We start from the raw sequence: 230,686 nt of genomic DNA, 5'->3' as shown, positions 1-230,686 counted from the left end.
GACCGTTCGCGGGTTTTCTGTCCGGTTGGAACTACTGGGTGATGTTTGTGCTGGTCGGTATGGCGGAACTGACAGCGGCCGGGATCTACATGCAGTACTGGCTGCCCGATGTCCCGACCTGGATTTGGGCCGCGGCATTCTTCGTGATCATCAACGCCGTCAATCTAGTCAACGTACGTCTGTATGGCGAAACGGAATTCTGGTTTGCACTGATTAAAGTGCTGGCCATTATCGGCATGATTGGTTTTGGCGTGTGGATGCTGTTTTCCGGTAACGGCGGGGAACATGCAAGCATCGATAATCTGTGGCGTTACAACGGCTTTTTTGCTACCGGCTGGAACGGATTAATTCTGTCGCTGGCAGTGATTATGTTCTCCTTTGGCGGGCTGGAGCTTATCGGGATTACCGCCGCGGAAGCGCAGGATCCGCAGAAAAGCATTCCAAAGGCGGTAAACCAGGTGGTGTACCGTATTCTGCTGTTTTACATCGGTTCTCTGGTGGTGCTGTTGGCGCTATACCCGTGGGTGGAAGTGAAATCCAACAGCAGCCCGTTTGTGATGATTTTCCATAATCTTGATAGCAACGTGGTGGCTTCTGCGCTGAACTTTGTCATCCTGGTGGCTTCGCTGTCGGTGTATAACAGTGGCGTCTACTCTAACAGTCGTATGCTATTTGGTCTCTCGGTTCAGGGGAACGCACCGAAGTTCTTAACCCGCGTCAGCCGTCGCGGCGTACCGGTTAATTCACTGATCCTTTCCGGTGCTATTACGTCGCTGGTGGTACTGATCAACTATGTGCTGCCGCAAAAGGCCTTTAGCCTGCTGATGGCGCTGGTGGTGGCGACGCTGCTGCTGAACTGGATTATGATCTGCCTGGCACATCTGCGATTCCGGGCGGCGATGCGTCGCAAAGGACGTGACACACAGTTTAAAGCGCTGCTGTATCCAGCAGGGAACTACCTGTGTATTGCTTTCCTTGGCATGATCCTGGTGCTGATGTGTACGATGGATGAGATGCGCCTGTCAGCTATCCTGCTGCCAGTGTGGATCATTTTCTTGTTTGTGGCCTTTAAACTGCTGCGTCGTAAGTCCCGCTAAGTTTCTACCGATCTCATCCTGGTGATGAGATCGGTGATTTATCTATTCTGCAGATTAACGCTGAAACGCGCCAGACAGTGCGCGAATATCGTTTCCGGTAGGCGACTGATGAATGCGCAGGCCAAACTCTTCGACCACGGCAAAGATATGGTCGAAGATATCAGCCTGAATACTTTCATATTCCAGCCAGACCACCGTATTGGTAAAAGCATAAATTTCGATTGGTAATCCGTGATCGTCTGGCGCAAGCTGGCGCACCATTAACGTCATATCTTTGCGAATACGCGGGTGATGACGCAAATATTCGTTCAGATAAGCGCGGAAGGTACCAATATTGGTCATTTGGCGGTGATTCAATACCGATTCAGGCGCATCTAATTGCTGATTCCACTCGTTGATTTCCTGGTGACGCGTGGTCAAATACGGTTTCAGCAGGTGTGCTTTATGCAGTCGCTGACGCTCATCCTCATCAAGAAAATGGATACTGGTGGCATCAATGCTGATGCTGCGTTTAATTCTCCGACCACCTGAAGCCGACATTCCGCTCCAGTTTTTAAAAGAGTCTGATACCAGTGACCAGGTGGGGATCGTGGTGATGGTGTTATCCCAGTTGCGCACTTTGACGGTGGTTAAACCAATATCGATAACAGCACCGTCTGCACCGTATTTCGGCATTTCCAGCCAGTCGCCAAGCTTAAGCATGTCGTTGGCCGAGAGCTGTATTCCGGCCACCAGACCGAGAATCGGGTCTTTAAATACCAGCATTAGCACGGCTGCCATGGCACCCAGACCGCTTATCAGTATTGCCGGCGATTGACCTATCAGCAGGGAAATCATCAGGATCCCGACCAGGATGGCGGCGATCAGTTTGATACCCTGAAATATACCTTTTAAGGGTAATTGGGATGCGGCTGGGAGCTTTTGTGACAGGTTGAGAATAACGTCCAGCAGAGAAAACAAGGACAGCAGGGCGTACATCATGATCCACAGCTGTGCGCAGGTCACTAATATATCTGCCGCTTCACTGCCTTTTTGTAGCCAGAGTGTAGCCTGTATATTGACGATGATACCTTGCAGCGTAAACGCCAGGCGGTGGAATAATTTGTTCTGCGTGATAATTTGCAACCACAGACGGGAACTGGTGCTGGCGCGTTTTTCAAATGCGCGTAATACCACCCAGTGCAAAATAACGTGAACAATAATGGCGGTGATAAAAATAATGCCAAAAATCATCACCAGCGAAGTGGTGTGATTTATTTCAATGCCGAGTTCTTCTACCTGAGATATCAATTCCTGCATAACGTCTCCTTAATAAACAGCGGTCTATGATGACCGCTGTGTGGAGCTTATGCAAATGTGGGGACTAGACTTCTGTCAGCGTTGTTTCCAGCGGCAGACGGGATTTCGGCAGCGCGGCGTTGAAATCTTCTACGCTGTGATGACCCACCGGGACCACCACTACGCTGGTGAAACCTTTTTCTTTCAGACCAAACTCTGCATCCATCACCGCCGCATCAAAGCCTTCGATCGGCACTGCATCCAGACCCATTGCTGCAACGCCCAGCAGGAAGTTACCAACGTTCAGATACACCTGTTTTGCCATCCAGTGGTTGTCATCTTTCAGTTCTTTGCGATGCATATCAGCAAAGAAGGTACGACCTTTGTGGTTTGCAGCTTTAGCTTCAGGGGTGGCGAAGCGGCCATCGCTCTCTTCCTGATCCACCACGCGCTCCAGCCACGCGTCGTCCATCGCCGTTTTGGCGCAGAACACTACTACGTGGGAAGCATCCAGCATTTTACGTTCGTTGAACACAAAGCCGCCGGCTGCGGATTTGGCCACACGCGCTTTACCTTCATCAGTGCTGGCAACGATAAAATGCCATGGCTGAGAGTTGGTGCTGGATGGGCTAAACTGCAGCAGCGTTTTTAATTTTTCGGCCTGCTCAGCGGTCAGTTTTTTAGTCGGATCGAATGCCTTAGTGGAGTAACGTTTTAAGGCGACAGAAACAATATCCATAACTACTCCTGGTGGTTTTTTATACCCTGCGGGTACGTTTTGTTTCAGCAGGGTACAGGGTTAGCAGGAAAAAGATAAGACAGGAAAATGCAAAAACACTCATCGGGGTTAACGATAAATCAATCTGGACGCAGGCGTTTTTGATCCCGCTTCGGCAAGCCGTCAACGACGCGGTGCCAGGAATCATTCACCAGCTCTGCCAGTAATGACTCGGTAATGTCGTCGCCCGGATAGACCGAGATCCAGTGCTTTTTATTCATGTGATAGCCGGGTTTAATGCTGGGGTAGATCTGCTGGTTTAACAGTGATTTTTGTGGTTCGGATTTCAGGTTAATAAGCGGACGTCCGCGAAGCTCCGTGACCAGCATAAAAATTTTACCGCCAACCTTGAAGACATCGTATTCCGGGCCGAATGGCCAGCAGTGTTCGGTAAAAGGCAGTTCGAGCGCAAGGCGTTTCGCACAGGTAGGCAGGGTTTGGCCGTCCATTATTGTTCCTCGCGGGTTAGAGCGCGCCACATCGCTTCAAATCCCATCGATATGTATTCCTTGGCCCGGGCAGAGTCTCGGGCAGCGAACTCCATGGTGGTTTCCGCCAAAGAGAGAAAAAGGCCATCGCCAAAGGCGCGATATTCGTCAGACATAAACTCAGGTCGTACGTAACGATGACAAAGATCGCGCAGTTCGGGGAACATATCGTCAGCCTGCTGTTCTGTTTCTTTGCTGATTTTCTCGCTAACGGCTAACTGGCGAATCGTGCGATGCCCACAGGTGTGGTTCAGGCCCCAGCTAATGTAGCTGTTCCAGATATAGTGAGTCATGGTTTTGGCATCGGTCACTGAGCGATCCAGATTTGCCATCATCGACTGACAGAGATCGTGCTTTAAAAAGAGGTAAAGCTCGTTGATCAAATCATCTTTGGTCGCGAAATAGCGAAACAACGTTCCCTCCGCAACACCTGCATTGCGGGCAATTACGGCGGTAGACGCCGCAATACCTGATTGTGCAAATGCTGTGGTTGCAGCTTCCAGTAATGCCAATTTTTTGTCTTCACTCTTCGGACGAGCCACTACACTTTACCCTTAAGTTGTAAAAAGCATGATTGAATCACGGCCTTTGCAGCACCGCAACGGTGAATGTCAAAGATTGAAAATCATCTTGACGGCGAACTTTCGATTTCTATAATGAGTGCTTACTCACTCATAATCAAGAGTCAGTCACGCAAACCAGCGGAAAGGGGGCGTGTTTAAGGTCAGGATATGAAGCGTCTCACAGTTTGTGTGGTTGTTATTATGCTCATTGGCGCAGCTGCAAGTTTACCGTTTTTACTCAATGCCGGGTTTGGTCAGGCACCGAAAGGGGCACAGCTGAGTCAGGTTGAACAGTCACCGCACTATCGTGATGGACAGTTTCATAACCAGGTGCCAACACCGGGCTATACCGGCAACAAAAGTATGCTGGCTGCCTGGTGGGAGTTTTTGGTCGCTAAGCGCGAAAATGCGCGGCCAGCACATCCGTTGCCATTGGTGGCGACCGATCTCGCCGGGTTATCTCCAGAGCAGGACACGCTTGTCTGGCTGGGTCACTCTTCGTGGTATTTGCAGCTGGCGGGTCAACGTATCCTGATCGATCCCGTGTTTAGCAACTATGCCGCACCGCTTTCATTCCTGAACAAAGCCTTTGTCGGTGATTATCCGTGGTCCGCACAGACGATGCCGGAGATCGATCTGCTCATTATCTCGCACGATCACTATGACCATCTGGATCTCGCCACGATCAAGGCGTTAATGCCGAAAATTAAGCGGGTGATTACGCCGCTTGGCGTAGGGTCACATCTACGTTATTGGGGAATGCGCGGCGAGATAATCGACGAGATGGACTGGAATCAATCCATCAGAGTAACGGATTCGCTGATCGTTCATGCGTTGCCAGCCCGTCATTTTTCGGGGAGAGGCATCAAGCGCAATCAGACGCTATGGGCGAGTTTCATGTTTGAAACGCCGGAGCAGAACGTTTATTACAGCGGCGATTCCGGCTATGGACCGCATTTTAAAGCCATCGGCGAGCAGTTTGGCTCGGTTGATTTGGCGATTATGGAGAACGGCCAGTATGACCATGACTGGAAGTTTATTCACATGATGCCGGAAGAGACGGCACAGGCTGCGGTCGATCTGCATGCGAAAGCCGTTCTACCAGGGCATGCAGGTCGTTTCGTTCTGGCGAAACATACCTGGGATGATCCTTACAAACGACTGGCGCTTGCCAGCCGTCGTTACAATTACCGATTGCTGACGCCAATGTTGGGTGAACCGGTAATACTGTCCGAACCGGACCAACTGTTTACGGCCTGGTGGCAACAGGTGACTCAATGAATACAGGGGAGAGCATGATGACGATTTCTGCTCAGGTAATTGATACGATTGTTGAATGGATTGATGATAATTTGAATCAACCATTGCGCATTGATGATATTGCACGCCATGCGGGATATTCAAAATGGCACCTGCAGCGTCTTTTTATGCAGTATAAAGGCGAAAGCCTCGGGCGTTACATTCGGGAACGTAAGCTGCTACTGGCCGCGCGCGATCTACGCGATACCGACCAGAAAGTGTACGACATCTGTTTGAAATACGGATTCGATTCGCAGCAGACCTTTACGCGTATTTTCACCCGTACGTTCAGCCAGCCGCCGGGCGCTTATCGCAAAGAAAATCATAGCCGAACGCATTAACAGCAAAGGGTTCTCGCGGGTCTAATCCGCCAGCGAGAACCAGCGCCGCCAGATGAAGCGCAGCACCAAATATTCAATCACACCCAGCAGTAAAAACCACAGAAAAAACAGCAAAGTATAAAACTGATTGAGATCCATCAGATGAAAAATGGCGACGAGTTTTTGCGCCAGCACCAGGCCAAGCGAGGGGGCGGGCAGCAGCAGGCAAGACAAAAAAGCCAGCAGCAGGATCCCTGCTACGGTCATCAGTGATTCAAGCGGGTGTTTCATAACATTGTTAAACTTGAGTTAAAAAGCCATTGTCCGGGATCTCTGCGGGCAACGCAAATTCCCACGCTCAAAGCCCGGTCCAAATCTCACAATGTTTTTTCACCAGACCACTCAGTGACCCGCCTTCGGCGACGAAGTCACGCATGTTTTGTGCTTCATCATGATCATTTTTAACCTGCAGGTGTATAGCTTCAATCGCGCTGGTCACGCCCACTTTATCCGCAGAAACCGCAACATTCTCCAGTAGTCGCAATGTGTCATCTGACAGGCGACAACCGTCGCCGGTATTGACGTCGGTGATGATTCCCGCCATACCAAAGCGGCAGGCCTGAAAACGATTGAATTTATACAACAGGTAATCACGCTCCTGGTGCTTGAACGGCCGTTTGGTGAGTAACCAGTGGGCGGTAGCCTGAATAAGCCCTGCCATATTGACCGCATGATCAAGGGTCAGTGGCGTATCCATTACCCGAACCTCTACCGTGCCAAAGTGCGGGCTGGGACGGATATCCCAATGTAAATCTTTAATACTATCAATCATGCTGGTGTAAGCCAGTCGACGGAATAGCCCCTCGAATTCTTGCCAGTTATTCACCCATGGCATCGGGCCATTATCGGGAAATCCGGAGAATATATTCAGTCGCGCGCAGGCAAACCGCGTGTCGGACGTCTGCATATAAGGTGAAGCGGCAGAGAGCGCAATAAAATGCGGAACAAATCGCGACAGGCCGTGCAGAAGGTATATGGCATCGCCGCCGTTTGCGCAGCCGATATGCACATGCTGGCCAAATACCGTCGCCTGCTGAATAAGATAACCGAAATTTTCCAGGTTACGCCGATAGCGTTCGTCATCGCAGACTTCCTGACGTTGCCATTTTTGAAATGGATGCGTACCCCCGCCACAAATGGCGAGGTGCTGCTCTGCAGCAACCCGCGTGATTATCTGCTGCATAGCGGATAATTCAGCACTCGCCTGGTCGATATTGCGACAAACTCCGGTCGCCATCTCCAGCATACTTTCCGTGATATCGTGCTTCACTTCTCCGGCGGTAAGCAGTGGCTTTACGGCGTCAATCAGCCGGGAAGAATCCTGACTCAGGTCGTAGCCCGGAGGATTGACCACCTGCATTTCCAGTTCAATGCCTAACGTGAAAGGGTCAGAAACATGAAAATCGGGAAGTGGCATAAGACTCTCTTCAGCGTTGATTTTTAATCAGTATAGAAGGGCGGCTGATTTTCTGTTCGTTGTCAGATATTCCATGGTGACGCTTTGAAGGTGAAATGGCCGATGTTATAACTATTTTTTACTTCGCAACTGGGGTTGAATCGTGCCGGAAATAAATCTTTATGGGCAGACCGTCGGCGATGTTGTGCCGGACTGGAATGGCGCTGCCGTACTGCCACGGGAAACGCTTGTCGGTCAATATTGTCGACTGGTTCCTCTGGATGCCGACAGCCATGCCGCCGATCTGTTTGATGCCTACGCGCAGGCACCGGACGATCGCGACTGGACCTGGCTTGCAAGCTCTCGCCCCACAAGCGTTGAGGCTGCAGCTTGTTGGGTTGAGGGGAAATCCACTGATGCCTCTCTGGTTCCCTATGCCGTCATTGATCAGCGTTTCGGACGAGCCGTCGGGCTGGTGTGTTTTATGGCGATCGAACGAGAGCACGGTTCGGTCGAAATTGGTCATGTGACCTGGTCACCGCGCATGAAAAATACGGTACTTGGCACCGAAAGCATCTGGCTGCTGCTGCGCCAGGCGTTTGCGTTGGGTTATCGTCGTGTGGAGTGGAAATGCGATTCTCTGAACACCGCTTCTCGACGGGCGGCGGAACGCCTTGGATTTATCTTCGAAGGACGCTTTCGCCAGAAGATTGTGCGCAAGGGTCGCAATCGCGACAGCGACTGGTTATCGATGATTGACGGCGAATGGCCCCAGTGTGACGCCGTGTTACAGCGCTGGCTGGCGGCGGAGAACTTTGATGAACACGGGCGGCAACGCCGGTCAATGGCGGACTTTGTTACAAAGTCGCTTCACACAGAGTAATGATGTTTTCATCATGCTGAAACCAGCGAACATTAACTTCCTGCCCGGCGAGGTTTTGCGAAAATGACGGGGTGATTTGCACCGTTAAGTGTGTCGCTGTGAGTGCAACTATTTTGGCGCTGGCAAATCCCGGCAGCTCCGATGCCTGCGCGGAAAATGTTTTATACACGCTCTCTTTGGCGGAAAACGCCAAGGTTAAGGCGAGCGGAAAGGGAACCAAACTGAACTGTAAAAGCCGTTGTTCACAGTTATCGATAATACCGCCAGTCAGCTCAACTGCGGTTTGTGGCGTAAAAATAGCTTCTATATCCAGTCCGACGGGATGCGTCGATACCACCGCCAGCGCAGTTGACATACTGTGGCTGATGCTGCCAAACAACTTTTGTGGCCACAGCGGTTGTCGCTGCCCGCCGATGCCAGGCACAGTTTTGATACCGTATTCACGTAATGCATGTACTGCGGCAATACGCCCCGCTAAGTGCTCAGCTTTACGCTTACGCCCACAGGATTGAAGCTGAGTATGGTGGGGGAGCCAGAGCAGGTCGTGCTCATGGAAGCTGTCGGGATCGAACTCGACAATGTGCAGCGTGTGCTCTGCGAAAGTGAGCGTTGTGTGCGTTGTGTGCATCATAGTTATGATTTCCCTCTCCCCGCAGCGAGGAGAGGGAAAGCGTTATCAGAAGTGTGTGTTAACGCTCATGAACCACGTCCGGCCCGGTTCGTTATAGGTGTACGCGCCAGCGCCCGCCATATAGTCGCCAGTTTTGATATCACTGGTTGTTTGGGCATTACCTTCACGCCACAGACGTTTGTCGAAGACGTTATCCACGCCGCCGGTCAGGCTGACGTTTTTCGTCACATCCCAGGTCGCGCTCAGGCCGACGATGCTGTACGGGCTCACTTCCTGGGCTGAACTACCGGTTACCGGTTTACCCTGGTAATCGTATTTCTTCGGCTGTTGTTTGCCGTACCAGGTAAAGGTGGATTGCAGTGACAAATCTTCACGCGCCTGCCAGCTTAGCGTTGAGTTCAGAGTGTATTCAGGAATAATCGACAAGCGTTCGCCGGTCTCTTTATTCTTACTTTGCAGCATGTAAGTGATGTTGTTGGTCCAGGTAACGGTTTCGCTAACCGGTACGTTCAACGTCCCTTCCAGGCCTTCCACCACCGCTTTAGGTACGTTTTCCCACTGATAGATATCGGTGTAGGTTGTTGTTTCTTTACCCGTAGTCGGGTTTTTCTGGGTAATTGACGTTCTGCTTAGCGGTACAGTCCCCGCTTCGATCTTGTTACGGTAATCGTTGCGGAACCAGGTTACGCCGGCCAGCCAACCGTCACGTTTGAACTCCAGACCAATCTCTTTGTTGATACTGGTTTCGGCCTTCAGGTCATCATTGCCCATCATGTAGCAACCAATGCCCGTCGCAGAACCGGTGGCATAGCAGCCCTGGCCTTTGCTGTACAGAATATAGTTCGGGTTAGTCTGGTACAGGCTAGGTGCTTTATAGGCCCGTGCGATACCCATTTTCAGCGTAAAGTCGTCGCCCAGACCTTGGGACAGGTTCAGGGACGGGCTCCAGTTGTCACCAACGACGCTGTGGTGGTCGAAGCGCAGACCCGGCGTCAACATGGTGCTGTCGGTCAGCTCCATGTTATTTTCTGCAAACAGGGAGAAAATTTCAGCCTGTGAATACGGGCTACGATCGGTGCTGCTGGCACCAGGTATGTTCCCGCCCATAAAGGTCTGGGTATTGGAACTCATGTCTTTCATACGCTGCTGGTTCCATTCGGTACCGAGCGTCAGGTTCTGGTTAACCAACAGGTCGAATGGAATGCTAATTTCGCTGTGCAGGGTGACATCCGCCAGGTCAGTGTCGGTAAATTGATTACTGTTAAATAACCCTTCAAGGCCACCTGCCAGACCTTCACCCAAACGGGAGTTACGGGTGTGTTCGTATTGCGCCCAGTTGCTGGTGGTAATGCCGTTGTCCCAGCCGCCGTTCCACGTCAGCGCATAGTTCTGGCGGTACATACGGTTAGTTTCTTTACCGTAGTATTTTTTTACCAGCCCGTTAGTTTTGTTATCGTTGTTGGTGTTTTGAGTGTCACCCGCATACAGGTTGCCCTGACGGCTGTAGCCGGCTTCAAACTCCAGCGATTGCATTGGGGCAAAATCCCAACGCAGCAGACCGTTGATATCTTTGTTTTTTACCCCTTCACGACCCGCAGGCATCGTATCGGCATATGACCCTGTACGTGCTGACTGGTGACCGTCGTTGATGTCCCAGGCATCGGCCTGGGTTTTGTCGAGGTTACCGTTCAGGCGGAAGCTGAAATCTCCGCCCAGCGGGCCATTCAGACTAAAGTTGGTACGCTTGGTTGAACCTTCTTCTTTGTGTTCCGGGGCGTTGAAATAGGTATTCCAGGAACCATGCCACTCATCGCCGCCTTTCTTGGTGATGATATTCACCACACCGCCAGCTGCGCCATTGCCATAGCGTGCTGCGGCAGGACCGCGCAGCACTTCAATACGTTCAATCATTTCCGGAGCAACCCATGCGGTATCGCCGCGGGTATCGCGCTCGCCGCGCCAGCCCTGGCGCACGGAGTTACGGCTGGTAACCGGTTTACCGTCGATCAAAATCAGGGTGTTTTCTGGCCCCATGCCGCGAATGTCGATCTGGCGGTTGTTGCCGCGCTGACCGCTGGTTGAGTTACCGGTCAGGTTAACGCCAGGCATGGTACGGATGATTTCCGACACATCGCGAGCGGGAGGGTTCTTACGAATTTCATCAGCGGTAATGGTTGAAACGCCCGGCGCCTGCAGGTTCTGCTGGGCGGCGGTAACGACGATGGTGTCTTCATGAGAGACAGCGACGCTATCGGTTTGATCTTCTGCCATTGCTGGCAGGGCTACCCCGTAAATCCCTAAATTGACCAATAAGGCCAGTGAATGAATCTTGTTGTTCATTGTATGTCCTGCTGTTCTTTTAGCCACGAGTACCAATGTGCCGTGGTGCGGCATTTGGTCTGATGTCGCCCGCATCTGCGTAAACTATCCATTCCAGAAAAAGTACGCAGCGCCAGGTCGGTTTATAAGTGGTGAAAAACTGTACGCGCTTCCCACAGCGCGACAATACGCTATTGCAAATGCAAATAGTTATCAATAATATTATCAATATATTTCACGCTAGATCATAAAATTTCACAATAAACATGGGGTTATGGCTGTGACGACGTTAAAGATGGGAAGCGAGGCGTGGTGGCAGTCGAAAAAAGGCCCGGAGTGGGAGCGTGAAGACAACGGAAATTATCGGGTAACCTTCTGGTGGCGTGACCCACAGGGAACGGAAAAAGAGTCAGCCATTCATCGCGTTTGGGTTTATATCACCGGCGTCACCGACCATCATCAAAATGCCACCCCTCAGTCGATGCGACGCATTGATGGAACAAATGTTTGGTGCTGGCGTGTTTCTCTCAGCGCCAACTGGCGCGGCAGCTACTGTTTTATCCCGACAACACGAAACGATATCTTTTCCTCGCTGGCGGTGGGCGCAGCGCCTGACCGAAGCGCACTGCGTGAAGGCTGGCGGCAATTGCTGCCGCAGGCCATTGCCGATCCCCTTAATCCGCAGAGCTGGCAGGGCGGTCGCGGTCATGCGGTGTCTGCGCTGGAAATGCCGGAGGCGCCCGTACAGCCCGGATGGGATCGCCCTGAAAATCCCGACTCGCCCGCTGTTTGTCTGCAATGGCGTAGCGCCAGACTCGGCAATACGCGTCGCGTATGGGTGTTTACCACTGGTGATGCTCAACCGGATTCTCGTCCGTTGGCTATCCTGCTGGACGGGCAGTTTTGGGCACAGAGTATGCCGGTTTGGCCTGCGCTAACTTCACTTACGCATCGTGGACACCTTCCTCCTGCCGTTTATCTCCTGATTGATGCCATTGACACGGCTCACCGTAGCCGCGAACTGCCGTGTAACGCGGATTTTTGGTTGGCGGTACAAGAGGAGCTGTTGCCGCTGGTGAAGACGACGACCGCATTCAGTGACGATCCGCAGCGTACTGTGGTCGCCGGACAAAGTTTTGGCGGGTTGTCATCGCTGTATGCCGGGCTGAACTGGCCCGCGCGCTTTGGCTGTGTTCTTAGCCAGTCGGGCTCTTACTGGTGGCCGCATCGTGGTGGTGGTCAGGACGGAGCGATCGTCGAGCAACTGAAGACCGGGACCATCAGCGCTCAGGGACTGCGTATTGTCCTGGAAGCGGGGATCCGCGAGCCCATTATTTATCGCGCTAATCAGGCGTTATATGCCCAGTTACCTTCTGCACCACAGTCTATTTTCTGGCGTCAGGTTGATGGTGGACACGATGCGCTTTGCTGGCGCGGCGGTCTGATGCAAGGGCTAATGACGCTCTGGCAACCGCTTACCGACACGATTTAACCGGACGACGTTCCACGACAGGAGTTGAGTATGGAATTCAGTAACCCCTTCGATAATCCGCAGGGCCAGTTTTACATTCTGCAAAATCCCCAACGTCAGTTTAGCCTTTGGCCGCAGCAGTGTTCACTTCCTGCTGGTTGGCAAATTGCTTGCGAACCCCAATCCCAGGAAGCCTGCCAGCAATGGCTGGATGCAAACTGGACCACGCTGACGCCCGCGAACTATGTCGATATGCAGGAGGCTCCATGACTCAGCGTTTACCGTTAGTGGCGGCTCAGCCGGGGATCTGGATGGCGGAAAAACTCTCCACATTGCCCTCGGCGTGGAGCGTGGCGCACTACGTAGAATTAACCGGCGAACTGGACGCGTTGTTGCTGGCGAAAGCGGTTGTGGCGGGCCTGGGGCAAGCCGATACCTTGCGAATGCAGTTTAGCGAAGATAACGGCGAGGTCTGGCAATGGGTGGATCCTGCGCTCACTTTTGCGCAACCCGAAATCATCGATCTGCGCGAAAAATCCAACCCACATGAGGCGGCGCGTTCGTTGATGCAGGCAGACCTGCAGCAGGACATACGTGCTGACGGCAATAAGCCGCTGGTTTTTCACCAGCTTTTACAGGTGGGAGATAAACGTTGGTATTGGTATCAGCGTTACCATCATTTGCTGGTCGATGGCTTCAGCTTCCCGGCCATTACCCGCCAGATAGCCGCAATCTATCGCGCATGGCTAGATGGCGAGTCTACGCCAGACTCGCCTTTTACGCCGTTCGCCGAGGTGGTGGAAGAGTATCAACAGTACCGTCAAAGTGATGCCTGGCAACGCGACGGCGCCTTCTGGCGCGAGCAGCGAAAGCAACTCCCACCTCCTGCTTCGCTGTCGAACAATCCGTTGCCGGGACGCTCGGCCAGCGCGGATATTATTCGCATGAAGTTAACCGCGCCTGAAGGAGCGTTTCGCCGGCTTGCGGCACGCATGCCTGACGTTCAGCGTGCGGATCTGGCCCTCGCGCTGGTGGCATTGTGGCTGGGACGTTTATGCAGCCGAATGGATTATGCCGCCGGGTTTATCTTTATGCGGCGCATGGGCTCGGCGGCGTTGACGTCCACTGGACCGGTTTTAAACGTTCTGCCATTTGGTGTGAGGCTGGATGCGGCAGAAAACTTGCCTGCGCTTGCACAACGACTGGCCGGACAGTTGAAGAAAATGCGTCGGCATCAACGTTATGATGCCGAACAAATCGTTCGCGACAGCGGGCGTGCAGCCGGTGCAGAGCCGCTGTTTGGCCCGGTGCTGAACGTGAAAATATTCGACTATCATCTGAATATTCCCGGCGTTCAGGCGCAAACTCATACGCTGGCGACAGGACCGGTGAACGATCTTGAACTGGCGTTGTTCCCGGATGAAAACGGAGGGCTGAGTATTGAAATCCTGGCCAATAAACAGCGCTACGATGCAGAAACGCTGGCGCAGCATGCCTCGCGTTTAATCGGGCTTATCGAGCAGTTTGCTGACAATCCGTCGCTATGCTGCGGCGACGCCGGGATGCTGTTGCCTACAGAACATGAGCGGCTGGCGAAGATTAACGACACGACCGTGGAGATCCCGTTCACTACGCTTAGCGCACTGGTGACACAGCAGGCCGATAAAACGCCGGATGCCCCGGCGCTGGCCGATGCCCGTTATCAGTTTAGCTATCGCGAAATGCGCCAGCAGGTCGTGGCGCTGGCGAGCCTTCTGCGCGAACGCGGCGTCCGTCCTGGCGACAGCGTAGCTGTGGCATTACCGCGTTCTGTGTTCCTGACGCTGGCGCTGCACGGTATTGTGGAAGCCGGAGCTGCCTGGCTGCCGTTGGATACCGGATACCCGGACGATCGCCTGCGGATGATGCTCGAAGACGCGAAGCCAAAATTGTTGATAGCGACTGAAGAGCAACTGGCGCGTTTTAGCGATATCCCAGGGCTGGAAAGTCTCTGCTATGACTCGCCGCTGCCAGCAGAAGATGCTGCTCCGTTGGCGCTATCTCAACCCAATCATACGGCCTATATCATTTTTACTTCCGGTTCTACCGGTAGACCAAAAGGGGTGATGGTTGGGCAAACCGCCATCGTTAACCGTCTGCTGTGGATGCAAAATCACTATCCGCTGACCGCAGATGATGTGGTGGCGCAAAAAACGCCATGCAGTTTTGACGTCTCGGTATGGGAGTTTTTCTGGCCGTTTATTGCCGGGGCAAAACTGGTCATGGCAGAACCTGAAGCGCACCGCGATCCGCTGGCGATGCAACAGTTCTTTGCCCGTTATGGGGTGACGACCACGCACTTTGTCCCCTCTATGTTGGCCGCTTTTGTCGCTTCACTGACGCCGGAAACCGCGCGGGAGAGTTGTGCCTCTCTGAAACGGGTATTTTGCAGCGGCGAAGCCTTGCCAGCCGATTTATGCCGTGAGTGGGAGCAGTTGACTCATGCGCCACTGCACAATTTGTACGGACCAACGGAAGCTGCGGTCGATGTGAGCTGGTATCCGGCCTGGGGAGAAGATCTCGCTGCCGTAACCGGCAACAGCGTACCGATTGGCTATCCGGTTTGGAATACCGGTTTACGCATTCTGGATGCCATGATGCGCCCGGTGCCTTTCGGCGTAGCGGGCGACCTGTATCTGACGGGGATCCAACTGGCGCAAGGCTATCTGGGGCGTCCGGATCTGACGGCGAGCCGCTTTATCGCCGATCCGTTTAACGTCGGTGAACGTATGTACCGTACCGGAGATGTGGCGCGCTGGCTGGAAAATGGCGCGGTGGAATACCTCGGGCGCAGCGATGACCAGCTTAAAATTCGTGGACAGCGCATTGAGCTCGGCGAGATTGACCGGGTGATGCAGCAGTTGCCTGATGTCGAGCATGCCGTTGCCCATGCCTGCGTATTCAACCAGGCTGCGGCGACAGGCGGCGATGCGCGTCAACTTATGGGGTATCTGGTGTCGCAATCGGGTTTGCCGCTGGATACGGCTGTGTTGCGGGAACGTCTGCGCGAAAAACTGCCTGCGCACATGGTACCGACGGTATTGTTACAACTGGCGGAGTTGCCGCTTAGCGCGAACGGTAAACTGGATCGTAAAGCGCTACCGATGCCGCAGTTGACGTCGCGTGTTTCCGGGCGCGCACCGCGATCAGGGACTGAGACCACCATCGCGCAGTCTTTTGCGGCCTTGCTGGATTGTGAGGTGAATGATGTAGAGGCTGATTTCTTTGCGCTTGGTGGGCATTCGCTGCTGGCGATGAAGCTGGCAGCGCAGTTGAGCCGCATTTTTGAGCGTCAGGTGACGCCCGGGCAGATTATGGTGGCTTCCACCGTGGAACAACTGAGCGCATTGCTGGAGAGCAATGATGATGAACAGTCGCAGCGTCTGGGATTCGAGACGCTATTGCCACTGCGTGAAAGTCACGGCCCAACGTTGTTCTGCTTCCATCCGGCGTCGGGTTTTGCCTGGCAGTTTAGCGTGCTGTCGCGTTATCTCAGCCCTCAGTGGTCGATTATGGGTATTCAGTCGCCACGACCGGATGGCCCGATGCAAACGGCGGAAAATCTCGACTCGGTATGCGAACATCACCTGGCAACGCTGCTCAGTCAACAACCTCACGGACCTTACTATTTATTAGGTTATTCGCTGGGCGGCACGCTGGCACAGGGGATCGCCGCGCGCTTACATGCCAGAGGAGAGACGGTTGCATTCCTCGGTCTGTTGGATACCTGGCCGCCAGAGACGCAAAACTGGCAAGAAAAAGAGGCCAATGGGCTGGATCCAGCGGTGCTGGCGGAGATCGAGCGTGAACGCGAAGCCTTTCTGGCGGCGCAGCAGGGGAATGCGTCAGAGGCCTTATTTAACGCGATCGAAGGCAACTACGCCGATGCGGTTCGCCTGCTCACCACGGCGCACAGCGTGCCGTTTGCAGGTCACGCCACGCTGTTCGTTGCTGAGCGTACCTTAGTGCCGGGTGTCAGCCCTGAACGTAGCTGGGCCCCGTGGATATCCAGTCTGGATGTTTACCGCCACGACTGCGCGCATGTTGATATTATTTCCCCCACCGCGTTTGAGGCGATAGGACCTGTAATAAATACGCTGATTAATAAATCTGTGTAACAAGACGAATATTGCAATCGCGGTGATCGAACAGCTCTACAATGTAAAGAATATGTTGTGGAGTTGTTGTTTTTGTGCGGTGCAAGGTGATGAAAGGGGTGAATAAATTCCGAATATAATTTTTGGTAGGGCGACAAGCGCAAAGAGTGTTTCGGATAATTCTGACTAGCTGGTAGACTTCTCCCACAGGAATGTTTTTCTTTTAGGAAAGTTTTCAGGTCACGCAACATGTCATCATTAAATATTAAGCAAGATAACGTTTCGGAATTTACTGGCTATCCTCAGCCAGCGGCAAACGCAAATGAAATCGATTTAGTGAACCTAATCGAAATCTTATGGCGAGCAAGAACGAAAATTATAGCGACCGTTTTCGCCTTTGCTTGTGCGGGTATTCTGGTATCTTTCCTGCTTCCGCAAAAATGGACCAGTCAGGCAATCGTGACCCCCGCAGAACCGGTTCAGTGGCAGAGTCTCGAGAATACGTTGACCAAATTGCGCGTGCTGGATATGGATATTAGCGTTAGCCGTGGTGATGTGTTTAACCTGTTTATCAAAAAATTCCAGTCGCCTTCATTGTTAGAAGAATATCTGCGCTCTTCACCTTACGTGATGGATCAATTGAAAGGCGCTGATATCGACGAAATGGAGTTGCATCAGGCAATTGTCAGGCTTAGTGAGAAAATGAAAGCGGTTGATACTAACCTGGGTAAGAAGAACGAAACTTCGCTGTATACCGCATGGACGCTGAGTTTTACCGCACCTCATGCCGAAGAAGCTCAGTCTGTGCTGAAGGGATATATCCAGTATATTTCTGATATTGTAGTGAAAGAAACGCTGGAAGATATTCGCAATAAACTGTCCATCAAAACCAGCTTCGAGAAAGAAAGGCTGGAGATGGATCGCGTCAGACTCAAGAATCAACTGGAAGCAAATATCCAACGACTGAACTACTCGCTGGAGATTGCCAATGCCGCCGGGATTAAAAAGCCGGTCTACAGTAATGGTCAGGCGGTGAAGGATGACCCCGATTTCTCTATTTCACTGGGTGCTGACGGCATCGAACGTAAATTAGAAATAGAAAAATCAGTAACGGATGTTGCTGAAATTAACGGTGAATTACGTAATCGGCAGTATCACGTTGAGCAACTGTTAGCGATGAATGTGAGCGACGTAAAATTCACACCGTTTAAATATCAACTTACGCCTTCGCTGCCGGTGAAAAAAGATGGCCCGGCTAAGTCAATGATCGTTATTCTGGCCGCATTACTGGGTGGAATGGTGGCGTGTGGTGGCGTTCTGCTGAACTATGCCATGGTGTCGCGTAAGCAAAAAATGACGTTTATTGATCAGCAACTGGTGTGATGAATTATCGTATGGCGGCAAGCCAGCCGCCTTACGATAACGCGTGTTATTTGCTGCGTCCAAGCGGCACTACTAACGGCGTTCCGGCAACTGGATCGTCGATAATCATACAGCGCAGTCCATAGATTTTTTCAATAAGCTGCGCGGTGACGATCTCCTTCGGTGCACCCTCGGCAATAATTTTTCCATCTCGCAGCGCAATCAGATGCGTCGCATAGCGACAGGCCTGATTCAGGTCGTGCAAAACGGCGGCCAGCGTGTAGCCTTTTTCCCGGTTTAACTCACTCAGCAGTTCCAGCAGATCGATCTGATGACTGATATCCAGCCAGGTGGTGGGTTCATCAAGCAGCATAATCGACGTTTCCTGCGCCAGCACCATCGCAATCCATGCGCGTTGACGTTGTCCGCCGGAAAGGGTATCCACACTTTGTGATGCCAGGTGGGTGATACCCGTCGCCTGCATGGCGTTTGAGACCGCAATTTCATCCTCTTGCCGCCAGCGGGTAAACAGTGGCTGGTGCGGATAGCGCCCGCGGGCAACCAGCTCCTGTACCGTAATATCTCCCGGCGTGGTGGCGTTTTGCGCCAGCAAACCTATTCTTCGGGCGACTTCCTTGCTGGCATAGTGTTGAATATGTTCGCCGTCGAGCCAGACCTTGCCGTTCGCGGGCGTCATCAGGCGACTAAGCGTGCGCAGCAATGTCGATTTCCCGCAGCCATTTGGCCCGATAATCGCGGTGAAGTGACCGTCGGGAATCGACACATTGAGGTTTTCCGCCACGGTAAACTTGCCATAACCCAGCGTTAACTGGTCGCCACGCAAACGGGCTACTGATTCGGTCATTTTTTGCGGGACTCCTGAATTAACAAGACGATAAGATAAATACCGCCGAGGCTTACGGTGACAACGCCCACCGGAAGCTGATAAGGCATAAACAGCTGTTGGGCGCATAAATCCGCCATCAGCAGCAGCAACGCGCCGCACAGCGCTGACAGGGTTAATCCCCAGCGCGATGTGCCGCTTATACGTCGTGCGATATGCGGCGCGACAAGGGCAATAAAGGAGATAGGACCCGCCAGCGCGGTGGCGGCAGCGGTCAGTACAACCGCAACCAGCATCATCATCAGACGCGAGCGCTCAACGCTGACACCAAGCGCACAGGCGCTGTCATCACCCATTTCCAGTAAGCGCATCCGGCGTACCAGCAATGTGGCGCATACCAGCATGATGATAATCAGCGGGGCAGACGGCCAGGTTTTGGCCCAGGTCAGGCCATTGAGCGATCCAGCGTTCCACAGTCCGGCCGTTAGCGCGGTTTCTAATGATGCTTTCAGCAGTAGCCAGGTGTTGAACGCCACCAGCATGGCGCGTATGCCGATACCAATAATAATTAGCCGGAAGGTGTCGATCCCATTGCGCCAGGCGAGCGCCCAGACCACCAGAGAAGTCAGGATCCCACCGAGCATGGCCGCCAGCGCGATCGCGGTAAGATGCTGTCCGAACAGCACCATTGCCACCAGCACACCGCTCCAGGCACCGGTATTAAAGCCCATCACATCCGGGCTACCCAGCGGGTTACGCATCAGCGACTGGAATATTGCGCCGCTCACGCCGAGCGCTGCGCCAATCAATAGCGCCATGAGCACGCGTGGCAAACGCCATTCGGTCACCACCAGGGTAATACTGCGCGGCGCATCGCCGAGCAGGGCGGCAATAATTTGCTGGGTTTCCAGCGTAACAACGCCGCTACGCAGGCTCCATAAACCAATGACGAGACAACCTGCAACCAGCAGCAGGCTGCTGATTATCAGGCGGCGGGAGAGGTGCATCATGCGCCACCCCCGCGCAATTTACGGCGTACCAGAAAGATAAGCACCGGCGCGCCGATGAAAGCGCTGACCACCGACACGCGCAGCTCGCCGGGAACAATCAGGCGACCGATGATATCGGCAATCAGTAACAGAGAAGGGGTTGCCAGCAGGGTGACGGGCAGTGACCAGCGGTGATCCGCCCCCACCAGCCAGCGCGCCATGTGAGGTATCATCAGGCCGATAAAGGCGATAGGACCGACAATCGCGGTCGCGCTGCCGCACAGTACGGTAATAACCAGCAGGCCAATAAACTGTGTGCGAGCGACTTTACTACCAAGCGCGGTAGCTGTGTCGCTCCCGAGGCTCAGGCTATTCAGGGCGCGACTGAGGAACAGTGCGACAGCCGCGGCAATCAGTACTGGTACCAATACCACCTTCAGCGTTTGCAGGCTGCGGATATCCAGTGAGCCAGCTTGCCAGAAACGCAACTGATCGTAAACGTCCGGGTTGAGCAGTGCGATGCCGGTGGATAATCCTTCCAGCACCGCGCCCAGGGCAACGCCCGCCAGCGTCAGACGTACCGGGCTTAACTGCCCACCGCCCTGACTACCGGTAAAAGCTACGATCAGCGACGCAGCCAGAGCACCGCAAAAGGCCATCAGCAGTTGCTCTTGCGCAGAGGAAAAGCCGAACAGCGCGGCGCCCAGCACAATAGCGAAGCTGGCACCGGAGTTGACACCCAGAATGCCGGGATCGGCGAGAGGGTTACGCGTGAGCGTTTGCATTAATGCGCCAGCCAGGCCCAGCGCACCACCGGCGAGCAGCCCCGCCAGCGTGCGTGGGAGTCGCGCGTCAAGCACGATGGTGCAATCAGCGCTTTGACAACTGCCGGTGAGCGCATCCAGCACCACGGAGGCAGGTAGCGACTTGGCGCCAATAACCAGACTTAATACCGTGGTCAGAACAAGTAATAACAATAGTCCGGGCACGGCGAAGGCGCGTGTCTCGGAAACAGAGCATGACATATCAACTTCCCTGATAATGATAGTAATTATCGTTATCGATCTTATTTGGATATGTTAGCATGTGCAGCCATCGAATGGATATTGAAAAAATACCTGGTAAGGCTCTGTAATGAATCGACAATCATGGCTGCTCAATCTCAGCCTGTTAAAGACCCACCCTGCATTTCGTGCAGTCTTCCTCGCCCGTTTTATTTCCATTGTCTCTCTGGGGCTACTCGGCGTAGCGGTTCCGGTACAAATCCAGATAATGACCCAGTCGACCTGGCAGGTCGGTTTGTCGGTGACGCTGACCGGCAGTGCAATGTTTATTGGCCTGATGGTGGGCGGTGTGCTGGCCGACCGCTATGAGCGTAAAAAAGTGATCCTGCTGGCGCGTGGTACCTGTGGCATTGGCTTTATTGGCCTGTGTTTGAATGCGTTACTTCCCGAACCGTCGTTACTGGCAATTTATCTGCTTGGCTTATGGGACGGTTTCTTTGCTTCGCTGGGCGTGACTGCTTTGCTGGCAGCGACGCCAGCGCTGGTCGGGCGGGAGAATCTGATGCAGGCCGGGGCGATTACCATGCTGACGGTGCGTCTGGGATCGGTAATTTCGCCGATGCTTGGCGGGGTGTTGCTCGCGACCGGCGGCGTGGCCTGGAACTACGGACTGGCGGCGGCGGGAACCTTCATTACCTTACTACCGTTGCTGAGTCTTCCCGCGTTGCCGCCTCCGCCGCAGCCGCGTGAGCATCCGCTGAAATCGCTGCTGGCAGCATTCCGCTTTCTGCTTGCCAGCCCGCTGATTGGCGGTATTGCACTGCTCGGTTGTCTGTTAACCATGGCGAGCGCCGTCCGCGTGCTGTATCCGGCGTTGGCGATTAACTGGCACATGTCGAGTGCGCAAATTGGCCTGCTGTATGCGGCTATTCCGCTGGGGGCAGCCGTGGGTGCATTGACCAGCGGACAACTGGCGCACAGTCTTCGTCCGGGACTGATTATGCTGGCATCGACCGTAGCTTCATTTCTGTCTATCGGTCTGTTTGGCTTGATGCCCATTTGGCAGCTTGGGGTTGTTTGTCTGGCGCTGTTCGGCTGGTTGAGTGCGGTCAGTTCGTTGTTGCAGTACACCCTGTTACAGACGCAGACGCCGGAAGCGATGCTCGGGCGAATTAATGGTTTGTGGACCGCACAGAACGTCACCGGCGATGCGATTGGCGCGGCGTTGTTAGGTGGTCTGGGCGCGATGATGACGCCGGTTGCTTCGGCAAGCGTGAGTGGGTTTGGGCTGGTGATTGTCGGTCTTTTACTGCTGCTGTTGTTGGGAGAAGTGCGCCGATTCCGGCAAGTCCCCGTAAATGTCTGATCGCGTTGTGCTCTACGGATTGTAGGCCGGATAAGGCGTTAGCCGCATCCGGCGCTGGCAATTAAAACAGAGCCGACAGACGTTGCAGCAGCAGCATTGCGCTGTAGTAGTCGAGACGGAAGGTTTCCGTACCCAGGGCGTAAACACGTTTATTTTGCACGGCTGGCAGATGCGCCAGAAGCGGATTAGCGTAAATAGCATCGGCATCTTTGCTGTCGCCAGCAAACAGGAACAGCGCTTCGCCGTTCAGGCCTGCCGCCAGGTTCTCACCGCCAAGCTGGATGATATCGTGGCGTTTGCCCTGACTCTGGCTGGTATGCAAGTTGGCAGGCAGCGTTGCCAGCGTGAACCCTAACTGCTCCATCAGCTTGCCTTGCGCTGACTCAGGCGTCCACAGGTTGGCGCTGTGCGCCGCGGCGGTATATACCAGCGCGCTGACCGGCTGTGGTGGCAGGGTAATACGTTGCTTAACTGCCTGTAGTTGCTTATCAAACTTGGCAATACGCGCAGCAGCCTGTTGCTCCTGACCGGTAATTTCACCTAACTGGGTCAGCAGTGACTGCCAGCTTTTATCGTCGTAATTAATGATGAGCGTTGGCGCAATGGTGGACAGCTGATCGTACAGCGCGAGGGCAGAATCGCCCCCGGTGGCGCTTACCAGAATCAGATCCGGCATTTGCGCCGCAACGGCCTCCGCGCTCGGTTCGCCGATATACAGGCGGCTCAGTTTGCGTTCTTTTGCCACTTCGCTCCACTGGCGTAAAAAGCCCTGCGCATCGCCGATGCGATTGTTCGGCGTAGTGGCACCGCTGGCGATGACCGGGGCATCAATCGCCAGCAGCGAACCGGTGAGGGTCACGCTGGTGGAGACAATTCGCTGCGGTTTATGTTCCAGCGTATGCGTGCCGCGGCTGTCAGTAACCTGACGCGGCCAGTCGGCGGCGTGACCTGAAGAAATTCCTGAAAGAGATAAACCTGCCAGTAAGAGCACGGTGCGGCAAAAAGAGGGGAGACTCACGAATCGGCTTCCTGTTATCAATATAAGTAATGCTTCTCATTTTCATTGTTAGTGAGCAAGGATGCAAGCCAAAGTCGCACATTGTGCTACCACAAGAGTTGACATACCGCCGCTTTACTTTTAGGTTAGCGACCGAAAATATAAATGATAATCATTATTAGAGCCTTTATCATTTTTGGAGGATGATATGGATACGTCACTGGCCGAGGAAAAAACGCAGACTATGCCGACGCTCGCTCCCGACAGTTTTTTCTTTATGTCGCCGTACCGTAGTTTTACGACGTCAGGATGCTTCGCCCGCTATGCGGAACCGGCAATTGATGGCGATTCGCCAGACAGCCCTTTCCAACAAAAAATGAACGCACTGTTTGCTGATGCCAAATCGCAGGGTATCGCGAACCCTGTCATGGTCGGGGCGATCCCTTTTGACACCCGCCAGCCATCATCGCTGTTTATTCCCCAATCGTGGCAGAGCTTTTCTCGTACGGAGAAGCAGCAATCATCACGTTACTTTACCGCGCATCAGTCGCTGAACGTCGTGGAACGTAAATCGATCCCGGAACAGGACTTTTTTGAAGATATGGTCGCCCGGGCGGCTGCGCTGACGTCTACTCCGGAAGTCGACAAAGTGGTGTTGTCACGCCTGATCGATATCACCACCGATGCCAACATTGACAGTGGTGCGCTGCTGGAGCGTCTGGTGGCGCAAAATCCAGCGAGCTACAACTTCCATGTGCCGATTGAAGACGGCGGCGTATTGATTGGTGCCAGCCCGGAATTGCTTCTGCGCAAAGAAGGCGAGCGTTTCAGTTCTCTGCCGCTGGCGGGCTCTGCACGTCGTCAGCCTGATGATGTGCTGGATCGCGAAGCAGGGATCCGCCTGCTGGCATCTGAGAAGGACCGCCATGAGCACGAACTGGTGACGCAAGCGATGAAAACGGTATTGCGCGATCGCAGCCGTGAACTGCAACTGCCTTCTTCTCCGCAGCTGGTTACTACGCCGACGCTCTGGCACCTCGGCACGCCGTTTGAAGGTAAAGCCAACGCGCAGGAAAACGCCCTGACGCTGGCGTGCCTGTTGCACCCGACGCCTGCGCTGAGTGGCTTCCCACATCAGGTTGCGCGCAAGCTTATCGCCGAGCTGGAGCCGTTCGATCGCGAACTGTTCGGCGGTATTGTCGGCTGGTGTGATGCCGAAGGTAACGGTGAGTGGGTGGTGACGATCCGCTGTGCGAAGCTGTTGCGCAATCAGGTGCGTTTCTTTGCCGGAGCAGGAATTGTTCCAGCCTCTTCCCCGGTTGCGGAATGGCGTGAAACGGGGGCCAAGCTCTCCACGATGTTGAATGTTTTTGGACTGCATTAAGAGCCTTGTGGACTGGTTTTAAGGAGCAATAATGAGTATTCCATTCACCCGCTGGCCGGAAGAGTTTGCCCGCAGGTATCGTGAAAAAGGTTACTGGCAGGATTTGCCGCTGACCGACATTCTGACCCGTCACGCCGACAGCGACCATACGGCGGTTATTGATGGTGAACGCCATCTGAGCTATCGCCAGCTGAATCATGCCGCTGACAATCTAGCCTGCAGTTTGCGTCGCCAAGGGATTAAACCTGGTGAAACCGCGCTGGTACAACTGGGCAATGTGGCTGAGCTATATATCACCTTCTTTGCGTTACTCAAGCTGGGCGTAGCTCCGGTGCTGGCCCTGTTCAGCCATCAGCGTAACGAACTCAACGCCTATGCCAAACAGATTGAACCGGCGCTGCTGATTGCCGATCGCCAGCATACGCTGTTTAGCGGGGACGATTTTCTAAACGCTTTTGTGGCCGAACACAATTCAGTGCGCGTGGTGCAACTGCACAACGACGAAGGTGAACACAATCTGCAAACGGCGATAAGCCAACCTGCGACTGATTTTACTGCTACACCATCGCCCGCTGATGAGGTGGCGTACTTCCAGCTTTCCGGCGGGACGACCGGGACGCCAAAGCTGATTCCTCGCACTCATAACGATTACTACTACAGCGTGCGTCGCAGCAATGAGATTTGCCGCTTCACCGGGGAAACGCGTTATTTATGCGCAATCCCGGCGGCGCATAACTACGCCATGAGTTCGCCAGGCGCGCTGGGCGTGTTCCTTGCGGGTGGAACCGTCGTGCTGGCGGCCGACCCGAGCGCTACCCTGTGTTTCCCGCTGATTGAACAGCATCAGGTTAACGTCACTGCGCTGGTGCCACCTGCGGTGAGCCTGTGGTTGCAGGCGATTGCGGAGTGGGGCAGTAATGCGCAATTGGCCTCGCTGAAACTGCTACAGGTCGGTGGAGCGAGACTTTCCGCCACGCTTGCGGCGCGTATTCCGGCTGAGATTGGCTGCCAGTTGCAGCAGGTCTTCGGCATGGCTGAAGGGCTGGTGAACTACACCCGTCTGGACGACAGTCCTGAGCGCATCATCAATACCCAGGGTCGCCCGATGTGTCCTGATGATGAAGTCTGGGTAGCAGACGCTGACGGCAACCCCTTAGCCCAGGGAGAGACCGGACGCCTGATGACACGTGGTCCGTACACCTTCCGTGGTTATTTCAAAAGCCCTGAGCATAATGCCAGCGCCTTTGACGCCAACGGCTTTTACTGTTCCGGCGATCTGATCGCTATCGACCCGGATGGCTACATCACCGTTCAGGGACGCGAAAAGGATCAGATCAACCGCGGCGGGGAGAAGATCGCTGCTGAAGAGATTGAAAACCTGCTGCTGCGCCATCCAATGGTTATCCATGCAGCGCTGGTCAGTATGGATGACGAACTGATGGGCGAGAAAAGCTGTGCCTGGCTAGTGGTAAAAGAGCCGCTGCGCGCGGTTCAGGTGCGCCGTTTTCTGCGCGAACAGGGTGTGGCGGAATTCAAATTACCCGATCGTGTTGAGTGCGTTGAGTCATTACCGCTGACTCCAGTGGGGAAGGTAGATAAAAAACAATTACGTCAGTGGCTGGCATCACGTTCACTGGCCTGAAGGAGAAATAGAAATGGCAATTCCTAAACTGCAGGCTTATGCGCTACCAACGGCGCTCGATGTTCCGGTGAACAAAGTCGACTGGGCATTTGACCCTGAACGCGCCGCGCTGCTGATCCACGACATGCAGGATTATTTTATCGGCTTTTGGGGCGATAACTGTCCGATGATGGAGCAGGTCGTCGCGAACATCGCCGCTCTGCGCCAGTACTGCAAAGAGCATAATATTCCGGTTTATTACACCGCTCAACCGAAAGAGCAGAGTGATGAAGACCGCGCTCTGCTCAATGATATGTGGGGACCGGGCCTGACGCGTTCGCCGGAACAACAAAAGATCGTTGAGGCGCTGGCGCCGGATGAAGCGGATACCATTCTGGTGAAATGGCGTTATAGCGCATTTCATCGTTCCCCGCTTGAACAGATGCTCAAGGAAACCGGGCGTAATCAACTGATCATCACCGGGGTGTATGCGCATATTGGCTGTATGACCACCGCAACGGACGCTTTCATGCGTGACATCAAGCCGTTTATGGTTGCCGATGCGCTGGCGGACTTTAGCCGTGATGAACACTTGATGTCGCTGAAATACGTGGCGGGACGTTCCGGGCGTGTGGTTATGACCCAGGAATTATTACCGACGCCGGTTCCGGCCAGTAAAGATGCGTTGCGCAGCGTTATTCTGCCGCTGCTGGATGAGTCCGAAGAGCCGATGGATGACGAAAACCTGATCGACTATGGGCTGGATTCCGTGCGCATGATGGCGCTGGCGGCGCGCTGGCGTAAGGTTCATGGTGACATTGATTTCGTGATGCTGGCGAAAAAACCGACCATTGACGCATGGTGGGCTCTGCTCTCCCGCGAGGTGAAGTAATGGCCGGATTTGATTTTGCCGGGAAAACCGTCTGGGTAACCGGGGCGGGAAAAGGGATTGGCTACACCACGGCGCTGGCGTTTGCGAATGCAGGTGCTGAGGTGACTGGATTCGATCGCGAATTTCCTCAGGATAACTACCCGTTTACGACCGAAGTGCTGGATGTGGCGAATGCCGGACAGGTAGCTGAGGTGTGCCAGCGCGTCCTCAAAGCGCGCGAGCGTTTGGATGTGTTGGTCAATGCCGCAGGTATTTTGCGTATGGGTGCCACCGATGCGCTAAGCGCTGAGGAGTGGCAGCAGACGTTTGCGGTTAACGTTGGCGGGGCGTTCAATCTGTTTCAGCAGACGATGGCGCAGTTTCGTCGCCAGCAGGGCGGGGCGATCGTGACCGTCGCGTCGGATGCGGCGCACACGCCGCGTATCGGCATGAGTGCTTACGGTGCCTCAAAGGCCGCGTTGAAAAGCCTGGCGCTGACCGTCGGACTTGAACTGGCAGGCAGCGGTGTGCGTTGTAACGTGGTTTCTCCGGGTTCGACCGATACCGACATGCAGCGTACGCTGTGGGTCAGCGATGACGCGGAGCAACAGCGCATTCGTGGATTTGGCGAGCAGTTTAAGCTTGGGATTCCGCTGGGGAAAATCGCCCGGCCGCAAGAGATCACCAACACTATTTTATTCCTCGCTTCCGATCTGGCCAGCCACATTACATTACAGGATATCGTGGTGGACGGCGGTTCCACGCTGGGGGCATGACGATGATCTGGAAACGTCATTTGACGCTGGATGAACTCAATGCCACCAGTCAGAACACGATGGTGGCGCATCTGGGAATGGTCTATACCCGACTGGGTGATGATGTGCTGGAAGCCGAAATGCCGGTGGATAGCCGAACGCATCAGCCGTTTGGCCTGCTGCATGGCGGCGCGTCGGCGGCCCTGGCGGAAACGTTAGGTTCGATGGCGGGTTATCTGATGACGCGTGACGGGCAGTGTGTGGTGGGGACGGAACTAAACGCCACGCATCATCGGGCGGTATCGCAGGGGAAAGTACGCGGCGTTTGTCAGCCGTTGCATCTTGGGCGTCAAAATCAAAGCTGGGAAATCGTCATCTTTGATGAGCAGGGACGACGCTGTTGCACCTGCCGTTTAGGCACGGCGGTGATGGGGTGAAAGATAAAACGCGTCTGAGCATACCAGACGCGTTTTTGTGTAGATTACCAGCTATAGTGCAGGTTAACGCTGCCACTGAGATCGCTGAAATCGTTGTTTCCTTTCTGCCCTGTTGCCTGCGCGCTAATGTTCCATTGATTGTTGATAGCGGCCTGGATCCCGAGTTTTATTTCAGCGCGATCGGCGGGAAGATCCAGGTTTACCGCTGAGTTATCAAAGGATACCGCCATATCATCGGTCATATGTAGCCAGTTGACTTCGGCGAATGGCTGAAGAACCGCATTGGTTGTCGGTGACGAACCCTCGACGCGAAGACCGAGGCGAGTGGTCCAGTTTTCGCTATTTTGACCGTCAATACGCGTATTGTGTGCTTGCACGCTGTCCGCTTTGTAGCTTTGCCAGACAACCTGTAATTGCGGTATCAGACTTAACGATTGGTTACTGGCGAAGTCCATCGTATATCGATAGCCGCTTTCCAGAGAGAGCGCGTTGGCGGTTGAGTCGTAATGTGTTGTTCCTGCATCACCGTTTTCAACGCTATTATCGTAGAAACCATATTGATACCAACTGTCGACATACCAGCCACGATGACGCATAGCATCAGCATACCAGGTTGCGTAAACGCCCAAATTGTAGCCGTCGATATCTCCGGTGGCTGAAAACTGGCTGCCATCTGCGCCGCGGTTTCCTGTGCTATCTGTACTGCCATTGATATAGCTTCCCATGAGTCCCAGCGTCAGACTTTGCTGACCGTTGTTCCAGGTGGCGATATCCCGGCCAAGTTGGAACTGGACGGAATCGCTGTCCATGTCGACATTTCCATCCGCAGCAGTAGAGTCCGTGTTTCCGCCTTTTACACGTAGCCATAAGTCGCCTTCATGTGAACGATACTGGCTATCTTCACGGTCGAAAAGCGTTTGCATTTGTAGCTCGCGAGCCAGCCACTGATTCCCCAGATAAGCGCCGATATCGGCACGGTATTGTGGATTTGATGGTTTACCGTCGCTGCCGCCGTCGTCGGGGTCGACAGGGGTTACGTCGCTGCCGCCGTCGTCGGGGTCGACAGGGGTTACGTCGCTGCCGCCGTCGTCGGGGTCGACAGGGGTTACGTCACTGCCATCGTCGTCAGGATCGACAGGAGTAATATCTCCCCCGTCATCGGGTGTCTCCGCCTGTGAGCGTAAATACCAATTTTCATTATCTTCGTATAAGCGATATTCGTACGGCCCAATCAGGACCCGATTGCCCAGCGAGAAAGCATCATCTGTTGATGTACCGCCAACATTCACAATTTCAATACCCTGGTCGGTGAATGCGCCTTCCCCTCCAGCCTGGTTGATGTACAGCGTGGTTTTACCGTCCACGTCACCCGCTACAATCAGTTCATCGGTCGGCGAGCTATCGTCGCCTAAATAAGTATTGAGTGTCAGGTTACCGCCAGTGCCAGTGTAGTTGCCGTTAATAGTCAATGTATTGCCCGGCGTCGTCCCGGAGCTTGCGATACTGCCCTTGTTGGTGACATTACCGTTTATGATAAAACCGCTTTGGGCGGCAGTATTATCGCCAAAGCGTAATGTTCCAGCGTTGTCCACGTTGCTGTTAACGGCGCCATTGCCACCTAAGGTTGAACCTTGCCCGACGGTGACATACTGCTGACTGCCTGCGGCACCAATAACGCCTGTCTCTGTTAGCCATAACGTCCCCTCCTGCACGGCGGTGGTACCGCTATAGGTGTTATTCGACGTCAGAGTGAGTGTGCCTTCTCCTTTTTTGGTCAGGCTCTTACCGTCCCAACCGCTGCGCGTGTCTGATGCGACGTCTTCCAGTTGGCTATTGACAGTAAACTGCTTGCCGCCATCGAGGGTGAATGTGCCGTGAGCAGGGGTGGCGACGGAGCCAGACTGTCCGGCATACCAGCTCAGGCCAACACCCAATTGGTATTGGGTGTTATCTGTGGCGCTGATTTGTCCGAATACTGACAGGTAATCCGGTATTGAGTCAGTATCCGTTGATAAGCTGGCAAAATCTTCGGTGATTGCAGTGTCTGTATCAATCAACGTAATAGTTTCAATGTCTTGTAATTGAGCGTCAGAGGTGAATGTGCCGATATCCAGCGCATTGCCGCTATTACTGATATGTAAATCACCGCCTAACGCAATCTCACCCCCGGTAATCAATGGTGCGCTATTGGCGCTGGCCAGGGCTGCTGCGCTAAGATCAACATTCAGGATGCTACTTTCCAGCAACGTCAGGCTATTAGCATGTAATGTGCTGTCGGCTGCCAGTTCTACGGTACCCGCATTGTCCAGCGATGTCAGGGTTGAACTGTTAGTAACGAGCCATTTTCCTTGATCGGCGAGCGTAAGGCTAAGCTCAGAGTCCAGGCCGCGGGTGTTAAAGTCGTGATTGATGGATGTTGCGCCCTCAAAATAAGATCCCGCATCCATTGTCAGATTGATATATCCCCAGCCGCTGTTAACGATGTCGCCGATAATCGTCTTTTTTCCCGTACCGTTGATGGTGCCACCGGGCAATATATTGCTGCCGGACGACACTTTAGGTACCCAGATAGCGATTCCATCGTCGTTGGTTTTAATCGTTGTGTCACCACTCAGATTGACGATGCCGCCCTGTTGAACCATAACGCCAGAAGCGTTGATGGCTCCTGTCATGTCGATGTTCATGTTGCTGGCATTAATAATGCCTGCGCGGGTAAAACTGTTATCGCCTATAGCCGAAAGCCCGTAGGAATTGGCTCCGTTCATAATGATGTCGGTATTGGAGATATTAATAGTTGAACCACTAAATTGTGCTGATGCGCCATAGCCTCCCGAGGCATAAATTGTGTTTCGATTATCCTGAGAACCGTTGAAATTGATCGTTGATGGGTCAGAAAAAGATGTATTGGCTATCAGCCCGTACGTTTTGGCGGTGTCGCTTCGTCCGTCGATCGTACTGCCTTCACCAATATTAACGACGGTGGCATACATGCTACTTTGGGCTGTTATCGCTGTTCCTTGCGCTGTTTTTACCGTCAGGTTATCCGCGTCAAGTTCCCCGTATCCTCGGCCAGTGAGGTAAATAGTTGATGCCGTTCCGGTGGCGCTGATGGAACTGCAGGAACCGAGATCTACCAGACCTCCCTCTATACGGATACCTTCGGTTTTGCCGCCGGTCACTTCAATTGTCAGGTTTTCGGCATGTGCAGCGGCAGTGACGTCTTCTTTTTTTGTCGCCGAATAATCTCCGACAAACAGACCATATCCTTCGGAAAAGCCTGCCACGGTTATGGTCGAGTCGTGGCCAAAGTCGATGTTGCCTGAGATGTCTGCGCCGCGGCCACTTGTGTGTTCTGTAGAGGTAGTGGATACATCGATCGTCAGGTTATTAGCAGCGATCTGACTTCCCCTTCCTGACGTCAATCCATAGGCCGTTCCACCTGGAGTGGAGAGCGTTATCTTACTGCCTTCACCCAGATTAATATGGTTGTTTGACCCTGTCTGGATTCCATAAATCATCACGGTATTTGCTGAGTCTGCCGTTGTGACATCGATAACCAGGCCGTTCGCATTGAGCGTTGTATCTTTGCCGAAATAGAGACCACTGCCTCTCTCGGTACCACTGTTGATTTCTATGTGGGTGTTGTCTCCCAGATTGAGCGTGGTTTTCTCTGCCCTGGAGGTATCGATACCCGTCGCTTTACCGGCGGAGTGGGAGGTGACATGAATGGAGCCGCCATCCATGGTGAATGTATTACCGCCATCATAGAAAAAGACACCGGTACTATTTCCGTTCTGGGATTCAACGTTGATTTTGCTTCCTTGCCCGAAGTCGAGAGATGAATCCATACCGTGAATATAAACACCATAGGCGGTGTTGTTACTGGCAACGTTAATTAATAGGTTGTTGGCATCGATGCGAGTACCTGGATTTACTTTATTAATGTAAACACCATTTGTTGAGTTTGTAGTGGTTGAACCGGTATCGGTTACGTTAATCTGTGTATCGTTTCCTAAATCATTTATCACACCGTTATCGAGTTTAACGCCGATTGAACCGCTATCCCCCGTAACGTTAATTGATGCCTTACCCTCAATTTGCACTCCTTGACCACCGGTCACGGTGCTATCGATACCCGTCCCTCCTGATAATGATGTTATAGTGTCACCATTGTTCAGGATGATGGTTTCTCCGCTCTGTGGGCCTTTATCTGCGGCAAGGGCGGCGCTGGTCATGATGCCGACGGTTGATAAAAGCACCCCGGCAACGGTGGTTCGTACCCGGTTATCGCCACGAGAGCGTTCTGACACGACGATGAACATGTTTCGCGCGATATTCCAGACAATGCGATAGCATTTATTCATTATTTATATCCTTATAAAATTATGCCGCTATTAATGAATAACATTCTGCGTAAAATGATTTTGGATGTTTCTATGTATGCTTTTTAAATATATGTTAGAAGGTGGTGGTGATATTTTTATGTAATTTCACTTAATCAATGTTGCATTGGATTATAGGTAGGGGGTATCGCTAAAGGTAGCTTTTGATGTCTGATTATTTATCAGGATTAATAAAAGCATTCCATGTATAAAAAATGAGAATATCCTAAGATTATTAATGGTTTTATAATTAAGGATGTTTCTACTTATGGTTTTAAAATAAGGGCACATCGCCAGAGTGATGAAATGCTAAATAATTATAATTTACTGTAAATGTATCTATGTTGATGATGAATTCTGTAATTGGCCTCCTGGGCAAGCAAAACGCTGGCCCAGCCGCATAAGTAACGTAATTGTTTCAGCTATAGTTGTAGCAAAGGTGATCCAGTTAACAATGCAATGTAAATAGTCAGTGATGTCTCAGGTTTATGTGGTTGTCAGGTTGTTAAAATCAGGAAAGATGTTATAGAAACAAAATGTAACATCTTTCTGGATCACGCAAACGGACAACAACTATGAATAAATCAGGGAAATACCTCCTCTGGACATTGCTCTCCGTTATCGGAGCATTTGCCCTGGGATATATTGCGTTAAATCGTGGTGAACAGATCAACGCGTTGTGGATAGTCGTGGCGTCAGTCTGTGTCTACCTTATCGCTTACCGTTTCTACGGCCTGTACATCGCGAAAAATGTACTGGCGCTGGACCCGACGCGTATGACGCCAGCCGTGCGTCATAACGATGGTCTGGATTATGTACCCACCGATAAAAAAGTACTGTTTGGTCACCATTTTGCGGCGATTGCCGGAGCGGGTCCGTTAGTTGGACCGGTGCTGGCGGCGCAAATGGGCTACCTGCCGGGTATGATCTGGCTGCTCGCCGGGGTGGTACTGGCAGGGGCGGTGCAGGACTTCATGGTGCTGTTTGTTTCTACCCGTCGCGATGGTCGTTCCCTTGGCGAACTGGTGAAAGAAGAGATGGGCCCTACGGCGGGTGTTATTGCGCTGGTGGCCTGTTTTATGATCATGGTGATTATCCTCGCGGTACTGGCGATGATTGTCGTGAAAGCGCTGACCCACAGCCCGTGGGGAACTTACACCGTAGCGTTCACTATCCCGCTGGCGATTTTTATGGGGATTTACCTGCGCTATCTGCGCCCGGGCCGCATTGGTGAAGTGTCGGTCATCGGTCTGGTATTCCTGGTGTTTGCCATTATTTCCGGTGGCTGGGTAGCGGAAAGCCCGACCTGGGCACCGTACTTTGACTTTACCGGCGTACAGCTGACCTGGATGCTGGTGGGCTACGGTTTTGTCGCCGCCGTGCTGCCGGTGTGGCTGCTGCTGGCCCCGCGTGATTACCTCTCTACCTTCCTGAAAATCGGCACCATTGTTGGTCTGGCGGTAGGGATTCTGATCATGCGTCCGACGCTGACCATGCCAGCTCTGACCAAGTTTGTTGACGGTACTGGCCCGGTCTGGACCGGTAACTTGTTCCCGTTCCTGTTTATCACCATTGCATGTGGTGCGGTATCTGGCTTCCATGCGCTGATCTCCTCCGGTACCACGCCGAAGATGCTGGCGAATGAAGGGCAGGCTTGCTTTATCGGCTACGGTGGAATGCTGATGGAATCCTTTGTCGCCATTATGGCGCTGGTTTCCGCGTGCATCATCGATCCGGGCGTGTACTTTGCGATGAACAGCCCGATGGCGGTGCTGGCTCCTGCGGGCACGGTTGATGTAGTGGCTTCTGCGGCACAGGTAGTCAGTAGTTGGGGCTTTGCTATTACGCCAGATACTCTGCACCAAATCGCCAATGAAGTGGGTGAGCAATCCATTATCTCCCGCGCAGGTGGTGCGCCGACGCTGGCCGTCGGGATGGCGTACATTCTGCATGGCGCACTGGGTGGCATGATGGATGTGGCGTTCTGGTATCACTTCGCCATTCTGTTTGAAGCTTTGTTTATTTTGACGGCGGTTGATGCCGGTACACGCGCTGCGCGCTTTATGCTGCAGGACTTGCTGGGCGTGGTGTCACCGGGCCTGAAACGTACCGATTCGCTGCCAGCGAACCTGCTGGCGACGGCGCTGTGCGTGCTGGCCTGGGGTTACTTCTTACACCAGGGTGTGGTGGATCCTCTGGGTGGTATTAATACCCTGTGGCCGCTGTTTGGTATTGCTAACCAGATGCTGGCCGGTATGGCGTTGATGCTCTGTGCTGTGGTGCTGTTCAAGATGAAACGCCAGCGCTACGCGTGGGTGGCACTGGTCCCAACCGCCTGGCTGCTGATTTGTACCCTGACCGCTGGCTGGCAGAAAGCGTTTAGCCCGGATGCAAAAATCGGCTTCCTGGCTATCGCCAACAAATTCCAGGCGATGATCGACAGCGGTAACATTCCGGCGCAGTACACCCAGTCGCAGCTGACGCAGCTGGTGTTTAACAACCGCCTGGATGCGGGTCTCACCATCTTCTTCATGGTAGTTGTTGTGGTGCTGGGTCTGTTCTCCATCAAAACTGCGCTGGCAGCATTGAAAGAGGACAAACCAACTTCGAAAGAGACGCCGTACGAGCCGATGCCAGAGAATGTCGAAGAGATCGTGGCGCAGGCGAAAGGCGCGCACTAATATTCTCTTAACCAATGAGCCCTCTCCTGAATGGGGAGGGCGTTTGTACGACAGGGAATCACTATGTTTGAAACACTCGCCAAAGCCGGGAAGTATTTAGGTCAAACCGCCCGATTAATGATAGGTGTGCCGGATTACGACAACTATGTTGAACATATGCGCGTCACGCATCCGGACCAAACGCCAATGACCTACGAAGAATTTTTCCGCGAGCGCCAGGATGCGCGATATGGGGGGAAAGGCGGCGCGAAGTGCTGTTGATTTTTTGCCGGATGGCGCTGACGCTTATCCGGCCTACAACATCGCATTTGCCGTTATAATTAGTCGTCGTAGGCCTGATAAGGCGAAGCCGCTATCAGGCATCCCATACCCTAATCATACCGTAAACGACTCTACCTTTTCGAATGCTGCGCGCAGTGTCTCCGGCGTTAACGTTACCGGCAGGGCGTGAATGGACTCCACCGGGCGCAGGGTGTGCGTAATCACTTTGTCGATTTCTGCGCGATTATTGATGTCCACGTCCAGTTGAGCTAATCGGGTTGGCAGGTTGAAGCGCTGATAGGCGGTAATTAACTGCGCCAGCACGTCATCTTGTCCCAACAACGCACTCTGCACCAGGATGCCGTACGCCACTTTAGTGCCATGTAAAAACTTCTCTGTTTGTGGGAGGACGGTCAGGCCATTGTGAACAGAATGTGCCGCCGCCACGCGGGTGTAGCGCTCGCCCAGACCACCAACCATGCCGCCTCCGGCAATAATCGCATCCACTACATCGCAAAACGCGCGGTTTAACGAGCCTTGTTGTTTGTCTGTCAGCGCCTGCTCGCTGCTTTCCAGCAGGACGTCGCGGATCGTCTGCGCGGCATCGATACCCAGACGAACAGTTAATGGCAGGTTTTCTGGCTGAGGCGCAAGCACGACGGCCTCGTACCACTTCGCCAGCGTGTCGCCGATCCCCGCCAGTAGATATTCCTCTGGCGCATTGAGAACGATCTCGGGTTCGACCAGAACGAGGAAATTGGCATCAGGGAAAATTTCAAAATGCAGCGCCTGGCCTGCATCGTTATACCAGACGGAGAGCGGCGTCCAGGCAGCGCAGGTCGCCGCAATCGTAGGAATACCGACAAACGGCAGATCCAGACGACGGGCCAACGCTTTAGCGGTGTCGAGCAATGTTCCTCCGCCCACGCCAATCACCACGCTGCGATTCTCTCCCGACTCTTTTGCCAGTTGAGCAACATCGGTTTCGCTGCAATGTCCCGTAAACAGCAGGCGCTTAGCCTCGGCGAGATGAAATGTCTCTGGCAGATAAGGGCGGGCCGCATCGATAGCACGCTCACCATAAACCCACACGGCGCGTGAAAGTTGGTCGGCAGTGAAAAAGTCGTTGAGTCTCGACAGGCTGCCGGGATGGGAAAAATAGTTGGCCGGGCCGGTGACGACGCGAATCTCGGTATTACTCATGTTGTGTTGTCCTTTGGCTGTCCTGTCCAGGCAGGTTATTTTTATATAGACGTCTGAACGTCTTGATTGCCAAATACTAGCATCGTGTTATAGTGGCTTCAACCACAACATCACACGCTGGGATAACAATAATGAGTAATAACCCGCTGATTCCGCAAAGCAAACTGCCTAACCTGGGCACTACTATCTTCACGCAAATGAGTGCGCTGGCGCAGCAGCATCAGGCCATTAATCTCTCGCAGGGATTTCCTGATTTTGACGGTCCGCTCTTTTTGCAGGAGCGTTTGGCGTATCACGTCGCGCACGGTGCAAACCAGTATGCACCGATGACGGGCGTGCAGGCGCTGCGCGAAGCCATCGCGGATAAAACGGCAGACCTGTACGGCTACAAACCCGACGCGAATAGTGAAGTGACCATCACGGCGGGGGCCACAGAAGCGCTGTATGCCGCGATCACTGCGCTGGTGCGCCCAGGTGATGAGGTGATTTGTTTTGACCCGAGCTACGACAGCTATGCGCCTGCGGTTGAATTATCCGGCGGGGTGGTTAAACGTATCGCACTGCAACCACCGTCTTTTCGCGTCGACTGGCAGGCTTTTAGTGCCTTACTCAGCGACCGTACCCGATTGGTTATCCTGAACACGCCACATAATCCTTCTGCCACCGTGTGGCATCACGCCGATTTTGACGCGCTGTGGCAAGCAATTCAAGAACGCGAGATTTTTGTCATCAGCGACGAAGTTTATGAGCATATCTGTTTCGCCAGGCAAGGGCATGCCAGTGTGCTGGCACATTCAGACCTGCGGGAACGCGCTGTTGCTGTTTCATCGTTTGGTAAGACCTACCATATGACCGGCTGGAAGATTGGCTACTGCGTTGCGCCAGCCGCCATTAGCGCTGAGTTGCGCAAGGTACACCAGTATCTGACGTTTTCCGTCAACACGCCGGCTCAGTTGGCCCTGGCGGATATGCTACGAGAAGATCCTGCACACTATCGCGAGCTGCCTGCGTTTTATCAGAAAAAACGCGACGTGTTGGTGAACGCGCTGCGTGACAGCCGACTGGAAATTCTGCCGTGTGAAGGCACGTATTTTCTGCTGGTCGATTACAGCGCCGTTTCCACGCTTAACGACGTGGAATTTTGCCAGTGGCTGACCACTGAAGTGGGCGTTGCGGCGATACCGCTGTCGGTGTTCTGCGCCGATCCTTTCCCGCATAAACTGATTCGTCTCTGTTTTGCCAAGCAAGAATCGACGCTGTTAACAGCAGCTGAACGTCTGGTGTCGCTGTAGCTATTTCACCGTCCAGGCTTTGGAGAATCGACGGTCGGCGAACAACTCTTGCAGACCGTTGATTTGCTTCAGGCGTAACACCTCGTCGTTGTCCATGCCGAGATCCTTGCCAATTCTTTCTTCACTCCATCCCAGTTGCGATAGCTCGCGGACAATCTCGGACATGGCGTGGATTTGATGACGCCCACGGGCGCGGTTGTGGCGAATGGTCGCCGCCATACGCTCATGGCGTTCTCGTTCTAAACAGGCAACCGGCAGATATCCTTTAAGCCTGGGCCTCAGTGAGGCTTTGGCTTTACCTAACTCGTGGCGGTGGAAACCATCGACAATTTCGTATTCCTCTGCCGTTGAGTGAACCACCACAATGGGCTGTGTAAACCCGTCTGCTTCAAGGGACTTCAGCAGCAGCTTTTTCTCCGGCGGCGCAACGTTATTGGGGTTGTAGTCATTGGGTGAAATGTGATCATTTTTAACCCAAAGTACGCAGTCTACGGGTTCCTCGCGAAAGGGACTGACGCTGTGTATCGCCCGTCTGAATTCATTGATGGCTTCAATTCGTTCTTCTTCTGACAGGCCAGAAAGAAAGCCGAGGAGTTCCTGAGTTAGTCGGTGTTGCATAAGATTCCCCATTCCTGGCGTTTTGTTTTCATACGTTCGTTATAGCGTTGGTAGTTTTTGGGTTTCGTTGGACTGAATGAAAGTGCCCGACACCAGTAGTCATTATTCAACAGGACTTTGCAGATACGTCGCCATGAAGGAATATCTTTCGAACCAATATCGCCTTCTTGAGTTTGCGGGATATTATCCATGCCTTTTTTCTTATACCACTGCAAATAGACGGCGATTTTATTGCGGTAATGCTCTGCGGTAGTCTCCGGCATGCTGTTCAATAGCAGCATGGCATATTCCTGCCAGCTTAAATGTTCTGGTTTAAGTATTTTCCGATGACCGTAAAAATGGTTGTCATGACCGGCATAAATACCCCCGCTTTTAACACCGCTGACGCGGGTGCACATAGCTGCCCAGCGCTCGGGTTCAATGACATGATATAGCCATAATCCCTGACGCTGTTCTGGGCCAAAGGGCTCACAAATACGCATGTAGCGCGTGGGAACACCAGCCTGATACATTAGATTGTATAATGGATTACACGGCATTCTGGTTTTTGCAAACCAGGTCCATATATCGGCGGTTTTCCAGTCATAGAGAGGATAAATATACCAGGTGTGTCCGCCGGGGGCGCTTGTAGTCCAGGGTTTATCATCGGCAAAGCGCTGTTTTTGCGAGTTGGCAATGGCAACAAAGCGGTTATATGACTCATCGGCGCGGATGCCCACCATCATCGCGGCTGGACGTTTCTCTGAAAACCAGTCAGCGAACTCACGAACAAATTGTTCAAAAGTCATGCCGGGTTGATAGAAGGAGAAATATTCAGGATCGGTTATGGCATCTGCGGGCGGCTGGCGAACCCATTGTGTACCCGGCTCCCAACACTGCCATTCGGGTTGAAATTGTGACAGTGAATTTTGGGTAGTGAGCGGTAAGGCCACCCAATAAAATTGTTCGATGACATCGGCATAATGTTCACGTAGAGCTCCTACATAGTCGATAGTGCAGGAGAATTGTGCTTCCCAATCGATAAACAACACATTTATTTTTTTATGCAGTTGGCGTGCAAGCATGGCTGTCAGATGTAGCATTAGCCCTGAATCCTTCCCGCCGGAAAAGGAGACACAAACACGAGGTAGGGTTTCAAGTGTCCAGGTTATGCGCTCCAGAGCGGCTTCCAACACGTTTTGACCAAGCGGGATTTTATAAACAGACATATTGAACTCATATCAGAATTATTATTCAAAATAATAACAAATGCTGACAATAAGATATGCTAATTTTTATTGGGTGCAACTTTTTTAATGTATTCATAATTATTTTGAATCGCATTCATTCATACAAATTCAAAATGAATTGATAAAGGTCTACTTGTTAGTTTTTAGGCTGTGCTTGCCGTCTATTTTTTTAATGAAATCGTCAAACCCAGCATTATTGAGTGACGCTCTGTTATACATCAAAAATAAATTTATTTTAGGTAGTGGGAACTCGGTGTTAATTTCTTTTAAATTAAATGTGCCGGCATATTGCTCATAAATTGCTGTTGGTAGTAAACCAATGATATCTGTATTTGAAATGATGTTAGCAATCGTTATTAATGAGTCGCTACGGAAACCAATGTCACGATTTTCCAGAAAGAATTTGGTTTGTTGCCTATATTCTTTAATGCCCGGGTCTTCAGAAAGAAGCTGCGTAAACTGTTCTTTTAATATATTTTCAAGCGTGGTTTTCTCATTAATTCTGGGGTGGTTTTTGTTACAGACTAATACTGTTTCGATGGTTTTAAATGGCGAGCATATGATCGAGCGATTACTCACTGGAGCGGTAGTAATGACTAAATCTGCCTTTCTGTAAGCCAACAGGTTTTCCGCACTTTCAGCAGTGATGAGTATGTCATGGTGCTCAATTTCGACATGTGAGTCTTCTCTGAGAAAATGAATAACTTCCGCGATATTAATAGTTGTTGTTAGTTGTGGGCAGTAAATAATAAATTTTTTCTTCAGGCTGGAGTTATGCATAATGTTGATTGTCTGCTCCAGGCTGTTGAGATTTTTCTCAAGATGCTGATGTAGGTTAATTCCAGCCGTCGTTGGGGTGATTCCTTTACCTGAGCGAATAAACAGCGGGTCATTAAACTGTGTACGTAGTCTCTGCAATGACTGACTGACAGCAGAGGGCGTAATATACAGTGTTTCCGCCGCTTTACTGATGCTCAAATGTTGATATATGCATTCAAATATAATCAACAGGTTGAGATCGAACTTTTTGAGGTCATAGAGGTTAGCCATGCGTACCTTCCTGTGATGGTAATGTATTGAAAAATTCAATTGTAGAATAGTTTAAATGGTAGTTATTCTTTAAATTTATGTTTGTGTGCTTAATGAATAATTAACTTTAGCTAAAATAGCACAAGTTGCGTAATTTTCAGCAGGAAAGTTAATTTAAATGAGTGATTGATATGAGAACGATAACAATCACTCATCTTGTTACTTTTATTTATTTCCCATGATAATGTTTAATTTTTCTTTATCCGGTAAGCCTACTTCCTGTTGTAACGTATCGTCTTTACTCATGTAATAGATAGCCGGCGTTACATTGGCCCCCAAATCATCCATCAACTTTTGGTTGATATTCAGTAACTTCATTTGCTCTGCAGGGACCGAAGCCGGGATTTCCAGCTTCATTTTCCCGCCGGATGCCTCATAGTCATGCCAGGTTTTGGCCGGATCTTTGGCTGCCAGAATTGCAGCGGCGGTGGCCGGACTTTCAGGTTTAATTACGCCAACCAATAATGTACGCAACTGAACTTTACCGGATTCTACCCACGGACGCGCCTGCTGCCAGAACTGTTTACAATAGGGACAGAAGGGATCGGCAAACACGTACACAATAACCGGTGCCTCTTTTTTCCCGTCCAGAATCCACGACGCTTTTTCCATTCGCTGCCACATCTCACGTCCGGCAGGGGCATAGATCTCTTTTTCTATGAGCGCATTACTGAGGTTTTCGCCTTTTTCATTATACATGTAGCCGGAGATGGCATGTTTACCGTCAGGCGTGACATAGATAGTGACCCCCATGTCCTGGTATTTTCCCAGATAGCCTTTCATTCCACCCGGTGCATCGAAAGGCTTCAGGATGGTAATGCCTTGTTTCTCAATAGCTTTAACGGGAGCAGGCAGTTCTTCGGCATGCACCACTGCAGGAAGCAGGGTTAAAAGTAAGGTACGTTTAAACATTGATTTTCCTTATAAAATCAGCAGGAAAGGGGGCTTAATTGCAAAACCTATCGCAGCCATAGGTAAGATCGACGGTCCGTCGATTGCCCTTTCTTGAGTTGGGTGATGTAATCCCCATCGCTGTTACGACCTTTGTTAAGGTAATGTAGAGCGCAACACATAGCCAGCCCTGCTGGCACTGACGTTACCTGCGGGTAGCTCGGGTAATGAGGCTCCCTGCATAGGGGGCCTTTTTTACTTTTGTCTTTTAGGTTCGATTGAGTAAGTTGTTAGTTAACGCTTATTGATTTGATAAAGGAAACGCATTAGCCCTGCTAAGAGATTTTCGTTAACTTATCTCTCAACGAAAACACGGAGGAAGTACAGATGTCTTTGATTAATACCAAAATTAAACCTTTCAAAAACCAGGCGTTCAAAAACGGTGAGTTCATCGAAGTAACCGAGAAAGATACCGAAGGTCGCTGGAGCGTCTTCTTCTTCTACCCGGCTGACTTTACTTTCGTATGCCCGACCGAACTGGGTGACGTTGCAGACCATTACGAAGAACTGCAGAAACTGGGCGTAGATGTGTATTCCGTATCTACTGATACCCACTTCACCCACAAAGCATGGCACAGCAGCTCTGAGACCATCGCGAAAATCAAATACGCGATGATCGGCGACCCGACTGGCGCCCTGACCCGTAACTTCGACAACATGCGTGAAGATGAAGGTCTGGCTGACCGCGCAACCTTCGTTGTTGACCCGCAGGGTATCATCCAGGCAATCGAAGTTACTGCTGAAGGTATCGGCCGTGATGCATCTGACCTGCTGCGTAAAATTAAAGCTGCACAGTATGTCGCTTCTCACCCAGGTGAAGTTTGCCCGGCGAAATGGAAAGAAGGTGAAGCAACCTTAGCTCCATCTCTGGACCTGGTTGGTAAGATTTAAGTCGCATAATTTGTAGGCCGGATAAACGTAGTGCATCCGGCATTCCACAGGCGCAAATCTGCGCCTGTTTTATTCCAGCACCATGACGCAAGTTGCATTAATGCAGTCCCGCAAAATCGGCTTGCATGATGATGTTTTCAGAGAGGGAAGAAGAATGCTCGACACAAATATGAAAACCCAGCTCAGGGCTTATCTTGAGAAACTGACCAAACCTGTTGAGCTGATTGCTACGCTGGATGACAGCGCTAAATCGGCAGAAATCAAGGAACTGCTGACTGAAATTGCTGAACTGTCAGAAAAAGTCACCTTTAAAGAAGACAATACTCTGGCGGTGCGTAAGCCATCGTTCCTGATTACCAATCCCGGTTCTCACCAGGGACCGCGTTTTGCCGGTTCTCCGCTGGGTCATGAGTTTACCTCTCTGGTGCTGGCTCTGCTGTGGACCGGCGGTCATCCGTCAAAAGAGGCGCAGGCGTTGCTGGAGCAGATCCGCGATCTCGACGGTGATTTTGAATTTGAAACCTATTATTCGCTTTCCTGCCACAACTGCCCGGACGTGGTGCAGGCGTTGAACCTGATGTCGGTACTGAACCCACGTATCAAACATACGGCGATTGACGGTGGTACATTCCAGAACGAAATCACCGATCGTAACGTGATGGGCGTTCCGGCGGTATTTATGAACGGCCAAGAGTTCGGCCAGGGTCGTATGACGCTGACTGAGATCGTGGCGAAAGTGGATACCGGCGCAGAAAAACGTGCAGCTGAAGAACTGAATAAGCGCGATGCTTATGACGTGTTGATTGTCGGTTCTGGTCCTGCGGGAGCGGCGGCAGCGGTGTACTCTGCACGTAAAGGCATTCGCACCGGTCTGATGGGCGAACGTTTTGGCGGTCAGGTTCTTGATACCGTTGATATTGAAAACTACATCTCAGTACCGAAAACTGAAGGTCAGAAACTGGCAGGTGCGCTGAAAGCACACGTTGATGATTATAATGTCGATGTGATCGACAGCCAGAGCGCAAGCAAACTGATCCCGGCAGCGCAGGAAGGCGGTTTGCATCAGATTGAAACAGCCTCCGGCGCGGTGCTGAAAGCACGTAGCATTATCATCGCCACCGGCGCGAAATGGCGCAACATGAACGTTCCGGGCGAAGATCAGTATCGCACCAAAGGTGTAACCTATTGCCCGCACTGTGATGGTCCGCTGTTTAAAGGTAAGCGTGTTGCGGTAATTGGCGGCGGTAACTCCGGCGTTGAAGCGGCTATCGACCTGGCAGGTATTGTTGAACATGTGACGTTGCTGGAGTTTGCTCCTGAAATGAAGGCAGACCAGGTGCTGCAGAATAAGCTTCGCAGCCTGAAAAATGTCGACATCATTCTGAATGCGCAAACGACAGAAGTGAAAGGCGATGGCAGCAAGGTCACTGGCCTGGAGTATCGTGACCGCGTGAGCGGGGATGTTCACAATGTGGAACTGGCCGGTATCTTTGTGCAGATTGGTCTGCTGCCGAACACCAACTGGCTGGAAGGCGCCGTTGAACGTAATCGCATGGGTGAAATCATCATCGATGCCAAGTGCGAAACCAGCGTGAAAGGTGTTTTCGCTGCCGGTGACTGCACCACCGTACCGTATAAACAGATTATCATCGCGACCGGTGAAGGCGCGAAGGCCTCGTTGAGTTCGTTTGATTATCTGATTCGCACGACAGTAGCATAAAAAAGTAAGACTCACCTGCAATGTCAAAACCGCCAGTCATCCGCTGGCGGTTTTTTATTTCCATATACTCAAATTGTCAATTCTTGAAACAATAAACCGTATAAAACATTCACTTAATTAGCCTGATCATTATTTTTATCAAAGAAAGAGAGGGCGTTATCTTTATTATATTAACCTGCATTATTTTTTCATTTGTTGTGTGAATAAATGGTTGGTTAATTCATGGGTGAAATATATGAAACCCTGACGATCTTTGAATCGACAGGGTTATTGTTACGTGATTTTTTTATCTCTCACGATAGTTGCACGCTGAAAGCGGCTTATTCAGCTTTAGATACAAATGCCTCGGCGCTAACAGAGCAGGAGTGGCTGGAAGCGGAGTACGACTTCAATGCGCTGTTTGTCGGACCGCAGAAGCTAAAGGCCGCGCCGTTTGCTTCGGTTTATCTTGAAGAAGATGCCCTTGTAATGGGTAAATCAACCCTTAGCATTCGGGAATTCATGGCAAATATAGGGTTATCTATAAATGTCGGGAATAATATTCCGGATGATCATATTTCCTGTGTATTGGAATTGGCGGTTTTATTATCAGCTAATTCCAGAGCATCGTCAGAATACCAGGTGACCCTTACTCGATATGCATCTGAGTATGTCGCGGTGTGGGTGCCCGAGTATATAGAAAAAATAAATATAAATGCACAAACCGCCACGTTGAAAAACGTAGCTGGAAGATTGTCTTCTTGGCTTGATGAATTAAAAACGAGAGTATCAGTATGAGTAATGAACCGGGAGTTCTGAACAGACGTTCATTTTTGAAAGGGTTGATTGCCCTTGGCACGGTCGCAGCCCTGCCTGGGGGATTGCTGACTTCACGCTGTGCATTGGCGCAACCGCCCATTCCATTTAACCCCAAAACCTACAAAATCTATCGTAACGCCTGTCCGCGTAACTGCTATGACACTTGTAGCCTGAAAACCTGGGTGAAGGATGACGTCATCACCTTTGTGGAGGGTGCGCCTGAGTCAACGTTTACCCATGGCACGCCGTGTGTGAAGGGACTGAGCTACCCGCGTCGGGTATATAGCCCGGACCGCATTAAATATCCGATGGTTCAGGATGTTCGCGGCAGCGGGAACTGGCGTCGTATATCTTGGGAAGACGCCATGCAGCGTATTGCGACCAAGATGCTGGAAATCAAAAAGAAAGACGGCTCAATGCTGGGTCTGGCGCTGTCAAAATACTCAGGCAACCTCGGCGTGATGGGTTATGCCGTTGAAGGGATGATGTCTTCGCTGGGTTACACCACGCGTTTTGCCGGAACACCTTGCTGGCCAGCCGGTATTGACGCGCAAAACTACGACATGGGCGACATGTGGTGTAACGACCCGGAAGATATGGTGAAAGCCAAATACATCATTATCTGGGGGGCTAACCCTGCCTGGTGTTCAATGCACACCATGAAATATGTTTATCAGGCACGGGAAAAAGGCGCAAAAGTGGTCGTTATCGATCCGCTGTTAACCCAGACTGCCGCGAAAGCCGATCTCTACTTGCGTGTCCGTCCAGGCTCAGATGGCGCTCTGGCGCTGGGTATGGCGCGTCATCTGGTGGATAAAGGTCTGGTTGATCAGGATTTCGTCAATAACTATTCCCACGGATACCCGGAATTCGAAGCCTATCTGCGCAACAGTGTGACCGTTGAGTGGGCCGCTGAGATCTGTGGTCTTTCCGCTGATGTTATTCGTCAATTGGCGGAAGAATTTACCGCCGTTAATCCTGCCACCGTGTGGATTGGCTACGGTATGCAGCGCCATGTCAACGGCGGCACGAACGTCCGTGCGATCGATGCTTTTGTGGCAATGACCGGCAATATCGGCATTGAAGGCGGTGGCGCTCGCTACGGCCATTTGCAGACATGGGGCTATAACTACCATGGAATGATGCAAAAGCCGCCTGCCGGTTCTGTCGGCATGAAAGGTGCAGGTGGTCCGGTAGGCGAGTTTGTCAGCGATAGCGGAGAGAAGAGCGAATTTTCCGATCGTGCGCTGAATATCAACCAGACGGCGCAAGGGATCCTCGACGCCAGTGAGCCGCCGGTAAGAATGCTGTGGGTAGCCTCTAAAAATCCGTTTGCTCAGGATTTTGACCGCAACAAGATGATTAAAGCGTTTGAGAAACTGGAAATGGTGGTTTGTGTCGACCAGTTCTTCAACGAAACCGTCCAGCATGCGGATATCGTGCTGCCTGTCACGACAACCTTTGAACAATGGGATGTCTCTTCGTCCTATTGGCACTACTGGTTGTCCGTCAATGAGCCGGCTATTAAACCGCTGTATGAGTGCAAGAGCGATCCGGAAATAGCGGCGCTGCTGTCCAAAACCATCAATAAACTGGAAGCTGGTTCATGTACTTTCCCGCAGGAGTTTGATGCCAAACGCTGGTTGGATCAGGAATTCAACGAGGGGATGGGCAAACAGTTTGGCATTGCGGGTTGGGATGACCTGCTGGAAGGACCGCGCAAAGCAAAAATGGTCAGTACCGCAGCCTGGTACGATCGTAAATTCAAAACGCCATCGGGCAAGTACGAATTCAAATCAGAACGCTGTGCAGAAAATGGGCATACGGCATTGCCGGAATACAAAGCGGGTGCGCAGGGGGCGTTACCGTTCCATCTGTTCACACCTCATCTTCAGTACGGCCTGCACTCGCAGTTTGTCAATCTGGACTGGATGCAGGTTTTCTGGCCAGAACCCTTTGTTTACATCCACCCGTCTGCCGCACAGAAAAAGGGGATCACTGAGGGAGCTCATGTCAAAGTCTTCAACGAGGCGGGTCATGTTGAGCTGCGTGCCAAAATCACCACCAATGTGCCGGAAGATTTCCTGGTGATGTATGAATCCTGGTTTAATAAGCTTAGTTACAACGTACAGAATGTGGTGAAAGATACGCCAGCCGATATGGGGAAAATGGCAACCGGCGCGCCAGGCGCGGCTATTCACAGTCAATTTGTAGATATTACTTTGTCAGGAAATGAAGGAGCAGCGGCATGAGACGCGCGTTTTTAGTTAATAGCGATAAATGCATCGGCTGCCGTGGCTGTGCAATGGCGTGTAAGAGTTTTAACCAGTTGGAACCTGAACGTTTCTGGCGCTATGTCTACCCGCTGGATAAAGAAATTTATCCGCATGAAGAGCGGGCGTTCTATTCGCTGGCCTGTAACCACTGCGAAAACCCGGCCTGTCTGGCGGCGTGTCCGGTAGAGGCGTACACCAAACGTGAAGATGGTGTCGTTGTGCATAACCCGGAGCGCTGTATTGGATGCAAAAACTGTATCCGCAACTGTCCATACGGTGCGCCGCGCTTTAATGAAGAGACGAAAAAGGCGGAAAAATGCAGCATGTGCTACGAGCGCCTTGACGTTGGTATGCAACCGGCGTGTGTAAATGCCTGTCCGGTAGGTGCGCTGACGCTTATCGATCTGGATGCCGATCCTATACCTGACAATGCCGTACAGTATCCGCCAGGATTCCCGCGTATGCCGCAGCTTAATCCTGGCACGCGTTTTATCCTTGCGCGTCAGCCGAAGCAGCCGGAGGGTAAGTAATGGAAAAGTATGAACTTCCGCTGGTCATTTTTACCGTATTGAGCCAGATGTCGGTTGGGATCACGCTCATTCTGACGCTACGCACGCTGCAAGGAAAACTGGAAAGCAAGCGCCTGTACTGGCTGGTAAGTGGGCTGGTTCTGGCGGCGGCGTCCGTGGCAGCGATCCTGCACCTTGCGCATCCGGATCGCGCCTACGATGCCCTGATTAACCTGCAGCACGCCTGGCTGAGCCGTGAAATTCTTGGCGCCACCTTATACGGTGCGGCGGTCGGGGTGACGTTTTTGGCAAAAGGGCACAAAGCGCCAGCTGTTCTGGCCTCTGTTCTCGGTATCGCGCTGGTGGTGGTGCAGGGGATGACCTATGCTGCCCCGGCAATGGTGGCGATCGCCAACGGTCTGACAATGCTGTTGTTCTTTATCACGGTGTGGGTGATGGGGTGTGCGGCGATTCCACTGCTTAAACTTGCACCTGCCGTTGCCGCATTGCGCCAGGGGATTGTTGTGTGTATGGCGGTCATGATCGCCGCGCCCATTATCTGGCTAAGCGGCGGCACCATCATGCAGATGACGGCGCATGCCTGGCTGACGTCGCCGCTTTATCTGGCGAGTCTGGTGTGTCTGGCGGTGGCCTTTGTGCTAAGCCGTCAGGGAGAGCGTCGCGCAAAAGCGCTTTTTGTCCTGCTGTTTGTTGGCATATTCCTGAGTCGTCTGACGTTCTTTGGCGATACGATCAGCACCATCGTGAATATCGGTCATTTGTATTGATCGTGAGGTAATAAAAACCCCTGTCAGGCGTTAACCTGGCAGGGGTTTTCTTTAGCGAATCAGTGGCTGTTAACGAACAACCAGCACTGGCAAAGTCGCGTGGCGGACAACGCTGGAAGCGTTTGAGCCGAGCAGATGGGTGCTGATTGATGGGTTACGCGACCCAATGACAACGACATCTGCATTCAACTCTTCACCCAACTCGTTGACCACATCACGGACACTGCCAAAGCGGACGTGTTGCTTAATACGGGAAGGATCGATGCTGAAGTGACCGACCATCGTTTGCAGACGGGTTTCCGCTTCGTGTTGCAGATGCTCTTCAAAACGACGGACATCGGCCGCAAAGCGGTGCAGGCTTAAGCTCGCTGAGCCTGGCAGCACATGCAGCAGATGGATAACCCCTTTATCCTGGGCCAGAAATTCTGCATGGCGAATAGCCTTGTCGCTCAGTTCCATTTCGAATACATCAACAGGCATTATGATTGTGTTGTACATAAACATTCTCCTTGTCATTACATGAACACATAACAGCATAGTATTAAAAATGATTCTGTCAGTCACGACACAGATTTATGTTTTGCGAACAGGAAAGAAAGCGAGGAGCAGGGAGATCTAACCGGAAAGAGGATGCGGATGCATCCTCTGTAAGATAAAGCGAGTGGCTTTGATAAGACAGAGTTAGCGCAGGTAGTCGCCTGCAGCTTCAGGCTGGTATTCAAGCTCAATGACTTCGAGGTGCGTTGAGGTCCCGCCTGGCAGTTCCCAGTGAATGGTATCACCAACGCGCAGCCCCAAAAGTGCAGCGCCGACAGGTGCCATTACCGAAAGCTGTGTGCTGCTGTCAGTCATAGTGGCCGGATACACCAGGGTACGCACACGGACTTCGCCATCACTCAGATTGCGGAATTTCACGCGGCTGTTCATGGTCACGACATCGTGCGGCATGGTTTCTGGAGAACACATTTGGGCACGATCCAGCTCGGCGTTAAGGGCGTCGGCAATCGGTAAACCAGCAAACGCAGGTTGCTCCAACAGGCGGTCAATGCGTTCCGCATCGAGGTCGTTAATGATGATAGTTGGTCTGGACATTTATTACTCCATGTCGTCGATACTGCGGGTGCGCAGGTAAATAATCCCAAAAGAAAACCCTCACCGTCAGGCGGCAAGGGTTTAGCTTTTATGATGATACTGAGACTTACCCCATGTTTGAAGTGATTTAGTTCACATTCAGGCAAATCATCAATATTGTCGCGTATGGTGTAATGTCAGTCAGTTAACGAACCTAAGGTAATAAATCTGTTGCCTCCGTCGCATTGCTACGTTCACCTTATGTTATTCACTTCTCTGAAACCATCCTACCTGTGAACGTGTTAAGGGTACTATCGCCGTACCCTTAACAATCCCGCCGGGAGCCTGGGTTGCAAGGGAGGCGGCGGTGAGCCTCCCTTGCTCGTTCACGGGTATCAGTGCTTCAGAGAAGTGATACCGCTGAGGTGAACGGAACCCTGAGCCGGGATCACATGTTCCCTATAATGCTTAACTGACAAGCATTACGCGTATGGTGTGATTTTAGCCGAAAAACGTGATCGTTCTCCAATTTGCATTATGCTTTTTAAGCGCTCGCTGCGGGCGCGTCAAACAACTCAGTGTTCCGCGACAGGAGATCTCATGAGCCAGTACGACAAACTTACCTTGAAAGACGGCAGCTATTTGCATTTTAAAGATTGGGGAAGTGGACAGCCCATTGTCTTCAGTCATGGTTGGCCGCTGACGGCAGATGCGTTTGAGGATCAGATGTTATTCCTCGGGTCGAAAGGATTTCGTGTGATCGCCCATGACAGGCGTGGGCATGGGCGTTCGGCCCAACCCTGGGATGGTCACAATATGGATCAGTATGCTGACGATCTGGCTGAACTTACCGCGCATCTCAATCTTAAAGATGCCGTCCATGTCGGACACTCTACCGGCGGCGGGGAAGTGGCGCGGTATATTGGCCGCCATGGAACGCAGCGGGTCGCAAAAGCGGTGTTAATTGGCGCGGTGACGCCCATTATGATCAAGACCGACTTTAATCCAAATGGCGTGCCGAAAGAGGTATTCGATGGCATCCGTGAAGGGGTTGTGAACGATCGCGCCGCCTTTTTCTATGAATTAACCGCTGCATTCTATGGCTACAACCGTCCTGGCGCAAAAGAGTCGAAAGCCGTCAGGGAAAGTTTTGTTGAACAGGGTTTACAGGGTTCCATCAAAGCGTTGTACGACTGTATCCACGCGTTTTCGGAAACAGATCTGCGTGAGGACCTCAAAAAGATGACCATCCCGACGCTGGTGATCCACGGTGATGACGATCAGATTGTCCCGTTTGAAACCTGCGGAAAGGTCGCGGCGGAAATACTGCCTGATTCGCAGTTGAAGGTATATGTCGGCGGCTCGCATGGCATTTGCACCACCCATAAACAACAGATCAACGGTGACCTGCTCAACTTTATTCAGTCGTAATCGTTGGCAGATTGTTCTACGCTGATCTTCTTTTTCCAGGGGGATGAGCGAAGCATAATTTGTGCTGCGCTGACGTTAACTTCAACAGGGAACGCTATGTATTTCTATCAACCGTCACAGGGACACGGCTTACCGCATGACCCGCTAAATGCCATCATTGGACCGCGCCCGATTGGCTGGATTGCGTCACGTGACGGCAATGGTCGGCACAATCTGGCACCATACAGTTTCTTTAACTGTTTTAACTATCATCCGCCGATTATCGGTTTCGCCAGCAGCGGCTGGAAAGACAGCGTGCAGAATATTATTGAAACCGGTGAATTTGTCTGGAACCTGACGACTCTTGAGCTGGCCACTGCGATGAACGAAACGTCAGCCAGCTTGCCGCACGGTGAGGACGAGTTTTTTGCCGCCGGGCTTAGCAAGGCAGATAGCCGGATAGTCAACGTGCCGCGCGTGGCGCAAAGCCCGGTCAATTTTGAGTGTCGCTTATCGCAAAGCCTGCAACTGACTACCGCTGATGGCTCACCGGTTGATACCTGGCTGGTATTGGGGGAAGTGGTGGGCATCCACATCGATGAAACGCTCCTGGAGGACGGCATCTATCAGACGGCGAAAGCGAAGCCGGTACTGCGCGCAGGTGGGCCAACGGCATATTATTCGATCAGTGAAACACACCGTTTTGATTTAGTTCGCCCGGACGCCCGAGCAAAACGCTAAGCTTACGGACCGACGCCAGCTTGCAGCGTCGGTCGCAAGTTTCAATATCCCACTTTGTCGATAATAAACTGTTTACCGCAGCTACCTGGATGCGGTTGCGGTAAGAATGACTGTGCAGATAACGTCTGGTTGATGTTGTCGGCTTTCAGGGATAACTGGATCTCAGTGAGATACGCCGGATTGCCGTGGCAGCTTAGCTTCACAGCTTTGACGTTCTCTTTACCCCAGCTTTTGGCAACTACGGCGTCAAATGCGTTACGGCTGACGGTTTTGCCGTAGTTTTCCGCCAGGAATTTGCCCACCTCGCTGTTCTTAACCTCATTATTCAGCCGTACCATCGTGCCAAAGTACGCGTCGGGATCAAAACCGAAACACGCGCCATGTTTGGCATACTCGTAACGTTCCAGACAGGATCTCCCTCCAGCGCCGGGCATTACGGCGCTGAGTTTTGCTGCGCTTTCCAGCGACAGCCCGGTTTCGGGGGCCGCGCATTTACGGCTGGCACGTGCTTCAGGCAGGTTGGGAATAGGGCGAGTCGCGCAGCCAAAACGCATCCAGCGGCGGTTGTCGACTCCACGGGCGGCAATGGATTTAGGCAGGCTGGGCCATAAACCGTGAACGGTCAGGAAATCCGCTTTGTCTGCGCTCTCTTTTTGTAAACGACATTCGTCAGGCTCCTGACGATTACGCTCGTGTTGGCTCTGACAAAATCCGGTTTGCCAGGAGAGGGCCAGCACGTAGCTGTCAAAATCAGTGTATTGTTTTGCCTGAAGTTCATCGGCCTGAGCTGCAGAAACTGGCAGCAGAAGCGCTGCCAGTAATGAAGAATAACGCCATGTTGATGTCATGATGATTTCGGATACTTATATAAATTCTGAATATCATCTATTTAATCATAAAAAATGCCAGTCAGGTTTAGCTGACTGGCATCATTTTCATCAGGTGTGAACCGAAATGATTAGCTCCACATCGCCAGAATCGGCCAGCCGACCAGCAGAAGCATAGAGATGTAGATAACGCCGAAGATAGCACCCAGACGCCAGTAGTCTTTGGACTTCACATAACCACAGCCGTAGATGATAACGCCAGGGCCTGTTGCATATGGAGTCAGACAGCCCATGATACCGATGGACAGTACCAGCAGGATACACAGGTGTTCCATTGGCACGCCCGGGATACCTTTACCGACAGCCAGAATAACCGGCAGCATGGTGGCAGTGTGTGCAGAAAGGCTGGCAAACAGGTAGTGAGCAAAGTAGAACACCAGCACCAGCACGATTACGGTCGCGTTAGGCGAGAAGCCTTCCAGGTGTGTGCTCATGGTGTTGGCGAACCAGTCGATGAAGCCTGAACGGGTTAAACCATTCGCCATAACGACCAGCGTGGCGAGGTTAACCAGGGTGTTCCATGCGCTGTTATAGCGGGTAATGTCTTTCCACGGTACCACGTGCAGCGCCAGCATCAGGGAGACAGCCAGCAAACCCACTGCGGTTGCATCAATCAGTTTACCACCGAAGACCCACAGGCCCAGGCTGAGCAGAACCAGACCGATCAGCGTTATCTCTTTACGGGTCAGTTTACCCATGCCTTTCAGTTCATCACCGGCCCATGCGGCAACTTCAGCACTGTGAGTGACCTCTGGTTTGTACAGAACGTATGACAACCACGGAGCAACGATCAGCAAAATAATACCAACCGGCAGGAAGCTGAGGAACCATTGCAGCCAGCTGATTTGAATACCGGCAATTTTGTTGACGAATTCCAGACCCAGTACGTTTGGCGCAGCACCGGTCACGAACATAGAGGAGCTCAGGCTGGTACTGATTACCATCATCCACATCAGATATCCGCCGATACGGCGCGCGGAAGGATCGTTCGGGAATGATTTAAACAGCGGTGGCAGGTTTTTGATAACCGGGAATACGGTACCGCCGGTACGCGCTGTGTTAGACGGTGTAAACGGCGCCAGCAGAATGTCGATGATAACAATCGCATAGCCCAGCGTCAGGGTGCGTTTACCCATGAATTTCACCAGGAACAGCGCGATACGACGACCCAGACCGGTGACTTCATAACCCAGTGCGAAGATAAACGCACCAAACACCAACCACACGGTGGTGCTGGAGAAGCCCGCCAGACCCCATTTCAGCGCTTGCTTACCCGCTTTAAATGCCGGGTCGGCCAGTTCTGAAGCATCAAACAGCAGATAGTTGCTGCCGATAACGCAGATCGTTACGGCGATAAAGCTGATCGCTGTTGCCGGAATTGGCTCCAGGATCATACCGACGATCATCGCCACAAACACGGCAAAGTAGTGCCAGGCCTGTGGAGGCATTCCATCAGGGACGGGGATAAGAAACATGACGCCCATTACGACCAATGGGGCCAGTAACTTCCATATTTTATCTTTTGCTAAAGACATGTGTGTGATTCTCCGGAAAGGATCTTTAATTGTGATAATGATGAACTTGTGAAATCTGAGCTAAGAACCAGGTGATGATCAGCAGATCGGCGCAGCCTCCGGGACTGAGGTTGCGTTCAATGCACTGTTGGTCGAACTGGTGTAGGTATTCGAGATCGGCAGGGGTACGAATCCCCCCTTGCTGCATCAGGGCGGTGGCCTGCTGCTGTAGCCAACGCAGACCTTCTGCGCCGCCACGTGAAGCCACGTTGGTGTCGCCGTTGATAGACATCAGCAGCAATAAAGTGTCGAGTAACGCCAGTTCAGGGTCGCGGCCCTGAGTCAGCAGTGCGCGGTAGTGCGGCAGGGCATGCCGGATGACTAGCGGGTATCCCGCTTCGGCTTCGCCCCGTGCGCCGGTTAATCCCAGTTGCTGATAAAGACGTTGGCCTGCCGTGAGTTGTTGATTGTTCTGGCGCAGTTCGCGCTCGGTCAGACCACGGCAAAATGTTGCTGCCGTAGAGCAAATGGTTTCAGCGGTAACAGTTAGTTGGAGCTGGTGCAGGCGGCCAATGGCGGCGCACAGCAGGCCCAGAGAAAAGATGCTGCCTTTGTGGGTATTCACCCCTGCGGTGGCGCGAAACATATCAGCTTCGCAGGCCATGCCCAGCGGGCGCAGTCCTTTCAATACATCCTCAGGCGACAGCTGTGCGCTAAACGCCCCATATTCAATAAAACGTGGCAGCCAGGCCTGAATAGCCTCGGCGCTGCGATGAAAATCTTCCAGCGCCATATCTTTATGCGCGCCGTTGTTAATACGATCTACCAGACCGGGTTTGGGTGACAGGTTGACTTCAGTCAGCATGGCGCGCCACGCGAGCGCTGCGTAAGCATCAGGCAGATCCAGAGGAAGGACTGCATTATTGGTTGATGTTGCGGGAATCGGCATCATGCAGCAGTGCCTCCATCTGAGTGAGTAAGTCGGAAAGTGCGTGGGTTTTACCCCGCGCACAGTCGGCAGCACTTTGCTCGCACAGCAGACAGCGGCGGGCAGGGAGTGCGAAATGACGCCGGGACAGAATTTCCCCTTCAGGGGTCAGGACATCGATGTCCCATAGCCGTCCCAGCGGGTGTGAATGCTCAAGTTCAATCGTGGCGAGCTTGAGGTCGTGGGCCGGAGCCTCAATAGACAAAAGACCTTCTGGACCGCTGGCAGAAACCAGCGCTGTTTGCTCCCTGACAATCCAGGCAGATTGTTCCGCCAGCGCGAGCAAGGCGGTTACGCCGTGATTAAAGATGCGACGGGTTAATGCGCTGTCTTTAATCGGACCCGGTGCAACCACGGTGAACGAGACCAGTGGCGCAGAGTGGCGTGTCAGCCAGTCCTGTTGCCTTGCTTGTCTCTTATCGCGGCTGGCGAGCAGCTCGGGAATCGAAACCGCGTGTTGGGTGGCGAGTTCAGGGAGCAGGTGCATGGCTTATTCCTTCACCTGATGCACAACGTCAATCACTGAACCGTCGCGATAACGCACAACGGCAATCACGCGGTCAGTGAATTCGATAGCGCGTGGCTGACCGGTGAGTTGCTGTGCACGTTCGCGCAGCCATTCAATGGACACCACTTTCATACCGGCTTCTTTCAGTCGTTCTGCCAGTTCCGGACGTGCAGGGTTGACGGCGATACCGTGGTCAGTGACCAGAATATCAACGCTGGAGCCAGGGGTTACGCAGGTCAGCACGTTATCAACCAGCGTCGGGATGCGTCCGCGAACCAGCGGTGCGACGATGATGGAAAGCGCTGCGGCCACAGCCGTATCACAGTGTCCGCCGGATGCGCCTCGCAGTACGCCGTCAGAACCGGTCAGTACGTTCACATTGAAGTTGGTGTCTACTTCTAATGCGCTCAGTACCACCACATCCAGACGGTCAACGGATGCGCCTTTTGAACCCCAGTTGGCATACTGGTTTGCACTGATTTCAATGTGGTTTGGGTTGCGGGCCAAGGACTCAGCCGCGTTACGGTCGAAGCTCTGCACGTCCAGCAGTTTGCGAATCAGGCCTTTTTCATGCAGATCCACGATGGTGGCGGTGATGCCGCCCAGCGCGAAGTCAGCACGGATATCGCGGCTGCGCATTTTGTCTTCCAGGAAACGCGTCACGGCCAGAGAAGCGCCGCCGGTGCCTGTCTGCAGTGAGAAGCCTTCATTGAAGTAGCCGGAGTTAGCAATGACCTCTGCCGCGCTACGGGCGATTAACAGTTCACGCGGGTTAGTGGTCATGCGGGTCGCATCAGCACCGATTTTGTCCGCATCGCCGACCTGATCGATCTGCACGATCAGATCTACCTGATCCTGTGTAATGCTGGCCGGGTTATGTGGATAGGTCAGCAGTTGTTCAGTCAGCAGGACAACCTGTTTCGCGTTTTCCGCGTCTACGCGGGCATAGCCCAGTGAGCCGCAGCATGCTTTACCGGTATAACCGTTGGCGTTACCAAACTGGTCGCAGGACGGTACGCCGAGGAACGCCACATCAATGCTGAGTTCGCCGCTTTGTACCAAGTGTACACGTCCACCGTGGGAGTGAATCTGTACCGGTTCGGCCAGCAGGCCACGGGAGATCTCTTCCGCCAGCGGGCCACGCAACCCGGAGGTATAAATACGGCTGACCACGCCCTGACGGATGTGCTCAACCAGCGGAGCATGGCAATCGCTCAGAGAGCTGGAGGCCAGCGTCAGATTTTTAAAGCCCATACTGGCGATGGCATCCATCACCAGATTAATGGTCAGATCGCCACCGCGAAAAGCGTGGTGGAAAGAGATGGTCATGCCATCCTGTAAACCTGAACGACGAATGGCGTCTTCCAGGTTAGCGCACAGCTTTTTGTCGCGCGGTTTTTGCGCCTGTAGTTCTACTTTTGCGGTGCTCTGATAAGCGGAAAGCTCACTTTCTGCATGACGGCTCCAGGTCGCCACGCGATCCTGGCGTTGAGACTGTTCGATTTTCTGCGTCATTTTTTTGCCTTATTCTTCGCGAATGCCGGAAAGTTCTGCACGGGAGATAACCAGAAGGGCGCGCTCGATAACCGGGCTGTCGACCATTTTGCCGTTCAGGGAAACCACTCCACGACCTTCGCGGGCAGCGGCTTCAGCGGCTTCTACGACCAAACGGGCGTGAGCCAGCTCTTTGCGCGTCGGGGCGTACAGGTTATGCAGGAGTTCGATCTGGCGCGGGTTGATGAGCGACTTGCCGTCAAAACCCAACTGCTTGATGTGTGCGGCTTCGTGCAGGAAACCTGCTTCGTTGTTGGCATCGGAATACACGGTGTCGAACGCCTGAATACCGGCAGAACGTGCAGCCTGCAAAATAGAGCAGCGGGCAAACAGCAGTTCAGTACCCTCCGGCGAGCGTTCAGTGCGCAGGTTACGCACATAATCTTCAGCACCCAGAGCAATACCGATCAGGCGCTCGGAAGCGTGGGCAATTTCTACCGCACGGGTAATGCCTAACGGCGACTCAATGGCGGCTAACAGGCCGGTGCTGCCGGGTTCACGGCCACAGGCGTTCTCGATGCGCAGAATTTCACTTTCGATGTCGATGACATCCTGCGCGGTATCGGTCTTCGGTAAACGTACGATGTCAGCACCGCCGCGTACCACTGCTTCAAGGTCGTTGATGCCCCATTCGGAGTCGAGGGCGTTTACACGCACGATGGTTTCAACGTCGTGATACAGCGGATGCTGCAGCGCGTGGTACACCATGCGGCGAGCGGTATCTTTTTCACGCAACGCGACGGAGTCTTCCAGGTCGAACATCAGTGCATCTGCCGGGTAGATGAACGAGTTGCTGACCATGGCGGCATTGGCACCCGGTACGAACAACATGCTGCGGCGAGTACGGGTTTTACGTTGTTGCAAAGATGCGGAAATCACTGGCAATCCTCCCATGGCAGTGCCGGAATACCGCCAGCGCGGGCCAGTAGTGCTTCCAGTCGCGCACGTAAAATGCAGTCCAGTGCGCCTTTATCATCAACATTTAATTGCACGCCGCGTACGTTGTAGCGGGACAGAACGTCCAGGATGGTGGTCCGAATGGCATCACCGAACTGTTTTTCGACGCTACTGTTAACCTGCAGGTCAATATCCTGCGAATCGAGTGGGGCGATGCGAATCATCACATCACCGGACTCGAGTGTGCCTGCGACGGCTGCCTGGTTTATTTTCATTTTTCACCTGTTGCTAATGCGGGGGTATTTTGGCGGACTGCCGCACCCGATGAGGCTCGTTCAACCATGCTTTGCAGATAGTGCAGCGTGGCGTCAGGGACCAGGGATGCGATAGCCGTGAGATCTTTTTTAACCAGCAGCTTGCGCACCCAGGAGGCGGAAATCGGCATCTCCTGGAAGCACAGCCGCTCAATTTCCACCAGTTCAATCGGTGGGGCGGGAAGCGTTGGGGTCTCCAGCCAGTAGCGCATATCGTTGTTGTACTGGGAGGTGACGGTGCAATACGGCTCGGTACCGACGAAACGATGTGTAACGCCGAGAGCCGGTGCCAGGTACTGGCGGAAGATTTTCAGGTCTATTTCGGTGTAGCAGTGGTTAATAACGCTCTGCTCTTTGATGAAGTAGCACGGGAACGTGGCGCGGGAAATGATGTATTCCGAACCGCGATGCACGGTTAAACGTGGAATATCTTTTGTCCCTTTAAGCACCAGATCCAACCGGTCTTCATACGGAAACCGTGAGGTATCCTCTTTGACCAAAAACAGATGCAGCCAGTCACATTGTGCGGCCGCCTGTTGGATCAGAAAACGATGTCCGTTGGTGAAGGGGTTGGCGTTCATGACGATGCAACCAATTTTTTTCCCTTCACGACGCTGTTTTGCCAGAGATTCAGCGTAACGTTTCAGACGCGTGGTGCTGTTTTCCATCAGCACCATAATGCCGGGAACGCTGGTCAGCGTAGAAAAGCCACACTGTTTAAACAGCGATTCGTACTCGGTTTTGGTATAGATGAAGAGGTGCGTACAGTGGCGCTCATAGGCGAGGTTGATTAACTCGGTCGCTAGCGTCAACGCTAAGCCTTCGCCCCGTACGGATTCGCAGATGGCGACACACTTAATAATATTCCCAGCGATACCGCCGCATGCAATCAAGCGGTCGTCACGGGTGACGGTGATAAATACTTCGACGGTGGTGTCAACGCTCAAATCATTCTCTTTCAGAAATTGCGTGATAGCCGCCATCTTTTTATTTTCTGAGCGTTTAACTTGCGTGAATATATTATTACCGAACATAGTGAATAGAGCCCCGATGCTATATTTGTTACTGGGTTTCTGTTTTTGTTGCTCTGCTTAGCAACCTGATAACGTTTTGTTTGCAATTGAAGGGAATGATTTTTTATTACGGAGTATTTCTTTTTTTCCCTGCTGCATACATCGTAAGGGGTATTTTGGAGGTAATTTTTGATTTATTTCACAATAAGTTAGAAGGTTTTAATGTGTTTTATGGTTTTAAGTTTTTTAATTAATTTAACCTCGAAATGGCGTGTGGTTTTAATTTGTTTAATTGATTTAAAGTGGGGAATCTGCAACGATCTTGTTTTATACCGTGACGTGTAAATAAAACATTTCTATTACAACTACAATGAGAAATAAGTTTCGGGCAACGTGGGTGAGGAAGATATATGGCTGAGCAGAAAAATAAAACACGGTTTCCTTTTTTCCGCAGCCTGGCGTTTCCTTTACGCATCTTTCTGCTTATTTTGGTCGTTTCTGTTTTTATCATCGCCGCCCTGGCACAATACTTTACCGCCAGCTTTGAAGATTATCTGGCCACGCATGTCCGCGATATGGCAATGAACCAGGCCAAAATCATCGCCTCTAACGACAGTATCATCACGGCAGTTAAACATCGTGATTACAAGCGTTTGGCGACGATTGCCGACAAACTGCAGAGCGGAACTGACTTCGACTATGTGGTTATCGGGGATACCAACTCCATTCGTCTATATCATCCGAACCCGGAAAAGATTGGCTACCCGATGCAGTTCACCAAACCCGGTGCGCTGGAAAAAGGAGAGAGCTACTTTATTACCGGTAAAGGGTCCATCGGGATGGCAATGCGCGCTAAAACGCCCATCTTTGATGACGATGGCAAAATCATTGGCGTAGTCTCAATTGGTTATCTGATCAGCAAAATCGATAGCTGGCGATCGGATTTCTTACTCCCGATGGCCGGTGTGTTTATCTTGCTGTTGTTGGTACTTATGCTGCTATCCTGGTTTTTCGCTGCCCATATTCGTCGGCAGATGTTGGGTATGGAACCGAAACAAATTGCGCGGGTGGTACGTCAGCAGGAAGCGTTGTTCAGCTCGGTATATGAAGGATTGATTGCCGTGGATCCTGATGGATATATCACCGCAATAAACCGCAGTGCGAGGAAAATGCTGGGGCTGTCTTCACCAGGGCGAAAGTGGCTTGGAAAACCGGTGAGTGAGGTGGTTCAGCCAGCGGACTTTTTCACCCAACAGATTGCGGAAAAACGACAGGATGCGATGGTAAACTTTAATGGTCTGAGCGTTATCGCCAACCGTGAAGCGATTCGCTCTGGTGACGAACTGCTTGGGGCAATCATCAGTTTTCGTAGTAAAGATGAAATTGCTACCCTTAATGCGCAATTAACGCAGATCAAACAGTATGTAGAGAGCCTGAGAACGCTGCGTCATGAGCACCTGAACTGGATGTCGACCATCAATGGCCTGCTGCAAATGAAAGAATATGACAAGGTTCTGGCCATGGTGCAGGGAGAATCCCAGGCGCAACAGCAACTGATTGACAGCCTGCGTGGCGCGTTTGCCGATCGTCAGGTCGCCGGTCTGTTGTTTGGCAAGGTTCAGCGCGCACGGGAACTGGGCCTCACCATGACTATCGTTCCGGGGAGCCAACTGCATCAACTCCCCGAGGGGCTGGATAGCACAGAGTTTGCAGCAATTGTTGGCAATCTGCTTGATAATGCATTTGAAGCGAGCTTACGCACCCAGCAAGGCAACAAGGTCGTAGAGCTCTATTTGAGCGATGAAGGGGATGACGTGATCATCGAAGTTGCCGATCAGGGATGCGGTGTGCCGGAAGCATTGCGTGAGAAAATATTTGAACAGGGTGTGAGCACCCGTACCGATGAACCAGGTGAACATGGCATCGGTTTGTATCTGATTGCAAGTTATGTGAGGCGCTGTGACGGGGTGATTACGCTCGAAGATAACTCCCCTTGCGGTACCTTATTTTCTTTATTTCTTCCGAAAGTGAAAAAAAATAATGACGGAACCATTAACGCTGTTGATCGTTGAGGATGAAACGCTACTGGCGGAAATGCATGCTGAATATATCCGCCATATACCCGGTTTCAGCCAGATATGGCTGGCGGGTAATCTTGAGCAGGCGAGGATGATGATTGAGCGTTTTAAGCCCGGTCTGATACTGCTCGATAACTACTTGCCGGACGGCAAGGGAATTACGTTGCTGCATGAGCTGACCCAGGCGCGCTATCCGGGCGGCGTAGTGTTTACCACGGCGGCCAGCGATATGGAAACGGTCTCCGAGGCCGTGCGCAGCGGTGCGTTTGATTACCTGGTCAAACCCATTGCCTACGAGCGGCTGGGGCAGACCCTGACGCGTTATCAACAACGTCGACGCATGTTGGCGGGGAATGACAGCGCCAGCCAAAAGCAGATTGATGAAATGTTTAATGCCTACGCGCGGGGCGAACCGAAAGGGGATTTACCGACCGGGATTGATGCGTTAACACTAAATGCAGTGTTGAAATTATTCGCCGACCCGACGGTACACCATACTGCGGAAACGATCGCCCAGGCGCTTACCATCAGCCGAACGACTTCCAGACGCTACCTGGAGTACTGTGCCAGCCGTCATTTGATTATTGCGGAGATTATTCACGGTAAGGTAGGCAGGCCGCAGCGTATTTATCATGGCGGCTAAATGCTGATTTCTGACGTAGGCCGGATAAGATATTTTAGCATCGACATCCGGCAACGGTGCGGTTTAAATGCCGGATGCGGCGTAGATGCCTAATCCGGCCTACATTTCACTGAGTATCAGCCGCCAACGACGGCTGAAGAAGAACCTGGTACCATCACTTCAGTTGCGATAATCACCACCAACAGCCCAACCAGAACCGGAACCGAGGTACGTTTCACCACTTCGAACGGAGAAATCTTTGCCATACCTGCGACAGCGACAACCACGCCGGAGACCGGGGAGATGGTGCGCCCAAGGTTTGACGCCTGCAGCATCGGGATAACAAGGTAAGCCGGGTTAATGCCGGAAGAATGCGCCAGCTTAGGGATCATTTCAACGAAGGCGTAGAACGGGGCATTACCGGAACCCGTAGTCATTGCCGCCAGCATAGTCAGGATCACCAGCACCATCATCAAGATAATGCTCGCTGAACCAAACGAGGTGGCGATAGAAATCAGACTCTGAATAAAGCCGATTGTGCTCAGACCCTGGGCAAAAACACCCGCAGCGACTAACAACATCACCACGTTAGCAAAGGCATCCGCCATGCCACGGTAAGCGACTTCCAGACCAGAGAAAACCTTTTGGGTGTTGAACCCACGTACGAACTCCAGAATAGCCGCGATGAGCATGCACAGAACCAGAATCGTAATGATGTGCAACTGCGGGCCCCATTTACCATCAAAAATCAGGACGCCAACGATCGGGGTAAACGGCAGAATGGCGTAAAATGACGGGGCAGTCGTGGTGATTTCAGCCACATCTAACATTTCATGAGAAATGTTCTCTTTTTTATCCAGAAAACGCTGCCAGAAAAAGTGGGCAATCGCCATAGCAATGATGGCGGCAATAGAAATTGGCAGCGTGGTTTTAAAGGCGAAATCGATCAGCGGCATTTCCGCAGCTTTTGCCGCCAGCACCACATCACCGGATGTTGGTGAAAGAATAATTGCAGCAGGGGAGGCACAAATAGCCGCTGCAGCGCCACGGCTGATTCCAACGTTAACCATGACCGGGAACAGTGTTGCCATCAGCAATACGCCCAGACCGGTTGCTGAAGAAACCGCCAGTGACATCAGGCAGGCGACAAAATAGGCGGCAATCATTAGCAGGTAAGGAGAGTTGATGTATTGCAGGGGCTTGGAGGCCAGCTTAACGACCATATCGTTCGCGCCAATATGGGTCATATAGGCGGCAAAACCACACAGCATCATGATCATCATGCCGAGATCGCCACCACGGCTCATCAGCAAAATTTTAATATATTCAACAATGTCTGTTGCCGTATAGCCCGTCGATGCCGCGCTGGATGGCAACACTTTATGCCCCATCAGCGCACTGATAATCAACAAAACCAGACCGCCAACAAACAGTACGCCTGTCGCGGAATAACCTTTAATGATGTAGCGCGCTACACCTACAATAACCACAACCCCAATAAGGAGTTCAATAAATGTCAACATCGTTTCCCCTGTCGCATTGCTGCCCAGAAAGTAAAAAAACTAAAAAAAGTAAAAAGTGGTGACAGAATGTGCCTAATAAACCGATAACTCTTGCTGATTAAAATCAATAAAAATACGGATTCAAGCGATGGCTTAGCCGTTTTTTCAGCATCGTGCTTAAAAAAAGAATCTCACAATAAAAAACTGTGAAGTGCAGCGCCGGTGTGTGTGTTTTGTGGTGATATTGATTCTTAATTGTTAATTTATTGTAATATTATTTAACTTTTCTCGGAGTAAAGAACAATTTATTGGCAATAAAGAGAAAATAGTTCCTATGAAATGGCTCAATAAATTAAGGGCTAATTATCTTAAAAATTTCATGCTGAGGAATATTCTGATTTTTTAGCTGCGCATTTTTGTTAAGCTAACATTAAGGTTGGGTTTGCTACAATTAATAATAAATCCCAGGATGGTAATTAAGTTGTGATTGTCGCTAAACGATATTTTCTCATTTTTTCATTTCTTTTTATTCAGTTAGCTTTCATTCCCCAGAGCGCTGCTGAAGATAAAGGCTGGTTCGCTACTTTTAAAGACAACGTCAGTGAAACCTGGCTGCAGCCGGAACATTATGATTTGTATATACCGGCTATTACCTGGCATGCACGCTTTGCCTACGATAAAGAAAAAACGGATCGCTACAATGAACGCCCGTGGGGGGCAGGATTTGGTCAATCCCGTTGGGATGATAAAGGTAACTGGCACGGACTTTATATAATGGCCTTTAAGGATTCCTACAATAAATGGGAACCTATTGGTGGTTATGGCTGGGAAAAAACCTGGCGACCGCTGGCCGATGAAAATTTCCATGCAGGTCTCGGTTTTACCGCCGGTTTTACCGCGCGTGATAACTGGAACTACATTCCGGTACCCGTGCTGTTACCGCTGGCATCGATAGGGTATGGTCCGGCAACGTTCCAGATGACCTACATTCCGGGAACGTACAACAACGGTAACGTCTACTTTGCGTGGATGCGTTTCCAGTTTTGATAGACTACCTGTATTGTTAGGTGGATTATTAAAAAGTCTTTTTAAAACAGTGTGATATCAACGTTAACTGAAAAATAACGCGACATTTATCACTTTTTGATAAAGTTCGACTGGACAAAGTGCACCACAATTGTTGTACTGATACCCGACACAGCATTTGTGTCTATTTTTCATGTAAAGGTAATTTTGATGTCTAAGATTAAAGGTAACGTTAAGTGGTTTAATGAGTCCAAAGGATTCGGTTTCATTACTCCGGAAGATGGCAGCAAAGACGTGTTCGTACACTTCTCTGCAATCCAGACCAATGGTTTTAAAACTCTGGCTGAAGGTCAGCGTGTAGAGTTCGAAATCACTAACGGTGCCAAAGGCCCTTCTGCTGCAAACGTAATCGCTCTGTAAGCATACGACAGCAAGCATTCAAAACCCGCTTAATTGCGGGTTTTTTTTCGCCTCAGTGTGCGGGAGAGGCCGAAACCAGCCAGAATGCCAGGGCGGTCATCGCAAATGATCCCAGCAGATTCGCCAGCACATTCAACATAGCCCAACCAAAGCGTCCTTCCTGTAGCAAAAACACCACCTCAGCCGAGAAAGTGGAAAATGTTGTTAGTCCCCCGCAAAAGCCAGTTGTAATCAGTACCTTCCACATTGGATCAATGTTTGTCATGCGATTAAACCATGCCAGACCCATACCAATGATAAATGCGCCAAGTAAGTTTGCTGCCAGCGTACCGAATGGAATGGCCTGGTGTAGCGGGTTAAACCTCATGCTCAACATCCATCTTGCTACACTACCTGTACCACCACCGATAAAAACCGCTAAAAGGAGTTGTAACACTGCGTAATCCTGCTATTTGATTGTATATAGGATGAGTGTAACGCTGAATAATCGTGGTTGGCGAGCCTAACAACGTTTTCTGGAGGGAATATGTTCGTTGCAGCAGGGCAATTTGCCGTGGGACCTTCATGGGAAAAAAATGCAGAAACCTGCGTTTTACTGATGTCTCAGGCTGCGGGAGAGGGGGCATCGTTACTGGTATTACCGGAAGCGCTTCTGGCCCGTGACGATCTGGACCCAGACCTGTCAGTGAAATCAGCTCAATTGCTGGAAGGTGGATTTTTGACGCGCTTGTTGCGAGAAAGCGCGCAAAACGAGATGACGACAATCCTGACGATTCATGTTCCCTCTGTGCCTGGACGGGCGTTTAACATGCTGGTGGCGCTACGGGCAGGTCAGGTTGTTGCCCATTACGCTAAATTACATCTCTACGACGCCTTTTCGATTCAGGAGTCACGAAATGTGGATGCAGGGGACGTCATAGCGCCGCTGCTGGACGTAGGCGGGTTAAAAGTAGGGTTAATGACCTGTTATGATCTGCGCTTCCCTGAGTTGGCGCTGGCGCAAGCATTGCAGGGAGCGGAAATTCTCGTATTACCCGCAGCCTGGGTACGGGGATCGCTTAAAGAGCATCACTGGTCTACGCTTTTGGCTGCAAGAGCGTTAGATGCAACGTGTTACCTGATTGCGGCGGGAGAGTGTGGTAATAAGAATATCGGCCAAAGCCGGGTCATCGACCCTTTTGGTGTGACCATTGCTGCTGCGGCGGAAACGCCTGCGCTAATTATGGCCGAGGTTTCTGCAGAGCGGGTAAGGCAGGTCAGAGCACAACTTCCGGTGTTAAGTAACCGACGTTTTGCGCCACCGCAATTATTATGACGTTTTTTTAAACAAGGCTTGATTCACCTTGTTACAGATTGCTATTGTGTGCGCGCGTCGAAAGGCCGTTAATATTCTCAGGTTAATATGGCGCTTTATGCAGCCTGGTTTAAGTGAAGAAGGTATCTATGGGTGAGATTAGTATTACCAAACTGCTGGTGGTTGCCGCACTGGTTGTTCTGCTGTTTGGTACCAAGAAGTTACGTACACTGGGTGGAGACCTGGGAACGGCAATCAAGGGCTTCAAGAAAGCAATGAACGACGATAATGCCGATGCTAAGAAAGATGCTGATGGTAGCGTTCAGGCTGAGAAGCTTTCTCATAAAGAGTAATGTCAGGAGCATGATGCTCATACTGCATACTCTGCATGAAAAAAAACCGGCAATTTGCCGGTTTTTTTATTGCTGATATGTAAGTGAGTATTACACGATTACTTCACTTCCAGCCCTTTGGCCTGCATGTCAGCATGGTATGAAGAGCGAACGAATGGACCGCAGGCTGCATGGGTAAAGCCCATGGCCATAGCTTCGGCTTTCATCTCATCGAACTCATCCGGGCTTACATAGCGTTGAACCGGCAGGTGGTGACGGCTTGGCTGTAAATACTGCCCCAGCGTCAGCATGGTCACGCCATGACTGCGCAGGTCACGCATGACCTCAATGATTTCTGCATTGGTTTCGCCCAGACCAACCATCAGACCTGATTTAGTCGGAATCTCCGGGTGCGCTTCCTTGAAACGTTCCAGAAGCTTCAGCGACCAGTTGTAGTCCGCCCCCGGACGTACATTGCGATAAATACGCGGTACGTTTTCGAGGTTGTGGTTAAACACGTCTGGCGGCGTGGCGGTGAGGATATCCAACGCGCGATCCATACGACCACGGAAGTCAGGCACCAGCGTTTCGATTTTAATCGACGGGCTTTTCTCACGAATAGCGGTGATACAGTCAGCAAAGTGCTGAGCGCCGCCGTCACGCAGATCGTCGCGGTCAACGGAGGTAATGACGACATAGCGCAGCGCCATGTCAGCAATCGTCTGAGCAAGTTTTAACGGCTCGTTAGCATCCGGAGCAACCGGACGGCCATGGGCAACGTCACAGAATGGGCAACGGCGGGTACAGATTGCGCCGAGGATCATAAAGGTTGCGGTTCCGTGATTGAAACATTCAGCCAGGTTAGGGCAGGAAGCTTCTTCGCAGACAGAGTGCAGGCCATTTTTGCGCATTGCCGCTTTGATGCCCTGGATGCGAGTGGAGTCCGCTGGCAGTTTTATTTTCATCCATTCCGGTTTACGCAGCAGGGCTTCACGCTCTGTTGCCACATTTTTTACCGGGATAAGAGCCATCTTATCGGCATCGCGGTATTTAACACCGCGTTCCATCACAATGGGTTTACTCATAGCTTGCGTGTTCCAGTTGCGAATTACGAAGGAAAGCGTTTCAATTCAAGGGAATGTTGCATTTATCAACTATTTTTGAATTAGTGATACGCAGTATATCATTGAAACGGGCCAGAAAGCAGCCTGACAGGCTGGCAAAATGTAAAATAGTTGTTGTTTTGTGCCATTTGCCACAACATTTGCCGTGGCAAAGTATGACCGTATTTTCAGTCTGCAACGTACTCGTGCGGTGGGTTACCCAACAGCGCTAATATGTTGGCCAGCAGGCGTGGGCGAACGCTCTCGGTCGTGGCTGCGCTATCCCACTGCGATACTTTCGCCATCTCCATTCCGGCGTAACCACAAGGATTGATACGCAGGAAAGGCGATAAATCCATATCCACGTTGAGCGCTAAGCCGTGAAACGAACATCCTCTACGAATACGTAATCCCAAAGAGCAGATTTTCTTCTCCCCGACGTATACGCCAGGCGCATCGGCTCGCGGGTGGGCATCAATGCCGATTTCCGCAAGTGTATTGACGACGGTTTGTTCCAGCAGCGTAACCAGTTCACGAACGCCAAGTTTGCGACGCTTCAAGTTCAACAGCACATACATGACCTGCTGGCCCGGCCCGTGGTAGGTCACCTGGCCGCCACGATCGCTCTGGATCACCGGAATATCGCCCGGCATCAGTACGTGCTCTGCTTTACCTGCCTGACCCTGGGTAAAAACAGGATAATGCTCTACCAGCCAGATTTCGTCATAACTGTTTTCATCGCGGGTATCGGTGAATTCGTGCATGGCCAGAGAAACTGGCTCGTAAGGTTGAAGACCGAGCTGGCGGACCAGAATTTTATCCTGATACAAAACGGCATCTCCGTAGATACTCACATAGAGTAGAGAATATAAAAGAGGGGGAAAAGTATATCACAGGAGGGAGGGGTTACCCGAGCGGGGATGCAGCGGGTAACCAACAGGATTTTACAATACCATGCGTACGATATCGATATTGCCTAATTCTTCGTACAGCGTTTCAACCTGCTCAATGTGTGTAGCAGTAATAGTGATTGAGACCGAGTGGTAGTTGCCTTTGCTGCTCGGTTTTACCGTCGGAGAGTAATCACCTGGCGCATGGCGCTGTACCACTTCAACCACCTGATCAACCAGCTCAGGCAACGCCTGCCCCATTACTTTGTAAGTAAATGGAGTAGGGAATTCAAGCAGTTCGTTAAGTTTGGTTTTCATGTCAGCTCCGGCGTTACATCAATAAATAATAACTCCCACAGCGTGTGGGAGTTATCTGGATACCTAGTATATGGGGACGTAAATCACACTTTCAAGTGTTCGATTTTTAGCCAAACCAGTGATGGAACATTAATTTAATGTAATCAATGATTTTCCCAAAGAAGTTGCCTTCAGGGATTTCCTGCAGGACTACCAGCGGGCGCTGTTCGATGGTTTTGCCATCCAACTGGAAGTTGATAGTGCCGACAACCTGGTTTTTCTGCAGCGGTGCATGCAGTTCTGTGGTGTTCAGCACATAGCTTGCTTTCAGATCTTTCATGCGGCCGCGCGGAATAGTCAGGTAGACATCTTTATCTACGCCTAACGATGCACGATCGGTGTTACCAAACCAGGCCGGTTCTGAAGCAAACTCTTTACCGACTTTCAGTGGATTCACGGTTTCAAAGAAACGGAAGCCCCAGGTCAGCAGTTTTTTACTTTCGGTTTCGCGACCTTTATAGGTGCGGCCACCCATGACGGCAGAGATCAGACGCATCTGACCTTCGGTTGCGGATGCAACGAGGTTATAGCCAGCTTTGTCGGTATGACCGGTTTTGATACCGTCGACATTCAGGCTGTTATCCCACAGCAGGCCGTTACGGTTTAACTGACGAATACCGTTAAAGGTGAACTCTTTTTCTTTATAGATAGAGTATTCGTTAGGCACGTCACGAATCAGGGCCTGGCCAATCATCGCCATGTCGCGAGCCGAGCTGTACTGACCGTCAGCATCGAGACCATGAACGGTCTGGAAGTGGGTGTTTTTCAGGCCCAGCGCGTTCACATAGCTGTTCATCAGACCGACGAAAGCATCCTGGCTACCGGCTGCGAAGTCCGCCATTGCCACACACGCGTCATTCCCGGATTGTAGGTTGATACCACGGATCAACTGGGAAACAGGAACCTGCATTCCAGGTTTCAGGAACATCAACGATGAACCTTTAAAGACCGGGTTACCTGTAGCCCAGGCGTCATTGCCGACAGTGACCAGATCGGTTTCTTTGAACTTGCCGGCTTTCATCGCCTGGCCGATGACGTAGCTGGTCATCATTTTGGTCAGACTGGCGGGGTCGCGGCGAGTGTCTGCGTTCTGTTCTGCCAGAACTTTGCCTGAATTGTAATCAATCAGGATATATGACTCCGCATCGATCTGCGGAACACCCGGGATCATGGTTTTAATATTCAGGTCATCGGCATGGGCAGCAGATAGAGAAGCTGCGCAGAGAGCCGCGGTGAGCGCCATACGCTGCACGAAACGAGCGGAAAAAGTGGTCTTCATGGTCTGAACTACGACGTCCGTGATGAAATTAAAAAAAGTGCCCTACTATAGCAAATGCAAAACGGGCAGGCATCTGACTTTCCGCGTGACTTTGTTAATGTCATTTACAGAAACTGACAGTTCAGATACCTGATTTACGTTATTACACGCCGGTGATGAAGGACTGTAATTGCGCCTCGGATTGAAGACGCTGCTGCAATGTGGAGGCTTCAGCTTTGCTGGCGAACGGCCCCATCTGGATACGCCAGACTGCGCCATTTTGTACCACCCGACCTGGAACGCCAAACTGCTGGCTTAAACGTTTTTGATACTGCTGCGCACGCGACTGCTCGCTGACTGCGCCAACCTGAACCACGTAACGTCCGTTGGCTACTGCCGCTGGAGCAGGTGCCGCGACGGCGGCTGGTGTTGCTGCTGGTGCGGTTGGTGTTGCCGGTGCGGTGATGGTCGGTTGCGGAGCCGGAGTCGGCTCGCTACCTTCCAGCACGCCTGCGGCGAGGGTGGTTGGCGCACCGAGGAATCCACCGCTGTTCACTGGCGCACCGGTTGGATCATCGCTTTTCAGCGTGGAATTGCTGATCGGACGAATATCGCCTTGCGGCTGACCCGCATCCGATGGCGAAGGCATACTTCCCATATTACCGCCACCGCTTAAATCAGGACGCGCGGGCAGGGCATAGGTTTGCTTTGCGACTGTCGTACACGCCATACCCGGACCGGACAATGAACCATCCTGGGCGACGATGATCGGGTCGATACGCACTTTGGTGTTGTTGGAGGTATTCAGACGGTCAGCTGCTGCACGTGAAAGTGAAATCACGCGATCGTTGCCATAAGGGCCGCGATCGTTTATGCGCACGACAATCATCCTGCCGTTTGCCAGGTTAGTTACTCTGGCATAGCTTGGGACTGGCAGCGTCGGATGCGCTGCGGTCAGTTGCATCGGGTCGAACGCTTCACCAGACGCGGTTAAGTTGCTTCCGGGTTCCGCATCATAGATAGCGGCAAGCCCTGCCTGGCTAAAGCGGGAAGGGTCCTGGACGATTTTGTAGCTCTTACCATCACGCTGATAGTCCTGATTCGCCGTTGGGTTCAGGGGTTCAAAGCGCGGATCGGCCCCGCTGATTTCAACAATCGGACCATTACACACCGCAGGCTGCGGTGCGACAGCACCCTGTTGCTGACCATCATCACTCGAACACGCCGCGAGCATTCCTGCTGCGATGCAGATACCAAGCCACTGCTTACGCATTGCGTACCCCTTACACGCTTTTCGACAACATTTTTCTATGGGTGTGGATCGACATAACAATCCCGAACCCGGCCATCAGCACGATAAGTGCCGAGCCTCCGTAACTGACCAGTGGGAGAGGAACGCCAACCACGGGCAGAATACCGCTCACCATACCAATATTTACGAAGACATAAACGAATAATATCAACATTAAACCACCTGCCATGACGCGACCAAAGGTGGTTTGCGCGTGGGCAGCGATCCATAATCCGCGCATAATCAGCAAAATGTACAGCGCAAGCAGAATTAAGATCCCTACCAGACCCAGCTCTTCTGCTAATACCGCGAAGATAAAGTCCGTGTGACGTTCGGGTAAAAACTCAAGCTGCGACTGCGTACCGTGCAGCCAGCCCTTACCGCGTAGACCGCCGGAGCCAATAGCAATTTTAGACTGAATAATATGATAACCCGCACCCAGTGGATCGGTTTCGGGATCGAGCAACATCATGACGCGCTGACGCTGGTAATCATGCATCAGGAAGAACCACAGTATCGGGATAAACGCCGCAACCAGAACCACCGCAACACCGATTAAACGCCAGCTTAAACCAGAAAGGAACAGAACAAACAGACCGGAAAGGGCGACCAGTATTGAGGTACCGAGGTCAGGCTGAGCGGCCACCAGCAGGGTGGGCATAAATATCAGCACCAGTGCAATGGCGGTATTTTTTAGAGATGGCGGGCAAACATCACGGTTGATGAAGCGTGCGACCATTAGCGGCACGGCAATCTTGGCAATTTCGGAAGGCTGAAAACGCACAATACCCAAATCCAGCCAGCGCTGCGCCCCTTTGGATATCGCGCCGAAGGCATCTACCGCCACCAACAGGATGATGCAGAATATATAGAGATAGGGTGCCCAGCCTTCATAAACCCGGGGCGGGATTTGCGCCATCACCACCATGATGACCAGGCCCATTGCGATCTGGCCGACCTTGCGCTCCATCATGCCGATATCCTGGCCGCTGGCACTCCAGATGACCAGCGAGCTGTAAACCAGCAGCGCCAGCAAAATAAGCAACATCGTGGGATCGATGTGGATTTTGTCCCAGAATGTTTTTTTGTTCGGATTATCCGTCACGATTATTGGTCCTCCGCTGCTGCAACCGCGGGGTTTTCTGCAGGCAGATTGGTGTTGTTGTCGCCCAACATAATGTGGTCAAGGATCTGGCGCATAATGGTACCCACAGCCGGGCCCGCGCCACCGTTTTCAAGGATTATGGCGACAGCAACCTGGGGCTTATCATAGGGTGCGAAGGCCGTCATCAGCTTGTGGTCACGTAAGCGCTCGGCGATCTTGTGCGCGTTATAGGTTTCATTGGCTTTCAGGCCAAAGACCTGGGCAGTACCGGATTTCGCCGCAATTTTGTAAGGTGCGCTAGCGAAATACTTGTGCGCAGTACCGTTAGGGCGGTTTGCTACACCGTACATGCCGTCTTTCGCGATTTCCCAGTAACCGGAATGAATATCACCAACGGGCGGTTCGTGCGGCTGAACCCACGGAACCTGCTTGCCATTTTCTGCCGTGCTCATCAACAAATGCGGAACTTTTATCAAACCGTCGTTGATAAGGATCATCAGCGCTTTACTCATCTGGATAGGGGTTGCAGTCCAGTAACCCTGACCGATGCCGACCGGAATGGTATCACCCTGGTACCATGGCTTTTTAAACCGTTTTTGCTTCCACTCGCGGGTTGGCATATTGCCGGAGCGTTCTTCAGCGAGATCGATGCCCGTATATTTGCCGTAGCCGAATTTGCTCATCCACTCTGAAAGTCGGTCAATCCCCATATCATAGGCGATTTGATAGAAAAACGTATCCGCCGACTCTTCCAGAGAACGAGTGATGTTCAGATGACCGTGCCCCCATTTTTTCCAGTCACGGTAACGTTTTTCAGAGCCCGGTAATTGCCACCAACCTGGATCGAACAGACCAGTATTGCGGGTGATGACACCTGCACTTAATGCAGAAACCGCGACGTAAGGTTTAACTGTCGAAGCAGGAGGGTAAACACCCTGCGTGGCGCGGTTAACCAACGGGGTGTTCGGGTCATTGAGCAACCCAGAGTAATCTTTACTGGAGATACCATCGACAAACAGGTTCGGGTCGTAGCTCGGCATGGACACCAGCGCGAGAACGCCGCCGGTACGCGGGTCGGTAACCACCACGGCGGCGCGACTGCCCGCCAGCAGCGTTTCAATGTACTGCTGGAGTTTCAAATCGAGGGTGAGATAGATATCGTGCCCGGCCTGCGGCGCCACTTCTTTCAGCTGGCGAATGACGCGGCCGCGGTTGTTCACCTCAACCTCTTCATAACCGGTCTGGCCGTGAAGTACATCTTCGTAATAACGTTCAATACCCAGCTTGCCGATGTCGTGCGTCGCCGCGTAGTTAGCCAGTTTGCCGTCTTTGTCCAGGCGGTCTACGTCTTTATCGTTGATTTTTGATACGTAGCCAATGACATGGGTCAGCGCAGAGCCGTAGGGGTAGTAGCGACGTTTATAACCTTTAACTTCGACGCCAGGAAAGCGATATTGATTAACGGCAAAGCGTGCGACCTGAACTTCACTCAGGTTAGTTTTTACCGGAATGGATGTGAAACGGTGTGAACGGGCGCGCTCTTTTTTAAAAGCGGCAATGTCATCGTCCGTCAGGTCTACGACGTTACGCAGCGCGTCGAGGGTATCCTGAACGTTGTCGACCTTTTCTGGCATCATTTCTATCTGATAAATGGTGCGGTTAAGGGCGAGCGGAATTCCGTTACGGTCATAAATAATGCCGCGGCTGGGGGCGATAGGCACCAGTTTGATGCGGTTTTCGTTCGAGCGGGTCTGATAATCAGTAAAGCGAACGATTTGCAGATTATAAAGGTTGGCGATCAGCACGCCGGTGAGCAGCAAAATCCCCAAAAAAGCGACCAGCGCCCGGCGCACAAACAGCGCAGACTCAGCCGAATAGTCGCGAAAAGAATTCTGTAGTTTCATCCGCTGCTTAATCTACTCAAGAATCAATGATCACTCACGGTGATAAGGATGGTTGGTGGTAATGCTCCACGCCCTGTACAGACTCTCCGCAACCAGAACCCGAACAAGAGGGTGAGGAAGGGTTAACGCTGAGAGTGACCAGCTTTGTTCCGCTGCTGCTTTACAGGCAGGAGAAAGACCTTCCGGCCCACCAATCAACAAACTGACGTCACGACCGTCCAGTTTCCAGCGTTCCAGTTCGGTCGCCAGCTGCGGCGTGTCCCAGGGTTTGCCAGGGATATCAAGGGTGACGATGCGGTTTTTGCCTGCGGCAGCCAGCATCTGTTCACCCTCTTTGTCGAGAATGCGTTTAATATCCGCGTTCTTGCCGCGTTTTCCTGCCGGGATTTCGATCAGCTCAAAGGGCATATCTTTCGGAAACCGACGGAGATACTCCGTAAAACCGGTTTGCACCCAGTCAGGCATTTTCGTACCCACAGCGACAAGTTGCAGCTTCACGCATTAACTCCAGAGTTTTTCCAGTTCATACAGGCGACGGCTTTCTTCCTGCATCACGTGGACAATCACATCACCGAGGTCAACGACGATCCAGTCTGCGACGTTCTCGCCTTCTACGCCGAGCGGCAGCAGACCAGCAGTGCGGGACTCCTGAACAACGTGGTCTGCGATAGACATTACATGACGGCTGGACGTGCCAGTACAGATAATCATGCAATCAGTGATGCTGGATTTGCCCTGAACGTCTAAGGCGATGATGTCTTGACCTTTCAGGTCATCAATTTTGTCGATTACAAAATCCTGAAGTGCTTTACCCTGCAAGTGTTCCCCCTGGGTGAAAAGAGTTAAAAACGTCTGTTAGTATACCTGAACCAGAGGCGATATCGGGACAAATGTCTCCGAAAGCGCTTGTGAAGTGCGCTATCATCCCACCCCACGCCGCAGAATGCATCGCCATTTTTGTAAAACAATTTCTGCAAAGCTCTGAAGGGCGGGAAAAGTCAGGTTGCGGAGAATAACAGCCTGTCATGGGGTGTCAATGGGAGAGAAGCCCTTCGGCAGAAAAAACAGTGCTTTCACTCTCCGTCGTGCCATACAGCCCGGCTGTTAAGTACTTTCAGAACCGCAAAATCGTCGCAAAAATCAATCGCGCTCCAGCAACCTTGTTCGACGCGAAAATGCCACATTGCTGCTGCCGGCATGGACAACAAACGGGCGATCAACACGCTCAATACACCCTGATGGCTCACTACCAGCAGGTTTTGGCACATTTTGTAATCATCGAGTTGAGCAATGAAGCGTTCCACGCGCAGGGAAAATGCCTGAAAACCTTCGCCATTAGTGGGCGTCGCGTTCTGCCAGTCGTTACACCACACGGCGTAGTTTTCGGCGTCTTCGCGCGCCAGATCGCGATGGTGGCGCATTTCCCAGTCGCCAAAAAACATCTCATTGAGCTCAGGCATGTTACGCACAGGAATCTCGCGATCGCCTAAGATCAACTGCGTTGTATGGCGGGCGCGCTCCAGCTCGCTGCACAGAACGTTGTCGACAGGCACATCGCGTAACAGCGTACTCAGCGTTTGCGCCTGAGCTATTCCCCGTTCTGTTAGTGGTGTGGGAGCGTGGCCGCTATATAAACCCGCGACGTTGGCTTCAGTTTGGCCATGACGTACCAACCAGAGTCTCATTTTTTCCTCTTGGGGTTATTCGCACAAAACATGATGTTTGCCCTGATTGCGCAGAGATTTTTCACTAAAATACCTTTTTTTACGTGGAGCGGCACGATGTCTTTATTGAAGAGCGCGCATGGTGGTAATACCCGAGAAGCCGCCGAACTGTTGGGCGTCTCGCCTGAGCAATTGCTGGATTTTAGCGCGAATATTAATCCGCTGGGTATGCCAGCAGGTTTAAAACGCGCAATTATCGATAATATGGACTGCGCGGAGCGTTACCCGGATGTCGATTACGCGCAACTGCATGCAGCGTTGGCGGAGCATCATCAGATTCCGGCCTCGTGGATCCTGGCCGGAAACGGTGAGACCGAGTCTATTTTTACCCTGGTAGATGGCCTGAAGCCACGTCACGCGATGATCGTGACGCCTGGGTTTGCTGAATATCGTCGGGCGCTGCAATGGGGAGACTGTACGATCCATGAGTTTGCGCTGCGCGAAGACGATGGCTGGCAGCTTACCGATGCGATCCTCGATGCGTTAACCTCAGAGCTGGACTGCCTGTTTCTCTGCACGCCCAACAACCCCACCGGGTTACTACCGGATAACCGCCTGCTACGTGAGATTGCCTCACGTTGTGAGCGGCTTGGGATCAATCTGATCCTTGATGAAGCGTTTATCGATTTTATTGCCGGGGAGCCGGGATTTATTCCGCTACTTCGGGATAACCCGCATATTTGGGTGCTGCGCTCGCTCACTAAGTTCTATGCGATACCGGGGCTGCGTCTGGGGTATCTGGTCAACAGTAACGAGCAGGCCGTTGTACAAATGCGCAGCCGACAAATGCCGTGGTCAATTAATGCGTTTGCTGCTCTGGCTGGCGAGATTATTTTACGCGACAGCGCTTATCAGCAGGCGACGTGGAAATGGCTGGAACAAGAGGGAGCGCGGTTTGAGCAGCAGCTACAAAACCTGCCCGGCCTGACGGTGTATCCCGGCCAGGCAAATTATCGTTTATTACGCTGCGATCGCGCGGATATTGATTTGCAACGGATGTTGCTGGAACAGCATGTCTTGATTCGCAGTTGTGCCAATTACCCTGGGTTGGACGCGCGTTATTACCGAGTTGCTGTTCGCAGTCAGGAAGAAAATGACCGCCTGCTGGTGGCATTAAACAACACGCTTAGCGGTACAACCCCTGCTGATTAATATAGTCAAGCACTGCGCCTGGCATCAGGTCGTCGCACGGCTCGCCTTTTTCCAGTCGCTCGCGAATGAGCGTGGCGGAGATGTTGAACCACGGCGTTTCGGCCAGGTAGATTTTCCCGCAAGGCAGGTTGTGCAGGTCATCCGGCGAATGAGTCAGGTGATCTTCCAGCCATTGCTGGTGCTTTTCCTGCGTCATTTCGAGAGGATAACCTGGACGTCGGCACACGATGAGATGGGTATTATCCAGAATCGTGTGGTAGTCGTGCCAGGAAGGGAAGGTCAGCAGCGAATCCTGACCAATGATAAACGCTAACGGCACATTCGGGCCTTGTTCCTCGCGCCACTCTTTTAGCGTTTGCGCGGTGTAGGAGGCCGTGTCGCGTTTCAGTTCGCGTTCATCCAGGGAAAACAGCGGTTTATCAGCAATGGCCAGTTCAACCATGCGCTTACGTTGCTCACCGGACGCTTCAGGCTGCGCACGATGCGGCGGCACGTTATTGGGCATGATGATGACCCGGGAAAGACCAATCAGATTCGCCAGAATTTCAACCGGTTTAAGATGACCATAATGCACCGGATCAAAGGTGCCGCCGAACAGAGCCTGCAATGATTTCATATCAACCATCAATAAAAACATCGGCCAGTGATTTATGGCAGAGCAAAAGGGACAGTCCCTCAAGTTCCGCCCACACTGACTGACCATAGTCTTGTTTAAGCGTAATTTCCGTACGCGTTAACAGCGTTACCGCCTGACGCAGCTGTGCCGGGTTCAGCCGGTTTAGCGCATCACCCATCATGCCTCGGCGATTTTGCCACACCCGGTGTTTATCAAACAACGTGCGCAAGGGGGTATTCGCCGACTGCCGTTTTAGGTTGACCAGCAACAGCAATTCACGCTGTATCGTACGCAGCAAAATAACCGGTTCACTGCCTTCCAGACGTAGCTGTTGCAGAATGTGCAGCGCGCGTTTGCTTTTGCCCATCAGCAGCGCATCCACCCAGTGGAACGGGGTAAAGTGCGCCGCATCGTTAACGGCTTTTTCTACGCGAGGCAGCGTTAGTTTGCCATCAGGCCAAAGCAATGCTAACCGTTCCAGCGCTTGCGCCAGTGCTAACAGGTTACCTTCATAGCAATAGCACAACAGCTGATTGGCTGCGTCATCCAGTTGCAGGTTATTGAGTTTAGCCCTCGCGGCGACCCAACGTGGGAGCTGTGCTTGCTCCGGCGTCTGGCAGCTGACCTGCACCGCATTATTGGCAAGTCCGGTATACCATGCGGCGTTTTCCTGCGCTTTAGTCAGCTTGTTACCACGAACAATCAGCAGCAGGTCGTTATGTAGCAGTGTGACGAGTGAAGCGAGCTGTTCGTTAATGGCGGCATTGGGGCCATTTTCAGGCAGTTGCAGGAGCAGGGTTTGACGGTTGGCAAACAGGCTCATCGCCTGGCAGAGTGAAAAAATCTCTCCCCAGTCGGTGCTGTTGTCCAGAGTGAAGGCATGGTGTTCTTCGAACCCTTGTGTGGCAGCAGCCTGACGGATGGCATCCTGGCTTTCCTGCAATAAGAGGGGATCGTTACCTAAGAGCAAATACGCCGCGCGCAGCCCTTCATTGAGCTGTGCGCGGAGTTGTTCAGGGTACAACTTGAGCATCAGTTACCCAGCGTGGTGGAGACACGCGCCGGAGATGACGCAGGCTCTGCGGCTTTTGTCGCAGCTGGCTTAGCATCATCATCAGCATTGGATGACAGAGTATCAGCCAGATGTACGCTTGGCAGCTTACGAATTAACTGTTCAGCCGCTTTGTCATACATCTCTTTTACGATCATCTCCTGCTCGTTATCCTTCGCCAGTGCAGCCTGTGGGTTGTCAAAGAACGAACGATAAACTTTTGCGCTGATAGGGTAAATATCATGTCCTGGAATCAGCACGGTAGCGCTTACGGACATCACCATCTGGTATTCAGCCGTTTGACCGTTCTGGAATACCGACGCCGTATCCTGCGAAATGCTGACCGCGCCAAGACGTAAAGACGTCACATCTTTACGCATTGTACCGTCTTCAAGCAGCGTCACACCGTTCAGACGCAGCTGGTTACGGACCGCACGGCTTAACGGGCCGTTCGGATCGCCAGAGTTCAGGATCATGGTTTTCATTGAGGGTGGAACCTGCGTAGTACTACGCAGATGCCAGCCACACCCGGCGGTGACAAGCACCGCCAGAGATAACAACAATGTTGTCAGAAGTCGCACGCTTCCTCCCGCGCTTAGCCAACGACCAGATTGAGGAGTTTACCCGGTACATAAATCACTTTACGTACGGTAACGCCATCAAGATATTTTGCCACCAGATGCTCCTGGCCAGCACGTTCACGAACCTGTTCTTCTGTCGCATTTACCGGAACGGTAATTTTGCCACGGACTTTACCGTTCACCTGAACAACAACCAACGTCGAGTCTTCAACCATTGCGGCTTCGTCAGCTACCGGCCACGGTGCGTTGTCGATATCGCCTTCACCTTTCAGCGCCTGCCACATCGTGAAGCAAACGTGTGGGGTGAACGGGTTCAGCATGCGAACGACGGCCAGTAACGCTTCCTGCATCAGGGCTCTGTCTTGTTCGTCTTCCTGCGGTGCTTTCGCCAGCTTGTTCATCAACTCCATAATCGCCGCAATTGCGGTGTTAAAGGTCTGACGACGGCCGATATCATCGGTCACTTTAGCAATGGTTTTGTGCACGTCGCGACGCAGCGCTTTTTGGTCTTCGCTCAACACATCAACGTTCAGTTCAGCTACATCACCTTTGGAGGTATGTTCGTAAACCAGCTTCCAGACTCGTTTCAGGAAGCGGTTCGCCCCTTCAACGCCGGATTCTTGCCATTCCAGCGTCATATCAGCCGGAGAAGCGAACATCATGAACAGACGTACGGTGTCGGCGCCGTAACGTTCAACCATAACCTGCGGGTCGATACCGTTATTTTTCGACTTGGACATTTTGCTCATGCCGGTATACACCAGTTCATGGCCTTCTGCGTCCTGAGCTTTGACGATACGACCTTTCTCGTCGCGCTCAACGATGGCATCAACCGGAGAAACCCAGTTACGCTCACCGTTTGCACCAACGTAATAGAACGCATCGGCCAGCACCATACCCTGGCACAGCAGCTGTTTAGCCGGTTCGTCAGAGTTGACCATACCCGCATCGCGCATCAGCTTGTGGAAGAAGCGGAAGTAGAGCAGGTGCATGATGGCGTGTTCAATACCACCAATGTAGATATCAACCGGAAGCCAGTAGTTTGCAGCTTCTGGATCCAGCATCCCTTCGTTGTACTGCGGGCAGGTGTAGCGCGCGTAGTACCAGGAGGATTCCATAAAAGTATCGAAAGTGTCGGTTTCGCGCAGTGCAGGCATGCCGTTAACGGTGGTTTTTGCCCACTCCGGATCGGCTTTGATTGGGCTGGTAATACCATCCATAACCACGTCTTCCGGCAGAATAACCGGCAACTGGTCTTCTGGCGTCGGCAGTACGGTACCGTCTTCCAATGTCACCATCGGAATCGGCGCGCCCCAGTAACGCTGACGGGAAACACCCCAGTCACGCAGACGGTAGTTTACTTTACGCTCACCCACGCCAAGAGCCACCAGCTTGTCAGCAATGGCATTGAAGGCTGCTTCGAAGTCGAGGCCGTCAAACTCACCGGAGTTAAACAGCACCCCTTTTTCGGTCAGAGCTTGTTTGGACAGATCCGGCTCTGCGCCTTCAGCGGTCAGAATTACTGGCTTGATGGTCAGGCCATATTTAGTCGCAAACTCGTAATCGCGTTGATCGTGGCCCGGAACGGCCATGACTGCGCCCGTACCGTATTCCATCAGGACGAAGTTTGCTGCCCAAACTGGGATCTCTTCGCCAGTCAGCGGGTGAACGGCTTTAAAGCCCGTGTCGACGCCTTTCTTCTCCATGGTTGCCATTTCGGCTTCAGCAACCTTGGTGTTGCGGCATTCGTCAATGAAGGCGGCCAGTTCCGGGTTATTTGCAGCGGCTTTCTGCGCCAGCGGGTGACCTGCGGCAACGGCCAGATAGGTCGCACCCATAAAGGTGTCCGGGCGGGTTGTGTAAACGGTCAGCGTGTTGTCGTAATCGTTCACATCGAAGGTGATTTCTACGCCTTCAGAACGGCCAATCCAGTTGCGCTGCATCGTTTTCACGGTGTCAGGCCAGTGATCCAGGTTATCCAGGTCACGCAGCAGTTCGTCAGCGTAAGCGGTGATTTTGATGAACCACTGCGGGATCTCTTTACGCTCTACTTTGGTATCACAACGCCAGCAGCATCCGTCGATAACCTGTTCGTTCGCCAGTACGGTCTGGTCATTCGGGCACCAGTTGACAGCAGACGTTTTCTTGTACACCAGGCCTTTTTTGTATAGCTCGGTGAAGAATTTCTGTTCCCAACGGTAATATTCCGGGGTGCAGGTCGCCAGCTCACGGCTCCAGTCGTAACCGAAACCCAGCATTTTGAGCTGGTTTTTCATGTATGCGATGTTGTCGTACGTCCACGGTGCTGGTGCGGTGTTGTTTTTAACCGCAGCCCCTTCTGCTGGCAGACCGAACGCATCCCAGCCAATTGGCTGCAGTACGTTTTTGCCCAGCATGCGCTGGTAGCGGGCGATCACGTCACCGATGGTGTAGTTACGTACGTGGCCCATGTGTAGTCGACCAGAAGGATAGGGAAGCATAGACAGGCAGTAATACTTCTCTTTGCTCTCGTCTTCGGTAACTTCAAATGTGCGCTTCTCATCCCAGTGAAGCTGTACTTTGGATTCTATCTCTTCCGGGCGGTATTGCTCTTGCATGGCAGCCAGTGGTCCTGTTTTCAATACAGCTACAAACGTAGCTCTAGATGTGGTGTTTCAGATCCGCATAGCATAGCCCAAACGCCCGCGCCAAAACAGCCTTTCGCGCATTCAGCGTTGAATTCCCGCAAGGATAATTCTTGCACGAATTTACACACTCTGTGGACAGTCTTGCAAAGCGTAGCGTAAATAACGTCTATTATTATAGACAGTTAACGACCCAGGAGGCGAAGCGATGAACAAGGTTGCTCAATATTACCGTGAACTGGTAGCTTCACTGAGCGAACGTCTGCGTAATGGCGAACGCGATATCGATGCGTTGGTGGAGCAGGCGCGTCAACGAGTTATGCAGACCGGGGAGTTAACGCGAACCGAGGTGGAAGAGCTCACTCGGGCCGTCAGACGTGACCTGGAAGAGTTTGCTCTGAGCTATGAAGAAAGTCTCGATGAGGAGACAGACAGCGTCTTTATGCGGGTTATCAAGGAGAGTATCTGGCAGGAACTGGCCGATATTACCGATAAAACGCAGCTCGAATGGCGCGAAGTGTTCCAGGACCTCAGTCATCACGGTGTTTATCACAGCGGCGAGGTGGTCGGATTAGGTAATCTGGTCTGCGAGAAGTGCCACTTCCATTTAGCGGTTTACACCCCGGATGTGCTGCCGTTGTGTCCGAAATGCGGACACGATCAGTTTCAGCGCCGACCGTTTGAACCGTAATCGCTTATCGCCGGATGGTATTAGCGCCATCCGGCGTGTATTAGGCGTAAAACTTCAGCCGTTCTGCCAGCAAATCGACAAACCCCTGGCGATCCACGTCCACCATCACGGTGGCGTTAGGTTTATTGCCGCTCAGGAAGTAGTAGTCCACCACCGTCATTCCTTGGGTATATTTACCCTGAGTTTCCACGCCAACCCAGCGTTCAACGGTGGTAAACAGTTCAGGTTTCAGCAGCCAGGCAATGGTGCATGGGTCATGCAGCGGTGCACCGATGAATCCCCATTTTTCATCTTTGTGATATTCAAAGAAGAAATCGAGTAGTTCAGCAACGATCGTCGAAACAGGATTGCCGATAGCGCGGAACCGCTCGGTATCTTCACGATGTATTTGTGCTTTATGCGTGACGTCCAGCCCGGCCATCACCACCGGAATACCCGACTGGAATACGATCTCCGCGGCTTCGGGATCCACAAAGATGTTGAACTCGGCGGCGGGTGTCCAGTTTCCGAGGCCCATTGCACCACCCATAATCACGATACGGTCGATTTTGGCGTGCAGTTCAGGATGGCTATTCAGTAGCAATGCCACGTTAGTTTGCGGCCCGGTGGAGACAATCGTCATCGGTTCCGGGCTTTCACGCAGGGTTTTCGCCATCAGTTCCACAGCGGTACAGTCTTGTGGCGCAAAAGTGGGTTCCGGCAGCGCCGGACCATCCAGCCCACTCTCGCCATGGACGTTATCGGCGATAATCAGATCGCGCATCAGTGGTTTCATAGCGCCACCGGCGACGGGAATATCCGTACGCTTGAGCAACGTCAGCATGCGCAATACGTTACGCAGCGTTTTGTCGGGAGTCTGATTCCCGGCTGACGAGGTTATCGCTTTCACATCCAGTTCAGGTGAGGCGAGGGCGAGAACAATTGCGATAGCGTCGTCATGACCTGGATCGCAATCAAACAGGATCGGAAGTGCCATTGTTGCTCCTTGTAAGTGGGACTTTGTGACAAGGTTAACGCTGGGCTGTATGTGTTTCGAGAGGCGAAGGGATAAAGCGTGAGGTGGCGCGCACATGGAGATGCGCGCCAGCAAGATTAGTGCAGGATTTTCGCGAGGAAGTCTTTGGCGCGGTCCGATTTCGGATTAGCGAAGAACTCTTCTTTCGGTGAGTCTTCAACAATTTTTCCTTCATCCATGAAGATCACCCGGTTCGCCACTTTACGCGCAAAGCCCATTTCGTGGGTTACCACCATCATGGTCATCCCTTCATTGGCCAGTTCAACCATAACGTCCAGTACTTCGTTGATCATTTCAGGATCAAGCGCCGATGTCGGTTCGTCAAACAGCATGGCGATAGGATCCATACATAGTGCCCGGGCGATAGCGACACGCTGTTGCTGGCCCCCGGAGAGTTGGGCCGGGAACTTCTCGGCATGTGCTGACAGACCAACGCGTTCCAGTAACTTTTGCGCTTTGTCGCGGGCCGGCTTTTTATCGCGCTTAAGCACTTTTACCTGCGCCAAAGTAAGGTTCTCAATGATCGACAGATGCGGGAACAGTTCAAAGTGCTGGAACACCATACCAACACGAGAGCGCAGTTTGGCCAGATCGGTTTTTTTATCATTCACCACGGTACCATCAACGGTGATGACGCCCTGTTGCACCGGCTCCAGCCCGTTCACCGTTTTGATAAGCGTTGATTTACCTGAACCTGACGGGCCGCAAACCACCACCACTTCACCTTTTTTCACTTCCGTGGAGCAGTCGGTCAGCACCTGAAAGTGACCATACCATTTAGAAACATTTTTCAGGGTAATCATTAAACTGTCCTTTTCTTCAAATAGCTGACCAACAACGATGCGCTCAGACTGAATACAAAATAAACGGCGCCAGCAAACAGGATCATTTCAACCTGTGTGCCGTCACGCTCGCCAATGGTGGAGGCGGTACGGAAGAAGTCTGCCAGACTCAATACATAGACCAGCGAGGTATCCTGGAATAGTACGATGCCCTGGGTCAGCAGCAGTGGTACCATCGCGCGGAAGGCCTGTGGCAGAATGATCAGCTTCATCGACTGCCAGTGTGTCATCCCCAGCGCCAGCGCGGCGCTGGATTGCCCACGAGAAATACTCTGGATACCGGCACGGATAATCTCGGAATAGTACGCAGCTTCAAACATCGAAAACGCGACCATCGCTGAGATCAGGCGAATATCGGTTTTAGGCGACAGACCCAGTACGTTTTGCAAAAAGCCGGGCACAATCAGGTAGAACCACAGCAGCACCATGACCAGCGGAATAGAACGAAATACGTTGACGTAGCCTTTCGCAAACCAGGCAATCGGCGCGAAGCTGGACAGACGCATTACTGCAAGGATGGTTCCCCAGACAATACCAATGACGACCGCCGTAACGGTGATTTTCAGGGTGATGATCAGCCCGTCCAGCAGATACGGCAGGGAAGGGACGATAGAACTCCAGTCAAATTCGTACATTATTTGCCTCCCAAATTGCCAGGCAGGCGGATTTTGCGTTCGACGAGATTCATCACCAGCATGATGACGGCGTTAATCAGGACGTAGGCCAGCGTGATGGCGGTGAACGATTCCCATGCGTGGGCGGAGTAATCCAGTAGTTTTCCCGCCTGCGCCGCCATATCCACCAGGCCGATGGTGGAGGCGATCGCGGAGTTCTTCACCAGGTTCATCATCTCTGAGGTCATTGGCGGAACAATCACGCGGTATGCGTTTGGAAGCAGCACATAGCGGTAGGCCTGCGGCAAAGTCAGCCCCATCGCCAGCGCGGCGTTTTTCTGCCCGCGAGGCAGGGACTGAATCGCAGCGCGAACCTGCTCACAGACGCGCGCGGCGGTAAACAGCCCCAGACAAAGCATGGATGAGAGGAAGAACTGAATGTTGGGATCCAGTTCCGACTTGAACCACATGCCAATGTTTTCCGGCAGCAGTTCAGGAATGACCAGATACCAGGTAAAGAACTGAACGATGAGCGGAACGTTACGAAACAGCTCAACGTATAGCGTGCCGATCCCGGAAAGGAAACGATTTGGGACGGTACGTAAGATGCCGAATAAAGAGCCTATGAGGAAAGCGATAATCCAGGCGGTGATAGATAACGCGACCGTGACCTGGAAACCACTCCAGAGCCAGCCGAGATAGGTGGTGTTGCCGAACGGGGCCTGTTGTAAAAAAATACCCCAGTTCCAGTCTATAGACATAAATCTACTCCAGAAAAAAAAGGGTAGCAGCGCTACCCTCGAAGATTGTTATTCGGCGTTTTGCGGTTTTCAGGCCTGATGGGGAACGACCATCAGGCTTATAGTCTGTCCGTGCCGAGTAACAATCGAGAGGGAGGGGAAGCCTCCCATTTATTTTAGTTAGTTAAGCGCTTTATCATTCGGTTCTTTGAACAGGGCTTTCATCTCGTCTGACAGTTCGAAATTCATGTTCAGGTTCTTCGGTGGAATTGGATTTTTAAACCACTTATCAAACCATTTCTCAGCTTCGCCTGAGGTCTGCGCCTTGGCGATAGTGTCGTCCATCAGCTTTTTGAACTCAGGGTCATCTTTACGCAGCATGCAGCCGTAGGCTTCCTGAGATTGTGGCTTGCCAACGATCTCCCAGTTGTCTGGTTTCTTCGCTTTCGCGCGTTCGCCAGCCAGCAGGGCGTCATCCATCATAAAGGCAACAGCACGACCGCTTTCCAGAGTACGGAAAGAGTCACCATGGTCTTTCGCGCTGATGATGCGCATATCCATTTTTTGTTCTTCGTTCAGCTTGTGCAGCAGCACTTCTGAGGTGGTACCTGAAGTCACGACCACGGCTTTGCCTTTCAGGTCAGCGAAATCTTTGACGTCGCCGCCTTTTTTCGCCAGCAGACGGGTACCGACAACGAAAATGGTGTCAGAGAAGGCTGCTTGTTTCTGGCGCTCGACGTTGTTGGTGGTGGATCCACATTCAAAGTCGAAGGTGCCGTTTTGCAGCAGCGGGATACGGTTTTGTGAAGTAATCGGGATCAGTTTTACCTGCAGATCGGGCTTGTTCAGCTTTTTCTTCACCGCTTCAACGATCGCGTTGGAGTAATCCTGTGAATAACCGACCACTTTTTGCTGATTATCGTAGTAAGAAAACGGTACCGATGATTCACGGTGACCGACAACGATCACGCCATTTTTGGCGATCTTATCCAGCGTGCTGCCTGCCGCGGGTGCTGCGTCTTCTGCGTGCGCCAGACCGGCGGACATTCCCATGACCAGCATGGCAGTGGCGAGCTTACGTAATTGCATATCCAACTCCTTTATCGTCTGCGCCAGGGACGCATTGATACCCATTGTGATGTTGTTATTGTTTGCTACTAAAACGTGCAGTCTTGTATGTGTTTGTTAACATTTAGTTTGGATGAATGTAAAGAATTTGCTGTGTTATTGTTTATTTTTGCGAAGTGCGCCGCACCATTTGGGGGCAAAAATATCTTGTTGCACTTTTCAGGTGCTACCGGCGCTCAACTTTGGTGCGACCAGGTTGCACATTCAGCCAAAACTGCGTTTGCCTTGTAGAACAAAGCAATAGACGTGCCAGAATGGGATGTGGGAAATGTTTGTGGGCCGGATAAGCGAGGCGTTATCCGGCCGGGGAAGGAAGGTTACTTACGACGTTGACGCAGGCTCATGACCACCGCACCAAAGCCAAACAGCGCGGTCAGCAGCCAGAGCGGCCAGTTACCGGTACGGGCATAAGGGGTCAGGCCCGTGGTTGGCGTCACGCTGGTGGTCAGAACCTGACGGGTAAACTGCGGGATCATCGCCTGAATCTCACCCTGAGGACCAATCACCGCTGTAATACCGTTGTTGGTGCTACGCAGCAGAGGGCGCGCCAGCTCAAGGGAACGCATCCGCGCCATCTGGAAGTGCTGCCACGGGCCAATGGACTTACCAAACCAGGCATCGTTGGAGATAGTCAGCAGATAGTCCGTATCCGGACGGAAGTTATCCCGAACCTGTTCGCCAAGAATGATTTCGTAGCAAATGGCAGCGGTCAGCTTAAAGCCGTGCGCATGCAGCTGCGGCTGTACATACGGGCCACGGCTGAACGAAGACATTGGCAGGTCAAAGAACGGCGCTAACGGTCGCAGGATTGATTCCAGCGGGACAAACTCGCCAAACGGTACCAGATGGTTTTTGTTGTAGCGGTTGCTGGAGTCGTAGCTGTATGGACTGTCTTTACCCAGTGTGATGATGGTGTTGTAGGTGTTGTAGCGATTCTGCTTGTTCAGACGCGCGTCCACGATACCGGTAATCAGTGTGCTGTTTTTCGATTTCAGCAGGTCATCCATCATGCTCAGAAAACGCTGTTGGTTAATTTCCAGATCCGGAATAGCAGATTCTGGCCAGATGATTAGCTGTGATTTGCCCATCTCGGGTTGGGTGGCGTCGAGATAAATCTTCAGGGTGTTGAGTAACTGACCTTCATCCCATTTTAGCGACTGCGGAATGTCGCCCTGCACCATCGAGACCTGGGTGGTTTTTTCCGGCTCAAGCGTGTACCACTGGATATAGCGCAGTGGAAAAGGCAGAGCAAAGAGCACGAGTGCGGCAACCAGCGGCTTCCAGTTACGTCTCACCAGCGCCAGCGCCAACAGGCCGCTAACCATCATCAGCAGGAAGTTAATCGCCTCAACGCCCATTACCGGCGCCAGCCCCTTTAACGGACCGTCGATCTGGCTATAACCGAACTGCAACCACGGGAAGCCGGTCAGTACCCAACCGCGCAGGAATTCCGTGATTTGCCAGACTACCGGCGCGGCAATTGCCACCCGTAGCCAGGTGGTTTTCGGCCACAAGCGCGCCAACACGCCGGCAAACAGACCGGTGTAGAGGGAAAGGTATGCGGCAAGCAGAACCACGAGGAAAATGTTAACCGGGCCGGGCATACCGCCAAACTGCGCGATACTGACGTAAACCCAGTTGATGCCTGAGCCAAACAGTCCCAGTCCCCAGAAGTAGCCGATAGCGGCAGACTGGAGCGGACGGCGGTTGAAGGTGAGAGCCTGCAGGCCCATCAGCGAAACAATCGCAGCGGGCCAGATGTCATACGGTGAGAAAGCCAGTGTCCCGCAGGCACCGAATAATAACGCCAGCAGCAGGCGAATGCGCTGGCGTTCAATTAATGGGGCAAATGCCATGTAGTCTTAGATCCAGTTTCGGGTTTATTCGTCCAGTTTTGGCTGGGGTGAGTCGTCCGGAATTCTGACATGAACCTGAATAATACGGCGGCTGTCGGCCATTGCCACTTTAAACTGGTAACCATCAATGTCGATAGTTTCCCCACGCGCGGGCAGATGACCAAAGGCCTGCATGACCAGCCCGCCAATGGTATCGACTTCTTCGTCGCTAAAGTGGGTCCCGAAAGCTTCGTTGAAGTCTTCAATCGGCGCCAGCGCGCGAATAGTCCAGGTGTGGCGACTGAGCTGACGGAAATCAATATCGTCTTCTTCGTCGTACTCATCTTCAATTTCACCGACAATCAGTTCAAGGATGTCCTCAATGGTCACCAGACCTGAGACACCGCCAAACTCGTCGATGACGATAGCCATATGATAACGCTGGGAGCGGAACTCTTTCAGCATGCGGTCAACCCGCTTGCTTTCAGGTACGACAACCGCCTGGCGTAACACTTTCTCCATGCTGAAGGCTTCGGCATCGCTGCGCATAAACGGCAGCAAATCTTTGGCCATCAGAATCCCTTCAATGTGATCCTTGTCTTCGCTAATCACCGGGAAACGCGAGTGAGCAGACTCGATAATGACATCGAGACATTCGTCCAGGGTCTGGTTGCGTTTCAGGGTAATCATCTGGGAGCGAGGGATCATGATGTCGCGCACGCGTTGGTCCGCAATATCCATTACCCCTTCGAGCATATCGCGCGTATCTTCATCGATAAGGTCGTTTTGCCCGGAATCACGGATCAGCTCCAACAGTTCGTCGCGGTTTTTCGGTTCACCGTGGAAAAGTTGGCTCAGTAACAGGGAAAAAAATCCCTTTTTGCTGTTTAAGGTGTCACTACTGTGTGAATTGTCGTCGCTCATGGCGTCGTATGGGTTCTCATGTTAGTTAATACAAAGCGCGTCATGCGTATACTCAGCTGTTGACGGCATGTTTTGCCTGATGGCGCTACGCTTATCAGGCCTACGAAAGGCATGAATGTAGGCCGGATAAGGCGCAAGCGCCGCCATCCGGCAAGCTACTATTCTGCAATCTTCTCGGCAATGTACGGATCCTCATAGCCCAGAGCAAGCATAATCTCTGTTTCGAGGGATTCCATTTCTTCCGCTTCATCGTCTTCGATATGGTCGTAGCCGAGTAAATGCAAGCTTCCGTGCACCACCATGTGCGCCCAGTGGGCCTCAAGCGGCTTACCTTGTTCCTGCGCTTCTTTCTCGACGACCTGACGGCAGATGATCAAATCACCCAGCAGCGGCATCTCAATGCCCGGCGGGGCTTCAAACGGGAAAGAGAGCACGTTGGTGGATTTATCTTTCCCGCGATAGGTCAGGTTGAGCTCATGGCTTTCCGCGTCATCGACCAGACGAATGGTTACTTCAGACTCTTCCTGAAACTGCGGGATCACCGCATCCAGCCACCCCTGAAACTGGCTTTCTGTGGGTAAACCGGATTCGTCTTCACATGCCAGCTGTAAATCGAGAATAACCTGACTCATTTTTGTTCCTGCTCCTGAGCTTCGCGCTTGCGTTCTGCAGCCTGCTCGGCTTTACGTTTCTGTTCTGCTTCTTCCCAGGCTTCATACGCCGTGACGATACGAGCCACCACCGGATGGCGAACCACGTCTTCGCTATGGAAGAAATTAAAACTAATCTCGTCGACCTCAGCCAGCACTTCAATGGCATGACGCAGACCGGACTTGGTGCTACGTGGCAGGTCAATCTGGGTGATATCGCCGGTGATAACCGCTTTGGAGTTAAAGCCGATACGGGTCAGAAACATTTTCATCTGTTCGATGGTGGTGTTCTGGCTCTCATCAAGAATGATGAACGCATCGTTTAACGTACGGCCACGCATATAGGCCAGCGGCGCAACTTCAATGACGTTACGTTCAATCAGCTTTTCAACCTTCTCAAAACCGAGCATTTCGAACAGCGCGTCATACAGCGGTCGTAAATAGGGATCGACTTTCTGGCTGAGATCACCCGGCAGGAATCCCAGTTTTTCGCCCGCTTCCACTGCCGGACGGGTCAGCAGAATACGACGGATCTCCTGACGCTCAAGCGCATCAACCGCAGCGGCAACGGCGAGATACGTTTTACCCGTACCCGCAGGGCCAACGCCAAAGGTGATGTCGTGGTCGAGGATATTTGCAATGTACTGTGCCTGGTTCGGCGTACGCGGCTTAATTACTCCGCGCTTGGTCTTGATGTTCACCGCTTTGCCAAATTCAGGCACGCTGTCTGCGCTTTGCTCAAGCACACGCGCTTCTTTGATCGCCAGATGAATTTGTTCAGGCTCGATGTCCTGCGTCTGACCGCGCATCGGGGCGGTATCGACGTACAGACTACGTAAAATATCTGCCGCAGCGGTGACGCAAATTGGGCGGCCGGTCAGTTTAAAGTGGTTATCACGGCGGTTAATTTCGATGCCGAGGCGACGTTCCAGCTGTTTGATGTTGTCATCAAATGGGCCGCAAAGGCTCAACAGGCGGGCGTTGTCTGCGGGTTCAAGGGTGATTTCGCGAGTGTCTATGTTCAAACTGTTCCTCTTATGCATGTCTCGCCGGACGCTGAACATTTACCGGCATCTAAGGAAATTATTCACGCCATGGGGGAAAGGCGCAAGCATTGCAATAAATATGGGGATGCCAGGGAAGATTACAAGGCCTGCCGGGACAGCGAGCCCAGAAGTGTAGGCCCGAAAAGTGTAGCGGTATCGGGCCTTTTTTACGTCTTTCAGCAGGATTAAGGCTGATAAATACCAACGCCCAGATCGTTTTCTTTGCGGGTACGCGCAATGACCGATTCAGGGGATTCTGCGATGCGCAGACCCATTTCATCTTCAGTACGCACCACTTTGCCGCGCAGGGAGTTCGTCCAGACATCGGTAATTTCAACATCCACAAACTTACCGACCATATCCGGAGTACCTTCAAAGTTCACCACGCGGTTATTTTCGGTACGCCCTGACAGTTCCATAATGCTCTTACGCGATGTGCCTTCAACCAGAATGCGCTGGGTCGTACCAACCATACGACGGCTCCAGGCCATAGCTTGCTGGTTGATACGCTCCTGTAGAATGTACAGACGCTGTTTCTTCTCTTCTTCTGGTACGTCATCAACCATATCGGCGGCAGGGGTGCCAGGACGCGCAGAGAAGATAAAGCTGTAGCTCATGTCAAAATTGACGTCAGCGATCAGCTTCATGGTCTGCTCGAAATCCTGCGTGGTTTCACCTGGGAAGCCAACGATGAAGTCGGAGCTAATCTGGATATCTGGACGCGCAGCGCGCAGTTTGCGGATGATCGCTTTGTATTCCAGCGCCGTGTGGGTACGTCCCATCAGGTTCAGTACGCGGTCTGAGCCGCTCTGTACCGGCAGGTGCAGGAAGCTCACCAGCTCTGGCGTATCGCGATAAACTTCAACGATATCATCGGTGAATTCGATCGGATGGCTGGTGGTGAAGCGGATACGATCAATGCCGTCGATCGCTGCTACCAGACGCAGCAGATCGGCAAAGGATCCGATCGTGCCGTCGTAGTTTTCACCACGCCAGGCGTTCACGTTTTGCCCCAGCAGGTTCACTTCACGTACGCCTTGGGCTGCCAGTTGGGCGATTTCAAACAGAATATCATCCGCCGGACGGCTGACTTCCTCACCGCGGGTGTAGGGAACCACGCAGTAAGTACAATATTTATTACAACCTTCCATGATGGACACAAACGCGCTTGGACCTTCAGCACGCGGTTCCGGCAGGCGGTCGAACTTTTCGATCTCCGGGAAACTGATATCAACCACCGGGCTACGGGTCGTGCTTCCACGCACTTTGTTGATCATTTCCGGCAGGCGATGCAGCGTTTGCGGCCCAAAAATAATATCGACGTAATGCGCGCGCTGGCGAATATGATCGCCTTCCTGAGACGCAACACAGCCACCGACCCCAATGATGAGCTTGGGATTTTTCTCTTTTAACAGTTTCCAGCGGCCCAGTTGATGGAACACTTTCTCCTGAGCCTTCTCACGGATTGAGCAGGTATTCAGCAGCAGCACATCCGCTTCTTCCGCCACGTCAGTCAGTTGATACCCATGAGTGGCATCCAGCAGATCGGCCATCTTCGATGAATCGTATTCGTTCATCTGACAGCCCCAGGTTTTAATATGGAGTTTTTTGGTCATCGACTTGCTCTTGCGAAATTGTGGCTGAAATGCAGGGCGCATAGTGTACTGCTTTGGCGCGGTTGTGACCAGTATGACGGATGTCAGCCTCAAGGGGTAAAAAATCCTGTAAACTTACACAATACATGTAACTGGAAAATTGACCATGACAAATCAACCAACGGAAATTGCCATTGTCGGCGGGGGGATGGTCGGCGGCGCGCTGGCGCTGGGACTGGCGCAGCATGGATTTTCGGTAACGGTGATTGAACATGCCGCTCCTGCGCCGTTTGTTGCTGGCGGACAGCCTGATGTCAGAATTTCGGCCATTAGCTCCGCCTCCGTGTCGTTGCTGAAAGGGCTGGGCGTCTGGGATACGGTTCAGGGAATGCGTAGCCATCCTTACCGTCGTCTGGAAACATGGGAATGGGAAAATGCCCATGTGATGTTTGATGCCGCCGAGCTTAAGCTGCCTCTGTTGGGCTATATGGTGGAGAATACGGTCCTGCAACAGGCGCTCTGGCAGGCGCTGGAAGTTCACCCTAAAGTTACGCTGCGCGTGCCGGCGTCGCTTCTCTCTTTGCATCAACATCACGATCGGCATGAACTTGAACTGGCAGACGGTGAAAAAATCAGCGCGAAGCTGGTTATCGGCGCGGATGGTGCCAATTCTCAGGTGCGGAAAATGGCCGGGATTGGCATTCATGCCTGGCAGTATGCGCAGTCCTGTATGTTGATTACCGTGCAATGCGAGCATTCGCCGGGAGACAGCACCTGGCAGCAATTTACCCCTGACGGTCCGCGTGCGTTTTTACCGTTGTTCGATAACTGGGCCTCGCTGGTGTGGTACGACTCACCAGCTCGCATCCGCCAATTGCAAGCGCTAAATATGCCGCAACTGCAGGCGGAGATCGCTAAACATTTCCCTTCACGACTCGGTAACGTTACGCCTGTGGCGGCGGGGGCATTCCCACTTACGCGTCGTCATGCGCTGCAGTATGTGCAACCGGGGCTAGCGCTGGTAGGTGATGCCGCGCATACCATTCACCCACTGGCGGGGCAGGGCGTTAATCTGGGTTTTCGTGATGTCGATGCGTTGATTGATGTGCTGGTGAATGCGCGTAGCTACGGTGAATCCTGGGCCAGTCAGCCGGTGCTCAAGCGTTATCAGAATCGCCGTATGACTGACAATTTCATCATGCAAAGCGGTATGGATCTGTTCTACGCCGGATTCAGCAATAACCTGCAGCCGCTGCGCATCATGCGTAATCTCGGGCTCATGGCCGCAGAGCGCGCTGGCGTACTGAAACGTCAGGCACTGAAGTATGCGTTAGGGTTGTAGCTCGAGTGGTGCCTGATGGCGCTACGCTTATCAGGCCTACAAGTCATGTAGGCTTGGTAAGTCTTGCCATCACCCGACGTTAGAAAAGCAAAAAGCTCGCCGAAGCGAGCTTTTTTAATATGGCTGGGGTACGAGGATTCGAACCTCGGAATGCTGGTATCAGAAACCAGAGCCTTACCGCTTGGCGATACCCCAACGGGTGCACCCACAAAGTGGACGACTTTTTGAAATTGGCTGGGGTACGAGGATTCGAACCTCGGAATGCTGGTATCAGAAACCAGAGCCTTACCGCTTGGCGATACCCCAACAATTTTTTGGATTTACCGAACGAGTCGATACGTCCTTAATATGGTGGCTACGACGGGATTCGAACCTGTGACCCCATCATTATGAGTGATGTGCTCTAACCAGCTGAGCTACGTAGCCAGATACTATCATATTCTTCGATGGCTGGGGTACCTGGATTCGAACCAGGGAATGCCGGTATCAAAAACCGGTGCCTTACCGCTTGGCGATACCCCAATGACCGTTGCGGTGAACCGCTATATCGAAGAAAAAATGGCTGGGGTACCTGGATTCGAACCAGGGAATGCCGGTATCAAAAACCGGTGCCTTACCGCTTGGCGATACCCCATCCGTGCAACGCTTACGGGTGAATGGTGCGGGAGGCGAGACTTGAACTCGCACACCTTGCGGCGCCAGAACCTAAATCTGGTGCGTCTACCAATTTCGCCACTCCCGCAAAAAAAGATGGTGGCTACGACGGGATTCGAACCTGTGACCCCATCATTATGAGTGATGTGCTCTAACCAGCTGAGCTACGTAGCCATCTTTTTTTTCGCGTAACCTTATCGGCGTTGCGGGGCGCATTATGCGTATTGAGCCTTGAAGCGTCAACCCCTTTTTCATTGAAAATAGCTGGAATGTGACTGTTTGGTTAGGTTGCGAACAGCATGACGCAATATTCGGCAATTATTAGTTATTAATTGTTTTTTTGCACAGAAAACAGACATAAAAAAAGAGCCCCGCAGGGCCCTTTTCTAAGGATTAACTTATTTATAAGCGGACTGGTGTACGCCAACCGCACGACCAGACGGATCGTTCATGGTTTTAAACGCTTCATCCCATTCGATCGCTTTAGCGGAAGAACAGGCTACAGACGGTCCGCCAGGTACGCATTCCGCAGCGCTCGCAACCGGGAACAACTCTTCGAAAATCTCACGGTACAAATACGCTTCTTTAGATGATGGCGTGTTGTATGGGAAACGGAAGCTGGCGGTATCCAGTTGTTGGTCAGAAACTTGTTCAGCAGCGACTTCTTTCAGTGTATCAATCCAGCTGTAACCGACACCGTCAGAGAACTGCTCTTTCTGACGCCATGCGACGCTTGCTGGCAGGTAGGACTCAAAACATTCGCGCAGAACGTGTTTTTCCATTTTGCCGTTGCCGCACATTTTGTCCTGCGGGTTGATGCGCATCGCCACATCAAGGAATTTCTTATCCAGAAACGGCACGCGTGCCTCCACGCCCCAGGCTGACATCGCTTTGTTGGCACGGGCGCAGTCGAACATATGCAGTGCCTGCAGCTTGCGCACGGTTTCTTCGTGCAGTTCTTTTGCATCTGGCGCTTTGTGGAAATAGAGATAACCGCCAAATACTTCGTCCGAACCTTCGCCCGACAGCACCATTTTAATGCCCATCGCTTTAATTTTACGCGACATTAAGTACATTGGCGTCGAGGCGCGAATCGTCGTGACATCGTAAGTTTCGATGTGATAAATCACGTCGCGGATAGCATCCAGACCTTCCTGCACGGTGAAGTGGATCTCGTGGTGCACGGTACCCAAATGGTTCGCCACCTCTTGTGCAGCTTTCAGATCAGGAGCGCCTTCCAGGCCGACGGCGAAGGAGTGCAGCTGTGGCCACCAGGCTTCGCTACGTTCCTGATCTTCAACACGGCGTGCCGCGTATTTTTTAGTGATCGCGGAAATGACGGATGAATCCAGACCGCCGGACAGCAGTACTCCATAAGGAACATCTGACATCAGGTGGCTTTTCACCGCATCTTCCAGCGCCTGGCGCAGCTCGTTTTTATCGGTAACGTTGTCTTTGACTGCATCGTATTCAAACCAGTCGCGCTGGTAGTACTGACGAATTTCACCGTCTTTACTCCATAAATAACTACCGGCCGGGAATTCTTTGATTGTGCGGCAGACAGGAACCAGCGCTTTCATTTCAGACGCAACATAGAAGTTACCGTGTTCGTCGTAACCCATATACAGCGGGATGATCCCAATATGATCGCGACCGATCAGATAAGCGTCCTGCTCGCTGTCGTACAGGGCAAAAGCAAACATGCCTTGCAGATCATCCAGAAACTCTGGGCCTTTTTCCTGATACAGCGCGAGGATAACTTCGCAGTCGGAACCGGTCTGGAACTGATAGCGATCGCCGTACTCAGCGCGCAGCGCCTGGTGGTTATAAATTTCACCGTTAACCGCCAGGATATGCGTTTTCTTCACGTTGTACAGCGGCTGAGCACCGGCGTTGACGTCGACGATGGACAGACGTTCGTGTGCCAGAATGGCGTTATCACTGGCGTAAATACCCGACCAGTCCGGGCCGCGATGGCGCATCAGACGAGACAATTCCAGGGCTTTTTTACGCAGTTCAACTGCGTCAGTTTTAATATCGAATACGCCAAAAATAGAACACATAACCTTCTCCGTTAACCTGTTGCGTGATGCTTTTTATGTTTGCTTGATAAAGAAAATGCCGCAAAGCGGGAGAGGGCGCAAGCGAATTGCGGGTCAGAAAATAAAAAATGCAATGGTCATTGTGGATTGGTGAAAAAAGATTACAGAATAGACGTGTTTATTGATGAATCGACAGTTTTATGGCGGTTTTATTGAATGGAGAGACTTCGTGGGGCGGATAAGGCGATGACTCCGCCATCCGGCAATAACGCTGCAAAATTGCCGAATAAGACGAACTTATGTCTTATCCGGCCTGCGAATCAAATCACATCAATTTCAGCAACAGACGGGTAAATCCAGCTTGGTCTGAACGGCATGTTGTCAATATCATCGAGCTTGGATACGCCAGACAGTACCAGGATAGTTTCCAGACCCGCCTGAAAACCTGCCAGAATATCGGTGCGCAGGTTGTCGCCAACAATGACGGTTTCTTCTGAGTGCGCCTGCATTTTGTTGAGCGCCGCGCGAATAATCCACGGGCTGGGTTTGCCGACATAAAATGGTTTACGACCTGAGATCTTCTCAATACCGGCACAGAGTGCTCCACAGGCGGGATAAAAGCCGCGACCGTGGGTATCCGGGTTAGTGGCGATAAAACGAGCGCCGTTGGCGACAAAATACGCCGCTTTATGCATCATGTCCCAGTTATAGGAACGCGTCTCGCCAACAATCACAAAATCGGGGTTCACGTCGGTAATGGTAAATCCAGCTTTATACAGTTCGTGAATTAACGCGCCTTCACCTACCACATAGGCCTTTTTTCCTTCCTGGCGACGAAGAAAATCAGCGGTAGCCATCGCGGAAGTATAAAAGACGCTATCAGGGACATTCACACCTGCGGTGGCGAAGCGGTTTGCCAGATCTTGCCCGGTCTGCGAAGGGTAGTTAGTCAGCAGGACTAACGGCAGACCTTTTTCCAGGATCCCAGTCAGAAATTCTGCCGCACCCGGTACAGCAACATTGTCGTGCATCAGCACGCCGTCGATATCACAAATTACATTCTTAATGGCCATGGACAATCCGACATTAAAAAAAGAAGGCATTACTATACACAAAATACACTACATCATTCGAGTTGCATCAAGGCGGCAAGTCTGCGAACCTCCGGAGCTTACTGAAGTAAGTGACTGGGGTGAGCAGATGCAGCTAACGCAGAGGCAGCTTGAAGGATGACGTGTATTAGCTTTCCAGCAAACGTTGCAGCAAAGTCCCGTTAAGCATTGCGCGTTTCACCAGCGCAAAGGCGCCAATGGCGGAGCGGTGATCCAGCGTGGACCGAACCACCGGTAAATTGTGGCGAAACGCCTTCAACGCCTGCGTGTTGATACAGCTTTCTATGGCAGGCAGCAGCACCTTATCCGCCTCGGTAATTTCGCCCGCAATGACGATTTTCTGCGGATTAAACAGGTTGATGGCGATAGCGATAGTTTTACCCAGATGGCGGCCAACGTGCTCGATGACTTCTGCTGCCAGATTATCGCCTTTATTCGCTGCCTTACAGATGGCTTTGATACTGCAATCATCCAGCGTGAGTCGACTTGGATAACCCTGCTTCAGTAAGTTCTGCACGCGATGTTCAATAGAAGCATTGGCGGCAATGGTTTCCAGACAGCCGAAATTACCGCAGTGACAGCGTTCACCCAGCGGCTCAACCTGAATATGACCAATCTCACCGACGTTGCCATTGCGACCGATGAAAATGCGGCCATTGGAAATAATTCCCGCGCCGGTTCCGCGGTGCACTCGCACCAAAATGGAGTCTTCGCAATCCTGGCTTGCCCCGAAATAGTGCTCAGCCAGCGCCAGGCTGCGAATATCGTGACCAACAAAGCAGGTAACTTTGAAGCGTTTTTCGAGCGCTTCGACCAGTCCCCAGTTTTCGACCTGAATGTGTGGCATATAGCGGATGACGCCGCTTTCAGGATCGACAAGGCCTGGCAGGATGACAGAAATTGCGATCAGCTCGCGGATTTTTCGCTGGCAGCTCTCAATAAAGATAGCAATGGTGTTGAGCAGCGCATATTCCAGCGTTTCCTGGGTGCGCTCCGGGAGAGGGTAATGCTCTTCGGCGACCACTTTACTGCTCATATCATAGAGAGTGAGCGTCGTATCGTGACGCCCCAGGCGTACGCCAATGGCGTGGAAATTGCGGGTTTCTGTGACGATAGAGATAGCGCGGCGGCCTCCGGTGGAGGCCTGCTGATCGACTTCTTTGATCAGCCCGCGTTCGATCAACTGACGCGTAATTTTGGTTACGCTGGCGGGGGCAAGCTGGCTTTGCTCGGCAATTTGAATTCGCGAGATTGGCCCATGCTGGTCAATCAGGCGATAAACCGCCGCGCTGTTAAGCTGTTTTACGAGATCAACATTACCTATTTGAGCTTGTCCGCCTGGTGTCATTCTTTCTCTTACTCAGTAACGACCTCGTTGCCATTAACGATGGTCTTGATAATTTTAAAGTCGTGCGTGAACGCAGTCAGGTTGGCTACTTTGCCTGGCGCGATGCTGCCGAGTTGTTTGTCGACGCCAATGGCGCGAGCAGGGTAGAGCGTTGCCATGCGCAGGACTTCGTCGAGAGCGATATTCGCATGCTCGACCAGATTGCGTACACCTTCAATCATGGTTAATGATGAACCGCTCAACGTACCGTTCTCATCAACACACAGTCCATTGCGGTAGTATATTGTTTTACCAGCGAAAATGAACTGTTCAATGTTTGCACCTGCTGGCGCGGTCGCGTCGGTGACCAGGCACAGCTTGTCGCCTTTTAGGCGCTTGGCGTTACGAATGTTAACGTAGTCAACGTGCAGGCCATCGGCGATGATACCGCAGTAGATATCGGCTTCATCAAGAATTGCGCCCGCCAGACCCGGTTCACGACCGGTAATGTACGGCATCGCGTTGAACAGATGGGTCGCAAAGCTGATGCCTGCGCGGAAGCCGATTTTGGCTTCTTTGACCGTTGCATTGGAGTGACCCGCAGAAACCACGATACCGGCATTAACCAGTTTGGTGATGACCTCTACCGGGACCATTTCTGGTGCCAGTGTGACTTTGGTGATCACATCCGCATTATCGCACAGGAAATCAACCAACGCAGCGTCCGGCTGACGGACAAATCCAGGATTATGGGTACCTTTTTTCACAAGGTTCAGCCACGGGCCTTCAAGATGAAGTCCTAATGCCTGATTCGGGTGTTTCGCCAGGTATTCACGCATCACGCGAACACCCTGTTTCATCAGGTCATCGCTGGTGGTGATAAGCGTTGGCAAATAGTTGGTGCAGCCAGATTTTTCATTGGCTTTCTGCATGATTTCCAGCGTTTCAACGGTCACGGCTTCTGCCGTATCGTTAAACTGTACACCGCCGCAGCCGTTTAGCTGTACATCAATAAAACCGGGGGAAACAATGGCCCCATTCAGTGAGCGCTGTTCAATTCCTGACGGTAACTCAGCCAGTGGGCAAACGCTGTCAATCAGGCCATTGGCGACAACAATCGCATGGTCATCAAGAATTTCGTGACCGGTAAAGATCCGGCCCTGGGTTAAAGCATACATTCCGACCCCCGATTTCAAAAAATGCCGCCCTGCAACTCATCGACAGAGCGGAGACATCAATTACAGACCTTTAATATTTTCCGCTTCTAACTCGTTGAAGTATTTCAGCGTCTTCACTTTCAGTTCCATGGTGGAAGGCTCATCGCAGACCACAACGGCTTTTGGATGCAACTGCAGGCAGCTGATGGTCCACATGTGGTTAACGTTGCCTTCAACGGCGGCTTGCAGCGCCTGTGCTTTCTGGTGACCCAGAACCAGGATCATCACCTCTTCGGCATCCAGCAGGGTACCCACGCCAACGGTCAGCGCATATTTAGGCACCTGGCTTACGTCGCCGTCAAAGAAGCGTGAGTTAGCAACACGTGTGTCGTGAGTCAACGTTTTGATACGGGTACGGGAAGCCAAAGAGGAAGCCGGTTCGTTGAACGCGATGTGACCATCGTTGCCTACACCGCCCATAAACAGGTGGATTTTACCGTAAGAACGGATTTTTTCTTCATACTGACGGCATTCTGCATCAATATCCGGCGCGTTACCATTGAGGAGGTTGATGTTTTCTGCTGGAATATCAACGTGATCAAAGAAATTGCGGTGCATAAAGCTGTGGTAGCTTTCCGGATGTTCTTTCGGCAGGCCAACATATTCGTCCATATTGAAAGTAACAACATGCTTGAAGCTCACCTGGCCCGCTTTGTGCATTTCAACCAATGCTTTATAAGCTGTCAGCGGAGTACCGCCAGTCGGCAGGCCCAGAACGAACGGACGATCTGCCGTTGGTTTGAACGCGTTAATACGGTTAACGATATGGCGAGCAGCCCATTTGCCGACTTGTTCAGCGGTATTCAGGGGGATCAGTCTCATTCTTCACCTCAAAAGTAAATGTAAGCAATTGGCGGATTGAGTCTCTGTGCAGTATTAAGCGTAACCTGGTTTTGCATCGGTAAGGATCAATCCGTTTCGATTTTTTGAATGATAAAATAAGTTTTCACAGTTAGCCAGTGAAAGGGAGGGTTGATAACGATATTTGGTGACTGTAATCACAAAAAACACGCTTTTAATTTGCGATACGAATTAATTTTCCACACACTCTGAATGTAGATGAATGGTTAATATTGTTGTTCCAGAATCTATCGTTTGTCAGAAATGGTCGCACAATAAAAATATGGCTTCAAAGGAGCCTAATCGGGGTCTCGTAGGGGGAATAAAATGAATATTTTAGGTTTTTTCCAGCGGCTGGGTAGGGCGTTACAGCTCCCCATCGCTGTGCTGCCAGTCGCGGCACTGCTGCTGCGATTCGGCCAACCAGATTTACTTAACGTACCCTTCATCGCGCAAGCGGGTGGGGCCATCTTTGATAACCTCGCGTTAATATTTGCGATCGGTGTTGCTTCCAGCTGGTCAAAAGACAGCGCAGGTGCAGCAGCGCTGGCAGGTGCGGTCGGTTATTTCATATTGACCAAAGCAATGGTTACCATTAACCCTGCAATCAATATGGGCGTGCTGGCTGGTATCATCACCGGTCTGGTCGGCGGTGCGGTGTATAACCGCTGGTCTGGTATCAAACTGCCTGACTTCCTGAGCTTCTTTGGCGGCAAACGCTTCGTGCCGATCGCCACTGGCTTCTTCTGTCTGGTGTTGGCTGCTATCTTCGGTTACGTATGGCCACCGGTACAGAATGCCATCCATGCGGGTGGTGAGTGGATCGTGGGCGCTGGCGCGCTGGGTTCCGGTATCTTTGGTTTCATCAACCGTCTGCTGATCCCAACCGGTCTGCATCAGGTGCTGAATACTATCGCCTGGTTCCAGATTGGCGAATTTACTAACGCTGCAGGTACCGTATTCCACGGTGACATCAACCGCTTCTACGCGGGTGACGGCACTGCGGGTATGTTCATGTCTGGCTTCTTCCCGATCATGATGTTTGGTCTGCCGGGTGCGGCGCTGGCGATGTACTTCGCGGCTCCGAAAGCACGTCGTCCGATGGTTGGCGGTATGCTGCTGTCCGTTGCGATCACCGCGTTCCTGACCGGTGTTACCGAGCCGCTGGAATTCCTGTTCATGTTCCTGGCTCCGCTGCTGTACCTCCTGCACGCACTGTTAACGGGTATCAGCCTGTTCGTTGCAACACTGCTGGGGGTCCACGCAGGCTTCTCCTTCTCCGCAGGTGCGATCGACTACGTGTTGATGTACAACCTGCCGGCAGCAAGCCAGAACGTCTGGATGCTGGTAGTGATGGGGCTGGTGTTCTTCGTTATCTACTTTGTGTTGTTCAGCGCGGTTATTCGTATGTTTAACCTGAAAACGCCGGGCCGCGAAGATAAAGAAGACGATATCGTTACTGAAGAAGCCAACAGCAACACTGAAGAAGGTTTGGCTCAACTGGCAACCAGTTACATTGCAGCGGTTGGCGGCACTGATAACCTGAAAGCGATTGATGCCTGTATCACTCGTCTGCGTCTGACCGTTGTCGACTCCGGTCGCGTAAACGATGCGATGTGTAAACGTTTAGGAGCATCGGGTGTCGTTAAGCTGAATAAGCAAACAATTCAGGTCATCGTGGGTGCGAAAGCTGAATCCATCGGCGACGAAATGAAGAAAGTTGTCGCGCGTGGCCCGGTGGCAGCAGCGTCTGGTGAAAGTGCGCCAGCAGCAGCGGCTCCGGTAGCAAAACCGCAGGCGGTAGCGAATGCAGTCACCGTTGAAGCGCTGGTTTCTCCGATTACCGGTGACGTAGTTGCGCTGGAGCAGGTTCCTGATGAAGCCTTCGCCAGCAAAGCTGTAGGCGACGGCGTGGCAGTGAAACCAACGGATAAAATCGTGGTTGCTCCGGCTGCGGGCACCATCGTGAAAATCTTCAACACTAACCATGCGTTCTGCCTGGAAACTGTTAAAGGCGCGGAAATCGTGGTCCATATGGGCATCGACACCGTCGCGCTGGAAGGTAAAGGCTTTAAGCGTCTGGTTGAAGAAGGTGCGGAAGTTACTGCAGGCCAACCGATTCTGGAAATGGATCTGGAGTTCCTGAACGCTAACGCACGTTCTATGATAAGCCCGGTTGTGTGCAGCAACAGCGATGATTTCGGCGCTCTGGTCATTAAAGCCGAAGGTCACGTGGTTGCCGGTCAAACACCACTGTATGAGATTAAAGGTAAGTAACTGCTCCTGAGTAAAGTGAGTTAAGTGCCTTAAGCGGCGGGGGATAGTCCTCCGCCGCTTTTTTTTGCAGCAAATGCCCTCATATCTCCTGCTGAACAGCTTTTTTGTGCAACTAATAGTTGTCTCCTGACGTCGCTTATAAGATCATACTCCGTTATACGTTGTTTACGCTTTGAGGAATCCACGATGAGTGAGGCTGAAGCCCGCCCGAGTAACTTTATTCGTCAGATCATCGATGAAGATCTGGCCAGTGGTAAGCACACCACTATCCATACCCGTTTTCCGCCGGAGCCAAATGGCTATCTGCACATTGGCCACGCGAAATCCATTTGTCTGAACTTTGGCATTGCGCAAGATTACCAAGGCCAGTGCAACCTGCGTTTTGATGATACGAACCCGGTTAAAGAAGATATCGAGTACGTTGAGTCGATTAAAAACGACGTTGAATGGTTAGGTTTCCACTGGACTGGCGACATTCGCTACTCTTCGGATTACTTCGATCAGCTTCACGCCTATGCGGTAGAGCTTATTAATAAAGGGCTGGCGTACGTTGACGAACTGTCAGCGGACGAAATCCGCGAATACCGTGGCACGCTGACTCAGCCAGGTAAAAACAGCCCGTACCGCGATCGTAGCGTTGAAGAGAACCTGGCGCTGTTCGAAAAAATGCGTACCGGTGGCTTTGAAGAAGGTAAGGCCTGCCTGCGTGCGAAAATCGATATGGCTTCGCCGTTTATCGTGATGCGCGATCCAGTGCTGTACCGCATTAAGTTCGCCGAACACCATCAGACCGGCAACAAGTGGTGCATCTACCCGATGTACGACTTTACCCACTGCATCAGCGATGCGCTGGAAGGCATTACGCATTCACTTTGTACGCTGGAGTTCCAGGATAACCGTCGTCTGTACGACTGGGTGCTGGACAACATCACCATTCCGGTTCATCCGCGCCAGTACGAATTCTCGCGCCTGAATCTGGAATACACCGTGATGTCCAAGCGCAAGCTGAACCTGCTGGTGACCGACAAGCACGTTGAAGGCTGGGACGATCCGCGTATGCCGACGATCTCTGGTCTGCGTCGTCGCGGTTACACCGCTGCCGCGATCCGTGAGTTCTGCAAACGCATTGGCGTGACCAAACAGGACAACACCATTGAGATCGCTTCTCTGGAATCCTGCATCCGCGAAGATCTGAACGAAAATGCTCCGCGCGCGATGGCGGTTATCGATCCGGTGAAACTGGTTATCGAAAACTACCCGCAGGGCGAAAGCGAGCTGGTCACTATGCCTAACCATCCGAATAAACCGGAAATGGGCAGCCGTGAAGTACCGTTTAGCGGTGAAATTTGGATCGATCGCGCAGACTTCCGCGAAGAAGCGAACAAGCAGTACAAGCGTCTGGTGATGGGCAAAGAAGTGCGTCTGCGTAATGCATACGTGATCAAGGCCGAACGTGTTGAGAAAGATGCAGAAGGGAAGATCACCACCATTTTCTGCACCTACGATGCTGACACCCTGAGCAAAGATCCGGCCGATGGTCGTAAAGTTAAAGGCGTTATTCACTGGGTGAGCGCGTCCCATGCGCTACCGATTGAAATCCGTCTGTACGACCGTCTGTTTAGCGTGCCAAACCCAGGTGCGGCGGAAGACTTCCTGTCCGTTATTAACCCGGAATCGCTGGTCATTAAGCAGGGTTACGGTGAGCCGTCGCTGCAGGCTGCGGTTGCAGGTAAAGCGTTCCAGTTTGAGCGTGAAGGTTACTTCTGCCTGGACAGCCGTTATGCAACGGCTGACAAGCTGGTGTTTAACCGTACCGTTGGTCTGCGTGATACGTGGGCTAAAGCGGGCGAATAAGTCGCAACACATCCTCTCTAAACGCCGCTTCATGCGGCGTTTTTTTTCGCAAAAAAACCGTTTGACAGGCTCCGTTTGCGCAGCGAATTAATTACATGTCTGTAATAATAAATCGGCTGAATGTTTTTACGTTTAAATAACTTACCTCAATGTGAAATGGGCTGAAACCGATTTCATCTCTATGGAAAACAAGCGATTTTTTCATTTTATCAATGCTTTTTTATCTCCCAATGAAAATGTAACAGAAAGCAATGAAATATGTGCGGTTGCTCATACTATTACATACTCGTTACAGAAAGAGATTGATAATTCGCGTCGCGAAAAATAGTCTATTCATTGTAGTCACTGAGGTTTTCTTGGCGCTACTTTTTTAATTTTTGTTTTTTCGCTGTCCGCTTCTATCGGCAGCATTTTTATGTCAAAGAGGATTAACATATGCGTACGTTTAGTGGCAAACGTAGTACGCTGGCGCTGGCTATCGCCGGTATCACAGCAATGTCGGGTTTTGTTGTCGCTCCGCAGGCACACGCCGAAGGATTTATTGATGACTCAACCTTAACCGGCGGCATCTATTACTGGCAGCGTGAGCGTGACCGTAAAGATGTGACCGATCATGACAAATACAAAACCAACCTTTCTCACTCCACCTGGAACGCTAACCTCGACTTCCAGTCCGGTTATGCGGCCGATATGTTTGGTATTGATATCGCAGCATTTACCGCTATTGAAATGAACGAAAGTAGCGAAAGCGGCCATCCAAACGAAATCGCATTCTCTTCCAAAAATAAAGGCTATGACGAGGATTACTCCGGCGATAAGAGCGGGATTAGCCTTTATAAAGCAGCAGCTAAATTTAAATACGGCCCAACCTGGGCGCGTGCCGGTTACATTCAACCAACCGGGCAGACTCTGCTGGCACCGCACTGGAGCTTTATGCCAGGTACCTATCAGGGGGCTGAAGCCGGTGCCAACTTCGACTATGGTGATGCTGGCGCACTAAGCTTCTCCTATATGTGGGCTAACGAATATAAAGCACCGTGGCACACCGAAGTCGATAAATTCTATCAGGCTGATAAAAAGACCAGCGTTGATTACCTGCATTCAATCGGCGCGAAATATGACTTCAAAAATAACCTGTTGCTGGAAGCGGCATTTGGTCAGTCTGAAGGCTACGTCGATCAGTACTTCGCCAAAGCCAGCTACAAATTCGATTTAGGCGGTAACCCGTTTACTACCAGCTATCAATTCTACGGCGCACGTGACAAAGTTGACGATCGCACCGTGAACGATATTTATGACGGCACGGCCTGGCTGCAGGCACTGACCTTCGGTTATAAAGTAGCGGAAGTGGTTGACCTGCGTCTGGAAGGCACATGGGTTAAAGCAGATGGGCAGCAAGGCTACTTCCTGCAGCGTATGACCCCGACCTACGCCTCATCAAACGGTCGCCTGGACGTGTGGTGGGATAACCGTTCTGACTTCAACGCCAACGGCGAAAAGGCAGTCTTCTTCGGCGCAATGTATGACCTGAAGAACTGGAACCTGCCGGGCTGGGCAGTGGGCGCGTCCTACGTTTACGCATGGGATGCCAAACCCGCTACCTGGCAGCTCAACCCGGATGCGTACTACGACAAAAACCGCACTATCGAAGAATCTTCTTACAGCCTGGATGCGGTTTACACCCTGCAGGATGGTCGTGCGAAGGGCACTATGTTTAAACTGCACTTCACCCAGTACGACAACCATTCAGATATTCCGAGCTGGGGTGGTGGTTACGGCAACATCTTCCAGGATGAGCGCGACGTGAAATTCATCGTTATTGCTCCGTTCACTATCTTCTAATGCCAATAGCGGCAGGCCGTGCGCCTGCCGCCTCGTTGAGGAAAGTGCTATGAAAAAACTGATACTCATCGCCGTTATGGCATCAGGGCTGGTGGCTTGTACGCAATCCCCTGCACCGAAAGAAGACAGCCGTCTGAAAGAAGCCTACAGCGCGTGTATTAATACCGCTCAAGGATCGCCGGAAAAAATAGAAGCCTGCCAAAGCGTGTTGAATGTACTGAAGAAAGAAAAACAGCACCAGCAGTTTGCCAATGAAGAAAGCGTACGCGTGCTGGATTATCAGCAGTGTATCCAGGCCACGCGCACGGGTAACGATCAGGCCGTTAATGCTGATTGTGATAAAGTCTGGCAGGAAATCCGCAGCAAGAATGCCGCGCAGTAATTCAAAAAATGAAAAAGACAACGGGCGGAGAATTTTCCGCCCGTTTGCATTTCAGAGCTTATTTTCCACTGGTTGATAACCCCGACTCAGCCGGACAAACAGCATTGCCGTGGCGGCGAGTCCGCAAAGTGCCGCGCACACAATAAAGAAGGGAATGCGCCAACCCCATTCCGAGATCTGATCGTGTCCCAGAGTGGCGTTCAGACCGTAACCAATCAGCGCCGCCACCACAATGGCGACCTGTTGACTGGCCGACTGCCAACTGGTGTAGAAGCCTTTATTGCCAGGCGTGGCGATTTCCGAAAGATAAACCGAGACGCCGCCTAACTCTACGCCTGCAGAAAATCCCTGTAATAATCGTCCAAGTAATACCAGCACGGGAGCCAGCAGGCCAATACTGTGATAGCCAGGTACCAGGGCTATCAGCAGGGTACCGCAGCCCATAATCGCCAGCGTCACCATCAGGCCTTTACGACGACCAATTCTGTCGATATAAGCACCCAGCACAATGGCGCCAACGGGTCGCATTAAGAAACCCGAACCAAAAACGGCGAAAGTTAACATTAGCCCGGCAAATTCACTCTCCGCGGGAAAGAAGGTCTTTGCAATATAGGTGGCGTAAAACCCGAACAGAAAAAAGTCGAACTGTTCGAGAAAATTACCGCTGGTTACCCGCAGTATTGCGCCGAAAGTTCCGGCGCGCGATGGTTGTTGTGTCATTGGGTTTGCTCCACTGTCTTATCATAATATTTATAGAGGTAAGAGTGTGCGGGTTAGTTGTCTGTGACCCCCGCCTGTTTGCCGCGCCGTTTCTCAATCGCCCACTTGAGTAAGGCTGCGCAGCGGTAAAATCCATGGGCAAATTTTCCGTAAGGAATGGTCAGAAAGAGCGCCATGACCACGCCGAGGTGGATGGCGAGCAAAATAGCCATCCAGGACGAGTCTCTTCCTGCCAGCAGAGCTAAACCGGTCAGACTGGTCAGCAGCAGCAGTAAAATAAAACCGCGATCCATCGGTTTTTGCCGCGCGTCGCCATGTAGCGGTGAGCGCTTGAGATTGAGCCATAGCAAGCCAGCCGGGCCGACAACCAGGCCAATGCCGCCTAATGTGCCCAACATCACCGGCAAGCTGAAGAACGGATAGGGCGCTTCAATACCTGCGAAATAGTGATAGCCCGTCGCCACCACGGTGGCGGCAAAGCAGAGCAGAAAACCGTAGAAAGTGAAGTGATGAAAACGGCGCCGCATCAGAGTGAAGGCATCATCTGCTTCATTACAACCTTTACCGTGCCCACCATCGAGATACTTTAGCGTCAGCGCATCGTGTGAAGCTTCAGCAATTTCGACGGAACGTGGCATACCGGGAGAGATCTCGCGCCAGAAGCGGATAACGCCCGCCATCAGCAGACCTATCGCCAGAATAAATACCGAACCAAACATCCAGGCCAGCAGGTTATGCGGGAAAATTTGGTAGAAATCTCCGGCCAGCGGTGGATGGAGTAACGAGCCTTTTAACCCCATGGCGAGCAGTAAAAACAGGATCAGACCGAAAACCAGCGCCAGCGTCACGGTGACGCCTGCGCGACGATAAAGCGCGCCAAAGGCCGCGGGTTGCGCGTAGTGCTGATAGGTTTCAAGCCGGACTTCCGCCATCGCCTTCGGCACGTTGATGGCAAACTCATGAGGCGGGGCATACTGACAGGCGTGCAGGCAGGCACCGCAGTTATGGCACAAGTTTGCCAGATAATTGATATCCGCTTTACCGAATTCCAGGCGCTGCGTCATGGCCGGGAACACGGCGCAAAATCCTTCACAATAGCGACAGGCGTTGCAGACCTGCATCACGCGTTCAACTTCCGCTTCCGGTTCGGTGATAATTTGCGCTTCGATAATCAGTTTCTCAAGCTGCCTCATGACGAGTCTCCTTACGTGCGGCCAGCGCGGCTTCTTTTCCGGCAATACGGCCGAAGGTTGTGCCGATTGACATGCCCACGCCTGCGGTGTAGCCCTTGCCCAGCACATTGCCCGCCATCATCTCTCCGGCGACGAACAGGTTGCGGCTTGGCTGCCCGGCAAAGTGTACGGCAGCGCGTTCATTCACTTTTAACCCGAGATAGGTGAAGGTGATCCCTGGCCGCAGGGCATAGCCGTAGTAAGGCGGCTGGTCCAGTGGTCGCGCCCAGTGTGTCTTCGCGGGGGTTAACGCTTTTGTCGTGCAGTTATCCAGAATGGTATGGTTGAATTGACCGGGCTGGCAGGCGTTGTTGTACTCCGTCACGGTGTGGGTAAAGTGTTCGCCATTCAGCCCCAACTGATGAGCCAGTTCCGCCAGCGTATTGGCCTGTGCGCCAGGAAAGACCGGAGGCATGAAGTGGCCGATGGCTTTACTGTCGATAATGGAGTAGCCAATCTGCCCGGGCTGTTGGGCGACCAGTCGTCCCCAGATGGCGTAGCGTTTGGGCCAGAAATCTTCGCCTTCATCATAAAAACGCTCAGCGTCACGGTTGACGACTATGCCGAGCGAAACGCAGTCCACGCGGGTACAAATCCCGCCGTCATATAATGGCGCTCTGGCGTCAATGGCTACGCAGTGTGACTGGGAGGGTTCGCCGATGATGTCGGCTCCGGCATCCATCATAAATTTGAGCAGTACGCCCTGGTTAAAGCGCGTGCCGCGAATCAGAAAGTTATCTGCAGGCCATTCGCCGCGCTCGTTCTCTCCCCACGCTTCTCGCAGCCATTCGCGGTTTGACTCAAACCCACCAGCGGCAAGCACGCAGGATTTCGCTGTAATACGCTCTTCGCCTGCCAGCGCCGCCACGAACTCGCCGTTGTGCAGTTCAAGCGCCTGCACCGGGGTGTTATAGCGGATTTGTACGCCTAACTTTTCTGCGCTGCGATAATAGGCATTCACCAGGGCTTTCCCGCCGCCCATAAAAAAGGCGTTGGTTCGCGCCACGTGTAGAGCGCCAGAGAGAGGAGGTTGAAAATTCACGCCGTGTCGGCGCATCCAGTCGCGACACTGTGAAGAGGTGCGGATCACCAGACGTGCCAGGGCTTCGTTGGTATTTCCTTCCGTGACGCGCTGCAGATCTTGCCAATACTCCTCTTCCGGATAGCTTTCCACCAGCACATCCTGCGGCGCATCATGCATACAGCGCAGGTTACGCGTGTGTTGGGAATTTCCCCCACGCCATTCCCGGGGAGCCGCTTCGAGTAGTAAAACGGAAGCGCCTTGCTCCCGGGCGGTAAGGGCAGCGCACAAGGCAGCATTGCCACCGCCAATCACCAGAACATCAACCATCGTATACTCCATTACCATTTAACTAGTTGTTAAATTTGTAATTAAAATGTATACGAACGGCTTGTGCGGGCGCTATGGCGTAGTGCTAAAGAGGGCTTTAGTTATTGTAAAGAATGGCACCTGGCCAGCTTCCTGCTTCCACCAGTTGATGCATCACTTTCGTCAGCACCACGCGGGCTGCGAGGCCCGCCGGGGTGAGCTCATCGTCAGAGAGGCTCACCAGAAAGTTGGGGCGGCTAAGTATCGGATTATGGACGCCGATCACTCTTAGCGTCTCTTTATCGAGATGGGAAATCGCCGCTCCGGGTTGAAGAGTGGCGCCAATGCCACTGCGCACGGCGCGCATCAGCAGCGCCAGACCATCAATTTCTGTAGCGATCTCAATGCGTAGCGCGTGTTCCTGGCAAATCGCTTCCAGCCTGCCGCGCAGACCGTGGCCTGGGCTTGGCATTATCAATGGAATACGTGCCAATTCGGCTGGAGAAATATTGTCATCGGTAATATCAGCCAGTAGGGCATGGGTCCCAATCAAAAACAGCCGTTCTTCGAGAACCGGTCTGGCACTCCAGCGCAGGATCTTTTCTTTTTGAAACACCACAGCCAGATCAATCTGGCGGGTATTAATCATCCGTTCCAGATTACCAGAGAGACTTTCCACCACATGCAGGCGAACATCGCTATAGCTTTCCCGCATGGCGTGAATAAAAGGCATACCGAGAACTGAAGCGGTACTGGGAGCCATGCCGACGCTGACGTGCCCGGAAAGCCGGGATTCACGCGCGGCGAGGATTGCATCGTCTGCGTGACGGAGCGCCAGCTGCGCCTGGGAGTAAAAAGCCAGTCCGGCGCTGGTGGGTGTCACGCCTCGCGAAGTGCGCTGCAGCAGGCGAATAGCGAGTTCGTTTTCCAGACGCGACATTTGCTGGCTGAGTGCCGAAACCCCGATATTGAGATCGAGCGCCGCGCTACCCATGCTGCCGGTTTCTACAATGCGCACAAAATAGCGTAGCTGGCGAAGTTCCATTTCGACTCTCCGGAAGGGGGCAATTGATTTTTACATTAAAGCAACACAGGAGCGGAGGGAAGGGGAAAAGGGCAGGTAACGCCCATAAAAAAAGCCAACCGGATGGTTGGCTTTTCAGAAAGCATTACATTATTTGCCGTCGTGGGCGTGCTCATCTTCGCGGCAATCGCCTTCGGCACAGTGGCCGTAAAGATAGAGGCTATGGTTAGTTAAGCGAATGCCATGTTTAGCCGCAATCTCACGTTGGCGGGCTTCGATGGAATCATCGCTGAACTCGACCACTTTGCCGCAGTCAAGGCAGATGAGGTGATCGTGATGATGCTGCTGAGTCAATTCGAAGACGGATTTACCACCTTCAAAATTATGGCGGGTCACGATACCGGCATCATCAAACTGGTTCAGCACGCGATACACGGTCGCCAGACCAATTTCTTCACCCATATCGATCAGGCGTTTGTATAAGTCTTCCGCACTGACGTGATGGTTATCCGGTTCCTGAAGAACTTCCAGAATTTTTAAACGAGGAAGCGTTACTTTCAGGCCAGCCTTCTTTAATGCGGTATTGTTGTCAGTCATGCGGAATCTGTCCTGTAGCTAAACGATTCACTTCATTAACAGAAGTGACAGAAATTGCACTTGAGATAATGCGATTCATTATAGAACTGCCATGGCTAAATGAAAACTGCAAGTCTCTGGCATATATTGTTAATCAAAACGTGGTATCGCCGACAAACACACTGTGCAACACCCGATTGGCATCCAGCCATTGTACAGGGTCAGACGAAAAAGTTACAAATTTGTAGCAATTATTTTGATTGGTTTTATCTATTGATGCGGCGCAGATGGAAATCTGCGCCACACGAAATCAGGCATTAATGATTTCGTCGAGGTGCAGCTCTTCAGAGATCTGTTTAACCCATTTCTCTACGCGTTCTGCGGTCAGTTCAGGTTGGCGATCTTCATCGATAGCCAGACCGACAAAGTGGTCGTCGTCAGCCAGACCTTTGGACGCTTCAAAGTGATAACCCGCCGTTGGCCAGTGACCAACGATGGTTGCGCCGCGCGGTTCGATGATGTCGCGAATGGTCCCTAACGCATCGCAGAAATATTCTGCGTAATCTTCCTGGTCGCCACAGCCGAACAATGCAACCAGTTTGCCGTTAAAATCAATGTCTTCGAGGGTAGGGAAGAAGTCGTCCCAGTCGCACTGCGCTTCACCGTAGTACCAGGTTGGGATGCCGAGCAGCAGAATGTCATACCCTTCGAGGTCTTCTTTGCTGCTTTTTGCAATGTCATGAACATCGGCAACGTCTTTACCAAGCTGTTTTTGAATCATTTTTGCGATGTTTTCGGTATTACCGGTGTCGCTGCCGAAAAAGATGCCAGTGATTGCCATGAGTAAAATAACCTCTTGAAACTTATTGAAATGGTGGTGGCGCATTGCCCACGGATAAGGGCAATCATAGCAGAACAGTCAGGCATGCGGAAACAGCAAACACGCAGGACTGCACTCTGTGCTACACGATTTATGATTTAGAGCAGAAATTCAGACTATGCCTGACCGCGCAATGCGCTGAGTTGGTTCATCAGCATCTCTTCGATGAGTTCACTGCGACTCATGTTGCGTGCCTCAGCCAGCTCGTTCAGAGCGTCAACGGCATCAGCGTTCAGTTTCAGTTCGACACGCTTAAGCCCGCGAACTTTGTCACGCTTAAGCTGATTACGTTTATTAATACGTAACTGTTCATCACGCGAGAGCGGATTAGTTTTGGGTCGTCCCGGGCGACGCTCCTGCGCGAACAGATCTAATGTCGTACGGTCCGTTTGTTCTTTGGCCATGATCTTGGTGACTTCGGGGAAACAATCAGCCAGGCGTCTGCCCGGATGGATAGCGCGCCATAATACATCAGCAGGGGAGACACGCCAACGCCCGCGCGCGTAATCGCGCGCAGACGCTGAGTTTTTAATCAGTTAGCCTGCTCGCTCAGATAACGACGGATGGCGCGCAGCACCGCCTCCGGTTTTTCGGCATGCACCCAATGCCCGGCGCCTGCTATAACGTGCGCACGAGCTTGTGGGAATTGCGCCAGCAGTTGTTCGCGATACGCTTCGGTAACATACGGTGAGTTGCCGCCTGGGATAAACAGCGCCGGGTGCTCCCACGCAGGAATGGTTTCCCAACCGACGATATGCGGATATTGATCCCACAATACGGGAACGTTAAAGCGCCACTCGCCGTCAACAAAGGATTTCAGCAGAAACTGGATAACACCTTCCTCTTGCAGGTGCTGGCGCATGACGCTTGCCGCCTGCTGGCGTGAGGACGCTTGTGCATCGGTTACGGCATTGATTGCCGCAAAAATCTCATCGTGGCGGCGAACATGGTAGTCAACGGGAGCAATGTCGATGGCGACCAGCCGTTCGACGCGTTCCGGAGCCAGAGCAGTCAGCGCCATGACGGCTTTTCCGCCCATCGAGTGGCCAATAAAGATCGCTTTTTCGATCTGCCGATCGTCCAGCGTATCCAGCAGATCTTGCGCCATGGCCGGATAATTCATCTCAGGTGAACGAGGGGAGAGGCCATGGTTTCGCATATCGACCTGGATGATGTCGTGGTCGGCTACTAGATCGCGTGCCAGGATCCCCAGGTTATCCAGGCTGCCAAACAAGCCATGAACCAGGACGATGGGAGAATTATTGTGCAGGTTTTGCGCAGATTGCGCTCGGATATTCAATTTCATGGCAAAGTTCTTTTTTTCACACTCACGGGTTAGGGTATCATGTTGACCATTCTGCCACATGGCTGCAACAACTACGGTTACTCTGAGTTTTGCTGGCCACCAGGCTTGACGCTATCCGCTGTTGGGATTTGCCTTTACACTACGTGTGTTTACCCCGACAACTTGTATTCAGCTAAACACTGCACTGGATTAAGATGAAAACGATTGAAGTTGATGATGAACTCTATAGCTATATTGCCAGCCACACCAAGCATATTGGCGAGAGCGCATCCGACATTTTACGGCGTATGTTGAAATTTTCCGCCGCATCACAGCCTGTCACTCCGATAGTCAAAGAAGTCCGCGCTGTGCAACCTGTCGTGGAAGCCAAGCCGGTTAACCCCGTAAAAGATAAAGTGCGCGCGATGCGTGAGCTGCTGCTGTCCGACGAATACGCGGAACAGAAGAAAGCAGTAAATCGCTTTATGCTGGTGCTGTCTACACTCTATTCACTGGATCAAAACGCGTTCGCCGAAGCAACGGAATCGTTGCATGGTCGTACGCGTGTTTATTTTGCAGCTGATGAACAGACGCTGCTGAAAAATGGTAATCAAACCAAACCGAAGCACGTGCCAGGCACGCCGTACTGGGTGATCACCAATACCAATACCGGCCGTAAATGCAGCATGGTTGAACACATCATGCAGTCAATGCAATTCCCTGCGGAATTGATTGAAAAGGTTTGCGGAACAATTTAATCCTTGCATTAGAAGGACCAGGCAATGGCAATCCACAATCGTGCAGGTCAACCTGCGCAACAGAGTGATTTGATTAACGTCGCCCAACTGACGGCACAGTACTATGTACTGAAACCAACGGCAGGGAACGCTGAGCACGCTGTTAAGTTCGGTACGTCCGGACATCGCGGCAGTGCAGGTCGTCATAGTTTTAATGAGCCGCATATTCTGGCTATCGCCCAGGCGATTGCTGAAGAACGTGCGAAAAACGGGATTACTGGCCCGTGCTATGTGGGCAAGGATACCCACGCGCTGTCTGAACCGGCTTTTATCTCTGTACTGGAAGTGCTGGCGGCGAACGGTGTTGACGTCATCGTGCAGGAAAATAACGGCTTTACGCCAACCCCTGCTGTATCGAACGCTATCCTGGTCCACAACAAAAAAGGCGGCCCGCTGGCTGACGGCATTGTGATCACGCCGTCCCACAACCCGCCGGAAGATGGCGGCATTAAATACAACCCGCCAAACGGTGGTCCGGCAGACACCAATGTCACCAAAGTGGTGGAAGACAGAGCCAACGCGCTGCTGGCGGCCGGTCTGCAAGGCGTGAAGCGTATGTCGCTGGACGCTGCGCTGGCATCTGGTCATGTGAAAGAGCAGGATCTGGTTCAGCCGTTTGTTGAAGGACTGGCTGACATCGTAGACATGGCGGCGATCCAGAAAGCGGGTCTGACGCTGGGTGTCGATCCGCTGGGCGGTTCCGGTATCGAATACTGGAAGCGTATTGCTAAGCACTACAACCTGAACCTGACTATCGTTAACGATCACGTTGATCAGACTTTCCGCTTTATGCATCTCGACAAAGATGGCGCAATCCGCATGGACTGCTCCTCCGAGTGTGCGATGGCGGGGCTGCTGGCGCTGCGCGACAAGTTCGATCTGGCCTTTGCCAATGACCCAGACTACGACCGTCACGGTATCGTCACCCCGGCAGGGCTGATGAATCCGAACCACTATCTGGCGGTGGCGATCAACTACCTGTTCCAGCATCGTCCGCAGTGGGGCAAAGATGTTGCCGTCGGTAAGACGCTGGTGTCATCGGCGATGATTGACCGTGTAGTGAATGACTTAGGGCGTAAACTGGTTGAAGTGCCGGTGGGCTTTAAATGGTTTGTTGACGGTCTGTTTGACGGCAGTTTTGGCTTTGGTGGGGAAGAGAGCGCGGGGGCATCTTTCCTGCGTTTCGACGGTACACCGTGGTCAACCGACAAAGACGGCATCATCATGTGCCTGCTGGCGGCAGAAATTACCGCAGTGACCGGTAAGAACCCGCAGGAGCACTACAACGAACTGGCTGCTCGCTTTGGCGCACCGAGCTACAACCGCCTGCAGGCAAGCGCGACCTCCGCGCAGAAAGCGGCGCTGTCTAAGCTGTCTCCGGAAATGGTGAGCGCCAGTACGCTGGCGGGCGACCCGATCACCGCGCGTCTGACGGCTGCACCGGGCAACGGCGCTTCTATCGGCGGTCTGAAAGTGATGACTGACAACGGCTGGTTTGCTGCGCGTCCTTCTGGTACGGAAGACGCTTACAAGATCTACTGCGAAAGCTTCCTCGGTGAAGAACATCGCAAGCAGATCGAAAAAGAAGCGGTTGAGATCGTCAGTGAAGTGCTGAAGAACGCGTAAACCGTAGGCCGGATAAGACGCTAGCGTCGCTATTCGGCATGAATAATGAAAAAGCCGGACAGCAAATACGCTGGTCCGGCTTTTTATATTCAACTTAACGTCATGGCATGAACCGATAACCAATCCCGGTTTCGGTCAGAAAATGACGCGGACGTGCCGGGTCCAGTTCCAGTTTCTGGCGCAGGTGTCCCATGTAAATTCGCAGATAGTGGCTGTGTTCGACGGCGTTTGGTCCCCAAACCTGATTGAGCAACTGGCGCTGCGTCAGTACCTTTCCGGCATTATTCAGCAGTACCGCTAGCAGGCGAAACTCAATCGGCGTCAAATGAATCTCTTCATCACCACGATGTACTAGTCGGGCGGCGATATCTACTTTTACGTTGGAAAAATGCACCACCGGCTCGGGAGACGTGCCGCTGGCGTGGCGACGCAATGCCACGCGCAATCGCGCCTGTAGCTCGCCAATACCAAAGGGTTTACTGAGATAGTCATCGGCACCGGCATCCAGGGCGGCAATTTTATCACTTTCTTCGCTGCGGGCTGAAAGCACAATTACCGGTATCGCGCTCCATTGTCGCAGGTCACGAATAAAATCAATGCCGTCACCGTCCGGCAGACCGAGATCGAGAATGATGAGATCGGGTTTTCGCGTGGCGGCTTCCAGTAGACCACGTTGCAGCGTTTCCGCTTCATATACACGCAGACCATCGGCTTCCAGCGCGGTGCGCAGAAAGCGACGGATAGCCTGTTCATCTTCAACAATCAGTACGTTCGTCACATATCCTCATGAAAATCTTCAAGTTCAGGGGGGATTTCCTGGGGCAGTGTAACACGGAAACATGCTCCTCCCTGTGCGCGATTGTGGACGGAAATTGTACCGCCGTGCACGTCCACAATGGCCTGGCAGATTGCCAGCCCCAGCCCAACGCCCGGTACAGATGACTCTTTGTTTCCCCGGGAGAACTTGTCAAAAACTCGTTGCTCCATTCCCAATGGAATGCCAGGGCCATTATCCCAGACGTCCAGTTGCAGATGTTCGCCATCGACGCTGGCATCAATACCGATTTGCGCCGCTGGACCTGCGTATTTAACAGCGTTTTCCAGCAGGTTAATCAGCACCCGTTCAAATAGCGGGCCATCGACGTGGATCAGCGTCAACGGCGCGGGTAGCGACAAATTAATAGGAGCAGAGAGCCCTGGCTCCAGCATCTGCAGGGCACTGCCGACCACCTCTTCCAGCGTTAACCACTCTTTCTTAAGATTAAAGCCGCCAGACTGAATTCGCGCCATATCCAGCAGGTTATTAACCAGTCGGGTCGTATTCAGGACGTGCTGGCGAATTTCGCTGGCCTGACGCGCGTGCGGCGATCCTTCGCTTGCCAGATCCAGCGTTAAGATCTCTGCCTGACCAAACAACACCGTCAGAGGTGTGCGTAAATCGTGGGAAAGGGCGGCGAGCAGGGCATTGCGAATGCTTTCACGCTCGCTGGCAAACCGGGCCTGCTCTTCGCTGGCGGTGAGCGTCAGGCGTTCCAGCGCACTGGCGACCAGTAAAGTGAAAGTTTCCAGCAGGCGTTGCTGTTCGGGGATCATCAACTGGCGTAAATTTCCTGGTTCCACAACCAGCAGCCCATGCGTTTTGTCGGCGCTTTTTAACGGTAAAATTTGATACGGCACACCGGGTAAGGTGTCAGTGCCTGCGCCGGCCGGTTGCCCTTTATCAAAGCTCCACTGGGCAATGGCGTCATCCCACGGCGTCATGCCCTGTTGATGAGTGAGAGGGGCCAGCTTACCGTTCTCACCGGGCAGTAAAACCTGGCTGCGGGCCTGGAACGTTGAGGCAATAAACTGTTCGCTGGTGGCGGCGATATCCTGCTGGCTCCGTCCGACGGCCAGCGCTTTCGACATCTCATATAAATGACGCGTACGCTGTTCACGATAACGCGCTACCCGTGCCTGATAACGCACTCCGGCGGTGAGATTACCGATAACCAGCCCTACCGTTAACATCACGGCAAAGGTAAGCAGGTACTGGACGTCGGAAACGGCCAGCGTACCGCGTGGGGCAATAAAGAAGAGATCGAAGCTGGCAACGTTAATAAAGGTTGCCAGCACTGACGGCCAGCGTCCGTAAAAGAGGGCGATAACCACCACACCCAATAAATAGACCATCACCAGGTTGGCGGCGTCAAAGGCCATCAACCACTGCATGGCAATCAACGTAATGATGGCGCACAGCGCGACGGCAACCACGCAACCCTGAATTTGAACCCGCCACTTATCCTTAAAGGTGCGGCTATCTGCAGTTTGCAGCACAGGGCGCGAAGGTGGTTCGTCGAGCGCAACAATCATCAGGTCGAGATCCGGTGCGCGATGGGCCAGTTTGTCAGCAAAGGAATCACTGCGCCACCAGCGTCGCGTAGTCGGACGTCCGAGGACAATTTTTCCCAGATTATGCTCACGGGCGTAGCGGATTACTGCTTTATCTTCAGCGGGATCGGAAAGGGTGGCGGTTTCTGCACCCAGCTCCTGGGCTAATCGCAGGGCGCTTAAAATTGCGCGGCGCTGTTTTTCGGGCAGTCGGTGCAGCGCTGGCGTTTCGACATACACTGCATGCCATACGCTGCCGAGGCGCGCAGCCAGACGCGCGGCGGCACGCACGAGCTTTTCGCTGCCGGTGTTGTGTCCAATACACAGCAATATGGCGTCGCGGGTATGCCAGACTTTCTCCTCTCCCGGACGTCCACGCCAGGCACGCATCTGATCGTCAACCCGATCGGCCGTGCGGCGCAGGGCCAGCTCACGTAGCGCGATCAAGTTACCTTTGCGAAAGAAATGCTCGATGGCTCTTTCCGCCTGACCGGCGATATAGACCTTGCCTTCGTTCAGGCGCTGGCGCAAATCGTCGGGGGGAAGATCGACCAGCACCACATCGTCAGCAGCATCGAAAAAAGGATCGGGGACGGTTTCGCGAACCTGAATGCCGGTGACGCCGCTGACCACATCATTGAGGCTCTCCAGATGCTGCACGTTGACGGTAGTAAAAACGTCAATACCGGCTTCCAGCAGCTCTTCAATATCTTGCCAGCGTTTAGGGTGGCGTGAGCCTGGCGCATTACTGTGCGCCAGTTCATCCATCAAAATGAGTGCCGGACGGCGGGCCAGCGCCGCGTCGAGATCGAACTCGCTGATATGACGACCATGGCGCGCCTGTCGCTTTAGCGGCAGAATGCTGAGACCGTCCAGCAGCGCGGCGGTCTCTTTGCGTCCGTGGGTTTCCACCACGCCAATCAGCACATCTAATCCCTGCGCCCTTAGCCGCTGGGCCTCTGCCAGCATGGCCCAGGTTTTACCGACGCCTGCACACGCGCCGAAGAAAATTTTCAGTTTTCCCCGGTGCGGAGCGGTGGTCTGCTCCAGCAGGCGATCGGGGTCGGGGCGTAAGGGTTCGTTATGCATGTCCTTTTTCTCAGTGCTTATCCAGCGCTAAATTAAGTTCCACCAGGTTCACCACCGGTTGGCCGATAAAACTGACCAACGGCTTTTGCGTGTATTGTGCAACCAGGCGCGTGACCTCTTCAACGCTGAGGTTGCGAGCCTGCGCCACGCGGGGGATTTGCCAGGCCACCGCATCTGGCGTCAGGTTGTTATCCAGCCCGCTGGAAGAAGCCGTTACCAGCTCTACCGGAACGGCAGGATTTGCCTGCGGGTTAGCGGCACGCAGCGCGGCAATCCGGCTTTGCAGCTGTTTATCCAGTTCCGGGTTGCTGGCTGCCAGATTGCTGCCGCCTGAAGCCATTGGATTATAGGGCATTTCCGCTGTGGCTGAGGGGCGTCCCTGAAAATAACCGGCAGCGGTAAACTGTTGCCCAATGAGCTCGGAGCCGCGAACAATCTGACCTTCGCGGAGAAGCGAACCGTTAGCCTGGTGGGGAAACCACCATTGCCCCAGCGCAGTGGTCAGCAGCGGGTATGCCCCGCCGGTGATAAGCATCAGGAAAATCAATGTTGATAATGCAGGACGTAATCCACTCATCAGAAACCTCACACCAGACCCAGCAGGGTCAGCAGTAAATCAATTGCTTTGATACCGATAAACGGCACAACCAGACCACCCAGGCCATAGATCCACAAATTGCGGCGCAGCATCGCGGAAGCGGATAACGGTTTGTAACTCACGCCTTTCAGCGCCAGTGGGATCAGAAAGACGATAACCAGTGCGTTAAAGATAACCGCGCTGAGGATCGCCGAGTCCGGCGAATGCAGCCCCATCACGTTCAGCGCATTGAGCTGCGGGTAGGTGGCGGCGAACGCGGCCGGGATAATGGCAAAATACTTCGCTACGTCGTTGGCGATACTGAAGGTGGTCAGCGAACCGCGCGTCATCAGCATCTGTTTACCAATGTGCACCACTTCAATCAGTTTGGTGGGGTTCGAGTCGAGGTCCACCATGTTACCCGCTTCTTTCGCTGCCTGGGTTCCGGAGTTCATGGCAACGGCCACATCGGCCTGCGCAAGGGCTGGTGCGTCGTTAGTTCCGTCGCCGGTCATCGCCACCAGACGACCTTCCGCCTGATACTGACGAATCAACGCCAGCTTGGCTTCCGGTGTGGCTTCGGCTAAGAAGTCATCCACTCCGGCTTCCGCGGCGATTGCGGCGGCGGTCAAACGGTTGTCGCCAGTGATCATCACCGTTTTGATCCCCATTTTACGCAGTTGGGCAAAACGCTCTTTAATCCCGCCTTTTACGATATCTTTCAGGGCAATCACGCCAAGTACGTGGGAGCCTTCAGCAACCACCAGCGGCGTAGCGCCAAGGCGTGCGACGTTTTCGACCTTCTGCTCAACGTCGGCGGGGAAGTGGCCGCCGTTGGCCTCGACGTGACGACGAATAGCATCGACCGACCCTTTGCGGATCATACGGTTGTCGATGTTGATCCCGCTCATCCGACTTTGGGCGGTAAACGGTACAAAGGTGGCGTGCAGCGATTGCACGTCGCGTATACGCAGATTAAAGCGCTGTTTAGCCAGAATCACGATGCTGCGGCCTTCCGGCGTTTCATCGGCCAGGGATGAAAGCTGCGCGGCATCGGCCAGCGTTTTTTCGTCCACGCCGTGGGCGGGCAGAAAATCTGAAGCCTGGCGGTTACCCAGCGTAATGGTGCCGGTTTTATCCAGCAGCAGTACATCCACGTCACCCGCCGCTTCTACTGCACGTCCGCTGGTGGCAATGACGTTCGCACCCAACATGCGGCTCATCCCGGCGACGCCAATCGCGGAGAGCAGCCCGCCTATCGTCGTAGGGATTAAACACACCAGCAGCGCAACCAATACCGTGACGCTGACCGCGCTACCGCCCCAGGCGGAAAACGGCCACAGCGTGGCCGTAGCCAGTAGAAAGACGATGGTCAGGGCTATCAACAGGATCGTCAGGGCAATTTCATTGGGCGTTTTACGCCGCTGTGCACCTTCAACCATGGCGATCATCCGGTCGAGGAACGTTTCACCAGGGTTTACGCTGCATTCGATAACCAACCAGTCGGAGAGGATGCGAGTCCCGCCGGTGACGGAGGCGAAATCACCACCGGATTCACGAATCACCGGCGCGGATTCACCGGTAATGGCGCTTTCATCTACCGACGCGCCGCCTTCGATCACCTCGCCGTCACACGGGATAATATCGCCAGCTTCCACCAGCACGATATCGCCTTTACGTAAATCATCGGCAGGGACGTGATCCATTGCCGCGCCGTATTTCGGTTCGCGAAGCTTGCGGGCAAAGGCGGTTTTTTTGACGCCTTTCAGGCTGTTGGCCTGAGCTTTACTGCGTCCTTCCGCCAGCGCTTCAGCAAAGTTGGCGAACAGAACGGTAATCCACAGCCACAGACTTATCGCTCCGGTAAACCAAGGATTACCCGGCATATGGCCTGTTGCCATCGCCACGGTTAACAGGGTCGTTAACAGACTGCCCAACCAGACGATAAACATCACCGGATTACGCCATTGGGTATGTGGGCTTAATTTTTTCACGGCGTCCATCAGCGCCTGTGCGACCAGAGAGGGTTCGAACAGCGCCAGTTGCTTGCGACTCATAGTAATGTGCTCCGCATCACTCAGTGTAATGACAGGTATTCTGCGACCGGGCCAAGCGCCAGGGCAGGAACAAAGGTGAGAGCGCCAACCAGTAACACCGTACCGATCAACAACCCGACAAACAGCGCGCCGTGGGTAGGTAGCGTGCCGGAGCTGGCTGGCTGGATCTTTTTACTGACCAGCGATCCGGCAATCGCCATCACGGGAATGATCACGCCGAAGCGACCGAAGAACATGCATAAGGCCAGCAGGCAGTTCCAGAACGGGCTGTTGGCGCTTAACCCGGCGAAGGCGCTACCGTTGTTGTTCGAGGCGGACGACACGGCATACAGCACTTCGCTAAACCCGTGTGGACCCGGGTTAAGCATGGCGCTGCGGCCAGCTTCGGTCATCATGGCGATCGCTGTGCCGATCAGGACCAGCGCAGGGGTGACCAGAATCGCCAACGCGGTCATTTTCATTTCGCGCACGTCGATTTTCTTACCCAGATACTCTGGTGTGCGGCCAATCATTAACCCGGCGATAAATACCGCCAGCAGCACGAACAGCAGCATGCCGTACAGACCTGAACCCACGCCGCCGAAGACCACTTCACCAATCTGCATTAACCACATCGGCACCATGCCGCCCAGTGCGGTGAAGGAGTCATGCATAGCATCGACAGCGCCGCAAGATGCCGCTGTCGTCACGACGGAAAACAGACTCGTGGCCAGCACGCCAAAGCGGCTCTCTTTGCCTTCCATGTTGATATTGCTGTCTGCACCGAATGCCATCAGGTGCGGGTTGCCCTGAACTTCGGCCCACATCACCACGGCTACGCAGACCACAAATATCAGCGACATGGCCCACAGCAGGGTCCGTCCCTGGCGACGATCGCCCACCACATCACCAAAGGCAAAACACAGCGCGGTAGGAATTAAGAAAATAGCCAGCATCTGTACCAGATTGGTCAATGCGGTAGGGTTTTCAAACGGATGTGATGAGTTAGCGTTAAAGAAACCGCCCCCGTTAGTGCCAAGCATCTTAATCGCTTCCTGTGAGGCGACGGGCCCCATCGGCAGCAGTTGTTTAACCCCTTCAAGTGTGGTGATGGGCTGATAGGGCAACACGTTTTGCAGCACACCTTGCTGAATGAAGAACAGCGCAATGAGCAATGCAATGGGGAGCAAGATCCACAGCGTAATGCGAATCAGATCGACCCAGGCGTTGCCCAAGGTGTTCATACTCTGGCGCGTGAAGGCGCGGGTCAGGGCAAAAATCACCGCAATCCCGGTTGCCGCTGACAGGAAGTTTTGTACGGTCAGCCCGACCATCTGGCTGAAGTAGCTTAAGGTGGTTTCACCAGCATAGGATTGCCAGTTGGTATTAGTGACAAAACTCACCGCGGTGTTAAGCGCCAGATCCCATGAAAGCCCTGGCAGTTGCTGGGGATTTAACGGCAGCAGGTTTTGCGCCATCAGCATCGAAAACAGGACCAGCAGGCCCAGTACATTGAGCGCGAGGATCGCCAACAGATACTGCCGCCAGTTCATCTCCTGCTGTGAGATGCCCAGACCACGCCAGAGCAAATTCTCCACGCCAGTCAGGCCCGGCAGGGACGTATTATTGATCAGTCGAGCTAGCCCAAAGCCCAGCGGTCTGGCGACGACAAACAGCACCAGCAAGAAACTGGCAATGAGTAAAAATCCTTGGGCCGCCATCAGAACGCCTCCACATTAATCAGGGCATACACCAAATAACCTAATAATAAAAAGACCAGCACAATGCCGGTTATCACGCCTGCACTCACAGTGCACCTCCAGTGGCATAAATGTGATAACCAGAGCGTAGATTTTTGCTTGCAAAGATTTCGCAAAAATCAGTGGGTGGCGTGTAAAAAAAGTATAAAAATGGCAAAGACCATTGTTTAACTAATGATTAGTATTAATTTAACTTTTATGTAACTTAATTACAGTTTTTAGCTAAACGGAGCATCAATAGATAAAAATAAGTGGTCGGATGAGTAGCAAAATTACACACAAGGCGGTATTATTTTCATCAGTTAACCAAGTTTATTTTTCCGGTGCGATTCACCGAACAGATATATGGGAGAGGATTATGGACTTTTATAAAGAATATCCAGCACACATTGTTTTCTTGCGCCGTACCTTTGCCGTTGTGGCGGGCGTGCTGGCGCTGCCGGTCATGTTGTTCTGGAAAGACCGCGCCCGTTTTTACAGCTACCTGCACCGCGTCTGGTCTAAAACCAGTGATAAACCGGTGTGGATGGAGCAGGCTGAAAAAGCCACCTGTGATTTCTACTGATAGCTAATAAATCCCCAAAAGCCGCTGATATCAGCGGCTTTTTTGTTCATGATAGCTACACTTATCTCAGGAATGAGAAAGGAGCGATCATGAGCGAGAAAATCCCTGTAGGTATCAGTGCCTGTCTGTTGGGGGAGGCGGTTCGCTATGATGGTGGGCATAAGCGGCTAGCCTTTGCTGTGGAAGAACTGTCGCCGTGGGTCGCGTTCGAACCCGTATGCCCTGAAATGGGTATCGGGTTACCGGTCCCGAGACCTGCGCTGCATCTGGTCAAAGAGGGCGAGGCTGTCTCCCTGCGTTTTAGTGATAAGCGCGAGGGTGATTTGACAGACGTAATGACGGCTTTTAGTCAGCGACAAAGCAATCGTCTGGAGCATTTGTGTGGCTATATTGTCTGTGCAAAATCCCCCAGTTGCGGTATGGAACGGGTGCGGGTCTACGACGCGGAAGGCAAAAACAATCGTAAAGCGGGACGAGGGATCTTTACGTCTGTGCTGATGTCGACGTTACCCTGGCTTCCCGTGGAAGAGGACGGGCGTTTGCACGACCCGCAGATTCGGGAAAATTTTGTTGAGCGCATTTATGCCTTGCACGAGCTCAACGGTATCCGTCAGCAAGGGTTAACGCGCGGCGCACTAATCGATTATCACAGCCGTTACAAGCTATTACTGTTGGCCCATTCCCAGCCGGACTATCGCGAACTCGGGCGTTTTGTCGCGGCGATCGGCGAATGGCAAGATTTGCAGGCTTATTTTGTCGAGTATCGCTTAAGGCTGATGAGTTTGCTGGCGCATCTTCCCTCGCGGCGCAACCATACCAACGTGCTGATGCATGTCCAGGGCTATTTCCGTACGCAATTAAATTCTCGTCAGCGGCAGGAGCTGGCCTCTCTCATTGACGGGTATCGACGTTCGACTCAACCGCTGCTTGCGCCAATAACATTACTCAAACACTATATGGCGGAATATCCGGATGCTTATCTCTCCGGGCAGCGCTATTTCAATCCCTGGCCAGAGGCTCTGCGCTTGCGCTACGGGCGTTAAATTTTTTCTTCAGGAGTGTTATGACCACCCATTTGGTCTGGTTTCGGCGTGATTTACGCCTGCACGACAACCTCGCGCTGGCGGCGGCTTGTCGGGATCGTTCTGCGCAGGTGCTGGCGTTATATATCGCTACCCCCGAGCAGTGGAAGGCCCACGATATTGCTCCGCGCCAGGCGGCATTTACCTGCGCGCAGTTGAATGCGTTACAAACAGCGCTGGCAGAAAAAGGTATCCCTTTACTGTTTTACGAAGTGGCTGATTTTGCGGCCAGCGTGGACACCATCAAAAGTGTCTGCCTGCAGCATGACGTCAGTCGATTATTTTATAACTATCAATATGAAATAAACGAACGCCAGCGTGATGCTGCCGTCGAAAAGTCCTTACCTCAGGTGGTGTGCGAAGGGTTTGACGACAGCGTGATCCTGCCCCCGGGGGCGGTGATGACCGGCAATCATGAGATGTATAAAGTGTTCACGCCGTTTAAAAATGCCTGGCTGAAGCGGATTAAAGACGGTATTCCAGAATGCGTTAGCGCGCCGAAAATGAGGGACAGCGGCGCACTCAGCACGTCGTTAAGCGCAATAACGCTGAGCTATCCGCAGCAATATTTTGATGCGCAGAGGTTTGTGGCAGATGAAAAATTGGCCATCGCGCAATTACGCCATTTTTGCCAGCAGGCTGTGGGAGAATACGAGCAGCAGCGTGATTTTCCCGCGATTGACGGGACCAGTCGATTATCCGCGAGCCTGGCGACAGGAGGACTATCACCGCGCCAGTGCCTGAATCGACTGCTCGCGGAGCAGCCGCAAGCGCTTGAGGGCGGCAGGGGTAGCGTCTGGCTGAACGAGCTTATCTGGCGTGAATTTTATCGTCATCTGATGACTTACCATCCGGCGCTGTGTCGGTATCAACCCTTTATCCGCTGGACCGATCGCGTGCAATGGCAGAATAATCCGACGCATTTGCAGGCCTGGAAAACGGGTAGTACGGGTTACCCTATTGTGGATGCGGCGATGCGTCAGCTCAACGCCACGGGCTGGATGCATAATCGATTACGCATGATTACCGCCAGTTTTTTGGTGAAGGACCTGCTGATTGACTGGCGTAAAGGCGAACAATATTTCATGTCGCAACTGATTGATGGTGACCTCGCGGCCAATAACGGCGGCTGGCAGTGGGCAGCCTCAACTGGAACCGACGCCGCACCGTATTTCCGTATCTTTAACCCCACGACGCAGGGCGAAAAATTCGACCGTGACGGTGAGTTTATCCGCCAGTGGGTACCGGAACTGCGCGACGTACCGGGTAAAGCCATTCATGACCCGTGGTCGTGGGCAGAAAAAGCGCAGGTAACACTAAGTTATCCTCGCCCGATTGTGGATCATAAACAGGCAAGGCTGGCGACGCTGGCGGCATATGAGGCGGCGCGTAAAGGGTAAAGGCGTGGTGGATTTTGCGTAATACCTTCCAACAGAATGAACATGTTGCAGTCGGGTGATTATAGCGCTGAAGCGTGCGCTCAGTACCGTGAATACCCTGCTGCACAAGTTTTCTCTCAGCAGTAAATTTCCGTCATCTGAATGAAAATGACGGAAATTAATGACAACGCCAACGACCTCCACCCCGCATGATGCGGTGTTTAAAACGTTTTTACATCATCCCGAAACTGCACGGGATTTTCTCGACATTCACCTGCCAGCTGAATTGCGGATGCTTTGCGATTTGAATTCGCTGCAACTGGAGTCAGAAAGCTTTATTGAAGCGGATTTACGTTCGCGCTACTCCGACGTGCTCTGGTCTTTGCACACACGCAACGGTGACGGTTATGTCTATGTGGTGATAGAGCATCAAAGTTCAGCCGAGCCACATATGGCTTTTCGTCTGTTGCGTTATGCGCTGGCGGCGATGCAGCGCCATCTGGACGCAGGGCACAAGGAACTGCCGCTGGTGATACCGATGCTGTTTTATCATGGCTGCCGAAGCCCCTATCCGTACTCATTGTGCTGGCTGGATGCCTTTGCCGACCCCGTGGCGGCAAGACAGCTTTATTCCAGCGCATTTCCGTTGGTAGACATAACGGTGGTACCCGATGATGAGATCATGGCTCACAGGCGAATGGCGCTGCTGGAATTAATGCAAAAACATATCCGTCAGCGGGATTTGATGGGGCTGATAGAACAACTGACCACGCTACTACTTACTGGATGCGCTAATGACACGCAACTGCAGGCGATGTTTAATTACATCCTACGGTCCGGCGATGAATCTCGCTTTAATGAGTTTATGCAAGAGATGGCACAACGGATCCCCCAACATAAGGAGAGGCTGATGACTATTGCGGAGCGGTTACGGTTAGATGGATTACAGGAAGGTTTACAACAAGGGCTACAACAAGGCAAAGAAGTAGGAAAGCGAGAAGCTGCATTACGTATAGCGCAAACTATGCTGGAGCAGGGAATAGATCGCGCAATGGTACTACTAGTGACGGGGCTTACTGAAGAGGAACTCGCTGCAAGTTATGCGTAATTACCCGAAAAAACAGGCCCGAATAGTATTACATCATCGGGCCCTTACACTCAGGATTCTACCGCCAGCGGACGGTTTCTGAACTTAAGCGACTGGTACAGCCAAATCAGCAGCACCAGCACCACGCAGGCCAGCGCGCCCCAGGTAATTTCGCTAAAGACATCAATATATGCATTGATGGAGTAGTTGATAGCGCCAGCAGCATCAAACGAGCCTTGCGACGTCTGATCGGCGATAACGCCTGCCAGATAGTTGGCGATGGCGCCGGACAGAAGCATATAAATGCCTGTTAATACGCCAGTCACCCCAGGGATCTCAATACGCGTAATTTGCGACATCGCCACCGGGTCGATAAACAGTTCGGCAAAGCCCATGACCGCCAGCCCCAATACCATCAGCGGCATGGAAGAGTGGCCGTAAGCTGCGGACCAGCGGGCGCTTAAAGTCAGAATGCAGAACCCTGTGCTCATTAAACCGAGGCCAAGGGCGAATTTACCCCAAATACGTACGGTACGATTGCCGCCAACGCTTTCTTTGACTACCCAGGCCAGCACGATACCGCACAGCATAACGGCAAAGGCGTTAACCGACTGGAACATCGCGGTCGGGACGGAATATCCCAAAATATCGCGATTTACGAAGCGGTCAATATACAGGCTAATCGAGCTACCGCCCTGTTGAGCAAAGGCCCAAAACAACAGGCTGAAGAAGGTCAGCGTGACGATAAGCCCCAGCTCTTTGCGTTGTTTCTGTGTCTGCGCCTGGCGGTAGATCTTCGCCAGAACTGCCAGACCAATAACCGTGGCAACGATCAGTGCGTAAACGGACCACTCTTTCCAGAACAGGACGGTAATCAGTAACGGCGCTGCAACCAGCAGAACTAACAGCCAGGCCCAGTTTGGCAGCATATACTTTTTCGCACACAGCACGGCCTTGTTGACGCCAGTGGTATGAGCGAAATGGCGATTACCGCATAAGAAAATCACCAACCCTGCCAGCATGCCAATCGCCGCCAGCGCAAAGCCCATCGCCCAGCTGTATTCTTCCTGCACGTATCCGCAGGCAATCGGTGCGACGATCGAACCGATGTTACCGGCTGCGTAGAGCAGAGAGAATCCACCGTCGCGACGCGGATCTTCAGGTTGATACAACTCGCCCAGCAGGCAACTAATGTTGGATTTAAACAGACCGTAGCCGCAGACAATGATCGCCAGTGACAGATAGAGGAACGCCGGGGCCATTTCGCTGGCGCCCAATACCAGATGTCCCACCGCCATTAAAAATGCGCCGATCATCACCGCCATTCGATTGCCGAGCACTTTATCTGCCAGGTATCCCCCGAGAATGGGGGTGACGTAGACCAGCGAACAGTAGGCGCTGAACAGTTCATATGCGTGATTATCGTCGTACTTGAGCTGGTTAGTGAGATACAGGATCAGCAGCGCACGCATGCCGTAAAAACTGAAATATTCCCAGATTTGTAGCGCGACGACGTAATAAATCGCCCGTGGTTGAGATGCTTGTTTATTCATTATTTTCTCGAAGTAAATGCCTCGCGACAGGCTGAGCGTACTGTGCGAGTGTGTTTCCTTAAAGTTGTAACTTAGATACAGATCTGATTATTTTTGCAATATGCTGTCTGATTGCATAAATATACATGAATTGGATCGCGTAGTGGTAAGCAAATCATGTTCAAAGCGGGTGTGATTGTTTCTTGATGTGTCAGTGAAATGGCTATCGACGAACGCAGGCGAGGACGCTATTTTAACCTAAGCTGTGTTGCTGATTAGGCAGGCAGAATTAATGACTACGAGGACGATGATGAAAAACACCGAACTGGAACAACTGATCAACGACAAACTGAACAGCGCCGCCATTAGCGACTATGCGCCGAATGGTTTGCAGGTTGAGGGCAAAGAGACGGTGCATAAAATCGTGACCGGCGTGACCGCAAGTCAGGCGCTGCTGGATGAGGCGGTGCGCCTGCAGGCCGATGCGGTTATCGTTCATCACGGTTATTTCTGGAAAGGCGAATCTCCGGTAATTCGCGGCATGAAGCGCCATCGTCTGAAAACGCTGTTGGAAAACGATATCAACCTGTATGGCTGGCACCTGCCGCTGGATGCTCACCCGGAACTGGGGAATAACGCGCAGTTGGCCGCGCTGTTGGGGATTACCGTGATGGGTGAGATCGAACCGCTGGTGCCATGGGGAGAGCTCTCCATGCCGGTTCCGGGACTGGAGTTGGCATCGTGGATTGAAGCGCGTTTAGGCCGTAAACCGTTATGGTGTGGTGATACCGGTCCGGAAAAAGTTCAGCGCGTCGCCTGGTGTACGGGGGGCGGTCAAAGTTTTATTGATAGCGCAGCCCGGTTTGGCGTCGACGCTTTTATCACTGGTGAAGTTTCAGAGCAAACCATTCACTCAGCCCGCGAGCAGGGGCTGCATTTTTATGCTGCCGGTCACCATGCGACCGAACGCGGCGGCATTCGCGCATTAAGCGATTGGCTTAATGAAAATACCGATCTGGACGTGACTTTTATCGATATTCCTAATCCAGCGTAATAAAGAGGGACGAAAGTGCAGCGAGCGCGTTGTTATCTGTTAGGTGAAACGGCAGTGGTTCTTGAACTGGAACCGCCCATTACGCTGGCGACTCAGAAACGCATCTGGCGTCTGGCCCAGCGTCTGGTTGATGCCCCGAATGTACTGGAAGCTATTCCAGGCATGAACAATATCACGGTGACCTTGCGCGACCCGCAAACGCTGGCGCTGGATGCGATTGAGCGCCTGCAACGCTGGTGGGAAGAGAGTGAAGCACTGGAGCCGGATTCGCGCTTTATTGAAATTCCCGTTACCTATGGCGGTGAGGCCGGCCCCGATCTGGCAGAGGTCGCCCGGCACAGCGGATTAAGTGAAAAGCAGGTTGTGGAACTTCATGCGTCGGTTGATTACGTGGTGTGGTTTATCGGTTTTCAGCCGGGATTCCCCTATCTCGGGAGCTTACCTGAACAACTGCATACTCCCAGACGTGCGGAACCGCGTTTGCTTGTTCCGGCAGGTTCTGTCGGTATCGGTGGATCTCAAACGGGGATCTACCCGCTTTCCACGCCTGGCGGGTGGCAATTGATTGGGCGTACCTCCGTTTCGTTATTTGATCCAAAACGGGAGGAGCCGATTCTGTTACGGGCTGGCGATACCGTGCGTTTTGTCCCGCAGAAGGAGGGGATATGTTAAACATCATCCGCGCTGGTATGTACACCTCAGTACAGGACGGGGGACGTCATAGTTTTCGTCAATCCGGAATCAGTCACTGTGGGGCGCTGGATAAACCGGCGCTGAACGTGGCTAACCTGCTGGTGGGTAATGATGCGAATGCCGCAGCGCTGGAAATCACGCTGGGGCAACTGGTGGTGGAGTTTGAAGCCGATGGCTGGTTTGCCCTGACCGGTGCCGGATGCGAAGCACAGCTGGATCGTACGCCCGTGTGGAGCGGATGGCGGTTACCGGTAAAAGCCGGGCAGCGCCTGACGCTAAAACGTCCGCTTCATGGCATGCGCAGTTATCTGGCGGTAGCGGGCGGTATTGATGTTCCCGAAGTGATGGGCTCGCGTAGTACCGATCTGAAAGTGGGCATTGGTGGGTTTGAAGGGCGTCTACTGCGTGATGGCGATCGACTGGCGATTGGCGTATCTACCCGGCAATTCAGCGAGCCGCAAGGTGTTAAGCAACTGATGTGGGGTAATCTCATTCGCGCGCTGCCCGGACCTGAATATCAGGAGTTTGATGAGGTATCGCAGGCTTCGTTCTGGCGCTCACCGTGGCAACTTAGCCCACAAAGTAACCGTATGGGGTATCGTCTTCAGGGGCAGCCGCTGACGCGCACGACCGATCGCGAGCTGCTATCACATGGCTTGCTCCCCGGCGTGGTGCAGGTTCCACATAATGGTCAGCCAATTGTGCTGATGAACGATGCGCAGACGACGGGCGGCTATCCGCGCATCGCCTGTATTATTGAGGCAGATATGTATCATCTGGCGCAGATCCCGCTCGGTCAACCGATTCATTTTGTGCAGTGTTCGCTGGAGGAAGCGCTGAAGGCGCGGTACGACCAGCAGCGTTACCTGGAACAGTTAGCATGGCGACTTAACAATGAAAATTGATCTCAATGCAGACCTCGGTGAGGGATGTGCGAACGATGCAGCGTTGCTGCAATTGGTGTCATCGGCCAACATCGCCTGTGGGTTTCACGCAGGCGATGCGCAAACCATGCTCTCAAGCGTGCGCGAAGCGCTAAAAAATGGCGTAGCGATAGGTGCGCACCCCAGCTTTCCGGATCGGGAAAATTTTGGCCGTAGTGCCATGACCCTGCCTGCGCAAACGGTGTATGCGCAGACGCTGTATCAAATTGGCGCGCTAGCTGCCATCACGCGGGCGGAGGGCGGTGTGATGCATCATGTCAAACCGCATGGCATGCTCTATAACCAGGCAGCGAAAGATCCTCAACTGGCTGATGCGATTGCGAAAGCGGTTCATGCCTGCGATCCGTCGCTGGTTTTAGTGGGACTGGCGGGAAGCGAACTGATTCGTGCTGGAGAACACTATGGCCTGGTAACGCGTCAGGAGGTGTTTGCCGATCGGGGTTATCAGGCCGATGGCAGCCTGGTGCTGCGTAGTCAGCCGGGCGCACTGATTGAGGATGAAGAGCAGGCGCTGGCGCAAACGTTAGAAATGGTGCAATCCGGCAGAGTAAAAAGCCAAAGTGGGACATGGGCGAGCGTTACTGCCCAGACGGTATGCATTCATGGGGATGGCGAGCACGCACTCGCTTTTGCCCGCCGCTTGCGTAGCGCCTTTGAAGCATGCAATATTCAAATTAGCGCATAAATTTATTCATACAAAACAATAATATATTACACAACAACATAAGGGATTTAATTATGGGAGAGGCTATTTCTCTCTGGCCATTGACGGGGATCGCCGTCATTGTGGTCGGATTTCTTTTACGTTTTAACCCGGTATTGGTGGTCATTATTGCCGGGATCGTCACGGGACTGGCGGCGCATATGCCTATCGCCACTATTCTCGAGAAACTGGGTGAAGGTTTTCTTAACACCCGCAACCTGCCGTTTATCCTGCTGATCCCACTGGCGGTAATCGGTCTGCTGGAGCGTCACGGTCTGAAAGAACGTGCACAGACGTGGATCGCAAAAATCCGCAGCGCCACCAGTGGCCGCCTGCTGATTGTCTATCTGTTCATTCGCGAAGCGACCGCTGCATTAGGACTCACCAGTCTGGGGGGGCATCCGCAAATGGTGCGTCCGCTGCTGGCGCCGATGGCGGAAGGGGCCGCTGAGAAAAATCACGGCGAGATACCTGGGGCGGTACGCTATCGACTGCGCGCAATGTCAGCGGCGACCGATAACGTCGGGCTGTTTTTCGGTGAAGATATCTTTGTTGCTTTCGGCGCTATCATCTTCATGCATAACTTTATGCTGGAGTCTGGTGGGATCCAGACCGAACCGCTGCATATCGCCCTGTGGGGGATCCCAACGGCAATTTGTGCTTTCCTGATCCACGGCACACGTTTGTGGCGTCTGGATAGCTATTTGCAACGTGAGGTGGCGAAAGCGAATGCCGCAGCGAAAGGGGAAGCGCAATGAATTTTCAACAAAGCTATCTCTACTGGCTGGCGGGCGCGGTATTACTGATTGTGGCCGTCATGTCCTGGCAGGATAAAGCGAACCCGCGTCGTTTCACCACTGGCCTGTTTTGGGGCATATACGGCGTACTGTTTCTGCTTGGCGACTGGACATTCTCGCTGTTTGGCGACAAGCGCGCGGTGCATATTGCCGTCGGTATTGCGGTGGTCGTCCTGGCGCTGATCGCCGGTTTTGGCGGCGTGAAGCTGGGAAGTTACCATCAACGGACGCAGCAACAACGCGAAGAGAGCGCCAGTCGCCTGGGCAACCGCCTTTTTTTCCCGGCGCTGGCGATCCCGGTAGTAACGGTTATTGGCGTGCTGATGTTCAACCATATTCCGGGCTTACAGGATGCGCTGTTTGGGCCGGGTAATCACGCCACGCTGGTGACGCTTTTTTCCATGACCGCAGGTTCGTTGATTGGCCTGGCGATGGCAATAAAAATGACCCATGAGCGGGTGCATCAACCGATCCAGGAGGCGCGCCGTCTGCTGGACTCCATCGGCTGGGCGTTCATCCTGCCACAGATTCTGGCCACGCTCGGGCTGTTGTTTACGGCAGCGGGCGTAGGCAACGGCATTTCATATCTGACGCAGGAATATCTGGCGGTAGACAGTCGCTTTATCGCAGTGGCGGTGTACACCATCGGCATGGCATTGCTGACTATGGTCATGGGCAATGCGTTTGCTGCTTTTCCGATCGTGACCGCTGGGATTGGTATTCCGATTCTTGTACTGCAACATGGCGGTAATCCGGCGGTAATGGCGGCGATTGGTATGTTCTCCGGTTATTGCGGGACACTGATGACGCCGATGGCGGCGAACTTTAACATTGTCCCTGCTGCGCTGCTGGAACTACCGGACAAAAATGCGGTGATTAAAGCGCAGGTGCCAACCGGTATACTGCTGCTGCTGGTCAACGTGTTCCTGATGTATTTCCTGATGTTCTTGTAAGGTGACAGGATGAAAACAGTACTCATCACGGGATTTGAACCCTTTGGCGGCGAGTCAGTTAACCCTTCCTGGGAAGTGGTCTCGGGACTCGATAATGTTATCATCGGTGGATGCCGCGTCGTTGCCCGCCAACTGCCGTGCGTCTTTGGCGAGTCTCTTGCCGTACTCAATGGCGCGATTGATGCGCTGTCGCCATCGCTGGTTCTGGCGGTGGGGCAGGCGGGTGGCCGCACGGATATCACCGTGGAACGCGTGGCGATTAACGTTGACGATGCGCGTATTGCGGATAATCAGGGGCAACAGCCGGTAGATGTGCCGGTTGTAGCCGATGGTCCAGCGGCATGGTTTAGCACGCTGCCGATCAAAGCGATGGTTATGGCTATGCGCAACGCGGGAATTCCGGCTTCGGTTTCCCAGACCGCTGGCACTTTCGTGTGTAACCACGTGATGTATGGCCTGCTGCATAAACTACGCGACGCACCGGCGGTGAAGGGCGGCTTTATTCACATCCCTTATTTGCCGCAACAGGCCGCACAGCATCCCGGGGCGCCAAGTATGGCGGCTGAAACAGTACGCCGGGCGCTGGAGGTCGCAATTGCCACCGCCTTGCAGGTGGAAAGCGATATCGCAGTCACGGGCGGCGCAACACATTAACAAAGGACAGTATTATGCCTGAAGGCCCGGAGATCCGCCGCGCGGCGGATAACCTGGAGGCGGCTGTCAAAGGCAAACCCCTGACGGAAGTCTGGTTTGCCTTTGAGCAGTTAAAACCGTATGAATCTCAACTAATTGGGCAGAGTGTTACCCAGCTTGAAACGCGAGGGAAAGCGCTGCTGACCCATTTTTCTAATGGCCTGACGCTGTACAGTCACAATCAGCTCTATGGCGTGTGGCGCGTGGTGGATACGGGCAACATCCCGCAGACCTCGCGGGTACTCCGTGTCAGATTGCAAACGCAAGACAAAACTATCCTGCTGTATAGCGCGTCTGATATCGAAATGCTGACGCCAGAACAGCTCGCCACCCATCCGTTCCTGCAACGGGTAGGACCGGATGTACTGGATTTACGTTTAACGCCCGATGACGTTAAAGCGCGTCTGTTATCTCCGCGTTTTTGCAATCGCCAGTTTTCTGGTCTGCTACTGGACCAGGCTTTTCTGGCGGGATTAGGTAACTACTTGCGGGTAGAGATCCTTTGGCAGGTAGGGTTGACCGGGCAGCATAAAGCGTCGCAGCTTGCCGATGAAGAGTTGGATGCACTGGCGCATGCGCTGCTTGATATTCCACGTCTGTCTTATAACACCCGTGGGCTGGTGGATGAGAACAAACATCACGGTGCGTTGTTTCGCTTCAAGGTCTTTCATCGGGACGGCGAAGCCTGTGAGCGTTGTGGCGGGACTATCGAGAAAACGATGCTCTCTTCGCGACCTTTTTACTGGTGTCCGGGATGTCAGCACTAAGCGGGCCGTTTTGGCGCGTGCACCGAAATAAACCGCGCGACTGCGGGGCCAGTTAACAAAATGCTGAACAGTCGCAGGGTTTGCATCGCCATGATGAGCGCCATATCAGCGTGGCTTCCTGCGGCGATCACCGCAACAGAATCCACTCCTCCAGGACTGGTTGCCAGATAGGCAGTGAGAAAATCTATCTGCATGTAATGCGCCAGTCCCCAGGCCATAGCGGCGCAGATCGCCATCAGTGAAAAAATGGACAACAGGATCTGCGGCAAAGGGCGCAGCGCCATTAAAAATATCTGCTTGTCAAAGCCCAGGCCGATTTGCCAGCCGATGGCCATATAGGCTATCGCCAGTAGCCATTCCGGCAGTTCAATCACCATCACTCCGCTTGCATTCAGCAAGGCACCCACCAGCATCGGCAATAGCATGACGCCAGAGGGAATACGCAGTAAGCGTCCAGCCGTGCCGGCAACGGCGGCCAGCATCAGAGTGCTGAAAAGATTGCCGCTTAGCGGCGGAAACCAGATGATTTGTTCACTGACCGCCAGCGCCTGGTCGCCCATCACCAGCCGGGTGACCATCGCTGCCGCGCCGACCACCAACAGTACACGCAGATACTGCATAAACGCCACCAGTCGGATGTCGGCACCATAATCCTGCGCCATTGCAACCATTGCCGCTGCGCCGCCTGGTGACGAGCCCCATGCGCCGGTGTTCCCCGGTAGCGTACTGTAGCGAACCAGCAGCCAGCCGATTATCGCGCTGCTGATAAGGGTTGCCAGCAGGATAACAATCACCATCGGCCAGTGGACTGCAAGGGTTGTGAAGATTGAACCGGTCAGATTTTGGGCAATCATGCAGCCGAGAATCGCCTGCGCGCCAAGAAATGTGCAGCGGGGAGGATGCAGAGAGATGCCGCGCAGACTGAAGATGATGCCGACGATCATCGAACCGAGCAGCAAGGGTCCTGGAAGATGAATAAGCAGAAAGAGCAGGGAAAGCAGGAGCGATAGCACAAACAACAGGCTCCACTGCAAAACAGGCATCCCATGCTCCTGAGTAAAATGTGAGAAATCTCAGTAAATCATAGAGAAAGCACGATAAGAATAAAATAATGTGGATCAAATAAAAACAGGCCGGATACAGGCATTACCGCCTTGTCCGGCCTGGGAGCGTTTATAACTGCAAGCCGGACAGACGCTGGCGCCATCCGGCAGACAATTAACGCTTAATATCAGATTTAAAATCGCGCTTGTCGTAGCCGGTGTACAGCTGACGCGGACGGGCGATTTTCATGCCGTCGGTGTGCATTTCGTTCCAGTGTGCAATCCAGCCAACGGTACGCGCCATGGCGAAGATAACGGTGAACATGGAGGACGGAATACCCATCGCTTTCAGGATTATGCCGGAGTAGAAGTCTACGTTCGGGTAGAGTTTCTTCTCGATGAAGTATGGGTCGTTGAGCGCAATGTGCTCAAGTTCCATCGCCACTTCCAGCAGATCATCTTTGGTGCCCAGTTCTTTCAGCACTTCGTGGCAGGTTTCACGCATGACGGTAGCGCGCGGGTCATAGTTTTTATAAACACGGTGACCAAAGCCCATCAGGCGGAAGGAATCATTCTTGTCTTTCGCGCGGCGAACAAATTCCGGAATGTGTTTAACAGAGCTGATTTCTTCCAGCATTTTCAGCGCAGCTTCGTTTGCGCCGCCGTGTGCCGGTCCCCACAGGGAAGCGATACCAGCCGCGATGCAGGCAAACGGGTTAGCGCCAGAAGAGCCCGCGGTACGTACGGTAGAGGTTGAGGCGTTCTGTTCGTGGTCAGCGTGCAGGATTAAGATACGATCCATTGCGCGTTCCAGAATCGGATTCACTTCGTATTTTTCGCACGGCGTAGAGAACATCATGTTCAGGAAGTTACCGGCGTAGGAGAGATCGTTACGCGGGTACACGAACGGCTGCCCGATGGAATACTTATAGCACATCGCTGCCATGGTTGGCATTTTGGACAGCAGGCGGAAGGCGGCGATTTCACGGTGACGCGCGTTGTTTACATCCAGCGAGTCGTGATAAAACGCTGCCAGCGCTCCGGTGACACCGCACATAACGGCCATCGGGTGAGAGTCGCGGCGGAAACCGTGGAACAGACGCGTGATCTGCTCGTGGATCATGGTATGGCGAGTGACTGTGGTTTTGAACTCGTCGTACTCTTCCTGCGTCGGTTTTTCGCCGTACAGCAGGATATAACACACTTCCAGATAGTTGGACTCGGTCGCCAACTGGTCAATCGGGAAGCCGCGATGCAGCAAAACACCTTCGTCACCGTCGATGAAAGTAATTTTGGATTCGCAGGATGCGGTAGAGGTAAAACCTGGGTCAAAAGTAAACATCCCTTTTGAGCCAAGGCTACGAATATCAATAACGTCCTGACCGAGCGTACCTTTCAGCACATCCAGTTCAATAGCAGCATCACCATTTAGAGTGATTTTTGCTTTAGTATCAGCCATTTACGGTCTCCTTAGCGCCTTATTGCTTAAGACTGCCGGAACTCAAATTTGCCTTCGTGCATCAATAAACCGTTACCAGTTTGTTATTTGGCTCGCCGCTCTGCGAAAGAGGGGATGACCTGGGTACAGAGCTATGGGCGCTTGCAGGTAAAACGGTCTTTTTATGGCGAATAAACTGCAAATCAAGAACTTAGCAATCCGAATTATTTAACCTGTCTATCACTAATAACTGTCCTGAAGGTATTGGTCAATACTTCCACACTGTTACATAACTAAATCTCCGGTGAAAGAGTGACCCCATAACTTTTACGCATTATATGCTTTTTCTGGTGTCGTTTGTAACAACTTTGTTTAATGATTGTCAAATCAGATGATTAAAAATTAAAATAATGTTGTTATCGTGACCTATGTCACTGTTCGGGATAAAACCCGACAAACTATATGTAGGTTAATTGTAATGATTTTGTGAACGTCCTATACTGCCGCCAGGTCTCCGGAATACCCTGCAATCCCGAGCCAACCAGCGTTGTAACGTGTCGTTTTAGCATCTGGAAGCAGTGTTTTATATGACGCGTAGTTATAGTAAGGACGCTGTCTGACCCGCACGCAGACCGGAGGAAGGAAATCCCGTCGTCTTTCAGGCTACAGGTGTCTTCATCTTCTGTACCCGAAGTCTAAAGGGAATAATAAGAACAGCATGTGGGCGTTATTCATGATAAGAAATGTGAAAAAACAAAGACCTGTCAATCTGGATCTGCAAACGATCCGGTTCCCAATCACGGCGATAGCGTCCATTCTCCATCGCGTATCCGGAGTGATCACCTTCGTGGCGGTCGGGATTCTGTTGTGGTTATTGGGTACCAGCCTTTCCTCCCCTGAAGGTTTCCTCACCGCGTCATCCATTATGAATAACTTTTTTGTGGAGTTAATTCTGTGGGGGATCCTGATTGCGCTGGCATATCACGCCGTAATGGGCATTCGCCATCTGTTGATGGATTTTGGCTATATCGAAGAAACCCTCGAAGCAGGGACACGCTCCGCCAAAATTTGTTTCGTTATCATTGTCGTGCTTTCACTTCTCGCAGGAGTCCTCGTATGGTAAGCAACGCCTCCGCATTAGGACGCAACGGCGTACATGACTTCATTCTGGTCCGTGCTACCGCTATCGTTCTGACGTTATACATCATCTTTATGGTCGGTTTCTTCGCCACCAGCGGCGAGCTGACGTATGAAGTCTGGACCGGTTTCTTCTCATCGGCATTCACCAAAGTCTTTACCCTGCTGGCACTTTTCTCCATCTTGATTCATGCCTGGATCGGCATGTGGCAGGTGTTGACCGACTACGTTAAACCTCTGGCTGTGCGCCTGATTCTGCAACTGGCTATCGTTGTTGCGCTGGTGGTTTACGTCATTTATGGATTTGTTGTGGTGTGGGGTGTGTAATGAAACTGCCAGTCAGAGAATTTGATGCTGTTGTGATTGGTGCCGGCGGCGCAGGTATGCGCGCGGCGCTGCAAATTTCCCAGAGCGGGCAGACTTGTGCGCTGCTCTCTAAAGTGTTCCCAACCCGTTCCCATACCGTATCCGCGCAGGGTGGCATCACCGTTGCGCTCGGTAATACCCATGAAGATAACTGGGAATGGCACATGTACGACACCGTTAAAGGGTCGGACTACATTGGTGACCAGGACGCTATTGAATATATGTGTAAAACCGGTCCGGAAGCAATTCTGGAGCTGGACCACATGGGGCTGCCGTTCTCTCGCCTCGACAATGGCACAATTTATCAACGTCCGTTTGGCGGCCAGTCGAAGAACTTCGGCGGTGAGCAAGCGGCACGTACTGCGGCAGCGGCAGACCGTACCGGTCATGCGCTGTTGCACACGCTGTATCAGCAGAACCTGAAAAACCATACCACCATCTTCTCAGAATGGTATGCGCTGGATCTGGTAAAAAATGCCGATGGCGCGATTGTCGGTTGTACCGCGCTGTGTATTGAAACCGGTGAGGTAGTTTACTTCAAAGCCCGTGCGACCGTGCTGGCGACCGGCGGTGCTGGCCGTATTTATCAGTCCACCACCAATGCCCACATCAATACTGGTGACGGTGTTGGTATGGCTATCCGCGCTGGCGTGCCGGTGCAGGATATGGAAATGTGGCAGTTCCACCCAACCGGCATCGCCGGTGCGGGCGTTCTGGTAACAGAAGGCTGCCGTGGTGAAGGTGGTTATCTGTTGAACAAACACGGCGAGCGCTTCATGGAGCGTTATGCCCCGAATGCGAAAGACCTGGCGGGTCGTGACGTGGTGGCGCGTTCCATCATGATCGAAATCCGTGAAGGTCGCGGCTGTGACGGCCCGTGGGGTCCGCACGCTAAGCTGAAACTCGACCACCTGGGTAAAGAAGTGCTGGAATCCCGTCTGCCGGGTATTCTCGAACTGTCCCGTACCTTTGCTCACGTTGACCCGGTTAAAGAGCCGATTCCGGTTATCCCAACCTGCCACTATATGATGGGCGGTATTCCGACCAAAGTAACTGGCCAGGCGCTGACCGTGAATGAGCAGGGCGAAGATGTGGTGATCCCTGGGCTGTTTGCCGTTGGTGAAATCGCCTGCGTATCGGTTCACGGCGCCAACCGTCTGGGCGGCAACTCGCTGCTGGACCTGGTGGTATTTGGTCGTGCGGTGGGCCTGCATCTGCAGGAATCTATTGCTGAGCAGGGTGACCTGCTGGATGCGACCGAAGATGAAATCGATGCTTCTCTGGCACGACTGAACCGCTGGAACGGTAACCGTAACGGTGAAGACCCGGTGGCGATTCGCAAAGCGCTGCAAGAATGTATGCAGCATAACTTCTCGGTATTCCGCGAAGGCGATGCGATGGCGAAAGGTCTGGAAGAGCTGAAAGCGATTCGCGAACGCCTGAAAAATGCCCGTCTGGACGATACCTCCAGCGAGTTCAACACCCAGCGCGTTGAGTGTCTGGAGTTGGATAACCTGATGGAGACCGCGTACGCCACTGCAGTATCTGCAAACTTCCGTACCGAAAGCCGTGGCGCGCATAGCCGCTTCGACTTCCCGGAACGTGATGATGAAAACTGGCTGTGCCATTCCCTGTACCTGCCAGAGTCGGAATCCATGACGCGACGTCAAGTCAATATGGAACCGAAGCTGCGCCCGGCATTCCCGCCGAAGATTCGTACTTATTAATGCGGAGACAGGACAATGAAACTCGAGTTTTCAGTTTATCGCTATAACCCGGATGTTGACGACGCTCCGCGTATGCAGGATTACACCCTGGAGGCGGAAGAAGGGCGCGACATGATGCTGCTGGATGCATTGATGCAGCTGAAAGAAAAAGATCCGTCTCTGTCGTTCCGCCGCTCCTGCCGTGAAGGGGTCTGCGGCTCCGACGGTCTGAATATGAACGGCAAAAATGGACTGGCCTGTATCACACCTATTTCTGCGCTGAATCAGCCGGGCAAGAAAATTGTCATTCGCCCGCTGCCGGGTTTACCGGTTGTGCGCGATTTGGTGGTAGACATGGGGCAATTCTACGCACAGTATGAGAAGATTAAGCCTTACTTGTTGAATAATGGGAAAAATCCGCCGGCTCGTGAGCATTTACAAATGCCTGAGCAGCGTGAGAAGCTCGATGGGCTGTATGAATGTATTTTGTGTGCATGCTGCTCAACGTCCTGCCCATCATTCTGGTGGAATCCGGACAAGTTTATTGGCCCGGCAGGCCTGCTGGCCGCGTATCGCTTCTTAATTGATAGCCGCGATACCGAGACCGACAGCCGCCTGGAAGGTTTAAGTGACGCTTTCAGCGTATTCCGCTGCCATAGCATCATGAACTGCGTCAGCGTATGTCCTAAAGGACTGAACCCGACGCGCGCCATCGGCCATATTAAGTCGATGCTGCTTAAACGTAGCGCATAAATTGTAGTGGTTGCCCGATGGCGACGTAAACGTCTTATCCGGCCTATAAGGGACATACCCGTAGGCCTGATAAGCTACGCGCCATCAGGCAATATAAGTGCAGGAAACCTCTAAAAACTGCCTCTTATCTCTGACAGTTTTTAAAGGTTCCTTCGCGAGCCAAACAAAAAGAGCTCGCAAGTGAACCCCGGCACGCACATCGGTGTGCGTGGTAGTATCCACGGCGAAGTAAGCATACAAATGCTTAAGGGATCACGATGCAGAACAGCGCTTTGAAAGCCTGGTTGGACTCTTCTTACCTCTCTGGTTCTAACCAGAGCTGGATAGAACAGCTCTATGAAGACTTCTTAACCGACCCTGACTCGGTAGATGCTAACTGGCGTTCGACGTTCCAGCAGTTACCTGGTACCGGAGTCAAACCGGATCAACTCCACTCAAAAACACGTGATTATTTCCGTCGACAGGCGTTGATTACCCCACGTTACTCTTCTTCTATTTCCGACCCTGATGCCAATGTGAAGCAGGTTAAAGTCCTGCAGCTCATTAACGCCTACCGTTTCCGCGGTCATCAGCATGCGAATCTTGATCCGCTGGGACTGTGGCAGCAAGAAAATGTGGCTGATCTGGACCCGTCTTTCCACGATCTGACCGATGCGGATTTCCAGGAAAGCTTTAACGTAGGTTCTTTTGCCGGCGGCAAAGACACCATGAAGCTGAGCGACCTGGTTGTTGCGCTGAAACAAACCTACTGCGGCCCAATTGGCGCCGAGTATATGCACATCACCAGCACCGAAGAAAAACGCTGGCTTCAACAGCGTATCGAGTCTGGCCGTGCCGCATTCAGTAGCGAAGAGAAGAAACGCTTCCTGAGCGAACTGACCGCAGCAGAAGGACTGGAACGCTACCTGGGCGCTAAGTTCCCGGGCGCGAAACGCTTCTCGCTGGAAGGCGGTGATGCGTTAATCCCAATGCTCAAAGAGATGATCCGCCACGCGGGTAACAGCGGTACCCGTGAAGTGGTGCTGGGTATGGCGCACCGTGGTCGTCTGAACGTTCTGGTTAACGTACTGGGCAAACGCCCGCAGGAACTGTTCGACGAATTTGCGGGCAAACATAAAGAACACCTCGGCACCGGTGACGTGAAGTACCACATGGGCTTCTCGTCTGATATCGAAACCGAAGGCGGTCTGGTACACCTGGCGCTGGCGTTTAACCCGTCGCACCTGGAAATCGTTAGCCCGGTGGTTATCGGCTCCGTACGTGCACGCCTGGATCGTCTGGACGAGCCGAGCAGCAATAAAGTCCTGCCAATCACCATCCACGGCGATGCGGCGGTAACCGGGCAGGGCGTGGTTCAGGAAACCCTGAACATGTCGAAAGCGCGTGGTTACGAAGTGGGCGGTACCGTGCGTATCGTCATTAACAACCAGGTTGGCTTTACTACCTCTAACCCGTTGGATGCGCGTTCTACGCCGTACTGCACCGACATCGGTAAGATGGTTCAGGCGCCGATTTTCCACGTTAACGCGGATGACCCGGAAGCGGTCGCTTTCGTGACGCGTCTGGCTCTGGATTTCCGTAACACCTTCAAACGCGATGTGTTCATCGATCTGGTGTGCTACCGCCGTCACGGCCACAACGAAGCCGACGAGCCGAGCGCAACCCAGCCGCTGATGTATCAGAAAATCAAAAAGCATCCGACCCCGCGTAAAATCTACGCTGACAAGCTGGAAGCGGACAAAGTCGCCACGCTGGAAGATGCGACCGAAATGGTCAATCTGTACCGTGATGCGCTGGATGCTGGCGAATGCGTGGTGAAAGAGTGGCGTCCAATGAACATGCACTCCTTCACCTGGTCGCCGTACCTCAACCACGAGTGGGACGAAAGCTACCCGAACAAGGTTGAGATGAAGCGTCTGCAGGAGCTGGCAAAACGCATCAGCACCGTGCCTGAAGCTGTTGAAATGCAGTCGCGTGTTGCCAAAATTTACGGCGACCGTCAGGCCATGGCCGCAGGCGAGAAGCTATTCGACTGGGGTGGTGCAGAGAATCTGGCTTACGCCACGCTGGTTGACGAAGGCATTCCGGTTCGTCTGTCGGGTGAAGACTCCGGTCGCGGAACCTTCTTCCACCGTCACGCGGTCATTCATAATCAGGCGAACGGTTCAACCTACACGCCGCTGCAGCATGTGCATAACGGGCAGGGCACGTTCCGCGTATGGGACTCCGTGCTGTCTGAAGAAGCGGTGCTGGCGTTTGAATACGGTTATGCCACGGCAGAACCGCGCACGCTGACCATCTGGGAAGCGCAGTTCGGCGACTTCGCCAACGGTGCGCAGGTGGTTATCGACCAGTTCATCTCTTCCGGCGAGCAGAAATGGGGCCGTATGTGCGGTCTGGTGATGCTGTTGCCGCACGGCTACGAAGGTCAGGGTCCGGAGCACTCCTCCGCGCGTCTGGAACGTTATCTGCAACTTTGCGCTGAGCAAAACATGCAGGTTTGCGTCCCGTCTACCCCGGCACAGGTCTACCACATGCTGCGTCGTCAGGCGCTGCGCGGTATGCGCCGTCCGCTGGTGGTGATGTCACCGAAGTCGCTGCTGCGTCATCCGCTGGCGGTGTCTACGCTGGACGAACTGGCAAATGGCACCTTCCTGCCAGCCATTGGCGAAGTCGATGAACTTGATCCGAAAGGCGTGAAGCGTGTCGTGATGTGTTCTGGTAAGGTTTATTACGACCTGCTGGAGCAACGCCGCAAGAACGACCAAAAAGATGTTGCCATTGTGCGCATCGAACAGCTCTATCCGTTCCCGCATAAAGCGGTGCAGGAAGCGCTGAAACCGTTTGCTCATGTACATGATTTTGTCTGGTGCCAGGAAGAGCCGCTCAACCAGGGCGCCTGGTACTGTAGCCAACATCATTTCCGTGAAGTAATTCCATTTGGGTCAGCTCTGCGTTATGCAGGTCGCCCGGCCTCTGCCTCTCCGGCAGTAGGGTATATGTCCGTTCACCAGAAGCAGCAACAAGATCTGGTAAATGACGCGCTGAACGTCGATTAAATAAAGGATAAATAATGAGTAGCGTAGATATTCTTGTTCCCGACCTGCCTGAATCCGTAGCGGATGCAACGGTTGCAACCTGGCACAAAAAACCGGGCGATGCAGTACGTCGTGATGAAGTACTGGTAGAAATCGAAACTGACAAAGTGGTACTGGAAGTACCGGCATCAGCGGACGGTATTCTTGATGCGGTTCTGGAAGATGAAGGAACAACCGTCACTTCTCGCCAGATCCTTGGTCGCCTGCGTGAAGGCAACAGCACCGGTAAAGAAACCAGCGCTAAGTCTGAAGAGAAAGATTCTACTCCGGCACAGCGCCAGCAGGCGTCTCTTGCTGAACAGAACAACGATGCCCTGAGCCCGGCGATCCGTCGCCTGCTGGGTGAGCATAACCTCGAAGCCAGCGCTATCAACGGCACCGGTGTCGGCGGTCGTATCACGCGTGAAGATGTTGAAAAACATCTGGCGAAAGCCCCGGCTGCGAAAGCCGAAGCCAAAGCGCCGGCAGCAGCACCTGCACCACAGGCTCAACTGGGCGCGCGTGGCGAAAAACGTGTTCCGATGACTCGTCTGCGCAAACGCGTAGCCGAGCGTCTGCTGGAAGCGAAAAATTCCACCGCCATGCTGACCACCTTCAACGAAGTCAACATGAAGCCAATCATGGACCTGCGTAAGCAATACGGTGATGCGTTCGAGAAACGCCACGGTATCCGTCTGGGCTTTATGTCTTTCTACGTGAAAGCGGTTGTTGAAGCGCTGAAACGCTATCCGGAAGTGAACGCGTCCATCGACGGCGATGACGTGGTTTATCACAACTACTTTGATGTCAGCATGGCGGTCTCCACGCCGCGTGGCCTGGTCACGCCGGTCCTGCGTGATGTGGATCTGCTGGGTATGGCAGACATCGAGAAGAACATTAAAGAACTGGCAGTTAAAGGTCGCGACGGCAAGTTGACGGTTGAAGATCTGACGGGCGGTAACTTCACCATCACTAACGGTGGTGTGTTCGGTTCCCTGATGTCCACGCCGATCATCAACCCACCGCAGAGCGCCATCCTGGGTATGCATGCCATCAAAGATCGTCCGATGGCGGTAGACGGCAAGGTTGAAATCCTGCCGATGATGTATCTGGCGCTGTCTTATGACCACCGTCTGATCGATGGTCGTGAGTCAGTAGGCTTCCTGGTAACCATTAAAGAGTTGCTGGAAGATCCAACGCGTCTGCTGCTGGACGTGTAGTTAATAAGAGTATCACCTGCCCCGTAGGTCTGGATGCTTATCAGACCTACGGGTAAAAGATAACGATTACCTGAAGGATGGACAGAACACATGAACTTACATGAATATCAGGCAAAACAACTTTTTGCCCGCTATGGCTTACCGGCACCGGTGGGTTATGCCTGTACTACTCCGCGTGAAGCAGAAGAAGCCGCTTCAAAAATCGGCGCTGGCCCGTGGGTAGTGAAATGTCAGGTTCACGCTGGTGGCCGCGGTAAAGCGGGCGGTGTGAAGGTTGTGAACAGCAAAGAAGACATTCGCGCTTTTGCTGAACACTGGCTGGGTAAACGTCTGGTTACTTACCAGACAGACGCTCATGGCCAACCGGTAAATCAGATTCTGGTTGAAGCCGCGACCGACATTGGTAAAGAACTTTACCTCGGCGCAGTTGTTGACCGTAGCTCCCGTCGCGTGGTCTTCATGGCCTCTACCGAAGGCGGCGTGGAAATCGAAAAAGTAGCGGAAGAAACCCCGCACCTGATCCACAAAGTGGCGCTCGATCCGCTGGCAGGCCCGATGCCTTACCAGGGTCGCGAGCTGGCGTTCAAACTGGGTCTGGAAGGTAAACAGGTTCAGCAGTTCACCAAGATCTTCATGGGTCTGGCGACTATCTTCCTGGAGCGCGACCTGGCGCTGATCGAAATCAACCCGTTGGTTGTCACCAAACAGGGTGACCTGATCTGCCTCGACGGCAAACTGGGTGCTGACGGCAACGCGCTGTTCCGCCAGGCTGACCTGCGCGAAATGCGCGACCAGTCTCAGGAAGATCCGCGTGAAGCGCAGGCTGCGCAGTGGGAACTGAACTACGTTGCGCTCGACGGCAACATCGGTTGCATGGTTAACGGTGCGGGCCTGGCAATGGGCACCATGGACATCGTTAAGCTGCACGGCGGCGAACCGGCTAACTTCCTCGACGTTGGTGGCGGTGCGACCAAAGAGCGTGTAACCGAAGCGTTCAAAATTATCCTCTCAGATGACAATGTTAAAGCCGTACTGGTTAACATCTTCGGAGGTATCGTACGTTGCGACCTGATCGCTGACGGTATCATCGGCGCGGTAGCAGAAGTAGGTGTAAACGTTCCGGTCGTGGTACGTCTGGAAGGTAACAACGCTGAACTCGGCGCGAAAAAACTGGCTGATAGCGGCCTGAATATTATTGCAGCGAAAAGTCTGACGGATGCAGCTCAGCAGGTTGTTGCCGCAGTGGAGGGGAAATAATGTCAGTTTTAATTAATAAAGATACCAAGGTTATCTGCCAGGGCTTCACCGGTAGCCAGGGGACATTCCACTCCGAACAAGCGATTGCTTACGGTACGCAGATGGTTGGCGGCGTAACGCCAGGTAAAGGCGGCACCACGCACCTGGGCCTGCCGGTGTTCAACACCGTACGTGAAGCCGTAGAAGCGACGGGCGCGACCGCCACCGTTATCTACGTTCCGGCACCGTTCTGCAAAGACTCCATACTGGAAGCGATTGATGCTGGTATCAAACTGATTATCACCATCACCGAAGGCATCCCGACGCTGGATATGCTGACCGTGAAGGTGAAGCTGGATGAAGCTGGCGTGCGCATGATCGGCCCGAACTGCCCAGGTGTTATCACCCCGGGCGAGTGCAAAATCGGCATCATGCCGGGCCACATTCACAAGCCGGGTAAAGTGGGTATCGTTTCCCGTTCAGGTACCCTGACCTATGAAGCGGTTAAGCAGACTACCGACTACGGTTTCGGCCAGTCCACCTGTGTGGGCATTGGTGGCGACCCGATCCCAGGTTCTAACTTCATCGACATCCTGAAGCTGTTCCAGGAAGATCCGCAGACTGAAGCGATCGTCATGATCGGTGAGATCGGCGGTAGCGCTGAAGAAGAAGCGGCGGCATACATTAAAGATCATGTAACCAAGCCGGTTGTGGGTTACATCGCGGGTGTGACTGCGCCGAAAGGTAAGCGTATGGGTCACGCGGGTGCGATCATCGCAGGTGGGAAAGGTACGGCGGATGAGAAATTCGCTGCGCTGGAAGCTGCAGGCGTGAAAACTGTTCGTAGCCTGGCCGATATCGGCGAAGCGCTGAAAACCGTTATTAAGTAATAAATAAAAAACAGCCCTGACTCTCTGCGTAGTCAAGGTCTGGTCCCGTTTCGACATGGTTGGCCATCTGATGATGGCCTTTTTTTATTTTTAGTTATCTGAATCTTGCAAATTACTCATAATCATCTGCATAAATAAGATTATTTTTTGCGGTGAACATCATTCTTTCTCTTGATTAAATTCTGCATATTACCGGCTTTAATTTGATTAATGCCGGAGGATACCGTGTCGTTGAAAATTCAGGATGATTACCTACAATGTTTTTTCTCAATAGCAAAGGTATTTTCCAGTGCGACTGGATTAGCCACCGTCGTGGTTGATGTTACCGGAAAAATTCTCTCGGATTGTCATAATTTTAATTCGTTCTGCACATTAATGCGGGCGGATGAACGCTATTGTGTGAGTTGTCAAAAGTGTGACAAGTATTGTGCTTTTGAAGGATTAAAACACCTTAAACCCAGAATACTCAGCTGTCATGCGGGGCTAAGTCTGTTTTCTATGCCATTAATTCGCGAGGGGAATCTGTACGGTTTTATGCTCTGTGGGCAGGTGCGGGCAAAATATCAGGAATATAAAACTATCATTATTGATAATGAATACTCATGGATGGATGAACCAAAAATAAAAACTGAATGGAGTAAGGTGGCGGTAGTCGATAATAATACGCTGGTGGCATCAGCAAATTTATTGAATTTTATTATTGATAATTTTGAGACAGAACAACAATCTGATGAGATTGTTATCCCAGCGACCAGTTACATGCGTCATTATTTTACAGAACCTTCCCGACACGAGAAAAAGCTACTGGCAGCGTTGCGTTATATCGATGAGAATTTGTATGGTGAATTATCCCTGGAATCCGTAGCAGCTCACGTCTGCTTAAGCGCAAACTATTTCAGCCGTTTTTTTAAGAAACGGCAGGGCGTTAACTTTAAAACCTGGGTGAATCAGAAAAAAATGCAAAAAGCGGGAGAGTTATTGCACGATCCCGTTCATTCCATAGACAGCATTGCCCGGAAACTCCAATACGCACAAACCAGCTACTTTTGCCGCGTTTTCCGGGCGGCGCATCAAACGTCGCCCCAGTCTTTTCGTCATGCCAGACTCTCACAGTAAAGGTTTTCTGGCAGCTTGAAGGCTTCAGGGATAAAAGAGAGCCGATCGCTCAGGGTTACCACATCACCAATCACTATCAGTGCAGGGGGAAGGATGTTAGCTTCCTGCGCCTTGCTCAGTAGTGAACCGAGCGTACAGGTCAGTCGGCGTTGATTATCGCGGGTGGCAGACATAATTAGCGCTGCAGGCGTATCTGCTGATTTTCCACCCATCAATAATTCCTCACAGATAAACGCCAGATTGGCGATACCCATGACGATAACCAGCGTACCATTCAGTTTTGCCAGTTGACGCCAGTCCTGCTGTTGGCTGCCCTCCCGTGTATGGCCGGTCACGACGTGAAATCCCGAGGCGAAATCGCGGTGTGTTACCGGAATCCCGGCATAGGTCAGGCCACCAATGGTTGAGCTGATACCCGGCACCACTTCAAACGGGATGCCCGTCTCGACGAGATCCTCAACTTCTTCAGCCCCGCGTCCAAAAACATACGGATCGCCACCTTTCAGGCGTACAATATTATTGTGAGTTTGGGCATACTGGACAAGCAGCGCATTGATTTCATCCTGGGGTACACAATGGAAGCCTGGGTTTTTGCCGACATTGATAAGCAGGCAATCTGGTAATGCCCATTCCAAAATTTTAGGATTGACCAGCCGATCGTAAATAATGACGTCAGCCTGTTTAATGCACATCATTGCTTTGAGGGTGAGCAATGAAATATCACCGGGACCTGCCCCAACGAGCCAGACCTTTCCGAAAGTTTTCACATTGTGTCCTTTATCACGGCTAACAAAAAAAGGCAGAAACTACATCAAGGAATGATAAAAAGCAGTCGTTTGCCCGTAAGTTATAACGTGAAATTATCCAAAATTATCGCATTGATAATATTGATTAATCTCGCAAAGTTTTTTCTGCAATAAACAAGATGACTTGAAAAATTATTAAGAACTTATTGGCACTATTTGCTTAAGTTTAACCTTATTTAAATTGTGTTTATTGTTTCCCTTAAGTATTATTGGTTAATATTTACCCGTCATCAGTGTGAGTAAATCATGGATTGGATCAATGACATCAATGGATAAAATAAAATATAACTCTCGATGCTTATCTGGGTGTCTTGAATTATTTTTTATAAATTAAACTATTTTTGTACGCTGCAAATGGAAGAGGTTATGAGAGGAAAAATACCCAAGACGGAGTTGCTGGTAACTTTTGAAGTGGTTGCGCGTCACGAAAGTTATACCCGGGCAGCTGAAGAGCTGGCTTTAACACAAAGTGCTGTTTTCCGCCAGGTAAATGCACTGGAGGATTTTCTCAATACCGCGCTATTTAATCACGCCAAAAAACGCATTTTTTTAAATGCGGCGGGCAAACACTATTTAAGCATCGTTAAAGAAACGTTAAATAAGCTTGAACGAGATACGACGACGATAATGACCTGGCAGCCGACGGTACAGGTTATTGAGCTGGCGGTGAATCCGACGTTCAGCACGCACTGGCTGATCCCAAACCTGCGTGAATTTAACAAACTTAATCCTGATATTATCGTGAACATTCATTCCCTGGCGAATATTGGTGATTTTCTCAATCGAGAGTATGACGCGGCAATCATGCGCGAAGACTTTTATTCGCCATGGTCAGGGGTTGAGTACCTGTTTGAAGAGGAGATTCTGCCGGTATGCAGTCGCTGTTTGCTGGCCGAACCGGAACGAAAACTGGCGGTAAACGAATTACTAAACGAATTCCCGCTATTGCACCAAAGCACGCGCATCAAAGGGTGGCAGGAATGGTTTGCGCTGTCAGATGTCAGCAGTCCGTTGGTGAATAAAGGTCCGAGATTTGATTTGTTATCGATGCTGATCGCGGCGGTCCGCTCTAATCTGGGCGTTGCGCTGCTCCCGCGTTTTGCCATTCAGCACGATCTGGACAGTGGCGATATGGTCATTCCTTGCGATGTTCCGATGCGTACCGGGAATCGATTTATTATGACGTGGCGTGAAGAAAAATCGGAATCCGAGCATTTACAGATTTTCCGCAACTGGTTGCTCAGTAAGTCCGTAGTATCGGCTGCCTGAGGGTGGCTTATGCCTTATCAGGCCTACAACGATGGGTAGGCCGGATAAGACGCGTTAGCATCGTTATCCGGCAAAAGAACGGCTACCAGTCGATCCCAATCTGTGCCTGAATACCGCGGTCAAACGCGTGTTTGACCGGGCGTATTTCACTGACCGTATCGGCCAGTTCCAGTAACAGCGTATGGCATCCGCGTCCTGTGACGATAACGCTCTGACCGGCAGGACGATTTTCGATGGCGCTGATAACCTCTTGCGTATCCAGATAGTGGTAAGCCAGCATGTAGGTGAGTTCATCCAGCACCACTAGATCGTAATGCGCATCAGCCAGCATGCGCTTACTTTCCTGCCAGACAACCGTTGCCGCCTCGATATCTGCTTGCCGATTTTGGGTTTCCCAGGTAAATCCGGTACCCATAATATGGAATTCGACGCCGAGCGGTTGCAGTGTGTTGTACTCACCATTATCCCACTGACCTTTAATAAACTGCGCGATGCCAACGGTTTTTCCGTGACCCACTGCGCGCGTTGCCGTGCCAAAGGCTGCGGTGGATTTTCCTTTTCCGTTGCCGGTGAAGACAATCAGGATCCCTTTCTTCTCCGTTGCCGCCGCTACGCGGGTATCAACCTGCTCTTTCAGCTTCTGCTGACGCTGACGGTGTCTGTCGTTATTGGCGCGCGCTTCCATGGAAACTCCTTAATGCCCTGCCGGACAGGTTGCGCAGCGATGCTGCTGCTCGAACTGGCTGAAGAAGTTATTACCTTTGTCATCCACTAATACGAAGGCGGGCATATTTTTAACTTCCATCATCCACACCGCTTCCATTCCCAGTTCTGGATATTCAAGACACTGCAGACTCTTCACGTACTGTTGCGCCAGTAGGGCTGCGGCACCGCCAATGCTGCCGAGGCTAAATCCACCGTGTTTGTGACAGGCATCAGTGACCTGCTGGCTGCGGTTACCCTTGGTGAGCATAATGAGGCTGCCGCCTTGTGCCTGGAAAGCATCGACATACCCATCCATGCGCCCGCCGGTGGTGGGTCCCATTGAGCCACAGGCCTGATTTTCCGGGGTTTTGGCTGGACCAGCATAGTAAACGATATGCTTTTTCATGTATTCCGGCATCGGTTCACCGTTATCCAGTCGCGCTTTGATGTTCGCGTGAGCGATATCGCGAGCCACAACAATCGGGCCGCTTAACGACAGACGTGTACCAATGGGCAAGGCGGAGAGATCATGCAGGATCTCACGCAGCGGACGGTTCAGATCCAGTTGTACGGTCTGGGCGCCGTTTTCTACCCGGTGAGAATCGGGGATAAATTTGCCCGGATTATGCTCGAGTTTTTCCAGCCAGATACCGTGTTTATTAATTTTGGCTTTAATATTGCGGTCGGCAGAGCAGGAGAGGGCCATCGCGATTGGGCAGGAGCCGCCGTGGCGCGGTAAGCGAATTACGCGAATATCGTGGGCAAAGTATTTGCCGCCAAACTGCGCCCCGATGCCAAACTCACGGCTGGCATTGAGCAACTCGGCTTCCAGCGCCGTATCACGGAACGCCTGGCCCAGCTCGTTCCCGCTGGTGGGCAGATTATCGTAATATTTGGTTGAAGCCAGTTTGGCGACTTTCAGCGTCTGGTCGGCGGATAAGCCCCCAACCACAAAAGCGATGTGATACGGCGGACAAGCGGCTGTACCCAGTGATTTCATTTTTTCGATCAGGAACGCAGTGAGCTTTTCCGGCTGCAGAATGGATTTGGTTTCCTGGAATAACGCCGCCTTATTGGCAGAACCGCCGCCTTTGTTAACGAACAGGAATTTATATTCATTACCCGGCGTGGCGCTGATGTCAATTTGCGCCGGCAGGTTTGTCTGAGTATTGACCTCGGTATACATGTCCAGCGGGGCATTTTGCGAGTAGCGCAGATTGTTTTCGGTGAAGGTGGTATACACGCCTTTGCTTAAGGCTTCGGCGTCATCGCCGCCTGTCCAGACATGTTGTCCTTTGCAGGCCACAATGGTTGCCGTCCCGGTGTCCTGGCAGTTAGGCAGTACACCTTTAGCTGAAACCTCTGCATTGCGCAGCAGCTGCAATGCGACGTACTTATCGTTACCGCTGGCCTGTGGGTCGTGCAAAATGCTGGCAATCTGTTTTAAATGTCCGGCGCGCAGGAAAAATGAAGCCTCATAAAACGCCTGCTGTGCTAACAAGGTTAACGCTTCCGGTGCAACCTTGATAACTTCCTCTCCGTCTAACTCCGTTACCGTAACGTGCTGGTTACTCAGTAATTCATATTCGGTACTATCTTTACTCTGAACAAAGAGTTCCTGCCAGACAAATGGTTTAGACATGTTTACTTCTCACCTCTTCGTATTGTTTTCCGGATAAGCAATGTGCCATCCGGCGTAAAGTTATTTGGCTAAAAAGACGTTGGCTTTTGTCGCTTCGGCGACATATTCGATAGTTTTCTGGGCACGAACGCTGTTTCCGGCTTCATCAAGCGGCGGAGAATAGACCGCAATCGCATATTCGCCTGGGACGACGGCAACCATGCCGCCGCCGACGCCGCTTTTCGCCGGAATGCCAACGGTGTACAGCCATTTACCGCTGCCGTCGTACAGTCCGGCAATTGCCATTTCTGCCAGTACCTGTGGAACATATTTCTCATTCAGCAACTGTTTGCCGTTGAACGGAGATTTGCCTTTGTTCGCTAGTACGGCACCCATTTTGGCCAGTTGCTCAACGGTGATATCCACCGAGCACTGGCGGGTATAAATTTCAACGGCTTCGTCAGTGTTGCCATAGAAGCTGTTATAGGATTCCATCAGTTTGGCCAGCGCCTGATTGTGCTGGTTGGTTTCCATTTCAGATTTGAAAACCGGTTCGTTCACGGTGAGAGTGGCATCGGCCCAGACGTTCAGGTTGTCGAGGATTTTGTTCCAACGATCGGTTTTGTCTTTGGCTTCAATCAGGCTAACGGTGCTCATGGCCCCGGCGTTTACCAGTGGGTTTTCAGGCGCGCCTTTGGTCAGTTCAACGGCCAAACCTGAGTTGAACGGCATGCCGGTGGCATTGGCGCCAAGTTTATCCAGCACTACCTGAGGACCGTGCTGCTCCATGGCGAGCGCCATGGTGAACACTTTACTCAGGGATTCCATTGGGAAAGGTTTGTTAACATCGCCAACCTGGTAGATCTTGCCGTCCACCGTCGCAATGGTGATGGCAAAATTTTTCGGGCTATAGGTCGCCAGAGCAGGGATGTAGTCGGCGACTTTTCCATCGTTATTACTTTTGTACTTCTGATGAGCCTGTTCTATCAGCTTGGCGTAGTCGGGCGTGGTTTGCGCGAATGTGGTTGCGCTAAACAAGACACTGAAAGAAAAGAGACTCACGCCGATAATTGTTTTATTCATTGTGCGTTCCTGTTGGTGTGCTCATCTTGGTGCCGGATGGCGGCGTACCGCCTAATCCGGCCTACGGATAGTTAAACGTTATGTAGGCCGGATAAGCGCAAGCGCCATCCGGCAATAACGTAGTATCAGGACAAAGCGACTTCCGTTTCGGTAACCGGGCGTTCCTGTTCCGGTGACTTCACTGGCGCAGTTCCACGGCAACCCTGGCCGAAGTGTTCGCCTTCCCAACGGCCCACAATGGCAGCGCCCATGGCGTTACTCATGACGTTGGTAGCGGAACGACCCATATCGAGGAACGGATCGACACCCATAAGCAGGATCAAACCCGCTTCCGGAATGTTGAATTGGTTCAGTGTGGCGGCGATAACGACCATCGAGGCACGCGGTACACCCGCCATCCCTTTAGAGGTCAGCATCAGAATTAACAACATGGTAATTTGCTCGCCCATGCTCAGTTCGATGTTGCACGCCTGAGCAATAAAGACGGTGGCAAAGGAGCAGTAGGCCATGGAGCCGACCAGGTTAAAGGAGTAACCGATAGGCAGAACGAAGCTGGCAATTTTTGAGGAAACGCCGAATTTTTCCAGCTTGTCCAGCGTACCCGGGAAGGCGGCTTCAGAGCTTGAAGTGGTAAAGGCCAGCAGAGCGGGTTCGAGGATTGATTTAGTTAACCGTGCGATGCAAGGCCCGACGATCATAGTAGACAGGCCAATCAGGATCGCCCACAGCATACCCAGCGTCAGGTAGAACTCACCCATGAAGATCCCGGCGCTAACCATCACACCCAGACCACGTTCGGCAATCAGACCTGAAATAGCGGCAAAAACGGTCAGTGGCGCAAACAGCATGACGTAACCCGTCAGCTTCAGCATCACGTGCACCAGTGAATCCAGCACTTTCACAATAGGGTCGGCTTTTTCACCAATCGCAGCGAGGCTGCAACCAAGGAAGATGGAGAATACGACGATCTGCAGAATTTCGTTACGCGCCATCGCATCGACAATACTGGTCGGTACCGCGTGTGAGATGAACACTTTCAGCGTGAATGGCTCTGACTTAACGGCGGCAACAGCGCCGACGTCATGTGGCACAAAGTTGATACCTGCGCCTGGCTGGAAGATATTAACGATAACCAGACCCAGCGCGATTGACAGCAATGACGCGCAAATAAACAGGAAGAAGGTTTTCGAAAATATACGTCCGAGCGTTTTGGCATCACCCATTTTGGCAATACCCACAACCAGAGTTGAAATAACCAATGGTGCGATAATCATTTTCACCATACGTAAGAATATAGTGGTAAAAATGGAAATGTCTGCTGCATAAGATTTTGCTGTTTCAGCCGCGGCCATATTATTTATGGCCACCCCGGCAATCATGCCGAGTATCAGGCCTAATATGATCATCTTCGTTAAACTTATTTTCTTCATGTGTACTCCATCGGATAAAGGTTGGTAATTGGAATTGTGTAGGGTGGCGTGCGCCTGAGCCTGGACAGCAGCTCAGACGCACGCCTGTTGTGACCAACCGCATGAATAATTCGAAGCACTGTGATACAGCTGAATTCTGTGCCCCAATGGTTGTTATTGTGTTTTTTGTTACAAGTCGAACTCAATACTTAATAATGGTGCGTGTTGCTGTGCACCATAAACATCATTGTCACCGACGTTGCCGGAAATAATATCGCGCGGCATGACGATTTTTACGGCATTCGCCGGATCGAACCATACAATATTGTGAATAAAGTCAGGTTTAACGTTATATAAACCGGCAATAAGCTGCGGTGTTAATTGCTCTGAGCGTTTTACGCGCTGATAATCTTCCCGGGTTTTAAATAAAATATCTAAAACCAGTTCGTACGGTCCGGCGTTTTTCGAGCGAATAACTTGTGCCAGTGAACAAATTGAGTGTTTCATGCCTGAACTCCTTCTGGCGTCACCTGTTCAATGTGGAAATCAAAACGCAGCGCATCGCTCGCTTCAATCAGGTGATAGATCGAGAACTCATACACCGGTCCACTCTGAATATCAGATGGCGAGAACGGGAAGGCGAGGTTGCCCGCAGTCGCAATGCGATTTTCATAGCCGTAGTGCAGCAGGGTAGAGCGCACCAGCGAGCAAACGCTGTTGGCGATGTCCTGCGTCGGCGCAACGACATCCAGTAAAATTCCCAGTTCATGGCCCGCTGTTTTCATCGGCTCATGGTTGCCCATCACACCGTTCTTACCGTACAAGTGGAACGTCATGCGGATACTGTCGTCATTCAGGGAGAGGTTACGTGCAACGCTTGCCTGTACCTCTTCAAGAATCGTGTCAATCCCGGCAATCATAATCGGGTCGCGTGTTCCGGCGATGGTCAGGCAACGGAAGCCAACCTGGCGTGCACCTTCCAGTTTCAACGCATACGGTGTTTCTTCATGGCGTGAACCGCTGACATACACTTCACCCTCGTTAACCTGGGTGAAAGTGCATGCTTTCAGGTTCAGCACACCGCCTGGCCCTGGCAGGAAGTAAGGATCTGACTTCTCGTACAGGGTGTGCGCCGCAGCAGAAGTTTCAGTGAACTTACGCTTGGGATTGAACGCCTTCAGCGTAAAGCCGTTGTCGTCGATAATCCCCATCGCACAATCGGAGCCGGAGCCAGGGGTGGCGGCAATGGCAGCACACTCAAGGATCTTACCGCAATGAAGCGCCAGACCTTCATCAAAGCCCTGCATAATCGGCAGCGCGGCGAAGCAGGCCGGATCGTAGGCTCGTCCGCCCAGGACCACCTGTGCACCGGCTTTCAGCGCACGCTGGAAAGGCTCGACGCCCATCTGCGCGACAATGTAGGTGCTCTCTTCAATGGCCTCGTGAGTCAGTTCAGGTACAAAATCGAGCGCGGTGATTTTGCCGTTATCCAGTGCCTGATGAACGATTTCTTTGTCGACATCAGACGGAATTAGCGCCATTGAGAAAGACAGTTTTTCTTCCTGCGCGATCTCATGGATTATTTGGCGACACCACTCCAGATGCGGAGCTGCGCCAGAACCACCGGCTGTGCCGATCACTACCGGGATGTTGTTCTTAACGCCTGCCACAATCATATAGCGCAGATCGCGTTTCACACCGGCCCTGTCAGTAAAGGGTTTACCTGCCCCCAGGTAGTGGGGGCCAGGATCGGAGGAACCTGCGTCAACAGCAATAAGATCCGGTGACTCTTCCATGGCTTTACGAAAACTTTCTTCCGGGAAGCCATAACCCAGGATAGCCGTAGGCGATAAGATCTTAAATGTGCGTGCCATCTCTTAATCCTTAGTTTGCAACAGCGCGATGGTGCGGTTCATTTCGTTAAACACGATGTTGAGACCTTCATCGAAACCCATACCCGGTTTGATCAGCATGCGCATTGGACGCGCGGCCAGCGCGACGTGTACGCAGGTACGAGCACTGATTTCCGTTTCGTTACAGGTACCGCCCTGATAGGCTTCCATTCCGTGTTTGTTGCAATACAGCACTGCATCAACGATGTTGTGAATACCGCCCAGATCCGGGGTTTTAATCTGCACCATGTGGCAGCTGCCCGCGTCGGTGAAGTCCACGATGTCCTGATAGGTGTTACACCATTCATCCGCAACGATTTTCACGCCGGAACCCAGACGAGTCAGCTCCTGAGTGATCTCGGTTAACATGCGGATCTGATCCGGCTTGTTACCGGCATCAACCGGGCCTTCAATGTACAGCGGTAGACCTTGAGCTTCGGCTTCCAGGCTGGCGATGTATTCGGCGCAACGCACTGGATCCATATCGAAGATCAGACCAATGGTGCCGTAGACATCAATATGCAGTGTCGGGTGATAGCTTTCGTTGGTGCGCAGGCTCAGGATGCGGTTAGACAACCAGCGGACGTACTCACGCAGTTTTTCACCTTTAAAGCCCAGCTTCTCTTCAACGTTATTGATCAGGGCATGCGGCAGGACATCCACACCTTTGAGGATCATCTTGTCGACGGCGATATAACGGTCGTCGCCGCTCTGACCAAATAACGGAATGGCTTCCGGAACGCATGGCAGTTGCCATTCATCACAAACCACTTCGGCTTTCAGACGACCGGTAGCCAGTGCCGCCGCGTCGAGCAGTGCCTGAGACAGACCATAACGTACGGCGGTATGCAGTAGATGGCCGTCAATACGCAATTCATCAAAGAAACGGGCGTTGGTCAGGAACGAATCAACGTCACGACCTTCCAGCAACGGCTTGATGTGGTCGTTGAGGAACGGAATGAAGTTTTCAGCCAGGAACAGCGGGTCACGACCGCCTGCACCTGAATATTGCACCGCTGCGCAATCGCCCACAGCTACCGCGCCGTTTTCCAGAATCAGTTGTACGGAAACACATTCACCCGCCTGACGAACAGAGGTAAATCCAGGCGTGACCGGATCGCCGGTGTAGATAAACCCGTCATGACCGGCGCCATTTTTGATGGCCTGCTGATCGTCAAAATAAAATGAGGAGTAGCCAGCGGTGAAAAGGGCCTTTTTGATTTTCATTATGGTCTTCCTATTAATTTACTGTGGGATACGGCGTTGATGTCATCAATGACCATCTGGAAAGAAGGCTTGCGGCCTTCAAAATGTGCGCGCTCTGCGACATAGTCGTGGTGCAGGGCGAGAATATCTTTCGGCAGCGGCACGGCACCGGCTTCAAGAATACGGATTGCGCCTGTGTTATCGCGAACAGGCAGGATCTTACCGGCGTTACAGGCGGCAGGAGCGAAAGGTACATCCAGCACGCCAGCTTCAAAGGCCAGCACCGTACCGCGCGCAATGTCGCCATTGCCCAGTTCGAAGACTTTCTTCAACACCGCGCGGACTTCGCTCTTAATCAGGTCAACTTCCTGCTCCACAGCAGCGCACTGCGGGAATTTCTGGTCGCTGACCATGTTGAGCATCTGGCGTGACGCTTTCAGACCCTGGGCGTTAGCTGCCGCGGTTGGGATACCGAACGCTTCGTGCGGGCTTTTGGTGATCACTTTTGTGGCACCCGACATACCAGCAACCGCTGCACCCCAGGCGATAACAGAGAAGGCTTTCGCTTCATCTTCCGGGAATCCGCCCATCCACTGGTGGAAAACGGTGCTCAGTTCGTAATCGTCGAAACCATGGTTATGGAAGTATTCGTGGGACAGTTCACGCAGCGCCTGAATAGCGGCGATATCCTGCGTCAGGCTACCGACCTGGCCGTAGCCGACGGTAATGGATTTCACGCCTTGTTCCAGCGCCAGCAGACCTTCAATAATCGCCACCGAGTGGGACATAAACGGCGGGATCAGGGTACCGGTCAGCGGGCCAAACGGCTCACGGTTGATGCGAATGCCGTTCTCTTCGTACAGACCCATCAGACGGTCGCAGTACTGCCAGTCGCGAATGGATTTTTCCAGGGTGACGCGTTTGGCGTAAGGGATGTTGTAGGAGATACCGCCGCCTTCGTAGCTGGTGAAGCCACTGGCCATGGCGATTTCTGCCAGCAGGCGCGCATCCGGCGTACCGTGGCGAACCTGGATCGGTTTTTCCAGCGATTCAGTCATCCGGCGGCAGGCAGCAACCCCGTGATTGACGACTGGTAAACCATTCAGCTTGGAAGTACCTGCTTCGATGGATTTCTGGATCCCGACAGCGGCTTCTTCATAGCGGTTCAGACGGGTATAGGCATCGATAGTACTCGGCAGGAGGTCGCACTCTTCCTGCAATGTTTTGAGCAGCGCAATATGCTCATCCATTAATGCTACGCCTGCACGCGGCTGGCTCAGGGTTTTACCTTCCTGATCGGCTTTCAGCAGGGCAAGGGAGAAGCGTTTTTTATCTGGAATTGATTGCTGGTACTTCACGCCATCTTCGAAGTTCTCAACGTCTTTGCCGGTTTCCCAGGTTTGTAATACCTGATGCCTTTCGGTCATGAATTCGTCATGGGTCAATTTTTTATTTCGAAGTTCCATTCGTAGCTGCCTTAAGTTTTATAGGGTTAAACACTGAATGCTGGTGCGAGCAGCGGCTTGCGGGTACAGCCTGGCGACGTTTGCCAGAAGCGGGAGCAGGCCATTTGAATCGCGGTAATACTCAAACTGATTCGGTAACAGAATTCTTTTCCCCTGGTCGTCCAGCTCCCGGTATTTGAGCCAGTTATGGATATCGAACTGGCTGGCGCGAGAGAGCCATCCCCCTGAACCGACGACTTTGCGTACGGTGGTGAGATCGCGACCCATCTGTAAATCCACGTTACCCACGCAGGTGCAAACCTGCTTTTTAGTGCCCGCGTGGCGCTCAGAGGCATAGCCCACGCATAAACCTGCCAGCAGGGTGTCGTAATATTTCTCTTCCTCACTGAGTGGCAGGTAATCCGGTTGCCCTACCAGATGGCGCAGGTAGCGATAAAACGCTTCCTCGCGCTGTGGTTGTTGGGCGAAGATGACTTTCACCATATCCTGCGTGCTTTCTCCCACCACGACGGCGGAAACGCGCATGCCCAGGTCGCCTTCTACGGTACGTTTGACGAACGGTTCAGGAACACCATGCAGGACGGTATCGGGGGAGAGGGTATTCGCGCTGGCCGAATAGACATCCGTGGTGGCTCCGCCCATATCAATCAGCATGAATTCCTTCCATGCGCTGTCGTAATCGCTAATGGCTTTCACTAACTCATATACCGTCCATGGCGTCGGCATTGGCTCTTCGCCTGTTTCGCCAACAATGACGTCCAGACCTTTGCCTTTGACAATGCGTGACAAGAACACATCACAAATCGCCTGGCGTGCGGCAAACGGATTCGGGTGATCGAGGTCAGGCAGAATGTTGTCTACCGTGGTCAAATCCTTATGTCCCAGAATCGTTTGTATTTCGTCCTGAATGTCCCGGTTTCCGGCGTAGATAATGGCGCAATCAAGCTTTGAGCCTGCCAGCGCATGCGCATTCGCCAGGCCGTAACTTTCTTCGCCACCATCTGTACCGCCGGTAAACAGCAGAATATCTGGAGGGGATGACTCCAGCTCCTGGATGTCATGACGGTTCAGCTTGTACGAATAATATTGCGCGATTTTCGCTCCTGCCGAATGGGCGGTAACTTTTGCCGATTCCAGCGTAATGGAAGGCACCAGCCCCATTGCTGCAACGGCAAGCCCACCTTTCGCTGAGGAGGAGTATTTCAACTGCACTTCACCACTTTTCAGTAACGGGCGAGCATCGGCAACATTCAGCACCTGATTCAGGCTGGCAAAAAAACCGTCTGCCAGATGATGTGTGGTGGTTGGGGTCAGGACATGGTTTATCAGGGTTAAATCCTCGCCTTCATGGGCGAAGAGGGCTGCCTTGGTCCATGTCGAGCCGATATCGACAGAAACTGTTTGCATCAGATGGCCTCTTCCAGGCAACGCTGTTCGAGGCCATTGTGTTGGTGAATATCATTAGTGATAAGCGCGCAAACATCTTCCAGATCGTGACTGGGGGCGAAGACCCGGTTAAAGCCCATCTCTTTAAACTTCACTTCCACATCGGCGAAGTCATGTTTACCGACGACCAGGTTGCCGCCCACGTACAGCAGAATGTCGCCAAGGCCGCGTTCGATGCAGCGCTCACGTAATCCGAGGCAATCAATGTCGCCATGACCGTAGATAGAGGACACCACGATGGCATCGGCGCCTGTTTCAATCGCAGCATCAATATATTCATCCTGGCTCACCATCACCCCGAGGTTGATTACGTGAAAATCATGAGCGGTAAAAACGCGATCCAGAACTTTATTACCTACTGCATGGCAGTCAGCACCGATGACGCCAATAACAAGTGTAGATTTCTTCATGGGTAATCCTCTGTAGGGCTGATGGTCAATAAGTGAAATTATTTTCTAATATTTAGAACATGGATTGTGACAACCTCTTAATAGGGTTGGAGTTTCTGTGGAAGCGAAAAAGGAAGCAATTGATCTATTTTCAAAATATCCTGAGAAAAATGATTGTTATATTTGGTTATAATAAAAATCTTTTATAATCAGATGGATATGTCGTTTTCTCTTGGCCGGTTTTAATTTATTAGAAAATTGGGTAATAAATTACTTGCCATGTTTGTGATCGAAATCTTATTTTGTTATGAGCGCCATTTATGTCGTGTTTTTAATAATTTCAAAAATCACAGTTACTAATTAACTTGTGAACGACGTAACGGTTTTTTATTTTTTAATCTTATATGTCACAATTCATTTTTGTTAATTTTAGGATAAAAATGATAATGAAATGTTTGTGGCATATTTAATCTTTGCCACATAAGTGCAGAGTGGGCGTTAAAGATAACTTTCAGTGATGATTTAAGCGAAAAGCCAGCGTTCTCTCGCAGAACACCAAACGCAATGCATCGGTCAATGTGGAACGTTTTCTCTTCCAGCTGAGATAGTTACATCTTGGTGTTAATTATAAGTAAAATTTAAATGAATAATTTGTATGAAATAACAAGTCCATGACTTGCTAAACAAAAAACTGTGAGCTACCTAGCATTAGTGATTCTTTATCTGCTATCAATTTTGTCAGCCTGGCTGGTTAAAAGATCGTGTACATTTAAATAAATATCCTATCATTTGTAGTAACGGCAATTACTCATTGAAAAACATGTTGTTAACATCGCATTCACTAGTCATGCGAGTGTTAAACACTATTAACATTAAATTTGAAAATTGATTTAAATCAATGTTTAAAACTTGGAAAACAGCATCAAAAGAGGTTAAATTGCTGCAGATCAAATTGGTCTGAAAGTGGTAAATTAGCTATAAATTGATCACTATCGAAAAATGCAAATTTGTCTCGATAAAAACCTGTTTATTGTAAGGATTTTACGGCGTAATATAATTGCGGGATCAATTTGAGTGTTTTATTAACATGTTTGTAACCTTTCTCCATTGTCCTTTCTTCACAAGAGAAGAAAGAGTAGCGGCGTAAGGAAGCAGATAAATTTGTATTGGGGCATGCGTGTGACCCTTTCTAACGGGGTTCACTCTCGGAGTCTTCATGCGATGAGCAAGGAGTCATGATGTTAGATATAGTCGAACTGTCGCGCTTACAGTTTGCCTTGACCGCGATGTACCACTTCCTGTTTGTGCCACTGACGCTCGGTATGGCGTTCTTGCTGGCCATTATGGAAACGGTCTACGTCCTTTCCGGCAAACAGATTTATAAAGATATGACCAAGTTCTGGGGCAAGTTGTTTGGTATCAACTTCGCTCTGGGTGTGGCTACCGGTCTGACCATGGAGTTCCAGTTCGGGACTAACTGGTCTTACTACTCCCACTATGTAGGGGATATTTTCGGTGCGCCGCTGGCGATCGAAGGTTTGATGGCCTTCTTCCTCGAATCCACCTTTGTAGGTCTGTTCTTCTTCGGCTGGGACCGTTTGGGTAAAGTCCAGCATATGTGTGTCACCTGGCTGGTGGCCCTGGGTTCTAACCTGTCCGCGCTGTGGATTCTGGTTGCGAACGGCTGGATGCAGAACCCAATCGCAGCGGATTTCAACTTCGAAACCATGCGTATGGAGATGCTGAGCTTCTCTGAACTGGTGCTCAACCCGGTAGCACAGGTGAAATTTGTTCACACTGTGGCATCTGGTTATGTATGCGGCGCGATGTTCGTTCTGGGTATCAGCTCCTACTATATGCTGCGCGGTCGTGACTTCGCGTTTGCTAAACGTTCTTTTGCCATCGCGGCCAGCTTTGGTATGGCTGCCATTCTGTCTGTTATCGTTCTGGGTGATGAATCTGGTTACGAAATGGGCGACGTGCAGAAAACCAAACTCGCAGCGATTGAAGCAGAATGGGAAACTCAGCCTGCACCGGCTTCCTTTACGCTGTTCGGTATTCCGGACCAGGATGCGCAGGAAAACCATTTTGCGATTCAAATTCCTTATGCGCTGGGCATCATCGCCACCCGCTCTGTTGATACACCGGTCATTGGTCTGAAAGACCTGATGGTGCAGCACGAAGAGCGTATCCGTAACGGGATGAAAGCGTATCAATTGCTGGAAGAACTGCGTGCTGGTACTACCGACCAGGCCGTTCGCGACCAGTTCAACAGCATGAAGAAAGACCTGGGTTATGGTCTGCTGCTGAAACGCTATACGGATAACGTCACCGACGCGACCGAAGCGCAAATTCAGCAGGCAACGAAAGATTCTATCCCTCGCGTTGCGCCGCTGTACTTCGCTTTCCGTATCATGGTGGCATGCGGCATTCTGATGCTGGCAATTATCGCGGTGTCCTTCTGGACTGTGCTTCGTAACCGTATCGGTGAGAAAAAATGGCTGCTGCGCACTGCGCTGTACGCGATTCCTCTGCCGTGGATTGCTATTGAATCCGGTTGGTTTGTCGCAGAGTACGGTCGTCAACCGTGGGCGATTGGTGAAGTGTTACCAACAGCCGTAGCGAACTCTTCGCTGACTGCTGGCGACCTCATCTTCTCGATGCTGTTGATTTGCGGCCTGTATACCCTGTTCCTGGTGGCTGAACTGTATCTGATGTTCAAGTTCGCACGCCTTGGGCCGAGTAGCCTGAAAACCGGTCGTTATCACTACGAGCAGTCCACTGTGACTTCTCAGCCGGCACGCTAAGACAGGAGTCGTCAAATGATCGATTATGAAGTATTGCGTTTTATCTGGTGGCTGCTGGTTGGCATTCTGCTGATTGGTTTCGCGGTCACTGATGGCTTCGACATGGGGGTGGGCATGCTCACCCGTTTCCTCGGTCGTAATGATACCGAGCGTCGAATTATGATTAACTCCATCGCCCCGCACTGGGACGGTAACCAGGTTTGGCTCATCACCGCGGGTGGCGCACTGTTCGCTGCCTGGCCGATGGTGTATGCCGCTGCGTTCTCCGGTTTCTATGTGGCGATGATCCTGGTACTGGCGTCTTTGTTCTTCCGTCCGGTCGGTTTTGATTACCGCTCCAAGATTGAAGACATGCGCTGGCGCAACATGTGGGACTGGGGCATCTTCATTGGTAGCTTCGTGCCACCGCTGGTGATTGGCGTGGCGTTCGGCAACCTGCTGCAAGGGGTTCCGTTCCACGTAGATGACTACATGCGTTTGTACTACACCGGTAACTTCTTCCAGTTGCTGAATCCGTTTGGTCTGCTGGCTGGTGTCGTGAGCGTTGGGATGATCATCACCCAGGGTGCGACCTATCTGCAGATGCGTACGGTAGGTGAACTGCATCTGCGTGCTCGTGCAACTTCACAGGTTGCGGCGCTGGTGACTCTGGTCTGCTTCGCGCTGGCCGGTGTATGGGTGATTTACGGTATTGACGGTTATGTTGTGACCTCAGCCCTGGATCATCATGCCGCCTCCAACCCGCTGACCAAAGAAGTGGCTCGCGTGGCTGGCGCATGGATGGTGAACTTTAACAATGCACCTATCCTGTGGCTGGTTCCTGCACTGGGCGTGGTTCTGCCGCTGTTGACCATTCTGACTTCTCGTATGGAGAAAGGGGCCTGGGCATTCGTCTTCTCTTCACTGACGTTAGCATGCATCATCCTGACTGCCGGTATCGCAATGTTCCCGTTTGTGATGCCATCCAGCACCATGATGAACGCAAGTTTGACCATGTGGGATGCAACGTCCAGCCAGCTGACGCTGAATCTGATGACGTATGTAGCTTGTGTGTTCGTACCGATCATTCTGCTGTACACCGGCTGGTGTTACTGGAAGATGTTTGGTCGCATCACTAAAGAAGATATTGAAAGCAACACCCACTCTCTGTACTAAGTAAGGAGCTTAAAATGTGGTATTTCGCATGGATTTTGGGAACGCTTCTTGCCTGTGCATTTGGGATAATCACAGCGCTGGCGCTTGAACACGTTGAATCAGGCAAAGCCGGACAAGAAGATAGCTAATGACCAACATTATCGCGATGTTATACAACGCGATGGACAAGCGCCCCTTGCGGGCGCTTTCATTTGTGCTGGCAATCGTATTGGCCGGCTGCATATTCTGGGATCCGTCACGTTTCGCGGCCAAAACCAGTGAGCTTGAAATCTGGCATGGTTTTCTGCTTATGTGGGCGGTCTGCGCAGGCATCATTCACGGCGTTGGCTTTCGTCCTCGTGCCGTACACTGGCAGGGTATCTTCTGCCCGCTGATCGCGGATATCGTCCTCGTTGTTGGTCTGTTTTTCTTCTTCTTTTGAATAAGAAACATCCTTAAATATTTATGGGCTTGCATAAGCCCATAATTTTTTACTCTCCGTTTACTTTCCCCCATTCCAAAGCACCATTCCCGCGCGTATAGTAGCGAAGTTTGAAAGCACTAACCTTTTGTTGCATTACCGGGATGTAAAGTGAATACAACGCTGTTTCGATGGCCGGTTCGTGTCTACTATGAAGATACCGATGCCGGTGGGGTGGTTTACCACGCCAGCTACGTCGCTTTTTATGAAAGAGCGCGCACAGAGATGCTGCGTCATCATCACTTCAGTCAGCAGGTCCTGTTGGCTGAACGTGTAGCCTTTGTGGTGCGCAAGATGACCCTCGAGTATTTTGCGCCTGCCCGGCTCGACGATATGCTCGAAGTTCAAACCGAAATTACGTCAATGCGTGGCACCTCTTTGGTTTTCACGCAACGCATTGTCAACGCAGAGAACACCGTGCTGAATGAAGCCGAAGTTCTGATTGTTTGCGTTGATCCACTCAAAATGAAGCCTCGTGCGCTTCCCAAGTCTATTGTCGCGGAGTTTAAGCAGTGACTGACATGAATATCCTTGATTTGTTCCTGAAGGCAAGCCTTCTGGTTAAACTTATCATGTTGATTTTGATTGGTTTCTCAATCGCATCCTGGGCCATTATTATCCAGCGGACCCGTATTCTTAATGCTGCTTCACGTGAAGCCGAAGCATTTGAAGACAAGTTCTGGTCTGGCATTGAATTGTCGCGCCTGTACCAGGAAAGCCAGGGGCGTCGTGATAATTTGGCTGGCTCAGAACAAATTTTCTACAGCGGGTTCAAAGAATTTGCCCGTTTGCATCGGGCAAATAGCCACGCGCCGGAAGCGGTCGTTGAGGGGGCTTCCCGTGCGATGCGTATCTCGATGAACCGTGAGCTGGAAACGCTGGAAACGCATATTCCATTCCTCGGAACCGTTGGCTCCATCAGCCCGTATATCGGTCTGTTCGGTACCGTTTGGGGGATCATGCACGCATTTATCGCGCTGGGCGCGGTAAAACAGGCGACGCTGCAAATGGTTGCACCGGGTATCGCGGAAGCGTTGATTGCAACGGCTATCGGTCTGTTTGCGGCAATCCCGGCGGTTATGGCCTACAACCGTCTGAACCAGCGCGTGAACAAACTGGAACTGAATTACGACAACTTTATGGAAGAGTTCACCGCGATTCTGCACCGCCAGGCGTTTACCGTTAGCGAGAGCAACAAGGGGTAAGCCATGGCCAGAACGCGTGGACGAGGTCGTCGCGAACTCAAGTCCGAAATCAATATTGTACCGCTGCTCGACGTACTGCTGGTGCTGTTGCTGATCTTTATGGCAACCGCACCGATCATTACGCAGAGTGTGGAAGTCGACCTGCCGGATGCGACCGAATCGCAAGCCGTCAGCAGTAACGACGAACCCCCGGTCATTATTGAAGTTTCCGGTATTGGGCAATACAGCGTGGTGGTTGAGAAAGATCGTATGGATCAACTGCCGCCGGAGCAGGTTATCGCGGAAGCGAAAAGTCGCCTGCAGACCAATCCGAAAACGGTCTTTTTAATCGGTGGTGCGAAAGACGTGCCTTATGATGAAATAATTAAAGCGCTGAACTTGTTACACAGTGCAGGCGTAAAATCGGTTGGCTTGATGACGCAGCCAATCTGATGACGGCGTTTTGCTGGCTTGAAAGATAGCACGTAACAGGCGAACAGTTTTTTGGGAACCGAGAGTGTCAAAGGCAACCGAACAAAACGACAAGCTCAAAAGGGCGATAATTATTTCAGCGGTGCTGCATGTCATTTTATTTGCAGCGCTGATCTGGAGTTCGTTCGATGAGCACATTGATGCTTCAGCCGGCGGCGGTGGCGGTTCGTCCATCGACGCCGTTATGGTCGATCCTGGAGCCGTTGTGCAACAGTACGACAGGCAGCAGCAACAGCAGGCAAGCGCGAAACGTGCTGAAGAGCAGCGTGAAAAGCAGGCGCAGCAGCAAGCTGAAGAACTTCGCGAGAAACAGGCAGCTGAGCAAGAGCGACTGAAGCAGCTGGAAAAAGAACGCTTAGCCGCGCAGGAAAAAGTGCGCGAACAGGCGGAACAGCAGAAGCAAGCTGAAGCCGCCGCCGCGAAAGCGCAAGAGCAACAGAAACAGGCTGAAGAAGCTGCGGCGAAGGCTGCTGCAGACGCGAAGGCTAAAGCTGATGCACAGGCGAAACAAGCGGCAGATGCCGCGAAGAAAGCCGCTGCGGACGCACAGAAAAAAGCTGAGGCGGAAGCTGCTAAAGCCGCTGCTGATGCGAAGAAAGTTGCCGAAGCACAAGCTGCTAAAGCTGCCGCGGACGCTGCGAAGAAAGCACAGGCTGAAGCCGCTAAGCAAGCAGCAGCCGAGAAAGCTGCCGCTGAGAAAGCAGAAAAAGCCGCCGCCGCGAAAGCGGCCGCTGCTGAAAAAGCGGCGGCTGATAAGAAAGCCGCAGCGGAAAAAGCAGCAGCAGACAAAAAAGCTGCAGCCGAGAAAGCCGCTGCCGATAAGAAAGCTGCGGCAGATAAAGCAGCAGCTGCTAAAAAGGCTGCGGCCGAAAAAGCCGCTGCAGCCTCTGGCGTTGACGACTTGTTGGGTGACCTGAGCTCCGGTAAGAATGCACCGAAATCGGGCGGTGGAGCGAAAGGAAACGGCCAACCGGCGAAAGATAGTGGTACAAGTGGTGCCAATGGCGGTGCATCTGGTGCTGATATCAGTGCTTACGCATCTCAAATTCGTAATGCGATCCAGAGCCGTCTGTATGGTGCAGATTTGTATGCAGGTAAATCTTGCGTATTACATATCAAGTTAGCACCCGATGGTCTGTTACTGGATGTGACCGAAGAGGGTGGGGATCCAGCATTGTGTCAGGCTGCGCTGACGGCTGCGAAAACCGCCAGAATTCCTAAACCGCCTAGCCAGGCAGTTTATGAAAAAGTAAAAGATGCCAAACTGGACTTCAAACTGTAATAACGACCCCTGAGAAATCAGGGGAAACGGTCTAAGGTTGATACTGAGTTGTGGTAGTTTTGTGTATTTGAGTTTGTTAACATTCTGCTAAATTATCGTGGGCTTTCCGTCCAGATAAGGGAGATATGATGAAGCAGGCATTACGAGTAGCATTTGGTTTTCTGATGCTGTGGGCAGCGGTGCTGCACGCAGAAGTACGTATCGAGATCACCCAGGGGGTGGACTCGGCGCGCCCGATTGGTGTTGTCCCCTTCCAGTGGGCAGGACCGGGTGCTGCACCTGAAGATATCGGTGGTATCGTAGGTGCTGACCTGCGTAACAGCGGTAAATTTAACCCGTTAGACCGTTCTCGTCTGCCTCAGCAGCCTGGTACCGCGCAGGAAGTTCAACCTGCCGCTTGGTCTGCGCTGGGCATTGATGCCGTAGTCGTCGGCCAGGTTACGCCGAACCCGGATGGTTCTTACAGCGTTGCCTATCAGCTGGTTGACACCGGTGGCGCACCGGGTACCGTACTGGCACAGAACACTTATAAAGTGAACAAGCAGTGGCTGCGTTACGCGGGGCATACTGCAAGTGACGAAGTGTTTGAAAAACTGACCGGCATTAAAGGTGCATTCCGTACCCGTATCGCTTATGTTGTTCAGACCAACGGTGGTCAGTTCCCGTACGAATTACGTGTGTCCGACTACGATGGTTACAACCAGTTCGTGGTACACCGTTCTCCGCAGCCGCTGATGTCTCCGGCGTGGTCTCCGGACGGATCAAAACTGGCGTACGTAACCTTCGAGAGTGGTCGTTCTGCACTGGTTATTCAGACGTTGTCTAATGGCGCGGTTCGTCAGGTAGCGTCGTTCCCACGTCACAACGGTGCGCCTGCGTTTTCTCCGGATGGCAGCAAACTGGCGTTTGCCCTGTCTAAAACCGGTAGCCTGAACCTGTATGTCATGGACATTGGTTCCGGTCAGATCCGTCAGGTGACGGATGGTCGTAGCAACAATACGGAACCGACCTGGTTCCCGGACAGCCAAAACCTGGCCTTTACATCTGACCAGGCCGGTCGTCCGCAGGTATATAAAGTTAACGTCAACGGCGGTGCTCCGCAGCGTATTACCTGGGAAGGTTCGCAAAACCAGGATGCGGATGTGAGCAGCGACGGTAAATTTATGGTAATGGTAAGTTCGGCCAACGGTCAGCAGCACATTGCCAAACAAGATCTGGTAGCGGGTGGCGTACAAGTTCTGTCGTCAACGTTCCTGGACGAAACGCCAAGTCTGGCACCTAACGGCACTATGGTAATCTACAGCTCTTCTCAGGGGATGGGATCCGTGCTGAATTTGGTTTCTACAGATGGGCGTTTCAAAGCGCGTCTTCCGGCAACTGATGGACAGGTTAAATTCCCTGCCTGGTCGCCGTATCTGTGATAATAAATAATTGATTAATAAAGGAATCATTGAAATGCAACTGAACAAAGTGCTGAAAGGGCTGATGATTGCTCTGCCTGTTATGGCTATTGCAGCGTGTTCTTCTAACAAGAACGCCAGCAATGACGGCAGCGAAGGCATGCTGGGTGCCGGCACTGGTATGGATGCAAACGGCAGCGGCAACATGTCTTCTGAAGAGCAAGCGCGTCTTCAGATGCAACAGCTGCAGCAGAACAACATCGTTTACTTCGATCTGGACAAGTACGATATCCGTTCTGATTTCGCTGCAATGCTGGATGCTCACGCTAACTTCCTGCGTAGCAACCCGTCTTACAAAGTCACCGTAGAAGGTCATGCGGACGAACGTGGTACTCCTGAGTACAACATCTCCCTGGGTGAGCGTCGTGCGAACGCCGTTAAGATGTACCTGCAGGGTAAAGGCGTTTCTGCTGACCAGATCTCCATCGTTTCTTACGGTAAAGAAAAACCTGCAGTACTGGGTCATGACGAAGCGGCTTACGCCAAAAACCGTCGCGCCGTACTGGTTTACTAAGAGAATTGCATGAGCAGTAACTTCAGACATCATCTGTTGAGTCTGTCGTTACTGGTTGGCATAGCGGCCCCTTGGGCCGCTTTTGCTCAGGCGCCAATCAGTAGTGTCGGCTCAGGCTCGGTCGAAGACCGTGTCACTCAACTCGAGCGTATTTCTAACGCTCACAGTCAGCTTTTAACCCAACTCCAGCAACAACTCTCCGATAATCAGTCCGATATTGATTCCCTGCGTGGTCAAATTCAGGAAAATCAGTATCAGTTGAACCAGGTTGTTGAACGCCAGAAGCAAATATTGTTGCAGATTAATAATCTTGGCAGCGGTAGTGCGCCTGCGGCGCAGTCTGCAGGTAGCGATCAGAGTGGGGCAGCAGCAACCCCTACGCCTGATGCGGGCGCAGCGGCAGCGTCAGGAACCCCGGCGCAGACTGGCGATGCGAACACTGATTACAATGCGGCCATTGCTCTGGTGCAGGATAAATCCCGCCAGGATGATGCGATTGAAGCATTTCAGAACTTCATCAAAAAGTACCCAGACTCGACTTACCTGCCAAATGCGAATTACTGGCTGGGTCAGTTGAATTACAACAAGGGGAAAAAAGATGATGCAGCGTTCTATTTTGCTTCAGTAGTTAAAAACTTCCCTAAATCACCAAAGGCTGCAGACGCGATGTATAAAGTCGGCGTCATCATGCAGGACAAAGGTGACACAGCAAAAGCTAAAGCCGTTTATCAGCAGGTTATCACTAAATACCCTGGCACTGATGGCGCGAAACAAGCGCAAAAACGCCTTGGCGCGATGTAATGAACACCATGCGACCAGAAATCGTGTTAATTCTGGTCGCGTCGTGTGATTCCTAAGCAGTTGAGTTATTTACATCGAAATTTTTGTTGCGCTAAAATCTGAAATCAGTAATATATGCCGCCGTTGCCAAGGGATATCAAACAGCCCGAAAGCGGCAAAAAAAGTGGGTCGTTAGCTCAGTTGGTAGAGCAGTTGACTTTTAATCAATTGGTCGCAGGTTCGAATCCTGCACGACCCACCAATCGCTAAGGTGGAATGCGATTGTAAAACGTGAAGGATAACGTTGCGTAAGCAACGGCCCGTAGGGCGAGACGAAGTCGAGTCATCCTGCACGACCCACCACTAACTCAGTTAGTAAGTAGTATCCAGCGTAGTATCGGGTGATTAGCTCAGCTGGGAGAGCACCTCCCTTACAAGGAGGGGGTCGGCGGTTCGATCCCGTCATCACCCACCACTCGGGGCGTTAGCTCAGTTGGTAGAGCAGTTGACTTTTAATCAATTGGTCGCAGGTTCGAATCCTGCACGCCCCACCAATTTATTGGTGGTACCGAGTAAAAATTTTCAGGTTATACCCGAGCGGGTCGTTAGCTCAGTTGGTAGAGCAGTTGACTTTTAATCAATTGGTCGCAGGTTCGAATCCTGCACGACCCACCATCCTGAAAGTATAAAGAAGTAAACCCCATAAGGGGGCGTTAGCTCAGTTGGTAGAGCAGTTGACTTTTAATCAATTGGTCGCAGGTTCGAATCCTGCACGCCCCACCAGTGTAAAAAAGCGCCCTAAAGGCGCTTTTTTGCTATGCGCAGGATTTCATGATTCGAACCTGCAGCAGGTTCGGGTCGAACGAAGTGAGACAACGGAGCCGTTTACGGCGATGGCCCGAAGGGCGAGCGTAGCGAGTCATCCTGCACGCCCCACCAGTGTAAAAAAGCGCCCTAAAGGCGCTTTTTTGCTATGCGCAGAATCAACGATTCGAACCTGCTTGCCTGATGCGCTTCGCTTATCAGTCCTACAGATGACACTATTCACGTAGGCCGGATAGGACGTCAGTCGCCATCCGGCATTCATCACACGCAATTATTGTGACTTTCTTACGCCAATCCGCTATCTTGTTTAGCATATAAAACAAATCTAACCGAATACGGCGTGCGTCACGCTTTTAATCGGTTATTTCGTTAAGCTAGTAAAACGAGAAAGCAAGATGAGCGTGATGTTTGATCCAGAAGCAGCAATTTATCCGTTTCCGCCGAAGCCAGCCCCGCTGAGTGTGGATGAAAAGCAATTTTATCGTGAAAAAATCAAGCGCCTGTTGAAAGAGCGTGATGCCGTTATGGTCGCGCACTATTACACCGATCCTGAAATTCAGCAATTGGCCGAAGAGACCGGTGGCTGTATTTCTGATTCTCTGGAGATGGCGCGGTTCGGCTCAAAACATTCTGCCTCTACGCTGTTGGTTGCAGGAGTGAGGTTTATGGGGGAAACCGCCAAAATCCTCAGCCCGGAAAAGACCATCCTGATGCCGACCTTACAGGCGGAATGTTCATTAGATCTGGGTTGTCCGATTGATGCTTTCAGCGCGTTTTGCGATGCGCATCCTGATCGTACTGTGGTGGTTTACGCCAATACCTCCGCTGCCGTTAAAGCACGTGCGGACTGGGTCGTCACGTCCAGTATCGCGGTAGAACTTATTGAGCACCTTGATAGTTTAGGTGAAAAAATCATCTGGGCTCCGGACAGACATCTGGGCAACTACGTGCAAAAACAGACCGGTGCAGACGTTCTTTGTTGGCAGGGGGCCTGTATCGTCCACGACGAATTTAAAACTCAGGCTTTAACACGCATGAAGGGGCTTTACCCTGATGCTGCGGTGTTGGTGCACCCGGAGTCCCCTCAGTCTATCGTTGATATGGCTGATGCGGTTGGCTCAACCAGCCAGTTAATCAACGCAGCTAAATCGTTACCGCATCAACAGCTGATTGTGGCGACTGACCGGGGCATTTTTTACAAAATGCAGCAGGCCGTTCCGGATAAAGAATTGTTTGAAGCGCCGACGGCTGGCGAAGGGGCAACCTGTCGCAGCTGTGCGCATTGTCCGTGGATGGCGATGAACGGCCTCAAGGCGATTGCTGAGGGCCTGGAACAAGGCGGAGCGGCTCATGAGATACATGTTGATGCTGTGCTGCGAGAAGGGGCGTTGTTGCCGTTAAACCGCATGTTGGAATTTGCGGCTACACTTCGAGCTTAATTAATTTTTTTGCTCTGGGGGAAAAGATGGACTTTTTTAGCACGCAGAACATTCTGGTACATATTCCGATCGGCGCTGGCGGTTACGATCTGTCGTGGATCGAAGCTGTGGGGACGATCGCCGGGTTGCTGTGTATTGGTCTGGCGAGCCTTGAGAAAATAAGCAATTACTTCTTCGGCCTGATAAACGTCACGCTGTTTGCGATTATCTTCTTTCAGATCCAGCTCTATGCAAGCCTGTTGCTGCAAGTTTTCTTCTTTGCCGCCAACATCTACGGCTGGTATGCCTGGTCCAGGCAAACTAACCAGCATGAAGCGGAACTGAAAATTCGCTGGCTGCCGTTACCAAAAGCGATCGGCTGGCTGGCGGCTTGCGTGGTAGCGATCGGTCTGATGTCGGTCTATATCGACCCGGTCTTTGCATTCCTGACCCGCATTGCGGTGAACATTATGCAGGCATTAGGATTACAGGTTGTTGTGCCTGAGTTGCAACCCGATGCATTCCCGTTCTGGGACTCCTGCATGATGGTGTTGTCGATTGCGGCGATGATCCTGATGACGCGCAAATACGTCGAAAACTGGCTGCTGTGGGTGATCATTAACGTAATAAGCGTAGTGATTTTCGCCCTACAAGGCGTATATGCCATGTCGCTGGAGTATATGATCCTGACGGTTATCGCCCTGAATGGTAGCAGGATGTGGATTAACAGCGCGCGTGAGCGGGGTTCCCGCGCGCTGTCCCATTAATGGTGATGATGTGAATGGCCGGACACGCCTTGGTACAGGTGGCAGTCCGGCCCATTGCACGGCTGATACTCCATCTGGATCGTCGCGTGTTCAATCTGGTAGTGGTGGATAAGGAAATGCTGAATACGTTCCAGCAGGGCATCATGATCGTGCGGCGGGATCACCTGCACATGCAGCGTCATTACCGGTTTTTCACCCACCATCCAGACATGGACATGGTGTACATTGCGGACTTCGGGGATATCCCGGCTGAGATGGCGCTGCAGTGCGGCAATATCCAGCGTCAGCGGGGCACCTTCCAGTAATTCATTAACGCTATCCTTTAACAGTCGCCAGGCGCTGCGCAGTACCAGCACGGAAACCAGAATCGAGAGAATCGGGTCCGCAGGCGTCCAGCCCGTCCAGATAATAATAAGCGCAGCGATGATCGCCCCGACCGAGCCGAGTAAATCGCCCATCACATGTAGTGCCGCAGCGCGGACGTTCAGGTTTTTCTCCTCACTGCCGCGGTGTAGAACCCAAAAAGCCAGCACGTTGGCGAGTAAACCCGCGACAGCTATAACCATCATCATGCCGCCTGCCACGGGGCGGGGCGTATGGAAGCGCTCAATGGCTTCCCAGACGATTAAAATGGTGATCACGACCAATGCGATGGCATTAACAAACGCGGCCAGTGTCGTGAGCCTCAGCCAGCCGAAGGTGTGTCGTATTGTGGGCGGTCGATGGGAAAACCGGACGGCCAGCAGCGCGAAAAGGAGCGCTGCGGCATCAGTGAGCATATGCCCGGCATCAGCCAGCAAGGCCAGTGAACCTGAAAGTATTCCACCTACCACTTCAACCAACATAAATCCGGCTGTAATGCAGAATGCAAACATCAAGCGGCGGGCATTATTGTCCTTGGGTTGCTCAGAGGAATTATGAGTATGCGAGTGCGCCATTATGCCATCCCTTTGTTATTCTCATCTTTACTGTATGCCATCATACCGTTTTTGGGATGATAAAATTAAAAAGGAGAGCTATTGCTCTCCCGTTATTAGCTTTATTTTCAGCGTTACTGCGTAGTGCCATCAGTTTTTGTCTCGGCATCATTATTAATGCCGTTTCCGGTCTCAACCTTCTTATTCACATCAGGGCAGCGACCGTCCTTACACATGGCGTTTTTGTGCATCTCGTCTTTGGTCATCCCTTCATGGTTCATTGATGAACCGTTCGGGTGCAGCATTGTGCCACCCGAATTCACGTTACTGTTGTCAACGTTATTTGGTGCCACGTTTTCGCGTGCGTCTGGGGCGACCTGACCGGCATCCGCCGAGGAATTTGCCTGGCCGTTATTGGACTGCGTATTGGTTTCAGCAGCCAGCGCCGCGCCGCTGGCGAGGCTGAGTGTAGCGGTAAGAAAGAGTGAAGCCAGCTTTGTCATATGCATAATATGCTCCTGTTATGGTCGATATGTCGGATAACGTCTTCCAACAGTGCATGTGCCAGTTACATCATCAATATGTGGTTAATAGTTTTGCCTGAGAAATTAAACCCAGCATAGAATCTTGAAATTTATGGAAATTAAAGCTGTTACAGTTATAAATTGTAGGTTGGATCTCGTTTTTCGCTACTTTATTGCGTTTTTTTGGCCAATTCCAGGATTAATCCGTCCAAAGTGTAAAACCCCGTTTACACTTTATGACTGAAGATATAGATTGGAGGGATTGCATTCATTTATATAAGTATGGCAACGCTGGAATAATCATGAATTATCAGAACGACGATTTACGCATTAAAGAGATCAACGAGTTATTACCGCCAGTCGCATTGCTGGAAAAATTCCCCGCTACTGAAAATGCCGCAAACACGGTGGCTCATGCCCGTAAGGCGATTCATAAAATTCTGAAAGGGAGCGATGATCGCCTGTTGGTGGTGATTGGGCCGTGTTCTATTCATGATCCGGCAGCCGCTAAAGAGTACGCCGCCCGCCTGCTGGCGCTGCGCGAAGAGTTAAAAGGCGAGCTTGAAATTGTCATGCGCGTCTATTTTGAAAAACCGCGAACCACCGTCGGCTGGAAAGGGCTTATCAACGATCCGCACATGGACAACAGCTTCCAAATCAACGATGGGCTGCGCATTGCACGTAAATTGCTGCTGGATATCAACGATAGCGGATTGCCGGCTGCGGGTGAGTTCCTCGATATGATCACGCCGCAATACCTCGCCGACTTGATGAGTTGGGGCGCGATTGGGGCTCGTACCACTGAGTCTCAAGTACACCGCGAGCTGGCATCAGGTCTGTCTTGCCCGGTTGGTTTTAAAAACGGTACCGATGGCACGATCAAAGTTGCGATTGATGCAATCAACGCAGCAGGGGCGCCACACTGCTTCCTGTCTGTGACCAAATGGGGTCATTCAGCGATCGTGAATACCAGCGGTAACGGCGATTGCCATATTATTTTGCGCGGCGGCAAAGAACCTAACTACAGCGCTCAGCACGTTGCCGATGTGAAAGAAGGTCTGATCAAAGCAGGGCTTTCAGCGCAGGTGATGATCGACTTTAGCCATGCCAACTCCTGCAAGCAGTTCAAAAAGCAGATGGATGTTGCGAAAGACGTTTGCGGACAAGTCGCTGGTGGAGAAAAAGCGATTATTGGCGTGATGATCGAAAGCCATCTGGTCGAGGGTAATCAGAACCCGGATAGCGGCGAGCCGCTGACCTACGGTAAGAGCATCACTGACGCCTGCATTGGCTGGGAAGACACCGATGCGGTCTTACGCCAACTGGCAGAAGCGGTAAAAGCACGCCGCGGGTAAAAACGCATCCGGGCTACGCTCGGTAGGCCGGATAAGGCAACGCCACTATCTGGCAATAAAAAAGCGTGGAGCATTCCACGCTTTTTTCGTTTGACCCGGGATGAAAATTACTTCGCTTTACCCTGGTTCGCAACGGCTGCCGCTTTTGCTGCGATCTCGTCAGCGTTACCCAGATAGTAGTGTTTGATCGGTTTGAAGTTTTCGTCGAACTCATATACCAGCGGTACGCCGGTCGGAATGTTCAGTTCAAGGATCTCATCTTCGCCCATGTTATCCAGGTATTTAACCAGCGCACGCAGAGAGTTACCGTGAGCGGCGATAATCACACGCTCACCGCTTTTCATGCGCGGCAGAATAGTTTCGTTCCAGTAGGGGATAACGCGATCGATGGTCAGCGCCAGGCTTTCGGTAACCGGTAACTCTTTGTCGGTCAGCTTCGCATAACGCGGATCGTGACCCGGATAACGCTCGTCATCTTTGGTCAGTTCCGGTGGCGTTACCGCAAAGCCGCGACGCCATTGTTTAACCTGCTCGTCACCGTATTTTTCAGCGGTTTCAGCTTTGTTCAGACCCTGCAGCGCGCCGTAATGACGTTCGTTCAGTTTCCAGGATTTCTCAACCGGCAGCCAGGCCTGATCCAGTTCGTCCAGTACGTTCCACAGGGTGTGGATGGCACGTTTCAGCACAGAGGTATAAGCAAAATCGAAGCTGTAGCCTTCCTCTTTCAGCAATTTACCTGCCGCTTTTGCTTCGCCCACACCTTTCTCGGACAGATCAACGTCATACCAACCGGTAAAACGGTTCTCGTTGTTCCACTGACTTTCACCGTGACGTACCAGAACCAGCTTAGTTACAGCCATACACTCACTCCTATAAATCATATTGAATGATAATAATTCTCATTATATTGCCGTAATGCGTCAGCGGCAATCCTTACGCATAACCATAGCGAAAATAGCGCCACAGTGTAAGGTTCTTGTGAACTCAAGGTTGCGATTTTGTCTTTGAACGGTGGGGATTTGAGCGGTTCTACTGTGATAAACAAGCAACAGGCCCGATACGTTACGTCATCGGGCCTGGGAGGGGGAACGATTAGGCTGGAATAAACCGGTATTCCGTCACGCTGGCGTACTCTTCGCCAGGACGCAGGAAGCAGTCTGGCTGCGGCCATTCCGGATGGTTCGGGCTGTCCGGCAGGAACTCGCTTTCCAGCGCCAGACCTTGCCAGTCGGCGTAGGCATCAGGGCCACGGGATGGCGTACCGCCGAGGAAATTCCCGGAATAAAACTGTAATGCCGGGGCGGAGGTGTAGACCTCCATCTGCAGTTTTTCATCCCGGGACCACAGTCGAGCGACCGGCGTATGCGTATTGCCCTGTGCCTGGAGCAGGAAGGCGTGATCGTAACCTTTTACCTTGCGCTGATCGTCATCGGCAAGAAATTCACTGCTGATGATCTTAGGCGTACGGAAATCGAAAGTGCTACCAGCGACGGATTTCAGTCCGTCGTGCGGGATGCCCATTTCATCAACCGGCAAGTACTCGTCGGCGAGGATTTGCAGCTTGTGTTGGCGCACATCCGTTTTGTCACCGTCGAGGTTGAAATAAACGTGATTCGTCAGATTCACCGGGCAGGGCTTATCGACCGTGGCGCGGTAGGTTATCGAAATACGATTATCGTCAGTCAGGCGATACTGCACGGTAGCGCAAAGATGGCCAGGGAAGCCCTGATCGCCATCGTCAGACGTTAAGGCGAACAGCACCTGGCGGTCATTTTGATTGACTATCTGCCAGCGACGTTTGTCAAAACCGTCCGGCCCGCCGTGCAGCTGGTTGTCGCCCTGACTTGGTATTAATTCAACGGTTTCGCCAGCAAAGGTATAACGGCTGTTGGCGATACGGTTCGCGTAGCGACCAATCGAAGCCCCCAGAAATGCAGCCTGTTCCGGGTATTGTTCCGGGCTGGCGCAACCGAGTAATGCTTCGCGCACGCTATCATCGCTGAGCGGAATACGTGCAGAGAGTAGGGTCGCGCCCCAGTCCATCAGCGTGACCACCATCCCTGCGTCATTGCGCAGGGTGAGCAGGCGAAACGGCTGACCGTCCGGAGCCTGCACGGGGATTTCGTTTAACATTGTCCGGCTCCTTGAGAAGGTTTGCAGACGTAGAATGTTTCTTTAATTCCAGTTTTTGCTTCGTACTGCTCAGCTACAGCTTGCTGTACGGCAGGCACCAAATCTTGCGGGATCAGCGCCACGATACAGCCGCCGAAGCCGCCGCCGGTCATGCGTACACCGCCTTTATCGCCAATGGTCGCTTTGACAATCTCAACCAGCGTATCAATTTGCGGCACGGTAATTTCAAAGTCATCGCGCATTGAGGCGTGAGATTCCGCCATCAGTTGGCCCATACGCAGCAGGTCGCCTTTTTCCAGCGCCTGTGCTGCTTCAACGGTACGCGCATTTTCCGTGATCACGTGGCGAACGCGTTTGGCGACAATCGGATCCAGCTCGTGGGCGACGGCGTTAAACGCTTCAAGGCTAACATCACGCAGCGCTGGCTGCTGGAAGAAACGTGCGCCGGTTTCACATTGTTCACGACGGGTGTTGTATTCGCTACCGACCAGCGTACGTTTAAAGTTACTGTTGATGATCACCACCGCTACGCCCTCAGGCATAGAAACTGCTTTGGTGCCAAGCGTTCGGCAGTCGATCAGTAGCGCATGATCTTTCTTACCAAGTGCCGAGATCAACTGATCCATAATGCCGCAGTTACAGCCGACAAACTGGTTTTCAGCTTCCTGACCGTTCAGGGCAATCTGCGCGCCGTCGAGCGGCAGATGATAGAGCTGCTGGAATACCGTACCCACAGCGACTTCCAGCGAGGCAGAAGAACTTAACCCCGCGCCCTGTGGGACGTTACCGCTGATCACCAGATCAGCACCGCCAAAGGCGTTATTGCGCTTTTGCAGATGTTTCACTACGCCACGCACGTAGTTTGACCACTGCTGGCTGTCGTGGGCGATAATCGGTGCATCAAGCGAGAACTCATCAATCTGATTGTCGTAATCAGCGGCGATCACGCGGACTTTTCGATCGTCGCGTGCCGCACAACTGATAACGGTTTGATAGTCGATGGCGCAAGGCAGAACGAAGCCGTCGTTATAATCGGTATGTTCGCCGATCAGGTTTACACGACCCGGTGCCTGAATAGTATGGGTGGCAGGGTAGCCAAATGTTTCTGCAAACAGAGATTGTGTTTTTTCTTTCAGACTCATTATTTAAACTCCGGATTCGCGAAAATGGATGTCGCTGACCGCACGCAGTCGTTCAGCCGCTTGTTCTGCCGTCAGGTCGCGCTGGGTTTCTGCCAGCATTTCATATCCGACCATAAATTTACGCACGGTCGCGGAACGCAGCAGCGGCGGATAAAAGTGAGCATGCAACTGCCAGTGTTGGTTTTCTTCACCGTTAAACGGTGCGCCGTGCCAGCCCATGGAGTAGGGGAATGAACACTGGAACAGATTGTCATAACGACTGGTCAGTTTTTTCAACGCCAGCGCCAGGTCAGCACGCTGTTCTTCGCTCAAATCGGTAATACGCAGCACATGCGCTTTCGGCAGCAGCAACGTTTCGAACGGCCACGCGGCCCAGTAAGGTACAACCGCCAGCCAGTGCTCGGTTTCAACAACCGTACGGCTGCCATCCGCCAGTTCTCGCTGGACGTAATCAACGAGCATTGGCGCGCCTTGTTCGGCGAAGTATGCTTTCTGCAGGCGATCTTCACGTTCGGCTTCGTTAGGCAAAAAGCTGTTGGCCCAAATTTGTCCGTGTGGGTGCGGGTTCGAGCACCCCATCGCTGCGCCTTTATTCTCAAATACCTGCACCCAGGGATAGGTTTTCCCTAAGTCTTCGGTCTGCTCCTGCCACGTTTTTACGATTTCTGTCAGTGCAGGGACGCTGAGTTCCGGCAATGTTTTGCTGTGATCGGGTGAGAAGCAAATCACGCGGCTGGTACCGCGCGCGCTCTGGCAGCGCATCAACGGATCGTGACTGTCCGGCGCGTCCGGTGTATCGGACATCAACGCAGCAAAGTCATTGGTAAAGACATAGGTCCCGGTGTAATCCGGGTTTTTGTCGCCGGTAACGCGCGTATTGCCAGCGCACAGGAAGCAGTCCGGGTCATGTGCAGGTAGTACCTGCTTAGACGGAGTTTCCTGCGCCCCTTGCCACGGGCGTTTGGCGCGATGCGGTGATACGAGGATCCACTGCCCGGTGAGCGGGTTAAAACGGCGGTGTGGATGATCGACAGGATTGAATTGCGTCATGATTGGTCCTTAATCCGAATATCCCTGTGGGTGGCGTGACTGCCAGTGCCAGGTATCTTGCGCCATTTCATCCAATGTGCGGGTCACGCGCCAGTTGAGCTCGCGATCGGCTTTGCTGGCATCAGCCCAGTAGGCCGGAAGATCGCCGTCACGGCGCGGGGCGAAATGGTAATTCACCGGTTTACCGCAGGCTTTGCTGAAGGCGTGGACCACGTCCAGCACGCTGCTGCCGATGCCTGCACCGAGATTATAAATATGCACACCCTGAATGCCTGCCAGTTTTTCCATGGCGGCAACGTGGCCGTCGGCGAGATCCATCACATGGATGTAGTCGCGTACGCCGGTGCCATCTTCAGTAGGGTAGTCATTGCCAAATATGGCAAGAGACTCGCGGCGGCCAACCGCAACCTGCGCGATGTAAGGCATCAGGTTGTTTGGAATACCTTGCGGATCTTCCCCCATATCTCCTGACGGATGAGCGCCAACTGGGTTAAAGTAGCGCAGCAGGGCAATGCTCCAGTCGGGCTGAGCTTTTTGCAGATCGGTCAGGATCTGTTCCACCATCAGCTTGCTTTTGCCGTACGGACTTTGTGGCGTGCCGGTGGGGAAGCTTTCAACGTAAGGAATTTGCGGCTGATCGCCATAGACGGTCGCGGAGGAGCTGAAAATGAAGTTTTTCACGTTGGCTGCGCGCATTGCATTCACCAGACGCAGAGTGCCGTTGACGTTGTTGTCATAGTACTCCAGCGGCTTGGCAACGGATTCTCCAACGGCTTTTAAACCGGCAAAATGGATGACCGTATCAATGGCATGATCGTGCAGAATTTCGGTTATCAGCGCTTCGTTACGGATGTCTCCTTCCACGAAGGTCGGATGCTTGCCGCCTAAACGCTCAATGACGGGCAGTACGCTGCGCTTGCTGTTGCAGAGATTATCCAGGATCACCACCTCGTGACCGTTTTTCAGCAACTGCACGCAAGTGTGGCTTCCAATGTAACCGCTACCACCTGTAACCAATACTCTCATAATTCGCTCCGTTAAGCCTATGGTATGCAATAACCATAGCATAACAAAGATGCGAAAAGTGTGACACGGAATAAATTAGTGGAATCGTTTACACTCCAAGATTTTCACTCGATGCTGCTGGTTACTTTATTATAAATCATTATGTTAGGTTGTTATTACAGCGATTGTCTGAAAAAAAAGCAGAAAAAAGGGCGTGATAAACGCCCTGGCATGAAAATTAACGCAGAGAGGTTTGTCGATAGCCGTAGATATCGCCCTCGGGTACAAACTCTAGCCGATGGGTAATGCAGGCCGGGGCATCTTCGGCGTGATGAGAGACGAACAAAAGCTGAGTTTCGCCTTCACCGATCAGGACATCCACAAACCGACGGATCAGTTGGCGGTTGAGCGGATCTAATCCTTGCAAGGGTTCATCGAGGATCAGCAATGTAGGATGTTTCACCAGAGCACGAACAATCAAGGCCAGCCGCTGCTGTCCCCAGGAAAGACTATGAAATGGCGCATCCGCGGTACGTTTATCGATGCCAAGAATATCCAGCCACTGTTGTACCAGCTTGTGCTGCCTGTCGGAGACGGCCTGATAAATGCCGATTGAATCGAAATAACCGGAGAGAATAACGTTGCGAACTGTCGTACTTACCCGGTAATCCAGATGCAGGCTGCTGCTGACATAGCCAATGTGTTTTTTGATATCCCAGATAGTTTCACCGCTGCCTCGGCGTCGGCCAAACAGGGTCAGGTCGTTGCTATATCCCTGGGGATGATCGCCGGTGATTAAACTGAGCAGGGTTGATTTCCCCGCACCGTTGGGGCCGATGATTTGCCAGTGTTCCCCCGGATTTACCCGCCAGCTCAGATGATGCAGGATAGGGCGATCGTTATACGAGACAGTGCCATCTTTAAGCACAATGCGCGGCTCGTTATCTGACAATGTGTGGCGTACTGAAGGCTCATCCGGCTCGGGTAACTGGATGCCTTCCAGCCGCTCGCTATGGGCTAGCTGAGCGATTAATGCTTGTTGCAGAAGGTCGATTTTTGCGCCGGTTTCCGTCAGTGTGCAATCGGCAAGCACGCCGGCAAACTGCACGAATTCGGGAATTTCATCAAAGCGATTAAGCACCAGTACCAGCGTTAAACCGGCCTGGTGCAGCTCATCGAGCAGTTCTGCTAACTGGCGGCGGGACGCGACGTCCAGCCCGTCAAAGGGTTCATCAAGGATCAGCAAATCTGGCGTGGACATTAATGCCTGGCAGAGCAGAGTTTTGCGTGTTTCACCGGTGGAAAGGTATTTGAAACGCCTGTTGAGTAGGGCTGAAATGCCAAACTGCTGCGCCAGCGCAGCGCAGCGGGCGGGATCGTTGACCTCATCCTGAATGATTTCTGCGGTGGTGCGCCCTGTGTCGTCTTCACCGGGACTAAGAAGATCGGTGTTGTTCCGCTGCCACTCGTCGCTGACCAGCTTTTGGAGCTGCTCAAAGGAGAGTCGGGTAATACGTGTGAACTGGCAGCGGCGTTCGCCTTTCAGGAGCGGCAACTCGCCCGCCAGCGCGCGGGCCAGCGCAGATTTCCCGCTACCATTAGAGCCAACAAACGCCCAGCTATCACCCGCGTTTAACGTCAACGCATCTAACTGGAGCGTTTTTGTGTCGCTAAGACGAAACATGCCTTGCGAAATTTGCAACGATGACATTTTGTATCCCATTATTTGCAGCGATGAATAACAGGGATACGTGTTCTTCGGGCTGATGTCAATCAACTCAGCACAGCGTGGCGATAATCACTCTATCAGCATTAAAATATGCTGTGACGTTAGCGCCTTCAGTTAATGTGTGGGTCTGATCTATCGGCAACGTCGCGCAGAGCGTCTGGCCATCTGGCAACGTCATCAGCACTTCACACTGTTCCGCACCGCGTTCAATATGGCTAATCGTGCCCTGCAACTGGTTATCGGCAGCCTGAGCGATGGCGTCGTCCTGAGTGATTCCCACCCACGGCGCTTTCAGCAGAATCAGTACTTCTTTGCCTTCCTCAAGACCCAGACGCTCACCGCTTTGCGCAGTGATTGCCACTTTCAGGCGCGTTTCACCATCGGCCAGCAGGACGTCAACATGCTGCTGGACCTGATCGTGGTCGCGAGCGGTAATAGTGCCAAACCACTGGTTACGGGCGCTGGTTTGCAGTGAAAAACGCGAGATAGCTGCCAGCAGGCTGTTGAGCGGTAGCGCATCGTCATCGCTCAAAACATCAAAAGCTTTTTGTTGGATTTGCGCCAGTAAATCATATAACTGGATTAAACGTTGGCCATAGCGCGTTAACACCGCGCCACCGCCGCCTTTACCGCCTGTGGCACGTTCAACCAGCGTCTGCTCGCTGAGCTGGTTCATTTCGTTAATCGCATCCCAGGCGCTTTTGTAGCTGATACCTGCATCCTTCGCGCCCTGACTGATGGAACCGGAAAGCGCAATGTGCTTAAGCAGAGAAATGCGACGGGGATCAGCAAACAGTTTTTGCTGAAGTTTCAGCGTAAGAAGGATTTCGGCCTGCATCACAAGCTCCTGGCAAAAAAGGGTATTGTGACGGAAAACCGTGCCTGAGCAAAGCCGACCGCACAAAAGGGGAGTGCTTTTCTGCGTTATGTGGTTAGAATACAACTAAGGACTATATCTGGAGTTGACCATGTTAGAGTTATTGAAAAGTCTGGTATTCGCCGTAATCATGGTACCTGTGGTAATGGCCATCATTCTGGGTCTGATTTACGGACTGGGTGAAGTGTTCAACATTTTCTCCGGTATCGGTCAGAAAGACCAGTCCAGACAGAATCATTGATTCCCCAAACGCCCGCTCAGTCGGGCGTTTATATTTTTAGCCTTCCTACTCGTTTTCTCTCGCTACAGTTTCTCAAGATCCTGCTTTCCCTGCCGATATTTTCTTTGTGTAACCTCTAATTGGTATCAATAACCACTGGGAAAATCCTGGTTTAATCGTTATATTTGCGCCTACATAACGAAACACAAAGGAGTTACAGATGGCACGTACATGGTTACGCTTGTTTGCAGGGGCAACACTTTCTCTTACTGTTGCCGGACATGCGCTGGCGGATGAAGGAAAGATTACCGTTTTCGCAGCGGCTTCGCTGACCAACGCGATGCAGGACATTGCAACGCAATATAAAAAAGAGAAGAACGTTGATGTTGTCTCCTCTTTTGCTTCTTCTTCCACACTGGCGCGTCAGATTGAAGCAGGCGCACCGGCCGATCTGTTTATTTCTGCCGATCAGAAATGGATGGACTACGCGGTAGACAAGAAGTCGATTGATACCGCAACGCGTGAAACGCTGTTGGGTAACAGCCTGGTGGTGGTTGCGCCGAAAGCCAGCGCACAGAAAGACTTCACCATCGACAGCAAAACCAACTGGACCAGTCTGTTGAACGGTGGGCGCCTGGCTGTTGGCGATCCGGAACATGTTCCGGCAGGCATTTATGCCAAAGAAGCGCTGCAAAAACTGGGTGCATGGGATACCCTGGCCCCGAAACTGGCTCCTGCTGAAGACGTGCGCGGTGCGCTGGCGCTGGTAGAGCGTAACGAAGCGCCGCTGGGGATCGTCTATGGTTCTGATGCCGTCGCCAGCAAGGGCGTAAAAGTTGTTGCGACTTTCCCGGAAGATTCGCACAAAAAAGTGGAATACCCTATCGCGATTGTTGATGGGCACAAAAACGCAACGGTTAGCGCGTTCTATGATTACCTGAAAGGACCGCAGGCTGCTGAAATCTTTAAACGTTATGGATTTACGACCAAGTAATGATACTGACCGATCCTGAATGGCAGGCCGTTATACTGAGCCTGAAAGTTTCTTCCCTGGCCGTGTTGTTTAGTCTGCCATTTGGGATCTTCTTTGCCTGGCTACTGGTGCGATGCAAGTTCCCGGGCAAAGCGCTGCTCGACAGCGTACTGCATTTGCCGCTGGTTCTGCCGCCTGTGGTGGTGGGGTATCTGCTGTTGGTCTCTATGGGACGGCGCGGATTCATTGGCGAATGGCTGTACGACTGGTTTGGCATCACTTTTGCCTTTAGCTGGCGTGGGGCGGTGCTGGCCGCTGCGGTGATGTCCTTCCCGCTCATGGTGCGGGCTATTCGTTTGGCGCTGGAAGGTGTCGACGTCAAGCTGGAGCAGGCGGCCCGCACGCTGGGAGCCGGACGCTGGCGCGTCTTTATGACCATTACGTTACCGCTGATGCTGCCCGGCATTATTGTTGGTACGGTGCTGGCGTTTGCGCGTTCCCTTGGGGAATTTGGTGCAACCATTACCTTTGTTTCCAATATTCCTGGCGAAACCCGCACCATTCCTTCGGCGATGTATACCCTGATCCAAACCCCGGGCGGCGAAAGCGCGGCGGCGAGATTATGTATCATTTCCATTGTGTTGGCGCTGATTTCGCTGCTGATTTCTGAATGGCTGGCGCGTATTAGCCGTGAGCGGACGGGGCGATAATCATGCTTGAACTTAATTTCTCCCAGATGCTGGGGACGCATTGTCTGACGCTCAACGAAACGCTGCCAGCCAGCGGCATCACCGCTATTTTTGGCGTTTCCGGTGCGGGCAAAACCTCACTGATTAACGCCATCAGTGGTCTGACGCAGCCGCAGTCCGGGCGCATCGTGCTCAACGGTCGGGTCTTAAACGACGTCGAGAACGGTATCTGTTTAACGCCGGAAAAACGCCGGGTGGGCTATGTTTTCCAGGATGCGCGCCTGTTCCCGCACTATAAAGTGCGCGGCAACCTGCGTTACGGAATGGCGAAAAGCATGGCCGGACAGTTTGATAAGCTGGTGGCGTTGTTGGGCATTGAACCGCTGCTTGACCGTCTACCAGGCGGTCTTTCTGGTGGTGAAAAGCAGCGTGTCGCCATCGGTCGGGCGCTGCTGACCGCGCCTGAGTTATTGCTGCTTGATGAGCCGTTAGCCTCGCTGGATATACCGCGTAAACGCGAACTGCTGCCTTATCTGCAACGCCTGGCGCGGGAAATTAATATTCCGATGCTGTACGTCAGCCACTCGCTTGATGAGATTTTGCACCTGGCAGATAAAGTGATGGTGCTGGAAAACGGGCAGGTCAAAGCGTTTGGTTCGTTGGAAGATGTCTGGGGCAGCAGCGTGATGCACCCCTGGCTGCCTAAGGAACAGCAAAGCAGTATTCTGAAAGTCAGCGTGCTGGAACATCATCCACACTACGCGATGACCGCGCTGGCGCTTGGCGATCAGCATCTATGGGTCAACAAGCTGGAGCAACCGCTGCAAACCGCGCTGCGTATTCGTATTCAGGCCTCTGATGTTTCATTGGTACTGCAACCGCCGCAACAGACCAGTATTCGTAATGTTCTCCGGGCAAAAGTCGCGCAATGCTATGACGATAACGGTCAGGTGGAAGTTCAGCTTGAGGTGGGCGGTAAGACGCTGTGGGCGAAGATCAGCCCGTGGGCCAGGGATGAACTGGGTATCAAACCTGGCCTGTGGTTGTACGCGCAAATTAAGAGCGTATCGATTACCGCCTGATTACAGCAGGTGAGAGTAGATAAATTTCGCGATGCTGTCGGTGGTGTTATCACCAATCACGATGTTGGCGCGGGCTTTGACCGCGTCATCCGCGTTGCCCATCGCTACGCCGATGCCTGCGGCTTCCAGCATGCTGATATCGTTAAAGTTATCGCCAAAGGCAATCACGTTTTCCATTGACCCGCCCTGTGCTTCGATCCACTGGGTCAAGCGTCGTCCTTTACTGTTGCCTTTACGGGCAATGTCGACCTGATCGTGCCAGGACCATTCACACTCCAGCCCCAGCTGTTGCTCGACATACCGGCCAAACTGCTGCAGTTTCGGAATATCTTCGTCGGTCAGAGCAAATTTCCAGACGGCGTTAACGTCATGCGCCGCCTGCGCCAGCGAAGGAACCTGGGTGAAGGTCGGGCGCTGTTCCGGCGGCAGCGTTTGTGCCCAGTTAGCGGTACGCACTACATGCCCTGTAGGGCGCTCATACAGCATGGCCTCATCCACATACATCAGCCCGTGGATCTGATGTTCATCCAGCATTTCGATCAGCTGTAATGCCTGGTCTACCGGAAGGGGATCGGATTCCAGCACCTTTTTTGCTTGATAATCATACAAATAGGTACCGTTGCAGCAAATTGCAGGTGTATCCAGCGCCAGTGCCTGATAAAAAGGATGAATAGCAACGTGATGGCGACCTGTGACAATGATAAGTTGGTAGCCTGCTTCTCTGGCGCGCGAGAGCGCTTCGAGAGAGGATGGCAGCAAGGTTTTTTTCGGGGTCAAGAGGGTACCGTCTAAATCCAGGGCAATCACGCGTGCGGTCATAGGTTTATCCAGATTAAGGTTGAGAATTATGTCTGTTGGAATGGTACACCGAGACGGGAGCCGGACAAAATTCTGAGCCTTAATTAAGCATTCACCGTTAAAAGCGTCTACCTTAGGCGTGTGTCAGGCAATTGCAGCCACCTGCCAAAAAGCAAAGGAGTATTCATGAAGCAAACCGTTTATACCGCCAGCCCTGAAAGTCAGCAAATCCACGTCTGGAGCCTGAATCACGATGGTTCTCTGACGCTGACACAGGTGGTTGATGTGCCGGGTCAGGTACAGCCGATGGTCGTCAGCCCGGATAAGCGTTACCTCTATGTTGGCGTGCGCCCGGAGTTTCGCGTGTTGGCTTATCGTATTGCGCCTGATGACGGTGCGCTGACCTTCGCGGCAGAGTCTGCGCTGCCGGGTAGCCCGACGCATATTTCTACCGATCATCAGGGACGTTTCGTGTTTGTGGGTTCTTATAACGCTGGCAGCGTGAGCGTCACGCGTCTGGAAGATGGTCTGCCGGTGGAACTGGTTGACGTGGTTGAGGGTCTGGATGGTTGCCACTCAGCCAACATCTCTCCGGATAACCGTACCCTGTGGGTTCCGGCGTTGAAACAGGATCGTATCTGCCTGTTTGACGTAAGCGATGATGGCCATCTGGTCGCGCAGGAACCGGCTGAAGTGACTACCGTGGAAGGCGCGGGCCCGCGTCATATGGCGTTCCATCCGAATAAGCAATATGCCTACTGTGTGAACGAGCTGAACAGCTCTGTTGATGTCTGGGAGCTGAAAGATCCGTACGGCAAAATTGAGTGTGTGCAGACGCTGGATATGATGCCTGCAGATTTCGCTGATACCCGTTGGGCAGCAGATATTCATATCACACCTGATGGGCGTCATCTGTATGCCTGTGATCGCACCGCCAGCCTGATTACGGTCTTTAGCGTGTCTGAAGACGGTAGCGTACTGACTAAAGAGGGTTTCCAGCCTACCGAAACTCAGCCACGTGGTTTTAATATCGATCACAGCGGAAAATACCTGATTGCCGCCGGGCAAAAATCGCACCATATTGCGGTGTATAAGATTGCAGGCGAACAAGGACTGTTGACAGAGAACGGTCGTTACGCGGTAGGACAAGGCCCGATGTGGGTGGTGGTTAACGCGTACTAAAACGTCAGGTGTTACAAACGATCCGCAATCTTGTGAAGATTGCGGATTTTTTTATGTTTATTCAACAAGCGGTAGATTTTCATGACGTTCAGCAACGGATGTCCAAAGACAGTCTTTGTCATCTGCCCATAAATTAAGCAGAAGAGAGAAGAAACGTTCAGCGGGAGGTGAGAGAATAGCGTCTTTACGCCGAATAACTCCCAGTGTGCGTCTAATAACAGGCTCAACCAGTGGGATACCTGTCAGGGTGGGATGCGGCGTTTGCGGCATTGCTAACCCTGGTAACGCAGAAACGCCCAGTCCAGCTTCAACCAGTCCCAGCGAAGTGGACAGATGACGAACCTCGTAAAACCAGTTCAGTTTCCATGGTTTATCGGCCAAATGTTGTTCAATCAATAATCGGTTACCGCTTGAGGAGCGAACGCCTATCAATTTGTAATTCAGCAATTCCTGCCACTCCACCAACTGTTTATTGGCGAGTGGATGATCGCGCCGACAGGCCAGAACAAACGGTTCATTAACCAGTGGAGTGAACTCGATAGAGGAATTTGTGATGTTGTTCATATTTATTCCAAAATCAGCCTCATTGCAAAGTACGGATTCCATACAATTATTCGTACCTTGTTCAATAATTCGCACTTTGATATTGGGATACCGCTCATTAAATTTTCCTATTGCCAACGGCAAGAAATAGAAAACTGCGGTAGGAATACAGGATAATGTCACTATGCCATGATGATGAACATTCACATCACTAATATTAAAAATAGTTTCATCTAATGCCCTAATTAATTCTCTGGCTTCAGGTAAAAGCTTTTTTCCCGCTTTTGTTAATGTGACTTTGCGAGTTGTTCTTTCAAAGAGTTGAGTGTGTAAATACTCTTCCATCTTTTTAATTCTGCGTGTTAATGCAGGTTGCGTAATATTAAGTAACTTGGCGGCATTGTTAAAAGAATCGGACTCTGCCAGTGTGACAAACGCCTTCATGCTTGATAATTCGTGTTTCATTCTGACTCCGGACTAAATCGGGGAAGCCCCTGTCTAAGATGAAAGTGTTCAGTGTATCTGCAATTCATAATTTTTAATTAATAAAAATAAATCACTAATCACGAAAATGAAGTCATTAGTCACCCTAATCATGACATGCAACCATGTACATAGTGAAAATAATATCGAGAGCATAATCATGAAAAAAATACCTTGCGTTATGATGCGCGGAGGAACATCCAGGGGCGCATTTTTATTAGCACAAGATCTACCGCAAGAAGAAAAACTGCGTGATGAAGTATTGATTAAAATTATGGGTTCTGGCAATGCGCTGGAAATAGACGGCATTGGTGGTGGCAATCCGTTAACCAGCAAAGTAGCGATCATTAGCCGTTCAAACGACCCGAAAGCTGATATCGATTATTTATTTGCTCAGGTATTGGTGCATGAGCAACGGGTCGATACCACGCCGAACTGCGGCAATATGCTTTCCGCCGTTGGCGCGTTTGCTATTGAAAAGGGATTAATTAATGCCGCAACGCCGACCACCCGCGTTCGTATTCGCAATGTAAACACCAACACGTTTATCGAAGCTGATATACAGACACCAAACGGCGTTGTTGAGTATGAAGGAACAGCAAGAATTGACGGTGTCCCGGGAACATCGGCCCCGATTGCATTGACGTTCCTGAATGCCGCAGGTTCTAAAACCGGGCATATTTTTCCAACGGGCCAACACATCGATTATATCAACTCCGTTCCCGTGACCTGTATGGATATGGCGACACCTGTCGTAATTATTCCTGCCGAATACCTGGGGAAAACGGGTTATGAATCCGCGCAAGATTTAGATGCAGACCGCGAATTATTGGCGCGCATCGAGTCTATTCGTTTACAGGCCGGTGAAGCTATGGGCCTGGGAAATGTCAGTAATAAGGTTATCCCTAAACCTATTCTCATCTCGGCGCCTCAGCATGATGGCGCAATTAATGTTCGCTATTTTATGCCGCATTCTTGCCATAAAGCACTGGCAATTACTGGGGCGATAGCGATCGCCAGCAGTTGCGCCATTAACGGTACCGTTACGCGTCAGGTAACCGCAGGCGCGCATTACGGGAATATCACTATCGAACATCCAGGCGGCGCTCTTAATATTTATTTAACCAATGAAGGGGATGAGCCTGAAACTATCAGAGCTTCGGTTATTCGCACCGCCAGAAAAATATTCGCCGGTGATGTTTATCTTCCCTGACAGCATTGGCCACATGTTGCTGTGATTATGGAAAATCGAAAAACATTCTGTATTGCTTGTACAGATTATTCAGGACCCCAAAATGAACGTTAAATCATTATGGAAGCTAATATTAATATTGGCCATCCCTTGCATTATAGGACTTATGCCAGCACCGGCAGGATTAAGTGAACTGGCCTGGGTGCTATTTGGTATTTATCTCGCAGCCATTGTCGGGCTGGTGATCAAACCGTTTCCTGAACCGGTGGTATTATTGATTGCTGTTGCCGCTTCAATGGTGGTTGTCGGAAATTTAGGCAGCGGCGTACTTAAAACCAGCAGCGTGCTGAGTGGCTATGCTTCCGGTACGACATGGCTGGTGTTCTCCGCGTTTACTTTAAGCGCTGCTTTTGTGACGACGGGACTGGGCAAGCGAATTGCCTATATTCTGATTGGTAAAATAGGTAACACCACGCTTGGCCTGGGCTACGTGACCGTATTTCTTGACCTGGTATTAGCCCCGGCAACACCGTCAAATACGGCGCGTGCGGGAGGCATTGTCTTGCCCATCATCAATAGCGTGGCGGTGGCGTTAGGCTCTGAGCCGGACAAGAGCCCCCGACGCGTCGGCCACTACCTGATGATGACGGTGTATATGGTCACTAAAACGACCAGCTATATGTTTTTTACTGCGATGGCAGGAAACATTCTGGCATTGAAGATGATCAACGATATCTGTCATTTACAACTAAGCTGGGGAGGATGGGCTCTTGCAGCAGCTGTGCCTGGACTGGTTATGCTGTTGGTAACGCCTTTAGTCATCTATTTTATGTATCCACCTGAAATTAAAAAGGTAGATAACAAGACTATCGCCAAAGCCGGACTTCAGGATTTAGGGCCAATGAAAGGGCGCGAAAAAATGCTGCTGGGCATTTTCGTCCTCGCGCTATTAGGATGGATCTTTAGTAAAACTCTCGGCGTTGATGAATCAACGGTTGCCATTGTAGTAATGGGGACGATGCTTTTGTTTGGCGTAGTCACCTGGGATGATGTGGTTAAAAATAAGGGCGGCTGGAATACCTTAATCTGGTACGGTGGTATTATCGGTTTGAGTTCGCTGTTATCGAAAGTGAAATTCTTCGATTGGTTAGCCGAACTCTTCAAGAATAACCTCGACTTTGGTAACCACGGCAATGTTGCGTTCTTTGTTATTCTCTTTTTGAGCATTATTGTTCGTTATTTCTTTGCCTCTGGCAGCGCCTATATTGTGGCAATGATGCCGGTATTTGCCATGCTGGCGAACGTTTCTGGTGCGCCACTGATGTTAACTGCATTGGCATTACTCTTTTCTAACTCTTACGGCGGTATGGTTACCCATTATGGCGGCGCCGCGGGACCGGTTATTTTTGGCGTTGGATATAACGACATCAAATCGTGGTGGCTGGTTGGCGCAATGCTGACGTTCTTGACGTTCCTCGTCCATATTACGCTGGGCCTTTGGTGGTGGAATATGTTGATTGGCTGGAACATGCTCTAACTATACCCGTCATACTTCAAGTTGCATGTGCGTTGGCTGCGCTCGCTCACCCCAGTCACTTACTGGAGTAAGCTCTTGGGGATTCGCTCCCTTGCCGCCTTCCTGCAACTCGAATTATTTAGGGTATAAATTACATCGTTCATTGGTTGTCTGTGCTCTGGTTGGAGCACAGCAATGTGGAGTATCTAATGATTAAATTATATGAGAAAGGGATTTACCTCTCCGGTAATAATGAAATTATCGCTGAGGATGGGGTGTCTGAACCAATCTGTAAAGAAGAGGCGAAAAAAGGAACTATCGCGTGGTCGATTATCTCAGAGCATAATACGTCCGGTGACATGAATAAGCTAAAAATTAAGTTTGATTCATTAGCCTCACACGATATTACCTTTGTCGGTATTATTCAGACCGCTAAAGCATCAGGAATGGAGCGCTTTCCTTTACCGTACGTTCTGACGAACTGCCATAACTCATTATGCGCGGTAGGGGGAACCATTAACGGTGACGATCATATGTTTGGTCTGTCTGCGGCACAGCGTTACGGCGGAATCTTTGTGCCGCCACATATTGCCGTCATCCATCAGTACATGCGTGAAATGATGGCCGGGGGCGGCAAAATGATCCTCGGCTCAGACAGCCACACGCGTTACGGTGCATTAGGCACGATGGCGGTAGGAGAAGGGGGCGGTGAGCTGGTCAAGCAGCTGTTAAACGATACCTGGGATATTGATTATCCTGGCGTTGTTGCCGTTTATCTGACCGGCAAGCCTGTTGCGGGCATCGGCCCGCAGGATGTGGCTTTGGCTATCATTGGCGCGGTGTTTAAAAATGGCTACGTCAAAAATAAGGTCATGGAGTTTGTCGGCCCTGGCATTCGCCATCTCTCAACGGATTTTCGCAACAGCGTTGATGTAATGACCACCGAAACCACCTGCCTGAGCTCTGTCTGGCAAACGGATGATGAAACTCGCAGTTGGCTGGCATTACACGGTCGCGAACAGGATTATCGCCCGCTCAACCCGCAGCCGATGGCCTGGTACGATGGGTGTATTTATGTCGATCTGAGTGCGGTTAAGCCGATGATTGCGCTGCCATTCCATCCAAGTAATGTCTATGAGATTGCTACACTCAATGAAAATCTGACGGATATTCTCCGGGAGATTGAAGTTGAATCTGCGCGAATCGCGCAAGGTAAAGCCAGCCTCTCGTTGTTGGATAAAGTGGAGAACGGACGCTTAAAAGTACAGCAGGGGATCATTGCTGGATGCTCGGGCGGCAACTATGAAAACGTGATTGCTGCGGCGCAGGCATTACGTGGTCAATCCTGCGGTAATGATGCTTTCTCGCTGGCTGTCTACCCCTCGTCACAGCCGGTGTTTATGGATTTAGCGCAGAAAGGTGTCGTTACGGATTTACTGGGAGCGGGGGCCGTCATCAGAACCGCATTCTGTGGTCCATGCTTTGGTGCGGGCGATACGCCAATCAACAATGGTCTTAGCATCCGCCATACCACGCGCAACTTCCCTAACCGAGAAGGCTCGAAGCCGGGCAATGGTCAAATGTCAGCCGTTGCGCTGATGGATGCGCGATCAATTGCGGCTACGGCAGCAAATGGAGGATTTCTCACTGCCGCGACGGATCTGGACTGCTGGGAGGCTGTACCTGACTATGCGTTTAATCCTGCGCCATATAAGAGCCGCGTATACCAGGGGTTTGTGAAAGGAGCCACGCAACAGCCGCTCATTTACGGCCCGAATATTAAAGACTGGCCGGAACTGGGCGCGTTAACAGAAAATATTCTGCTGAAAGTGGCCTCAAAAATACTTGATGACGTGACAACGACGGATGAGCTTATCCCGTCTGGAGAAACCTCTTCGTATCGTTCCAATCCTTTGGGGCTGGCGGAATTTACCCTTTCCCGACGCGATCCCGGCTACGTTGGCAGAAGCAAGGCGGTCGCTGAACGGGAAAAACAACGTCAGGCGGGTGACGTTAGCGAACTGGCGTCCGTTTTTGCACGCATCCAGCAGATTACCGGTCAGGAAAACACGCAACCACTGGAGACTGAGATTGGCAGCATGATTTATGCCGTCAAGCCTGGTGATGGTTCTGCGCGCGAGCAGGCGGCAAGCTGTCAGCGAGTGATCGGTGGGCTGGCAAACATCGCCGAGGAATATGCCACCAAGCGTTACCGTTCCAATGTCATTAACTGGGGAATGTTACCGCTACAAATGGCTGAGAAACCCTCTTTTGAGGTCGGGGACTATATCTATATTCCCGGTATTCGCCGTGCGCTGGATGAGTGCAGCCGCGAGATAAAAGCGTACGTTCTTCATGCTGATGGCGCGATGCGTAAAATCAGCTTGTATATGGAAAGCCTGACCGCCGAGGAGCGTGAGATTATTAAAGCGGGGGGTTTGATTAACTTTAATAAGTCGCGTTTGGTGTAACGCTATAAAAAAGGTCGCCAGCGTAAATATGGCGACCTTTTTTTACTCTGGGATTACTGCTTCGGCTCGGCAACCACTTTGCTACCGATACCGCGGTTGTTGTATTCCCACATGCGGTTGAAGTTGGTGTCGTTCAGGTTGCGCTGGATTTCACCTTTGTCATCTTCCGCACCGGTATTACCGGCAAACGGGCGTTTTGCGATAACGCTGTCAGCCCATGGTTTTGCCATGTTAAAGCCTTCGTTAATCACGCTGTCACGGATAACGACCTGACCGTTAGTGTTGGAATCGACATCCAGCGATCGGCCTAACTGCGCCACGCCATCGCCGCTTGCCGTGAAGCGGCTATTAATCGCCAGGAAACCGTAGTAGATGTTTGACAGAGTAGCCGGTGCGAACACATAGGCTTCCTGCTGGGTACGGGAGTTCACTACACGGAAATCGGTGTTCTCGAACACCACTGCGCCACGACCAGAAACGATATCCACATCACCTTCAATGTAGCTGTTGGTTACCAGCGTGCGAGGCTGACGATCGTTTTCCAGACGGTTTTGTACGCCGCTGTTGGTTACAAAGAACGTATTCTGACGACCCAGAATATTGACCTTGTTGATCTGCACTTTATCGCCATCGGTACGCAGTGCAACGGCCGGGTGGTTACCCGCATCAACGCTGTCACCGAGGTTGTTTTCGATGGTCAGGTTCTGCAATTGCAGACCGTTGTTTTGCGACCAGACGACGGCAGAACACATCACACCAATATTTGTGCCACGTTTGTTCTGGCAATTATCAAACATATACCACGCAGGTTTACCCGGCATATATTTACCGCCTGGGTTCACCGTACGACGCCAGTCTGCGGTGCTCATGTCACCGTCAATGGCCTGGCCAATTTTTACATCCAGCGGTTTTTCGCCCATACCGTACAGCGTCAGGCTACCCGTTGCTGCCGGGATGTATACCGTGCCCTGATACTCGCCCGGCATAATCGCGATGTACTGACGTTTGTTCGTACGTTTGATGATTGCCGCATCCACCGCAGCCTGAATGCTGGTATGGGTTACGCCCTGAGTGCCTGCCGGGCCAACGACGAAGTCAGGTTGTGCAGGCAAAGAAATTGAAGAAGGGCTCCATGGCGCGGTGTTTGGCGTCAGCGCGGAAAAATAGTGCGCAGCAACGAAGTTTTTCGCTTCATTGGCCGACAAGATCGGGCGCGAAGAGGTACCTGGCGCGGTCTGATCGGAAGGAATTTGATCGGGCGGCGTAGAGCTACAGGCGGTCAGCGTCACGCCAAAAGCCATTGCCAGCGCCAGACGGGAAACTGATGATATGTTCACAGGTTGCTCCGGGCTTTGAAAGTTATCCATTAAAGCCTGCTTTTTTATACTAAGTTGAGCGAAACGGGAAGGCGAAAAGGTAAAAAGTTGTTTTTTATCGCAGCAATGTCTGGCGCGGAGAGTCTTTATATCACAAATAGATAACAATTATGGCTCTTCAGGTTGACAACATCCCTATAATCAAAAATAAATGTCTATACAACCTATGACAAGTGGTGAGTCGAATGCAGCAATTCTTCCCTGATGATGTTATCTGGCGCAATGTTCGTCTGGCGACTATGGATCCTGAACGTGGTACCCCATATGGGCTGGTGGATGGTCACGCGCTGATCGTCCGCCAGGGCAAGATTCGCGATATCGTCCCGGAATCATCGTTATATCTCACACATGACAATACTTTTGATATGCAGGGCCGGCTGATTACGCCAGGCCTGATTGATTGCCATACGCATCTCGTCTTTGGCGGAAACCGCGCAGGTGAATGGGAGCAGCGGTTAAATGGTGTCTCCTACCAGCAGATAAGCGCTCAGGGTGGGGGGATCAATGCCACCGTATCGGCGACCCGCAGCGCCACGGATGAACAACTCTTACACGTAGCTCATCAGCGGATGGAACAGCTGATCAAAGAAGGTGTTACGCTGTTGGAAATAAAATCCGGCTACGGCCTGGATTTGCCGACAGAAGAGAAAATATTGCGCGTGGTGGCAGCGCTGGCGGCAGAGAATATCGTTGAAATCAGCCCGACGCTGTTGGCTGCGCATGCGACGCCAACGGAATTCAGGGATGATCCTGACGGCTATATTACGCTGGTGTGCGAGACCATTTTGCCGCAGCTGTGGGAACAAGGGCTGTTTGAGACCGTTGATCTGTTCTGTGAAAGCGTTGGTTTTTCGTTGGCGCAGAGTGAGCGGGTGTTTCAGGCTGCGCAGGCGCTGGGCATCCCGATTAAAGGCCATGTCGAACAACTGTCATTGCTTGGCGGCGCACAGTTGGTAAGCCGCTACCACGGGCTATCCGCCGATCATATTGAATACCTCGATGAAGCGGGCGTGGCGGCAATGAGCCAAAGCGGTACGGTCGGCGTGCTGCTGCCCGGCGCATTCTATTTCCTCAAAGAGCAGCAGCGCCCACCGGTAGCGTTGCTGCGTCAATATCAGGTACCGATGGCGGTAGCGACAGATTTTAACCCCGGTACCAGCCCGTTTATCAGCCTGCACTGGGCGATGAATATGGCCTGCGTTCAGTTTGGCTTAACGCCGGAAGAAGCATGGGCGGGCGTAACCCGTCATGCGGCCCGGGCGCTGGGGCGTCACGCCACCCACGGTCAATTGAAGGCCGGGTTTGTGGCCGATTTTGTGGTGTGGGATGCAACACTTCCTGTTGAGATCCTGTATGAACCCGGGCGCAACCCGCTCTACCAACGCGTATTCAAAGGACAAATAGCATGACTCACTGGCAACCTGCTTCACCTGCGCTATGGCAGGGACGTGATGACCGGGCCGAATCGCCGAATGCGCTGCGCCTGTTTCAGACTATCACCCAGAGCCCGACGTTTAGCCCAGAAATGTATCGCGAGCAGATAGCGTTGCTCGGGTTTGCTTGCGACGAAGGTGTTAAACGTAATCAGGGGCGCACGGGAGCTGCCGGAGCGCCCGATGTGCTGCGCAAGGCGCTGGCGAATTTAGCCAGCCACGATGGGCATCATCGACTGGTGGATCTGGGCAATATTGTGGCGCAGGCCCCCGATCTTGAGGGCGCGCAGCAGGCGCTACGCAATGCAGTACAGCGTTGCCAGCAGGAAAATATGCGCACCTTTGTTTTGGGTGGCGGACACGAAACCGCATATGCCCATGGTGCAGGTGTGCTGGACGCGTTCCCGCAGGCGAAAGTGGGGATAGTCAACTTCGATGCGCATCTCGATTTGCGCCATGCCGGGCAGGCTACATCCGGTACGCCGTTTCGCCAGTTGGCGCAGCTTTGCGATGAACAACAGCGTGAATTTCACTATGCCTGTATCGGCGTCAGCCGGGCGGCAAACACCCAGGCGCTTTGGGATGAGGCCCAGCGGCTCGGTGTGACCGTAGTGGAGGATCTGCATTGTGGTACGGCGCAGGCGCAGCTAGCGCAGTTCATTGCCAATCTGGATGTCATCTATCTGACAATTGACCTCGACGTGCTGCCGGTGTGGGAAATGCCCGGTGTGTCGGCCCCCGCCGCGCTTGGCGTACCGTTGGCGACGCTGCTGAGACTGATTGAGCCTCTGTGTTGTAGCGGTAAACTACAGGCGGTGGATATGGTTGAATTTAATCCACGCTTTGACGATGATGGCAGGGCGGCGCGGGTTGCGGCGCGATTAGGCTGGCAAATCGCCCACTGGTGGCACTGACATACCTGATGGCGTTGCGCTTATCAGGTTCGGGTAATGCCTGTAAACTGTACCCACTCACATTTTCAGCTTAAGGAAGGCTCACGCATGCTCCCATCCCGTTCTGCTCCGGCTCCTTTTTACGAAAAGGTCAAACAGGAGATCAGCGAAAAAATTGCCAGCGGTATCTGGCAGCCTCACGATCGCATTCCGTCTGAGGCAGAGCTGGTGGCGCAGTATGGTTTCAGCCGCATGACCATCAACCGGGCGCTGCGTGAGTTAACGGATGAAGGTTTACTGGTGCGTTTGCAGGGCGTGGGGACGTTTGTCGCCGAGCCAAAAGGTCAGTCCGCGCTGTTTGAAATTCGCAGCATCGCGGATGAAATCAACGCCCGTCAGCATCAGCACCGGTGCGAAGTGCTGACGCTGGAAAGAACCCGGGCAAACGCGCAGCAGGCTTTGGTATTAAACGTCAAAGAAGGCACCTCTATTTTTCACTCTGTCATGGTGCACTACGAGAACGATCTGCCAGTACAGATTGAAGATCGCTGCGTGAATGCCGAAATTGTGCCGGAGTATCTGGCGCAGGATTACAGCCAGACTACGCCGCACGCTTACCTGTCGCTGATAGCCCCCTTGACCGAAGGTGAGCATATCGTTGAGGCCGTTCGCGCCAGCGCCGAAGAGTGCGCGTTGCTGAACATCAAAGAACACGATCCCTGCCTGCTGATCCGCCGCAAGACCTGGTCCGCGTCATCCATTGTCTCTCATGCCCGTTTGCTGTTCCCTGGTTCCCGCTATCGACTGCAAGGGCGGTTTATGTCCTGATACAGGAGATGAAAACCGTGATTGCTGACGCAATATAATAAAAATGTATCTTAATTGTTAAAATCATCCTTGCGGTGACTTGTATAGACAAGTATATGTTACTTATCTACCCGACGTTCGCGAGGAGTTTTCTGTCATGTCCCATAGCAAATATCGTCAGCAGGATATTCGTGCCCCACGCGGCACCACCTTAACGGCCAAAAGCTGGCTGACCGAAGCGCCGCTGCGCATGTTAATGAATAATCTGGATCCCGATGTGGCGGAAAATCCGCATGAGCTGGTGGTTTACGGCGGGATTGGCCGCGCCGCACGGGACTGGGAATGCTATGACGCCATCGTCAACGCGCTGACCAAACTGGAGACCGATGAGACGCTGCTGGTCCAGTCCGGAAAACCGGTAGGCGTATTCAAAACTCACGACAACGCACCGCGCGTGCTGATTGCCAACTCCAACCTGGTGCCACATTGGGCTACCTGGGAACACTTCAACGAACTGGACGCCAAAGGGCTGGCGATGTACGGCCAGATGACCGCCGGGAGCTGGATCTACATCGGCAGCCAGGGCATCGTGCAGGGGACTTATGAAACCTTCGTTGAGGCCGGGCGTCAGCATTATCAGGGTAACCTGAGCGGGCGCTGGGTACTGACCGCCGGACTGGGCGGTATGGGCGGGGCGCAGCCGTTAGCCGCTACGCTTGCGGGGGCGTGTTCGCTGAACATTGAATGCCAGCAAAGCCGAATCGATTTCCGTCTGCGTACCCGTTACGTGGACGAGCAGGCGACATCGCTTGACGATGCGCTGGCGCGTATCGACAAATACACTCGCGAGGGTAAAGCGGTCTCCATTGCGCTGTGTGCGAACGCCGCCGACGTTGTGCCGGAACTGGTGAAGCGCGGTGTGCGCCCGGATATGGTCACCGACCAGACCAGCGCCCACGATCCGCTGCATGGTTATCTGCCGTCTGGCTGGAGCTGGGAAGAGTATCAGGCAAAAGCGGTGTCCGATCCGCAGGGCACGGTGCAGGCGGCGAAACGTTCAATGGCAACGCACGTTGAGGCGATGCTGGCGTTTAGCAAAATGGGCGTGCCAACGTTTGATTACGGCAACAACATTCGCCAGATGGCCAAAGAGATGGGCGTGGAAAATGCTTTTGATTTCCCCGGCTTCGTACCTGCTTATATTCGACCGTTGTTCTGTCGCGGCATTGGCCCGTTCCGTTGGGTGGCGCTGTCCGGCGATCCGCAGGATATTTATAAAACAGATGCCAAAGTGAAAGAGATCGTGGCAGATGATAAGCACCTTCATCACTGGCTGGATATGGCGCGTGAGCGGATTAATTTCCAGGGTTTACCGGCACGTATCTGCTGGGTCGGCCTGGAGTGGCGTCAGAAACTAGGGCTGGCGTTTAATGAAATGGTGCGCAGCGGTGAAGTATCCGCGCCGATTGTTATTGGCCGTGACCATCTGGACTCCGGTTCTGTTGCCAGCCCGAACCGCGAAACTGAAGCTATGCGTGACGGCTCAGACGCCGTATCCGACTGGCCGCTGCTGAACGCGCTGCTTAACACCGCCAGCGGCGCGACCTGGGTGTCGCTGCATCACGGTGGCGGGGTCGGTATGGGCTTCTCTCAGCATGCCGGGATGGTGATTGTTTGCGATGGCACCGATGAAGCCGCGGCGCGTATCGCCCGGGTCTTACATAACGATCCAGCGACCGGGGTGATGCGTCACGCCGACGCCGGATATGACATTGCGGTGGAATGCGCCGTCGAAGAAGGGCTAAATTTGCCGATGGTTACCGCGACGCAGGAGAAACGCTGATATGAACACCATGACACTCACGCCGGGCCATCTGAGTTTTATCCAGCTACGTGAAATCTGGCAGCAGCCGGTCAAACTGAGTCTGGATGCCGGGGCGATCGATGCTATTAACGCCAGCGTCGCCTGCGTCAATAATATTGTCGCTGAAGGCCGTACGGCGTATGGCATTAATACCGGCTTTGGCCTGCTGGCCCAGACCCGTATCGCCACGGAAGATTTGCAGAATTTGCAGCGTTCGCTGGTGCTTTCCCATGCGGCAGGTGTCGGCGAGGCGCTGGACGACGCGATGGTGCGTCTGATTATGGTGCTGAAAATCAACAGCCTGGCGCGCGGTTTTTCCGGTATTCGCCTGAGCGTGATTGAAGCGCTGATTGCGCTGGTGAATGCCGAGGTGTATCCACTGATCCCGGCGAAAGGCTCCGTGGGGGCATCGGGTGACCTGGCGCCGCTGGCGCATATGTCTTTGACGCTGTTGGGAGAAGGGACGGCGCGCTGGCAGGGTGAATGGCTCCCGGCGACCGAAGCGCTGAAAAAGGCCGGGCTGGAGCCGATAACGCTGGAGGCAAAAGAAGGGTTGGCGTTGCTCAACGGCACCCAGGCTTCGACGGCCTTTGCGCTGCGTGGGCTAATTGAAGCTCAGGAACTGTTTGCGTCTGCAACGGTGTGCGGGGCGCTGACCACCGAAGCCGTGCTGGGTTCCCGTCGTCCGTTTGACGCCCGTATTCACGCCGCGCGAGGGCAGCGTGGGCAGATTGATGCCGCAACGCTGTATCGTCACGTATTGACCGACACCAGCTCGCTTTCGCAGTCGCATCATAACTGTGAGAAAGTGCAGGATCCGTATTCTCTGCGCTGTCAGCCACAGGTGATGGGGGCATGTCTGACGCAAATGCGCCAGGTGATGGATGTTCTGCTGGTGGAAGCCAATGCGGTTTCCGACAACCCGCTGGTATTTGCCGAAGAGGGGGATGTCATATCTGGCGGCAACTTCCATGCTGAACCGGTGGCGATGGCAGCAGATAATCTGGCGCTGGCGATTGCGGAAATCGGCTCGTTATCGGAGCGACGCATTGCGTTAATGATGGATAAACACATGTCGCAACTGCCGCCGTTTTTGGTGAAAAACGGTGGGGTGAACTCCGGCTTTATGATTGCTCAAGTCACGGCTGCCGCGCTGGCGAGTGAGAACAAAGCGCTGGCGCATCCGCATAGCGTAGACAGTTTACCGACGTCCGCCAACCAGGAAGATCACGTATCTATGGCTCCGGCGGCGGGGCGCAGACTGTGGGAGATGGCAGCAAATACGCGCGGCGTGATTGCCGTAGAGTGGCTGGCGGCGTGTCAGGGGATTGACCTGCGTGAAGGGTTAACCTCAAGCCCGCTGCTGGAGCAGGCGCGCCAGGCTTTACGCGAGCAGGTTGCTCATTACACGCAGGATCGCTTTTTCGCACCGGATATCGAGTGCGCGACCGAACTGTTAGCGCAAGGAACGTTGCTGAAATTGCTGCCTGAATTTCTGTAGAAAATTGCCTGATGGCGACGCTGACGCGTCTTATCAGGCTTACGGTCTGCTTTGTACGCCGGATGAGGCTAAGCCGACATCCGGCATAACAGAACTTAGCTAAATATTGCGGTAATAGAAGCGCTGGCGAGCGAGTGGAAATGGACGTTAAATCCAACCATCGCGCCGCTGGCGTCCTCATCGACATCAATACGCTCCACATCCAGTGCGTGAACCGTAAAGATATAGCGGTGGTTTTCCCCCTTCGGCGGCGCAGCGCCACCATAACCGGCTTTACCAAAATCCGTGCGTGTTTGCAGCACGCCTTCCGGCAACGCAACCAGCCCCGAGCCGTAACCTTGTGGTAAAACCCGGGTATCTGCAGGCAGGTTAACCACCACCCAGTGCCACCAGCCGGAGCCGGTTGGCGCATCAGGATCGTAACAGGTCACGACAAAGCTTTTAGTCCCGGCGGGCACATCATCCCATGCCAGGTGCGGGGAAATATTATCCCCGTCATATCCCATGCCGTTAAAGACGTGGCGATGAGGAAGCTTTTCGCCATCGCGCAGATCGTTACTGATTAGTTTCATGCTGACTCCTCTCGTTAGCCAAAAAGTGTAGCCAGAAACCGTAGAGCTTACCGCTGATTAATCGCTAAAAAATGTTGCATTGCGCACAGCCTCGTTGACGGCCTGGGTCAGACGACGCAGTTGTTCGGGCTTGATGATGTACGGCGGCATCAGATAAATGAGCTTACCAAACGGTCTTACCCACACGCCCTGTTCGACAAAGAACTTCTGTAACGCGGCCATATTCACCGGATGCGTGGTTTCTATCACGCCGATGGCACCAAGCACGCGCACGTCGGCGACCCAACGGGAATCTGCCGCCGGGGCGAGTTCTTCACGCAACTGCGCTTCAATGGCCGCGACCTGCGAGCGCCATTCGCCGGTTTCGAGCAGCGACAGGCTGGCAGAGGCGACGGCGCAGGCCAGTGGATTACCCATGAAAGTCGGGCCGTGCATAAAACATCCGGCTTCACCGTTACTGATGGTTTCCGCAACCAGGCGCGTGGTCAGGGTGGCGGAAAGGGTCATCGTTCCGCCGGTTAACGCTTTGCCAAGGCACAAAATGTCCGGAGTGATATCGGCATGCTCACAGGCAAACAGCTTGCCCGTGCGACCAAATCCGGTGGCGATTTCATCGGCAATCAGCAAAATGCCTTCCCGGTCACACATCTTACGGATGCGCTTTAACCATTCGGGGTGATACATGCGCATGCCGCCAGCGCCCTGCACAATCGGCTCAAGGATCACTGCCGCAATTTCGTGGCGATGTGCGGCCATCAGACGGGCAAAAGGCACCATATCCAGTTCGTCCCATTCGCCGCCCATCCGGCTTTGCGGAGCGGGCGCAAACAGGTTATCAGGCAGATAACCCTTCCACAGACTGTGCATCGAGTTGTCGGGATCGCAGACCGACATCGCGCCGAAAGTATCGCCGTGATAACCGTTACGAAATGTCAGGAAACGCTGACGGGATTCACCTTTGGCCTGCCAGTATTGCAGCGCCATTTTCATCGCGACTTCCACGGCGACCGAACCAGAATCCGCGAGAAAAACGCACTCCAGCGCCTCGGGCGTCATCGCCACCAACTGGCGACACAGCGCAATAGCCGGGGCATGGGTAATGCCGCCAAACATCACGTGCGACATGGCATCAATCTGCGTTTTCATCGCGGCATTCAGCTGCGGGTGATTGTAACCGTGGATCGCCGCCCACCAGGATGACATGCCGTCAATCAGCTTCTCACCGCTGGCTAATATCAGTTCACAACCTTCGGCACGCGTCACCGGATAAACCGGTAGCGGGGAGGTCATGGAGGTGTAAGGGTGCCAGATATGGCGTTGGTCAAACGCAAGATCGTCCGTTGTCATAATCGACTTGTAAACCAAATTAAAAAGATTTAGGTTTACGAGTCTACACCAAACTAACAACGAAACGTATACCAATATGGCTCATTCTTCTCGCTGGACAATGTCGCAAGTCACCGAATTATTTGAAAAACCGCTGCTGGATCTGTTGTTTGAAGCGCAGCAGGTTCATCGTCAGCATTTCGATCCGCGGCAGGTACAAGTTAGTACGCTGCTGTCGATTAAGACCGGTGCTTGCCCGGAAGACTGCAAATACTGCCCGCAAAGTTCCCGCTATAAAACCGGACTGGAAACGGAACGTTTGATGGAAGTTGAACAGGTTCTGGACTCTGCCCGTAAGGCGAAACAAGCCGGCTCAACGCGGTTTTGCATGGGCGCGGCGTGGAAGAACCCTCACGAACGCGATATGCCGTACCTGGAAAAAATGGTTCAGGGCGTGAAAGAACTGGGGCTGGAAGCCTGTATGACGCTGGGCACGCTGGACGAATCTCAGGCCCAGCGCCTGGCCAATGCGGGTCTGGACTACTACAACCACAACCTCGACACCTCGCCGGAATTTTACGGCAATATCATTACCACCCGTTCGTATCAGGAGCGCCTGGATACGCTGGATAAAGTGCGTGAGGCGGGCATTAAAGTTTGCTCCGGCGGGATTGTGGGGCTGGGTGAAACAGTGAACGACCGCGCGGGTCTGCTGCTGCAATTAGCGAATCTGCCGACGCCGCCGGAAAGCGTGCCGATCAACATGTTGGTGAAAGTGAAGGGCACGCCGCTTGCCGATAACGACGACGTAGATGCTTTTGATTTTATACGTACTATCGCCGTCGCGCGCATCATGATGCCGACCTCATACGTACGTCTTTCTGCCGGGCGCGAGCAGATGAACGAACAAACCCAGGCAATGTGCTTTATGGCCGGGGCCAACTCGATTTTCTACGGCTGCAAACTGCTGACCACGCCGAACCCGAACGAAGATAAAGATTTATTGTTGTTCCGTAAGCTGGGTCTTAACCCGCAGCAAACGGCGGTACTGGCGGGTGATAACGAACAGCAACAACGTCTGGAGCAGGCGCTGCGTACCCCGGATACCGACGATTACTACAACGCGGCAACCGTATGACCTGGCAGCAAAAAATCGACGATGCGCTAACGGCGCGTCGTCGTGCTGATGCGTGGCGTCGGCGCTATGCAGTGACACAGGGTGCTGGTCGCTGGTTACAGGCTGGCGGTCGTCAGTATCTGAATTTCTCCAGCAACGACTATCTCGGCTTAAGCCACCATCCGCAAATTATCTGCGCGTGGCAGCAGGGTGCAGAGCGTTTTGGCGTCGGCAGTGGCGGCTCGGGCCATGTCAGCGGTTATTCCGTTGCTCATCAGGCGCTGGAAGAAGAGCTGGCGCAGTGGCTCGGTTATTCCCGGGCGCTGTTGTTCATCTCCGGTTTTGCCGCTAATCAGGCAGTGATAGCCGCATTGATGGAAAAAGACGATCGCATTGTCGCCGACAGGCTTAGCCATGCCTCGCTGTTGGAGGCCGCCAGCCTTAGCCCTGCTGTTTTACGTCGCTTTACCCATAACGATCCGCAACATCTGGAGCGTCTGCTGACTTCCCCCTGTCCGGGGCAGCAACTGGTGGTCACTGAAGGCGTATTCAGCATGGATGGCGATAGTGCGCCGCTGGCAAAAATCCACGCGGTGGCGAAACGGCAGGGCGCGTGGCTGCTGGTGGATGATGCGCATGGGATTGGCGTAAGCGGTGAGGAAGGGCGCGGCTCGTGCTCTCGACAGCAGGTGAAACCTGAGCTGCTCGTGGTGACGTTTGGCAAAGGGTTTGGCGTCAGCGGTGCGGCGATCCTGTGTTCTGATAGCGTGGCCGACTATCTGCTGCAGTTTGCCCGCCATCTGATCTACAGCACCAGCATGCCTCCGGCGCAGGCGCAGGCTTTACGCGCTGCGCTGGCGGTGATCCGCAGCCGTGAAGGCGATGAACGCCGGGAAAAGTTAGCGATGCTGATCCAGCGTTTTCGCGCTGGGGTGAATACTACGGATTTGACGCTGGCGCATTCAGACAGCGCTATTCAACCGCTGATCGTTGGCGACAATCATAAAGCCCTGCAACTGGCACAGACATTACGGCAACAGGGATGCTGGGTGACGGCAATTCGCCCACCAACGGTGCCCATTGGTACGGCCAGATTACGGCTGACGCTGACCCAGGCGCATGAGGTGCAGGATATCGATCGTCTACTGGAGGTGTTGCATGGCGCAGGTCAATAAACAGGCGATTGCCGCCGCGTTTGGCCGCGCTGCCACCCACTATGAGCAACACGCAGAGCTACAACGTCAGAGTGCCGATGCGTTACTGGCACAACTCGATGGCCGGGCGTTCTCAAGGGTTTTGGACGCGGGCTGTGGGCCTGGGCGTATGAGTCGCTACTGGCGGGAGCAGGGGAGCGAGGTCTGCGCGCTGGATCTGTCGGCGCAAATGCTGGCTGAAGCGCAGCGTCACGATGTTGCCCATCACTATCTGCTGGCGGATATCGAAGCCATTCCGCAGGCCGCTGCCACTTTCGACCTGGCCTGGAGCAATCTGGCCGTGCAGTGGTGCAGCGACCTACGCGGTGCGTTAAGCGAGCTATACCGGGTGGTGCGTCCTGGCGGAACGGTGGCGTTTAGTACCCTGGCGCAAGGTTCGATGCCGGAACTTCGTCAGGCGTGGCGAACAGTTGATGACCGGGAGCATGCCAACCGTTTTTTGCCCGTGGAGCAACTGGAAAACGCGCTGTGCGGCTGGGACGTTGAATACCAGTCTCATGCCGTCACGCTGTGGTTTGACGATGCGCTGAGCGCCATGCGCTCGTTGAAGGGTATTGGTGCGACGCATTTGCATGATGGACGCGAGCAGCGTGTGCTGACCCGCTCGCAACTGCGTCAGCTACAGCTCGCCTGGCCCTGTCAGCAGGGGAAATATCCGCTGACCTATCATCTTTTTTTGGGAGTGATTCAACGTGACTAACACGTATTTTGTCACCGGGACGGACACTGAAGTAGGTAAAACTATCGCCAGCTGTGCGTTGCTTCAGGCGGCGGGACAATTGGGGTTGCGAACCGTCGGCTATAAGCCGGTGGCGTCAGGCAGTGAAATGACGGATGAAGGTCTGCGAAACAGTGATGCGCTGGCACTACAGCGCAACAGTGTTGTAGCCGTGGATTATGCAGCCATCAATCCGTATACCTTCGCGGAACCTACCTCACCGCATATCATCAGTGCTGACGAAGGGCGCCCCATTCAGGCCTCCGTGATGTCTGCGGGTTTACGCCTGCTTGAAGAACAGGCTGACTGGGTATTGGTGGAAGGTGCAGGCGGATGGTTTACGCCGCTTTCGCCAACGCTGAGTTTTTCTGACTGGGTAAAAGAGGAACAACTGCCGGTGATTCTGGTGGTTGGCGTTAAGCTCGGTTGTATCAATCATGCCATTTTGACCGCCCTGGCGGTGCAGCAGGCCGGGCTGACGCTCGCCGGATGGGTTGCCAATGATGTGACGCCACCCGGCAAGCGTCATGCTGAATATATGGCGACGCTAAAGCGTGCGCTTGCGGCTCCGCTGCTGGGGGAAATTCCCTGGCTGGCAGAAGAGCCGGAGCAAGCATCGACAGGTCGTTATATCGATCTTAGCGTTTTGTCTCTGGCATCCACCAGTCGTTGATTAGCGGGTCGCTGAATTGTGTTATTTGCCCTTGAGCCACGTTGCGGCCACGATGTAACAAGCAATAGCAGTCGGCGACCCGACGAATGAACGGCAGGCTCTGCTCCGCGAGCATAATGGTGATGCCAAGCTCCTGGCTTAGCCTTACAATCAGATTCCCCAGTTTGTGGATATACGCCTGGCCTGTTCCTCGTGTGGGCTCATCGAGGATCAGCAGACGCGGGCGAGTGACCAACGCACTGGCGAGTGCAAGCTGGTGCTGATTTTCCTCCGACAATGCCACTCCTTTGGCCTGACGCAGTACAAACAGCTGTGGAAACAGGCGGTAAATATCGCTGCTGTTCATTGCTTCGCTTTCCTCAACCGCCTGGCGCGCAATGTGCAGATTTTCCTCTACCGTCAGTTGCGAAAAAATTCGCCGCTCCTGTGATACACAGTTAATACCTAGTGCAATGCGCTTTGCCGCCGGAATCTGAAGCAGATCGCAAGGTGGTGCGCCAGCCTGATGCCAGAACATAGTTCCGCTCTCAATCGGTAAATTGCCGATGATGCAATTGGCAAGCGTAGTCTTTCCCATCCCTGGAAGACCCAGCACGGCGGTACATTTACCGGGCAACAGGTCGAGATCGACATCCCAAAGCGAGTGTTGATTACCGTAATAGTGATTCACTGCACGAAGACTCAACATAGATTTCTCCCTCATGATGATATCCGCCTCGCGGACTGGTGGTCGGGAGAAAGCTGCAAATCTCTTGCCAGAAGCGGAATTGGGGAAAAATACAGCAGGATGGCGTGCAGCGCTGGCGGTAAATTCTTACTGACCGCATTCCTGACGTTGTTTTGTGCACATTGGCAGTGCCTGGTGGTGTCGTGATGGTGCAGTCAGGAAAATGATGAAAATGCGAGCAAGATCTCGGCCATCCGAGGTCGCTTCGTTAGCTGAAAAATATCAAAAAATAGCGATAATTTTTTTTTATCCCACCAGAAAAGACCATCAGGACGTTTTTGCCAGGCTACAGTCCATACGGGCTGGAGGCAGTTATCCACTATTCCTGTGGATAACCTTGTGTATTAGGGTTAGAAAACACAATGTAAGCGAGAGAAGACGCGGCCTGCGACTAAATTGATGCGAAAGACGGCTCGAGATGATAATCATTAAATTACAGGATGTTAGATAAATGCAATGGCTGTCGCAGAAGTGTCATGCGTTGCCACAAAACTTTCATCGAGTAGCTTGACAAATGTTAAAAAAGTCATTGGTTTGGGGATAACACATTTTTGCTGGTGTTTTATCTTGCCTGCGGACAAATTTTAGCCTGTAGTCACGGCCATTTTGCTGGGGTAACAGAAATATTCTGGCGCGTTACTGTTTTTTCATCCAGTATATTTTACTGGCAAAATATACGGCTGCGAGTAAAATTACACACCTGCCCGCCCATTGCTTCAGGTAGCTGCTCATGAGTAAACCGTTCAAACTAAATTCCGCTTTTAAACCCTCTGGCGATCAGCCTGAGGCGATTCGTCGCCTGGAAGAAGGTCTGGAGGATGGTCTGGCGCATCAGACGTTACTGGGGGTGACGGGGTCGGGGAAAACATTCACCATCGCTAACGTGATTGCGGACTTGCAGCGTCCTACCATGGTGCTGGCCCCCAATAAGACACTTGCTGCTCAGCTGTACGGTGAGATGAAAGAGTTCTTCCCGGATAACGCGGTGGAGTATTTTGTCTCTTACTACGACTATTATCAGCCGGAAGCCTACGTACCCAGTTCTGACACCTTCATCGAGAAAGATGCTTCGGTCAACGAACATATTGAGCAGATGCGCCTGTCGGCAACCAAAGCGCTGCTGGAACGTCGCGATGTCGTTGTCGTGGCGTCGGTTTCCGCGATTTATGGTCTGGGTGACCCGGATCTGTACCTGAAAATGATGCTGCACCTGACGGTGGGGATGATTATCGACCAGCGTGCGATCCTGCGTCGTCTGGCGGAGCTGCAATATACCCGCAACGATCAGGCATTCCAGCGCGGGACCTTCCGCGTGCGTGGTGAAGTGATCGACATTTTCCCGGCAGAATCAGACGACATCGCGCTGCGCGTGGAACTGTTTGATGAAGAGGTCGAACGTTTATCGCTGTTTGACCCGCTGACTGGGCAGGTCGAATCCACAATTTCGCGCTACACCATCTATCCTAAAACGCACTACGTGACGCCGCGCGAACGTATCGTGCAGGCGATGGAAGAAATCAAAGTTGAGCTGGCAGAGCGGCGTAAAATTCTGTTGGCAAATAACAAACTGCTGGAAGAACAACGCTTAAGTCAGCGTACCCAGTTCGATTTGGAAATGATGAATGAGCTGGGTTACTGCTCGGGGATTGAAAACTACTCCCGCTATCTGTCCGGGCGCGGCCCTGGCGAGCCGCCGCCGACGCTGTTTGATTACCTGCCTGCCGATGGCCTGTTGGTGGTGGATGAATCCCACGTGACTATCCCGCAAATTGGAGGCATGTATCGCGGCGATCGGGCGCGTAAAGAAACCCTGGTCGAATACGGATTCCGTCTGCCGTCGGCGCTGGATAACCGCCCGCTCAAATTTGAAGAGTTCGAGGCGCTGGCTCCGCAAACTATCTACGTTTCGGCGACGCCGGGCAACTATGAGCTGGAGAAATCCGGTGATGAAGTGGTCGATCAGGTGGTACGACCGACCGGCCTGCTGGATCCGGTCATTGAGGTGCGTCCGGTGGCGACGCAGGTTGACGATCTGCTGTCGGAGATCCGCACCCGTGCGGCGATTAACGAACGTGTGCTGGTCACCACGCTGACCAAACGGATGGCAGAAGACCTCACAGAATACCTCGAAGAACATGGCGAGCGGGTGCGTTATCTGCACTCTGACATCGATACCGTCGAACGTATGGAAATCATTCGTGACCTGCGTCTGGGCGAGTTTGACGTGCTGGTGGGTATCAACCTGTTACGTGAAGGTCTGGACATGCCTGAGGTCTCCCTGGTGGCGATTCTGGACGCAGACAAAGAAGGGTTCCTGCGTTCTGAACGTTCGCTTATCCAGACCATCGGTCGTGCGGCGCGAAACATCAACGGTAAGGCTATTCTCTACGGCGATAAAATTACCGCCTCAATGGCTAAAGCGATTGGTGAAACCGAACGTCGTCGTGAGAAACAGCAACTCTACAACGAAGAGCACGGTATTACGCCGCAGGGCCTGAATAAGAAAGTGGTCGATATTCTGGCGCTGGGTCAGAATATTGCGAAGACCAAGGCGAAAGGCAAAGGGAAGTCACGTGCAGGCGCGAAGTCTGAAGTTGTGGAACTGGATATGACGCCAAAAGCGCTGCAGCAGAAAATTCACGAGCTGGAAGGGCAGATGATGCTGCATGCGCAGAATCTCGAATTTGAAGAGGCAGCGACGATCCGCGACCAGTTGCATCAACTGCGCGAGTTGTTTATCGCAGCATCGTAAGAGTGTGCCGGATGCGGGGTAAACCCCTTATCCGGCCTACGGCAAAGATCGCGTTCGTAGGTCGGATGCCGGAGCAGAGCGTTTTGTAGGCCTGATAAGCGCAGCGCATCAGGCTAATCCGTTTAGCCCAGCGCCTGTACCGCTTTTTCCAGCGCGCTGTGCAACAACTGTCGGTCGTGGCGATACGGAATATCGCTGGCTTCCAGCACTTCCTGAATGACAACGCGGTCGGTAACGGCGGAAGCATCCACTTTCGGCCCCACAACCACCGCATCAATCACTTTTTTCCCGACGTACTGTTCAATAATGGCCAGCTTATCGCTAAGCGTCAGGCTGGCTGCTGGCAGGCTTAATTCGCGCCCAAGATTGCCTATATAGACCATCGGAGCCGGTGTGCGACGCAAGGCCTGCGCCATTTCGTCGAGCAGCAGGATCGGCATCAGGCTGGTGTAAAAACTGCCGGGTCCTATCAGAATCAAATCCGCGTCGGCGATAGCCTCTACTGCTTCCCGCGTGGTGGGGACTTTTGGCGACAGCATTAGCTCCTGAGGCGGGATAGTAAGCTGATCGATATTCACTTCGCCATAGACTTCATGCCCCTGATCGTCGATAGCCATCAAATCCACCGGCAGCTCCGACATCGGAATTAAATGCGCATCGACCTTCAGCAGGTTACGAATTAAATTGATGGCTTCCAGAGGCCGCACGCTCAGGTGATCGAGCGCCTTTAACATCAGATTTCCGAGGTTATGCCCGGAAAGCTCGCCATTACCGCCAAAACGGTACTCAAACATCGCGGATGCGACGCTGGGCTGGGTAATTAACTGGTTCAGACAGTTACGCATGTCTCCCCAGGCTATCCCGCCTTCAGAGCGACGAATACGACCTGTCGACCCGCCGTTATCCGTGGTGGTGACGATACCCGTCAGGCGGGAACCTAATGGGGAAAGAGAGGAGAGAACGCGTCCTAATCCATGCCCTCCGCCGAGAGCGACAACGCGGTCCAGATCTGCCAGCGTGCGAGTGCGCATATATTTTCCTGATATCAATTGATCCGCGCTACAGTAACGTAAATAGCGTGTTTTCAGCAATTATCCAGTCGGCATCAGCCGTAATTTTTTTCTGCAATCTACTCCTTTCTGACGAGATCCACCTGATGGCAAGATGATGTATATCAATGCAAAACTGTGGTTTTTGCTTATTCTGTAGCGAAATTGCACGATCATGTCGTTATGTATGTATTTATATAACGAAAGTGTACATGGCAAAAGCGTCATTTACACGCTAGTATCGGCATAACCACTAAGTACTCTTAATAATTTGAGTTGCCGGAAGCCAACGCATCTGCAACACGAAGTATGACGAGTATAAACACTCTAGCCTCTGCACCTGGGTCAAATGATACGGTGCTTTGGCCGTGACAAGACTTGAAAAAGTTTGTCACCAGGGCGCAGGAAGAAATGACTACGTCTCCCGTATTTGGAAAGGTGTACATGGGCTCTCAACTTACCGATGCTTTCGCACGTAAGTTTTACTACTTACGTTTGTCGATTACCGATGTGTGTAACTTTCGTTGCACCTACTGCTTGCCGGATGGCTATAAGCCCGGTGGGGTCACCAATAACGGCTTTCTGACCGTTGATGAAATTCGTCGCGTCACGCGCGCGTTCGCCAGTCTGGGAACGGAAAAAGTGCGTCTGACGGGGGGCGAACCTTCACTGCGTCGCGACTTTACTGACATTATCGCCGCCGTGCGCGAAAACGACGCCATCCGTCAGATTGCGGTAACCACCAATGGTTATCGTCTGGCGCGCGATGCTGCTGCCTGGCGCGATGCCGGACTGACCGCGCTCAACGTCAGCGTCGACAGCCTGGATGCCCGTCAGTTTCATGCCATTACCGGGCAGGACAAGTTTCAACAGGTGATGGCAGGCATTGACGCCGCCTTTGATGCGGGTTTTGAAAAAGTGAAAGTCAACACCGTGCTGATGCGCGATGTAAACCATCATCAGCTGGACACCTTCCTTGCGTGGATCCAACCTCGGCCAATCCAACTGCGTTTTATTGAACTGATGGAAACGGGCGAGGGCAGCTCTCTGTTCCGTAAACACCATATCTCCGGACAGGTACTTCGCGATGAGCTGCTGCGTCGCGGCTGGATCCACCAGATCCGACAGCGCAGCGACGGCCCGGCTCAGGTTTTCTGTCATCCTGATTATGTTGGTGAAATTGGTCTGATCATGCCTTATGAGAAAGACTTCTGCGCCACCTGTAATCGTCTGCGCGTTTCCTCTGTTGGCAAGCTTCATCTGTGTTTATTTGGTGAAGGCGGCGTAAGCCTGCGTGATTTGCTGGAAGATGACGCTCAGCAGTCGGCGCTGGAAGAACGTATTTCAGCCGCGCTGCTGGAGAAAAAGCAGACTCATTTCCTGCATCAGAACAATACCGGTATTACGCAAAACTTATCTTACATTGGCGGCTGATCGCTAAAAGGAGTTTTTCATGAGTCAGGTAAGCGCTGAATTTATCCCGACACGCATTGCTATTCTTACTGTTTCCAACCGTCGCGGCGAAGAAGATGACACCTCCGGCCATTATCTGCGTGACTCGGCGCAAGAAGCGGGTCATCAGATTGTCGATAAGGCGATTGTCAAAGAAAACCGTTACGCCATCCGCGCCCAGGTTTCTGCCTGGATTGCCAGTGATGATGTACAGGTAGTGCTCATTACTGGCGGTACCGGGTTAACCGAAGGGGACCAGGCGCCGGAAGCGCTGCAACCGCTGTTTGACAGAGAAGTTGAAGGGTTTGGCGAAGTCTTCCGTATGCTGTCGTTTGAAGAGATTGGCACCGCGACGCTGCAATCCCGTGCGATTGCCGGAGTGGCCAATAAAACGCTGATTTTCGCCATGCCGGGTTCGACCAAAGCGTGTCGTACCGCCTGGGAAAATATCATTGCGCCGCAGCTTGATGCCCGTACGCGTCCGTGTAATTTCCACCCACATTTGAAGAAATAAGTATGTCGCAACTGACTCATATTAACGCCGCTGGCGAAGCGCATATGGTGGATGTCTCCGCCAAAGCGGAAACCGTACGCGAGGCGCGTGCTGAAGCATTCGTGACCATGCGTAGCGAAACGCTGGCGATGATTATCGATGGCAGCCACCATAAGGGTGATGTATTCGCCACGGCGCGTATTGCGGGTATTCAGGCCGCCAAACGTACCTGGGATCTTATCCCGCTGTGCCATCCGCTGATGCTGAGTAAGGTGGAAGTCAATCTTCACGCTGAACCGGAGCACAACCGCGTACGGATTGAAACGCTGTGTCGCCTGACCGGTAAAACCGGCGTTGAAATGGAAGCGTTAACGGCGGCCTCCGTGGCGGCGTTGACCATCTACGATATGTGCAAAGCGGTGCAAAAGGATATGGTGATTGGTCCGGTGCGTCTGCTGGCAAAAAGCGGCGGCAAGTCCGGAGATTTTAAGGTAGATGCGCATGATTAAGGTTCTCTTCTTTGCTCAGGTACGCGAACTGGTAAACACCGATGCGTTAGAGGTTGCCGCCCAGTTTGCAACGGTAGAAGCGCTGCGCAAGCATCTTGCCGCAAAAAGCGATCGCTGGGCGCTGGCACTGGAAGACGGCAAGTTGCTGGCGGCGGTAAACCAGACGCTGGTCAGTTTTGATCATCCCCTTAACTCAGGTGACGAAGTGGCTTTCTTCCCACCGGTAACCGGAGGCTAAGATGGCGGAAACGCGAATTGTTGTTGGCCCTGCGCCGTTTCGCGTCGGGGATGAGTATCCCTGGCTGGCAGAGCGCGATGAAGACGGCGCGGTAGTCACTTTCACCGGTAAAGTGCGCAATCACAATCTCGGTGACAGCGTTAAGGCGTTAACGCTGGAACACTATCCGGGAATGACCGAAAAAGCGCTGGCGGAGATTGTCGACGAAGCGCGTTTGCGCTGGCCGCTGGGTCGGGTGACGGTGATTCATCGCATTGGCGAACTGTGGCCGGGTGACGAAATCGTGTTTGTTGGCGTGACCAGTGCGCATCGCAGCAGCGCGTTTGATGCCGGGCAATTCATTATGGATTACCTGAAAACCCGCGCGCCGTTCTGGAAACGCGAGGCCACGCCGGAAGGTGAGCGCTGGGTTGATGCCCGCGACAGCGATAAGCTAGCAGCAAAACGCTGGTAGAGTACAATTGTTGTAGGCTCATACTGATTCAGGAGATTGTCATGGACCGATTCCCACGATCCGATTCTATTGTACAGGCCCGTTCCGGCCTGCAAACGTATATGGCGCAGGTATACGGCTGGATGACCTGCGGACTGATGCTGACGGCGTTTATCGCCTGGTATGCGGCAAATACACCCGCGGTGATGATGTTTGTCTTCTCCAGCAAAATCACCTTCTTTGGCCTGATCATCGCTCAACTGGCGCTGGTGTTCGTCCTGTCCGGTATGGTGCAAAGGCTGAGCGCGGGTATGGCGACCACGCTGTTTATGCTCTATTCGGCATTAACCGGGCTGACGCTATCAAGCATTTTTATCGTCTATACCTACTCGTCTATCGCCAGCACCTTCGTGGTTACCGGAGGGATGTTCGGGATCATGAGTTTGTATGGCTACACCACCAAACGTGATCTGAGCGGCTTCGGCAATATGCTGTTTATGGCGTTGATCGGTATTGTGCTGGCCTCACTGGTTAACTTTTGGCTGAAGAGTGAAGCGCTAATGTGGGCGGTGACCTATATCGGGGTGATTGTGTTTGTTGGTCTGACCGCCTATGACACGCAGAAGTTGAAAAATATCGGTGAGCAGATTGACCTGCGCGACAGCTCCAATCTGCGTAAATACGCGATTCTTGGGGCCTTAACGCTGTATCTGGACTTCATCAACCTGTTCCTGATGCTGCTACGTATTTTCGGCAATCGTCGTTAATTCTCTGTTGCCGGATGGCGCTGCGCTTATCCGGCCTACCGCTTGGTATCAAAAGTAGGCCGGATAAAGGGTTAAGCCGTATCCGGCACTATATATACTATCATTTCGCCATCGCCTTTTCGTTTTTTACCCGCAACTTTTTTGCCCGACTCTCCAGCAGCAAATAACACACCAGTGCCAGAAGCAGCGGAATAAAATAGTACAACACGCGATACGCGAGCAGGGCAGCAATGATCGTTCCCTGAGACGTGTCCTCTCCTGCCAGCAGCGCCATAAACACCGCTTCCAGCACGCCGATCCCCGCTGGAATATGCACGATTACGCCGGCAATACTGCTCACCAGCAGCACGCCCAGCACGAAGAAATAATCGATATTCTGGCCGAGCAACAACCAGATAATCGCCCCCATTACCATCCAGTTCGCACTGGATATCGTCATTTGCGCGAGGGCAAATTTCCAGGAGGGCAGCACCAGTTTTTGGCCCTTGATGGTGATGTGACGATGTTTAGAGAAGGCGCAAAACCACAGATAAACAACAATAATCAGCAGCAGCGCAATGCCTAAGATGCGCAATGTGCCTTCATCGATATACCAGTGTGCGGGCAGTTCGACGACGCCGAAGGTAAATATAAAACCGCCCAGCAGAATATAGCCCAGCCAGTTAGTGGTAATACTCAGCGAAAAAATCCGCGTTATTGTGCCCCCCGGCAATCCGAGGCGCGAGTAAAGGCGATAACGCATCCCTATACCACCCACCCAGGTGCTCAACGTCAGGTTGAAGGCGTAACAGATAAACGACACCAGCATGACCTGGCGTTTTGCCAGTTTGTGGCCGCAGTAGTAGCGCCCGAGCAGATCATAACAGCCGTAAAGTAAATAACTGACGATCACCAACCCCACGGCGCTGAGCAGGGCGATCCGATTGTAATCGCGGATGACCGTCCACACCTCCTGCCAGTTGACCTTGCTGGCATAAACAACCAGCAGCACGATCACCGCAATAAAAAACAGCCATGTGAGGATCTTTTTCGCTAACCGCCAGCGTCGGTGGCTTTTTGCCATCAGGTTTTCCCTCCTGCATCCTCTGTTTGTATACGGTCCTGAGTTTCCAGAGCGGGCTGCGCGGGCGGCTCTACCTCGGCCAGATGCGGGGTATGCGCCGGCAGCCAGCCGACCAGCGCCGGGAAGTGGCGTAAAAAGTGGAAGGTCAGTACGCTCTTGGTCAGGTTCCACCAGGTGCGTTTTGGCAGCATGGATTCATCAACCCGCTTGCAGTCCTGCGCAATAATGGGGTTCAGGTTGTCACGAAGGGTCTGATTAAACGTGCGGTCATGAATAATCAGATTTGCCTCCAGATTCAGTGACAGGCTCAGTGGATCAAGATTGCTGGAGCCCACCGTCGCCCAGTGATCGTCCATCAGCGCCACTTTGCCATGCAGAGGTTTACGGCGGTATTCATAGACATGGACGCCGCCTTTTACCAGATAGTTGTACAGCAGGCGGGCACCCACTTTCACAATCGGCATATCCGGTTCACCCTGCACGATGAGTTTTACCCGCACGCCCCGTCGGGCCGCTTTACGCAGGGCATGCAGAAAGCGATAGCCGGGAAAGAAGTAGGCATTGGCGATGATTACCTCCCGCCGTGCCTGGGTCAGCATTTTCAGATAGTGGCGTTCAATATCATCACGATGTTCTTCGTTATCGCGCCAGACAAACAGCGCCTGCGCTTCGCCGGGGCGATGATTGTCGATTGCCCGGTGATGACGTCGCCACCAGCGTCGTACAGCGCTCTGTCCGGGCAAGTTTTCCAGCACGAATTTCAGAATGTCAGCAACGACTGGACCTTCAACGCGCACGGCGTAATCCTGCTTGGCCTCCGGACCGTAATCAGACATGTGTTCAGCGGAGTAATTGATGCCGCCAACAAAGGCAACACGATCATCAATGACCACAATTTTGCGATGCATACGACGAAAGAGATTAGTGCGCATCCCGAACAGACGCGGACGCGGATCGTAGTAGCGGAAAACAACGCCGGCTACGGTGAGCTCTTCGACAAAACTGTCGCTAAGATCCGGCGAGCCGTAGCCATCCAGTAACACCTCTGCTTTGATTCCTCGCCGGGCGGCTTCAAGCAACGCGGCATGCAGCTGTTTTCCTACCGCATCTTCAAACCAGATAAAGGTCTCGAGGATTATTTTTTGCTGCGCCTGTTCAATGGCGTCAAAGACGGCGGGGTAGAATTGATCGCCGTTTTCCAGTAGTTGAATTTGATTGCCTTCACGCCAGCCATATTTCATAAATGAATCTCCGCACTCAGAGGGGCATGATCGGACAAATGTCGCCAGTGACGCAGCGCCAGCGTCGTTGGGGTACTGGCATTCGCGTTTTTCACATAGATCCTGTCCAGACGCAGCAGGGGAAACTGCACCGGAAATGTTCGCGCCGGGCGGCCGTGGGCGCGGGTAAAAATCTCGTCAAGGCCAGCTTTGGCTTTCAACGGGCGATTGGCCGTTTGTCGCCAGTCGTTAAAATCACCGGCAATCACCACCGGCTCCGCGTCGGGCAGAGCGTTAACCCAGTCGGCCAGCATCGCGAGCTGGGCCTGGCGGTGAGCTTCACGCAGGCCGAGGTGCACACACATCACATGGATGGGGTGGGAGAGCATTGGCGGTACGATTCGGCAGTAAAGGACTCCGCGCTTTTCACTCGCGCCGACCGACACATCACGATTTTCATAATGCTCAATGGGATACCGCGACAGCACAGCATTACCGTGATGTCCCTGCGGGTACACGGCGTTACGCCCGTAGGCGAAGTCGCTCCACATCGTGTCCGCCAGAAATTCGTAGTGGCTGGTATCCGGCCAGTTCTCAATGTGCAGCGAATGAGCTTCGTGCGCACCCATCACTTCCTGCAGGCATACAATGTCTGCACCGACCGTTCTGACGGCCTCCCTTAGCTCAGGTAAAATAAAACGCCGGTTGAAGGCGGTGAACCCTTTGTGAGTATTAATGGTGAGCACATTGAATGAAAATTGAACTCCCGATCCGCTCATGAGCCTCCCGTTGGCGTCACTTCCTAAATAAAATAGTGTAGTCATCGTCACAAAAAGATGCAGTGTTGCGGAATTTTCCGTAAAGTCCGGTACTCTGAACAATTAGTTGAAAATCCTTCAGGAGAAAAGCCATGAGGTGGCAACAACGTGTTCGTGTCGCAACGGGTCTAAGTTGCTGGCAGATTGTGTTGCATTTACTGGTAGTGGCGTTGCTGGTAATGGGCTGGATGAGCGGCACGCTGGTGCGCGTCGGCCTGGGATTATGCGTCGTTTACGGCGTAACGGTTTTATTAATGCTGGCCTTGCAACGTCACCATGAACAACGCTGGCGCGATGTCGCTGATGTGCTGGAAGAGCTGACTACCACGTGGTATTTCGGTGCCGCAATGATCGTGCTGTGGTTGCTGTCGCGCGTGCTGCAAAACAACGTCTTGCTGGCACTGGCGGGTCTGGTGATCCTGGCCGGACCCGCCGTGGTCTCGCTGCTGGCGAAAGACAAAAAGCTACATCACCTTACGTCGAAACATCGCATACGCCGCTGAGCCGGTTGTGGCCGCTATCACCAACAGCGGCCACAAACTTCCCCAGACAATCTGCAGACTCGCATCCTTCAGGTAAATCTGTTTCGTGATGTCCGTAAAATGGCGGATCGGGTTTATCCACGTCAGATTCTGCAACCAGACCGGCATGTTTTCGACCGGTGAGACGTAGCCCGAGAGTAAAATCGCCGGCATCATAAACACAAACACGCCGATAAACGCTTGCTGCTGGGTGGCGCACAGCGATGAAATCAGCAGACCAAAGCCGACCAGCGACAGCCCGTAAATTACCATTGTGAAATAGAACAACCCCAGTGAACCGGCAAATGGAATGTCATAAGCCCAGATACCAATTGCTAGCACAATGGTGGCCTGAAAAGTAGCCACAATCAGCGCGGGCACAGCTTTACCGATGAAAATCTGCCAGGTGGTAAGCGGGGAGACCAGCAGCTGATCCAGCGTACCTTGCTCGCGCTCGCGAGCAACCGAAAGCGAGGTGACGATCATTACGCCGATAGTGGTGATCATGGCGATCAGCGACGGCACCACGAACCATTTATAATCCAGATTCGGGTTGTACCAGTTACGCACGACCAGCTCGCTGTTGTTTGGTTTCAGCTTGCCGTCCATCAGCTCCTGCTGATACGTCTTAACGATTTGCTGCAGGTAATTGGCGGCAATTTGCGCGCTGTTGGAGTTACGCCCGTCGAGGATAATCTGCATAGGAGCTTGCTGGAAGGTGTCCAGGTTGCGCGAAAAATTGGCCGGGAAGCGCACCAGCAGCAGGGCTTTTTGCGTATCGATGGTAGGCTTAATCTCCTGCGGGCTTTTCAGCAGCAGAACATGCGTAAAAGCGCTGGCGCGGGCGAAGCGCTGGGTAAGCTCAACCGAATGTTTACCGTTGTCTTCGTTATAGATAGCGATCGTGGCGTTGGTGACTTCCAGCGTTGCCGCGAACGGGAACAGGATCACCTGAATCAGCACCGGTAAAATCAGAATGGCTCGCGTCTGCGGTTCGCGTAATAGCGATTGCAGCTCTTTGCGAATTAATGTCCATAAGCGATGAAACATGCCCGTCCCCTTAATCCAGCCAACGTTTGGTTTTAAGCCACGTCAGGCCAATAAACATCACCGCCGAAGCGATTAAAAACAGCACGTTAATAATCAGCACCACCGGAATATTTCCCGCCAGAAACAGGCTTTGCAGGGTACTGACGAAATAACGAGCCGGAATAATGTAGGTTACCGCCCGGATAATCGCGGGCATGCTATCTATCTGGAAGATAAAACCTGACAACATAATCGAGGGCAGGAAAGCGGCGTTCAGCGCGACCTGCGCGGCGTTAAACTGGTTGCGGGTGATGGTGGAAATAAGCAACCCCATGCCAAGCGTACTGAGCAGAAACAGGCTGGTAATGAAAAACAGGATCAGCAACGAGCCGCGATAGGGCACGCCAAGAATAAATACCGACACCAGCATACACAGCAGCATCGCCAGCATGCCGAGGAAATAATAGGGGATCAGTTTACACAGCAGTAATTCGACGCGGGTAACTTCGGTAGAAAGCAGTGCCTCCATAGTTCCGCGTTCCCATTCGCGCGCCACCACTAATGAGGTGAGGATCGCGCCAATCACCGTCATGATGATGGTTACCGCCCCGGGAATAATAAAGTGCTGGCTGATGGCCGCCGGGTTAAACCAGTAGCGTGTTTGCACGTCGATCAAAGGCTCGAACGATTCCCCACGATCTTCCGCCCGCTGTTGCTGCCAAATCTGCCAGATGCCTTCGACATAACCCTGCACAAAGTTGGCGGTATTGGGTTCGCTGCCATCGGTGATCACCTGGATCGGTGCCACGTCATTAGGTCGCGCCATCTGCTGGGCGAAATCCACCGGGATCACCACCAGCCCGCGAATGCGCCCAGCCTGCATTTTCTCAATCAATTCCTGACGGTTATCGCTGATGGTGGCGTCAATATACGGCGAGCCGGTCATGGTATGGGTAAAATCCAACGCCTCTTCGCTTTGCTGTTCGAGCAAAATCCCGACCCGCAGCTTGCTGGAGTCGAGGTTTATCCCGTAGCCGAAGATAAACAGCAGCAGCAGCGGGATCACCACCGCAATCAGCCAACTGCTGGGGTCGCGAACGATCTGGCGGGTTTCTTTCACGCACAGCGCACGTACGCGACGCCAGGAGAGAGCGGAGTTACTCATGCGTATGCTCCTTATCCCAGTCATTGATTAGCGTAATGAACGCCTGCTCCATGGTCGGGTCCGGAGTGTCGCTGTCGGCAGCCTGAGCTTTCAGGTCGTCCGGTGTTCCGCTGGCAATCAGTTTGCCGCGATACACCAACCCGATGCGATCGCAGTATTCCGCCTCGTCCATAAAGTGGGTGGTCACCATCACCGTGACGCCTTTTTCCACCATGCTGTTGATATGCAACCAGAACTCACGACGGGTGAGGGGATCGACCCCGGAAGTGGGTTCATCAAGGAACAGAATGTCGGGTTCATGCATCAGCGAGCAGGCCAGCGCCAGACGCTGCTTAAACCCCAGCGGCAGTTCGTCGGTGGCGTGGGAAGCGATACTCTTCAGGCCAAATGCCTCGCTCATACGATCGATTTTCTCCTTCTGTGCCCGACCACGCAGGCCGTAGACGCCGGAGAAAAAGCGCAGATTTTGTTCAACCGTCAGGTTACCGTACAGGGAGAATTTCTGCGCCATATAGCCCAGATGCTGACGCGCTTTGCCGGAGCTGACTTTCAGGTCCATATCCAGCACCAGCGCTTTGCCGGAAGTGGGGACCAGCAGGCCGCACATCATTTTAAAGGTGGTGGATTTGCCGGCACCGTTGGGTCCTAACAGACCAAAAATCTCGCCGCGCTGTACGGAAAAGTCTACGTGGTCGGTCGCGGCAAAATCGCCAAACTTCTTGGTCAGCGCTTTGGCTTCGATCACCGTTTCGCCAGGCGTACCTTCTACGGTATGCAGGATAGCGCCCAGCGGGGATTCCGATGTTCCGGCTCCGCCGAGTAAATCGATAAAGGCATCTTCGAAGCGGGGTGCAGTTTCATTGATGGTTATCTGCGGCATGCCGTCAGCGTTTTGGATCTGCTGAGCTGTCGCCTCTTTTTTCAGGATTAAACGGACGGATTTCCCCTGAATCATTCCGTCGCTGACCAGCGGTAGTTTTAACGCGCGTTGCAGCAGTCGGCGGTTATTTTCCTGCGGACTACTCATCAGGAAGCTGCGACCAGCCATGGTTTGCGTAAGCTGAGTAGGATCGCCCTGGTATAACAATTCGCCTTCGTTCATCAGCAGCACATCACGGCATTGCTCTGCTTCATCCAGATACGACGTACTCCAGAGGATCAGCATGCCGTCTCCGGCCAGTTCGTGGACCATTTGCCACAGTTCGCGACGGGAAATTGGGTCGACACCCACACCTGGCTCATCCAGCAGCAACACTTTGGGTTCGCCGACCAGCGTACAGGCTAGCCCGAGCTTCTGCTTCATGCCGCCGGAAAGTTTGCCGGCCAGTCGTCCGGTAAATGGCCCCAGCGAGGTAAACTCCAGTAGTCGGACAAAGGTTTTTTCTCGCGCCTCACCGGTGACGCTGCGCAAATCGGCATAAAGATTGAGGTTCTCCATGACGGTCAAATCTTCATACAGACCAAATTTCTGCGGCATATAGCCCAGCACCGCGTGCAGCGCGCTTTCGTCTTTGATGGGGTCAAAACCAATTACCGCAGCACTTCCGGCATCAGGTTTTAATAATCCCGCCAGCATGCGCATCAACGTGGTTTTGCCTGCGCCGTCCGGCCCGACAAGCCCGGTCACGTAGCCCGCATGCACGATACAGTCGAGCGGGGCGACGGCCGGTTTTTCCATTCCAGCAAAGTTTTTCGTCAGCCCTTTAAGCGTAATGACGGCGTCATTCATGCCGTGCCTCATCGCCAAATTTTATCGTTACCGGCATTCCCTGGCGCAGCGCATCGTCCGCGTCGGTTACGACAATTCGCAGGCGATACACCAGATCGGTGCGCAGATCAGGAGTCTCGACCGTTTTCGGCGTAAATTCGGCGGTTGGTGACACAAAGCCGATTTTGCCGTGATACGGTTTGTCCGGGCGACCGTCGGTATAGAGCAGGATCTCACGTCCTGGCTGCGCCTGGCTCAGATTGCGTTCGTCAACGTAGGCGCGGACCCATACCGGACGCGTGAGCGACAGCGTCAGTACCGTGCCCCCTTCGTTCAGCATGCTACCAGGCTCCACCGCACGGGTGAGTAGTGTGCCGTCAGACGGGGAGATTAGCGTGGTGTCGTGTAAATTGAGCTCTGCCTGCGCAAGCTGGGCCTGAGCTTGTTCGAGCGTGGCTTTCGCCTGTTCAATGTCTTGTACACGATTACCGCTGCGATACTGGGTAAGTTTGTCCTGCGCAGATTTCAGCGAAGCTAACGCCTGATCGCGAGATGAACGCGCGTT

Annotated in this window: 212 protein-coding genes, 12 tRNA genes, 1 other RNA gene, 1 pseudogene and 1 riboswitch (2 of these 227 cut by a window edge); of the genes and pseudogenes, 107 read left to right on the top strand and 119 right to left on the bottom strand. The window is 52.5% G+C overall.

The features are described 5' to 3' along the window. Nucleotides 1–1,097 carry the 3' portion of a phenylalanine transporter gene (gene pheP / locus GFB57_RS21185; RefSeq protein ID WP_003021979.1) on the top strand. It extends 298 nt beyond the left edge of the window, so the window shows 1,097 of its 1,395 coding nt (coding positions 299–1,395); the start codon falls outside the window, past its left edge; it ends in the stop codon at nucleotides 1,095–1,097. Between the two features lie 54 nt (nucleotides 1,098–1,151). Here the strand turns inward: pheP and GFB57_RS21180 are convergent, their stop codons facing one another. The 4 genes from GFB57_RS21180 to GFB57_RS21165 all read right to left on the bottom strand — a co-directional run bounded on the left by GFB57_RS21180 (nucleotide 1,152) and on the right by GFB57_RS21165 (nucleotide 4,183). Beyond that, the gene (locus GFB57_RS21180; RefSeq protein WP_003021981.1) at nucleotides 1,152–2,396 is read right to left on the bottom strand and encodes a mechanosensitive ion channel family protein; all 1,245 of its coding nucleotides are present in this window, start codon (nucleotides 2,394–2,396) and stop codon (nucleotides 1,152–1,154) included. Nucleotides 2,397–2,460: 64 nt separating this feature from the next. After that, nucleotides 2,461–3,114: an oxygen-insensitive NAD(P)H nitroreductase gene (gene nfsB / locus GFB57_RS21175; RefSeq protein WP_003021982.1), complete on the bottom strand. Its 654-nt coding sequence runs from the start codon at nucleotides 3,112–3,114 to the stop codon at nucleotides 2,461–2,463. Nucleotides 3,115–3,233: 119 nt separating this feature from the next. Then, nucleotides 3,234–3,602 carry an MmcQ/YjbR family DNA-binding protein gene (locus GFB57_RS21170; RefSeq protein WP_003021985.1) on the bottom strand — a complete coding sequence of 123 codons (369 nt, stop codon included), beginning with the start codon at nucleotides 3,600–3,602 and terminating at the stop codon, nucleotides 3,234–3,236. Beyond that, nucleotides 3,602–4,183, bottom strand: coding sequence for a TetR/AcrR family transcriptional regulator (locus GFB57_RS21165; protein WP_003021988.1), 582 nt, complete (start codon nucleotides 4,181–4,183; stop codon nucleotides 3,602–3,604). Before GFB57_RS21165 ends, GFB57_RS21170 begins: the two co-directional genes overlap by 1 nt. Nucleotides 4,184–4,372: 189 nt before the next feature. On the opposite strand from GFB57_RS21165, the gene GFB57_RS21160 reads away from it, so the two are divergent. Together GFB57_RS21160 and GFB57_RS21155 are read left to right on the top strand one after the other, a co-directional pair. After that, on the top strand, nucleotides 4,373–5,485 hold the full coding sequence (locus GFB57_RS21160) for an MBL fold metallo-hydrolase (RefSeq protein WP_003021993.1): 1,113 nt from the start codon (nucleotides 4,373–4,375) through the stop codon (nucleotides 5,483–5,485). A 17-nt stretch (nucleotides 5,486–5,502) separates the two neighbouring features. Beyond that, nucleotides 5,503–5,844, top strand: coding sequence for a RamA family antibiotic efflux transcriptional regulator (locus tag GFB57_RS21155; protein ID WP_003021996.1), 342 nt, complete (start codon nucleotides 5,503–5,505; stop codon nucleotides 5,842–5,844). Between the two features lie 21 nt (nucleotides 5,845–5,865). Here the strand turns inward: GFB57_RS21155 and GFB57_RS21150 are convergent, their stop codons facing one another. Together GFB57_RS21150 and GFB57_RS21145 are read right to left on the bottom strand one after the other, a co-directional pair. Then, the gene (locus GFB57_RS21150; protein WP_003021999.1) at nucleotides 5,866–6,114 is read right to left on the bottom strand and encodes a DUF1158 domain-containing protein; all 249 of its coding nucleotides are present in this window, start codon (nucleotides 6,112–6,114) and stop codon (nucleotides 5,866–5,868) included. Between the two features lie 67 nt (nucleotides 6,115–6,181). Continuing rightward, nucleotides 6,182–7,300 carry a YbdK family carboxylate-amine ligase gene (locus GFB57_RS21145; protein WP_003022002.1) on the bottom strand — a complete coding sequence of 373 codons (1,119 nt, stop codon included), beginning with the start codon at nucleotides 7,298–7,300 and terminating at the stop codon, nucleotides 6,182–6,184. 142 nt (nucleotides 7,301–7,442) lie between these two features. Between GFB57_RS21145 and GFB57_RS21140 the strand changes: the two genes are divergently transcribed. Continuing rightward, nucleotides 7,443–8,162 carry a GNAT family protein gene (locus GFB57_RS21140; protein WP_003022005.1) on the top strand — a complete coding sequence of 240 codons (720 nt, stop codon included), beginning with the start codon at nucleotides 7,443–7,445 and terminating at the stop codon, nucleotides 8,160–8,162. Here the strand turns inward: GFB57_RS21140 and entD are convergent. Both entD and GFB57_RS21130 read right to left on the bottom strand, forming a co-directional pair. Beyond that, the gene (gene entD, locus GFB57_RS21135; protein ID WP_032932690.1) at nucleotides 8,137–8,790 is read right to left on the bottom strand and encodes an enterobactin synthase subunit EntD; all 654 of its coding nucleotides are present in this window, start codon (nucleotides 8,788–8,790) and stop codon (nucleotides 8,137–8,139) included. The genes GFB57_RS21140 and entD overlap by 26 nt on opposite strands. A gap of 48 nt (nucleotides 8,791–8,838) precedes the next feature. Next, on the bottom strand, nucleotides 8,839–11,133 hold the full coding sequence (locus GFB57_RS21130) for a TonB-dependent siderophore receptor (RefSeq protein WP_003022009.1): 2,295 nt from the start codon (nucleotides 11,131–11,133) through the stop codon (nucleotides 8,839–8,841). Between the two features lie 253 nt (nucleotides 11,134–11,386). On the opposite strand from GFB57_RS21130, the gene fes reads away from it, so the two are divergent. From fes to wzz(fepE), 4 genes are all read left to right on the top strand, one after another. After that, nucleotides 11,387–12,604 (top strand): enterochelin esterase, encoded by a 1,218-nt coding sequence (gene fes / locus GFB57_RS21125; RefSeq protein WP_003022012.1) that lies wholly within the window; start codon nucleotides 11,387–11,389, stop codon nucleotides 12,602–12,604. Nucleotides 12,605–12,634: 30 nt separating this feature from the next. Continuing rightward, entirely contained in the window at nucleotides 12,635–12,853 is a 219-nt protein-coding gene (locus tag GFB57_RS21120) for an MbtH family protein (RefSeq protein WP_003022015.1), read from the top strand. Next, nucleotides 12,850–16,740 carry an enterobactin non-ribosomal peptide synthetase EntF gene (entF, locus tag GFB57_RS21115; RefSeq protein ID WP_003022018.1) on the top strand — a complete coding sequence of 1,297 codons (3,891 nt, stop codon included), beginning with the start codon at nucleotides 12,850–12,852 and terminating at the stop codon, nucleotides 16,738–16,740. The genes GFB57_RS21120 and entF overlap by 4 nt, the downstream gene beginning before the upstream one ends. Before the next feature lie 228 nt (nucleotides 16,741–16,968). Continuing rightward, nucleotides 16,969–18,102 carry an LPS O-antigen length regulator Wzz(fepE) gene (gene wzz(fepE) / locus GFB57_RS21110; RefSeq protein WP_003022021.1) on the top strand — a complete coding sequence of 378 codons (1,134 nt, stop codon included), beginning with the start codon at nucleotides 16,969–16,971 and terminating at the stop codon, nucleotides 18,100–18,102. Between the two features lie 46 nt (nucleotides 18,103–18,148). Here the strand turns inward: wzz(fepE) and fepC are convergent, their stop codons facing one another. The 3 genes from fepC to fepD are packed head-to-tail and all read right to left on the bottom strand — an operon-like array spanning nucleotide 18,149 to nucleotide 20,939. After that, nucleotides 18,149–18,946, bottom strand: a complete 798-nt coding sequence (fepC, locus tag GFB57_RS21105; protein ID WP_003022023.1) for an iron-enterobactin ABC transporter ATP-binding protein — start codon at nucleotides 18,944–18,946, stop codon at nucleotides 18,149–18,151. Beyond that, entirely contained in the window at nucleotides 18,943–19,935 is a 993-nt protein-coding gene (fepG, locus tag GFB57_RS21100) for an iron-enterobactin ABC transporter permease (protein WP_003022026.1), read from the bottom strand. The genes fepC and fepG overlap by 4 nt, the downstream gene beginning before the upstream one ends. Continuing rightward, entirely contained in the window at nucleotides 19,932–20,939 is a 1,008-nt protein-coding gene (gene fepD / locus GFB57_RS21095) for a Fe(3+)-siderophore ABC transporter permease (protein ID WP_290366900.1), read from the bottom strand. Before fepD ends, fepG begins: the two co-directional genes overlap by 4 nt. A 109-nt stretch (nucleotides 20,940–21,048) precedes the next feature. Between fepD and entS the strand changes: the two genes are divergently transcribed. Then, nucleotides 21,049–22,284: an enterobactin transporter EntS gene (entS, locus tag GFB57_RS21090; protein ID WP_003022033.1), complete on the top strand. Its 1,236-nt coding sequence runs from the start codon at nucleotides 21,049–21,051 to the stop codon at nucleotides 22,282–22,284. A gap of 61 nt (nucleotides 22,285–22,345) precedes the next feature. Here entS and fepB read toward each other — a convergent pair whose 3' ends face one another. Then, nucleotides 22,346–23,302: a Fe2+-enterobactin ABC transporter substrate-binding protein gene (fepB, locus tag GFB57_RS21085; protein ID WP_003022037.1), complete on the bottom strand. Its 957-nt coding sequence runs from the start codon at nucleotides 23,300–23,302 to the stop codon at nucleotides 22,346–22,348. Between the two features lie 187 nt (nucleotides 23,303–23,489). Here fepB and entC point away from each other — a divergent pair, with 187 nt between their 5' ends. The 5 genes from entC to entH are packed head-to-tail and all read left to right on the top strand — an operon-like array spanning nucleotide 23,490 to nucleotide 28,349. Further along, entirely contained in the window at nucleotides 23,490–24,665 is a 1,176-nt protein-coding gene (gene entC / locus GFB57_RS21080) for an isochorismate synthase EntC (RefSeq protein ID WP_003022040.1), read from the top strand. A gap of 31 nt (nucleotides 24,666–24,696) precedes the next feature. Then, nucleotides 24,697–26,307, top strand: a complete 1,611-nt coding sequence (gene entE / locus GFB57_RS21075) for a (2,3-dihydroxybenzoyl)adenylate synthase EntE (RefSeq protein ID WP_003022042.1) — start codon at nucleotides 24,697–24,699, stop codon at nucleotides 26,305–26,307. Nucleotides 26,308–26,320: 13 nt separating this feature from the next. Next, a complete protein-coding gene (locus tag GFB57_RS21070) occupies nucleotides 26,321–27,178 on the top strand; it encodes an isochorismatase (protein WP_003022045.1) in 858 nt (285 codons plus the stop codon). Beyond that, nucleotides 27,178–27,933, top strand: coding sequence for a 2,3-dihydro-2,3-dihydroxybenzoate dehydrogenase EntA (gene entA, locus GFB57_RS21065; RefSeq protein WP_003022049.1), 756 nt, complete (start codon nucleotides 27,178–27,180; stop codon nucleotides 27,931–27,933). The genes GFB57_RS21070 and entA overlap by 1 nt, the downstream gene beginning before the upstream one ends. A 2-nt stretch (nucleotides 27,934–27,935) precedes the next feature. Next, on the top strand, nucleotides 27,936–28,349 hold the full coding sequence (entH, locus tag GFB57_RS21060; RefSeq protein ID WP_003022055.1) for a proofreading thioesterase EntH: 414 nt from the start codon (nucleotides 27,936–27,938) through the stop codon (nucleotides 28,347–28,349). A gap of 44 nt (nucleotides 28,350–28,393) precedes the next feature. Here entH and GFB57_RS21055 read toward each other — a convergent pair whose 3' ends face one another. Further along, entirely contained in the window at nucleotides 28,394–32,713 is a 4,320-nt protein-coding gene (locus GFB57_RS21055) for an autotransporter outer membrane beta-barrel domain-containing protein (protein WP_048231815.1), read from the bottom strand. 593 nt (nucleotides 32,714–33,306) lie between these two features. On the opposite strand from GFB57_RS21055, the gene cstA reads away from it, so the two are divergent. Beyond that, nucleotides 33,307–35,412 (top strand): pyruvate/proton symporter CstA, encoded by a 2,106-nt coding sequence (gene cstA, locus GFB57_RS21050; protein ID WP_003022061.1) that lies wholly within the window; start codon nucleotides 33,307–33,309, stop codon nucleotides 35,410–35,412. A 63-nt stretch (nucleotides 35,413–35,475) separates the two neighbouring features. Then, on the top strand, nucleotides 35,476–35,673 hold the full coding sequence (locus tag GFB57_RS21045; protein WP_003022064.1) for a YbdD/YjiX family protein: 198 nt from the start codon (nucleotides 35,476–35,478) through the stop codon (nucleotides 35,671–35,673). A gap of 114 nt (nucleotides 35,674–35,787) precedes the next feature. On the opposite strand, the gene GFB57_RS21040 is transcribed toward GFB57_RS21045, so the two are convergent. Next, entirely contained in the window at nucleotides 35,788–36,876 is a 1,089-nt protein-coding gene (locus GFB57_RS21040) for an oxidoreductase (RefSeq protein WP_003022066.1), read from the bottom strand. A gap of 131 nt (nucleotides 36,877–37,007) precedes the next feature. Between GFB57_RS21040 and GFB57_RS21035 the strand changes: the two genes are divergently transcribed. After that, the gene (locus GFB57_RS21035; RefSeq protein ID WP_003022068.1) at nucleotides 37,008–38,168 is read left to right on the top strand and encodes a pyridoxal phosphate-dependent aminotransferase; all 1,161 of its coding nucleotides are present in this window, start codon (nucleotides 37,008–37,010) and stop codon (nucleotides 38,166–38,168) included. Here GFB57_RS21035 and GFB57_RS21030 read toward each other — a convergent pair whose 3' ends face one another. From GFB57_RS21030 to dsbG, 4 genes are all read right to left on the bottom strand, one after another. Further along, nucleotides 38,169–38,786, bottom strand: coding sequence for a ParB/RepB/Spo0J family partition protein (locus tag GFB57_RS21030; protein ID WP_003022071.1), 618 nt, complete (start codon nucleotides 38,784–38,786; stop codon nucleotides 38,169–38,171). Then, nucleotides 38,771–39,994: a phosphoadenosine phosphosulfate reductase gene (locus GFB57_RS21025; protein WP_003022074.1), complete on the bottom strand. Its 1,224-nt coding sequence runs from the start codon at nucleotides 39,992–39,994 to the stop codon at nucleotides 38,771–38,773. Before GFB57_RS21025 ends, GFB57_RS21030 begins: the two co-directional genes overlap by 16 nt. A 150-nt stretch (nucleotides 39,995–40,144) precedes the next feature. Next, on the bottom strand, nucleotides 40,145–41,065 hold the full coding sequence (locus GFB57_RS21020) for a LysR family transcriptional regulator (RefSeq protein ID WP_003022079.1): 921 nt from the start codon (nucleotides 41,063–41,065) through the stop codon (nucleotides 40,145–40,147). Nucleotides 41,066–41,269: 204 nt separating this feature from the next. Continuing rightward, a complete protein-coding gene (gene dsbG, locus GFB57_RS21015) occupies nucleotides 41,270–42,016 on the bottom strand; it encodes a thiol:disulfide interchange protein DsbG (RefSeq protein WP_003022082.1) in 747 nt (248 codons plus the stop codon). Between the two features lie 366 nt (nucleotides 42,017–42,382). On the opposite strand from dsbG, the gene ahpC reads away from it, so the two are divergent. From ahpC to GFB57_RS20985, 6 genes are all read left to right on the top strand, one after another. Continuing rightward, nucleotides 42,383–42,946 (top strand): alkyl hydroperoxide reductase subunit C, encoded by a 564-nt coding sequence (gene ahpC / locus GFB57_RS21010; protein ID WP_002894394.1) that lies wholly within the window; start codon nucleotides 42,383–42,385, stop codon nucleotides 42,944–42,946. Between the two features lie 154 nt (nucleotides 42,947–43,100). Continuing rightward, on the top strand, nucleotides 43,101–44,666 hold the full coding sequence (gene ahpF / locus GFB57_RS21005) for an alkyl hydroperoxide reductase subunit F (RefSeq protein WP_003022085.1): 1,566 nt from the start codon (nucleotides 43,101–43,103) through the stop codon (nucleotides 44,664–44,666). Between the two features lie 222 nt (nucleotides 44,667–44,888). Further along, on the top strand, nucleotides 44,889–45,443 hold the full coding sequence (locus GFB57_RS21000) for a molecular chaperone TorD family protein (protein ID WP_003022087.1): 555 nt from the start codon (nucleotides 44,889–44,891) through the stop codon (nucleotides 45,441–45,443). Then, nucleotides 45,440–47,716: a molybdopterin-dependent oxidoreductase gene (locus GFB57_RS20995; RefSeq protein WP_003022090.1), complete on the top strand. Its 2,277-nt coding sequence runs from the start codon at nucleotides 45,440–45,442 to the stop codon at nucleotides 47,714–47,716. The genes GFB57_RS21000 and GFB57_RS20995 overlap by 4 nt, the downstream gene beginning before the upstream one ends. After that, nucleotides 47,713–48,270, top strand: a complete 558-nt coding sequence (locus tag GFB57_RS20990; protein WP_003022094.1) for a 4Fe-4S dicluster domain-containing protein — start codon at nucleotides 47,713–47,715, stop codon at nucleotides 48,268–48,270. The genes GFB57_RS20995 and GFB57_RS20990 overlap by 4 nt, the downstream gene beginning before the upstream one ends. Next, a complete protein-coding gene (locus tag GFB57_RS20985) occupies nucleotides 48,270–49,037 on the top strand; it encodes a DmsC/YnfH family molybdoenzyme membrane anchor subunit (RefSeq protein WP_003022097.1) in 768 nt (255 codons plus the stop codon). The genes GFB57_RS20990 and GFB57_RS20985 overlap by 1 nt, the downstream gene beginning before the upstream one ends. Nucleotides 49,038–49,106: 69 nt before the next feature. On the opposite strand, the gene uspG is transcribed toward GFB57_RS20985, so the two are convergent. Together uspG and rnk are read right to left on the bottom strand one after the other, a co-directional pair. Beyond that, nucleotides 49,107–49,535, bottom strand: coding sequence for a universal stress protein UspG (uspG, locus tag GFB57_RS20980; protein WP_003022101.1), 429 nt, complete (start codon nucleotides 49,533–49,535; stop codon nucleotides 49,107–49,109). A 183-nt stretch (nucleotides 49,536–49,718) separates the two neighbouring features. Then, nucleotides 49,719–50,129 carry a nucleoside diphosphate kinase regulator gene (rnk, locus tag GFB57_RS20975; RefSeq protein WP_003022104.1) on the bottom strand — a complete coding sequence of 137 codons (411 nt, stop codon included), beginning with the start codon at nucleotides 50,127–50,129 and terminating at the stop codon, nucleotides 49,719–49,721. Nucleotides 50,130–50,708: 579 nt separating this feature from the next. On the opposite strand from rnk, the gene GFB57_RS20970 reads away from it, so the two are divergent. Together GFB57_RS20970 and GFB57_RS20965 are read left to right on the top strand one after the other, a co-directional pair. Then, nucleotides 50,709–51,539: an alpha/beta hydrolase gene (locus tag GFB57_RS20970; RefSeq protein ID WP_003022107.1), complete on the top strand. Its 831-nt coding sequence runs from the start codon at nucleotides 50,709–50,711 to the stop codon at nucleotides 51,537–51,539. 96 nt (nucleotides 51,540–51,635) lie between these two features. Then, nucleotides 51,636–52,259 carry a flavin reductase family protein gene (locus tag GFB57_RS20965; RefSeq protein WP_003022109.1) on the top strand — a complete coding sequence of 208 codons (624 nt, stop codon included), beginning with the start codon at nucleotides 51,636–51,638 and terminating at the stop codon, nucleotides 52,257–52,259. 41 nt (nucleotides 52,260–52,300) lie between these two features. Here GFB57_RS20965 and rna read toward each other — a convergent pair whose 3' ends face one another. The 8 genes from rna to citC form a co-directional block, all read right to left on the bottom strand. Then, nucleotides 52,301–53,107: a ribonuclease I gene (rna, locus tag GFB57_RS20960; protein WP_003022111.1), complete on the bottom strand. Its 807-nt coding sequence runs from the start codon at nucleotides 53,105–53,107 to the stop codon at nucleotides 52,301–52,303. 110 nt (nucleotides 53,108–53,217) lie between these two features. Further along, complete coding sequence (gene citT / locus GFB57_RS20955) at nucleotides 53,218–54,681, bottom strand: citrate/succinate antiporter CitT (RefSeq protein ID WP_003022114.1); 1,464 nt, start codon at nucleotides 54,679–54,681, stop codon at nucleotides 53,218–53,220. A gap of 25 nt (nucleotides 54,682–54,706) precedes the next feature. Beyond that, on the bottom strand, nucleotides 54,707–55,612 hold the full coding sequence (citG, locus tag GFB57_RS20950; protein WP_003022117.1) for a triphosphoribosyl-dephospho-CoA synthase CitG: 906 nt from the start codon (nucleotides 55,610–55,612) through the stop codon (nucleotides 54,707–54,709). Next, on the bottom strand, nucleotides 55,581–56,135 hold the full coding sequence (citX, locus tag GFB57_RS20945; RefSeq protein ID WP_003022118.1) for a citrate lyase holo-[acyl-carrier protein] synthase: 555 nt from the start codon (nucleotides 56,133–56,135) through the stop codon (nucleotides 55,581–55,583). Before citX ends, citG begins: the two co-directional genes overlap by 32 nt. A gap of 3 nt (nucleotides 56,136–56,138) precedes the next feature. Further along, entirely contained in the window at nucleotides 56,139–57,671 is a 1,533-nt protein-coding gene (gene citF, locus GFB57_RS20940; RefSeq protein WP_003022120.1) for a citrate lyase subunit alpha, read from the bottom strand. Nucleotides 57,672–57,680: 9 nt separating this feature from the next. Beyond that, the gene (locus GFB57_RS20935) at nucleotides 57,681–58,589 is read right to left on the bottom strand and encodes an aldolase/citrate lyase family protein (RefSeq protein WP_003022123.1); all 909 of its coding nucleotides are present in this window, start codon (nucleotides 58,587–58,589) and stop codon (nucleotides 57,681–57,683) included. Next, on the bottom strand, nucleotides 58,586–58,882 hold the full coding sequence (gene citD / locus GFB57_RS20930; protein WP_003022125.1) for a citrate lyase acyl carrier protein: 297 nt from the start codon (nucleotides 58,880–58,882) through the stop codon (nucleotides 58,586–58,588). The genes GFB57_RS20935 and citD overlap by 4 nt, the downstream gene beginning before the upstream one ends. Further along, entirely contained in the window at nucleotides 58,879–59,955 is a 1,077-nt protein-coding gene (gene citC / locus GFB57_RS20925; protein ID WP_003022129.1) for a [citrate (pro-3S)-lyase] ligase, read from the bottom strand. The genes citD and citC overlap by 4 nt, the downstream gene beginning before the upstream one ends. A 389-nt stretch (nucleotides 59,956–60,344) precedes the next feature. Here citC and dpiB point away from each other — a divergent pair, with 389 nt between their 5' ends. Both dpiB and dpiA read left to right on the top strand, forming a co-directional pair. Next, nucleotides 60,345–62,006 (top strand): sensor histidine kinase DpiB, encoded by a 1,662-nt coding sequence (gene dpiB, locus GFB57_RS20920; RefSeq protein WP_003022131.1) that lies wholly within the window; start codon nucleotides 60,345–60,347, stop codon nucleotides 62,004–62,006. Further along, nucleotides 61,975–62,655, top strand: coding sequence for a two-component response regulator DpiA (gene dpiA, locus GFB57_RS20915; RefSeq protein ID WP_003022133.1), 681 nt, complete (start codon nucleotides 61,975–61,977; stop codon nucleotides 62,653–62,655). The genes dpiB and dpiA overlap by 32 nt, the downstream gene beginning before the upstream one ends. Nucleotides 62,656–62,771: 116 nt before the next feature. Here the strand turns inward: dpiA and dcuC are convergent, their stop codons facing one another. Next, complete coding sequence (gene dcuC / locus GFB57_RS20910; RefSeq protein ID WP_003022136.1) at nucleotides 62,772–64,157, bottom strand: anaerobic C4-dicarboxylate transporter DcuC; 1,386 nt, start codon at nucleotides 64,155–64,157, stop codon at nucleotides 62,772–62,774. Nucleotides 64,158–64,619: 462 nt separating this feature from the next. Here dcuC and pagP point away from each other — a divergent pair, with 462 nt between their 5' ends. After that, entirely contained in the window at nucleotides 64,620–65,183 is a 564-nt protein-coding gene (gene pagP / locus GFB57_RS20905; RefSeq protein WP_003022139.1) for a lipid IV(A) palmitoyltransferase PagP, read from the top strand. Nucleotides 65,184–65,372: 189 nt separating this feature from the next. Further along, on the top strand, nucleotides 65,373–65,582 hold the full coding sequence (gene cspE, locus GFB57_RS20900) for a transcription antiterminator/RNA stability regulator CspE (protein ID WP_000034825.1): 210 nt from the start codon (nucleotides 65,373–65,375) through the stop codon (nucleotides 65,580–65,582). A 52-nt stretch (nucleotides 65,583–65,634) separates the two neighbouring features. Here the strand turns inward: cspE and crcB are convergent, their stop codons facing one another. Then, nucleotides 65,635–66,018 carry a fluoride efflux transporter CrcB gene (gene crcB / locus GFB57_RS20895; RefSeq protein ID WP_003022693.1) on the bottom strand — a complete coding sequence of 128 codons (384 nt, stop codon included), beginning with the start codon at nucleotides 66,016–66,018 and terminating at the stop codon, nucleotides 65,635–65,637. 90 nt (nucleotides 66,019–66,108) lie between these two features. Between crcB and GFB57_RS20890 the strand changes: the two genes are divergently transcribed. Together GFB57_RS20890 and tatE are read left to right on the top strand one after the other, a co-directional pair. Beyond that, entirely contained in the window at nucleotides 66,109–66,897 is a 789-nt protein-coding gene (locus tag GFB57_RS20890; RefSeq protein ID WP_003022696.1) for a deaminated glutathione amidase, read from the top strand. A 128-nt stretch (nucleotides 66,898–67,025) separates the two neighbouring features. Beyond that, nucleotides 67,026–67,229: a twin-arginine translocase subunit TatE gene (gene tatE, locus GFB57_RS20885; RefSeq protein WP_003022699.1), complete on the top strand. Its 204-nt coding sequence runs from the start codon at nucleotides 67,026–67,028 to the stop codon at nucleotides 67,227–67,229. 98 nt (nucleotides 67,230–67,327) lie between these two features. Here tatE and lipA read toward each other — a convergent pair whose 3' ends face one another. The 10 genes from lipA to GFB57_RS20835 form a co-directional block, all read right to left on the bottom strand. Then, a complete protein-coding gene (lipA, locus tag GFB57_RS20880) occupies nucleotides 67,328–68,293 on the bottom strand; it encodes a lipoyl synthase (RefSeq protein WP_003022702.1) in 966 nt (321 codons plus the stop codon). Between the two features lie 206 nt (nucleotides 68,294–68,499). Further along, nucleotides 68,500–69,141, bottom strand: a complete 642-nt coding sequence (gene lipB, locus GFB57_RS20875) for a lipoyl(octanoyl) transferase LipB (RefSeq protein ID WP_003022703.1) — start codon at nucleotides 69,139–69,141, stop codon at nucleotides 68,500–68,502. Between the two features lie 114 nt (nucleotides 69,142–69,255). Further along, a complete protein-coding gene (ybeD, locus tag GFB57_RS20870) occupies nucleotides 69,256–69,519 on the bottom strand; it encodes a DUF493 family protein YbeD (protein ID WP_003022706.1) in 264 nt (87 codons plus the stop codon). 106 nt (nucleotides 69,520–69,625) lie between these two features. Next, the gene (gene dacA / locus GFB57_RS20865) at nucleotides 69,626–70,837 is read right to left on the bottom strand and encodes a D-alanyl-D-alanine carboxypeptidase DacA (protein WP_003022711.1); all 1,212 of its coding nucleotides are present in this window, start codon (nucleotides 70,835–70,837) and stop codon (nucleotides 69,626–69,628) included. A gap of 142 nt (nucleotides 70,838–70,979) precedes the next feature. After that, entirely contained in the window at nucleotides 70,980–72,089 is a 1,110-nt protein-coding gene (gene rlpA / locus GFB57_RS20860) for an endolytic peptidoglycan transglycosylase RlpA (RefSeq protein WP_003022715.1), read from the bottom strand. A gap of 10 nt (nucleotides 72,090–72,099) precedes the next feature. After that, entirely contained in the window at nucleotides 72,100–73,212 is a 1,113-nt protein-coding gene (gene mrdB / locus GFB57_RS20855) for a peptidoglycan glycosyltransferase MrdB (RefSeq protein WP_003022718.1), read from the bottom strand. A 2-nt stretch (nucleotides 73,213–73,214) separates the two neighbouring features. Then, a complete protein-coding gene (mrdA, locus tag GFB57_RS20850; protein ID WP_003022722.1) occupies nucleotides 73,215–75,116 on the bottom strand; it encodes a peptidoglycan DD-transpeptidase MrdA in 1,902 nt (633 codons plus the stop codon). 30 nt (nucleotides 75,117–75,146) lie between these two features. Beyond that, nucleotides 75,147–75,614 carry a 23S rRNA (pseudouridine(1915)-N(3))-methyltransferase RlmH gene (gene rlmH / locus GFB57_RS20845; protein ID WP_003022725.1) on the bottom strand — a complete coding sequence of 156 codons (468 nt, stop codon included), beginning with the start codon at nucleotides 75,612–75,614 and terminating at the stop codon, nucleotides 75,147–75,149. Nucleotides 75,615–75,617: 3 nt separating this feature from the next. Then, nucleotides 75,618–75,935: a ribosome silencing factor gene (gene rsfS, locus GFB57_RS20840; protein WP_003022728.1), complete on the bottom strand. Its 318-nt coding sequence runs from the start codon at nucleotides 75,933–75,935 to the stop codon at nucleotides 75,618–75,620. Nucleotides 75,936–76,189: 254 nt separating this feature from the next. After that, nucleotides 76,190–76,801, bottom strand: a complete 612-nt coding sequence (locus GFB57_RS20835; protein ID WP_003022731.1) for an adenosylcobalamin/alpha-ribazole phosphatase — start codon at nucleotides 76,799–76,801, stop codon at nucleotides 76,190–76,192. Nucleotides 76,802–76,897: 96 nt separating this feature from the next. Between GFB57_RS20835 and cobD the strand changes: the two genes are divergently transcribed. Further along, on the top strand, nucleotides 76,898–77,992 hold the full coding sequence (cobD, locus tag GFB57_RS20830) for a threonine-phosphate decarboxylase CobD (protein ID WP_003022735.1): 1,095 nt from the start codon (nucleotides 76,898–76,900) through the stop codon (nucleotides 77,990–77,992). On the opposite strand, the gene nadD is transcribed toward cobD, so the two are convergent. From nadD to leuS, 4 genes are read right to left on the bottom strand one after another with little or no spacing between them, the layout of a single operon-like run. Further along, entirely contained in the window at nucleotides 77,967–78,608 is a 642-nt protein-coding gene (gene nadD / locus GFB57_RS20825; protein ID WP_003022738.1) for a nicotinate-nucleotide adenylyltransferase, read from the bottom strand. The genes cobD and nadD overlap by 26 nt on opposite strands. 1 nt (nucleotide 78,609) lies before the next feature. Next, a complete protein-coding gene (gene holA, locus GFB57_RS20820) occupies nucleotides 78,610–79,641 on the bottom strand; it encodes a DNA polymerase III subunit delta (RefSeq protein WP_003022740.1) in 1,032 nt (343 codons plus the stop codon). Then, nucleotides 79,641–80,240 carry an LPS assembly lipoprotein LptE gene (gene lptE / locus GFB57_RS20815; protein WP_003022742.1) on the bottom strand — a complete coding sequence of 200 codons (600 nt, stop codon included), beginning with the start codon at nucleotides 80,238–80,240 and terminating at the stop codon, nucleotides 79,641–79,643. Before lptE ends, holA begins: the two co-directional genes overlap by 1 nt. A 14-nt stretch (nucleotides 80,241–80,254) precedes the next feature. Further along, on the bottom strand, nucleotides 80,255–82,837 hold the full coding sequence (gene leuS / locus GFB57_RS20810) for a leucine--tRNA ligase (RefSeq protein ID WP_003022744.1): 2,583 nt from the start codon (nucleotides 82,835–82,837) through the stop codon (nucleotides 80,255–80,257). 235 nt (nucleotides 82,838–83,072) lie between these two features. Between leuS and GFB57_RS20805 the strand changes: the two genes are divergently transcribed. After that, on the top strand, nucleotides 83,073–83,555 hold the full coding sequence (locus tag GFB57_RS20805; protein ID WP_003022748.1) for a zinc ribbon-containing protein: 483 nt from the start codon (nucleotides 83,073–83,075) through the stop codon (nucleotides 83,553–83,555). A 40-nt stretch (nucleotides 83,556–83,595) separates the two neighbouring features. On the opposite strand, the gene rihA is transcribed toward GFB57_RS20805, so the two are convergent. The 10 genes from rihA to miaB form a co-directional block, all read right to left on the bottom strand. Then, a complete protein-coding gene (gene rihA, locus GFB57_RS20800; protein WP_003022751.1) occupies nucleotides 83,596–84,531 on the bottom strand; it encodes a pyrimidine-specific ribonucleoside hydrolase RihA in 936 nt (311 codons plus the stop codon). A gap of 116 nt (nucleotides 84,532–84,647) precedes the next feature. Further along, on the bottom strand, nucleotides 84,648–85,373 hold the full coding sequence (gene gltL / locus GFB57_RS20795) for a glutamate/aspartate ABC transporter ATP-binding protein GltL (RefSeq protein WP_003022754.1): 726 nt from the start codon (nucleotides 85,371–85,373) through the stop codon (nucleotides 84,648–84,650). Next, entirely contained in the window at nucleotides 85,373–86,047 is a 675-nt protein-coding gene (gene gltK / locus GFB57_RS20790) for a glutamate/aspartate ABC transporter permease GltK (protein WP_003022757.1), read from the bottom strand. Before gltK ends, gltL begins: the two co-directional genes overlap by 1 nt. After that, complete coding sequence (gltJ, locus tag GFB57_RS20785; protein WP_003022759.1) at nucleotides 86,047–86,787, bottom strand: glutamate/aspartate ABC transporter permease GltJ; 741 nt, start codon at nucleotides 86,785–86,787, stop codon at nucleotides 86,047–86,049. Before gltJ ends, gltK begins: the two co-directional genes overlap by 1 nt. A 159-nt stretch (nucleotides 86,788–86,946) precedes the next feature. Then, entirely contained in the window at nucleotides 86,947–87,855 is a 909-nt protein-coding gene (gene gltI / locus GFB57_RS20780; RefSeq protein WP_003022762.1) for a glutamate/aspartate ABC transporter substrate-binding protein GltI, read from the bottom strand. 356 nt (nucleotides 87,856–88,211) lie between these two features. Next, entirely contained in the window at nucleotides 88,212–89,750 is a 1,539-nt protein-coding gene (gene lnt / locus GFB57_RS20775; RefSeq protein ID WP_003022765.1) for an apolipoprotein N-acyltransferase, read from the bottom strand. A 24-nt stretch (nucleotides 89,751–89,774) separates the two neighbouring features. After that, a complete protein-coding gene (gene corC / locus GFB57_RS20770; protein ID WP_003022770.1) occupies nucleotides 89,775–90,653 on the bottom strand; it encodes a CNNM family magnesium/cobalt transport protein CorC in 879 nt (292 codons plus the stop codon). A 158-nt stretch (nucleotides 90,654–90,811) separates the two neighbouring features. Further along, nucleotides 90,812–91,285, bottom strand: a complete 474-nt coding sequence (gene ybeY / locus GFB57_RS20765; RefSeq protein ID WP_003022773.1) for an rRNA maturation RNase YbeY — start codon at nucleotides 91,283–91,285, stop codon at nucleotides 90,812–90,814. Continuing rightward, nucleotides 91,282–92,328 (bottom strand): PhoH family protein, encoded by a 1,047-nt coding sequence (locus GFB57_RS20760; protein WP_003022776.1) that lies wholly within the window; start codon nucleotides 92,326–92,328, stop codon nucleotides 91,282–91,284. Before GFB57_RS20760 ends, ybeY begins: the two co-directional genes overlap by 4 nt. A 206-nt stretch (nucleotides 92,329–92,534) precedes the next feature. Continuing rightward, nucleotides 92,535–93,965, bottom strand: a complete 1,431-nt coding sequence (gene miaB, locus GFB57_RS20755) for a tRNA (N6-isopentenyl adenosine(37)-C2)-methylthiotransferase MiaB (RefSeq protein ID WP_003022779.1) — start codon at nucleotides 93,963–93,965, stop codon at nucleotides 92,535–92,537. A gap of 145 nt (nucleotides 93,966–94,110) precedes the next feature. On the opposite strand from miaB, the gene ubiF reads away from it, so the two are divergent. Beyond that, nucleotides 94,111–95,286: a 3-demethoxyubiquinol 3-hydroxylase gene (ubiF, locus tag GFB57_RS20750; RefSeq protein ID WP_003022782.1), complete on the top strand. Its 1,176-nt coding sequence runs from the start codon at nucleotides 94,111–94,113 to the stop codon at nucleotides 95,284–95,286. 120 nt (nucleotides 95,287–95,406) lie between these two features. Here the strand turns inward: ubiF and GFB57_RS20745 are convergent. The 12 genes from GFB57_RS20745 to nagB all read right to left on the bottom strand — a co-directional run bounded on the left by GFB57_RS20745 (nucleotide 95,407) and on the right by nagB (nucleotide 102,460). Beyond that, nucleotides 95,407–95,481: transfer RNA gene (locus GFB57_RS20745), tRNA-Gln, on the bottom strand. A gap of 36 nt (nucleotides 95,482–95,517) precedes the next feature. Beyond that, nucleotides 95,518–95,592 (bottom strand) — tRNA-Gln (locus GFB57_RS20740). 43 nt (nucleotides 95,593–95,635) lie between these two features. Then, nucleotides 95,636–95,712: transfer RNA gene (locus GFB57_RS20735), tRNA-Met, on the bottom strand. A 21-nt stretch (nucleotides 95,713–95,733) separates the two neighbouring features. Beyond that, nucleotides 95,734–95,808: transfer RNA gene (locus tag GFB57_RS20730), tRNA-Gln, on the bottom strand. A gap of 37 nt (nucleotides 95,809–95,845) precedes the next feature. Next, nucleotides 95,846–95,920: transfer RNA gene (locus tag GFB57_RS20725), tRNA-Gln, on the bottom strand. A 23-nt stretch (nucleotides 95,921–95,943) separates the two neighbouring features. Next, nucleotides 95,944–96,028 (bottom strand) — tRNA-Leu (locus GFB57_RS20720). Between the two features lie 9 nt (nucleotides 96,029–96,037). Further along, nucleotides 96,038–96,114 (bottom strand) — tRNA-Met (locus GFB57_RS20715). 224 nt (nucleotides 96,115–96,338) lie between these two features. Then, entirely contained in the window at nucleotides 96,339–98,003 is a 1,665-nt protein-coding gene (asnB, locus tag GFB57_RS20710) for an asparagine synthase B (protein ID WP_003022785.1), read from the bottom strand. Nucleotides 98,004–98,302: 299 nt separating this feature from the next. Next, on the bottom strand, nucleotides 98,303–99,055 hold the full coding sequence (nagD, locus tag GFB57_RS20705) for a ribonucleotide monophosphatase NagD (RefSeq protein ID WP_003022792.1): 753 nt from the start codon (nucleotides 99,053–99,055) through the stop codon (nucleotides 98,303–98,305). Between the two features lie 166 nt (nucleotides 99,056–99,221). After that, nucleotides 99,222–100,442 (bottom strand): N-acetylglucosamine repressor, encoded by a 1,221-nt coding sequence (locus GFB57_RS20700; protein WP_003022796.1) that lies wholly within the window; start codon nucleotides 100,440–100,442, stop codon nucleotides 99,222–99,224. Between the two features lie 8 nt (nucleotides 100,443–100,450). After that, nucleotides 100,451–101,599, bottom strand: coding sequence for an N-acetylglucosamine-6-phosphate deacetylase (gene nagA / locus GFB57_RS20695; RefSeq protein ID WP_003022800.1), 1,149 nt, complete (start codon nucleotides 101,597–101,599; stop codon nucleotides 100,451–100,453). Between the two features lie 60 nt (nucleotides 101,600–101,659). Next, entirely contained in the window at nucleotides 101,660–102,460 is an 801-nt protein-coding gene (nagB, locus tag GFB57_RS20690; RefSeq protein ID WP_003022803.1) for a glucosamine-6-phosphate deaminase, read from the bottom strand. 345 nt (nucleotides 102,461–102,805) lie between these two features. Here nagB and nagE point away from each other — a divergent pair, with 345 nt between their 5' ends. The 4 genes from nagE (at nucleotide 102,806) to chiQ (ending at nucleotide 108,833) form a co-directional block, all read left to right on the top strand. Beyond that, nucleotides 102,806–104,755, top strand: coding sequence for a PTS N-acetyl glucosamine transporter subunit IIABC (nagE, locus tag GFB57_RS20685; protein ID WP_003022806.1), 1,950 nt, complete (start codon nucleotides 102,806–102,808; stop codon nucleotides 104,753–104,755). 186 nt (nucleotides 104,756–104,941) lie between these two features. Beyond that, complete coding sequence (gene glnS, locus GFB57_RS20680; protein WP_003022809.1) at nucleotides 104,942–106,609, top strand: glutamine--tRNA ligase; 1,668 nt, start codon at nucleotides 104,942–104,944, stop codon at nucleotides 106,607–106,609. Nucleotides 106,610–107,044: 435 nt separating this feature from the next. Next, nucleotides 107,045–108,451: a chitoporin gene (chiP, locus tag GFB57_RS20675; RefSeq protein ID WP_003022813.1), complete on the top strand. Its 1,407-nt coding sequence runs from the start codon at nucleotides 107,045–107,047 to the stop codon at nucleotides 108,449–108,451. 49 nt (nucleotides 108,452–108,500) lie between these two features. Then, the gene (gene chiQ, locus GFB57_RS20670) at nucleotides 108,501–108,833 is read left to right on the top strand and encodes a ChiQ/YbfN family lipoprotein (RefSeq protein WP_003022817.1); all 333 of its coding nucleotides are present in this window, start codon (nucleotides 108,501–108,503) and stop codon (nucleotides 108,831–108,833) included. A gap of 51 nt (nucleotides 108,834–108,884) precedes the next feature. Here chiQ and GFB57_RS20665 read toward each other — a convergent pair whose 3' ends face one another. The 9 genes from GFB57_RS20665 to ybfF all read right to left on the bottom strand — a co-directional run bounded on the left by GFB57_RS20665 (nucleotide 108,885) and on the right by ybfF (nucleotide 115,901). Then, complete coding sequence (locus GFB57_RS20665; RefSeq protein WP_003022821.1) at nucleotides 108,885–109,553, bottom strand: MFS transporter; 669 nt, start codon at nucleotides 109,551–109,553, stop codon at nucleotides 108,885–108,887. Nucleotides 109,554–109,606: 53 nt separating this feature from the next. After that, the gene (gene tcuB, locus GFB57_RS20660) at nucleotides 109,607–110,746 is read right to left on the bottom strand and encodes a tricarballylate utilization 4Fe-4S protein TcuB (protein WP_003022823.1); all 1,140 of its coding nucleotides are present in this window, start codon (nucleotides 110,744–110,746) and stop codon (nucleotides 109,607–109,609) included. Beyond that, nucleotides 110,733–112,136: an FAD-dependent tricarballylate dehydrogenase TcuA gene (tcuA, locus tag GFB57_RS20655; protein ID WP_008320026.1), complete on the bottom strand. Its 1,404-nt coding sequence runs from the start codon at nucleotides 112,134–112,136 to the stop codon at nucleotides 110,733–110,735. The genes tcuB and tcuA overlap by 14 nt, the downstream gene beginning before the upstream one ends. Nucleotides 112,137–112,233: 97 nt before the next feature. Beyond that, the gene (gene tcuR / locus GFB57_RS20650; protein ID WP_003022829.1) at nucleotides 112,234–113,160 is read right to left on the bottom strand and encodes a tricarballylate utilization LysR family transcriptional regulator TcuR; all 927 of its coding nucleotides are present in this window, start codon (nucleotides 113,158–113,160) and stop codon (nucleotides 112,234–112,236) included. Between the two features lie 129 nt (nucleotides 113,161–113,289). Beyond that, entirely contained in the window at nucleotides 113,290–113,736 is a 447-nt protein-coding gene (gene fur / locus GFB57_RS20645) for a ferric iron uptake transcriptional regulator (protein WP_003022836.1), read from the bottom strand. Next, nucleotides 113,729–113,815: a ryhB-regulated fur leader peptide gene (locus tag GFB57_RS20640; RefSeq protein ID WP_049259739.1), complete on the bottom strand. Its 87-nt coding sequence runs from the start codon at nucleotides 113,813–113,815 to the stop codon at nucleotides 113,729–113,731. Before GFB57_RS20640 ends, fur begins: the two co-directional genes overlap by 8 nt. 210 nt (nucleotides 113,816–114,025) lie before the next feature. Continuing rightward, nucleotides 114,026–114,556: a flavodoxin FldA gene (gene fldA, locus GFB57_RS20635; protein ID WP_003022839.1), complete on the bottom strand. Its 531-nt coding sequence runs from the start codon at nucleotides 114,554–114,556 to the stop codon at nucleotides 114,026–114,028. A gap of 155 nt (nucleotides 114,557–114,711) precedes the next feature. Next, complete coding sequence (gene ybfE, locus GFB57_RS20630) at nucleotides 114,712–114,999, bottom strand: LexA regulated protein (protein ID WP_003022842.1); 288 nt, start codon at nucleotides 114,997–114,999, stop codon at nucleotides 114,712–114,714. Between the two features lie 128 nt (nucleotides 115,000–115,127). Next, entirely contained in the window at nucleotides 115,128–115,901 is a 774-nt protein-coding gene (gene ybfF / locus GFB57_RS20625; RefSeq protein ID WP_003022844.1) for an esterase, read from the bottom strand. Nucleotides 115,902–116,095: 194 nt separating this feature from the next. Between ybfF and seqA the strand changes: the two genes are divergently transcribed. Next, nucleotides 116,096–116,638 carry a replication initiation negative regulator SeqA gene (seqA, locus tag GFB57_RS20620; protein ID WP_003022848.1) on the top strand — a complete coding sequence of 181 codons (543 nt, stop codon included), beginning with the start codon at nucleotides 116,096–116,098 and terminating at the stop codon, nucleotides 116,636–116,638. Nucleotides 116,639–116,662: 24 nt separating this feature from the next. Continuing rightward, nucleotides 116,663–118,303: a phosphoglucomutase (alpha-D-glucose-1,6-bisphosphate-dependent) gene (pgm, locus tag GFB57_RS20615; RefSeq protein ID WP_003022854.1), complete on the top strand. Its 1,641-nt coding sequence runs from the start codon at nucleotides 116,663–116,665 to the stop codon at nucleotides 118,301–118,303. A gap of 100 nt (nucleotides 118,304–118,403) precedes the next feature. On the opposite strand, the gene kdpE is transcribed toward pgm, so the two are convergent. Genes kdpE through kdpF form a run of 6 tightly spaced genes read right to left on the bottom strand, consistent with a single transcriptional unit; the run spans nucleotide 118,404 to nucleotide 126,185 of the window. Further along, on the bottom strand, nucleotides 118,404–119,081 hold the full coding sequence (kdpE, locus tag GFB57_RS20610) for a two-component system response regulator KdpE (RefSeq protein WP_003022856.1): 678 nt from the start codon (nucleotides 119,079–119,081) through the stop codon (nucleotides 118,404–118,406). Next, nucleotides 119,078–121,762: a two-component system sensor histidine kinase KdpD gene (gene kdpD / locus GFB57_RS20605; RefSeq protein ID WP_008320039.1), complete on the bottom strand. Its 2,685-nt coding sequence runs from the start codon at nucleotides 121,760–121,762 to the stop codon at nucleotides 119,078–119,080. The genes kdpE and kdpD overlap by 4 nt, the downstream gene beginning before the upstream one ends. Nucleotides 121,763–121,772: 10 nt before the next feature. Next, nucleotides 121,773–122,339 carry a potassium-transporting ATPase subunit KdpC gene (gene kdpC / locus GFB57_RS20600; RefSeq protein ID WP_003022861.1) on the bottom strand — a complete coding sequence of 189 codons (567 nt, stop codon included), beginning with the start codon at nucleotides 122,337–122,339 and terminating at the stop codon, nucleotides 121,773–121,775. A gap of 8 nt (nucleotides 122,340–122,347) precedes the next feature. Then, entirely contained in the window at nucleotides 122,348–124,396 is a 2,049-nt protein-coding gene (gene kdpB / locus GFB57_RS20595; RefSeq protein ID WP_003022864.1) for a potassium-transporting ATPase subunit KdpB, read from the bottom strand. Between the two features lie 20 nt (nucleotides 124,397–124,416). Beyond that, nucleotides 124,417–126,096 (bottom strand): potassium-transporting ATPase subunit KdpA, encoded by a 1,680-nt coding sequence (gene kdpA, locus GFB57_RS20590; protein WP_003022865.1) that lies wholly within the window; start codon nucleotides 126,094–126,096, stop codon nucleotides 124,417–124,419. Continuing rightward, nucleotides 126,096–126,185 carry a K(+)-transporting ATPase subunit F gene (gene kdpF / locus GFB57_RS20585; protein WP_003022868.1) on the bottom strand — a complete coding sequence of 30 codons (90 nt, stop codon included), beginning with the start codon at nucleotides 126,183–126,185 and terminating at the stop codon, nucleotides 126,096–126,098. The genes kdpA and kdpF overlap by 1 nt, the downstream gene beginning before the upstream one ends. A 308-nt stretch (nucleotides 126,186–126,493) precedes the next feature. Here kdpF and GFB57_RS20580 point away from each other — a divergent pair, with 308 nt between their 5' ends. From GFB57_RS20580 to GFB57_RS20565, 4 genes are all read left to right on the top strand, one after another. Next, a complete protein-coding gene (locus GFB57_RS20580) occupies nucleotides 126,494–126,700 on the top strand; it encodes a YbfA family protein (RefSeq protein ID WP_003022870.1) in 207 nt (68 codons plus the stop codon). 89 nt (nucleotides 126,701–126,789) lie between these two features. Beyond that, nucleotides 126,790–127,743 carry a DUF523 and DUF1722 domain-containing protein gene (locus GFB57_RS20575; protein ID WP_003022874.1) on the top strand — a complete coding sequence of 318 codons (954 nt, stop codon included), beginning with the start codon at nucleotides 126,790–126,792 and terminating at the stop codon, nucleotides 127,741–127,743. Between the two features lie 20 nt (nucleotides 127,744–127,763). Continuing rightward, nucleotides 127,764–129,182, top strand: coding sequence for a deoxyribodipyrimidine photo-lyase (phrB, locus tag GFB57_RS20570; RefSeq protein ID WP_003022878.1), 1,419 nt, complete (start codon nucleotides 127,764–127,766; stop codon nucleotides 129,180–129,182). A 160-nt stretch (nucleotides 129,183–129,342) separates the two neighbouring features. Further along, nucleotides 129,343–130,269 (top strand): Rpn family recombination-promoting nuclease/putative transposase, encoded by a 927-nt coding sequence (locus tag GFB57_RS20565; protein ID WP_003022880.1) that lies wholly within the window; start codon nucleotides 129,343–129,345, stop codon nucleotides 130,267–130,269. A gap of 50 nt (nucleotides 130,270–130,319) precedes the next feature. On the opposite strand, the gene dtpD is transcribed toward GFB57_RS20565, so the two are convergent. Next, on the bottom strand, nucleotides 130,320–131,801 hold the full coding sequence (gene dtpD / locus GFB57_RS20560) for a dipeptide permease DtpD (protein ID WP_003022883.1): 1,482 nt from the start codon (nucleotides 131,799–131,801) through the stop codon (nucleotides 130,320–130,322). A gap of 289 nt (nucleotides 131,802–132,090) precedes the next feature. Between dtpD and ybgI the strand changes: the two genes are divergently transcribed. The 8 genes from ybgI to nei are packed head-to-tail and all read left to right on the top strand — an operon-like array spanning nucleotide 132,091 to nucleotide 138,384. Continuing rightward, nucleotides 132,091–132,834, top strand: coding sequence for a radiation resistance protein YbgI (ybgI, locus tag GFB57_RS20555; protein ID WP_003022887.1), 744 nt, complete (start codon nucleotides 132,091–132,093; stop codon nucleotides 132,832–132,834). A gap of 15 nt (nucleotides 132,835–132,849) precedes the next feature. Beyond that, nucleotides 132,850–133,506, top strand: a complete 657-nt coding sequence (pxpB, locus tag GFB57_RS20550; protein WP_003022889.1) for a 5-oxoprolinase subunit PxpB — start codon at nucleotides 132,850–132,852, stop codon at nucleotides 133,504–133,506. Further along, on the top strand, nucleotides 133,500–134,432 hold the full coding sequence (gene pxpC, locus GFB57_RS20545; protein WP_003022892.1) for a 5-oxoprolinase subunit PxpC: 933 nt from the start codon (nucleotides 133,500–133,502) through the stop codon (nucleotides 134,430–134,432). Before pxpB ends, pxpC begins: the two co-directional genes overlap by 7 nt. Further along, on the top strand, nucleotides 134,422–135,156 hold the full coding sequence (pxpA, locus tag GFB57_RS20540) for a 5-oxoprolinase subunit PxpA (protein ID WP_003022894.1): 735 nt from the start codon (nucleotides 134,422–134,424) through the stop codon (nucleotides 135,154–135,156). The genes pxpC and pxpA overlap by 11 nt, the downstream gene beginning before the upstream one ends. A gap of 53 nt (nucleotides 135,157–135,209) precedes the next feature. After that, nucleotides 135,210–135,932 (top strand): DUF969 domain-containing protein, encoded by a 723-nt coding sequence (locus GFB57_RS20535; protein WP_003022897.1) that lies wholly within the window; start codon nucleotides 135,210–135,212, stop codon nucleotides 135,930–135,932. Then, the gene (locus GFB57_RS20530; RefSeq protein ID WP_003022898.1) at nucleotides 135,929–136,924 is read left to right on the top strand and encodes a DUF979 domain-containing protein; all 996 of its coding nucleotides are present in this window, start codon (nucleotides 135,929–135,931) and stop codon (nucleotides 136,922–136,924) included. The genes GFB57_RS20535 and GFB57_RS20530 overlap by 4 nt, the downstream gene beginning before the upstream one ends. Before the next feature lie 9 nt (nucleotides 136,925–136,933). Further along, nucleotides 136,934–137,578: a pyroglutamyl-peptidase I gene (gene pcp / locus GFB57_RS20525; protein ID WP_003022901.1), complete on the top strand. Its 645-nt coding sequence runs from the start codon at nucleotides 136,934–136,936 to the stop codon at nucleotides 137,576–137,578. 14 nt (nucleotides 137,579–137,592) lie between these two features. Then, nucleotides 137,593–138,384: an endonuclease VIII gene (nei, locus tag GFB57_RS20520; RefSeq protein ID WP_003022904.1), complete on the top strand. Its 792-nt coding sequence runs from the start codon at nucleotides 137,593–137,595 to the stop codon at nucleotides 138,382–138,384. Here the strand turns inward: nei and GFB57_RS20515 are convergent. The 3 genes and pseudogenes from GFB57_RS20515 to GFB57_RS20505 all read right to left on the bottom strand — a co-directional run bounded on the left by GFB57_RS20515 (nucleotide 138,381) and on the right by GFB57_RS20505 (nucleotide 141,200). Then, nucleotides 138,381–139,427 carry an AbrB family transcriptional regulator gene (locus tag GFB57_RS20515; RefSeq protein ID WP_003022906.1) on the bottom strand — a complete coding sequence of 349 codons (1,047 nt, stop codon included), beginning with the start codon at nucleotides 139,425–139,427 and terminating at the stop codon, nucleotides 138,381–138,383. The genes nei and GFB57_RS20515 overlap by 4 nt on opposite strands. Before the next feature lie 175 nt (nucleotides 139,428–139,602). Then, entirely contained in the window at nucleotides 139,603–140,886 is a 1,284-nt protein-coding gene (locus tag GFB57_RS20510; protein WP_003022909.1) for a citrate synthase, read from the bottom strand. 203 nt (nucleotides 140,887–141,089) lie between these two features. Then, nucleotides 141,090–141,200: pseudogene (locus GFB57_RS20505) on the bottom strand (hypothetical protein). 383 nt (nucleotides 141,201–141,583) lie between these two features. On the opposite strand from GFB57_RS20505, the gene sdhC reads away from it, so the two are divergent. The 9 genes from sdhC to GFB57_RS20460 all read left to right on the top strand — a co-directional run bounded on the left by sdhC (nucleotide 141,584) and on the right by GFB57_RS20460 (nucleotide 152,366). Next, complete coding sequence (sdhC, locus tag GFB57_RS20500; protein WP_003831406.1) at nucleotides 141,584–141,988, top strand: succinate dehydrogenase cytochrome b556 subunit; 405 nt, start codon at nucleotides 141,584–141,586, stop codon at nucleotides 141,986–141,988. After that, nucleotides 141,982–142,329 carry a succinate dehydrogenase membrane anchor subunit gene (sdhD, locus tag GFB57_RS20495; protein WP_003022916.1) on the top strand — a complete coding sequence of 116 codons (348 nt, stop codon included), beginning with the start codon at nucleotides 141,982–141,984 and terminating at the stop codon, nucleotides 142,327–142,329. The genes sdhC and sdhD overlap by 7 nt, the downstream gene beginning before the upstream one ends. Next, nucleotides 142,329–144,095 carry a succinate dehydrogenase flavoprotein subunit gene (sdhA, locus tag GFB57_RS20490; protein ID WP_003022919.1) on the top strand — a complete coding sequence of 589 codons (1,767 nt, stop codon included), beginning with the start codon at nucleotides 142,329–142,331 and terminating at the stop codon, nucleotides 144,093–144,095. Before sdhD ends, sdhA begins: the two co-directional genes overlap by 1 nt. Before the next feature lie 15 nt (nucleotides 144,096–144,110). Beyond that, nucleotides 144,111–144,827: a succinate dehydrogenase iron-sulfur subunit SdhB gene (sdhB, locus tag GFB57_RS20485; RefSeq protein WP_003022921.1), complete on the top strand. Its 717-nt coding sequence runs from the start codon at nucleotides 144,111–144,113 to the stop codon at nucleotides 144,825–144,827. A 257-nt stretch (nucleotides 144,828–145,084) separates the two neighbouring features. After that, entirely contained in the window at nucleotides 145,085–147,886 is a 2,802-nt protein-coding gene (sucA, locus tag GFB57_RS20480; protein ID WP_003022923.1) for a 2-oxoglutarate dehydrogenase E1 component, read from the top strand. A gap of 14 nt (nucleotides 147,887–147,900) precedes the next feature. Continuing rightward, nucleotides 147,901–149,124, top strand: a complete 1,224-nt coding sequence (gene odhB, locus GFB57_RS20475) for a 2-oxoglutarate dehydrogenase complex dihydrolipoyllysine-residue succinyltransferase (RefSeq protein ID WP_003022925.1) — start codon at nucleotides 147,901–147,903, stop codon at nucleotides 149,122–149,124. Between the two features lie 90 nt (nucleotides 149,125–149,214). After that, the gene (gene sucC / locus GFB57_RS20470) at nucleotides 149,215–150,381 is read left to right on the top strand and encodes an ADP-forming succinate--CoA ligase subunit beta (RefSeq protein ID WP_003022927.1); all 1,167 of its coding nucleotides are present in this window, start codon (nucleotides 149,215–149,217) and stop codon (nucleotides 150,379–150,381) included. Next, complete coding sequence (gene sucD, locus GFB57_RS20465; protein WP_003022929.1) at nucleotides 150,381–151,250, top strand: succinate--CoA ligase subunit alpha; 870 nt, start codon at nucleotides 150,381–150,383, stop codon at nucleotides 151,248–151,250. The genes sucC and sucD overlap by 1 nt, the downstream gene beginning before the upstream one ends. A 225-nt stretch (nucleotides 151,251–151,475) precedes the next feature. Further along, on the top strand, nucleotides 151,476–152,366 hold the full coding sequence (locus tag GFB57_RS20460; RefSeq protein WP_008320064.1) for a PocR ligand-binding domain-containing protein: 891 nt from the start codon (nucleotides 151,476–151,478) through the stop codon (nucleotides 152,364–152,366). On the opposite strand, the gene cobA is transcribed toward GFB57_RS20460, so the two are convergent. Continuing rightward, nucleotides 152,345–153,133 (bottom strand): uroporphyrinogen-III C-methyltransferase, encoded by a 789-nt coding sequence (cobA, locus tag GFB57_RS20455; protein ID WP_003022934.1) that lies wholly within the window; start codon nucleotides 153,131–153,133, stop codon nucleotides 152,345–152,347. The two genes, GFB57_RS20460 and cobA, sit on opposite strands and share 22 nt — an antisense overlap. Nucleotides 153,134–153,538: 405 nt before the next feature. On the opposite strand from cobA, the gene GFB57_RS20450 reads away from it, so the two are divergent. Next, on the top strand, nucleotides 153,539–154,441 hold the full coding sequence (locus tag GFB57_RS20450) for a LysR substrate-binding domain-containing protein (RefSeq protein WP_003022936.1): 903 nt from the start codon (nucleotides 153,539–153,541) through the stop codon (nucleotides 154,439–154,441). Nucleotides 154,442–154,523: 82 nt separating this feature from the next. Here GFB57_RS20450 and cobO read toward each other — a convergent pair whose 3' ends face one another. The 10 genes from cobO to glmS all read right to left on the bottom strand — a co-directional run bounded on the left by cobO (nucleotide 154,524) and on the right by glmS (nucleotide 165,679). Then, on the bottom strand, nucleotides 154,524–155,126 hold the full coding sequence (cobO, locus tag GFB57_RS20445; RefSeq protein ID WP_003022939.1) for a cob(I)yrinic acid a,c-diamide adenosyltransferase: 603 nt from the start codon (nucleotides 155,124–155,126) through the stop codon (nucleotides 154,524–154,526). 9 nt (nucleotides 155,127–155,135) lie between these two features. Then, entirely contained in the window at nucleotides 155,136–156,788 is a 1,653-nt protein-coding gene (locus GFB57_RS20440; RefSeq protein WP_003022941.1) for a class I fumarate hydratase, read from the bottom strand. A gap of 60 nt (nucleotides 156,789–156,848) precedes the next feature. Beyond that, nucleotides 156,849–157,850: a glutaminase A gene (gene glsA, locus GFB57_RS20435; RefSeq protein WP_003022944.1), complete on the bottom strand. Its 1,002-nt coding sequence runs from the start codon at nucleotides 157,848–157,850 to the stop codon at nucleotides 156,849–156,851. Between the two features lie 125 nt (nucleotides 157,851–157,975). Beyond that, entirely contained in the window at nucleotides 157,976–159,280 is a 1,305-nt protein-coding gene (locus GFB57_RS20430) for a dicarboxylate/amino acid:cation symporter (protein WP_003022946.1), read from the bottom strand. 168 nt (nucleotides 159,281–159,448) lie between these two features. After that, complete coding sequence (locus GFB57_RS20425) at nucleotides 159,449–159,766, bottom strand: DUF4387 domain-containing protein (RefSeq protein ID WP_008320068.1); 318 nt, start codon at nucleotides 159,764–159,766, stop codon at nucleotides 159,449–159,451. Continuing rightward, the gene (locus GFB57_RS20420; RefSeq protein WP_003022951.1) at nucleotides 159,763–161,133 is read right to left on the bottom strand and encodes an acyclic terpene utilization AtuA family protein; all 1,371 of its coding nucleotides are present in this window, start codon (nucleotides 161,131–161,133) and stop codon (nucleotides 159,763–159,765) included. Before GFB57_RS20420 ends, GFB57_RS20425 begins: the two co-directional genes overlap by 4 nt. A 3-nt stretch (nucleotides 161,134–161,136) precedes the next feature. Next, a complete protein-coding gene (locus tag GFB57_RS20415) occupies nucleotides 161,137–162,378 on the bottom strand; it encodes a methylaspartate ammonia-lyase (RefSeq protein WP_003022953.1) in 1,242 nt (413 codons plus the stop codon). Then, on the bottom strand, nucleotides 162,378–163,823 hold the full coding sequence (locus tag GFB57_RS20410; RefSeq protein WP_003022957.1) for a methylaspartate mutase subunit E: 1,446 nt from the start codon (nucleotides 163,821–163,823) through the stop codon (nucleotides 162,378–162,380). Before GFB57_RS20410 ends, GFB57_RS20415 begins: the two co-directional genes overlap by 1 nt. 18 nt (nucleotides 163,824–163,841) lie before the next feature. Beyond that, nucleotides 163,842–165,230: a methylaspartate mutase accessory protein GlmL gene (gene glmL / locus GFB57_RS20405; protein WP_003022960.1), complete on the bottom strand. Its 1,389-nt coding sequence runs from the start codon at nucleotides 165,228–165,230 to the stop codon at nucleotides 163,842–163,844. Further along, entirely contained in the window at nucleotides 165,230–165,679 is a 450-nt protein-coding gene (gene glmS, locus GFB57_RS20400) for a methylaspartate mutase subunit S (RefSeq protein ID WP_003022963.1), read from the bottom strand. Before glmS ends, glmL begins: the two co-directional genes overlap by 1 nt. 1,217 nt (nucleotides 165,680–166,896) lie before the next feature. Here glmS and cydA point away from each other — a divergent pair. The 19 genes from cydA to pnuC all read left to right on the top strand — a co-directional run bounded on the left by cydA (nucleotide 166,897) and on the right by pnuC (nucleotide 178,802). Beyond that, the gene (gene cydA / locus GFB57_RS20395; protein WP_003022965.1) at nucleotides 166,897–168,465 is read left to right on the top strand and encodes a cytochrome ubiquinol oxidase subunit I; all 1,569 of its coding nucleotides are present in this window, start codon (nucleotides 166,897–166,899) and stop codon (nucleotides 168,463–168,465) included. A 15-nt stretch (nucleotides 168,466–168,480) separates the two neighbouring features. Further along, nucleotides 168,481–169,620 (top strand): cytochrome d ubiquinol oxidase subunit II, encoded by a 1,140-nt coding sequence (cydB, locus tag GFB57_RS20390; protein ID WP_003022968.1) that lies wholly within the window; start codon nucleotides 168,481–168,483, stop codon nucleotides 169,618–169,620. 14 nt (nucleotides 169,621–169,634) lie between these two features. Continuing rightward, complete coding sequence (gene cydX, locus GFB57_RS20385; protein ID WP_003022970.1) at nucleotides 169,635–169,748, top strand: cytochrome bd-I oxidase subunit CydX; 114 nt, start codon at nucleotides 169,635–169,637, stop codon at nucleotides 169,746–169,748. Next, nucleotides 169,748–170,041: a cyd operon protein YbgE gene (ybgE, locus tag GFB57_RS20380; protein WP_003022971.1), complete on the top strand. Its 294-nt coding sequence runs from the start codon at nucleotides 169,748–169,750 to the stop codon at nucleotides 170,039–170,041. The genes cydX and ybgE overlap by 1 nt, the downstream gene beginning before the upstream one ends. Before the next feature lie 150 nt (nucleotides 170,042–170,191). After that, nucleotides 170,192–170,596 (top strand): tol-pal system-associated acyl-CoA thioesterase, encoded by a 405-nt coding sequence (ybgC, locus tag GFB57_RS20375; protein ID WP_003835413.1) that lies wholly within the window; start codon nucleotides 170,192–170,194, stop codon nucleotides 170,594–170,596. Continuing rightward, nucleotides 170,593–171,285, top strand: a complete 693-nt coding sequence (gene tolQ / locus GFB57_RS20370) for a Tol-Pal system protein TolQ (protein ID WP_003022976.1) — start codon at nucleotides 170,593–170,595, stop codon at nucleotides 171,283–171,285. Before ybgC ends, tolQ begins: the two co-directional genes overlap by 4 nt. Before the next feature lie 3 nt (nucleotides 171,286–171,288). Beyond that, entirely contained in the window at nucleotides 171,289–171,717 is a 429-nt protein-coding gene (gene tolR, locus GFB57_RS20365; RefSeq protein WP_003022978.1) for a colicin uptake protein TolR, read from the top strand. A 64-nt stretch (nucleotides 171,718–171,781) separates the two neighbouring features. Continuing rightward, a complete protein-coding gene (tolA, locus tag GFB57_RS20360; RefSeq protein WP_003022980.1) occupies nucleotides 171,782–173,038 on the top strand; it encodes a cell envelope integrity protein TolA in 1,257 nt (418 codons plus the stop codon). A gap of 128 nt (nucleotides 173,039–173,166) precedes the next feature. Continuing rightward, a complete protein-coding gene (tolB, locus tag GFB57_RS20355) occupies nucleotides 173,167–174,459 on the top strand; it encodes a Tol-Pal system beta propeller repeat protein TolB (protein ID WP_003022981.1) in 1,293 nt (430 codons plus the stop codon). Between the two features lie 34 nt (nucleotides 174,460–174,493). Beyond that, nucleotides 174,494–175,012 (top strand): peptidoglycan-associated lipoprotein Pal, encoded by a 519-nt coding sequence (gene pal / locus GFB57_RS20350; RefSeq protein WP_003022983.1) that lies wholly within the window; start codon nucleotides 174,494–174,496, stop codon nucleotides 175,010–175,012. A 9-nt stretch (nucleotides 175,013–175,021) separates the two neighbouring features. Then, entirely contained in the window at nucleotides 175,022–175,813 is a 792-nt protein-coding gene (cpoB, locus tag GFB57_RS20345) for a cell division protein CpoB (RefSeq protein ID WP_003022984.1), read from the top strand. A gap of 165 nt (nucleotides 175,814–175,978) precedes the next feature. Beyond that, nucleotides 175,979–176,054 (top strand) — tRNA-Lys (locus GFB57_RS20340). A 137-nt stretch (nucleotides 176,055–176,191) separates the two neighbouring features. Continuing rightward, nucleotides 176,192–176,267: transfer RNA gene (locus GFB57_RS20335), tRNA-Val, on the top strand. Nucleotides 176,268–176,270: 3 nt separating this feature from the next. Then, nucleotides 176,271–176,346: transfer RNA gene (locus tag GFB57_RS20330), tRNA-Lys, on the top strand. A 45-nt stretch (nucleotides 176,347–176,391) separates the two neighbouring features. Beyond that, a tRNA-Lys gene (locus GFB57_RS20325) sits at nucleotides 176,392–176,467 on the top strand. A gap of 32 nt (nucleotides 176,468–176,499) precedes the next feature. Further along, nucleotides 176,500–176,575, top strand: a tRNA-Lys gene (locus tag GFB57_RS20320). A 22-nt stretch (nucleotides 176,576–176,597) separates the two neighbouring features. Continuing rightward, nucleotides 176,598–176,731: non-coding RNA, RtT sRNA (locus GFB57_RS20315), on the top strand. Nucleotides 176,732–177,012: 281 nt separating this feature from the next. After that, nucleotides 177,013–178,056 carry a quinolinate synthase NadA gene (gene nadA / locus GFB57_RS20310; RefSeq protein ID WP_003022986.1) on the top strand — a complete coding sequence of 348 codons (1,044 nt, stop codon included), beginning with the start codon at nucleotides 177,013–177,015 and terminating at the stop codon, nucleotides 178,054–178,056. 26 nt (nucleotides 178,057–178,082) lie between these two features. Further along, nucleotides 178,083–178,802, top strand: coding sequence for a nicotinamide riboside transporter PnuC (pnuC, locus tag GFB57_RS20305; RefSeq protein WP_003022990.1), 720 nt, complete (start codon nucleotides 178,083–178,085; stop codon nucleotides 178,800–178,802). Here the strand turns inward: pnuC and zitB are convergent. Next, entirely contained in the window at nucleotides 178,799–179,740 is a 942-nt protein-coding gene (zitB, locus tag GFB57_RS20300) for a CDF family zinc transporter ZitB (protein WP_003022992.1), read from the bottom strand. The genes pnuC and zitB overlap by 4 nt on opposite strands. Before the next feature lie 113 nt (nucleotides 179,741–179,853). Next, on the bottom strand, nucleotides 179,854–180,228 hold the full coding sequence (locus GFB57_RS20295; protein ID WP_290366899.1) for a YbgS-like family protein: 375 nt from the start codon (nucleotides 180,226–180,228) through the stop codon (nucleotides 179,854–179,856). A gap of 317 nt (nucleotides 180,229–180,545) precedes the next feature. Here GFB57_RS20295 and aroG point away from each other — a divergent pair, with 317 nt between their 5' ends. After that, nucleotides 180,546–181,598, top strand: coding sequence for a 3-deoxy-7-phosphoheptulonate synthase AroG (gene aroG / locus GFB57_RS20290; RefSeq protein WP_003022997.1), 1,053 nt, complete (start codon nucleotides 180,546–180,548; stop codon nucleotides 181,596–181,598). A gap of 107 nt (nucleotides 181,599–181,705) precedes the next feature. Here the strand turns inward: aroG and gpmA are convergent, their stop codons facing one another. The 7 genes from gpmA to modE form a co-directional block, all read right to left on the bottom strand. Beyond that, the gene (gene gpmA, locus GFB57_RS20285; RefSeq protein ID WP_003022999.1) at nucleotides 181,706–182,458 is read right to left on the bottom strand and encodes a 2,3-diphosphoglycerate-dependent phosphoglycerate mutase; all 753 of its coding nucleotides are present in this window, start codon (nucleotides 182,456–182,458) and stop codon (nucleotides 181,706–181,708) included. Nucleotides 182,459–182,690: 232 nt separating this feature from the next. After that, on the bottom strand, nucleotides 182,691–183,731 hold the full coding sequence (gene galM, locus GFB57_RS20280; RefSeq protein WP_003023003.1) for a galactose-1-epimerase: 1,041 nt from the start codon (nucleotides 183,729–183,731) through the stop codon (nucleotides 182,691–182,693). Beyond that, nucleotides 183,725–184,873: a galactokinase gene (galK, locus tag GFB57_RS20275; protein ID WP_003023007.1), complete on the bottom strand. Its 1,149-nt coding sequence runs from the start codon at nucleotides 184,871–184,873 to the stop codon at nucleotides 183,725–183,727. Before galK ends, galM begins: the two co-directional genes overlap by 7 nt. 3 nt (nucleotides 184,874–184,876) lie before the next feature. Further along, nucleotides 184,877–185,923: a galactose-1-phosphate uridylyltransferase gene (gene galT, locus GFB57_RS20270; protein WP_003023009.1), complete on the bottom strand. Its 1,047-nt coding sequence runs from the start codon at nucleotides 185,921–185,923 to the stop codon at nucleotides 184,877–184,879. Between the two features lie 9 nt (nucleotides 185,924–185,932). Further along, nucleotides 185,933–186,949 carry a UDP-glucose 4-epimerase GalE gene (gene galE, locus GFB57_RS20265; RefSeq protein WP_003023012.1) on the bottom strand — a complete coding sequence of 339 codons (1,017 nt, stop codon included), beginning with the start codon at nucleotides 186,947–186,949 and terminating at the stop codon, nucleotides 185,933–185,935. Nucleotides 186,950–187,166: 217 nt separating this feature from the next. Then, entirely contained in the window at nucleotides 187,167–188,639 is a 1,473-nt protein-coding gene (gene modF, locus GFB57_RS20260; protein ID WP_003023015.1) for a molybdate ABC transporter ATP-binding protein ModF, read from the bottom strand. A gap of 67 nt (nucleotides 188,640–188,706) precedes the next feature. Then, nucleotides 188,707–189,495 carry a molybdenum-dependent transcriptional regulator gene (gene modE / locus GFB57_RS20255; protein ID WP_003023018.1) on the bottom strand — a complete coding sequence of 263 codons (789 nt, stop codon included), beginning with the start codon at nucleotides 189,493–189,495 and terminating at the stop codon, nucleotides 188,707–188,709. Nucleotides 189,496–189,625: 130 nt separating this feature from the next. Here modE and GFB57_RS20250 point away from each other — a divergent pair, with 130 nt between their 5' ends. The 4 genes from GFB57_RS20250 to modC all read left to right on the top strand — a co-directional run bounded on the left by GFB57_RS20250 (nucleotide 189,626) and on the right by modC (nucleotide 192,498). Then, entirely contained in the window at nucleotides 189,626–189,775 is a 150-nt protein-coding gene (locus GFB57_RS20250; RefSeq protein WP_003023026.1) for an AcrZ family multidrug efflux pump-associated protein, read from the top strand. A gap of 199 nt (nucleotides 189,776–189,974) precedes the next feature. Continuing rightward, entirely contained in the window at nucleotides 189,975–190,748 is a 774-nt protein-coding gene (gene modA / locus GFB57_RS20245; RefSeq protein ID WP_003023029.1) for a molybdate ABC transporter substrate-binding protein, read from the top strand. Then, a complete protein-coding gene (gene modB / locus GFB57_RS20240) occupies nucleotides 190,748–191,437 on the top strand; it encodes a molybdate ABC transporter permease subunit (RefSeq protein ID WP_003023032.1) in 690 nt (229 codons plus the stop codon). Before modA ends, modB begins: the two co-directional genes overlap by 1 nt. A 2-nt stretch (nucleotides 191,438–191,439) precedes the next feature. Then, complete coding sequence (modC, locus tag GFB57_RS20235) at nucleotides 191,440–192,498, top strand: molybdenum ABC transporter ATP-binding protein ModC (protein ID WP_003023034.1); 1,059 nt, start codon at nucleotides 191,440–191,442, stop codon at nucleotides 192,496–192,498. Here modC and GFB57_RS20230 read toward each other — a convergent pair whose 3' ends face one another. Beyond that, nucleotides 192,499–193,317 (bottom strand): pyridoxal phosphatase, encoded by an 819-nt coding sequence (locus GFB57_RS20230; protein ID WP_003023037.1) that lies wholly within the window; start codon nucleotides 193,315–193,317, stop codon nucleotides 192,499–192,501. 165 nt (nucleotides 193,318–193,482) lie between these two features. Here GFB57_RS20230 and pgl point away from each other — a divergent pair, with 165 nt between their 5' ends. Further along, entirely contained in the window at nucleotides 193,483–194,478 is a 996-nt protein-coding gene (pgl, locus tag GFB57_RS20225; RefSeq protein WP_003023041.1) for a 6-phosphogluconolactonase, read from the top strand. A 57-nt stretch (nucleotides 194,479–194,535) separates the two neighbouring features. Here the strand turns inward: pgl and GFB57_RS20220 are convergent, their stop codons facing one another. Continuing rightward, complete coding sequence (locus tag GFB57_RS20220; RefSeq protein WP_003023043.1) at nucleotides 194,536–195,486, bottom strand: LysR family transcriptional regulator; 951 nt, start codon at nucleotides 195,484–195,486, stop codon at nucleotides 194,536–194,538. Between the two features lie 178 nt (nucleotides 195,487–195,664). On the opposite strand from GFB57_RS20220, the gene GFB57_RS20215 reads away from it, so the two are divergent. The 3 genes from GFB57_RS20215 (at nucleotide 195,665) to GFB57_RS20205 (ending at nucleotide 200,683) form a co-directional block, all read left to right on the top strand. Further along, complete coding sequence (locus GFB57_RS20215; RefSeq protein ID WP_003023044.1) at nucleotides 195,665–196,717, top strand: 4-oxalomesaconate tautomerase; 1,053 nt, start codon at nucleotides 195,665–195,667, stop codon at nucleotides 196,715–196,717. An 82-nt stretch (nucleotides 196,718–196,799) separates the two neighbouring features. Next, entirely contained in the window at nucleotides 196,800–198,233 is a 1,434-nt protein-coding gene (locus GFB57_RS20210) for an anion permease (RefSeq protein ID WP_003023047.1), read from the top strand. A gap of 188 nt (nucleotides 198,234–198,421) precedes the next feature. Further along, the gene (locus tag GFB57_RS20205) at nucleotides 198,422–200,683 is read left to right on the top strand and encodes a hydratase (protein WP_003023049.1); all 2,262 of its coding nucleotides are present in this window, start codon (nucleotides 198,422–198,424) and stop codon (nucleotides 200,681–200,683) included. A gap of 53 nt (nucleotides 200,684–200,736) precedes the next feature. On the opposite strand, the gene GFB57_RS20200 is transcribed toward GFB57_RS20205, so the two are convergent. Next, nucleotides 200,737–202,020 (bottom strand): putative acyl-CoA thioester hydrolase, encoded by a 1,284-nt coding sequence (locus GFB57_RS20200; protein ID WP_003023051.1) that lies wholly within the window; start codon nucleotides 202,018–202,020, stop codon nucleotides 200,737–200,739. A gap of 224 nt (nucleotides 202,021–202,244) precedes the next feature. Between GFB57_RS20200 and hutI the strand changes: the two genes are divergently transcribed. The 5 genes from hutI to hutH all read left to right on the top strand — a co-directional run bounded on the left by hutI (nucleotide 202,245) and on the right by hutH (nucleotide 208,557). After that, nucleotides 202,245–203,468: an imidazolonepropionase gene (hutI, locus tag GFB57_RS20195; RefSeq protein WP_003023053.1), complete on the top strand. Its 1,224-nt coding sequence runs from the start codon at nucleotides 202,245–202,247 to the stop codon at nucleotides 203,466–203,468. Next, the gene (gene hutG, locus GFB57_RS20190; RefSeq protein WP_003023056.1) at nucleotides 203,465–204,406 is read left to right on the top strand and encodes a formimidoylglutamase; all 942 of its coding nucleotides are present in this window, start codon (nucleotides 203,465–203,467) and stop codon (nucleotides 204,404–204,406) included. Before hutI ends, hutG begins: the two co-directional genes overlap by 4 nt. A gap of 87 nt (nucleotides 204,407–204,493) precedes the next feature. Beyond that, nucleotides 204,494–205,213: a histidine utilization repressor gene (locus GFB57_RS20185; protein WP_003023059.1), complete on the top strand. Its 720-nt coding sequence runs from the start codon at nucleotides 204,494–204,496 to the stop codon at nucleotides 205,211–205,213. Between the two features lie 136 nt (nucleotides 205,214–205,349). Then, a complete protein-coding gene (hutU, locus tag GFB57_RS20180) occupies nucleotides 205,350–207,035 on the top strand; it encodes a urocanate hydratase (RefSeq protein ID WP_003023061.1) in 1,686 nt (561 codons plus the stop codon). Nucleotide 207,036: 1 nt separating this feature from the next. Beyond that, nucleotides 207,037–208,557, top strand: a complete 1,521-nt coding sequence (hutH, locus tag GFB57_RS20175; RefSeq protein ID WP_008320103.1) for a histidine ammonia-lyase — start codon at nucleotides 207,037–207,039, stop codon at nucleotides 208,555–208,557. 95 nt (nucleotides 208,558–208,652) lie between these two features. Here the strand turns inward: hutH and GFB57_RS20170 are convergent, their stop codons facing one another. Both GFB57_RS20170 and bioA read right to left on the bottom strand, forming a co-directional pair. After that, a complete protein-coding gene (locus GFB57_RS20170) occupies nucleotides 208,653–209,129 on the bottom strand; it encodes a kinase inhibitor (RefSeq protein WP_003035168.1) in 477 nt (158 codons plus the stop codon). 57 nt (nucleotides 209,130–209,186) lie between these two features. Continuing rightward, nucleotides 209,187–210,476 (bottom strand): adenosylmethionine--8-amino-7-oxononanoate transaminase, encoded by a 1,290-nt coding sequence (gene bioA, locus GFB57_RS20165; protein ID WP_003035170.1) that lies wholly within the window; start codon nucleotides 210,474–210,476, stop codon nucleotides 209,187–209,189. 76 nt (nucleotides 210,477–210,552) lie between these two features. On the opposite strand from bioA, the gene bioB reads away from it, so the two are divergent. From bioB to bioD, 4 genes are read left to right on the top strand one after another with little or no spacing between them, the layout of a single operon-like run. Further along, nucleotides 210,553–211,593, top strand: a complete 1,041-nt coding sequence (gene bioB, locus GFB57_RS20160; protein ID WP_003035172.1) for a biotin synthase BioB — start codon at nucleotides 210,553–210,555, stop codon at nucleotides 211,591–211,593. Next, nucleotides 211,590–212,747: an 8-amino-7-oxononanoate synthase gene (bioF, locus tag GFB57_RS20155; protein ID WP_003035174.1), complete on the top strand. Its 1,158-nt coding sequence runs from the start codon at nucleotides 211,590–211,592 to the stop codon at nucleotides 212,745–212,747. Before bioB ends, bioF begins: the two co-directional genes overlap by 4 nt. Further along, on the top strand, nucleotides 212,731–213,486 hold the full coding sequence (gene bioC / locus GFB57_RS20150; RefSeq protein ID WP_003035177.1) for a malonyl-ACP O-methyltransferase BioC: 756 nt from the start codon (nucleotides 212,731–212,733) through the stop codon (nucleotides 213,484–213,486). Before bioF ends, bioC begins: the two co-directional genes overlap by 17 nt. Continuing rightward, nucleotides 213,479–214,177: a dethiobiotin synthase gene (gene bioD / locus GFB57_RS20145; RefSeq protein WP_003035179.1), complete on the top strand. Its 699-nt coding sequence runs from the start codon at nucleotides 213,479–213,481 to the stop codon at nucleotides 214,175–214,177. The genes bioC and bioD overlap by 8 nt, the downstream gene beginning before the upstream one ends. Here bioD and GFB57_RS20140 read toward each other — a convergent pair. Next, entirely contained in the window at nucleotides 214,143–214,865 is a 723-nt protein-coding gene (locus GFB57_RS20140; RefSeq protein WP_003035181.1) for an ATP-binding cassette domain-containing protein, read from the bottom strand. The genes bioD and GFB57_RS20140 overlap by 35 nt on opposite strands. Nucleotides 214,866–215,634: 769 nt before the next feature. Between GFB57_RS20140 and uvrB the strand changes: the two genes are divergently transcribed. Then, nucleotides 215,635–217,656 carry an excinuclease ABC subunit UvrB gene (uvrB, locus tag GFB57_RS20135; RefSeq protein ID WP_003035183.1) on the top strand — a complete coding sequence of 674 codons (2,022 nt, stop codon included), beginning with the start codon at nucleotides 215,635–215,637 and terminating at the stop codon, nucleotides 217,654–217,656. Between the two features lie 122 nt (nucleotides 217,657–217,778). On the opposite strand, the gene yvcK is transcribed toward uvrB, so the two are convergent. Next, complete coding sequence (gene yvcK, locus GFB57_RS20130) at nucleotides 217,779–218,687, bottom strand: uridine diphosphate-N-acetylglucosamine-binding protein YvcK (protein ID WP_003035185.1); 909 nt, start codon at nucleotides 218,685–218,687, stop codon at nucleotides 217,779–217,781. Between the two features lie 329 nt (nucleotides 218,688–219,016). Beyond that, nucleotides 219,017–219,162: riboswitch (molybdenum cofactor riboswitch) on the top strand. Here yvcK and moaA point away from each other — a divergent pair. The 6 genes from moaA (at nucleotide 219,150) to GFB57_RS20100 (ending at nucleotide 222,597) form a co-directional block, all read left to right on the top strand. Then, nucleotides 219,150–220,139, top strand: a complete 990-nt coding sequence (gene moaA, locus GFB57_RS20125) for a GTP 3',8-cyclase MoaA (protein ID WP_003035186.1) — start codon at nucleotides 219,150–219,152, stop codon at nucleotides 220,137–220,139. Its footprint overlaps the riboswitch before it by 13 nt. Before the next feature lie 19 nt (nucleotides 220,140–220,158). After that, a complete protein-coding gene (moaB, locus tag GFB57_RS20120) occupies nucleotides 220,159–220,671 on the top strand; it encodes a molybdenum cofactor biosynthesis protein B (RefSeq protein ID WP_003035187.1) in 513 nt (170 codons plus the stop codon). A gap of 2 nt (nucleotides 220,672–220,673) precedes the next feature. Beyond that, complete coding sequence (gene moaC, locus GFB57_RS20115; protein ID WP_003035188.1) at nucleotides 220,674–221,159, top strand: cyclic pyranopterin monophosphate synthase MoaC; 486 nt, start codon at nucleotides 220,674–220,676, stop codon at nucleotides 221,157–221,159. Further along, entirely contained in the window at nucleotides 221,152–221,397 is a 246-nt protein-coding gene (gene moaD, locus GFB57_RS20110; RefSeq protein ID WP_003035189.1) for a molybdopterin synthase sulfur carrier subunit, read from the top strand. The genes moaC and moaD overlap by 8 nt, the downstream gene beginning before the upstream one ends. Nucleotide 221,398: 1 nt before the next feature. Continuing rightward, complete coding sequence (moaE, locus tag GFB57_RS20105; protein ID WP_003035193.1) at nucleotides 221,399–221,851, top strand: molybdopterin synthase catalytic subunit MoaE; 453 nt, start codon at nucleotides 221,399–221,401, stop codon at nucleotides 221,849–221,851. A gap of 41 nt (nucleotides 221,852–221,892) precedes the next feature. Next, nucleotides 221,893–222,597 (top strand): Bax inhibitor-1/YccA family protein, encoded by a 705-nt coding sequence (locus GFB57_RS20100; RefSeq protein WP_003035195.1) that lies wholly within the window; start codon nucleotides 221,893–221,895, stop codon nucleotides 222,595–222,597. A 100-nt stretch (nucleotides 222,598–222,697) separates the two neighbouring features. Here the strand turns inward: GFB57_RS20100 and GFB57_RS20095 are convergent, their stop codons facing one another. Genes GFB57_RS20095 through GFB57_RS20085 form a run of 3 tightly spaced genes read right to left on the bottom strand, consistent with a single transcriptional unit; the run spans nucleotide 222,698 to nucleotide 225,659 of the window. Continuing rightward, on the bottom strand, nucleotides 222,698–223,660 hold the full coding sequence (locus tag GFB57_RS20095) for a YbhN family protein (RefSeq protein ID WP_003035197.1): 963 nt from the start codon (nucleotides 223,658–223,660) through the stop codon (nucleotides 222,698–222,700). Beyond that, complete coding sequence (gene clsB / locus GFB57_RS20090) at nucleotides 223,660–224,901, bottom strand: cardiolipin synthase ClsB (RefSeq protein ID WP_003035199.1); 1,242 nt, start codon at nucleotides 224,899–224,901, stop codon at nucleotides 223,660–223,662. The genes GFB57_RS20095 and clsB overlap by 1 nt, the downstream gene beginning before the upstream one ends. Then, nucleotides 224,898–225,659 (bottom strand): endonuclease/exonuclease/phosphatase family protein, encoded by a 762-nt coding sequence (locus tag GFB57_RS20085; protein ID WP_003035201.1) that lies wholly within the window; start codon nucleotides 225,657–225,659, stop codon nucleotides 224,898–224,900. Before GFB57_RS20085 ends, clsB begins: the two co-directional genes overlap by 4 nt. Nucleotides 225,660–225,790: 131 nt before the next feature. Here GFB57_RS20085 and GFB57_RS20080 point away from each other — a divergent pair, with 131 nt between their 5' ends. Then, the gene (locus tag GFB57_RS20080; RefSeq protein WP_003035203.1) at nucleotides 225,791–226,201 is read left to right on the top strand and encodes a YbhQ family protein; all 411 of its coding nucleotides are present in this window, start codon (nucleotides 225,791–225,793) and stop codon (nucleotides 226,199–226,201) included. On the opposite strand, the gene GFB57_RS20075 is transcribed toward GFB57_RS20080, so the two are convergent. The 4 genes in view from GFB57_RS20075 to hlyD are tightly spaced (at most 10 nt apart) and all read right to left on the bottom strand, a layout consistent with a single transcriptional unit that may run on beyond the window. Beyond that, nucleotides 226,163–227,269, bottom strand: a complete 1,107-nt coding sequence (locus tag GFB57_RS20075; RefSeq protein WP_003035205.1) for an ABC transporter permease — start codon at nucleotides 227,267–227,269, stop codon at nucleotides 226,163–226,165. The two genes, GFB57_RS20080 and GFB57_RS20075, sit on opposite strands and share 39 nt — an antisense overlap. Nucleotides 227,270–227,279: 10 nt before the next feature. Continuing rightward, entirely contained in the window at nucleotides 227,280–228,413 is a 1,134-nt protein-coding gene (locus GFB57_RS20070) for an ABC transporter permease (protein ID WP_290366898.1), read from the bottom strand. Then, on the bottom strand, nucleotides 228,406–230,142 hold the full coding sequence (locus GFB57_RS20065) for an ATP-binding cassette domain-containing protein (RefSeq protein WP_003035210.1): 1,737 nt from the start codon (nucleotides 230,140–230,142) through the stop codon (nucleotides 228,406–228,408). Before GFB57_RS20065 ends, GFB57_RS20070 begins: the two co-directional genes overlap by 8 nt. Continuing rightward, a protein-coding gene (hlyD, locus tag GFB57_RS20060; protein ID WP_003035213.1) for a secretion protein HlyD crosses the window boundary here: on the bottom strand, nucleotides 230,135–230,686 show its 3' portion. It continues 444 nt past the right edge of the window; the window shows 552 of its 996 coding nt (coding positions 445–996); its start codon lies beyond the right edge, outside the window; it ends in the stop codon at nucleotides 230,135–230,137. The genes GFB57_RS20065 and hlyD overlap by 8 nt, the downstream gene beginning before the upstream one ends.

It is taken from the genome of Citrobacter sp. S39 (assembly GCF_009495675.1).
Lineage (GTDB): Bacteria > Pseudomonadota > Gammaproteobacteria > Enterobacterales > Enterobacteriaceae > Citrobacter > Citrobacter freundii.
The sequence above is the reverse complement of the archived record's forward strand: the minus strand, read 5'-3'. Positions and strand labels throughout refer to the sequence as shown.

Bases quoted from the DNA above. Each gene is read 5' to 3' on its own strand.
- GFB57_RS21180 (WP_003021981.1), bottom strand. From the start codon at position 2,396: ATGCAGGAATTGATATCTCAGGTAGAAGAACTCGGCATTGAAATAAAT.
- nfsB (WP_003021982.1), bottom strand. From the start codon at position 3,114: ATGGATATTGTTTCTGTCGCCTTAAAACGTTACTCCACTAAGGCATTC.
- GFB57_RS21170 (WP_003021985.1), bottom strand. From the start codon at position 3,602: ATGGACGGCCAAACCCTGCCTACCTGTGCGAAACGCCTTGCGCTCGAA.
- GFB57_RS21160 (WP_003021993.1), top strand. From the start codon at position 4,373: ATGAAGCGTCTCACAGTTTGTGTGGTTGTTATTATGCTCATTGGCGCA.
- GFB57_RS21155 (WP_003021996.1), top strand. From the start codon at position 5,503: ATGACGATTTCTGCTCAGGTAATTGATACGATTGTTGAATGGATTGAT.
- GFB57_RS21150 (WP_003021999.1), bottom strand. From the start codon at position 6,114: ATGAAACACCCGCTTGAATCACTGATGACCGTAGCAGGGATCCTGCTG.
- GFB57_RS21145 (WP_003022002.1), bottom strand. From the start codon at position 7,300: ATGCCACTTCCCGATTTTCATGTTTCTGACCCTTTCACGTTAGGCATT.
- entD (WP_032932690.1), bottom strand. From the start codon at position 8,790: ATGCACACAACGCACACAACGCTCACTTTCGCAGAGCACACGCTGCAC.
- GFB57_RS21130 (WP_003022009.1), bottom strand. From the start codon at position 11,133: ATGAACAACAAGATTCATTCACTGGCCTTATTGGTCAATTTAGGGATT.
- fes (WP_003022012.1), top strand. From the start codon at position 11,387: ATGGCTGTGACGACGTTAAAGATGGGAAGCGAGGCGTGGTGGCAGTCG.
- GFB57_RS21120 (WP_003022015.1), top strand. From the start codon at position 12,635: ATGGAATTCAGTAACCCCTTCGATAATCCGCAGGGCCAGTTTTACATT.
- entF (WP_003022018.1), top strand. From the start codon at position 12,850: ATGACTCAGCGTTTACCGTTAGTGGCGGCTCAGCCGGGGATCTGGATG.
- fepC (WP_003022023.1), bottom strand. From the start codon at position 18,946: ATGACCGAATCAGTAGCCCGTTTGCGTGGCGACCAGTTAACGCTGGGT.
- fepG (WP_003022026.1), bottom strand. From the start codon at position 19,935: ATGATGCACCTCTCCCGCCGCCTGATAATCAGCAGCCTGCTGCTGGTT.
- fepD (WP_290366900.1), bottom strand. From the start codon at position 20,939: ATGTCATGCTCTGTTTCCGAGACACGCGCCTTCGCCGTGCCCGGACTA.
- entS (WP_003022033.1), top strand. From the start codon at position 21,049: ATGAATCGACAATCATGGCTGCTCAATCTCAGCCTGTTAAAGACCCAC.
- entC (WP_003022040.1), top strand. From the start codon at position 23,490: ATGGATACGTCACTGGCCGAGGAAAAAACGCAGACTATGCCGACGCTC.
- entE (WP_003022042.1), top strand. From the start codon at position 24,697: ATGAGTATTCCATTCACCCGCTGGCCGGAAGAGTTTGCCCGCAGGTAT.
- GFB57_RS21070 (WP_003022045.1), top strand. From the start codon at position 26,321: ATGGCAATTCCTAAACTGCAGGCTTATGCGCTACCAACGGCGCTCGAT.
- entA (WP_003022049.1), top strand. From the start codon at position 27,178: ATGGCCGGATTTGATTTTGCCGGGAAAACCGTCTGGGTAACCGGGGCG.
- entH (WP_003022055.1), top strand. From the start codon at position 27,936: ATGATCTGGAAACGTCATTTGACGCTGGATGAACTCAATGCCACCAGT.
- GFB57_RS21055 (WP_048231815.1), bottom strand. From the start codon at position 32,713: ATGAATAAATGCTATCGCATTGTCTGGAATATCGCGCGAAACATGTTC.
- cstA (WP_003022061.1), top strand. From the start codon at position 33,307: ATGAATAAATCAGGGAAATACCTCCTCTGGACATTGCTCTCCGTTATC.
- GFB57_RS21045 (WP_003022064.1), top strand. From the start codon at position 35,476: ATGTTTGAAACACTCGCCAAAGCCGGGAAGTATTTAGGTCAAACCGCC.
- GFB57_RS21040 (WP_003022066.1), bottom strand. From the start codon at position 36,876: ATGAGTAATACCGAGATTCGCGTCGTCACCGGCCCGGCCAACTATTTT.
- GFB57_RS21035 (WP_003022068.1), top strand. From the start codon at position 37,008: ATGAGTAATAACCCGCTGATTCCGCAAAGCAAACTGCCTAACCTGGGC.
- GFB57_RS21030 (WP_003022071.1), bottom strand. From the start codon at position 38,786: ATGCAACACCGACTAACTCAGGAACTCCTCGGCTTTCTTTCTGGCCTG.
- GFB57_RS21025 (WP_003022074.1), bottom strand. From the start codon at position 39,994: ATGTCTGTTTATAAAATCCCGCTTGGTCAAAACGTGTTGGAAGCCGCT.
- GFB57_RS21020 (WP_003022079.1), bottom strand. From the start codon at position 41,065: ATGGCTAACCTCTATGACCTCAAAAAGTTCGATCTCAACCTGTTGATT.
- dsbG (WP_003022082.1), bottom strand. From the start codon at position 42,016: ATGTTTAAACGTACCTTACTTTTAACCCTGCTTCCTGCAGTGGTGCAT.
- ahpC (WP_002894394.1), top strand. From the start codon at position 42,383: ATGTCTTTGATTAATACCAAAATTAAACCTTTCAAAAACCAGGCGTTC.
- ahpF (WP_003022085.1), top strand. From the start codon at position 43,101: ATGCTCGACACAAATATGAAAACCCAGCTCAGGGCTTATCTTGAGAAA.
- GFB57_RS21000 (WP_003022087.1), top strand. From the start codon at position 44,889: ATGGGTGAAATATATGAAACCCTGACGATCTTTGAATCGACAGGGTTA.
- GFB57_RS20995 (WP_003022090.1), top strand. From the start codon at position 45,440: ATGAGTAATGAACCGGGAGTTCTGAACAGACGTTCATTTTTGAAAGGG.
- GFB57_RS20990 (WP_003022094.1), top strand. From the start codon at position 47,713: ATGAGACGCGCGTTTTTAGTTAATAGCGATAAATGCATCGGCTGCCGT.
- GFB57_RS20985 (WP_003022097.1), top strand. From the start codon at position 48,270: ATGGAAAAGTATGAACTTCCGCTGGTCATTTTTACCGTATTGAGCCAG.
- uspG (WP_003022101.1), bottom strand. From the start codon at position 49,535: ATGTACAACACAATCATAATGCCTGTTGATGTATTCGAAATGGAACTG.
- rnk (WP_003022104.1), bottom strand. From the start codon at position 50,129: ATGTCCAGACCAACTATCATCATTAACGACCTCGATGCGGAACGCATT.
- GFB57_RS20970 (WP_003022107.1), top strand. From the start codon at position 50,709: ATGAGCCAGTACGACAAACTTACCTTGAAAGACGGCAGCTATTTGCAT.
- GFB57_RS20965 (WP_003022109.1), top strand. From the start codon at position 51,636: ATGTATTTCTATCAACCGTCACAGGGACACGGCTTACCGCATGACCCG.
- rna (WP_003022111.1), bottom strand. From the start codon at position 53,107: ATGACATCAACATGGCGTTATTCTTCATTACTGGCAGCGCTTCTGCTG.
- citT (WP_003022114.1), bottom strand. From the start codon at position 54,681: ATGTCTTTAGCAAAAGATAAAATATGGAAGTTACTGGCCCCATTGGTC.
- citG (WP_003022117.1), bottom strand. From the start codon at position 55,612: ATGATGCCGATTCCCGCAACATCAACCAATAATGCAGTCCTTCCTCTG.
- citX (WP_003022118.1), bottom strand. From the start codon at position 56,135: ATGCACCTGCTCCCTGAACTCGCCACCCAACACGCGGTTTCGATTCCC.
- citF (WP_003022120.1), bottom strand. From the start codon at position 57,671: ATGACGCAGAAAATCGAACAGTCTCAACGCCAGGATCGCGTGGCGACC.
- citD (WP_003022125.1), bottom strand. From the start codon at position 58,882: ATGAAAATAAACCAGGCAGCCGTCGCAGGCACACTCGAGTCCGGTGAT.
- citC (WP_003022129.1), bottom strand. From the start codon at position 59,955: ATGTTCGGTAATAATATATTCACGCAAGTTAAACGCTCAGAAAATAAA.
- dpiB (WP_003022131.1), top strand. From the start codon at position 60,345: ATGGCTGAGCAGAAAAATAAAACACGGTTTCCTTTTTTCCGCAGCCTG.
- dpiA (WP_003022133.1), top strand. From the start codon at position 61,975: ATGACGGAACCATTAACGCTGTTGATCGTTGAGGATGAAACGCTACTG.
- dcuC (WP_003022136.1), bottom strand. From the start codon at position 64,157: ATGTTGACATTTATTGAACTCCTTATTGGGGTTGTGGTTATTGTAGGT.
- cspE (WP_000034825.1), top strand. From the start codon at position 65,373: ATGTCTAAGATTAAAGGTAACGTTAAGTGGTTTAATGAGTCCAAAGGA.
- GFB57_RS20890 (WP_003022696.1), top strand. From the start codon at position 66,109: ATGTTCGTTGCAGCAGGGCAATTTGCCGTGGGACCTTCATGGGAAAAA.
- tatE (WP_003022699.1), top strand. From the start codon at position 67,026: ATGGGTGAGATTAGTATTACCAAACTGCTGGTGGTTGCCGCACTGGTT.
- lipA (WP_003022702.1), bottom strand. From the start codon at position 68,293: ATGAGTAAACCCATTGTGATGGAACGCGGTGTTAAATACCGCGATGCC.
- ybeD (WP_003022706.1), bottom strand. From the start codon at position 69,519: ATGAAAACCAAACTTAACGAACTGCTTGAATTCCCTACTCCATTTACT.
- dacA (WP_003022711.1), bottom strand. From the start codon at position 70,837: ATGAAGACCACTTTTTCCGCTCGTTTCGTGCAGCGTATGGCGCTCACC.
- rlpA (WP_003022715.1), bottom strand. From the start codon at position 72,089: ATGCGTAAGCAGTGGCTTGGTATCTGCATCGCAGCAGGAATGCTCGCG.
- mrdA (WP_003022722.1), bottom strand. From the start codon at position 75,116: ATGAAACTACAGAATTCTTTTCGCGACTATTCGGCTGAGTCTGCGCTG.
- GFB57_RS20835 (WP_003022731.1), bottom strand. From the start codon at position 76,801: ATGAGACTCTGGTTGGTACGTCATGGCCAAACTGAAGCCAACGTCGCG.
- cobD (WP_003022735.1), top strand. From the start codon at position 76,898: ATGTCTTTATTGAAGAGCGCGCATGGTGGTAATACCCGAGAAGCCGCC.
- nadD (WP_003022738.1), bottom strand. From the start codon at position 78,608: ATGAAATCATTGCAGGCTCTGTTCGGCGGCACCTTTGATCCGGTGCAT.
- holA (WP_003022740.1), bottom strand. From the start codon at position 79,641: ATGCTCAAGTTGTACCCTGAACAACTCCGCGCACAGCTCAATGAAGGG.
- leuS (WP_003022744.1), bottom strand. From the start codon at position 82,837: ATGCAAGAGCAATACCGCCCGGAAGAGATAGAATCCAAAGTACAGCTT.
- GFB57_RS20805 (WP_003022748.1), top strand. From the start codon at position 83,073: ATGAACAAGGTTGCTCAATATTACCGTGAACTGGTAGCTTCACTGAGC.
- rihA (WP_003022751.1), bottom strand. From the start codon at position 84,531: ATGGCACTTCCGATCCTGTTTGATTGCGATCCAGGTCATGACGACGCT.
- gltL (WP_003022754.1), bottom strand. From the start codon at position 85,373: ATGATTACCCTGAAAAATGTTTCTAAATGGTATGGTCACTTTCAGGTG.
- gltK (WP_003022757.1), bottom strand. From the start codon at position 86,047: ATGTACGAATTTGACTGGAGTTCTATCGTCCCTTCCCTGCCGTATCTG.
- gltJ (WP_003022759.1), bottom strand. From the start codon at position 86,787: ATGTCTATAGACTGGAACTGGGGTATTTTTTTACAACAGGCCCCGTTC.
- gltI (WP_003022762.1), bottom strand. From the start codon at position 87,855: ATGCAATTACGTAAGCTCGCCACTGCCATGCTGGTCATGGGAATGTCC.
- lnt (WP_003022765.1), bottom strand. From the start codon at position 89,750: ATGGCATTTGCCCCATTAATTGAACGCCAGCGCATTCGCCTGCTGCTG.
- corC (WP_003022770.1), bottom strand. From the start codon at position 90,653: ATGAGCGACGACAATTCACACAGTAGTGACACCTTAAACAGCAAAAAG.
- ybeY (WP_003022773.1), bottom strand. From the start codon at position 91,285: ATGAGTCAGGTTATTCTCGATTTACAGCTGGCATGTGAAGACGAATCC.
- miaB (WP_003022779.1), bottom strand. From the start codon at position 93,965: ATGACCAAAAAACTCCATATTAAAACCTGGGGCTGTCAGATGAACGAA.
- ubiF (WP_003022782.1), top strand. From the start codon at position 94,111: ATGACAAATCAACCAACGGAAATTGCCATTGTCGGCGGGGGGATGGTC.
- asnB (WP_003022785.1), bottom strand. From the start codon at position 98,003: ATGTGTTCTATTTTTGGCGTATTCGATATTAAAACTGACGCAGTTGAA.
- nagD (WP_003022792.1), bottom strand. From the start codon at position 99,055: ATGGCCATTAAGAATGTAATTTGTGATATCGACGGCGTGCTGATGCAC.
- GFB57_RS20700 (WP_003022796.1), bottom strand. From the start codon at position 100,442: ATGACACCAGGCGGACAAGCTCAAATAGGTAATGTTGATCTCGTAAAA.
- nagA (WP_003022800.1), bottom strand. From the start codon at position 101,599: ATGTATGCTTTAACCCAGGGCCGGATCTTTACCGGTCACGAAATTCTT.
- nagB (WP_003022803.1), bottom strand. From the start codon at position 102,460: ATGAGACTGATCCCCCTGAATACCGCTGAACAAGTCGGCAAATGGGCT.
- nagE (WP_003022806.1), top strand. From the start codon at position 102,806: ATGAATATTTTAGGTTTTTTCCAGCGGCTGGGTAGGGCGTTACAGCTC.
- glnS (WP_003022809.1), top strand. From the start codon at position 104,942: ATGAGTGAGGCTGAAGCCCGCCCGAGTAACTTTATTCGTCAGATCATC.
- chiP (WP_003022813.1), top strand. From the start codon at position 107,045: ATGCGTACGTTTAGTGGCAAACGTAGTACGCTGGCGCTGGCTATCGCC.
- chiQ (WP_003022817.1), top strand. From the start codon at position 108,501: ATGAAAAAACTGATACTCATCGCCGTTATGGCATCAGGGCTGGTGGCT.
- GFB57_RS20665 (WP_003022821.1), bottom strand. From the start codon at position 109,553: ATGACACAACAACCATCGCGCGCCGGAACTTTCGGCGCAATACTGCGG.
- tcuB (WP_003022823.1), bottom strand. From the start codon at position 110,746: ATGAGGCAGCTTGAGAAACTGATTATCGAAGCGCAAATTATCACCGAA.
- tcuA (WP_008320026.1), bottom strand. From the start codon at position 112,136: ATGGTTGATGTTCTGGTGATTGGCGGTGGCAATGCTGCCTTGTGCGCT.
- tcuR (WP_003022829.1), bottom strand. From the start codon at position 113,160: ATGGAACTTCGCCAGCTACGCTATTTTGTGCGCATTGTAGAAACCGGC.
- fur (WP_003022836.1), bottom strand. From the start codon at position 113,736: ATGACTGACAACAATACCGCATTAAAGAAGGCTGGCCTGAAAGTAACG.
- GFB57_RS20640 (WP_049259739.1), bottom strand. From the start codon at position 113,815: ATGAATCGCATTATCTCAAGTGCAATTTCTGTCACTTCTGTTAATGAA.
- fldA (WP_003022839.1), bottom strand. From the start codon at position 114,556: ATGGCAATCACTGGCATCTTTTTCGGCAGCGACACCGGTAATACCGAA.
- ybfE (WP_003022842.1), bottom strand. From the start codon at position 114,999: ATGGCCAAAGAACAAACGGACCGTACGACATTAGATCTGTTCGCGCAG.
- ybfF (WP_003022844.1), bottom strand. From the start codon at position 115,901: ATGAAATTGAATATCCGAGCGCAATCTGCGCAAAACCTGCACAATAAT.
- seqA (WP_003022848.1), top strand. From the start codon at position 116,096: ATGAAAACGATTGAAGTTGATGATGAACTCTATAGCTATATTGCCAGC.
- pgm (WP_003022854.1), top strand. From the start codon at position 116,663: ATGGCAATCCACAATCGTGCAGGTCAACCTGCGCAACAGAGTGATTTG.
- kdpD (WP_008320039.1), bottom strand. From the start codon at position 121,762: ATGCATAACGAACCCTTACGCCCCGACCCCGATCGCCTGCTGGAGCAG.
- kdpC (WP_003022861.1), bottom strand. From the start codon at position 122,339: ATGAGTGGATTACGTCCTGCATTATCAACATTGATTTTCCTGATGCTT.
- kdpB (WP_003022864.1), bottom strand. From the start codon at position 124,396: ATGAGTCGCAAGCAACTGGCGCTGTTCGAACCCTCTCTGGTCGCACAG.
- kdpA (WP_003022865.1), bottom strand. From the start codon at position 126,096: ATGGCGGCCCAAGGATTTTTACTCATTGCCAGTTTCTTGCTGGTGCTG.
- GFB57_RS20580 (WP_003022870.1), top strand. From the start codon at position 126,494: ATGGACTTTTATAAAGAATATCCAGCACACATTGTTTTCTTGCGCCGT.
- GFB57_RS20575 (WP_003022874.1), top strand. From the start codon at position 126,790: ATGAGCGAGAAAATCCCTGTAGGTATCAGTGCCTGTCTGTTGGGGGAG.
- phrB (WP_003022878.1), top strand. From the start codon at position 127,764: ATGACCACCCATTTGGTCTGGTTTCGGCGTGATTTACGCCTGCACGAC.
- GFB57_RS20565 (WP_003022880.1), top strand. From the start codon at position 129,343: ATGACAACGCCAACGACCTCCACCCCGCATGATGCGGTGTTTAAAACG.
- dtpD (WP_003022883.1), bottom strand. From the start codon at position 131,801: ATGAATAAACAAGCATCTCAACCACGGGCGATTTATTACGTCGTCGCG.
- ybgI (WP_003022887.1), top strand. From the start codon at position 132,091: ATGAAAAACACCGAACTGGAACAACTGATCAACGACAAACTGAACAGC.
- pxpC (WP_003022892.1), top strand. From the start codon at position 133,500: ATGTTAAACATCATCCGCGCTGGTATGTACACCTCAGTACAGGACGGG.
- pxpA (WP_003022894.1), top strand. From the start codon at position 134,422: ATGAAAATTGATCTCAATGCAGACCTCGGTGAGGGATGTGCGAACGAT.
- GFB57_RS20535 (WP_003022897.1), top strand. From the start codon at position 135,210: ATGGGAGAGGCTATTTCTCTCTGGCCATTGACGGGGATCGCCGTCATT.
- GFB57_RS20530 (WP_003022898.1), top strand. From the start codon at position 135,929: ATGAATTTTCAACAAAGCTATCTCTACTGGCTGGCGGGCGCGGTATTA.
- pcp (WP_003022901.1), top strand. From the start codon at position 136,934: ATGAAAACAGTACTCATCACGGGATTTGAACCCTTTGGCGGCGAGTCA.
- nei (WP_003022904.1), top strand. From the start codon at position 137,593: ATGCCTGAAGGCCCGGAGATCCGCCGCGCGGCGGATAACCTGGAGGCG.
- GFB57_RS20515 (WP_003022906.1), bottom strand. From the start codon at position 139,427: ATGCCTGTTTTGCAGTGGAGCCTGTTGTTTGTGCTATCGCTCCTGCTT.
- GFB57_RS20510 (WP_003022909.1), bottom strand. From the start codon at position 140,886: ATGGCTGATACTAAAGCAAAAATCACTCTAAATGGTGATGCTGCTATT.
- sdhC (WP_003831406.1), top strand. From the start codon at position 141,584: ATGTGGGCGTTATTCATGATAAGAAATGTGAAAAAACAAAGACCTGTC.
- sdhD (WP_003022916.1), top strand. From the start codon at position 141,982: ATGGTAAGCAACGCCTCCGCATTAGGACGCAACGGCGTACATGACTTC.
- sdhA (WP_003022919.1), top strand. From the start codon at position 142,329: ATGAAACTGCCAGTCAGAGAATTTGATGCTGTTGTGATTGGTGCCGGC.
- sdhB (WP_003022921.1), top strand. From the start codon at position 144,111: ATGAAACTCGAGTTTTCAGTTTATCGCTATAACCCGGATGTTGACGAC.
- sucA (WP_003022923.1), top strand. From the start codon at position 145,085: ATGCAGAACAGCGCTTTGAAAGCCTGGTTGGACTCTTCTTACCTCTCT.
- odhB (WP_003022925.1), top strand. From the start codon at position 147,901: ATGAGTAGCGTAGATATTCTTGTTCCCGACCTGCCTGAATCCGTAGCG.
- sucC (WP_003022927.1), top strand. From the start codon at position 149,215: ATGAACTTACATGAATATCAGGCAAAACAACTTTTTGCCCGCTATGGC.
- sucD (WP_003022929.1), top strand. From the start codon at position 150,381: ATGTCAGTTTTAATTAATAAAGATACCAAGGTTATCTGCCAGGGCTTC.
- GFB57_RS20450 (WP_003022936.1), top strand. From the start codon at position 153,539: ATGAGAGGAAAAATACCCAAGACGGAGTTGCTGGTAACTTTTGAAGTG.
- cobO (WP_003022939.1), bottom strand. From the start codon at position 155,126: ATGGAAGCGCGCGCCAATAACGACAGACACCGTCAGCGTCAGCAGAAG.
- GFB57_RS20440 (WP_003022941.1), bottom strand. From the start codon at position 156,788: ATGTCTAAACCATTTGTCTGGCAGGAACTCTTTGTTCAGAGTAAAGAT.
- glsA (WP_003022944.1), bottom strand. From the start codon at position 157,850: ATGAATAAAACAATTATCGGCGTGAGTCTCTTTTCTTTCAGTGTCTTG.
- GFB57_RS20430 (WP_003022946.1), bottom strand. From the start codon at position 159,280: ATGAAGAAAATAAGTTTAACGAAGATGATCATATTAGGCCTGATACTC.
- GFB57_RS20425 (WP_008320068.1), bottom strand. From the start codon at position 159,766: ATGAAACACTCAATTTGTTCACTGGCACAAGTTATTCGCTCGAAAAAC.
- GFB57_RS20420 (WP_003022951.1), bottom strand. From the start codon at position 161,133: ATGGCACGCACATTTAAGATCTTATCGCCTACGGCTATCCTGGGTTAT.
- GFB57_RS20415 (WP_003022953.1), bottom strand. From the start codon at position 162,378: ATGAAAATCAAAAAGGCCCTTTTCACCGCTGGCTACTCCTCATTTTAT.
- GFB57_RS20410 (WP_003022957.1), bottom strand. From the start codon at position 163,823: ATGGAACTTCGAAATAAAAAATTGACCCATGACGAATTCATGACCGAA.
- glmL (WP_003022960.1), bottom strand. From the start codon at position 165,230: ATGCAAACAGTTTCTGTCGATATCGGCTCGACATGGACCAAGGCAGCC.
- glmS (WP_003022963.1), bottom strand. From the start codon at position 165,679: ATGAAGAAATCTACACTTGTTATTGGCGTCATCGGTGCTGACTGCCAT.
- cydA (WP_003022965.1), top strand. From the start codon at position 166,897: ATGTTAGATATAGTCGAACTGTCGCGCTTACAGTTTGCCTTGACCGCG.
- cydB (WP_003022968.1), top strand. From the start codon at position 168,481: ATGATCGATTATGAAGTATTGCGTTTTATCTGGTGGCTGCTGGTTGGC.
- cydX (WP_003022970.1), top strand. From the start codon at position 169,635: ATGTGGTATTTCGCATGGATTTTGGGAACGCTTCTTGCCTGTGCATTT.
- ybgE (WP_003022971.1), top strand. From the start codon at position 169,748: ATGACCAACATTATCGCGATGTTATACAACGCGATGGACAAGCGCCCC.
- tolR (WP_003022978.1), top strand. From the start codon at position 171,289: ATGGCCAGAACGCGTGGACGAGGTCGTCGCGAACTCAAGTCCGAAATC.
- tolB (WP_003022981.1), top strand. From the start codon at position 173,167: ATGAAGCAGGCATTACGAGTAGCATTTGGTTTTCTGATGCTGTGGGCA.
- pal (WP_003022983.1), top strand. From the start codon at position 174,494: ATGCAACTGAACAAAGTGCTGAAAGGGCTGATGATTGCTCTGCCTGTT.
- cpoB (WP_003022984.1), top strand. From the start codon at position 175,022: ATGAGCAGTAACTTCAGACATCATCTGTTGAGTCTGTCGTTACTGGTT.
- nadA (WP_003022986.1), top strand. From the start codon at position 177,013: ATGAGCGTGATGTTTGATCCAGAAGCAGCAATTTATCCGTTTCCGCCG.
- pnuC (WP_003022990.1), top strand. From the start codon at position 178,083: ATGGACTTTTTTAGCACGCAGAACATTCTGGTACATATTCCGATCGGC.
- zitB (WP_003022992.1), bottom strand. From the start codon at position 179,740: ATGGCGCACTCGCATACTCATAATTCCTCTGAGCAACCCAAGGACAAT.
- GFB57_RS20295 (WP_290366899.1), bottom strand. From the start codon at position 180,228: ATGCATATGACAAAGCTGGCTTCACTCTTTCTTACCGCTACACTCAGC.
- aroG (WP_003022997.1), top strand. From the start codon at position 180,546: ATGAATTATCAGAACGACGATTTACGCATTAAAGAGATCAACGAGTTA.
- gpmA (WP_003022999.1), bottom strand. From the start codon at position 182,458: ATGGCTGTAACTAAGCTGGTTCTGGTACGTCACGGTGAAAGTCAGTGG.
- galM (WP_003023003.1), bottom strand. From the start codon at position 183,731: ATGTTAAACGAAATCCCCGTGCAGGCTCCGGACGGTCAGCCGTTTCGC.
- galK (WP_003023007.1), bottom strand. From the start codon at position 184,873: ATGAGTCTGAAAGAAAAAACACAATCTCTGTTTGCAGAAACATTTGGC.
- galT (WP_003023009.1), bottom strand. From the start codon at position 185,923: ATGACGCAATTCAATCCTGTCGATCATCCACACCGCCGTTTTAACCCG.
- galE (WP_003023012.1), bottom strand. From the start codon at position 186,949: ATGAGAGTATTGGTTACAGGTGGTAGCGGTTACATTGGAAGCCACACT.
- modF (WP_003023015.1), bottom strand. From the start codon at position 188,639: ATGTCATCGTTGCAAATTTCGCAAGGCATGTTTCGTCTTAGCGACACA.
- modE (WP_003023018.1), bottom strand. From the start codon at position 189,495: ATGCAGGCCGAAATCCTTCTTACGCTGAAACTTCAGCAAAAACTGTTT.
- GFB57_RS20250 (WP_003023026.1), top strand. From the start codon at position 189,626: ATGTTAGAGTTATTGAAAAGTCTGGTATTCGCCGTAATCATGGTACCT.
- modA (WP_003023029.1), top strand. From the start codon at position 189,975: ATGGCACGTACATGGTTACGCTTGTTTGCAGGGGCAACACTTTCTCTT.
- modB (WP_003023032.1), top strand. From the start codon at position 190,748: ATGATACTGACCGATCCTGAATGGCAGGCCGTTATACTGAGCCTGAAA.
- modC (WP_003023034.1), top strand. From the start codon at position 191,440: ATGCTTGAACTTAATTTCTCCCAGATGCTGGGGACGCATTGTCTGACG.
- GFB57_RS20230 (WP_003023037.1), bottom strand. From the start codon at position 193,317: ATGACCGCACGCGTGATTGCCCTGGATTTAGACGGTACCCTCTTGACC.
- pgl (WP_003023041.1), top strand. From the start codon at position 193,483: ATGAAGCAAACCGTTTATACCGCCAGCCCTGAAAGTCAGCAAATCCAC.
- GFB57_RS20220 (WP_003023043.1), bottom strand. From the start codon at position 195,486: ATGAAACACGAATTATCAAGCATGAAGGCGTTTGTCACACTGGCAGAG.
- GFB57_RS20215 (WP_003023044.1), top strand. From the start codon at position 195,665: ATGAAAAAAATACCTTGCGTTATGATGCGCGGAGGAACATCCAGGGGC.
- GFB57_RS20210 (WP_003023047.1), top strand. From the start codon at position 196,800: ATGAACGTTAAATCATTATGGAAGCTAATATTAATATTGGCCATCCCT.
- GFB57_RS20205 (WP_003023049.1), top strand. From the start codon at position 198,422: ATGATTAAATTATATGAGAAAGGGATTTACCTCTCCGGTAATAATGAA.
- hutI (WP_003023053.1), top strand. From the start codon at position 202,245: ATGCAGCAATTCTTCCCTGATGATGTTATCTGGCGCAATGTTCGTCTG.
- hutG (WP_003023056.1), top strand. From the start codon at position 203,465: ATGACTCACTGGCAACCTGCTTCACCTGCGCTATGGCAGGGACGTGAT.
- GFB57_RS20185 (WP_003023059.1), top strand. From the start codon at position 204,494: ATGCTCCCATCCCGTTCTGCTCCGGCTCCTTTTTACGAAAAGGTCAAA.
- hutU (WP_003023061.1), top strand. From the start codon at position 205,350: ATGTCCCATAGCAAATATCGTCAGCAGGATATTCGTGCCCCACGCGGC.
- hutH (WP_008320103.1), top strand. From the start codon at position 207,037: ATGAACACCATGACACTCACGCCGGGCCATCTGAGTTTTATCCAGCTA.
- GFB57_RS20170 (WP_003035168.1), bottom strand. From the start codon at position 209,129: ATGAAACTAATCAGTAACGATCTGCGCGATGGCGAAAAGCTTCCTCAT.
- bioA (WP_003035170.1), bottom strand. From the start codon at position 210,476: ATGACAACGGACGATCTTGCGTTTGACCAACGCCATATCTGGCACCCT.
- bioB (WP_003035172.1), top strand. From the start codon at position 210,553: ATGGCTCATTCTTCTCGCTGGACAATGTCGCAAGTCACCGAATTATTT.
- bioF (WP_003035174.1), top strand. From the start codon at position 211,590: ATGACCTGGCAGCAAAAAATCGACGATGCGCTAACGGCGCGTCGTCGT.
- bioC (WP_003035177.1), top strand. From the start codon at position 212,731: ATGGCGCAGGTCAATAAACAGGCGATTGCCGCCGCGTTTGGCCGCGCT.
- GFB57_RS20140 (WP_003035181.1), bottom strand. From the start codon at position 214,865: ATGTTGAGTCTTCGTGCAGTGAATCACTATTACGGTAATCAACACTCG.
- uvrB (WP_003035183.1), top strand. From the start codon at position 215,635: ATGAGTAAACCGTTCAAACTAAATTCCGCTTTTAAACCCTCTGGCGAT.
- yvcK (WP_003035185.1), bottom strand. From the start codon at position 218,687: ATGCGCACTCGCACGCTGGCAGATCTGGACCGCGTTGTCGCTCTCGGC.
- moaA (WP_003035186.1), top strand. From the start codon at position 219,150: ATGGGCTCTCAACTTACCGATGCTTTCGCACGTAAGTTTTACTACTTA.
- moaB (WP_003035187.1), top strand. From the start codon at position 220,159: ATGAGTCAGGTAAGCGCTGAATTTATCCCGACACGCATTGCTATTCTT.
- moaC (WP_003035188.1), top strand. From the start codon at position 220,674: ATGTCGCAACTGACTCATATTAACGCCGCTGGCGAAGCGCATATGGTG.
- moaD (WP_003035189.1), top strand. From the start codon at position 221,152: ATGATTAAGGTTCTCTTCTTTGCTCAGGTACGCGAACTGGTAAACACC.
- moaE (WP_003035193.1), top strand. From the start codon at position 221,399: ATGGCGGAAACGCGAATTGTTGTTGGCCCTGCGCCGTTTCGCGTCGGG.
- GFB57_RS20100 (WP_003035195.1), top strand. From the start codon at position 221,893: ATGGACCGATTCCCACGATCCGATTCTATTGTACAGGCCCGTTCCGGC.
- GFB57_RS20095 (WP_003035197.1), bottom strand. From the start codon at position 223,660: ATGGCAAAAAGCCACCGACGCTGGCGGTTAGCGAAAAAGATCCTCACA.
- clsB (WP_003035199.1), bottom strand. From the start codon at position 224,901: ATGAAATATGGCTGGCGTGAAGGCAATCAAATTCAACTACTGGAAAAC.
- GFB57_RS20085 (WP_003035201.1), bottom strand. From the start codon at position 225,659: ATGAGCGGATCGGGAGTTCAATTTTCATTCAATGTGCTCACCATTAAT.
- GFB57_RS20080 (WP_003035203.1), top strand. From the start codon at position 225,791: ATGAGGTGGCAACAACGTGTTCGTGTCGCAACGGGTCTAAGTTGCTGG.
- GFB57_RS20075 (WP_003035205.1), bottom strand. From the start codon at position 227,269: ATGTTTCATCGCTTATGGACATTAATTCGCAAAGAGCTGCAATCGCTA.
- GFB57_RS20070 (WP_290366898.1), bottom strand. From the start codon at position 228,413: ATGAGTAACTCCGCTCTCTCCTGGCGTCGCGTACGTGCGCTGTGCGTG.
- GFB57_RS20065 (WP_003035210.1), bottom strand. From the start codon at position 230,142: ATGAATGACGCCGTCATTACGCTTAAAGGGCTGACGAAAAACTTTGCT.